The sequence below is a fragment of the Shinella sp. H4-D48 genome (assembly GCF_022637395.1).
Taxonomy (GTDB): Bacteria; Pseudomonadota; Alphaproteobacteria; order Rhizobiales; family Rhizobiaceae; genus Shinella; species Shinella sedimenti.
Genome location: NZ_CP093337.1, coordinates 2,870,172 through 3,094,548, shown reverse-complemented (window position 1 = coordinate 3,094,548; position 224,377 = coordinate 2,870,172). Strand labels below are relative to the sequence as shown.

229 protein-coding genes, 3 tRNA genes, 1 other RNA gene and 1 pseudogene (2 of these 234 only partly in view) are annotated in these 224,377 nt (G+C 61.4%); 155 read left to right on the top strand and 79 right to left on the bottom strand.

Going from position 1 to position 224,377, the window contains the following annotated elements:
• The 5 genes from MNR02_RS15245 to MNR02_RS15225 form a co-directional block, all read left to right on the top strand.
• On the top strand, positions 1–323 hold the final stretch of the coding sequence (locus MNR02_RS15245; protein WP_241600132.1) for a CHASE3 domain-containing protein. It extends 1,174 nt beyond the left edge of the window; the window shows 323 of its 1,497 coding nt (coding positions 1,175–1,497); the start codon falls outside the window, past its left edge; its stop codon occupies positions 321–323.
• Entirely contained in the window at positions 320–766 is a 447-nt protein-coding gene (locus MNR02_RS15240) for a response regulator (protein WP_269470863.1), read from the top strand. Before MNR02_RS15245 ends, MNR02_RS15240 begins: the two co-directional genes overlap by 4 nt.
• A complete protein-coding gene (locus MNR02_RS15235) occupies positions 767–1,816 on the top strand; it encodes a sensor histidine kinase (protein WP_241947384.1) in 1,050 nt (349 codons plus the stop codon).
• A 744-nt stretch (positions 1,817–2,560) separates the two neighbouring features.
• Positions 2,561–2,989: a VOC family protein gene (locus MNR02_RS15230; protein WP_241947383.1), complete on the top strand. Its 429-nt coding sequence runs from the start codon at positions 2,561–2,563 to the stop codon at positions 2,987–2,989.
• 71 nt (positions 2,990–3,060) lie between these two features.
• Positions 3,061–3,486 (top strand): sulfocyanin-like copper-binding protein, encoded by a 426-nt coding sequence (locus tag MNR02_RS15225; RefSeq protein ID WP_241947382.1) that lies wholly within the window; start codon positions 3,061–3,063, stop codon positions 3,484–3,486.
• A 7-nt stretch (positions 3,487–3,493) separates the two neighbouring features.
• Here the strand turns inward: MNR02_RS15225 and MNR02_RS15220 are convergent, their stop codons facing one another.
• The 7 genes from MNR02_RS15220 to MNR02_RS15190 form a co-directional block, all read right to left on the bottom strand.
• The gene (locus MNR02_RS15220) at positions 3,494–3,718 is read right to left on the bottom strand and encodes a hypothetical protein (RefSeq protein WP_241600139.1); all 225 of its coding nucleotides are present in this window, start codon (positions 3,716–3,718) and stop codon (positions 3,494–3,496) included.
• Positions 3,719–3,787: 69 nt separating this feature from the next.
• Positions 3,788–4,027: a 30S ribosomal protein S21 gene (gene rpsU / locus MNR02_RS15215; protein ID WP_241600141.1), complete on the bottom strand. Its 240-nt coding sequence runs from the start codon at positions 4,025–4,027 to the stop codon at positions 3,788–3,790.
• Between the two features lie 65 nt (positions 4,028–4,092).
• On the bottom strand, positions 4,093–4,383 hold the full coding sequence (locus MNR02_RS15210; protein WP_241600143.1) for a cold-shock protein: 291 nt from the start codon (positions 4,381–4,383) through the stop codon (positions 4,093–4,095).
• Between the two features lie 129 nt (positions 4,384–4,512).
• The gene (locus tag MNR02_RS15205) at positions 4,513–4,722 is read right to left on the bottom strand and encodes a cold-shock protein (RefSeq protein WP_134650825.1); all 210 of its coding nucleotides are present in this window, start codon (positions 4,720–4,722) and stop codon (positions 4,513–4,515) included.
• A gap of 336 nt (positions 4,723–5,058) precedes the next feature.
• The gene (locus MNR02_RS15200) at positions 5,059–7,269 is read right to left on the bottom strand and encodes an FAD-dependent oxidoreductase (RefSeq protein ID WP_241947381.1); all 2,211 of its coding nucleotides are present in this window, start codon (positions 7,267–7,269) and stop codon (positions 5,059–5,061) included.
• 137 nt (positions 7,270–7,406) lie between these two features.
• Positions 7,407–8,615 (bottom strand): acetyl-CoA C-acetyltransferase, encoded by a 1,209-nt coding sequence (locus MNR02_RS15195; protein WP_241947380.1) that lies wholly within the window; start codon positions 8,613–8,615, stop codon positions 7,407–7,409.
• A 166-nt stretch (positions 8,616–8,781) separates the two neighbouring features.
• Positions 8,782–10,578 (bottom strand): acyl-CoA dehydrogenase C-terminal domain-containing protein, encoded by a 1,797-nt coding sequence (locus MNR02_RS15190; protein WP_241947379.1) that lies wholly within the window; start codon positions 10,576–10,578, stop codon positions 8,782–8,784.
• A 471-nt stretch (positions 10,579–11,049) separates the two neighbouring features.
• Between MNR02_RS15190 and MNR02_RS15185 the strand changes: the two genes are divergently transcribed.
• From MNR02_RS15185 to MNR02_RS15175, 3 genes are all read left to right on the top strand, one after another.
• The gene (locus MNR02_RS15185) at positions 11,050–14,862 is read left to right on the top strand and encodes a peptidoglycan-binding protein (RefSeq protein WP_241947378.1); all 3,813 of its coding nucleotides are present in this window, start codon (positions 11,050–11,052) and stop codon (positions 14,860–14,862) included.
• Positions 14,863–15,306: 444 nt separating this feature from the next.
• Positions 15,307–16,233, top strand: coding sequence for a sulfite exporter TauE/SafE family protein (locus MNR02_RS15180; protein ID WP_241600154.1), 927 nt, complete (start codon positions 15,307–15,309; stop codon positions 16,231–16,233).
• A complete protein-coding gene (locus MNR02_RS15175; protein ID WP_241947377.1) occupies positions 16,230–17,021 on the top strand; it encodes a TIGR02186 family protein in 792 nt (263 codons plus the stop codon). Before MNR02_RS15180 ends, MNR02_RS15175 begins: the two co-directional genes overlap by 4 nt.
• A gap of 4 nt (positions 17,022–17,025) precedes the next feature.
• On the opposite strand, the gene MNR02_RS15170 is transcribed toward MNR02_RS15175, so the two are convergent.
• The gene (locus tag MNR02_RS15170; protein ID WP_241600158.1) at positions 17,026–17,466 is read right to left on the bottom strand and encodes a universal stress protein; all 441 of its coding nucleotides are present in this window, start codon (positions 17,464–17,466) and stop codon (positions 17,026–17,028) included.
• A 229-nt stretch (positions 17,467–17,695) separates the two neighbouring features.
• On the opposite strand from MNR02_RS15170, the gene MNR02_RS15165 reads away from it, so the two are divergent.
• Complete coding sequence (locus MNR02_RS15165; protein ID WP_241947376.1) at positions 17,696–18,919, top strand: PQQ-dependent sugar dehydrogenase; 1,224 nt, start codon at positions 17,696–17,698, stop codon at positions 18,917–18,919.
• Between the two features lie 12 nt (positions 18,920–18,931).
• On the opposite strand, the gene pdeM is transcribed toward MNR02_RS15165, so the two are convergent.
• Together pdeM and MNR02_RS15155 are read right to left on the bottom strand one after the other, a co-directional pair.
• Positions 18,932–19,657: a ligase-associated DNA damage response endonuclease PdeM gene (gene pdeM / locus MNR02_RS15160; protein WP_370879928.1), complete on the bottom strand. Its 726-nt coding sequence runs from the start codon at positions 19,655–19,657 to the stop codon at positions 18,932–18,934.
• 12 nt (positions 19,658–19,669) lie between these two features.
• Positions 19,670–22,192, bottom strand: coding sequence for a ligase-associated DNA damage response DEXH box helicase (locus tag MNR02_RS15155; protein ID WP_241947375.1), 2,523 nt, complete (start codon positions 22,190–22,192; stop codon positions 19,670–19,672).
• Between the two features lie 107 nt (positions 22,193–22,299).
• Here MNR02_RS15155 and MNR02_RS15150 point away from each other — a divergent pair, with 107 nt between their 5' ends.
• Positions 22,300–22,797, top strand: coding sequence for an Rrf2 family transcriptional regulator (locus tag MNR02_RS15150; RefSeq protein ID WP_241947374.1), 498 nt, complete (start codon positions 22,300–22,302; stop codon positions 22,795–22,797).
• Positions 22,798–22,819: 22 nt separating this feature from the next.
• Entirely contained in the window at positions 22,820–23,284 is a 465-nt protein-coding gene (locus MNR02_RS15145; RefSeq protein ID WP_241947373.1) for a carboxymuconolactone decarboxylase family protein, read from the top strand.
• A gap of 4 nt (positions 23,285–23,288) precedes the next feature.
• On the opposite strand, the gene MNR02_RS15140 is transcribed toward MNR02_RS15145, so the two are convergent.
• Positions 23,289–23,924: a YitT family protein gene (locus MNR02_RS15140; protein ID WP_241600168.1), complete on the bottom strand. Its 636-nt coding sequence runs from the start codon at positions 23,922–23,924 to the stop codon at positions 23,289–23,291.
• A 55-nt stretch (positions 23,925–23,979) separates the two neighbouring features.
• Positions 23,980–24,921, bottom strand: coding sequence for a methyltransferase domain-containing protein (locus MNR02_RS15135; RefSeq protein ID WP_241947372.1), 942 nt, complete (start codon positions 24,919–24,921; stop codon positions 23,980–23,982).
• Positions 24,922–25,064: 143 nt separating this feature from the next.
• Here MNR02_RS15135 and MNR02_RS15130 point away from each other — a divergent pair, with 143 nt between their 5' ends.
• From MNR02_RS15130 to MNR02_RS15110, 5 genes are all read left to right on the top strand, one after another.
• A complete protein-coding gene (locus MNR02_RS15130; protein WP_241600172.1) occupies positions 25,065–25,331 on the top strand; it encodes a DUF6460 domain-containing protein in 267 nt (88 codons plus the stop codon).
• Positions 25,332–25,333: 2 nt separating this feature from the next.
• Positions 25,334–25,822, top strand: coding sequence for a CAP domain-containing protein (locus MNR02_RS15125; RefSeq protein WP_241947371.1), 489 nt, complete (start codon positions 25,334–25,336; stop codon positions 25,820–25,822).
• A 28-nt stretch (positions 25,823–25,850) separates the two neighbouring features.
• The gene (locus MNR02_RS15120) at positions 25,851–27,212 is read left to right on the top strand and encodes an MATE family efflux transporter (RefSeq protein WP_241947370.1); all 1,362 of its coding nucleotides are present in this window, start codon (positions 25,851–25,853) and stop codon (positions 27,210–27,212) included.
• 90 nt (positions 27,213–27,302) lie between these two features.
• Entirely contained in the window at positions 27,303–27,557 is a 255-nt protein-coding gene (locus MNR02_RS15115; RefSeq protein ID WP_241947369.1) for a hypothetical protein, read from the top strand.
• Positions 27,554–27,736 (top strand): hypothetical protein, encoded by a 183-nt coding sequence (locus MNR02_RS15110; RefSeq protein WP_241600179.1) that lies wholly within the window; start codon positions 27,554–27,556, stop codon positions 27,734–27,736. The genes MNR02_RS15115 and MNR02_RS15110 overlap by 4 nt, the downstream gene beginning before the upstream one ends.
• Positions 27,737–27,757: 21 nt before the next feature.
• Here MNR02_RS15110 and MNR02_RS15105 read toward each other — a convergent pair whose 3' ends face one another.
• The 3 genes from MNR02_RS15105 to MNR02_RS15095 form a co-directional block, all read right to left on the bottom strand.
• A complete protein-coding gene (locus tag MNR02_RS15105) occupies positions 27,758–27,937 on the bottom strand; it encodes a DUF2934 domain-containing protein (RefSeq protein ID WP_241947368.1) in 180 nt (59 codons plus the stop codon).
• A 134-nt stretch (positions 27,938–28,071) separates the two neighbouring features.
• Positions 28,072–29,157: a quinone-dependent dihydroorotate dehydrogenase gene (locus MNR02_RS15100; RefSeq protein ID WP_241947367.1), complete on the bottom strand. Its 1,086-nt coding sequence runs from the start codon at positions 29,155–29,157 to the stop codon at positions 28,072–28,074.
• Positions 29,157–29,504 (bottom strand): DUF952 domain-containing protein, encoded by a 348-nt coding sequence (locus MNR02_RS15095; protein WP_241947366.1) that lies wholly within the window; start codon positions 29,502–29,504, stop codon positions 29,157–29,159. The genes MNR02_RS15100 and MNR02_RS15095 overlap by 1 nt, the downstream gene beginning before the upstream one ends.
• A gap of 108 nt (positions 29,505–29,612) precedes the next feature.
• Here MNR02_RS15095 and MNR02_RS15090 point away from each other — a divergent pair, with 108 nt between their 5' ends.
• Both MNR02_RS15090 and MNR02_RS15085 read left to right on the top strand, forming a co-directional pair.
• The gene (locus MNR02_RS15090; protein ID WP_241947365.1) at positions 29,613–30,041 is read left to right on the top strand and encodes a hypothetical protein; all 429 of its coding nucleotides are present in this window, start codon (positions 29,613–29,615) and stop codon (positions 30,039–30,041) included.
• A gap of 69 nt (positions 30,042–30,110) precedes the next feature.
• Complete coding sequence (locus tag MNR02_RS15085) at positions 30,111–30,764, top strand: response regulator transcription factor (protein ID WP_241947364.1); 654 nt, start codon at positions 30,111–30,113, stop codon at positions 30,762–30,764.
• A gap of 2 nt (positions 30,765–30,766) precedes the next feature.
• Here the strand turns inward: MNR02_RS15085 and MNR02_RS15080 are convergent, their stop codons facing one another.
• Positions 30,767–34,267 (bottom strand): PAS domain-containing hybrid sensor histidine kinase/response regulator, encoded by a 3,501-nt coding sequence (locus MNR02_RS15080; RefSeq protein WP_241947363.1) that lies wholly within the window; start codon positions 34,265–34,267, stop codon positions 30,767–30,769.
• A gap of 219 nt (positions 34,268–34,486) precedes the next feature.
• Between MNR02_RS15080 and mscL the strand changes: the two genes are divergently transcribed.
• Positions 34,487–34,933 carry a large conductance mechanosensitive channel protein MscL gene (gene mscL / locus MNR02_RS15075; RefSeq protein ID WP_241600188.1) on the top strand — a complete coding sequence of 149 codons (447 nt, stop codon included), beginning with the start codon at positions 34,487–34,489 and terminating at the stop codon, positions 34,931–34,933.
• A gap of 56 nt (positions 34,934–34,989) precedes the next feature.
• On the opposite strand, the gene MNR02_RS15070 is transcribed toward mscL, so the two are convergent.
• From MNR02_RS15070 to MNR02_RS15055, 4 genes are all read right to left on the bottom strand, one after another.
• Positions 34,990–36,597, bottom strand: a complete 1,608-nt coding sequence (locus MNR02_RS15070; protein WP_241947362.1) for a 5-guanidino-2-oxopentanoate decarboxylase — start codon at positions 36,595–36,597, stop codon at positions 34,990–34,992.
• Entirely contained in the window at positions 36,594–37,784 is a 1,191-nt protein-coding gene (locus MNR02_RS15065) for a pyridoxal phosphate-dependent aminotransferase (RefSeq protein ID WP_241947361.1), read from the bottom strand. Before MNR02_RS15065 ends, MNR02_RS15070 begins: the two co-directional genes overlap by 4 nt.
• A gap of 28 nt (positions 37,785–37,812) precedes the next feature.
• Positions 37,813–38,448, bottom strand: a complete 636-nt coding sequence (locus MNR02_RS15060) for a TetR family transcriptional regulator C-terminal domain-containing protein (protein ID WP_241947360.1) — start codon at positions 38,446–38,448, stop codon at positions 37,813–37,815.
• Positions 38,449–38,512: 64 nt separating this feature from the next.
• On the bottom strand, positions 38,513–39,391 hold the full coding sequence (locus tag MNR02_RS15055) for a dimethylarginine dimethylaminohydrolase family protein (RefSeq protein ID WP_241947359.1): 879 nt from the start codon (positions 39,389–39,391) through the stop codon (positions 38,513–38,515).
• A gap of 213 nt (positions 39,392–39,604) precedes the next feature.
• Here MNR02_RS15055 and MNR02_RS15050 point away from each other — a divergent pair, with 213 nt between their 5' ends.
• The 12 genes from MNR02_RS15050 to MNR02_RS14995 all read left to right on the top strand — a co-directional run bounded on the left by MNR02_RS15050 (position 39,605) and on the right by MNR02_RS14995 (position 49,013).
• Positions 39,605–40,378 (top strand): ABC transporter ATP-binding protein, encoded by a 774-nt coding sequence (locus MNR02_RS15050; protein WP_134650857.1) that lies wholly within the window; start codon positions 39,605–39,607, stop codon positions 40,376–40,378.
• 28 nt (positions 40,379–40,406) lie between these two features.
• On the top strand, positions 40,407–41,189 hold the full coding sequence (locus MNR02_RS15045; protein ID WP_241600197.1) for a transporter substrate-binding domain-containing protein: 783 nt from the start codon (positions 40,407–40,409) through the stop codon (positions 41,187–41,189).
• A gap of 70 nt (positions 41,190–41,259) precedes the next feature.
• Positions 41,260–41,991, top strand: coding sequence for an ABC transporter permease (locus MNR02_RS15040; protein WP_241947358.1), 732 nt, complete (start codon positions 41,260–41,262; stop codon positions 41,989–41,991).
• Positions 41,988–42,806, top strand: coding sequence for an ABC transporter permease (locus MNR02_RS15035; protein WP_241947357.1), 819 nt, complete (start codon positions 41,988–41,990; stop codon positions 42,804–42,806). The genes MNR02_RS15040 and MNR02_RS15035 overlap by 4 nt, the downstream gene beginning before the upstream one ends.
• Before the next feature lie 13 nt (positions 42,807–42,819).
• The gene (locus MNR02_RS15030) at positions 42,820–43,989 is read left to right on the top strand and encodes a M20 aminoacylase family protein (protein WP_241947356.1); all 1,170 of its coding nucleotides are present in this window, start codon (positions 42,820–42,822) and stop codon (positions 43,987–43,989) included.
• 606 nt (positions 43,990–44,595) lie between these two features.
• Positions 44,596–44,850, top strand: coding sequence for a hypothetical protein (locus MNR02_RS15025; RefSeq protein ID WP_241947355.1), 255 nt, complete (start codon positions 44,596–44,598; stop codon positions 44,848–44,850).
• 46 nt (positions 44,851–44,896) lie between these two features.
• Positions 44,897–45,151 (top strand): hypothetical protein, encoded by a 255-nt coding sequence (locus MNR02_RS15020; protein WP_241947354.1) that lies wholly within the window; start codon positions 44,897–44,899, stop codon positions 45,149–45,151.
• A 46-nt stretch (positions 45,152–45,197) separates the two neighbouring features.
• On the top strand, positions 45,198–45,452 hold the full coding sequence (locus tag MNR02_RS15015; RefSeq protein WP_241947353.1) for a hypothetical protein: 255 nt from the start codon (positions 45,198–45,200) through the stop codon (positions 45,450–45,452).
• Between the two features lie 45 nt (positions 45,453–45,497).
• The gene (locus tag MNR02_RS15010; RefSeq protein ID WP_241947352.1) at positions 45,498–45,752 is read left to right on the top strand and encodes a hypothetical protein; all 255 of its coding nucleotides are present in this window, start codon (positions 45,498–45,500) and stop codon (positions 45,750–45,752) included.
• 224 nt (positions 45,753–45,976) lie between these two features.
• Positions 45,977–47,395, top strand: coding sequence for a cytochrome ubiquinol oxidase subunit I (locus MNR02_RS15005; RefSeq protein ID WP_241947351.1), 1,419 nt, complete (start codon positions 45,977–45,979; stop codon positions 47,393–47,395).
• Entirely contained in the window at positions 47,385–48,389 is a 1,005-nt protein-coding gene (gene cydB / locus MNR02_RS15000; protein WP_241947350.1) for a cytochrome d ubiquinol oxidase subunit II, read from the top strand. The genes MNR02_RS15005 and cydB overlap by 11 nt, the downstream gene beginning before the upstream one ends.
• Before the next feature lie 324 nt (positions 48,390–48,713).
• Complete coding sequence (locus tag MNR02_RS14995; RefSeq protein ID WP_241947349.1) at positions 48,714–49,013, top strand: chorismate mutase family protein; 300 nt, start codon at positions 48,714–48,716, stop codon at positions 49,011–49,013.
• An 11-nt stretch (positions 49,014–49,024) separates the two neighbouring features.
• Here MNR02_RS14995 and galE read toward each other — a convergent pair whose 3' ends face one another.
• A complete protein-coding gene (gene galE / locus MNR02_RS14990) occupies positions 49,025–50,017 on the bottom strand; it encodes a UDP-glucose 4-epimerase GalE (RefSeq protein WP_241947348.1) in 993 nt (330 codons plus the stop codon).
• A gap of 104 nt (positions 50,018–50,121) precedes the next feature.
• On the opposite strand from galE, the gene MNR02_RS14985 reads away from it, so the two are divergent.
• Positions 50,122–50,649 (top strand): AAA family ATPase, encoded by a 528-nt coding sequence (locus MNR02_RS14985; RefSeq protein ID WP_241600218.1) that lies wholly within the window; start codon positions 50,122–50,124, stop codon positions 50,647–50,649.
• 6 nt (positions 50,650–50,655) lie between these two features.
• Here MNR02_RS14985 and MNR02_RS14980 read toward each other — a convergent pair whose 3' ends face one another.
• Entirely contained in the window at positions 50,656–51,822 is a 1,167-nt protein-coding gene (locus MNR02_RS14980) for a pyridoxal phosphate-dependent aminotransferase (protein ID WP_241947347.1), read from the bottom strand.
• A gap of 554 nt (positions 51,823–52,376) precedes the next feature.
• On the opposite strand from MNR02_RS14980, the gene MNR02_RS14975 reads away from it, so the two are divergent.
• Positions 52,377–57,833: an MG2 domain-containing protein gene (locus MNR02_RS14975; protein WP_371746680.1), complete on the top strand. Its 5,457-nt coding sequence runs from the start codon at positions 52,377–52,379 to the stop codon at positions 57,831–57,833.
• A gap of 14 nt (positions 57,834–57,847) precedes the next feature.
• A complete protein-coding gene (gene pbpC, locus MNR02_RS14970) occupies positions 57,848–59,932 on the top strand; it encodes a penicillin-binding protein 1C (RefSeq protein ID WP_241947346.1) in 2,085 nt (694 codons plus the stop codon).
• Between the two features lie 59 nt (positions 59,933–59,991).
• On the opposite strand, the gene MNR02_RS14965 is transcribed toward pbpC, so the two are convergent.
• Positions 59,992–60,066: transfer RNA gene (locus MNR02_RS14965), tRNA-Thr, on the bottom strand.
• A 148-nt stretch (positions 60,067–60,214) separates the two neighbouring features.
• Here MNR02_RS14965 and MNR02_RS14960 point away from each other — a divergent pair.
• The 10 genes from MNR02_RS14960 (at position 60,215) to MNR02_RS14915 (ending at position 66,288) form a co-directional block, all read left to right on the top strand.
• Positions 60,215–60,415, top strand: a complete 201-nt coding sequence (locus tag MNR02_RS14960) for a hypothetical protein (RefSeq protein ID WP_370879931.1) — start codon at positions 60,215–60,217, stop codon at positions 60,413–60,415.
• 168 nt (positions 60,416–60,583) lie between these two features.
• Positions 60,584–61,876, top strand: a complete 1,293-nt coding sequence (gene murA, locus MNR02_RS14955; protein WP_241947344.1) for a UDP-N-acetylglucosamine 1-carboxyvinyltransferase — start codon at positions 60,584–60,586, stop codon at positions 61,874–61,876.
• A 149-nt stretch (positions 61,877–62,025) separates the two neighbouring features.
• Positions 62,026–62,463: a DUF2948 family protein gene (locus tag MNR02_RS14950; RefSeq protein WP_241947343.1), complete on the top strand. Its 438-nt coding sequence runs from the start codon at positions 62,026–62,028 to the stop codon at positions 62,461–62,463.
• Positions 62,464–62,508: 45 nt separating this feature from the next.
• Entirely contained in the window at positions 62,509–63,807 is a 1,299-nt protein-coding gene (hisD, locus tag MNR02_RS14945; protein ID WP_241947342.1) for a histidinol dehydrogenase, read from the top strand.
• A 3-nt stretch (positions 63,808–63,810) separates the two neighbouring features.
• On the top strand, positions 63,811–64,287 hold the full coding sequence (locus MNR02_RS14940; protein ID WP_241947341.1) for a UPF0262 family protein: 477 nt from the start codon (positions 63,811–63,813) through the stop codon (positions 64,285–64,287).
• A gap of 4 nt (positions 64,288–64,291) precedes the next feature.
• The gene (locus MNR02_RS14935; protein ID WP_241947340.1) at positions 64,292–64,753 is read left to right on the top strand and encodes a low molecular weight phosphatase family protein; all 462 of its coding nucleotides are present in this window, start codon (positions 64,292–64,294) and stop codon (positions 64,751–64,753) included.
• Between the two features lie 146 nt (positions 64,754–64,899).
• Positions 64,900–65,118 carry a translation initiation factor IF-1 gene (gene infA, locus MNR02_RS14930; protein ID WP_004435948.1) on the top strand — a complete coding sequence of 73 codons (219 nt, stop codon included), beginning with the start codon at positions 64,900–64,902 and terminating at the stop codon, positions 65,116–65,118.
• A 90-nt stretch (positions 65,119–65,208) separates the two neighbouring features.
• Positions 65,209–65,829: a Maf-like protein gene (locus MNR02_RS14925; protein ID WP_241947339.1), complete on the top strand. Its 621-nt coding sequence runs from the start codon at positions 65,209–65,211 to the stop codon at positions 65,827–65,829.
• 1 nt (position 65,830) lies between these two features.
• Positions 65,831–66,040 carry a DNA gyrase inhibitor YacG gene (gene yacG, locus MNR02_RS14920; RefSeq protein WP_241600254.1) on the top strand — a complete coding sequence of 70 codons (210 nt, stop codon included), beginning with the start codon at positions 65,831–65,833 and terminating at the stop codon, positions 66,038–66,040.
• A gap of 172 nt (positions 66,041–66,212) precedes the next feature.
• Positions 66,213–66,288, top strand: a tRNA-Phe gene (locus tag MNR02_RS14915).
• A 227-nt stretch (positions 66,289–66,515) separates the two neighbouring features.
• On the opposite strand, the gene MNR02_RS14910 is transcribed toward MNR02_RS14915, so the two are convergent.
• From MNR02_RS14910 to MNR02_RS14900, 3 genes are read right to left on the bottom strand one after another with little or no spacing between them, the layout of a single operon-like run.
• Complete coding sequence (locus MNR02_RS14910) at positions 66,516–67,148, bottom strand: DUF2971 domain-containing protein (protein WP_241947338.1); 633 nt, start codon at positions 67,146–67,148, stop codon at positions 66,516–66,518.
• A 42-nt stretch (positions 67,149–67,190) separates the two neighbouring features.
• Complete coding sequence (locus MNR02_RS14905) at positions 67,191–67,736, bottom strand: hypothetical protein (RefSeq protein ID WP_241947337.1); 546 nt, start codon at positions 67,734–67,736, stop codon at positions 67,191–67,193.
• Positions 67,736–69,004, bottom strand: a complete 1,269-nt coding sequence (locus MNR02_RS14900) for a hypothetical protein (RefSeq protein ID WP_241947336.1) — start codon at positions 69,002–69,004, stop codon at positions 67,736–67,738. The genes MNR02_RS14905 and MNR02_RS14900 overlap by 1 nt, the downstream gene beginning before the upstream one ends.
• A gap of 81 nt (positions 69,005–69,085) precedes the next feature.
• Between MNR02_RS14900 and MNR02_RS14895 the strand changes: the two genes are divergently transcribed.
• The 3 genes from MNR02_RS14895 to MNR02_RS14885 all read left to right on the top strand — a co-directional run bounded on the left by MNR02_RS14895 (position 69,086) and on the right by MNR02_RS14885 (position 71,557).
• Entirely contained in the window at positions 69,086–69,532 is a 447-nt protein-coding gene (locus MNR02_RS14895; RefSeq protein WP_371746679.1) for a very short patch repair endonuclease, read from the top strand.
• Positions 69,533–69,675: 143 nt separating this feature from the next.
• Complete coding sequence (locus tag MNR02_RS14890; RefSeq protein WP_241947335.1) at positions 69,676–70,641, top strand: DNA cytosine methyltransferase; 966 nt, start codon at positions 69,676–69,678, stop codon at positions 70,639–70,641.
• Between the two features lie 43 nt (positions 70,642–70,684).
• Positions 70,685–71,557, top strand: a complete 873-nt coding sequence (locus tag MNR02_RS14885; protein ID WP_241947334.1) for a NaeI family type II restriction endonuclease — start codon at positions 70,685–70,687, stop codon at positions 71,555–71,557.
• Between the two features lie 3 nt (positions 71,558–71,560).
• Here MNR02_RS14885 and rpmF read toward each other — a convergent pair whose 3' ends face one another.
• A complete protein-coding gene (gene rpmF / locus MNR02_RS14880) occupies positions 71,561–71,746 on the bottom strand; it encodes a 50S ribosomal protein L32 (RefSeq protein WP_241947333.1) in 186 nt (61 codons plus the stop codon).
• A 533-nt stretch (positions 71,747–72,279) separates the two neighbouring features.
• Between rpmF and MNR02_RS14875 the strand changes: the two genes are divergently transcribed.
• Both MNR02_RS14875 and MNR02_RS14870 read left to right on the top strand, forming a co-directional pair.
• A complete protein-coding gene (locus tag MNR02_RS14875; protein ID WP_241947332.1) occupies positions 72,280–72,594 on the top strand; it encodes a hypothetical protein in 315 nt (104 codons plus the stop codon).
• Positions 72,591–72,848 (top strand): hypothetical protein, encoded by a 258-nt coding sequence (locus tag MNR02_RS14870; RefSeq protein WP_241947331.1) that lies wholly within the window; start codon positions 72,591–72,593, stop codon positions 72,846–72,848. The genes MNR02_RS14875 and MNR02_RS14870 overlap by 4 nt, the downstream gene beginning before the upstream one ends.
• 54 nt (positions 72,849–72,902) lie before the next feature.
• On the opposite strand, the gene MNR02_RS14865 is transcribed toward MNR02_RS14870, so the two are convergent.
• Positions 72,903–73,472: a hypothetical protein gene (locus tag MNR02_RS14865; protein WP_241947330.1), complete on the bottom strand. Its 570-nt coding sequence runs from the start codon at positions 73,470–73,472 to the stop codon at positions 72,903–72,905.
• Between the two features lie 161 nt (positions 73,473–73,633).
• On the opposite strand from MNR02_RS14865, the gene MNR02_RS14860 reads away from it, so the two are divergent.
• On the top strand, positions 73,634–73,963 hold the full coding sequence (locus MNR02_RS14860) for a hypothetical protein (protein WP_241947329.1): 330 nt from the start codon (positions 73,634–73,636) through the stop codon (positions 73,961–73,963).
• Positions 73,964–74,244: 281 nt separating this feature from the next.
• On the opposite strand, the gene MNR02_RS14855 is transcribed toward MNR02_RS14860, so the two are convergent.
• Positions 74,245–74,682: a hypothetical protein gene (locus MNR02_RS14855; RefSeq protein WP_241947328.1), complete on the bottom strand. Its 438-nt coding sequence runs from the start codon at positions 74,680–74,682 to the stop codon at positions 74,245–74,247.
• Between the two features lie 255 nt (positions 74,683–74,937).
• On the opposite strand from MNR02_RS14855, the gene MNR02_RS14850 reads away from it, so the two are divergent.
• The gene (locus MNR02_RS14850; RefSeq protein WP_241947327.1) at positions 74,938–75,336 is read left to right on the top strand and encodes a helix-turn-helix domain-containing protein; all 399 of its coding nucleotides are present in this window, start codon (positions 74,938–74,940) and stop codon (positions 75,334–75,336) included.
• 157 nt (positions 75,337–75,493) lie between these two features.
• Here MNR02_RS14850 and MNR02_RS14845 read toward each other — a convergent pair whose 3' ends face one another.
• Positions 75,494–75,772 carry a hypothetical protein gene (locus MNR02_RS14845; protein WP_241947326.1) on the bottom strand — a complete coding sequence of 93 codons (279 nt, stop codon included), beginning with the start codon at positions 75,770–75,772 and terminating at the stop codon, positions 75,494–75,496.
• A gap of 152 nt (positions 75,773–75,924) precedes the next feature.
• On the opposite strand from MNR02_RS14845, the gene MNR02_RS14840 reads away from it, so the two are divergent.
• Both MNR02_RS14840 and MNR02_RS14835 read left to right on the top strand, forming a co-directional pair.
• Complete coding sequence (locus MNR02_RS14840) at positions 75,925–76,566, top strand: hypothetical protein (protein ID WP_241947325.1); 642 nt, start codon at positions 75,925–75,927, stop codon at positions 76,564–76,566.
• 75 nt (positions 76,567–76,641) lie between these two features.
• Positions 76,642–77,127 (top strand): thermonuclease family protein, encoded by a 486-nt coding sequence (locus tag MNR02_RS14835; RefSeq protein ID WP_241947324.1) that lies wholly within the window; start codon positions 76,642–76,644, stop codon positions 77,125–77,127.
• Between the two features lie 52 nt (positions 77,128–77,179).
• Here the strand turns inward: MNR02_RS14835 and MNR02_RS14830 are convergent, their stop codons facing one another.
• From MNR02_RS14830 to MNR02_RS14775, 12 genes are all read right to left on the bottom strand, one after another.
• Positions 77,180–77,446, bottom strand: coding sequence for a hypothetical protein (locus tag MNR02_RS14830; RefSeq protein WP_241947323.1), 267 nt, complete (start codon positions 77,444–77,446; stop codon positions 77,180–77,182).
• Complete coding sequence (locus MNR02_RS14825) at positions 77,443–77,748, bottom strand: hypothetical protein (RefSeq protein WP_241947322.1); 306 nt, start codon at positions 77,746–77,748, stop codon at positions 77,443–77,445. Before MNR02_RS14825 ends, MNR02_RS14830 begins: the two co-directional genes overlap by 4 nt.
• Positions 77,749–77,856: 108 nt before the next feature.
• The gene (locus MNR02_RS14820) at positions 77,857–78,252 is read right to left on the bottom strand and encodes a hypothetical protein (protein WP_241947321.1); all 396 of its coding nucleotides are present in this window, start codon (positions 78,250–78,252) and stop codon (positions 77,857–77,859) included.
• Between the two features lie 105 nt (positions 78,253–78,357).
• Positions 78,358–78,606 (bottom strand): hypothetical protein, encoded by a 249-nt coding sequence (locus MNR02_RS14815; RefSeq protein WP_241947320.1) that lies wholly within the window; start codon positions 78,604–78,606, stop codon positions 78,358–78,360.
• Positions 78,607–79,002: 396 nt separating this feature from the next.
• Positions 79,003–79,173 (bottom strand): hypothetical protein, encoded by a 171-nt coding sequence (locus MNR02_RS14810; protein ID WP_241947319.1) that lies wholly within the window; start codon positions 79,171–79,173, stop codon positions 79,003–79,005.
• Between the two features lie 275 nt (positions 79,174–79,448).
• Complete coding sequence (locus MNR02_RS14805) at positions 79,449–79,943, bottom strand: hypothetical protein (RefSeq protein WP_241947318.1); 495 nt, start codon at positions 79,941–79,943, stop codon at positions 79,449–79,451.
• A 243-nt stretch (positions 79,944–80,186) separates the two neighbouring features.
• Positions 80,187–80,444: a hypothetical protein gene (locus tag MNR02_RS14800; protein WP_241947317.1), complete on the bottom strand. Its 258-nt coding sequence runs from the start codon at positions 80,442–80,444 to the stop codon at positions 80,187–80,189.
• A complete protein-coding gene (locus MNR02_RS14795; protein WP_241947316.1) occupies positions 80,434–80,739 on the bottom strand; it encodes a hypothetical protein in 306 nt (101 codons plus the stop codon). Before MNR02_RS14795 ends, MNR02_RS14800 begins: the two co-directional genes overlap by 11 nt.
• Positions 80,729–81,076 (bottom strand): hypothetical protein, encoded by a 348-nt coding sequence (locus MNR02_RS14790; protein ID WP_241947315.1) that lies wholly within the window; start codon positions 81,074–81,076, stop codon positions 80,729–80,731. Before MNR02_RS14790 ends, MNR02_RS14795 begins: the two co-directional genes overlap by 11 nt.
• Positions 81,077–81,127: 51 nt before the next feature.
• Positions 81,128–82,006, bottom strand: coding sequence for a hypothetical protein (locus MNR02_RS14785; RefSeq protein ID WP_241947314.1), 879 nt, complete (start codon positions 82,004–82,006; stop codon positions 81,128–81,130).
• The gene (locus MNR02_RS14780; protein WP_241947313.1) at positions 82,003–82,896 is read right to left on the bottom strand and encodes a nucleotidyl transferase AbiEii/AbiGii toxin family protein; all 894 of its coding nucleotides are present in this window, start codon (positions 82,894–82,896) and stop codon (positions 82,003–82,005) included. The genes MNR02_RS14785 and MNR02_RS14780 overlap by 4 nt, the downstream gene beginning before the upstream one ends.
• Before the next feature lie 642 nt (positions 82,897–83,538).
• Positions 83,539–83,886, bottom strand: coding sequence for a hypothetical protein (locus MNR02_RS14775; RefSeq protein WP_241947312.1), 348 nt, complete (start codon positions 83,884–83,886; stop codon positions 83,539–83,541).
• A 573-nt stretch (positions 83,887–84,459) separates the two neighbouring features.
• On the opposite strand from MNR02_RS14775, the gene MNR02_RS14770 reads away from it, so the two are divergent.
• The 5 genes from MNR02_RS14770 (at position 84,460) to MNR02_RS14750 (ending at position 89,808) form a co-directional block, all read left to right on the top strand.
• Positions 84,460–86,067: a hypothetical protein gene (locus MNR02_RS14770; RefSeq protein WP_241947311.1), complete on the top strand. Its 1,608-nt coding sequence runs from the start codon at positions 84,460–84,462 to the stop codon at positions 86,065–86,067.
• 1 nt (position 86,068) lies between these two features.
• The gene (locus tag MNR02_RS14765; protein WP_241947310.1) at positions 86,069–87,028 is read left to right on the top strand and encodes a hypothetical protein; all 960 of its coding nucleotides are present in this window, start codon (positions 86,069–86,071) and stop codon (positions 87,026–87,028) included.
• Between the two features lie 99 nt (positions 87,029–87,127).
• Positions 87,128–89,068, top strand: a complete 1,941-nt coding sequence (locus MNR02_RS14760) for an AAA family ATPase (RefSeq protein ID WP_241947309.1) — start codon at positions 87,128–87,130, stop codon at positions 89,066–89,068.
• 10 nt (positions 89,069–89,078) lie between these two features.
• Positions 89,079–89,630, top strand: a complete 552-nt coding sequence (locus MNR02_RS14755; protein WP_241947308.1) for a metallophosphoesterase family protein — start codon at positions 89,079–89,081, stop codon at positions 89,628–89,630.
• A complete protein-coding gene (locus tag MNR02_RS14750) occupies positions 89,620–89,808 on the top strand; it encodes a hypothetical protein (protein ID WP_241947307.1) in 189 nt (62 codons plus the stop codon). Before MNR02_RS14755 ends, MNR02_RS14750 begins: the two co-directional genes overlap by 11 nt.
• A 536-nt stretch (positions 89,809–90,344) precedes the next feature.
• Here the strand turns inward: MNR02_RS14750 and MNR02_RS14745 are convergent.
• Complete coding sequence (locus MNR02_RS14745) at positions 90,345–92,003, bottom strand: hypothetical protein (protein WP_241947306.1); 1,659 nt, start codon at positions 92,001–92,003, stop codon at positions 90,345–90,347.
• A gap of 452 nt (positions 92,004–92,455) precedes the next feature.
• On the opposite strand from MNR02_RS14745, the gene MNR02_RS14740 reads away from it, so the two are divergent.
• A complete protein-coding gene (locus MNR02_RS14740; RefSeq protein WP_241947305.1) occupies positions 92,456–93,769 on the top strand; it encodes a tyrosine-type recombinase/integrase in 1,314 nt (437 codons plus the stop codon).
• On the opposite strand, the gene MNR02_RS14735 is transcribed toward MNR02_RS14740, so the two are convergent.
• On the bottom strand, positions 93,744–95,396 hold the full coding sequence (locus tag MNR02_RS14735) for a recombinase family protein (protein WP_241947304.1): 1,653 nt from the start codon (positions 95,394–95,396) through the stop codon (positions 93,744–93,746). The two genes, MNR02_RS14740 and MNR02_RS14735, sit on opposite strands and share 26 nt — an antisense overlap.
• 279 nt (positions 95,397–95,675) lie before the next feature.
• On the opposite strand from MNR02_RS14735, the gene MNR02_RS14730 reads away from it, so the two are divergent.
• The 4 genes from MNR02_RS14730 to MNR02_RS14715 all read left to right on the top strand — a co-directional run bounded on the left by MNR02_RS14730 (position 95,676) and on the right by MNR02_RS14715 (position 98,958).
• The gene (locus tag MNR02_RS14730; protein ID WP_241947303.1) at positions 95,676–96,290 is read left to right on the top strand and encodes a hypothetical protein; all 615 of its coding nucleotides are present in this window, start codon (positions 95,676–95,678) and stop codon (positions 96,288–96,290) included.
• Between the two features lie 267 nt (positions 96,291–96,557).
• Positions 96,558–98,237: a flagellin gene (locus tag MNR02_RS14725; RefSeq protein ID WP_241947302.1), complete on the top strand. Its 1,680-nt coding sequence runs from the start codon at positions 96,558–96,560 to the stop codon at positions 98,235–98,237.
• Positions 98,238–98,302: 65 nt separating this feature from the next.
• Positions 98,303–98,593, top strand: coding sequence for a nucleotidyltransferase family protein (locus tag MNR02_RS14720; protein ID WP_241947301.1), 291 nt, complete (start codon positions 98,303–98,305; stop codon positions 98,591–98,593).
• Positions 98,590–98,958, top strand: a complete 369-nt coding sequence (locus MNR02_RS14715; RefSeq protein ID WP_241947300.1) for a DUF86 domain-containing protein — start codon at positions 98,590–98,592, stop codon at positions 98,956–98,958. The genes MNR02_RS14720 and MNR02_RS14715 overlap by 4 nt, the downstream gene beginning before the upstream one ends.
• A 32-nt stretch (positions 98,959–98,990) precedes the next feature.
• On the opposite strand, the gene MNR02_RS14710 is transcribed toward MNR02_RS14715, so the two are convergent.
• Positions 98,991–99,692: an endonuclease NucS domain-containing protein gene (locus tag MNR02_RS14710; RefSeq protein WP_241947299.1), complete on the bottom strand. Its 702-nt coding sequence runs from the start codon at positions 99,690–99,692 to the stop codon at positions 98,991–98,993.
• Between the two features lie 157 nt (positions 99,693–99,849).
• Here MNR02_RS14710 and MNR02_RS14705 point away from each other — a divergent pair, with 157 nt between their 5' ends.
• Entirely contained in the window at positions 99,850–100,296 is a 447-nt protein-coding gene (locus MNR02_RS14705; RefSeq protein WP_241947298.1) for a hypothetical protein, read from the top strand.
• Positions 100,297–100,623: 327 nt separating this feature from the next.
• Positions 100,624–101,418, top strand: coding sequence for a DUF2958 domain-containing protein (locus MNR02_RS14700; protein ID WP_241947297.1), 795 nt, complete (start codon positions 100,624–100,626; stop codon positions 101,416–101,418).
• A 29-nt stretch (positions 101,419–101,447) separates the two neighbouring features.
• Here MNR02_RS14700 and MNR02_RS14695 read toward each other — a convergent pair whose 3' ends face one another.
• On the bottom strand, positions 101,448–102,845 hold the full coding sequence (locus MNR02_RS14695; protein WP_241947296.1) for a hypothetical protein: 1,398 nt from the start codon (positions 102,843–102,845) through the stop codon (positions 101,448–101,450).
• Positions 102,846–102,939: 94 nt separating this feature from the next.
• On the opposite strand from MNR02_RS14695, the gene MNR02_RS14690 reads away from it, so the two are divergent.
• Both MNR02_RS14690 and MNR02_RS14685 read left to right on the top strand, forming a co-directional pair.
• Positions 102,940–103,215 carry a DUF6626 family protein gene (locus MNR02_RS14690; RefSeq protein ID WP_241947295.1) on the top strand — a complete coding sequence of 92 codons (276 nt, stop codon included), beginning with the start codon at positions 102,940–102,942 and terminating at the stop codon, positions 103,213–103,215.
• Positions 103,216–103,281: 66 nt separating this feature from the next.
• Positions 103,282–104,304: an ABC transporter substrate-binding protein gene (locus MNR02_RS14685; protein WP_371746678.1), complete on the top strand. Its 1,023-nt coding sequence runs from the start codon at positions 103,282–103,284 to the stop codon at positions 104,302–104,304.
• A 220-nt stretch (positions 104,305–104,524) separates the two neighbouring features.
• Here the strand turns inward: MNR02_RS14685 and dmeF are convergent, their stop codons facing one another.
• Positions 104,525–105,511: a CDF family Co(II)/Ni(II) efflux transporter DmeF gene (gene dmeF / locus MNR02_RS14680; RefSeq protein ID WP_241947294.1), complete on the bottom strand. Its 987-nt coding sequence runs from the start codon at positions 105,509–105,511 to the stop codon at positions 104,525–104,527.
• Positions 105,512–105,530: 19 nt separating this feature from the next.
• Positions 105,531–105,809, bottom strand: coding sequence for a metal/formaldehyde-sensitive transcriptional repressor (locus MNR02_RS14675; protein ID WP_241947293.1), 279 nt, complete (start codon positions 105,807–105,809; stop codon positions 105,531–105,533).
• 79 nt (positions 105,810–105,888) lie between these two features.
• On the opposite strand from MNR02_RS14675, the gene MNR02_RS14670 reads away from it, so the two are divergent.
• A complete protein-coding gene (locus tag MNR02_RS14670) occupies positions 105,889–106,080 on the top strand; it encodes a DUF1289 domain-containing protein (protein ID WP_241947292.1) in 192 nt (63 codons plus the stop codon).
• 187 nt (positions 106,081–106,267) lie between these two features.
• On the opposite strand, the gene MNR02_RS14665 is transcribed toward MNR02_RS14670, so the two are convergent.
• A complete protein-coding gene (locus MNR02_RS14665; RefSeq protein ID WP_241947291.1) occupies positions 106,268–106,669 on the bottom strand; it encodes an OsmC family protein in 402 nt (133 codons plus the stop codon).
• Positions 106,670–106,841: 172 nt separating this feature from the next.
• Between MNR02_RS14665 and MNR02_RS14660 the strand changes: the two genes are divergently transcribed.
• On the top strand, positions 106,842–107,597 hold the full coding sequence (locus MNR02_RS14660) for an SDR family oxidoreductase (protein ID WP_241947290.1): 756 nt from the start codon (positions 106,842–106,844) through the stop codon (positions 107,595–107,597).
• 229 nt (positions 107,598–107,826) lie between these two features.
• On the opposite strand, the gene MNR02_RS14655 is transcribed toward MNR02_RS14660, so the two are convergent.
• Positions 107,827–109,155 (bottom strand): hypothetical protein, encoded by a 1,329-nt coding sequence (locus MNR02_RS14655; protein WP_241947289.1) that lies wholly within the window; start codon positions 109,153–109,155, stop codon positions 107,827–107,829.
• Between the two features lie 132 nt (positions 109,156–109,287).
• Here MNR02_RS14655 and MNR02_RS14650 point away from each other — a divergent pair, with 132 nt between their 5' ends.
• Positions 109,288–111,840 (top strand): hypothetical protein, encoded by a 2,553-nt coding sequence (locus tag MNR02_RS14650; protein ID WP_241947288.1) that lies wholly within the window; start codon positions 109,288–109,290, stop codon positions 111,838–111,840.
• A 41-nt stretch (positions 111,841–111,881) separates the two neighbouring features.
• On the opposite strand, the gene MNR02_RS14645 is transcribed toward MNR02_RS14650, so the two are convergent.
• Positions 111,882–112,451 carry a site-specific integrase gene (locus MNR02_RS14645; RefSeq protein WP_241947287.1) on the bottom strand — a complete coding sequence of 190 codons (570 nt, stop codon included), beginning with the start codon at positions 112,449–112,451 and terminating at the stop codon, positions 111,882–111,884.
• Positions 112,452–112,695: 244 nt separating this feature from the next.
• Here MNR02_RS14645 and MNR02_RS14640 point away from each other — a divergent pair, with 244 nt between their 5' ends.
• The gene (locus tag MNR02_RS14640; protein WP_241947286.1) at positions 112,696–116,688 is read left to right on the top strand and encodes an AAA family ATPase; all 3,993 of its coding nucleotides are present in this window, start codon (positions 112,696–112,698) and stop codon (positions 116,686–116,688) included.
• Positions 116,689–116,835: 147 nt separating this feature from the next.
• Here the strand turns inward: MNR02_RS14640 and MNR02_RS14635 are convergent, their stop codons facing one another.
• Positions 116,836–117,678, bottom strand: a complete 843-nt coding sequence (locus MNR02_RS14635; protein WP_371746677.1) for an ABC transporter permease — start codon at positions 117,676–117,678, stop codon at positions 116,836–116,838.
• A gap of 462 nt (positions 117,679–118,140) precedes the next feature.
• Here MNR02_RS14635 and MNR02_RS14630 point away from each other — a divergent pair, with 462 nt between their 5' ends.
• From MNR02_RS14630 to MNR02_RS14615, 4 genes are all read left to right on the top strand, one after another.
• On the top strand, positions 118,141–120,897 hold the full coding sequence (locus MNR02_RS14630) for a hypothetical protein (protein ID WP_241947284.1): 2,757 nt from the start codon (positions 118,141–118,143) through the stop codon (positions 120,895–120,897).
• 7 nt (positions 120,898–120,904) lie between these two features.
• Entirely contained in the window at positions 120,905–121,351 is a 447-nt protein-coding gene (locus tag MNR02_RS14625) for a hypothetical protein (protein ID WP_241947283.1), read from the top strand.
• A complete protein-coding gene (locus MNR02_RS14620; RefSeq protein WP_241947282.1) occupies positions 121,348–122,649 on the top strand; it encodes a hypothetical protein in 1,302 nt (433 codons plus the stop codon). Before MNR02_RS14625 ends, MNR02_RS14620 begins: the two co-directional genes overlap by 4 nt.
• Positions 122,650–123,151: 502 nt before the next feature.
• Positions 123,152–124,096: an AEC family transporter gene (locus MNR02_RS14615; RefSeq protein ID WP_241600256.1), complete on the top strand. Its 945-nt coding sequence runs from the start codon at positions 123,152–123,154 to the stop codon at positions 124,094–124,096.
• 75 nt (positions 124,097–124,171) lie between these two features.
• Here MNR02_RS14615 and MNR02_RS14610 read toward each other — a convergent pair whose 3' ends face one another.
• Positions 124,172–124,975 carry a cytochrome c family protein gene (locus tag MNR02_RS14610; protein ID WP_241947281.1) on the bottom strand — a complete coding sequence of 268 codons (804 nt, stop codon included), beginning with the start codon at positions 124,973–124,975 and terminating at the stop codon, positions 124,172–124,174.
• Between the two features lie 152 nt (positions 124,976–125,127).
• On the opposite strand from MNR02_RS14610, the gene MNR02_RS14605 reads away from it, so the two are divergent.
• The 3 genes from MNR02_RS14605 to MNR02_RS14595 all read left to right on the top strand — a co-directional run bounded on the left by MNR02_RS14605 (position 125,128) and on the right by MNR02_RS14595 (position 127,056).
• A complete protein-coding gene (locus MNR02_RS14605; RefSeq protein WP_241947280.1) occupies positions 125,128–125,883 on the top strand; it encodes a 3-deoxy-manno-octulosonate cytidylyltransferase in 756 nt (251 codons plus the stop codon).
• A gap of 14 nt (positions 125,884–125,897) precedes the next feature.
• The gene (locus MNR02_RS14600) at positions 125,898–126,749 is read left to right on the top strand and encodes a prephenate dehydratase (protein WP_241947279.1); all 852 of its coding nucleotides are present in this window, start codon (positions 125,898–125,900) and stop codon (positions 126,747–126,749) included.
• A 70-nt stretch (positions 126,750–126,819) separates the two neighbouring features.
• Positions 126,820–127,056, top strand: coding sequence for a hypothetical protein (locus MNR02_RS14595; protein WP_241600264.1), 237 nt, complete (start codon positions 126,820–126,822; stop codon positions 127,054–127,056).
• Here MNR02_RS14595 and nudC read toward each other — a convergent pair.
• Entirely contained in the window at positions 127,053–128,045 is a 993-nt protein-coding gene (gene nudC / locus MNR02_RS14590) for an NAD(+) diphosphatase (protein ID WP_241947278.1), read from the bottom strand. The two genes, MNR02_RS14595 and nudC, sit on opposite strands and share 4 nt — an antisense overlap.
• Entirely contained in the window at positions 128,042–128,452 is a 411-nt protein-coding gene (locus MNR02_RS14585) for an HIT domain-containing protein (protein ID WP_241947277.1), read from the bottom strand. Before MNR02_RS14585 ends, nudC begins: the two co-directional genes overlap by 4 nt.
• A 117-nt stretch (positions 128,453–128,569) precedes the next feature.
• On the opposite strand from MNR02_RS14585, the gene ffs reads away from it, so the two are divergent.
• The 3 genes from ffs to MNR02_RS14570 all read left to right on the top strand — a co-directional run bounded on the left by ffs (position 128,570) and on the right by MNR02_RS14570 (position 130,941).
• An RNA gene (gene ffs, locus MNR02_RS14580) (signal recognition particle sRNA small type) lies at positions 128,570–128,667 on the top strand.
• A gap of 44 nt (positions 128,668–128,711) precedes the next feature.
• Positions 128,712–130,592, top strand: coding sequence for a DNA polymerase III subunit gamma/tau (locus MNR02_RS14575; RefSeq protein ID WP_241947276.1), 1,881 nt, complete (start codon positions 128,712–128,714; stop codon positions 130,590–130,592).
• 25 nt (positions 130,593–130,617) lie between these two features.
• Entirely contained in the window at positions 130,618–130,941 is a 324-nt protein-coding gene (locus tag MNR02_RS14570) for a YbaB/EbfC family nucleoid-associated protein (RefSeq protein ID WP_241947275.1), read from the top strand.
• Between the two features lie 7 nt (positions 130,942–130,948).
• On the opposite strand, the gene MNR02_RS14565 is transcribed toward MNR02_RS14570, so the two are convergent.
• Complete coding sequence (locus MNR02_RS14565) at positions 130,949–131,560, bottom strand: MOSC domain-containing protein (protein ID WP_241948886.1); 612 nt, start codon at positions 131,558–131,560, stop codon at positions 130,949–130,951.
• 55 nt (positions 131,561–131,615) lie between these two features.
• Here MNR02_RS14565 and recR point away from each other — a divergent pair, with 55 nt between their 5' ends.
• Entirely contained in the window at positions 131,616–132,221 is a 606-nt protein-coding gene (gene recR / locus MNR02_RS14560; RefSeq protein ID WP_241600276.1) for a recombination mediator RecR, read from the top strand.
• 11 nt (positions 132,222–132,232) lie between these two features.
• Positions 132,233–133,486: a lytic murein transglycosylase gene (locus MNR02_RS14555; RefSeq protein WP_371746676.1), complete on the top strand. Its 1,254-nt coding sequence runs from the start codon at positions 132,233–132,235 to the stop codon at positions 133,484–133,486.
• A gap of 61 nt (positions 133,487–133,547) precedes the next feature.
• Here the strand turns inward: MNR02_RS14555 and MNR02_RS14550 are convergent, their stop codons facing one another.
• On the bottom strand, positions 133,548–135,176 hold the full coding sequence (locus MNR02_RS14550) for an MFS transporter (protein ID WP_241947274.1): 1,629 nt from the start codon (positions 135,174–135,176) through the stop codon (positions 133,548–133,550).
• Positions 135,177–135,423: 247 nt separating this feature from the next.
• On the opposite strand from MNR02_RS14550, the gene rimP reads away from it, so the two are divergent.
• The 12 genes from rimP (at position 135,424) to MNR02_RS14490 (ending at position 149,255) form a co-directional block, all read left to right on the top strand.
• The gene (rimP, locus tag MNR02_RS14545) at positions 135,424–136,041 is read left to right on the top strand and encodes a ribosome maturation factor RimP (protein WP_241947273.1); all 618 of its coding nucleotides are present in this window, start codon (positions 135,424–135,426) and stop codon (positions 136,039–136,041) included.
• Between the two features lie 114 nt (positions 136,042–136,155).
• Positions 136,156–137,757 (top strand): transcription termination factor NusA, encoded by a 1,602-nt coding sequence (gene nusA / locus MNR02_RS14540; protein ID WP_241600283.1) that lies wholly within the window; start codon positions 136,156–136,158, stop codon positions 137,755–137,757.
• A gap of 74 nt (positions 137,758–137,831) precedes the next feature.
• Positions 137,832–138,488, top strand: a complete 657-nt coding sequence (locus MNR02_RS14535; RefSeq protein ID WP_241600285.1) for an RNA-binding protein — start codon at positions 137,832–137,834, stop codon at positions 138,486–138,488.
• 104 nt (positions 138,489–138,592) lie between these two features.
• Positions 138,593–141,262, top strand: a complete 2,670-nt coding sequence (infB, locus tag MNR02_RS14530; RefSeq protein WP_241947272.1) for a translation initiation factor IF-2 — start codon at positions 138,593–138,595, stop codon at positions 141,260–141,262.
• A gap of 72 nt (positions 141,263–141,334) precedes the next feature.
• On the top strand, positions 141,335–141,745 hold the full coding sequence (rbfA, locus tag MNR02_RS14525) for a 30S ribosome-binding factor RbfA (protein ID WP_241600289.1): 411 nt from the start codon (positions 141,335–141,337) through the stop codon (positions 141,743–141,745).
• A 12-nt stretch (positions 141,746–141,757) separates the two neighbouring features.
• Complete coding sequence (truB, locus tag MNR02_RS14520; RefSeq protein WP_241600291.1) at positions 141,758–142,690, top strand: tRNA pseudouridine(55) synthase TruB; 933 nt, start codon at positions 141,758–141,760, stop codon at positions 142,688–142,690.
• A gap of 217 nt (positions 142,691–142,907) precedes the next feature.
• Entirely contained in the window at positions 142,908–144,560 is a 1,653-nt protein-coding gene (locus MNR02_RS14515; RefSeq protein ID WP_241600294.1) for a sensor histidine kinase, read from the top strand.
• A 37-nt stretch (positions 144,561–144,597) separates the two neighbouring features.
• A complete protein-coding gene (locus MNR02_RS14510) occupies positions 144,598–144,915 on the top strand; it encodes an SH3 domain-containing protein (protein WP_241947271.1) in 318 nt (105 codons plus the stop codon).
• A gap of 141 nt (positions 144,916–145,056) precedes the next feature.
• On the top strand, positions 145,057–145,326 hold the full coding sequence (gene rpsO / locus MNR02_RS14505; protein ID WP_134649621.1) for a 30S ribosomal protein S15: 270 nt from the start codon (positions 145,057–145,059) through the stop codon (positions 145,324–145,326).
• 339 nt (positions 145,327–145,665) lie between these two features.
• A complete protein-coding gene (gene pnp, locus MNR02_RS14500; RefSeq protein WP_241600298.1) occupies positions 145,666–147,807 on the top strand; it encodes a polyribonucleotide nucleotidyltransferase in 2,142 nt (713 codons plus the stop codon).
• Between the two features lie 90 nt (positions 147,808–147,897).
• On the top strand, positions 147,898–148,914 hold the full coding sequence (locus tag MNR02_RS14495) for a class I SAM-dependent methyltransferase (protein ID WP_241947270.1): 1,017 nt from the start codon (positions 147,898–147,900) through the stop codon (positions 148,912–148,914).
• 113 nt (positions 148,915–149,027) lie between these two features.
• Positions 149,028–149,255, top strand: coding sequence for a hypothetical protein (locus MNR02_RS14490; protein WP_241600301.1), 228 nt, complete (start codon positions 149,028–149,030; stop codon positions 149,253–149,255).
• Between the two features lie 48 nt (positions 149,256–149,303).
• Here the strand turns inward: MNR02_RS14490 and fabI are convergent, their stop codons facing one another.
• From fabI to fabA, 3 genes are all read right to left on the bottom strand, one after another.
• Positions 149,304–150,110, bottom strand: a complete 807-nt coding sequence (gene fabI / locus MNR02_RS14485; RefSeq protein WP_241600303.1) for an enoyl-ACP reductase FabI — start codon at positions 150,108–150,110, stop codon at positions 149,304–149,306.
• Positions 150,111–150,115: 5 nt separating this feature from the next.
• A complete protein-coding gene (gene fabB, locus MNR02_RS14480) occupies positions 150,116–151,339 on the bottom strand; it encodes a beta-ketoacyl-ACP synthase I (RefSeq protein WP_241600305.1) in 1,224 nt (407 codons plus the stop codon).
• 75 nt (positions 151,340–151,414) lie between these two features.
• Positions 151,415–151,930, bottom strand: coding sequence for a 3-hydroxyacyl-[acyl-carrier-protein] dehydratase FabA (fabA, locus tag MNR02_RS14475; RefSeq protein ID WP_203317511.1), 516 nt, complete (start codon positions 151,928–151,930; stop codon positions 151,415–151,417).
• A 315-nt stretch (positions 151,931–152,245) separates the two neighbouring features.
• On the opposite strand from fabA, the gene irrA reads away from it, so the two are divergent.
• Positions 152,246–152,665, top strand: coding sequence for an iron response transcriptional regulator IrrA (gene irrA, locus MNR02_RS14470; protein ID WP_241600307.1), 420 nt, complete (start codon positions 152,246–152,248; stop codon positions 152,663–152,665).
• Between the two features lie 5 nt (positions 152,666–152,670).
• Here the strand turns inward: irrA and MNR02_RS14465 are convergent, their stop codons facing one another.
• Positions 152,671–153,306, bottom strand: coding sequence for a trimeric intracellular cation channel family protein (locus tag MNR02_RS14465; protein WP_241600309.1), 636 nt, complete (start codon positions 153,304–153,306; stop codon positions 152,671–152,673).
• A 129-nt stretch (positions 153,307–153,435) separates the two neighbouring features.
• Here MNR02_RS14465 and MNR02_RS14460 point away from each other — a divergent pair, with 129 nt between their 5' ends.
• Positions 153,436–153,909 (top strand): hypothetical protein, encoded by a 474-nt coding sequence (locus tag MNR02_RS14460; protein WP_241947269.1) that lies wholly within the window; start codon positions 153,436–153,438, stop codon positions 153,907–153,909.
• A 1-nt stretch (position 153,910) separates the two neighbouring features.
• Here MNR02_RS14460 and MNR02_RS14455 read toward each other — a convergent pair whose 3' ends face one another.
• Both MNR02_RS14455 and MNR02_RS14450 read right to left on the bottom strand, forming a co-directional pair.
• Positions 153,911–154,702: a YdcF family protein gene (locus MNR02_RS14455; RefSeq protein ID WP_241947268.1), complete on the bottom strand. Its 792-nt coding sequence runs from the start codon at positions 154,700–154,702 to the stop codon at positions 153,911–153,913.
• Positions 154,703–154,726: 24 nt separating this feature from the next.
• Complete coding sequence (locus tag MNR02_RS14450; protein WP_241947267.1) at positions 154,727–155,893, bottom strand: TMEM43 family protein; 1,167 nt, start codon at positions 155,891–155,893, stop codon at positions 154,727–154,729.
• Between the two features lie 149 nt (positions 155,894–156,042).
• Between MNR02_RS14450 and MNR02_RS14445 the strand changes: the two genes are divergently transcribed.
• Positions 156,043–156,312 (top strand): DUF2934 domain-containing protein, encoded by a 270-nt coding sequence (locus MNR02_RS14445; RefSeq protein ID WP_370879935.1) that lies wholly within the window; start codon positions 156,043–156,045, stop codon positions 156,310–156,312.
• A gap of 34 nt (positions 156,313–156,346) precedes the next feature.
• Here MNR02_RS14445 and MNR02_RS14440 read toward each other — a convergent pair.
• Positions 156,347–156,422: transfer RNA gene (locus tag MNR02_RS14440), tRNA-Ala, on the bottom strand.
• A 145-nt stretch (positions 156,423–156,567) separates the two neighbouring features.
• Positions 156,568–156,957: a TIGR02300 family protein gene (locus tag MNR02_RS14435; RefSeq protein WP_134649645.1), complete on the bottom strand. Its 390-nt coding sequence runs from the start codon at positions 156,955–156,957 to the stop codon at positions 156,568–156,570.
• Between the two features lie 252 nt (positions 156,958–157,209).
• Here MNR02_RS14435 and aroA point away from each other — a divergent pair, with 252 nt between their 5' ends.
• The 3 genes from aroA to rpsA all read left to right on the top strand — a co-directional run bounded on the left by aroA (position 157,210) and on the right by rpsA (position 161,029).
• Positions 157,210–158,577, top strand: a complete 1,368-nt coding sequence (gene aroA / locus MNR02_RS14430) for a 3-phosphoshikimate 1-carboxyvinyltransferase (RefSeq protein WP_241947266.1) — start codon at positions 157,210–157,212, stop codon at positions 158,575–158,577.
• Positions 158,577–159,209, top strand: a complete 633-nt coding sequence (gene cmk / locus MNR02_RS14425) for a (d)CMP kinase (protein WP_241947265.1) — start codon at positions 158,577–158,579, stop codon at positions 159,207–159,209. The genes aroA and cmk overlap by 1 nt, the downstream gene beginning before the upstream one ends.
• 113 nt (positions 159,210–159,322) lie before the next feature.
• A complete protein-coding gene (rpsA, locus tag MNR02_RS14420; RefSeq protein ID WP_241600322.1) occupies positions 159,323–161,029 on the top strand; it encodes a 30S ribosomal protein S1 in 1,707 nt (568 codons plus the stop codon).
• 69 nt (positions 161,030–161,098) lie between these two features.
• Here rpsA and MNR02_RS14415 read toward each other — a convergent pair whose 3' ends face one another.
• Positions 161,099–162,634 (bottom strand): hypothetical protein, encoded by a 1,536-nt coding sequence (locus MNR02_RS14415; RefSeq protein ID WP_241947264.1) that lies wholly within the window; start codon positions 162,632–162,634, stop codon positions 161,099–161,101.
• 371 nt (positions 162,635–163,005) lie between these two features.
• Here MNR02_RS14415 and MNR02_RS14410 point away from each other — a divergent pair, with 371 nt between their 5' ends.
• Together MNR02_RS14410 and MNR02_RS14405 are read left to right on the top strand one after the other, a co-directional pair.
• Positions 163,006–164,388, top strand: a complete 1,383-nt coding sequence (locus tag MNR02_RS14410) for a nicotinate phosphoribosyltransferase (protein WP_241947263.1) — start codon at positions 163,006–163,008, stop codon at positions 164,386–164,388.
• Between the two features lie 56 nt (positions 164,389–164,444).
• Positions 164,445–164,780, top strand: coding sequence for a DUF6665 family protein (locus MNR02_RS14405; protein WP_241600328.1), 336 nt, complete (start codon positions 164,445–164,447; stop codon positions 164,778–164,780).
• A 3-nt stretch (positions 164,781–164,783) separates the two neighbouring features.
• Here MNR02_RS14405 and MNR02_RS14400 read toward each other — a convergent pair whose 3' ends face one another.
• Positions 164,784–166,040, bottom strand: coding sequence for a hypothetical protein (locus tag MNR02_RS14400; RefSeq protein WP_241947262.1), 1,257 nt, complete (start codon positions 166,038–166,040; stop codon positions 164,784–164,786).
• Between the two features lie 96 nt (positions 166,041–166,136).
• A complete protein-coding gene (locus MNR02_RS14395; RefSeq protein WP_241947261.1) occupies positions 166,137–166,763 on the bottom strand; it encodes a ribonuclease D in 627 nt (208 codons plus the stop codon).
• 113 nt (positions 166,764–166,876) lie between these two features.
• Between MNR02_RS14395 and MNR02_RS14390 the strand changes: the two genes are divergently transcribed.
• Positions 166,877–167,161 carry a hypothetical protein gene (locus MNR02_RS14390; RefSeq protein WP_241947260.1) on the top strand — a complete coding sequence of 95 codons (285 nt, stop codon included), beginning with the start codon at positions 166,877–166,879 and terminating at the stop codon, positions 167,159–167,161.
• Positions 167,162–167,215: 54 nt separating this feature from the next.
• Positions 167,216–168,247 (top strand): hydroxyacid dehydrogenase, encoded by a 1,032-nt coding sequence (locus MNR02_RS14385; RefSeq protein WP_241947259.1) that lies wholly within the window; start codon positions 167,216–167,218, stop codon positions 168,245–168,247.
• Between the two features lie 54 nt (positions 168,248–168,301).
• Here the strand turns inward: MNR02_RS14385 and MNR02_RS14380 are convergent.
• Positions 168,302–168,531: pseudogene (locus MNR02_RS14380) on the bottom strand (GlsB/YeaQ/YmgE family stress response membrane protein).
• Positions 168,532–169,151: 620 nt separating this feature from the next.
• On the opposite strand from MNR02_RS14380, the gene MNR02_RS14375 reads away from it, so the two are divergent.
• The 13 genes from MNR02_RS14375 (at position 169,152) to visR (ending at position 181,723) form a co-directional block, all read left to right on the top strand.
• Positions 169,152–170,750 carry a globin-coupled sensor protein gene (locus MNR02_RS14375; RefSeq protein WP_241948884.1) on the top strand — a complete coding sequence of 533 codons (1,599 nt, stop codon included), beginning with the start codon at positions 169,152–169,154 and terminating at the stop codon, positions 170,748–170,750.
• A gap of 126 nt (positions 170,751–170,876) precedes the next feature.
• A complete protein-coding gene (locus MNR02_RS14370; protein ID WP_134649657.1) occupies positions 170,877–171,176 on the top strand; it encodes an STAS domain-containing protein in 300 nt (99 codons plus the stop codon).
• A complete protein-coding gene (gene cheY1 / locus MNR02_RS14365) occupies positions 171,173–171,538 on the top strand; it encodes a chemotaxis response regulator CheY1 (RefSeq protein WP_134649658.1) in 366 nt (121 codons plus the stop codon). The genes MNR02_RS14370 and cheY1 overlap by 4 nt, the downstream gene beginning before the upstream one ends.
• A 25-nt stretch (positions 171,539–171,563) precedes the next feature.
• Positions 171,564–173,837 carry a chemotaxis protein CheA gene (locus MNR02_RS14360; protein WP_241947258.1) on the top strand — a complete coding sequence of 758 codons (2,274 nt, stop codon included), beginning with the start codon at positions 171,564–171,566 and terminating at the stop codon, positions 173,835–173,837.
• Positions 173,838–173,843: 6 nt separating this feature from the next.
• Positions 173,844–174,308 carry a chemotaxis protein CheW gene (locus tag MNR02_RS14355; protein ID WP_241600343.1) on the top strand — a complete coding sequence of 155 codons (465 nt, stop codon included), beginning with the start codon at positions 173,844–173,846 and terminating at the stop codon, positions 174,306–174,308.
• The gene (gene cheR, locus MNR02_RS14350) at positions 174,305–175,213 is read left to right on the top strand and encodes a protein-glutamate O-methyltransferase (protein WP_241947257.1); all 909 of its coding nucleotides are present in this window, start codon (positions 174,305–174,307) and stop codon (positions 175,211–175,213) included. The genes MNR02_RS14355 and cheR overlap by 4 nt, the downstream gene beginning before the upstream one ends.
• Positions 175,210–176,274: a protein-glutamate O-methylesterase CheB gene (gene cheB / locus MNR02_RS14345; protein WP_241600347.1), complete on the top strand. Its 1,065-nt coding sequence runs from the start codon at positions 175,210–175,212 to the stop codon at positions 176,272–176,274. Before cheR ends, cheB begins: the two co-directional genes overlap by 4 nt.
• A complete protein-coding gene (locus MNR02_RS14340; protein ID WP_134649663.1) occupies positions 176,261–176,650 on the top strand; it encodes a response regulator in 390 nt (129 codons plus the stop codon). Before cheB ends, MNR02_RS14340 begins: the two co-directional genes overlap by 14 nt.
• On the top strand, positions 176,647–177,201 hold the full coding sequence (cheD, locus tag MNR02_RS14335; protein ID WP_241600350.1) for a chemoreceptor glutamine deamidase CheD: 555 nt from the start codon (positions 176,647–176,649) through the stop codon (positions 177,199–177,201). Before MNR02_RS14340 ends, cheD begins: the two co-directional genes overlap by 4 nt.
• A gap of 97 nt (positions 177,202–177,298) precedes the next feature.
• Positions 177,299–177,688, top strand: a complete 390-nt coding sequence (locus tag MNR02_RS14330) for a hypothetical protein (RefSeq protein WP_241600351.1) — start codon at positions 177,299–177,301, stop codon at positions 177,686–177,688.
• A gap of 262 nt (positions 177,689–177,950) precedes the next feature.
• Entirely contained in the window at positions 177,951–179,645 is a 1,695-nt protein-coding gene (gene fliF, locus MNR02_RS14325; RefSeq protein ID WP_241947256.1) for a flagellar basal-body MS-ring/collar protein FliF, read from the top strand.
• Between the two features lie 579 nt (positions 179,646–180,224).
• Positions 180,225–180,968: a transcriptional regulator VisN gene (gene visN, locus MNR02_RS14320; protein ID WP_241947255.1), complete on the top strand. Its 744-nt coding sequence runs from the start codon at positions 180,225–180,227 to the stop codon at positions 180,966–180,968.
• An 11-nt stretch (positions 180,969–180,979) separates the two neighbouring features.
• Entirely contained in the window at positions 180,980–181,723 is a 744-nt protein-coding gene (visR, locus tag MNR02_RS14315) for a transcriptional regulator VisR (protein ID WP_241947254.1), read from the top strand.
• 50 nt (positions 181,724–181,773) lie between these two features.
• On the opposite strand, the gene MNR02_RS14310 is transcribed toward visR, so the two are convergent.
• From MNR02_RS14310 to motA, 6 genes are all read right to left on the bottom strand, one after another.
• Positions 181,774–182,217, bottom strand: a complete 444-nt coding sequence (locus MNR02_RS14310) for a hypothetical protein (protein ID WP_241600366.1) — start codon at positions 182,215–182,217, stop codon at positions 181,774–181,776.
• A gap of 5 nt (positions 182,218–182,222) precedes the next feature.
• Positions 182,223–183,305, bottom strand: coding sequence for a flagellar biosynthesis protein FlhB (gene flhB / locus MNR02_RS14305; protein ID WP_241600377.1), 1,083 nt, complete (start codon positions 183,303–183,305; stop codon positions 182,223–182,225).
• A 111-nt stretch (positions 183,306–183,416) separates the two neighbouring features.
• A complete protein-coding gene (fliG, locus tag MNR02_RS14300; protein WP_241600379.1) occupies positions 183,417–184,454 on the bottom strand; it encodes a flagellar motor switch protein FliG in 1,038 nt (345 codons plus the stop codon).
• Between the two features lie 30 nt (positions 184,455–184,484).
• Positions 184,485–185,036, bottom strand: coding sequence for a flagellar motor switch protein FliN (fliN, locus tag MNR02_RS14295; RefSeq protein WP_241947253.1), 552 nt, complete (start codon positions 185,034–185,036; stop codon positions 184,485–184,487).
• 62 nt (positions 185,037–185,098) lie between these two features.
• Complete coding sequence (locus tag MNR02_RS14290) at positions 185,099–186,043, bottom strand: FliM/FliN family flagellar motor switch protein (protein ID WP_241947252.1); 945 nt, start codon at positions 186,041–186,043, stop codon at positions 185,099–185,101.
• Between the two features lie 3 nt (positions 186,044–186,046).
• On the bottom strand, positions 186,047–186,925 hold the full coding sequence (motA, locus tag MNR02_RS14285; protein ID WP_134649673.1) for a flagellar motor stator protein MotA: 879 nt from the start codon (positions 186,923–186,925) through the stop codon (positions 186,047–186,049).
• Positions 186,926–187,097: 172 nt separating this feature from the next.
• Between motA and MNR02_RS14280 the strand changes: the two genes are divergently transcribed.
• From MNR02_RS14280 to MNR02_RS14205, 16 genes are all read left to right on the top strand, one after another.
• A complete protein-coding gene (locus MNR02_RS14280; protein WP_241947251.1) occupies positions 187,098–187,877 on the top strand; it encodes a DUF1217 domain-containing protein in 780 nt (259 codons plus the stop codon).
• Between the two features lie 2 nt (positions 187,878–187,879).
• Complete coding sequence (gene flgF / locus MNR02_RS14275) at positions 187,880–188,605, top strand: flagellar basal-body rod protein FlgF (RefSeq protein WP_241600395.1); 726 nt, start codon at positions 187,880–187,882, stop codon at positions 188,603–188,605.
• 3 nt (positions 188,606–188,608) lie between these two features.
• On the top strand, positions 188,609–190,021 hold the full coding sequence (gene fliI / locus MNR02_RS14270) for a flagellar protein export ATPase FliI (RefSeq protein ID WP_241947250.1): 1,413 nt from the start codon (positions 188,609–188,611) through the stop codon (positions 190,019–190,021).
• Entirely contained in the window at positions 190,018–190,581 is a 564-nt protein-coding gene (locus MNR02_RS14265; protein ID WP_241600400.1) for a flagellar protein, read from the top strand. Before fliI ends, MNR02_RS14265 begins: the two co-directional genes overlap by 4 nt.
• A gap of 185 nt (positions 190,582–190,766) precedes the next feature.
• The gene (flgB, locus tag MNR02_RS14260; RefSeq protein ID WP_241600402.1) at positions 190,767–191,147 is read left to right on the top strand and encodes a flagellar basal body rod protein FlgB; all 381 of its coding nucleotides are present in this window, start codon (positions 190,767–190,769) and stop codon (positions 191,145–191,147) included.
• 3 nt (positions 191,148–191,150) lie between these two features.
• Positions 191,151–191,570 carry a flagellar basal body rod protein FlgC gene (flgC, locus tag MNR02_RS14255; protein ID WP_134649678.1) on the top strand — a complete coding sequence of 140 codons (420 nt, stop codon included), beginning with the start codon at positions 191,151–191,153 and terminating at the stop codon, positions 191,568–191,570.
• Positions 191,567–191,896 (top strand): flagellar hook-basal body complex protein FliE, encoded by a 330-nt coding sequence (locus tag MNR02_RS14250; protein ID WP_241947249.1) that lies wholly within the window; start codon positions 191,567–191,569, stop codon positions 191,894–191,896. Before flgC ends, MNR02_RS14250 begins: the two co-directional genes overlap by 4 nt.
• A 9-nt stretch (positions 191,897–191,905) precedes the next feature.
• On the top strand, positions 191,906–192,688 hold the full coding sequence (gene flgG / locus MNR02_RS14245) for a flagellar basal-body rod protein FlgG (protein WP_241600405.1): 783 nt from the start codon (positions 191,906–191,908) through the stop codon (positions 192,686–192,688).
• 23 nt (positions 192,689–192,711) lie between these two features.
• Complete coding sequence (gene flgA / locus MNR02_RS14240; protein WP_371746675.1) at positions 192,712–193,218, top strand: flagellar basal body P-ring formation chaperone FlgA; 507 nt, start codon at positions 192,712–192,714, stop codon at positions 193,216–193,218.
• Positions 193,218–194,330 (top strand): flagellar basal body P-ring protein FlgI, encoded by a 1,113-nt coding sequence (locus MNR02_RS14235; RefSeq protein WP_241600726.1) that lies wholly within the window; start codon positions 193,218–193,220, stop codon positions 194,328–194,330. Before flgA ends, MNR02_RS14235 begins: the two co-directional genes overlap by 1 nt.
• Entirely contained in the window at positions 194,327–194,860 is a 534-nt protein-coding gene (locus MNR02_RS14230) for a MotE family protein (RefSeq protein ID WP_241947247.1), read from the top strand. The genes MNR02_RS14235 and MNR02_RS14230 overlap by 4 nt, the downstream gene beginning before the upstream one ends.
• Positions 194,857–195,567 (top strand): flagellar basal body L-ring protein FlgH, encoded by a 711-nt coding sequence (flgH, locus tag MNR02_RS14225; RefSeq protein WP_241600411.1) that lies wholly within the window; start codon positions 194,857–194,859, stop codon positions 195,565–195,567. Before MNR02_RS14230 ends, flgH begins: the two co-directional genes overlap by 4 nt.
• A 23-nt stretch (positions 195,568–195,590) precedes the next feature.
• On the top strand, positions 195,591–196,115 hold the full coding sequence (locus tag MNR02_RS14220) for a flagellar basal body-associated FliL family protein (RefSeq protein ID WP_241600413.1): 525 nt from the start codon (positions 195,591–195,593) through the stop codon (positions 196,113–196,115).
• Positions 196,112–196,858 (top strand): flagellar type III secretion system pore protein FliP, encoded by a 747-nt coding sequence (fliP, locus tag MNR02_RS14215; protein ID WP_241600416.1) that lies wholly within the window; start codon positions 196,112–196,114, stop codon positions 196,856–196,858. The genes MNR02_RS14220 and fliP overlap by 4 nt, the downstream gene beginning before the upstream one ends.
• 237 nt (positions 196,859–197,095) lie before the next feature.
• Positions 197,096–197,980, top strand: a complete 885-nt coding sequence (locus MNR02_RS14210; protein WP_241947246.1) for a flagellin — start codon at positions 197,096–197,098, stop codon at positions 197,978–197,980.
• Positions 197,981–198,237: 257 nt separating this feature from the next.
• Positions 198,238–199,227 (top strand): flagellin, encoded by a 990-nt coding sequence (locus tag MNR02_RS14205; protein WP_241947245.1) that lies wholly within the window; start codon positions 198,238–198,240, stop codon positions 199,225–199,227.
• Positions 199,228–199,303: 76 nt separating this feature from the next.
• Here MNR02_RS14205 and glf read toward each other — a convergent pair whose 3' ends face one another.
• Together glf and MNR02_RS14195 are read right to left on the bottom strand one after the other, a co-directional pair.
• Positions 199,304–200,461, bottom strand: a complete 1,158-nt coding sequence (gene glf, locus MNR02_RS14200; RefSeq protein WP_241947244.1) for a UDP-galactopyranose mutase — start codon at positions 200,459–200,461, stop codon at positions 199,304–199,306.
• Positions 200,462–200,475: 14 nt separating this feature from the next.
• Entirely contained in the window at positions 200,476–202,527 is a 2,052-nt protein-coding gene (locus MNR02_RS14195) for a glycosyl transferase (RefSeq protein ID WP_241947243.1), read from the bottom strand.
• Positions 202,528–202,934: 407 nt separating this feature from the next.
• On the opposite strand from MNR02_RS14195, the gene MNR02_RS14190 reads away from it, so the two are divergent.
• From MNR02_RS14190 to MNR02_RS14090, 21 genes are all read left to right on the top strand, one after another.
• Entirely contained in the window at positions 202,935–205,043 is a 2,109-nt protein-coding gene (locus MNR02_RS14190) for a hypothetical protein (RefSeq protein ID WP_241947242.1), read from the top strand.
• A 310-nt stretch (positions 205,044–205,353) separates the two neighbouring features.
• The gene (locus MNR02_RS14185; RefSeq protein WP_241600455.1) at positions 205,354–206,334 is read left to right on the top strand and encodes a flagellin; all 981 of its coding nucleotides are present in this window, start codon (positions 205,354–205,356) and stop codon (positions 206,332–206,334) included.
• 305 nt (positions 206,335–206,639) lie between these two features.
• Positions 206,640–207,293, top strand: a complete 654-nt coding sequence (locus MNR02_RS14180; protein WP_241947241.1) for a hypothetical protein — start codon at positions 206,640–206,642, stop codon at positions 207,291–207,293.
• Entirely contained in the window at positions 207,290–208,501 is a 1,212-nt protein-coding gene (locus MNR02_RS14175) for a MotB family protein (protein ID WP_241947240.1), read from the top strand. Before MNR02_RS14180 ends, MNR02_RS14175 begins: the two co-directional genes overlap by 4 nt.
• Positions 208,502–208,505: 4 nt before the next feature.
• Positions 208,506–209,816, top strand: a complete 1,311-nt coding sequence (gene motC, locus MNR02_RS14170) for a chemotaxis protein MotC (RefSeq protein ID WP_241947239.1) — start codon at positions 208,506–208,508, stop codon at positions 209,814–209,816.
• On the top strand, positions 209,813–211,168 hold the full coding sequence (locus tag MNR02_RS14165) for a flagellar hook-length control protein FliK (protein ID WP_241947238.1): 1,356 nt from the start codon (positions 209,813–209,815) through the stop codon (positions 211,166–211,168). Before motC ends, MNR02_RS14165 begins: the two co-directional genes overlap by 4 nt.
• A complete protein-coding gene (locus tag MNR02_RS14160; protein ID WP_370879941.1) occupies positions 211,101–211,670 on the top strand; it encodes a transglycosylase SLT domain-containing protein in 570 nt (189 codons plus the stop codon). Before MNR02_RS14165 ends, MNR02_RS14160 begins: the two co-directional genes overlap by 68 nt.
• Positions 211,671–211,951: 281 nt before the next feature.
• Entirely contained in the window at positions 211,952–212,626 is a 675-nt protein-coding gene (gene rem / locus MNR02_RS14155; RefSeq protein ID WP_241947237.1) for a transcriptional activator Rem, read from the top strand.
• A 99-nt stretch (positions 212,627–212,725) separates the two neighbouring features.
• Positions 212,726–214,021 carry a flagellar hook protein FlgE gene (locus tag MNR02_RS14150; RefSeq protein WP_241600474.1) on the top strand — a complete coding sequence of 432 codons (1,296 nt, stop codon included), beginning with the start codon at positions 212,726–212,728 and terminating at the stop codon, positions 214,019–214,021.
• A 45-nt stretch (positions 214,022–214,066) separates the two neighbouring features.
• On the top strand, positions 214,067–215,512 hold the full coding sequence (gene flgK / locus MNR02_RS14145) for a flagellar hook-associated protein FlgK (protein WP_241600476.1): 1,446 nt from the start codon (positions 214,067–214,069) through the stop codon (positions 215,510–215,512).
• 3 nt (positions 215,513–215,515) lie between these two features.
• Positions 215,516–216,571 (top strand): flagellar hook-associated family protein, encoded by a 1,056-nt coding sequence (locus MNR02_RS14140; protein WP_241600478.1) that lies wholly within the window; start codon positions 215,516–215,518, stop codon positions 216,569–216,571.
• 38 nt (positions 216,572–216,609) lie between these two features.
• Positions 216,610–216,957 (top strand): flagellar biosynthesis regulator FlaF, encoded by a 348-nt coding sequence (flaF, locus tag MNR02_RS14135; protein WP_241600480.1) that lies wholly within the window; start codon positions 216,610–216,612, stop codon positions 216,955–216,957.
• On the top strand, positions 216,954–217,400 hold the full coding sequence (gene flbT / locus MNR02_RS14130; protein ID WP_241600482.1) for a flagellar biosynthesis repressor FlbT: 447 nt from the start codon (positions 216,954–216,956) through the stop codon (positions 217,398–217,400). Before flaF ends, flbT begins: the two co-directional genes overlap by 4 nt.
• Positions 217,394–217,813: a flagellar hook assembly protein FlgD gene (flgD, locus tag MNR02_RS14125; RefSeq protein WP_371746674.1), complete on the top strand. Its 420-nt coding sequence runs from the start codon at positions 217,394–217,396 to the stop codon at positions 217,811–217,813. The genes flbT and flgD overlap by 7 nt, the downstream gene beginning before the upstream one ends.
• Positions 217,814–217,822: 9 nt before the next feature.
• Entirely contained in the window at positions 217,823–218,089 is a 267-nt protein-coding gene (gene fliQ, locus MNR02_RS14120) for a flagellar biosynthesis protein FliQ (RefSeq protein WP_241600484.1), read from the top strand.
• Between the two features lie 146 nt (positions 218,090–218,235).
• Positions 218,236–220,323, top strand: a complete 2,088-nt coding sequence (gene flhA / locus MNR02_RS14115) for a flagellar biosynthesis protein FlhA (protein ID WP_241600486.1) — start codon at positions 218,236–218,238, stop codon at positions 220,321–220,323.
• Complete coding sequence (gene fliR, locus MNR02_RS14110) at positions 220,320–221,072, top strand: flagellar biosynthetic protein FliR (RefSeq protein WP_241600488.1); 753 nt, start codon at positions 220,320–220,322, stop codon at positions 221,070–221,072. Before flhA ends, fliR begins: the two co-directional genes overlap by 4 nt.
• Positions 221,072–221,470, top strand: a complete 399-nt coding sequence (locus tag MNR02_RS14105) for a hypothetical protein (protein WP_241600490.1) — start codon at positions 221,072–221,074, stop codon at positions 221,468–221,470. Before fliR ends, MNR02_RS14105 begins: the two co-directional genes overlap by 1 nt.
• Before the next feature lie 269 nt (positions 221,471–221,739).
• On the top strand, positions 221,740–222,291 hold the full coding sequence (locus MNR02_RS14100) for a rod-binding protein (protein WP_241947236.1): 552 nt from the start codon (positions 221,740–221,742) through the stop codon (positions 222,289–222,291).
• A 15-nt stretch (positions 222,292–222,306) separates the two neighbouring features.
• Positions 222,307–222,675 carry a hypothetical protein gene (locus MNR02_RS14095; RefSeq protein ID WP_241600494.1) on the top strand — a complete coding sequence of 123 codons (369 nt, stop codon included), beginning with the start codon at positions 222,307–222,309 and terminating at the stop codon, positions 222,673–222,675.
• Entirely contained in the window at positions 222,672–223,202 is a 531-nt protein-coding gene (locus tag MNR02_RS14090; RefSeq protein WP_241600496.1) for a hypothetical protein, read from the top strand. Before MNR02_RS14095 ends, MNR02_RS14090 begins: the two co-directional genes overlap by 4 nt.
• A gap of 36 nt (positions 223,203–223,238) precedes the next feature.
• On the opposite strand, the gene MNR02_RS14085 is transcribed toward MNR02_RS14090, so the two are convergent.
• A complete protein-coding gene (locus MNR02_RS14085; RefSeq protein WP_241947235.1) occupies positions 223,239–224,138 on the bottom strand; it encodes a WecB/TagA/CpsF family glycosyltransferase in 900 nt (299 codons plus the stop codon).
• 92 nt (positions 224,139–224,230) lie between these two features.
• Positions 224,231–224,377 carry the 3' portion of a hypothetical protein gene (locus MNR02_RS14080; protein ID WP_241947234.1) on the bottom strand. Its footprint extends 12 nt past the window's final position, so 147 of the gene's 159 nt are visible here — the last part of the coding sequence; its start codon lies off the right edge, out of view; its stop codon occupies positions 224,231–224,233.

Genomic DNA, 224,377 nt, shown 5'->3' with positions numbered 1-224,377 from the left:
ATGCCATCAAGTACCGCTTGACCGAGAAACCGTTGCGTATTTCAATCACAGCGCGCAATGCTGGGAGGGCGGGATTCGTCATCGAATTCGCGGATAACGGCAGGGGTATCGCCCCCGAGGATCATGAGCGGGTCTTCGAGCTTTTCCGGCGCTCCGGCACACAGGACAAGCCGGGCGAAGGCATCGGACTGGCCCATGTTCGTTCACTGATGCGAAATCTTGGTGGTGATATCGTCGTGAAATCCGAAATCGGGCAGGGGACGACGTTCGTTCTGCGTCTGCCGCCCGACCTCAGCAAAGTTGTCAGGAGTATGCAGGCATGAACGGATTGGGCAAGGAAGTCACCATCGTGATGATCGAGGACGATGAGGGCCACGCGCGCCTCATCGAGAAGAACATCCGCCGTGCGGGCGTGCACAACGAGGTTGTGCCCTTTACCAGCGGCACCGACGCGCTCGATTTCATTCTCGGCAAGGATCGCTCGGGCATGGCCAGCGCGGGACGGTTCCTTCTCATCCTGCTCGATCTCAATCTGCCCGACATGTCCGGCATCGATATCCTTCAGAAGATCAAGACGAACACCCACACCAAGCGCCTCCCGGTCGTCATTCTCACCACGACGGACGATGAGCGGGAAATCCAGCGCTGCTACGATCTGGGCGCGAACGTCTACATCACCAAGCCGGTCGAATATGAAAGCTTCGCACACGCGATCCGTCAGCTCGGCCTGTTCTTCTCCGTGATCCAGATACCCGAGTCGCAGTGAATGAGGGAAGGTCCGGTCCGCCTCCTCTACATCGACGATGATCCGATCCTGGCGCGCCTCGCCGAGCGCGCGCTTGGTCGTGTCGGCTATATCGTGGTGCACGCGGAGGATGTGGAGCAGGGCCGCGAGCTGTTCGCTGAAGGCGGTTTCGACGCCGTCGTGCTCGATCATTTCCTGGCGTCGGGCACGGGACTTTCCTTTCTCAAGGAACTCGCCAGCGCCCCGACTGCGGTGCCGGTCGTCTATGTGACGGGATCCAACGACGCGCAGGTGGCTGTCGAGGCGCTGAAAGCCGGCGCTGCGGACTATGTCATCAAGTCTGTCGGCGATGATTTCATGCCGCTGCTTGCCAACGCGCTCGGCCAGGCGCTCGAAAATGCCCAGCTCAAGCGCCTGAAGCTGGAAGCCGAGCGGGAGATCCGTGCGGCCAAGGAGCGCGCGGAGGTGCTGCTGGCGGAGGTCAACCACCGCGTCGGCAATTCGCTTGCGCTGGCGGCCGCGCTCATCCGCCTGCAGATGTCGAGCGCCGTGGACGACGCAGTCAAGGAGGCGCTTTCCGAAACGCAGGCGCGCATTACCGCGATTGCCGGCATCCACCGACGTCTCTACACGTCCGACGACGTTCGCAATGTCGACATGGGCGCCTATCTCTCGACCCTTCTGACCGAGCTTGGAGCCTCCATGCAGGGCCAGGACCGCGATGTGCGGCTGACCCGCACGCTGGAGCCGCTGCATGTGCCGACCGATCGTGCGGTGTCCCTCGGTGTGATCGTGACGGAACTCGTCACCAATGCCTTCAAATATGCCTATGGCGAGATCGGCGGGGAAGTGCGCGTCGGCTTCACCAAGCTCGACGGCGAAAACGCGCTGCTGTTCGTGGAAGACGACGGCATCGGCTGGCGCGGCGATGGCCCTGTGCGCGGCACCGGCCTCGGCTCCAAGATCATCGGCGCCATGGCCACCAGCCTCGGAGCCCGGCTCGACTATGCGGCGCGGGAGATCGGGACACGCGCCGAACTGCTGGTGCGTATCGTCGAGCCCTCGCGCTGACAAGAAGGCAGGTTCCTTGCGAACTGCGTCAAGCGCCACGCGGCGCGGTGCACCCGTGGGTTCAAAGAACATTCGGACGGGGTGCCGGAAGCTGCCTCGACTGAATGAATTTTAGGTGACACCTTCCGGCGCCCCGTTCGGCGGTTTTTGCCCGCGACTCCGGTCTCTCTGCAAGGATCGGAAAGGCGATGTCTTTCGCCGGTTTCCGGCGTGGGCAGTGCCGTTTTATCACCCGCGTCATACGCCTTGATGACGCGGGCGGAAGGAAACCTTCCGGCCTTCTCCATGCCGGCGGACGATGCCGACGCATCCACCAGTCCCAATCCCCTTGTGTGCCGCACAGGCACGCCCGACGCGCCGTTCGGGGCATGAAACGACAGGACCGGTCCGAAATCCCGTCGCTTCCCCCGTGTCGCCGGAGGGAGACCATTTTCCGCAGGCCCTCATGGCAAAGGCTCACGTCCTTCCCGCACCACAAGCGCCGACCCCGCCTCGCCGCAACGCCTTGCGGTGTATCCGAGGGCGGGATGGCAGATTGTAGGCACTGCTTGATCGGGCGGGGAAAAACATTGCCATCCATTCCCCGAGAAACGCGTAAAATCAATGTTCTGGTGAAAACGGAAGGGCTGGAACGTCCCCGCTTTCCGGCGCGCGGCGACAGTGCAGGACTGAGGACCTGCGAAATGAAGGTTGCCGATGCGGCCGGCCCGCCTAGTATGGCGCCCAAGAAACGGAGGACAGCAGATGGAAACGAATGAACTGCATCGCGGCCGGCTGATCGATCATATCCAGCTCGTCGTGCGCGATCTCGCGGCCAGCCGGAGGTTCTACGAGGCGGTGCTTGGTGCGCTGAACATTCCGCTCGGCGGTGCCGAGGATACGTATTTCTGGTTCGACGAACTGTTCGTTTCGAGCAGCGACAGCGTGGCCGCCGCTGGTGCCCTGACCGGACGGCATCATCTGGCGTTTCAGGCGGCGGACGAGGCGATGGTGACGGCTTTCCATCAGGCGGGGCTGGCCGCTGGCGGCACCGACAACGGCGCGCCGGGAAAGCGTCCCTACCATCCCGGCTATTTCGCGGCCTTCCTGCTCGACCCCGACGGCAACAATATCGAGGCGGTCTTCCACGGCCCGCACACGCGCAGTGCGCCTTCCGTCATGATCACGTTCTGACGACGGCCGTTCAGCGGTCTGTCAGCAAGCCGGCATAGCAGGGCCTCAGGCTTTCAAGAAAGGTTGACGCCATGACGTATCGCATCCGCACGCTTGCCGTTCTCGTCACACTGTGCCTCGCAGCACCCGCTTTTGCTGCAACGACCGTCAAGGTCGTCGAAGGCGGGGAAGGCGGCGGACCGATGACGTTGTCGGTCGACCAGCCGACGGTCAAGGCCGGCGACGTCGTGTTTCAGGTTCACAACGACGCGGTGAGCGAGGAGCATGAAATGGTACTGGTGAAGTTGAAGTCGCCGGATCAGCAAATCCCTGTCGTCGCGGCAAAGCATCGCGTGGACGAGAAGAAGCTGAAGAGCCTGGGCGAGGTCGCCGACCTCAAGCCGGGTGCCGATGGGATGCTGAAAGCAAAGCTGCAACCCGGCACTTATCTTCTGCTCTGCAATATCAAGGGCCACTACGAGGCCGGCATGCATGCCAAGCTCGTCGTGACGAAATAGGCGCTGCTTAGCGCTTCTTGGCGGCCGGGGATTTCTTTTTCTTGGCTGCCGGCTCGGCTTTTTCCTGGACGGCCTCCTGCTCGAGACGCAGGGCGCGCAGGCGTGCGGTCTTCTTTTCGCGCGCGGTCACTTCGCTGGCGATGATGGTGCGCGCGGCGCTGTCCGTCGCGGCCGCCTTGGCCTGCGAGGAAGGTTTGACCGGGGTGGAAAGCATATCCTTGGTCATGTCCATGATATCACCTTTCTGAACCGTTCTGGAGGTGTGTGCCGGGTGACGCGGTCGTCACCCGGTTTACGTGTGTCAGCGTCCCGGGCGTACGGCCTTCTTGGGAGCCGGCAGCAGGCCTTCGCGCTGCATCTTCTTGCGAGCAAGCTTGCGCTGGCGGCGGACCGCCTCGGCTTTCTCGCGGACGCGCTTTTCCGAAGGCTTTTCATAAGCGCTGCGTGCCTTCATCTCACGGAAAAGGCCTTCGCGCTGCATCTTCTTCTTCAGCACACGTAGTGCCTGGTCGACATTGTTGTCTCTGACGAGAACCTGCAAGTTATGTCCTTTCTCGCGGCGACAGCCGCATTTTGGTGGGATTCGCGCGGGCGATCCGGTTCAGATTACCGCGCGGGGCGGATGGTCAGCGGTTTCAGCCACGGGCTGCCCGCACGGGGCGCTTCGCGCTTGCCCGTGGCGCGCGGCGCACCGGCGGCCTTGTCGTCGGTCTCGATATCGCTCTGCACGATGCGGCGTTCGAAATTCTCGCCTTCCAGACGCACGCGATACTGAACTTCGCCGTGGTCTGCCGGCAGGACGCCGACGATGCGGCAGGCCCGTTCACCCGTGGTCGCGCGGGAGAGGCCGGCCCTGAGCAGGACGTGGTCTCCGATGGCGTAGGTTTTACGGCTCATGAAAATCTCCTTTGCGGATGCCCGCAAGGTTGTCGAAACAAAAAGGCCGGGCGTTACCCCGACCTCTTCCCGTCATTCGAACTCTTCACTGCCAGTACATCCGTGGTCAGCGAGGAGGAACGACAATTCTTATGCGGCGCGGAGGCCGTCGGCAGAGTTCTTGCCGGACTTGCGGTCACGGACGATGTCGTACGTGATCTTCTGGCCTTCGTTGAGCGAGCCCATGCCCGCACGTTCGACAGCCGAGATATGCACGAACACGTCGGTCGAGCCATCGTCAGGCTGAATGAAGCCGAAGCCCTTGGTGCTGTTGAACCACTTTACGGTACCTGAATTCATAACGATATCCTTTTCATCGCTAGTGTAACCGGGAGATGTTTTTCCCGTTATTGATCGATCTTGAAAGGAAATCTGACGAAGAGCAGGGCTCGGTGGCAAAGGTCGCAAGCAGTTATCGATGGGTTCTATATAAAGTTTATTCCCGATAATGCAATGGTTTTGCAAAATTTTTCTGGAGAGATTCGGACGAGACGCCGGAAAATACGGTGATCTGTCGCCGTTTTTCAAAATTCGATTTACCGCAATCGCAGTTTTATTTTTGCCTGAAAACAGGGCGCGCAAAAGAAAAAGGGCGGCCGAGGGGCCGCCCTTCTTGGTCGTGTCCGTGCGGCGCGCTCAGGCGGCCTTCTTCGCCTGCGGGGCGAAGCGGCCATAGAAGGTCTCGCCTTTGGCAGCCATGTCCTTCAGCAGGGGTGTCGGCTGGAAATGAGAGCCGTATGTCGCAGCCAGCTTCTCGCAGAGCGCGACGAAGGCCTTTACGCCCATGCCGTCGATATAGGACAGCGTACCGCCGGTATAGGGCGCGAAGCCGAAACCGAGAATGGAGCCGACATCGGCCTCGCGCGGATCGGTGACGATGCCTTCTTCCATGGTGCGGGCGGCTTCCAGTGCGATGGTGACGAGCAGGCGCTGCTTGAGCACCTGGATATCGACATCCTCGGGCTTCTGCTGCGGATAGAGGTCCTTCAGGCCCGGCCAGAGCTTCTTCTTCGCGGGCTTCGGCGGGTAGTCGTAGAAGCCCTTGCCGGCCTTGCGGCCAAGACGGCCTTCGCCTTCCACCAGCGTCGTCACCAGTTCCATGTGGCGCGGATCGACGGACTCCGCACCGAGATCGGCGATGGAGGCCTTGAAGATCTTGTAGGATAGGTCGACGGCCACCTCGTCGTTGAGCGACAGCGGGCCGACCGGCATGCCGGCCATCTTGGCGGCATTCTCGATCATCGCCGCCGGCACGCCTTCGATCAGCATGTCATAGGCCTCGGCCATGTAGCGGAAGACGCAACGGTTGACGTAAAAGCCGCGCGTATCGTTGACGACGATCGGCGTCTTCCTGATGGCGGCGACGTAATCGAGTGCGGTGGCGAGCGCCTTGTCGCCCGTTTCCTTACCCAGGATGACCTCCACCAGCATCATCTTCTCGACCGGCGAGAAGAAGTGGATGCCGATGAACTGGTCCGGGCGCTTCGAATTCTTGGCGAGGCCCGTGATCGGCAGCGTCGAGGTGTTGGAGGCGAAGATGGCGTCCTCGCGCAGCACGGCCTCGATCTTTTCGGTCACCTCCTTCTTGACGGTGCGGTCCTCGAAGACGGCCTCGATGACGAGGTCGGCATCGGCGAGTGCGGCATAGTCGGGGGTCGGGGTGATGAGGGACAGCAGCTTTTCGCCGTCCTCCTTGGTCATGCGGCCCTTGCCGATGGCGCCGGTGACGAGGCCTTCGGAATGGGTCTTGCCCTTGTCGGCGGCCTCCTGATCGCGGTCGATGAGGACCACCGGGATGCCGGCGGCGGCGGTGACATAGGCGATGGAGGCCCCCATGAAGCCGGCGCCGACGACGGCGACTTTCTTGAACTCCGCCTTGGGAATGCCGGCCGGCCGGCGCGCGCCCTTGCCGAGCTCCTGCATGGAGATGAACAGCGACCGGATCATCGAGAAGGCTTCGGTCGTCTGCAGGATATGCGTGAAGTAGCGCTGCTCGATCCTCAGACCCGTTTCGAACGGCACCTGAAGGCCTTCATAGACGCATTTGAGAATGGCGAGTGCGCCGGGATAATTGCCCGCGGTCTCGCGGCGCAGAATAGCGGGCGCGGCCGGCCAGAGCTGGGCGGAAGCGGGTGTCCAGATGCCGCCGCCCGGCGCCTTGAAGCCTTTCTCGTCCCAGGGCTGGACGGGCTTGAGGCCATCCTTGATCATCTGCTTTGCGGCGGGGATGAGCTGGTCGGGCTCGACGACCTGATGCACGAGGTTCATCGCCTTGGCGCGCGCGCCGGTCAGCGACGAGCCGGTCGTCATCATCTGGAGCGCGTCCTGCGCATTGGCAAGGCGCGGCACGCGCTGGGTGCCGCCGGCACCGGGGAAGATGCCGACCTTAACCTCGGGCAGGGCGATCTTGACGGACTTGGCATTCGAGGCGACCCTGCCGTGGCAGGCGAGTGACATTTCGAAGGCGCCGCCCATGCAGGTGCCGTTGATGGCGGAGACCCACGGCTTGCCCGATGTTTCGAGCTTGCGGAAGAGCCAGGTCATGCGGCCCGTTGTGTCGAACAGTTTCTGCACAGCCGTCGCGGGATCGGCGGCCTGCGCGTCCTTCAGGAGGTCGAAGCTCGCCTTGATCATGGAGAGATCCGCGCCGCCGGAGAAGGACGACTTGCCCGACGTGATGACTGCGCCCTTGATGGCGCTGTCGGCCACGACCTGGTCGATGATCCTGTCCAGCTCGTCCATCACCTCGACGGTGAAGACGTTCATCGACTTGTCGGGCATGTCCCAGGTGACCAGCGCAATGCCGTCGGCGTCGGTCTCGATGGTGAAGTTCTTGTATGCGCTCATGATGGGATTCCTCTCCCTTGAAATCTATCTGGCGGGACGCTGCCCCTTATCCGCCTGCCGGCACCCTCACTCCGCTTGCGGGAGAGGGTGCGCCGCGCGTCGCGAAGGCGGAGTGAGGAGCTGTCGTCCGCATGTCCTCAAACCCGTTCGATGATCGTCGCCGTGCCCATGCCGGCGCCGATGCACAGTGTCACGAGGGCGGTGTTGAGGTCGCGGCGTTCCAGTTCGTCGAGCACCGTGCCGAGGATCATCGCGCCGGTCGCGCCGAGCGGATGGCCCATTGCGATGGCGCCGCCGTTGACGTTGATCTTGTCGTGCGGGATGTCGAAGGCCTGCATGTAGCGCAGGACGACGGCGGCGAAGGCTTCGTTGAGCTCGAAAAGGTCGATGTCGGAAAGCTGCATGCCGGAGCGGGCGAGGAGCTTTTCCGTGACATCGACCGGACCCGTCAGCATCAGCGCCGGATCCGAGCCGATATTGGCGAAAGCCTTGATGCGGCCACGGGCCTTCCTGCCGAGGATGGCGCCGCCTTCCTTCGAGCCCAGCAGCACGGCGGCGGCGCCGTCGACGATGCCGGAGGAATTGCCGGCATGGTGCACGTAATTTATGCCCTCGATTTCCGGATGCGCCTGGATGGCGACGGCTTCGAAGCCGCCCATCTCGCCGGGCATCTGGAAGGAGGGGTTGAGCGAGGCGAGCGCCTGCATGTCCGTGCCCGGGCGCATGTGCTCGTCACGGTCGAGGATGACGAGACCGTTGATGTCCTTCACCGGCACGACGGAATTGTTGAAGTAGCCCTTTTCCCAGGCCTGCGCGGCACGCTTCTGGCTTTCGACGGCATAGGCATCCACATCGTCGCGGGAGAAGCCGTATTTGGTGGCGATCAGGTCAGCCGACACACCCTGCGGCATGAAATAGGCCGGGAAATTGACCGAGGGGTCCATGAACCAGGCGCCGCCCGACATGCCGAGCCCGACGCGCGACATGGATTCCACGCCGCCCGCGACGACGAGGTCATCGGCGCCCTGCGCGATTTTCGCCGCGCCGAAATTCACGGCATCGAGGCCCGAGGCGCAGAAGCGCGAGATCTGCATGCCCGGCGCCTTCGTGGAGTAGCCGGCCTCGAAGGCTGCGGCCTTCGGGATGACGGCGCCGGCATCCATGACAGGATCGACGCAACCCAAGATGATGTCGTCGACCTTTTCGGTGTCGAGCCCGTTGCGGTCGCGCACCGCTTCCAGAACCTTCGCGGCAAGGCGCACGGACGGCACCTCGTGCAGCGATCCGTCCTTTTTGCCGCGCCCGCGCGGGGTGCGCACATGATCATAGATGAAGACGTCGGTCATTCTCTTCTCCCTGATGGCGCAAGGGCGCCCTAGAATTCCTTGCCCGGCCATGGCGAATGCCCCTCATCCGCCTGCCGGCACCTTCTCCCCGCAAGCGGGGCGAAGGGACTGCTTGGCTTGCGACTGTACCCCTTCGTCCGGCTTGCGGGGAGAGGGGAGCGAAGCATCAGAATGCTTCGGCAGCCAGTTCCATCACCGTGTCCGCGCCGGCCTCGATGCGGGTCTTGCGCAGGGCGGTCTCCGGCATCAGGCGCTCCATGAAGAACGTCGCCGTGACGAGCTTGTTCTTGAGGAAATCCTCCCGCTCGCCGGCGCCGCCGGCCAGGCCCGCTTCCGCGGCCTTGGCGATCTTCGCCCACATGTAGCCGATGACGACGAGGCCGAAGAGGTGCATGTAATCGGTCGAGCCGGCGCCGGCATTGTCAGGCTTGGCCATGGCGTTCTGCATGAACCACATGGTGGAGGCCTGAAGGTCGTTCAAGCCCTTCTTGAGACCCTTCGTGAAAGGCGCAAGCTTCTCGTCGTTGCGGTTCTCCTCGCAGAAATCGCCGATTTCCTTGAACAGCGCCATGACGGCGCGGCCGCCGTTCATGCCGAGCTTGCGGCCGACAAGGTCGAGCGCCTGGATGCCGTTGGCGCCCTCGTAGATCATGGCGATGCGCGCATCGCGCACATACTGGCTCATGCCGTGCTCTTCGATATAGCCGTGGCCGCCGAACACCTGCTGAGCCATGACGGCGTGGTCGAAACCCTTGTCGGTAAGCACGCCCTTGAGGATGGGCGTCATCAGGCCAAGGATGTCATCGGCGGCCTGGCGCTCGGCCTCATCGGCGGAACGGTGGGCGATGTCGGATTTCAGTGCGGTCCACAGCGTGAAGGCGCGGCCGCCCTCCGTCCAGGCCTTGATGGTCATCAGGGTGCGGCGGATGTCGGGATGAACGATCAGCGGATCGGCCTTGCCGTCCGGGTTCTTGGCGCCGGAGAGCGAGCGGCCCTGGAGACGTTCACGGGCGTACTGGGCGGCGTTCTGATAGGCGATTTCGGCAATCGACAGGCCCTGGAGGCCGACGCCGAGACGGGCCTCGTTCATCATGACGAACATGGCGTTTAGGCCCTTGTTTTCCGCACCGATGAGAAAGCCGGTCGCCTCGTCGTAATTCATGACGCAGGTGGCGTTACCGTGGATGCCCATCTTGTGTTCGATCGCGCCGCAGGTGACGCCGTTGCGGTCACCGGGCGTGCCGTCGTCCTTGAGAATGAACTTCGGCACAATGAACAGCGAAATGCCCTTGGTACCCTCGGGCGCGCCTTCGATGCGCGCGAGAACGAGATGCACGATATTCTCCGACATGTCGTGCTCGCCGGCGGAGATGAAGATCTTCTGGCCGGAAACCTTGTAGGAGCCGTCGGCCTGCGGCACGGCCTTGCTGCGCAGCAGACCGAGATCGGTGCCGCAATGGGGCTCCGTCAGGTTCATGGTGCCGGTCCAGGTGCCCTCGACCATTTTAGGCAGGTAGGCGGTCTTCTGCTCGTCGGAGCCGTGCACGAGGATCGCGGCGATCGCGCCCTGTGTGAGACCCGGATACATGGTGAGCGCCATGTTGGCGGACGACATATATTCGCCGACGGCGGTGTGCAGCACGTAAGGAAGCCCCTGGCCGCCGAATTCTTCCGGCACGGCAAGACCGATCCAGCCGCCCTGACGATAGAGATCGTAGGCTTCCCTGAACCCCTTTGGCGTCGTCACCGTGGCGTCGTCGGCGCGCTTGCAGCCTTCCTGATCACCGGAAAGATTGACCGGAAACAACACTTCCTCGGCGAGCTTGGCGGCCTCGCCGGCAATCGCCTCCACCATGTCCCCCGTCGCATCGGCAAAGCCGGGCAGGTTGTTGTAGCGCTCCAGCGACAGGACGTCGTTCAGGATGAAAAGCGTGTCATTCACGGGGGCCTTGTAGATCGGCATCGTTTGCGTTCCTCACCTATCCCGCGGACCTCGGTCCGCTCCTTGGGAAGGATAGTATGAAATTTTGACGTTTGCGTAAACGTCAAAACGCAAGGTGCGACGCAATTCTCATTGCGGCTGGGAGCGGAGGGCAGGGGAGCGGCTGATGTTGTGTCCGGCAGCGTCGGCTTCACGATGGGCGTTGCGGTGCCACAACAGGTCGCTAGGCCTCCCGAACGAGAGTCTATGAGCAAATCGTTAAAAAAATTCCGCGTGGGTTAACCCCTTGTTTACCACGTTTCATGAATTGTGGCGTCTGAGGGCGTGGGATCGGGAATCAATTCGGCTTTCCTCTGCGGTGCCTGGATCGGGGATCCGGGTGAAGCAGGGACGATACGGTTTCCCGCACAACGCAGGAAGGGCGCAGCCGGGCGGGCCGCGCCGTCAAGGGTATCTCCCGGCAGGCCATTGGCCGCCAAAGCGAGGCGAAAGATGAACGGATCGCGAAACCCGCAACGTCATGGTGAACGGTCTTCGCTCGACGCGCTCAATCGCACCATCGAGGGGCTGGAAGCCCGCATCGAGGGGCTGATGGGCGGCCGCGATACGCGCGGGCGTGCCGAAGAGCGCTATGCGCCGCGTGCCGAGCAGCCCCGTTACGAGCCGCAGCGCAACCTGCCGCTGCGCGACGATCCGGTTTCCGAGATCATGCAGCGGCAGCGCGCCATCGAAGGCACGCGCGAGCGCGCCGCCCAGCGTATCGAGCGCCGCCCGTTCTCGAACGACCACTACGCCGCCGCCCAGCAGGCGCAGGCGGCTTATGGAAGCCATCCCGCCGCAGCCCCGGCGCGCGCAGACAATTCCGTGGAGGATATCGCCAAGGCGCTCGTTTCGCTGCGCCAGGACCTCAAGAAGGATATCGCTGACGGCCTCGAGCGGGAGATGCACACGCTGCGCTCCGAAATCCGCGGCATCCGCCAGCTGGCTGAGGGACGCGGCAACACCGACGACCTGCGGACCGAACTGCAGCGCCTTTCCACCGGCATCAACCAGCTCGGCCGCCAGTCCGGCCACACGGACGGGCTGCGCGTCGAATTCGACGAGCTGCGCTCCGTGCTCGACGGGCTGGCGCGCGAGGATTCCGTGCGGCGCATGGAAGACCGCTGGAACGGCGTCGAGCAGAAGCTATCGGTCTTTGACCAGGCGCGCGACGACGAACTCGTTGCGCTGGCCTACCGTCTTGACGAGCTGAAGAACCAGATCGGCGCGATGAGCGCCACGCCAGCCATCCGCGCGCTGGAAGACAAGATCGAGATGATCGCCGACGCCATCGACGGCCTCGGCCGGCGTGTGGAGCCCGATGGCGGCCGCTTCGTGACGGCCGTCTCCTCGCAGTTCGAAGGACTGGACGCACGCCTCGACGAGATCACTCGCGCCATTGCCGCCGCCGGCCGCATGCAGCAAGGGCCGTCCGCCGATACCGGCATGATGCAACGCCTGGAAGGCCGGATCGCCGACCTTGCCGGGCAGCTCGATATGATCGCCCGGCGCCCGGCGCCCGCGCAGGAACAGGGTCTGGGCCTGCGCCTCGAGGCGCTCGCCAGCCGCATCGAGGAAATGTCGAACGAACGCACGGCGCTGCGTCTCGAAGAGCGCATCGAAGAGCTGTCGCGCATGATGGAGCAGAGCCAGCAGGTTGCGCCGCTCGTCGGCGGCGACGAGCTTGCCTATTACCTCTCCGACATTTCCCGCAAGATCGACGCGCTCGACCAGGGCAGCGTCAATGGCGAGCTCGCCGAGCGTCTCGACACGCTTGCCCGCCGCATCGACCGGCTCGATACGCCTGTCGGCAGCCCGTTCCAGGAGGATCGTTTCTCCGAGATCGAGGGCCGCCTCACCGCGATCGCCGACCGGCTGGACGCGACCCGCACGGCACCGGCGGGTGACCAGGAGGCACTGCGCGGCCTGGAAGCCCAGATCGCCCACCTTTCCACGCTGATCGGTACGCCCTCCGCTCCGGCAGCCTTCGGCGGCACCTCGTCGGATGTCGAAAACCGTCTCGCCACCATCGAAGACTATATGGCGACCAACGACGAATACATCGTCGAGGCCGCTCGCCAGGCCGCCGAAGCGGTGATGGAAGCCTATCGCCACGCCGGCCCCGCCGTTGCCGGAAACACCGACATGGATGCGATCGCCGGCCTCGCCTCGGACCTGCGTGCGCTCGAGGAGCTGACGCGCTCCAGCGAGGACCGCACGGCCCGCACCTTCGACGCGCTTCATGAGACGCTGGTGCAGATTGCCGGCCGCCTCGAGGATTTCGACGCCCCGCGCGAAAGCTTCGGCCGTCGCGAAGCCGCCGTCATGCCGCGCGCCGAAATGCCGGCGATGGAAACCGCCTGCGCCGAAAGCGTCGGCGCTCACGACTATCCGTTCGACGACGACGGTTTCGGCACGCGGCAGCACCGCAACGCCACTGTCGACGACCATGAGGAAAGCCGCTTCCCGGACATCGCGGTCGAGCACATCCCTGCACCGCAGCGGGAAGAGCAGGACGACGCACTGGCTTCTGCCGCCGCCGCCGATCTCTCGGAAGACCTCGTCAAGGACGAGCAGCCCAAGGGCCTGCTGGCCGGCCTGAAGCGCCGCCTGTCGCCCGGCCGCAAGGAGCCTGCCGCACGACCGGTCGAGCGCCAGCATATCGAGCCGACGCCTTCGCTCGATCCCACCGATGAGCTGGCGCCGGAAGTGGCCAACGAACTTCTCGAGCCCGGGTCGGGCACGCCCGACGTGCGCCGCATTCTCGAGCGCGTGCGCGCAGGCCAGGCTTCCGGCGGCCGCGCGGGCGCTGTAAACGAGACGGACAAGGCCGATTACATCGCCGCCGCCCGTCGTGCTGCGCGTCTTGCCGCCGAGGAAAGCGATGCGATGTCGCGCGTCGCCCCCGCGAAGAAGGGCGAAAAGCCCGCCAAGGACGCGAAGCCCGCATCGGGATCTGCTTTTGGCCGTCACCGCCGGCCGATCCTGCTGGCCGTCGGCGCAGCGCTGCTTGCCATCATGTCCTATCCGCTGGTCAACACGCTGGTGCGTGGCGGCAGCGCGCCCGTCGTCGTCGAGCAGACGGCGATGACCGGTGAGACCGCCACGCAGACGGGCGAAGCGGCAACGGCGAATGCCGGCGTTGCGCCGGTTGCCGGTGAGAAGGCCGTGACCGATCCGGCACCAGCCGAGCGCGACATTGCCGGTATGAACACTGCTGATGGTACGACGCCGACGTCGGCCTCCACGCGGGGTGCGGACATGATGACCACGCCGGCGGTCACCGAAGATGCCGACACCGCCGGCTTCGAGCCGGTGACGACGCCGGAGACGGCCCCGCTTGCCGGCCAGGACACGACGCACGAGGCCGCGCCGATCGATCAGACACAGACGGCGGCGATCGTCGTTCCCGAGGCGATCACGCCGGCATCGCTTGCCAATGCGGCCAAGGACGGCGATCCGCTTGCCCTGTTCGAAATCGGCGCGCGCTACACGGATGGGCGCGGCGTTGCGGTCGATCTCAAGGAAGCCGCCCGCTGGTACGAGCTTGCCGCCGCCCGCGGCTTCGCACCGGCAGAATACCGGCTCGCCAACCTCTACGAAAAGGGCCAGGGCGTCGAGCGCGACCTGGAGCATGCCCGCAAACTCTACGAGGTCGCGGCCAACAAGGGCAATGCGAGCGCCATGCATAATCTCGCCGTCCTGCTCGCCACCGGCATCGGCAACGCGGCACCGGATTTCGACGGCGCGGCGAAGTGGTTCCAGAAGGCCTCCGAACTCGGCGTGCGCGACAGCCAGTTCAACCTCGCCATCCTCTATGCGCGCGGCAACGGCGTGAAGCAGGATCTGGAAGAATCCTACAAGTGGTTTGCCATCGCCGCTCGCGACGGCGACCGCGACGCGGCCGGCAAGCGCGACGAAGTGGCCAACGCCATGCGCCCCGAACAGCTGACCAGCGCGAAGGCGAAGGTCGAGCTGTGGAAGCCGCAGCCGCTCGATGAAAAGGCCAACTCCGCCGAACTGCCCGACGAATGGGCCGGTGCGGCGGTCAAGACCGCCAGCGTCGACATGAAGAAGGCCATCCGAAACATCCAGGCCATTCTCAACAACAACGGCTTCAATGCCGGCACGCCGGACGGAGAGATGGGCAACAAGACGGTGGCAGCCATCAAGGCGTTCCAGAAATCCGTCGGCCAGAAGCAGACGGGCGAGATCGACGATGCGCTCGTGACCGAGCTTCTGAAGCGCAACAAGCAGCCGGGCTGACCGGCTTTCTTCCTGGGGCCCCCAACAGGGGTCCTATTCGATTGACACCTTCCCAACCCGCAGGCATGACAAAGCCAAAGCGGCGCGTCGTTCACGCCGTGTAAAGAAGGCTGTGGCATTTTGAATGCACGGCATGATTCCATCCATAAATCGGCCCTGATTTACGGAATTATGCGGTGCAAATCTAAAGCCGCTTCAGGATGATATCCGTTCCTCAAACGTTATCATCGTGACGGCGGCCATGGTGGGCCGGAAGGCAGTCGCCGTGTGACGAATTCTTGCGTGATGCAAGGCGTGACCAGCCGTGACGGGGCATCCCCTCCAGCGGCGGGGCGCCTTCCTGCATTCGCAGCCTGCCGAAGAGGCGCCGCGGCGGCAGGCATTGGGTGAAAGCGACTGCCAAGGTAAGCCCGCAAGGGCAAAACTGCCGATCGGGGTTACGTTGTGACTGTCTACCTGCCCATTGCAGAGCTCTCGGTGAACATCTTCATCATTCTGGGCATGGGTGCGGCCGTCGGTTTCCTGTCCGGCATGTTCGGCGTCGGCGGCGGCTTCCTCATCACGCCACTGCTGATCTTTTACAACATCCCCCCGATCGTGGCCGTCGCCACAGGCGCAAACCAGGTCGTCGCCTCCTCCATGTCGGGTGCGCTCTCGCATTTCCGGCGCGGCACGCTGGATGTGAAGCTCGGCACGGTGCTGCTTTTCGGCGGTCTGGCCGGAGCTACCGTCGGCATATGGATATTCGCGCTCCTGCGCAGAGTTGGTCAGCTCGATCTCGTCATCTCGCTGCTCTATGTCGTGCTGCTCGGCACAGTTGGCACGCTGATGCTGCTCGAAAGCATCCGCGCCATGCGCCGCTCGGCCACGAACCAGCCTGTTTCGCTGCGCCGGCCCGGCCAGCACAACTGGGTGCATCGCCTGCCGCTGAAGATGCGCTTCAAGAAGTCGAAGATCTATCTCAGCGTCATCCCCGTCATCGGGCTGGGCTTCTGCATCGGCATCCTCACCTCCGTCATGGGTGTCGGCGGCGGCTTCATCATGGTGCCGGCGATGATCTATCTGCTGCGCATCCCCACCAATGTCGTTGTCGGGACGTCGCTGTTCCAGATCATCTTCGTAACCGCTTATACGACGGTGGTGCAGGCCACGACGAACTATTCCGTCGATATCGTGCTCGCCTTCATCCTGATGGTGGCAGGCGTGATCGGTGCGCAATATGGCGTGCGGGTCGGCCAGAAGCTGCGCGGCGAACAGCTGCGCGCGCTGCTCGCCCTGCTGGTTCTGGCCGTCGGCGCCCGCCTGGCCGTCGACCTGGTGGTCACGCCAGACGATGTCTATTCGGTCATCAGCGAGGGGGTCTACCGATGAGAGCCCTTGCTTCGCTCCTCCTGCTGATCGTCAGCCTCGTGTCTCCTGCCGCCGCGCAGGAGGATCGGCCGGCCGAAGCGCCCGAAAAGCTGGAAATCGGCATCTCCACCGACGAGATCGCCATTTCCTCGGATTTCCGCGGCGCGGACCTGACGATCTTCGGCGCGATCGAAGGATACGATCCCGCTTTGCTCGCCCAGCGCAAATACGACATTGTCGTGGCGCTGGAGGGGCCGAAGGACAACAACACGGTTCGCATCAAGGAGCGCGTCTTCGGCATCTGGGTCAACCGCCGCTCGATGACCTTCGAGCTGGTGCCGGAATCCTATTCGCTTTCGAGCACGCGCGACGTCGAAACGATTGCCGATCCGGCGGTACTGAACGGCGTGGGCGTCGGTATCCAGCACATTCGTCTTACCCCGGTCGGCTTCGTCGGCGACGGCAGCAACCTCACGGAGTTCCGGGACGCGTTCCGCCGCCTGAAAGAGAGCGGCGGCTTCTACCAGCGTGATCCGGGCGGCGTGCAGTTCATCAGCGCCAGCCTGTTCAAGGCCACGGTCAAGCTGCCGGCAAACGTGCCCAACGGCACCCATATCGTGCGCGCGCATCTTTTCCGCGACGGCGTCTTCATCTCCGAAAAGGCGCTGCCGCTGCGCGTCATGAAGACCGGTATCGAGCAGATGATCTCGACCGCGGCCTATGACCATTCGCTGGCCTATGGTGCGTTCTCGGTGTTCCTCGCCGCGCTGACAGGCTGGCTGGCGAGCGTCGTCTTCCGCAAGGACTGATTGCTCAGGCGCGGTAGACGAGCACCGGCACCTTCGAATGGCTGAGCACCTTGGTGGTGACGCTGCCCATCAGGAAGGCGCTGACGCCTCGCCGCCCATGCGAGGCCATGACGATGAGGTCGCACCCCTTCTGCTCGGCCGTGTCGATGATCCCGCGCCAGGCATCGCCCGCCGTTATTTGCAGCGTTTCGATCGCGACGCCGGCGGCATTCGCCTTTTCCGTGACGGCGCCGAGGATGCGCGCGCCGTCCTCCTTCACATGAACTTCGTAGTCCACCCGCAGCGTCGCCGTCGCGGCTGGTGTCACCGGCAGGAAATGCAACGGTTCGGCAACGGTTAGCGCCGTCACCTGCGACCCCAGCACCTTGGCGAGCGCCAGCGCCTGGTCGACGGCGGCGAGCGACAGGTCCGACCCGTCGGTGGGAACGAGAATATGCCTGTACATTCTGAATCTCCCTTTATGGCCCAGATTAGAGCCGATGGTCGGCCAAGCCTTGATGGAAATCAACCGGGCGTATGTGGGGGCGTCATTGGGGCAGTTCGAAACCGACAGGATGCGCGATAAACATTTCTTGAAGCGATGTGTTGAAACAAATCACGCTGTTGCACCCTTGCGACGTCAGGATGGCACGCGTCCATGCGACCATCACCGTACGATCAACAAGGGAACCACCATGCGCACGACCAGCTTCTTCCTCGCCGGAACCATGCTCGCCGCCACGCTTCTTGCGGCGCCGGCCTTCGCCCAGACCGCACGCACCGCCGAAACCGGCCAGGCGAATGCGCCCGACCAGAAGCCGGCCTTCGAGGGCCAGACGCGCGCCACGCTGCCTGACAGCGTCCCCCAGATCGCCGTCGATGTGGTGGCCAAGGGCCTGCCGCACCTCTGGGCCATGGAATTCCTGCCGGATGGACGCATGCTGGTGACGGCCAAGGAGGGCACCATGCACATCGTCTCGCAAGAGAACGGTGAGGCGAGCCCGGCCATCGAAGGCGTGCCTGATGTGATGTCCGAGGGACAGGGCGGTCTGCTCGATGTGGCGCTGGCGCCGGATTTCGAAAGTTCCAACCGTATCTACTTCTCCTTCTCGGAGCCGCGCGAGGGGGGTAACGGCACGTCGGTGGCGTCGGCGACCCTGACCGAGCAGGATGGAAAGTTTTCGCTGCAGGACGTGAAGGTCATCTTCCAACAGATGCCGACCTATGACGGCGACAAGCACTTCGGCTCGCGGCTGGTCTTCGGGTCGCAGGGAGAGCTCTATGTCACTGTCGGCGAACGATCCGACGCAGAGACCCGCGTTGGTGCGCAGGATCTCGGCAGCGGCTTCGGCAAGGTCTTCCGCCTCGATCCGGAGGGCAAGGCGCATGCCGACAATCCCTTCGCCACGCAGGACGGCGCGTTGCCGGAAATCTGGAGCTACGGTCACCGCAACCTGCAATCGGCGACACTCGACGGGCAAGGCCGTCTCTGGACGGTCGAGCACGGGCCGAAGGGCGGCGACGAGCTGAACCGCCCGGAGGCCGGCAAGAACTACGGCTGGCCGAAGGTGACCTATGGCATCGAATATAGCGGCGGCAAGGTGGGCGAGGGCATCACCGCGCTGGAGGGCACCGAACAGCCGGCCTACTACTGGGATCCGGTGATCGGCCCGTCCGGCATGGCCTATTATGACGGCGATGCAATACCGGAGTGGAAGGGCGCCTTCCTGATCGGCGGCCTCGTCAGCCAGGGCCTCGTGGTGCTGCACATGGACGGCGACAAGGTGGCGCATGAAGAGCGCGTTCCGCTCGACGCCCGCATCCGCGATGTCAAGGTTGCGCCCGACGGTTCGGTCTTCGCCGTGACGGAGCCGCGCGGCAGCGGCGAATCGACGATCCTGCGCCTGGTGAAGAGCTAAGGCGCCACGCCCTCATCCGCGCAGATTGGCAAACCGCACGGAATAGATGCGGTCACGGCCGAGCATGTGCGCAACCAGGCTTGCCCGGTCGAAAAGACCGGTCATTGCCCGGTGGCGCAGGTCGAGCCCGCCCGTCATGATCCCGAAGGCCGGCATCAGGAGGCGCCGGCCATCAGCTGCGAAGCAGGGGCGGCGTACCGCTTTTTCGCGACGGATGACGGTGGCGGCAGGATGAAGGTGACCGGCGATCTCGCCTTCGGGCGCGATGAGCGACGGCTCGTGCCGGAAGGTGAGCCCGGCATAATGCAGCTCGTCTGCCGACTGACCCGGCAGGCCCACGGTGCCGTCGGGGTCGTGGTTGCCGTTGATCCAGATCCATTCGCGGCCACGCGCCAGCTCCACGATCTTCCCGCGGAAGATTTCCGGCAGATGAGCGGAGCCGACGCGGTCATGGAAATTGTCGCCGAGGCTGACGACGATGGCCGGGTCGTGCCGTCTGATGACGGCTTCCAGCACCTTCAGCGTGGCGAGCGTGTCATAGGGCGGCAGCATCATGCCGCGACGGGCAAAGGCCGCACCTTTTTCGAGATGCAGATCGGAAACGACGAGCAGACGGGTTTCGGGCAGGTAGAGCGCGCCGAGCGGATCGCAGACCGCCTCGACCCCGGCAATGACGGTGCGCGCGGAAACCGCGCCGAAATCCTGTATCTCCGTCGATGCCAATGCCAGTCGCTGCACGCTTCGTCTTCCCTAAATATCAGGCCCGCCCATGGCTTCGGCGATCAGGTCGTCCGCAGCTTCCGCCAGCAGCGAATCCTGTGCCTCTCCCGCCACCGTTTCCCGGCCGATTTCCAGCATGATCGGCACGGCAAGCGGCGAGATGCGGGTCAGTTGCCGGTGGGTGATATGCCCTTTGATTCGAGCCAGCATATCGCCCAATCGCTGAATATCCAAAAGCCCCGCCGCCGCATCGTTGCGCGTCGCCTCAAGCAGGATGTGATCCGGCTCGTGGCTGCGCAGCACGTCGTAGATCAGGTCGGCGGAAACGGTGACCTGTCGCCCGGTCTTTTCCTTGCCGGGATGACGCTGCTCGATCAAGCCCGCAATCACGGCACAATTGCGGAAGGTGCGCTTGAGCATGTAGCTTTCATCGAGCCAAGCTTCCAGGTCGTCGCCTAGCATGTCCTCATCGAAGAGCGAGGACAGCGACGGACGCTCGACGGCAAAGGCGTGGCCGAGATCGTCCAGCGCCCAGATGGCAAGAGAATAGTCGGTGGCGACGAAGCCGAGCGGCCGGCGGCCGGCGCGCTCCAGCCGGCGCGTGAGCAGCATTCCGAGCGTCTGGTGGGCAAGCCGCCCTTCGAAAGGATAGGCCACCATGTAATGGCGGCTGCCGCGCGGGAACGTCTCGATCAGGAGTTCGTCGCGCCTGGGCAGGGATGAGACGTCGCGCTGCAGGGAAAGCCAGTCGCGCACCTGATCGGGCAGGGCACCCCAGCGCGCGGGATCGTCCAGCATGCCGCGCACCTGATCGGCGAGATAGGTGGAGAGCGGGAACTTGCCGCCGGCATAGGCCGGCACCTTCGGGTCGAGCGAGAAGGCCTGGCTGACGAGGCATTCGTTCTCGCGGATGCCCTCGAAACGCAGCACCTTGCCCGAGAACAGGAAGGTATCGCCGGGCGCGAGCATTTCGAGGAAATATTCCTCCACCTTGCCGAGCGATGCCCCGCCGCGCCCGACAGCACCCTTCGCGCCGCGCTTGACCATGCGCACATTGAGCATCGGCATCTCGACGATGGTGCCGAGATTGAGACGGTATTGCTGCGCGACCCCGGGGTTGGAGACGCGCCAGAGACCGTCCGCGGTCTTGCGGATACGGGCATAGCGCTCATAGGTCTTCAGCGCATAGCCGCCGGTCGCCACGAACTGCACGATGCGACCGAATTTTTCACGCGGCAGGCCGGTATAGGGCGAGGCGGAAGTGACTTCGGCAAAGAGGTCGTCCTCGTCGAAGGGCGCGGCGCAGGCCATGCCGAGCACATGCTGGGCGAGCACATCGAGCGCGCCATCGCCGACGGGAGGCGTATCCTGTGCGCCGATATAGTTGGCGTCGAGCGCCGCCTGACACTCCATCACCTCGAAGCGGTTTGCGGGCACCAGGATGGCGCGGCTCGGCTCGTCCATGCGGTGGTTGGCGCGGCCGATGCGCTGGGCGAGCCGCGAAGCGCCCTTCGGCGCACCGACATGAATGACGAGATCGACATCGCCCCAGTCGATGCCGAGGTCGAGCGTCGAGGTCGCGACGACGGCACGCAGGCGGTTTTCCGCCATGGCTTGCTCGACCTTGCGGCGCTGGCCGACATCGAGCGAGCCATGGTGCAGGGCAATCGGCAGCGTGTCCTCGTTGATGTTCCAGAGTTCCTGGAACAGGATTTCCGCCTGGCTGCGCGTGTTGACGAAGAGCAGCGCCGTCTTGTGCTGCTTGATCGCCTCATAGACCTCCGGCATGGCATACTTCGCCTGATGTCCGGACCAGGGCACGCGCTCCTCGCTCTTGAGGATGGTGATGATGGGTCGAGCCCCGCCCGGCGCGGTGACGAGGCCGGCATGGTTCTCCTCACCGGCCGATTGCGCGACCAGCCAGCGGCGCAGGTCCATCGGCTCGGCCACCGTCGCGGAAAGACCGATGGTCCTGAGACTAGGTGCGAGGCGGCGCAGGCGCGCAAGCCCGAGCGACAGCAGGTGGCCGCGCTTTGAGGTGACGAGCGAATGAAGCTCGTCGAAGATGACGTATTTCAGGTCCTTGAAGAAGCGTGGCGCCTCGCCGTTGGCAATGAGCAGCGCCACCTGTTCGGGCGTGGTCAAAAGGATGTCGGGCGGGTTCAGCCGCTGGCGCTGACGCTTTGCCTGCGGGGTGTCGCCGGTGCGCGTCTCGATGGTGATGGGCAGGCCCATTTCCGAGACGGGCTTCATCAGGTTGCGCTCGATGTCGACGGCAAGCGCCTTCAGGGGCGAGATGTACAGCGTGTGGATGCCGGTGAAGGCCGAGCCCGGCGGGATCTTGCCGCGGCGCGTCAGGTCGGTCAGCGCCGGCAGGAAGCCGGCCAGCGTCTTGCCCGCGCCGGTGGGCGCGATCAGCAGCAGGCTTTCTCCCGCGGTCGCGCGCGACAAAAGCTCCATCTGATGCGCGCGCGGCTGCCATCCCTTGCCTGCGAACCATGCAGAAAAGGTCGCGGGCAGCAGGGCACGGGCGGCTTCGGCGGAATCGGTCATGTCGAAGACAAGCTAGTCGATCCCGTCCGAAAGAAAAGAACCGCACGGAAAGGATTGACTCGTAAATAATCATGGATAATTATTGTCCATGATTTTTGGAGGTGCTGGTGAAGCTCAGTGAAGGTGTCGAACAGGCGATCCACAGTGTGGCGATGCTGGCGCAGCTCTCCGCCGACGGCGTGCTGTCGGCCGCCTCGCTCGCGGCGTATCACGGCGTGAAGACGAGCTATCTGTTGAAGCATCTCCAGGCCTTATCAGGTGCCGGCCTGCTTGCCACGTTGCCCGGCCCCAGAGGCGGCTACCGATTGGCACGCAACGCCGAGCAGATCACGCTTCTGGATATCGTGCTGGCCGTCGAGGGGCCGGAGCCGGCCTTCCGCTGTCTGGAAATCCGCCAGCGCGGCCCCAACCCGCTGCCGGGCAAGCCGACGCGGCCCTGCGAGATCAATGCCGCCATGCTGCGCGCGGAAAAGGCCTACCGCGCCGAACTGCGGCGTGTGACGGTGGCCGATATCCTCGCCGATGTAGCGGCCGGTGATGACGGATCGATTGCGGCGCGCGGCTGCGCCTTTCTTGCCATTCATGAACGCAAGCAGGGCGCATGACGCCCACAACAGGAGAACGACCATGCAGGAACGACTGAACGGCTACAAGGTGGCGCCCGATGCCTACAAGGCGATCATGGGACTGGAGACCTATATCAAGAAAGAATCAGGCCTCGATCCGGCCTTGATCCATCTGATCAAGCTGCGCGCATCGCAGATCAACGGCTGTGCCTATTGCGTCGATATGCATGTGAAGGAAGCGCGTCAGCACGGCCTTTCCGAACAGTGGATCAATCTCCTGTCGGTGTGGCGGGAATCGCCTGTCTACACCCCGGTCGAACGCGCCGTTCTGGAATGGACCGAGGCGGTGACGCGACTGGCTGACACCGGAGCGCCTGACGCGGCTTACGAACCGCTGAAGGCCTTTTTCACCGACGCCGAAATCGCCAAGCTGACGATTGCGATCGGCACGATCAACATCTGGAACCGTGTCGCCGTCAGCTTCCGCAGCCAGCATCCGCTGGACGCGGCGACAAAGGCGGCATGAGGCGTCACATCGCGATATAGCGGTCTGCGCGGTGGTTGATGGTCAGGAAGAGATTGAGCACCACCGCGCCGACGACCGAGCACAGCACGATGAAAGGGGCGGCGACCGCAAAAGCCGCTGCGAGCACGACCACGTCGAAGGCAAGCTGTACGAGGCCGGCGCGCACCCCGAAGCGATCCTGAAGATAGACGGCGAGAATGCCAACGCCACCCAGGCTGGCGCGGTGGCGGTAGAGGCCGAGCAGGCCGAAACCCAGCAGGATGCCGGCCAGCACCGCCGTCCACATCGGATCGATGCTCTCGATGCGCACGAAATGCGGCTGCAACTCGGTAATGACAGAGGTCAGCGACACCGCGATAATCGTCTTAACGGTAAAGGCGCGGCCAAGGCGCTTGAGGCCGAGCAGATAGAAGGGAATGTTTACGACCGTATAGAACAGGCCGAAGCTGTATCCGGTCAGGTAATGCAGGATGAAGGCGACGCCGGCTGTGCCGCTCGCAACCAGCCCGGCACTGCTCATGAGGGCAAGGCCCAGTGCGGCGATCATGCTGCTTGCAAACACGCCCTGCGCATCTTCCAGCGGCGTGTGGCGCGTGGGTGTGGGATTCCAGAAGCCGAAACGCCGCTTGTCGCCGTCCATGGCCGATCTCCGCTCGTGTTTTATTGTTGTATCGCGCCGCGTGTCGGACGCAAGCCTATGCCCGGCGTCTCGCCAGGAAGAGAAGACCATGCACGGGCTCGCCCGCGTCACGCCGGATCACGCTTCGTTCCACCGTCAGCAGATCGAAGCCGTCCTCGCCAAGCCTGCGGCGGATGAAGCGTTCCGGATGAGCATAGCGCAGGGAAGGGCGCAGCAGCGGCGTTTCGCCCGGCCCGCCATCCTCGACCGAAAAGGCGAAGAGCCCGCCCGGTCGCGCAAGGCGGGCAACGCTCGGAAAGACTTCGGCGAGATCGCCAAGATACATCAGCACGTCGGCGGCGCTCACGAGATCGGCGCGTACTTCCGGTCCATCGGCAAAGAGGCCGCTTGCGGCAGCCGGCAGCGACAGATCGGCCTGGGCGAGGTGATCGTAGACCGCCTTTTCGCCGGCCTTGGCCAGCATGCCGGCAGACAGGTCGAAGCCTTCGAGGCGGCCGGCATTCTGGCGGATTTCCACGCCGAACAGGCCTGTGCCGCAACCCATATCCGATACGAGGCCGAACCGGGCATCGTCACCCGCATACTTGCGCACGACGGCCGCGAGCGTCTGCGGAACGGTGTATTCCAGCCGCTCGACAAGGGCGGTGTCGAAACGGTCCGCATAATCATCGAAGAGCCGTTCGACATAGGGTGTCGGCGGCGTGGCGGGCGCCTCGGCGACGCCGAGCACGGCAAGCTTGAGGCCGGCACCGAAGATATCGGCGGGATCGAGCGCGATGACCGTGCGCAACGCCGTGGCGGCCGCCTCCTTCTGGCCCGATTTCTCGGCATATTCGGCCAGCCGGAACCAGCCGGCCGCCCAGCCTGGCACCTGTTCGAGCGCCTGTTCCATCAGCTCCGCCGCCTCCGCATACTCCCCCGATTCCGCAAACATGCGGGCGTAATCGGCGCGGCGGTCGGCAATGAGATCGCCGGAGGAGAAGTGCGGGCTCGTCATGGGGGCTCGGAGACGGGAAGCTGATGCCGCTACATGGCAGGGCCGTAACAAAAGGCAAGTGAATTCTCACACGGATGCCTCGCTTGCCGGCTGACCGGTGAGGGCTTATCTGGAGTGCAGACGAATTTATGGAGAATCAGCGGATGTCCAATGGCGTGAACGGGTTCCTCGGCGACTCGCCGCTGCGCGTGATCATCAAGCTCCTGATCCTGTCGGTGGCCGTGGGCTTTCTGATGTCGATCTTCGGGCTCTATCCCGACGATATCCTCTTTGCTGCGCGCGATTTCGTGCTCGATATCTGGAATACCGGCTTCAAGACGCTCGGCCGGCTTGGCGACTATCTCCTGCTCGGCGCAGTCATCGTCGTGCCGATCTTCATCCTCATCCGCCTGTTCAGCTATAAGCGCTGACCATGCTGACGCGCCGCACTTTCCTCGCCGCCTCCGCGGCTGCCATCGCAGCACTTGCCGCCGGCTGTTCCACCACCAGCGTTCTCGCGCCCTCGGCCGGGACGGGTAGCGACCAGACGGCTGCCTCGCTCGGCCTCGTCAACAAGCTCAGGGCCGAGCGCGGCCTGCCGCCGCTTGCCATCGACAGCCAAGCGCAGCGTGCGGCGATGGATCAGGCGAGCCGCATGGCGTCTGCCGGCAAGATGGAGCACAATATCGGCCTCGGCGCTAACTTCCTCAAGCGCATGAAGGGCATGGAGGTGCCGCTTCCGGCTGCCGAGAATATCGCGGTCGGGCAAAGCACGGCGGCAGCGGCCTTCGATGCCTGGTATCGCTCGCCCCGGCATCTGACGAACATGCTGGGTGCCGGCTATCGCGGCCTCGGCGTGGCGGTCGTCTCCAACCCCGCCTCGGGCAACAGGCCGTACTGGGCGATGGTCCTGTCGAGCTGAACGCAAAAAGCCACCGGGGGGTAAGGCGATGAATGCATCGGCGGTAAGCGAAAACGAAAGTGCCGGCCCCTTCGAGGTGACGCACCGGCTGGTGCTGTCCATCGCCATACCCATGACGCTCGGCTTCCTCACGACGCCGCTGATCGGACTGACCGATACGGCCGTGGCCGGGCGGCTCGGCTCGGCTAATGCGCTGGCGGGCATGGCCGTGGGCGCCGTGCTGTTCGACCTGCTGCTTGGCAGCTTCAATTTCCTGCGCGCCTCCACCACCGGCCTCGTCGCCCAGGCGTTCGGCCGGGGTGACCGGCGCGAGGAGCAGGCGGTGTACTGGCGCTCGCTCATCATCGCGCTCTGTTGCGGGCTGGCGATTGCGCTGCTCTCGCCTTTCCTGCTCTCGGCCGGCCTGTTCCTGATGGCGCCGTCGCCGGATGTCGCAGCCGTGACGTCGACCTATTTCCTCATTCGCGCGCTCGCCGCCCCGATGGCGCTCGGCAATTACGCGCTGCTCGGTTTCGTGCTGGGTCGCGGTCAGGGCATGACCGGGCTCATGTTGCAGGCCATCATCAACGGCGTGAATATCGTGCTGTCGATCGTTCTCGGCCTGTGGTGGGGCTGGGGCATTGCCGGCATAGCCTGGGGCGCCGTCATCGGCGAGACGACCGGGATGCTGGCGGGCCTGGCGCTCGTCGTGTCGCGCTTCGACAGAAGGCAGCGGCCTGCCCGCACGGAAATCTTTGAGCGCGAACGGCTTAAGGCGCTGTTTTCGCTCAATCGCGATATCATGATCCGCACCTTCGTGCTGATCGGCGCCTTCGCTATCATGACGCGCATCGGATCCTCCATGGGCCCGCTGGTGCTGGCCGCCAATGCGGTGCTGATGAACATCTTCCTCGTCGCCGGCTATTATCTCGATGGCCTTGCCAATGCCGCCGAACAGCTCGTGGGCCGCGCCTTCGGCGCCAATTTCCGGCCGGCCTTCGACCGGGCCGTCAAGCTCACGCTCGTCTGGTCCTTCGGCCTCGGCATCGTGACGACGCTGCTGTTCCTCGTCTTCGGCACCGATATCATCGGTCTCTTGACGACGACGGAAAGCGTGCGCGCGGAAGCAGCCAAATACCTGCCTTGGGCCGCGCTGACCGCCGTCACCGGCGCGCTCGCTTTCCAGATGGACGGGGTGTTCATCGGCGCGACATGGTCCGGCGCGATGCGTAACATGATGCTGGCGGCATTCGTCGGCTATCTCCTGGCGCTGGCGCTGTTCGTTCCGCTTCTGGGCAATCACGGCCTCTGGCTGGCGCTCAACCTGTTCCTCGCATTCCGGGGACTGTTCCTGGCGCTGCGTATGCCGGCGCTGGCGGGGCGGCAATTTGCCGGGCAAAGCCGCATCTAGATCGTTCTTTTTTAGGGTTGAACGCTGCCTCACCCCGATTACTCTGCGTTTCGTTTGCTCCATGGATCAGATGAAACGAAAACAGAGTACATGATGAAAATGAAAAGCCTTTTTACCGCTACCCTCGTTTTTCTTGCGATGAATTCCGCCGCCCATGCCGAAAGACGGCCGACGATCCTGGATCTGGCCGCGCAGGGATATGAGATCAAATCGACATCCGGAAACTATGTCTTCCTGCAGAACGAGGAGAAGATTTATGTCTGCTCTTTTCTGCAGATGAGCGAATACAACGTCGCCTCCGGTGAGGTCGACGCGATCAAGTTCGATTGCGCGGCGATCAAATGAAGATAGCCGTCTTTGCTCTTGCGCTGATACAGATGGCAATCGGCTTGATGTTCATTGTCGAGGCTGAATCGGTTCCAAGATTGACTCTTGGAACCATATCCTTCGGCCTGGGGTCGGTTTGTTTCGCACTTGCGGTGGTCATCGGGAAGCTGGATGAAATCCGTTCGAACCAACGCTGAACACCACCCATAGCCTGCCGCTTAATGCGGCCTGTCGAGCTGCGCGGCCTTGCGTATATCCTGAGTGACGGTGTTGGCATCCTCTTCGCGGATCTCCGCTCGGGCGCGCAGCCAATGGGAATATTCCCGACCTTCAGGGCTGCCTTCCTCTTTCCAGATCTGATGGGCCCTTCTGCGAATCCTGTCGTCCTGGTCTTCCATGGTGCGTCCCTCCTTGGCCATTCGGCCATAAAGGCGGGGTCGGTGCAGGCTACCGTCGATGTGAACCGCTTTTGCCGGACACTCCACCCGCCCTATAGGAATCCCGCTGGGCTGGTTTGGTTCCGTAAGGGCCGTCAGATAGGACGATCGGCCCAGTGCGCCGTGCGGATGCCGCGAAGGGCGGAGATCGTCGATACCTGCTCGCGATCGCAAAGGCGCGAGAGGCCGCTGACGATCGCACCCGGCAGGGTAGGGCCGGCATAGACCATGCAGGAATAGAGCTGCACGAGGTTCGCACCCGCGCGGATCTTTTCCGCTGCGGTCTCAGCATCCGAAACGCCGCCCACGCCGATGATCGGCATGTCGTCGCCGACGCGCCGCCGCATCTTGGCGAGCACGATGGTCGATTTCTCGAAGAGCGGCTTGCCGGAAAGCCCGCCGGCTTCGCCGGCCTGGCGGGTATCGCGCAATCCTTCGCGCGCGAGGGTCGTGTTGGAAACGATCAGCCCGTCGAGCGGATGGGCCAGCGCCACCTCGGCGATATCGTCGAGGCCTTCTTCGGAAAGATCGGGCGCGATCTTGAGGAACACCGGAACCTGCCGGCCGCTGCGCGTCGCTTCCTCGGCCCGTGCCGTCAGCACTGAAGACAGCAGCGCGTGCAGGCTTTCCTTCGCCTGCAGGTCGCGCAGGCCCGGCGTGTTGGGCGAAGAAATGTTGGCGGTGAAGTAGCGGGCGGCGTCGTAGAAGGTGCGGATGCCGGCCACATAGTCCGCGATGCGGTCGACGCTGTCCTTGTTTGCGCCGATATTGACGCCGATCAGCGCATCGCGCCGGCAGCGCTTCAGGCGTTCGAGGGCGGCGGCATGGCCGGCATTGTTGAAGCCGAGCCGGTTGATCACGGCATCGTCGGCGACGAGGCGGAAGATGCGCGGCTTGGGATTGCCCTCCTGCGCGCGCGGCGTCAGCGTGCCCACCTCCGCAAAGCCGAAGCCCAGGCGGATGAGCGCTTCGGGCACCTCCGCATTCTTGTCATAGCCGGCGGCCATGCCGAGCGGATTGGGAAAGTGAAGCCCGGCGACGGTCTGCGCCAGGCGCGGATCGGCCTTGGCCGGGCAGGCAGGCACGATGCCGGTCTTCAGCGCTGATATGGACAGGCCGTGCGCGGTTTCCGGATCGAACAGGAAGAGGCCCTTGCGGCCGAGCGAGGAAAGCAACGACATCAGAGCGGCATCTCCGGAAACTGGTGGGCGCCGTCGGGTCCGAGCGGCAGGGGCTTTTCCCAAAGGACGGCAGACAGGGGAAGCGCGGCGTAAAGGTGCGGAAAGAGATCGCCGCCACGCGAGGGTTCGTAGACGAGCGTGTCGCCGAGTACATCGCCATCGACCGCAACGAGCAGAAGGTCGCTCTGGCCGGCGAAGTGGCGTGCGGCGGTCTCCCTGGCCTGCGATGCGGTGGAGAAATGGATGTAGCCATCGGCAAGATCGATGGCCGCGCCTTCGAATATTCTGGCCGCCTTCGCTTTTTGCCACAGACTTGACGGAACGATCTTGTAGATTGTCTTGGTCATCTCGTCCGTTTCTCCTCTGGCTGGCGCGTTTCACGCTAGCGCTTGCCGCAAAGAACGACGAATGTCCACCGGCCACAGCCCGGCAAACCGGCTCTTGGAGGATTTTGCATGCGAATTTCCGCTCTTCCCCTGACCCTTGTTACCGCGCTTGCGGCGGGCGCCGCCCATGCCGAAGGCGAAGGCCGCTACCGCATGGAAAAAACGGATTCGGGCTTCGTGCGGCTCGACACCGCCTCGGGCGACCTCTCGCTCTGCCAGGAAAAGGACGGCCAGATCGTCTGCCGCATGGCAGCCGACGAGCGCGCGGCCTTCGAAAAGGAGCTCGACCTCCTGACCAAGCGCGTCGAAGCGCTGGAAAAAGCTGTTGCAACCGGTCAGTCAACCGCAAAACCTGCTCTACCATCGGATGAAGAGATTGACCGGACCATGAGCATCATGGAAAAGATGATGCAAAGGTTCATGGGCATCGTGAAAAACCTGGAGGATGGCAAGGAGGAGCCGGCCCCCGGGAAGGACGCGGTCCCGCAGAAGACCTGACGGAACGCTTTGCCGGCCAGCGCCGTGCCTGTTCCGTCGCGGGGTCCATCAACTCTTGGGAGGGAGCGCATGGCATCGGCACTCACGATCATCATCGCGGATGACCATCCGCTGTTCCGCGGCGCGCTGAAACAGGCACTGACCGGAATGGCGGGCAATCCTGATATCGTCGAGGCAGGCGATTTCGAGGCCGCGCGCAAGGCGGCCGAGACCCATCCGGACGCGGACCTGCTGCTTCTCGATCTCGCCATGCCCGGCGTCAGCGGCCTGTCGGGCCTGATCGCGCTTCGGGCCGAGTTCCAGAGCCTGCCCGTCGTCATCGTTTCCGCCAGCGACGATCCCGCCACCATCCGCAGGGCGCTCGATCTCGGTGCATCCGGCTTCATTTCCAAATCCGCCTCCATCGACGATATCCGCGAAGGCATCGGCTCGGTGCTGGACGGCAATGTCTATACGCCGGGCGGCTATGTGCGCGCGCCCGAACAGGACGGCGAAGTCGCCGACCTCATCGCGCGCCTGCGCACCCTGACGCCGCAGCAATCGCGCGTGCTCGCCATGCTGGCCGAGGGCCTGCTCAACAAGCAGATCGCCTATGAACTCGGCGTGTCCGAGGCGACCATCAAGGCCCATGTCTCGGCCATTCTCCTGAAGCTCAACGTCGACAGCCGCACCCAGGCGGTCATCCAGCTCGGCAAGATCGGCGCCGCGCAGGCGGCAGCCTGACGTCACTCCGCGGCCGCGCGTTCCACCGTTGAAAGCTGCGTGAGCCAGGCCCGCATCGAGGCCGGGCGGACGGGCTTGTTCTGCACGAGGATATTGTCGCGTTCCGCCTCGGCGCGCACATCCGGCGTACGGTCGGCGGTGACGAGAAGGGCCGGCACCTCGCGGCCAAGCGCCTTGCGCAGCGTCGCGATCGCGGCGATCCCCGTGCCGTCGTCGAGGTGGTAGTCGGCGATGACGGCGCCGAAATCGGGTGCCCCGTCCGCCACCATTGCTTCGACCGCCGCAACGGAATCCGCCAGTGTCACGGTGCAACCCCAGCCGGACAGCAGCAGACGCATGCCGTCGAGGATCCTGGGCTCGTTGTCGATGCACAGCACCCGCAGCCCCTTCAGGGGCTCCTCGCTCGTCTGCGCGCGTGCGGACGTTTCGGCCACCGGTCGGCTTGCCGCGGCATCGATGGGCACACGGACCTTGAAACTGGTGCCGCGCCCGGGCGTCGACTGCAACTCGACCGGATGCGAGAGCACGCGCGAGATGCGATCCACGATGGAGAGCCCGAGGCCGAGCCCCGGGGCGGTGCGGGCACCCTCGTCGAGGCGAGCGAATTCCTTGAAGACCGTGCGGAACTTCGATGCTGGAATGCCGATGCCGGAATCGAGCACCTGGATATAGGCGCGGTCGCCCTTGCGCCGCACGCCGACAAGCACCTTGCCGGAATGGGTGTACTTGATGGCGTTGGACACGAGGTTCTGCACCACGCGGCGCAACAGGTTGGGGTCCGTGCGGATGGCTAGCGAGCTCGGCAGCACCTTGAAGCTGAGATCCTTGGCCCGCGCGATGGGGGCGAAGTCGGTCTCTATGCGCTTCAGCAGATCCTTGAGAAGGACGGTTTGCACCCGCGGCTTCATCGCTCCCGTATCGAGGCGCGAAATGTCGAGCACGGCGCCGAGGATCGCCTCAACCGATTCCAGCGAGGAATCGATGTTGTGGATCATCTCCCGGTTTTCCGTATCGCCCAGCCGCTCGACCAGCGAGGAGGAATAGAGCCGGGCGGCATTGAGCGGCTGGAGGATATCGTGGCCGGCGGCGGCGAAGAAGCGCGTCTTGCCGATATTGGCTTCCTCTGCTGCGGCGCGGGCCTCCGCCAGCGCCGTGTTGACGCGGGTGAGTTCGGCCGTGCGCTCGGCAACGCGATGCTCCAGCGTCTCGTTGACCTGCTTGAGGGCGCGGTCGGCCGCGACCCGGTCGGTAATGTCGGTATAGGTGGAAACGAAGCCCTTTTCCGGCATGGCATTGGTGCGCACCTCGATGATGCGCTCGCCGCCGGCCAGCACAAGCGGGAAGGCCTCATCGAAGGTCATGATGCGGGAAATCGCGCTCTGCCTGTCTTCTTCCGCGATATCGCCGCGCTCGACGAGGATCTCGACGATATCGGCGAGCGGGAAGCCGACCTGGCCGACATATTCCGGCAGGTCCAGCAACTGGCGGAAGCGCCGGTTCCAGACCGTGAGATTGCCGTCGCTGTCGAAGACGGCGATGCCCTGGTCCATCTGGCCGAGCGCGGTCTGCAGCATGTCCTGATTGTATTGCAGCGCCTCGCTGGCCTGATCGAGCAGCCAGTCCGTGTCCGTCGGCGTATCGTCGATGCGCTGGAGCACAAGCGAAAGCACGAGGCGCGCCGAGGACGAGCCGATGGCGCTGCCCAGGAGCTGTTCGGAAAAATGCACGATGGCCGCATCCGCCGGGGCGTTGTCCTCAAGCCAGCGGCCGACCTGCCGCTCATAGGTGTGGAAGGAGCGTTGCATGCGCTCCTCGCCGAGATATTTGGCGATCGTGGTCTTGAGGTCCTTGACCGTCACCTTGGTGCGGCGGCCGCGGAAGGCACGCTCGAGCCGGGGTTTGGAGCGGATGAAGGTGCCGGCCTGAAGACGCTCCAGCGATGTCGGATTGCGCGTGAGCGAGCCGATGACATAGGCGCCGACATTGACCATCATGGCGATCAGCGTCGCGTTGACCAGCGGATCGGCGGCTTCGCCGGTGAAGAGGGTGGTGCCGGGGAAGAGGAAACCCAGAATGGTCTCGGCGACATAGGCGTTGTCGGCAACCCCGATGCTGGGCAGGAACAGCAGGTAGGCCCAGACCACCAGCCCGCAGATCATGCCCGCCATCGCGCCGCGTGCATTGGCATTGCGCCAGAACAGGCCGCCGAGCAGCGCGGGCGCCACCTGCGCCACCGCGGCAAAGGCCAGCAGGCCCATCGAGGCAAGGCCGGCATTGGCGGTCGTTGCGCGATAATAGGCGTAGCCGAGCAGGATCACGAAGAAGATGGCGAGGCGGCGGATGCGCAGGAGCATGCGCGACAGGTCGTCCTGCTGCTCGACGCCGCCGATGAGGTTGCGCCGCAGCACGACCGGGATGACGATATCGTTCGATACCATGATGGACAGCGCCACCGAAGCGACGATGACCATGGCGGTGGCGGCTGAAAAGCCGCCGATGAAGGCGATCAGGGTCAGGAGAGGCTGGTCGAGCGCGAAGGGCAGCGTGAGAACGTAGAGATCGGCATCGCCCTGGCCGTTGAAGGTCAGCACGCCGCCGATCGCGACGGGCAGGACGAAGAGGTTGATGGCGATGAGGTAGAGCGGGAAAAGAATGCCCGCTGTCCGCAACTCGCCCATCGTGCGGTTCTCGACCACGGTGACGTGGAACTGGCGCGGCAGCATGACGATGGCGAAGGCCGACAGAACGATCAGCAGGATCCAGCGCGCGACGGGCGTCTCGTAGCTCAGTGCCTGCATCACGGGCACGCTTTGGGAGGCCCGCTGCCAGAGATCGCCGGGACCGTCGAACATGAAGAAGATGACGTAGAAGCCGACCGATGCCATGGCCACGAGCTTGACCACCGATTCCATCGAGATGGCGAGGATGAGGCCGTCCTGATGTTCGGTCGCATCCGTGTGGCGCGTGCCGAACACGATGGCAAAGCAGGCAAGGAACAGCGAAACGACCAGCGGCAGGTCGATAAGGCCGCCGGAGGCCGCGATGCCGAAGCCGGTCGTGTCCACCATTGCGGCGACCGAACTCGACACGGCCTTCAATTGCAGCGCGATATAGGGAATGTAGCCGATCAGCGAGATGAGCGCGACGACGGCGGCCACGCCCGGGTTCTTGCCGTAACGGGCGGCCACGAAATCGGCGATCGAGGTGAGGCGCTCGGACTTGGCGAGTGTCACGATGCGGCGCAGCAGCGGCATGCCTAGCGTGAACATCAGGATCGGCCCGATATAGATGCCGAGGAATTCGAGACCGTGCGTGGTGGCGAGGCCGACGCCGCCGAAATAGGTCCAGGAGGTGCAGTAGATCGCAAGGCTGAGCGCATAGACGAGCGGCCGGCCCTTCGACGCGCGTTCGGAGCGCCGGGCCTTGCTGTCGCCATAACTTGCGACCGCGAAGAGCAGCAGCAGATAGGCGAGCGCGAGCGCGATGATCAGCGATCCCGGCATGCTTCCTCCCGCAGTCCTTCGGCCTTTTGCGCGAGAATAGGCGAAAGCGGCGCGGAAGCAAATTATGCCTTGGGTGTAGACGCAAAACGCGTCAAGGCAGGCTGCGACGGCCGGTCGCGAAATGGCGGTGTGTAACCATCGGGAGATTGACAGTTCACAGTTCCATCGGAAGTAAAACTAAATTAGTTTCCTTCTCACTCGCAGCAAAAGGAGGCCCTCATGCTCAATGAGTTCAAGGAGTTTATCGCCCGCGGCAATGTCATGGACCTTGCCGTCGGTGTCATCATCGGCGCAGCCTTCAACAAGATCGTCGAATCCGTGGTCAACGACCTTGTCATGCCGGTCGTCGGTGCGCTGACTGGGGGCGGTTTCGATTTCTCCAACTATTTCATTGCGCTGTCGGGCAATGTCACGGCGACATCGCTGGCCGCCGCCCGCGAGCAGGGCGCGGTCTTCGCCTACGGCAACTTCATCACCGTGCTCATCAACTTCCTTATCCTCGCCTGGATCATCTTCCTGATGATCAAGGGCGTGAACCGCATGCGCGCATCGCTGGAGAAGGAAAAGGCCGCCGGTGCGCCCGAGGCTGCTACGCCGCCGGAAGATGTCCAGCTGCTCACCGAGATCCGCGATCTCCTGAAGAGCCAGAGCCGCCCGGCCGTCTGAGGCGACCTGCCCTGAGCATGAAGAGAAGGCCCGGTCTGCCGGGCCTTTTTTGTCTGTCAGGCCGTTGCGCCGGCCGTCTTGGTCTGGTGGATTTCCACAAGGCTCGGGCCCTTGCGGCCGGCGGCGCGCGCAAGCGCTTCAGGCAGGTCTCGCACATCTGCAAGCCGTTCCGAGGGCACGCCATAGGCCGTGCCGATGGCGATGAAGTCGGGCGCCGAGGGCTTGACGCCCTCAGGTGTGATGCCGGCGTCGATCATGTAGTTTTCGATTTCCTGATAGCCGTCATTGTTCCAGACGAGGAAGATGACGCGGGCATCCGCATCGACCGCCGAGCCGATTTCCGAAAGCGAGAATTGCAGGCCGCCATCCCCGACAAGGCAGATGATCGGCGCGCCGGGCTCGGCAAGGGCCGCGCCCACCGCCGCCGGTGGCGCAAAGCCGAGGGCGCCGTAGCCCGTCGCGGCGTTGAACCAGCTGCGGGCGCGCGGCGCATCGCAATAGTAGTTGCCGGCATAGACGGCCTGGGTGGAGTCACCGACGATGATCGCCTTGGGCAGCGTGCGCCAGATGGCGTCGATGACGCCGACTTCGGCCTGCATCTTCGCCGTCAGCTCACCCCACGCGCCCTTGCGTGCGGCTTCCGCGCGCTGGGAACCGTTGCTGATCGGCTTGTGGCCCTCGAGGAAGCCGAGCATGCCGGCAGCGGCCGTCTTGGCGCTGGAGAAGACAGACAGGCCCATCTGCGGCGTGCGGGCAAGCTGGGCGGCATCGATATCCACGCGGATCAGCGACTTGAGCCGCGGAAAGCCGCCGTCGACATTGATGTCGTAGTCGGTTGGGCCGAACTCGGTGCCGAAGGCGATGACGAGGTCGGCGTCCGCAAGCAGGCGGCGCACGGCCTTGAGGCTGGGGCTGGCGGGCACGCGCAACGGATGGCCGGCAAGCATGCCGCGCGCATTGACCGTGGTCACGACCGGCGCGCCGATGCGCTCCGCAAGATCGCGGATCTCCTCTTCTGCGGTCACCGCGCCGCCGCCCGCCAGGATGACCGGGCGCGAGGCATTGGTGCACAGAATGGCGGCGCGTTGCAGCGTTTCGGCGTCGGCGCGCGGACGTGTCGCGACGGCCGGCTTGAAGCTGCCGGTCTCGATCGGCTTTGCCATCACGTCCGTGGGGATCTCGATATGCACCGGGCCGGGACGGCCGGACAGGAGAACGGCGAAGGCACGCTCGACGACGAGCGGCAGGTCGGCAGGATTGAGCAGGGTGTGGGAATAGAGGGCAAGCGTCTTCATCATGCCCTGCTGGTCCGGCAGTTCGTGCAGCAGCCCGCGGCCATGGCCAAGCGAATCCCGCTTGTTGACGCCCGAGATGACCAGCATGGGCACGGAATCCTGCCGCGCCTGCGCCATCGCCGTAATGGTATTGGTGAGGCCAGGGCCGGTGATGACGAGGGCGACGCCCGGCTTGCCGGAGACGCGCGCATAGCCGTCCGCCATGAAGCCCGCGCCCTGTTCGTGGCGCGGCGTGATGTGGCGGATCTTCGAGGCGGCGAGGCCGCGATAGAGCTCCACCGTATGAACGCCGGGAATGCCGAACACGACTTCCACACCATTGGCTTCGAGCAGATCGACCAGAACTTCGCCGACGGTTTTGGTGGTCATGCGTAGCGCTCCTTCGGGCTTGTGGCGCGGGTGGCAAGCGCTGCAATGCGCTTGCAGGCCTCATCTATATGGGTATCGGGCACGGTGAGGCTGAGGCGGATGATACCCTTCGCCTCTTCGCCGAACGAAGAGCCAGGCATGACGGCGACGCTTTCCTCGCGCAGCAGCGCCCAGGCGAATTCCTCGCCGCTCAGGCCGGTACCTGAGACATCGACGACGATGAACATCCCGGCTTCCGGCGGCAACGGCACGAGGCCCGGGGCGCGCGACAGCGCCTCGGCGAAGCGCGCCGCGCGTGCCTTGTAGGTGGCGCGCATCGTGGCGGCGGTGCCGATGGGGTTGTCCAGCGCATGGGCCGTCATATCGGCGATGAAGGGCTGCCCGCCGAACAGCATGGTCTCCGAAACCGAAAGCAGGCGCGTGCAGAACTCCGCCGGGCCGACGGCCCAGCCGCTGCGAAAACCGGGCGCCGCATGGGATTTCGAGATGGAAGAGACGACGATGGTGCGCTCCGCCAGATCCGGATTGTCGAAGGGCGACGCGAAGGCGGCGCCGAAGATCAGCTGTTCGTAAACCTCGTCGCAGACGATCCACAGGTCGTGTTTGCGGCAAACCTCGCCGATCTCGGCAATCTCGTCCGCGGTCAGCACCGCCCCGGTCGGGTTGTGCGGCGTATTGAGCAGCACCGCGCGGCATTGCGGTGTGATGGCGGCCTCGAGATCGGCGGCCTTCATGTGGAAGCCGTGTTCCGGGCGCAGCGGCACCGCGATCTGTGCTGCGCCGGTCGCGCGGATGACGCCTTCATAGGTCGCATAGAGCGGATCGCCGACGAGCACGGCGTCGCCAGCCTCGACAAGGCCCAGCATGACGGCAAAAAGCGCCGTCTGCGTGCCGGGAAAGCAGAGTACGTTCTCCTCCGTCACGCCGGCCCGGCGCTTGGCGTACTTGCGCACCAGCGCGCCGACGACGGACGGCTCGCCGCGCCCGTTGGAATAGCGGTAGCGGCCGGCATGCATGGCGCGCACCGCCTCTGCCAGAAGGGTCGCGTCCGGGGGCACGTCCGGCTCGCCGATGGTCAGCTCTATGATCGGCTGACCCTCGGCCTTCATGCGCCGCGCCTCCGCATGGATCGCCCATTTCTCGGAGCCGAGATTTGCGAGCCGGTCTGTGATGGATGCGTAGCGCATGGCTGTCCTCCGCATGGGAATGATCGGTCTAGGGTCGCGGCCCGGCATCGGCCGGTCTCAGCGGCAGTCCGAGCAGCGTTTCGATGGATGTCAGTGCAATCTCGACGAGTTCGCTTTCACCGAAGAGTTCGCCGGCAAGGCAACCTTCCAGCCACAGGCCGTCGAGAAGACCGTTGATGGCGATGGCGAGCCGGCGGCAGCGCTCCGGTGAGGCATCCGCGCCGCGCTCGGCCAGAAAGTCGCCAAGCAGCGTTTCGAGCGCGTTTCGGAAGCCGAGATAGCCTTCGCGATGGATCGCCGCCAGTTCCGGATCGACGCTGACCCGGCTGATGAACGAGGCCCATAAGGAAAGGCTGCGGCTGTTGGCGACCGGCTCCGTCAGGTTGATGACGATGAAGTCGCGCAGCCGCGTTTCCGCATCGCCGGTGACGCGCTCGGCCTTTTCGGTCAGCCGGGCGATGACCACGCGATAGGCTTCCTGAAGGATGTGCTCCTTCGACTGGAAATAGTGCCGGATCAGGCCGGCCGTGACGCCCGCCTTGATGGCGATCTGCCGGACCGTCGCCCCCTGGAGCCCATATTCGGCGATGCAGTCGAGCGTCGCCTCGATCAGGTCGTGGCGGCGCTCGGCCTCGGGGGCGCGATGAAAGGTCCGGCGGGCCATGTCATCCTCTCGTTCTGGGCGGTTTCGACGGCAAATCCGCCCGTATGTGCTGGCTGGAATTGCCTCATGCAGCCTGGCGCAGCACCGGCCGCGTGAGGCAGGTCGGCCCGCCTTCGCAGGCGATGCAGAGCGCGTCGGCCTCGAAGGTCTGGACGGTGCAGCCGGCCGCTTCCATCGCCGCCCTGGTGGCCGGGAAGCCTTCCACCATGATGACGTCGTAGGGCTTCGTCGGCAAGACGTTGAGCGATAGGCCGTTGCTGGCATGGAACTCGTCGGCCGGAGCCTCGATGAGCTGTATGCCGCGCTTCTTCAAGAGCTGGTAGAAGGCAGCGGGAAGCAGCGGCGCGAAGACCAACGCGAGATTGTCGGCAAGCGGGCTCATCACACTCATCAGGTGGAGGCATGCTTCTTCGCCTTGCCAGAGCGGGAGATCGTAGGCGAGCACGCTCACGCCATGCGGTGCGAGAATGCGCGTGATCTGATCGATGCCTTCCTGGTTTGTCCGCACGCCGCGGCCGATGACGAGCGTCTTCGCATCGAGCCAGATGCAGTCGCCGCCTTCGACGGTGCCTTCACCCGTGATTCGACCGAGAATGGGAATCTGCCGCTCGGCATAGGCCTTTTCGTGCAGCGCGGTTTCGGCAACACGCAGCGGCTTGCCCATGCGCAGCAGAATGGCCCCGTGATCCGACATAAGCGACGGATCATGCGTGAACATCGCGTCGGCGAGGCCATCGCCATCGTCTTCCAGCCAGATGATTTCGGCGCCGGATTTTTCCACCATCTCCGCGAAGGCGGAATATTGTACAACTGCGCGCTCGCCATCGAATGTCGGCCCGTAATGCCATTTGGCGGGATCGGCGGCGCGCAGGCTTGCGCCGGGACGGCGCATGAGAACGCGCTTGAGAGGGGCAGACATTTCCTGCGAACCGAAGGCGGTCATTCAATACTCCTGGCAGAAACGGGATCGATGGACGGGCGCCGGAATAAAAGTCGGCGTGACGATTATTATACGCTTGAACAATTTCTTAACAAGTGCCACGATGACTTAAACAAAGCGAACGACGGGCCGAAGATGCCCGCGGGAACGTTGAAAAACAGGGGAATTTGGCATGAGTCATGCATCGGCTTTCCGTGCGCGCGAGGCAAACGCGCGATGATGGAGCGTGCCGAGGCAATCGCGGTCAGGGACCTGCACAAACGCTTCGGACCGCTCGAGGTTCTCAAGGGCGTATCGCTCACGGCACATGAGGGCGACGTCATCGCCATCATCGGCGGCTCGGGCTCGGGCAAGTCGACCTTGCTGCGCTGCATCAACATGCTGGAACTGCCGAGCGCCGGTTCGGTCACCATCCATGGCGAGACCATCGCCATGAAGAAGGATGGCCATGGCGGGCAGCTGCCGTCCGACCGCAAGCAGGTGCAGCGCATCCGCTCCCGCCTCGGCATGGTGTTCCAGAGCTTCAATCTGTGGCAGCATATGACAATCCTTGAAAACGTCATCGAGGCGCCGGTGCATGTGCTCGGTGTGCGCAAGGACGAGGCGGTCGACCGCGCCGAAACGCTGCTGCGCCGCGTCGGCCTCCATGAGAAGCGCGATGCCTATCCTGCCTTCCTCTCGGGCGGCCAGCAGCAGCGCGCGGCGATTGCCCGCGCGCTCGCCATCCAGCCGCATGTCATGCTGTTCGACGAACCCACCTCCGCGCTCGACCCGGAACTGGTGGGCGAAGTGCTCTCCGTCATCGGCGATCTCGCCAAGGAAAAGCGCACGATGATCCTCGTCACGCACGAAATGAAGTTCGCCCGCAATGTCGCGAGCCATGTCGTTTTCCTGGCCAATGGCGTCATCGAGGAACAGGGTCCGCCGGACGAACTGTTCGGATCGCCGAAGTCGGAGCGCCTGAAGAAGTTCATCAGTTCCATCCACTGAAAACCATAAGACCAACAGAGGGAAGATCATGAAGAATGCCTTGAAGACAATCGCCCTTGCCGCCGCCATCGGCATCGCCGCCGTTTCGGGCGCTGCGGCCCAGCAGGTCCGTGTCGGCTTTGCCGCTGAGCCCTATCCGCCCTTCACCTCGCCGGATGCTTCCGGCAACTGGGAAGGCTGGGAAGTCGACTTCATGAAGGCGATCTGCACCGAAGCCAAGCTTGATTGCGTAATCACGCCCGTTGCCTGGGACGGCATCATCCCGGCGCTCACCTCCAACAAGATCGACATGATCATCGGCTCGATGTCGATCACCGCTGAGCGCCTCCAGACGATCGATTTCTCCGATAAGTATTACAACACCCCGACGGCGGTCATCGGCCCGAAGGGCGAAAGCTTCGAAGCCACGCCGGAAGGGCTGAAGGGCAAGACTGTCGGCGTGCAGGTCGCGACCATCCACCAGGTCTATGCCAACAAGTATTTCGGCGAGAACGGCGCGACGGTGAAGGAATACCAGACGCAGGACGAGGCCAACAACGACCTCGCCGCCGGCCGCATCGATGCGGTGCAGGCGGATTCCATCGCGCTGTCCGCGTTCCTGAAATCCGAACAGGGCGCTGCCTGCTGCGACCTGAAGGGCAACGTCAAGGACGATCCGGATATTCTCGGTCTTGGCGTCGGTGTCGGCCTGCGCAAGGGCGAGGCGGAGCTGAAGGAAAAGATCAACGCCGCGATCAAGGCCATCCGTGCCAACGGCACCTATGACGAGATCACCAAGAAGTATTTCGATTTCGACGTTTACGGGGGCTGATGGGTTCCGATGACCACCGCGGCGGTGCCGGGCACCGCCGCGCTTCCTTCCCGAACGGATACGAGACCCCATGGCCGATGCCGGATCGCTGATCAACTGGAGCCTGCTCGCGCTCAACCCGCCCGGCTGGGGCGGCGTTCTTCTGGGAGGTCTGTGGCAGTCCGTGCAGATTGCGATCGGGGGCTATGCGCTCGGCCTGGTGCTTGGCACGGGCGGCGCGATGGGCAAGCTCTATGGCGGGCCCGTGACCAAGGATCTGCTGGAGGTCTACACCACGCTGGTGCGCGCGGTGCCGGAACTCGTGTTGATCCTCATTCTCTATTATGCGGGCACGGATGTGCTCAACAGGCTGTCGAACGCCGCTGGCTGGGGGCCGGTCGATATCAGCGGCCTGGCCGCGGGCATCTTCGTCATCGGCGTCGTGCAGGGCGCCTATTCGACCGAGGTGCTGCGCGGGGCCATCAAGGCGGTGCCGGCGGGGCAGATCGAGGCGGCGCGCGCTTATGGCATGTCGCCCGTGCAGATCATGCGGCGCATAACCCTGCCGGCCATGCTGCCGCACGCCATTCCCGGCCTTTCGAACCTCTGGCTGATCGCCACCAAGGATACGGCACTGCTGGCCGTCGTCGGCTTCAGCGAGCTGACGCTGGTGACCCGCCAGGCGGCGGGCAGCACCAAGGCGTACCTGCTCTTCTTCTGCGCGGCAGGGGCACTCTATCTGATGATCACGCTGGTTTCGAACGTGCTGATCGGCTTCATCGAGCGCCATTACCGGCGCGGCATGCCGGAGACCGTGCGATGAGCGATCCGACCGTCGCCGCCATGGCGCTGACCGAACTGCCGACGAAGCAGAGCTTCTTCAAGCCGCATCGCATCGTGCTGATGGTGATCGCCGCCGTGCTCGTCTTCTGTATCGTCTGGTTCATGCGCTGGGACTGGGTGCCGAAATATTCCGGCCGCCTCGTTTATGGCGTCGGCGTCACGCTCATGCTGCTGTTCGTGACGTCGATCCTCGGGTTCCTGCTGGCGCTGCCGATCGGCCTTGTGCAGGTCACGGGGCCGTGGCCGCTGAAGATGCTCGCAAAGGGGTTCTGCACCATCGTCCGCGGCACGCCGCTGCTGCTGCAACTGTGGCTGCTCTATTACGGCCTCGGCTCGCTCTTTCCGCAGTTTCCGGAAATCCGCAATTCGTTCCTCTGGCCCTATCTGCGCGAGGCATGGCCTTATGGGGTGGCGGCACTTACCATCTCCTTTGCCGCCTATGAGGGCGAGGTGATGCGCGGTGCCTTTGCCGGCGTGCCGCCCGGCGAGCTTGAAGCCGCACGCGCCTATGGCATGAGCCCCTTCACCGTCTTCCGCCGCATCTGGCTGCCGCGCGCCATCCATCGCGCCCTGCCGACCCTGAACGGTGAGACGGTGCTGCAACTGAAGGCGACGCCGCTCGTTGCGACGATCACCGTGATCGACGTTTATGCCGTCGTCTCCAAGGTGCGGCAGGAGACCTACATTACCTACGAGCCGCTGCTTCTCCTGGCGCTCATCTATCTCTGCCTGACCGCACTTCTCGTGGTGGGCTTCCGCTATTTCGAAAGCAGGATCCCGACGCGGGGCGCCTGATACCGGTGACGACATGACGATCCACACGACCTTGCTCAACAACATGCCCGAAATGGTGGCCATTCGCCGTGACCTGCACGAGCATCCCGAACTCGGCCTGGAGGAGGTGCGCACGTCCGATGTCATCGCGTGCCATCTCGAAAGCTACGGCTACACGGTGTCGCGCGGCCTCGCCAGGACGGGCCTCGTGGCGACGCTCACCAATGGTACAAGCCGCAAATCCATCGGCATTCGCGCCGATATCGACGCCCTGCCGATCCTGGAGGAAACCGGCCTTCCCTATGCCAGCAAGACGCCGGGCCGCATGCATGCCTGCGGGCACGATGGCCACACGGCCATGTTGCTCGGTGCGGCGAAGGCCATTGCCGAGCGGCGCAATTTCGACGGCACCGTGCATCTCATCTTCCAGCCGGCGGAGGAAAATTTCGGCGGCGCGAAGATTATGGTAGAAGAGGGGCTGTTCGACCGCTTTCCCTGCGACGCGGTCTTTGCGCTTCACAACGAGCCCGGCCTTCCCTTCGGCCAGTTCGCGCTGCGCGAAGGCCCGATCATGGCGGCAGTGGACGAGGCGCGCATCACCGTCAACGGGCGCGGCGGCCACGGCGCAGAACCGCAGGAGACGCTCGATCCCATCGTCTGCGGCGCCTCCATCGTCATGGCGCTTCAGACCATCGTGTCGCGCAACATCCACCCGATCGATCCGACGGTCGTCACGGTCGGCTCGTTCCATTCGGGTTCGGCAAGCAACATCATTCCCAGCCGCGCCGAGATCGTGGTGGGCATCCGCTCCTTCGATGCAAATGTGCGCGATGAGCTGGAGCGCCGCATCCGCCTGGTCGCCGTGGGACAGGCGGAAAGCTACGGCATGACGGCGACGGTGGATTATCAGCGCTTCTACGACGCCACCGTCAACCATAAGGCGGAGACGGATCTGGTGCGGGACCTTGCCATCCGCTTTGCCGGCGCCGACAAGGTCGTCGATCTCGAGCGTCCTTTCATGGGCAGCGAGGATTTCGCCTATATGCTGAAGGAACGTCCCGGCACGTATTTCTTCCTCGGCGGCAGGAGCGGCGAAAACGACCACTCGCTCCACCATCCCGCCTATAACTTCAACGACGACCTTCTCCCCGTCGGCGCCGCCTTCTGGACCGAACTTACGGAGCATTATCTTCGCCCGGCCTGAACAGGGAATCACGTAGGGATTCTGATAGGCATTTGGGACAACCGGTCCGCCCCGCGGACCTCTGTGACACAATTCCGTCACAATTTAGCCGGGCCGATACGGTGTTTTCCGGCACTAATTTTCTTTCTCACACCTTCGTGAAACTCTTGAAATTTCGCGCAGCGTGTAAACCGCCACATTTGTTAATGTGACAGTTCCGTGATGCACACTTTACGTGCATTCATTGCCTCATGGTGAAGGCGTTCAAATAATATTCTTTTAAATCAGATGTTTACGTTGATGATTGTTTGTGCAGATAAACAGTCCGGCCGGACGGTTCTGGTGCATTTTATCGTCTTGGGTTGTGCTCGTTAGACGCCGTTTTCATTGTTCAACAAACGTTGACAGTTGTTTCCAGAAGCAGACCCTTGCGGCCCACAAAATGAGGGACCATCTTTAAATCACGAAAGCGGCACACCCCGCTTCCGAAAGTCAACACAAGGGAAAGACGATGCCGGAACCGTTGAAGCAAAGAGAGCTGTGAGCGCCCCAGAATTGGCCCGCCCCTGCAATCGAGCAAGACCGCACCGCCGCTTCCCACACCACATATAGGAAAGGACGACCACAATGACCAAGACCCTTAACACCACCTTCGCCGCTGCCCTCATCGCAGCTTCCGTCTTCGGCGGCACCTCCGCTGCTTTCGCCAGCGGCGACTACTATGTCGGCGGTTCGCCGGATGCCGTTCAGAGCCAGAACGTCGATACGTTCCGTACCAACAGCATCGGCAACAAGCACGTCATCTCCGGCCAGTCGGCCTCTGTCGAGCAGCCTTATGACCGCGGCGACTACCGCTCGGTAGCCCCGGTTAACGGCAACTAATCCGACCGCAGACGAAACCTCCCAAGATTTGAATAGGACAAAGACCATGACCAAGACCCTGAACACCACTTTCGCCGCTGCCCTCATCGCAGCTTCCGTCTTCGGCGGCGCCTCCGCTGCTTTCGCCAGCGGCGACTACTATGTCGGCGGTTCGCCGGATGCCGTTCAGAGCCAGAACGTCGATACGTTCCGTACCAACAGCATCGGCAACAAGCACGTCATCTCCGGCCAGTCGGCCTCTGTCGAGCAGCCTTATGACCGCGGCGACTACCGCTCGGTAGCCCCGGTCAACGGCAACTAATCCGACCGCAGACGAAACCTCCCAAGATTTGAATAGGACAAAGACCATGACCAAGACCCTGAACACCACTTTCGCCGCTGCCCTCATCGCAGCTTCCGTCTTCGGCGGCGCCTCCGCTGCCTTCGCCAGCGGCGACTACTATGTCGGCGGTTCGCCGGATGCCGTTCAGAGCCAGAACGTCGATACGTTCCGCACCAACAGCATCGGCAACAAGCACGTCGTCTCCGGCCAGTCGGCCTCTGTCGAGCAGCCTTATGACCGCGGCGACTACCGCTCGGTAGCCCCGGTTAACGGCAACTAATCCGACCGCAGACGAAACCTCCCAAGATTTGAATAGGACAAGACCATGACCAAGACCCTGAACACCACTTTCGCCGCTGCCCTCATCGCAGCTTCCGTCTTCGGCGGCGCCTCTGCTGCCTTCGCCAGCGGCGACTACTACGTCGGCGGTTCGCCGGATGCCGTGAAGAGCCAGAACGTCGACACGGTCCGCACGAACAGCATCGGCAACAAGCATGTCGTTTCCGGCCAGTCGTCTTCGATCAAGCAGCCCTACGACCGCGGCGACTACCGCCCTGCCGGCAACCTGAACGACAACTAAGACTGCGGCAAATTGCCGGTAATTCTCGAAGCTCCTGGTGGAAACACCGGGAGCTTCGCTCGTTTGAAGCAAGGATTTGTCGCGGTGCGAAATGCCGCACGCGCGTGATTGTCGCGGTGCGGCAATGCGGGCGGGCTGGCGGAATTGACCTTTGCCAGCCAGGGGAACATGGTTGGGGAGATGCAGCGCCGACGCGTTGCGACGTCTTCAGAAAGGCCGGGCCGATGTTCGAATCCCTGGACGCAACGCTGCTTGCACGCTTTCAGTTTGCCTTCACGGTGTCCTTCCACATCATCTTCCCGGCGTTTTCCATCGGGCTTGCGAGCTATCTGGCTGTGCTCGAAGGGCTGTGGCTCTGGACGAAGAACGAGGTCTATTTCACGCTCTTCAATTTCTGGAAGACGATCTTTGCGCTCGCTTTCGGCATGGGCGTCGTGTCCGGCATCGTCATGTCCTATCAGTTCGGCACGAACTGGAGCGTCTTCTCCGACAAGGCCGGCCCTGTCATCGGACCCCTGATGGGCTATGAGGTGCTGACGGCCTTCTTTCTGGAGGCGGGCTTCCTCGGCATCATGCTGTTCGGCCTCAACAGGGTGGGCCCGAAGCTGCATTTCTTCGCGACGCTCATGGTTGCCGTCGGCACGCTGATTTCGGCGACATGGATTCTCGCGGCCAATTCCTGGATGCAGACGCCGGCCGGCTTCTCCATCAACGAGGCAGGTCAGTTCGTGCCCATCGACTGGTGGGCGGTGATCTTCAATCCCTCCTTCCCCTACAGGCTGGTGCACATGGTGCTGGCCGCCTACCTGACGACGGCCTTCGTGGTCGGTGGCGTCGGCGCCTTTCACCTTCTGCGCGGCGATGCGCCCAAACGGGCGCGCAAGATGTTCTCCATGGCCATGTGGATGGCGGCGATCGTCGCGCCGATCCAGATCTTTGCCGGTGACATGCACGGTCTCAACACACTCGAGCACCAGCCGGCGAAGGTCATGGCGATGGAAGGGCATTACCAGAGCCACCCGGATGGCGCGCCGCTCATACTGTTCGGCATTCCAAACTCCGCCGAGCAGCGGGTGGACTACGCCGTCGAACTCCCCAAACTGTCGAGCCTCATTCTCAAGCACGATCTGAACGCGCCGCTTGCCGGCCTCGATACCGTGCCGCGCGAACTCCACCCTCCTGTCGGCATCGTTTTCTGGGCCTTCCGCGTCATGGTGGGGATCGGCTTTGCCATGCTGGGCCTTGGCCTCTGGTCGCTATGGTGTCGCTGGCGCGGCACGCTCGGCGAGAACCGCTGGCTGCACCGCGCCGCCGTTGTGATGGGACCTGCCGGCTTCGTCGCCGTGCTCGCCGGCTGGGTGACGACCGAGGTCGGCCGGCAGCCCTATACCGTTTATGGCCATCTGCTGACGTCACAGTCGGTAGCCCCCATCGCCGCGCCGGCGGTGGCGACATCGCTGATCGCCTTCATCGTGGTCTATTTCCTGATCTTCGGTGCCGGTACCTTCTATATCCTGCGGCTGATGGGCCGCCTGCCGCGCGATCCGATGCCCGATCTCGGCGAGGGACCGATACGCTCCGCCGGCATCACGCCTGCTCCAGCCATAGCCACCAAACCCGGGAGCCAGCACCATGGCGCTTGACCTTCCCTTCCTCTGGGCAGCGATCATCGCCTTCGCGGTGCTTGCCTATGTCATCCTCGACGGCTTCGATCTCGGTGTCGGCATCCTGTTTCCCTTCTTCAAGGAAAAGCATGACCGCGATGTCATGATGAACTCGGTCGCGCCTGTCTGGGACGGCAACGAGACGTGGCTCGTCCTGGGCGGGGGCGGGCTGATGGCGGTCTTTCCGCTTGCCTATGCCACCATCCTGCCGGCGCTCTACATGCCGCTCATCCTCATGCTGCTCGGCCTGATATTCAGGGGTGTCGCATTCGAATACCGCTGGCGCACGCGGCGCGGTGAATTTCTCTGGGACTTCGCCTTTGCCGGCGGCTCGATGGTGGCGTCCTTTACGCAAGGGGTTGCGCTCGGGGCGCTGGTGCAAGGTATCGCGGTGGAAAACCGTGCCTATGCCGGCGGCTGGTGGGACTGGCTCACGCCATTCTCCATCGCGACGGGCCTGGCGCTGCTTGTCGGTTACGCGTTGCTCGGCGCCACTTGGCTGGTGATGAAGACAAGCGGCGATCTCGCCGCGCGCGCCCGTCATTATGCCATGCGCGCGGGGATCGGCACGCTCGCCGCCATGGGCATCTTCAGCCTCTGGACACCGTTTACGGAGCCGCTCTACTTCGAGCGGTGGTTCGGCTGGCCCACCGTCATCTTCAGCGTGCTCGTGCCCGCGCTCGTGCTCGGATGTTTCGCGCTGCTCGTCTACGGGCTGAAGACCCGGCACGATGCCTGGCCGTTCGTGGCGGCGCTCGGCCTCTTCGTGCTCGGTTTCGCCGGCATCGGCATCAGCTTCTATCCCTATATCGTGCCGGCGTCGCTGACGATCTGGGAAGCGGCGGCACCGCATGAAAGCCTCGCCTTCCTCATCGTCGGTGCGCTGGTGCTCGTGCCGATGATCCTCGGCTACACGGTCTATGCCTACTGGGTGTTCCGTGGAAAGGTCGACCCGGAAGAGGGATATCACTGATGGTGGAAAACTCGCTCGGCCGGAAACTGCTGTGGTTCGTGGCGCTGTGGATGGCGGGGGTTCTCGCGGTCACGGCCCTCGGTTTCGTCATCAAGCTGGCGATCGGAACCTGACTTCACGTAACGTCAATCGATCCAGCCTGACGCCAGCTTGCCGCTTTAGGTTCCGCGTCGGCCAGCATGCAGGCCCGCTAGCAGAAGACAGGACCGCACCCTCCTTCCGCTTAAGCCCCGGGCCTGCATGTGGCCTTGTGTCCCGTCACCGACAGACGCCTTTCCCCCCAAACATTCCTCTGTTATCCGGGTGCTCATGAAGGAGACCGGGATGGCGAAGACTGCGGCAGACTGCACGACGATGGCGGAAATCCGGGAAAACATCGATCGGGTCGACAAAGCCCTGATGGCGCTTTTCGAGGAACGCTGGAGCTTCATCCGCCGCGCCGCGCAGATCAAGGCGGGCCTTGGCATCCCCGCCGATGTGCCGGCGCGCGTGAAGGAAGTGCGCGACAATGCCAACCGCAATGCGCAGGCCCACGGTCTTGACGGGGATTTCTACGAGGAAATCTGGGCCCAGCTCATCGAGCATGCCATCGCCTATGAGAAGACGCAGCTCGGCGAGGGCTGAAGCGTGGCGGGTCAGCGCTGGTTGCGCTTGCCCAGATGATCTTCCCACTCAAGCGCGGTGCGCACGATAAAGGGCAGGTCGTCATATTGCGGCGTCCAGCCGAGCTCCTTCATCGCGACTGAGGGATTGGCGACGATCAGCACTGCATCGCCGGGCCGGCGGCCCGCGATGCGCACCGGAAAGTCCTTGCCTGAGACGGCCTTCACCTGCTCCAGCACTTCCAGCACGGAGAAGCCGCGCCCATAGCCGCAATTGGCGACGATCGAGCCGCCGCCGGCGCGCATGCGCTGCAGGGCCTTCAGATGCGCATTGGCAAGATCGGAGACGTGGATATAGTCGCGGATGCAGGTGCCGTCGGGGGTCGGGTAGTCCGTACCGTAGACATCCATGCCATTGCGCTTGCCGAGTGCGGCTTCGCTCGCCACCTTGATGAGGTGCGTCGCGCCCGCCGTCGACTGGCCGGTGCGGCCGCGCGGATCGGCACCGGCCACGTTGAAGTAGCGCAGCGCCGTATAGGTGAAGTCATGGGCGGCGGCGGTGTCGCGCAGCATGATCTCCGTCATCAGCTTGGAGGAACCGTAGGGAGATTCCGGGCGCAGGGCCGCGCTTTCCAGCACGGGTTCGGTGCCGTCGGGCGTGCCGTAGACGGCGGCCGTGGACGAAAAGACGAAATAGGGCACCTTTGCCGCCACGGCGGCGGCGATCAGTGCCCGTGATTTGACAGTGTTGTTTTCATAATAGGAGAGCGGATCGGCGACCGATTCCGGCACGATGATCGATCCGGCGAAATGGATGATGGCATCGATGCTGTTTTCGGCGAAGATTGTGGCAAGCAGTGCGGCATCGGCGATATCGCCCTCGTAGAACCGCGCTTCCGGCGCCACCGCCCAGCGGAAGCCCGTGGACAGGCGATCCAGCACCACGACGTCTTCGCCTGCATCCACCAGTGCCCAGACCATGTGGCTGCCGATATAGCCCGCGCCCCCTGTGACAAGAACCGCCATGGAAAATCTCCGAATCGCCTGAATTTCAGGCATATCACTCCGCCTGCCCGCAAGACGCAACCGCTTATTGCGCAGGGCCGGCGCTCCAACGGGAGGGAAATCGCATGTCCGATCGCTTCATCGTGCTGTCCGGCTGCTCCGGCGGTGGAAAATCGACCCTGCTCGACGAGTTGCGCCGGCGCGGCCATGCCACGGTCGAGGAACCCGGCCGCCGGATCGTGCAGGCGGAACTGGCGGCGGGCGGCAGCGCCCTGCCGTGGATCGACATGGCCGCCTTTGCCCGCCGCGCCGTGAATCTCGCGCTGGCGGATCGAGCCCGGATGCGCGAGCAGCCCGGCCTCGTTTTCTTCGACCGCGGGCTGATCGATGCGGCCTGCGCGTTGGAGGCCCATGGCGGCGAGGCGGCTCTGGACACGCTGGCCGCCGCACATCGCTACCATCGCCAGGTGTTCCTCACGCCGCCATGGCCGGAAATCTATGCCGGAGACGCGGAACGCCGGCACGGTTTCGAAGCCGCGCTGGAAGAATATGAGCGGCTGGTGCAGGCCTATCCGCGCCTCGGATACGAGACGGTCGTGCTGCCGAAGGTTTCGGTGGAGGCGCGGGCGGATTTCATGCTTTCCCGGCTGTGAGAGCTGTCAGCGGGCCGCGATGTAACGCGCCAGCCGGTCGGCTGCTTCCAGGATGTCTTTGGGGTCGCGCAGGAAGCAGGCGCGCATGAACAATTCGCCACCCGGTCCGAAGGCGGTGCCCGGGGCGAGGCCGACATTGGTGCGGTCGACAATGTCGAGGGCGGCAAGCCGCGAATCCGTCACGCCGTCGATTTTCAGGAACGCATAGAGCGCGCCGTCGGGTTTCAGCGTTTCCACCCGGTTGGTCGCGATCAGCGCGTCGCAGAAGACGTCTCGGTTCTTCGCCGCCTTGTCGATATTGGCCTGCACGAAGGCATCGCCCTCGTCGAGCGCGGTAATGGCGCCCTGCTGCAGGAACTGCGGCACGCCCGAGGTGGAATACTGGACGAGGTTCTCGATGACCTGGCCCATTTCCGGCGGCGCGACGATCCAGCCGACGCGCCAGCCGGTCATCGACCAGTTCTTCGAGAAGGAGTTGACGAAGATGACGCGGTCGCCTTCTTCCATCACGTCGAGGAAGGACGGCGCACGGCCGCCGGCATAGTGGTAGAGCGCATAGATCTCGTCGGCCATGATCCACAGGCCATGGCGGCGGGCCATCGCAAGAAGGTCCGAAAGATCCTCGCGCGTTGCGGTCCAGCCCGTCGGGTTGGACGGCGTGTTGATGAAGAGCGCGCGGGTCTTCGGCGTGATGGCGGCCTCCACGCGGGCGAGATCGATCTGCCAGCGGCCGTTTACGAAATCCAGCGGCACCGCGATGGGATTGGCGCCGGAAAGTTCGGCCGCCGCCGCGAAGTTCGGCCAGGCTGGTGTGAGATAGACCATGTCATCACCAGGAGAGACCAACGCCTCGATGGCAAGCTTGATGGCCTGCATGCCGGAGCCGACGACATAGAAATGCTCGGCGGGCAGCGATATGCCGAAACGCCTTGCATAATAGCGCGACAGGGCTGCCCGCAGTTCGGGGATGCCGCGCTGCCAGGTGTAGAAGGTCTCGCCGCGCATCAGGGCATCGGAGGCCGCGCGGGCGATGAACTCCGGCGTCGGCAGGTCGCCTTCCCCCACCCAGAGCGGGATCAGCCCCTTGCGTTCGCGCGCATAGTTTACAACTTCGACGATGCCGCTCTCCGGCGCACGCAGCGAACGGGGGCTGAGGCTTTCGGCGATGGTCATGCAAATCTCTCCGGAAATCGCGATTGGACGCTGCCCGGCGGGGCAAAGTCACCAAGCTCTAAACGGTTTTGCAGGACCATTCACGCGCGTTTCTTTGACACATGCATCGAATTCGGTGATGGGACGACCGCGCGTGGTGGGGCCATCCGCTATCGTCCCAGAAATGAAAAAAGCGAGGGTGGCCCCTCGCTTCCTCATCCCGGCCGGGCCGGGGAAGTGTTTCGCGCAGTGCCAGTACATCCGTGGTCACCGCGTTGCGAAACACGACTTTCGCGTCTGACGGCAGTTCTATCGGCGCGCTGTAACAGCGGTATGACAGGACGTAATCCGTCGGTGATATGAAGTCTCTGCTCATATGGTTAACAAAAGGTTAAAATTCCAGGGCGCGAAAAAATTCGCTTTCGTAGCGATTGAAGTGCATGTCCCAAACGTCTTCTTCGTGGTTTCAGCGCCTGCTGTGGGTGATCCTCCTGATCTCGTCGTCTTTCGATTGACAAGCCGGGGTGCGCTCCCGACAGTGGCGGCAGCGAGACGGGCAGCGGTAGGAGGACTTGATGTCTATGCGCGCAATCTTCGGTTTCTCGGCACTTCTTCTCTCCGCCGTAGCATCTCCATCCATCCCGGCCCATGCCGCGGAAACACGCACCGTCGTCACGACGGAAAACAGCGATTATTTCGGCTTCGACCTGCGCACCGTGCAGGATGTGACGCTGGACCAGTGCAAGACGGATTGCATCGACGACCTGTCCTGCCGCGCCTTTACCTACAATCCCAAGGTGAAGTGGTGCTTCCTGAAGAGCGACTTCAACCAGCTCAACCATTTCCAGGGCGCCATTGCCGGCAAGATCGTCAAGGCCGACGATGCCGCCGATATCGGCGCGCCGCCGGCGCTTTCGTTCATCAGCGAATATATGGCGGCGGATGCCCGCGCGTTCCGCGACAATCTCGCGCTCGCAAGCGGGCAGGAAGGGCAGGGTGCCGAAAGTCTTGCTTCGCTCGGCCGTATCGAGACCGCGTCGAGCCGTTTTGACGAAGCCCTCGCCGCCTACAAGGGCGCACTGTCGCTCGCGCGCGATGATTTCTTCCTGTGGATCGAAACCGCCGAATCCATGGGCCGCGCCAACAATAACAGCTACCTCGCAGGGCAGGGCGCGCTGGCAGCCATCAATGCCTACCAGCTGTCGCGCACGACCGAGACGCGCGCCCGCGCGCTGGCCGTACTCGCCGACACGCTCGACAAGTCCGGCAGCTACCGCGCCGGCATCAACGCCTACAAGGCGAGCCTCGACCTGAAGGACGACGTGGCGATCCGTTCGGCCTATCTCGGTCTGCGCGCCCGCCAGGGCTTCCGCGTGGTCAACCACACGATCGATTCCGACAGCGCGACGCCGCGCGCCTGCGTCGAGTTCTCCGAGCCGCTGGTCAAGTCCGGCGCGGACTATGCCTCCTTCGTCACGCTCGACGGTGCGGCACCCAAGGCCGTCGAAGCCAAGGACCGGCAGATCTGCATCGAGGGCCTTACGCATGGCCAGCGCTACAAGATCGCTTTTCGCCCGGGCCTGCCGTCCGCCGTGGACGAGCCGCTCGCCGCGGCCGTCGACCTCGACATTTACGTGCAGGACCGCGCTGCCACGGTACGCTTTACCGGCGACGGCTTCGTGCTACCGGGCAGCGTGCGCCGCGGCATTCCGATCGTTTCGGTCAACACCGACAGCGCCGATCTGAAGCTTTACCGCGTCGGTGACCGCGCCATTGCCGGCCTGCTCGCCGAAAGCCGCTTCCTCACCCAGCTAGACGGCTATTCCGCCAGCAATATCGAGAGCCAGAGCGGCGAACTCGTCTGGCAGGGCAAGATCGATATCTCGCCAGAGCTCAACAAGGACGTCGTCACAAGCTTCCCGGTCGACGAGGCGCTGCCTGAGCGCAAGCCCGGCGTCTACGTGCTGACCGCTGCGGCCTCCAACGGCCGGAGCAATGAATGGGATGCCAAGGCGACACAGTGGTTCGTGGTTTCCGATGTCGGCCTGACGACCTATGCCGGCACCAACGGCCTCAACGTCTTCGCCCGCTCGCTCGACAGTGCAGGCCCGCTGGAAGGGGTCGAGCTGCAACTGATCGCCAAGAACAACGAGATCCTCGGGACCGCGACCACGGATGGCGACGGTCGTGCCACCTTCACCGCCGGCCTGATGCGCGGCACGGCGGCCAACACGCCGGCCGTCATCCTCGCCAGGAAGGGCGAAGACGACTTCGTCTTCCTCGACATGACGCGCGCCGGCTTCGACCTGTCCGACCGCGGCGTCACCGGCCGCCCCGCCCCGGGCGCCATCGACGTGCTGGCCTGGACCGAGCGCGGCATCTACCGCGCCGGCGAGACGGTGCACGCCTCCGCGCTTGCCCGCGACATCGAGGCGAATGCCGTCGAGAAGCTGCCGCTGACCTTCGTCTTCAACCGCCCGGACGGGGTGGAAGACCGCCGCATGGTCTCCGACGGTGCGGCGCTGGGTGGCCATGCCATCGATCTGGCGCTCCAGCCCAACAGTATGCGCGGCACCTGGACCATGCAGGTCTTCACCGACCCCAAGGGCACGGCCATCGCCGAAAAGCAGTTCCTCGTCGACGACTTCGTGCCTGACCGCATCGAATTCGACATGACGAGCGAGGCCAAGGATATCGAGACCGGTGTTGCCGCGCCCGTATCCGTCGAAGGCCGCTATCTCTATGGCGCGCCCGGCGCGGGCCTGGAAATCGAGGGCGACGTCGCGCTGAAGCCGACTCGCCAGGACCCGGCCTATCCCGGCTACGTCTTCGGTCTCGCAGACGAAGAGGCGATCGAGGAAAGCCGCATTCCGCTGGAGGGTCTCGGTTTGCTCGATGAGGCGGGCAAGACGACGTTCGACGTGCTGGTCAACAACCTGCCCTCGACCACCCAGCGCCTTGAAGCACTCGTGACGCTGCGCATGAACGAAGCCGGCGGCCGCGCCGTCGAGCGCAGCCTCACCCTGCCGGTCAAGGCGACCGGCCCGATGATCGGCGTGAAGCCGGAATTCCAGGGTGAGCTTTCGGAAAACAGCGTCGCGAACTTCAACGTCGTGGCGGTGACACCCGATGGTGCGCGCGAAGCGATGCAGGGCCTGCCCTGGAAGCTGCTGTCCGTCGAACGGAATTACCAGTGGTATCGTGATGGCAGCTCGTGGCGCTACGAGCCTGTTCTCTCGACGAAGCAGATCGCCAACGGAACGCTGGATGTCGCGGCCGATGGCGGCAAGATTTCCGTACCCGTTACGTGGGGCCGTTATCGCCTTGAGGTCGAAAGCCCCGAGCCGGATGGCCCGGCGACGAGCGTGGAGTTTGATGCCGGCTGGTATGTCGCCGCTACATCCACGGAAACACCCGATGCGCTGGAAATCTCGCTCGACAAGGAAAACTATGCGGTTGGCGATACGGCCAAGCTGAAAGTCTCGCCTCGTCATGCCGGCCAGCTTCTCATCACGGTCGGTGCCGAAAGCCTGATCGCCACCCAGACCGCCGAAATCGGCGCCGAGGGGGGCGAGGTCGAAATCCCCGTCACCGAGGCGTGGGGGCCGGGCTCCTACATCACCGCGACGCTCTTCCGTCCGGGCTCCGACCAGGAAAGCCGCATGCCCATGCGCGCCATCGGCATCACCTGGCTGAAGGTCGATCCGGCGGATCGCAAGCTCGACGTCTCGCTCGACGTGCCGGAAAAGACGCTGCCGCGCCAGCCGCTCGACATTTCGCTGAAGGTTGCAGGTGCGGGCGCGGATGAAGAGGCCTATGTCACGGTCGCAGCCGTCGATGTCGGCATTCTCAACCTCACGCGCTACGAAGCGCCCGATCCGGCCGGCTGGTATTTCGGCCAGCGCCGCCTCGGCATGGAAATCCGCGACCTCTACGGCCGCCTCATCGATGGTTCGCTCGGAGCTACCGGCCGCCTTCGCACCGGCGGCGACGGCGGCGAGGGTGCCCTTCAGGGCAACCCGCCGACGGAAAAGCTCGTGGCCTTCTTCGCAGGCCCCGTAAAGCTCGATGCGGACGGCAACGTGAAGGTCAGCTTCGACATTCCGCAGTTCAACGGCACGGCCCGCATCATGGCCGTAGCCTGGACGAAGACGGGTGTCGGCAGCGCGTCCAAGGACGTCGTCATCCGTGATCCGATCGTGGTGACGGCAAGCCTGCCGAAGTTCCTCGCACCCGGAGACCGTTCCGACCTCAGGCTCGACATCGTCAACACCGATGCGCCCGCCGGAGACTACAGGGTCGAGATCACGCACAATGCCTCGGTGATGGTCGAGCAGACCGGTGCGGGCCAGACGCTGTCGCTGCAACCCGGCGCCAAGACCGCGCTCACCCTGCCGCTAGTCGGCGGCGAGATCGGCGATGGCCTCGTCACCGTGACGCTCACCGACGGCAACGGCCTGTCGCTCGAGCAGGCGCTGAACGTGCCCGTGCGTCCCGCGGCCATGCCGATTACCACGCGCCGGCCGATCGAGATCGCCGCCAATGGCAGCCTGACCATCGACGACCAGCTGCTGGCCGACAGCCAGCTCGGCGGCGCTTCGGTCAGCCTCAGCGTGTCGCGGGCCGCGGCCTTCGACATTCCCGCGCTGCTGATGTCGCTCGATCGCTACCCCTATGGCTGCACGGAGCAGACGACGAGCCGCGCGCTGCCGCTGCTCTATCTGAGCGAACTGTCCAAGCAGTCCGGCCTGCCGGAGGATACCGAAACGCAAAAGCGCGTGCAGGAAGCGATCTACCGCGTGCTTGCCAACCAGTCCTCCTCGGGCAGCTTCGGCCTCTGGTCGCCGGGCTATGGCGACCTGTGGCTCGATGCCTTCGTCACGGACTTCCTGACGCGGGCCCGCGAACAGAAGTTCGACGTGCCGGAACAGGCCATGCTGCAGGCGCTCTCCAACCTGCAGAACGCGCTGTCCTATGACGTCAATGTCTCCAACCAGGGCAGCGAGATCGCCTATGCGCTCTATGTGCTCGCCCGCAACCGCAAGGCCGCGATCAGCGACCTGCGCTACTACGCCGATACAAAGCTGTCGGAGTTCACCTCGCCGCTCGCCCGCGCACAGCTCGCCGGTGCGCTCGGCCTTTACGGCGATGCGCAGCGGTCCATGACGCTCTTCTCCAATGCGCTTGGCCTGTCTCGCGACAGCATCATGAATGCCAGCCTCTCGCGCAGCGACTACGGTTCGTCGCTGCGTGACGGCGCGGCAATCCTGGCCCTGGCTGCCGAAGCCCGTCCGGTGCCGACGATCATTCCCGAACTGGTCAAGCAGGTCGGCACGCAGTGGGAAAACAAGCGCTGGACCAGCACGCAGGAGCAGACCTGGATGCTGCTTGCCGCGCGCTCCGTGAAGGACGCCGACAAGAACCTCAAGCTCGAAATCAACGGCGCCGAACACGCCGGCGGCTATGCCGCGCAGATGACGGGCAAGTCCCTGCTGGAAAATCCGCTGACCATCGCCAACCGCACCGGCGAGCCGGTCTCGGCCATGCTGACGACGGTGGCGGCCCCGGCCGATCCGCTGCCGGCCGGCGGCGACGGCTTCGCCATCGAGCGCACCTACTACACGCTCGACGGCGAGGAGGCCAATATCACGGAGGCCCGGCAGAACGAACGCTACGTCGTCGTGCTGAAGGTGACCGAGCACAACGACTGGGCCTCGCGTATCATCATCACAGACCTGCTGCCAGCCGGTTTCGAGATCGACAATCCGAGCCTGGTCGATAGCGCGAAGCTCGCCAATTTCGATTGGCTCGGCGAGACCGAGACAGCGCATACGGAGTTCCGCTACGACCGCTTCGTCGCGGCCTTCAACCGCAGCGAGGGCAACAACCGCGATGTGACGGTCGCCTATGTCGTGCGCGCCGTCACGCCCGGCACCTATGACCTGCCGGCCGCACAGGTGGAGGACATGTATCGTCCGCAATATTCCGCCCGTACCGCGACCGGCCGCATGCAGGTCGTAAAGGCCGAGTAGGAGAGGGCGGACCGATGGCGCTCTGGCGCAAGCTCCTGATCGGCTCCCTCGGCGGGGCGGCGGCAATCGCCGCTCTCGCCGCAGGGCTCGACCATTTGGATCGTGCCTATCCGCCACCGGTCGATGTCGCCGGCATCGTGTCGAAGGAGGTGCTCGACCGGGACGACCGCCTGTTGCGCGCCTTCGCCACGCCCGAGGGTCATTGGCGGCTGAAGACCACGGCCGCCGATGTCGATCCGCAGTTCCTGCGCATGCTCGTCGCCTATGAGGACCGGCGGTTCGGCGCGCATTCAGGCGTCGATCCGCTGGCCCTGCTGCGTGCGGCCGGGCAGTTTCTCAGCAATGGCCGCATCGTCTCGGGCGCCTCTACGCTTTCCATGCAGGTCGCGCGCCTGATCGAGCCGCGCGAAAACCGCTCGCTTCTCGCCAAACTGCGCCAGATGGCGCGCGCCATCCAGCTCGAGCGACGGCTGTCCAAGGCCGAGATCCTCGATCTCTATCTGACGCTTGCGCCCTATGGCGGCAACCTGGAAGGCGTGCGCGCGGCGAGCCTCGCCTGGTTCGGCAAGGAGCCGAAGCGCCTGTCCGTCGCCGAATCCGCGCTGCTCGTCGCCCTGCCGCAATTGCCGGAAAAGCGCCGCCCGGACCGGCATCGTGCCGCAGCCGAAGCGGCGCGCGCGCGCGTGCTGGCCCGTATGGCGGTTTCCGAAGTGATCGGCGAGGGCGAGGCGGAGCGCGCGGGCGGCGAGGCCGTGCCGGATCGCCGGCGTCAGCTTCCGGCCTTCGCCGCGCACCTGTCGGAGCTTGCGCTGCGCAAGGACCCGAAGGAGACGGAACACCGCACGACCCTCGATCGCACCGTGCAGGATGGCCTAGAGACCGTCGCTCGCGAGGCTGCCGAGCGTCTGGGGCCGAAAGTCTCCATCGCCATGATCATGGCGGATGCCCGCACCGGCGAGATCCTCGGTGAGGTGGGTTCCGCGGATTATTTCGACGGCAGCCGCGCCGGCTGGATCGACATGACGCGTATCCGCCGCTCGCCGGGCTCCGCGCTCAAACCTTTCATCTACGGCCTTGCCTTCGAAGAGGGCCTCGTCGCGCAGGAAACCATCGTCGAGGATCGCCCGTCCGATTTTTCCGGCTATCGCCCGCGCAATTTCGACATGACCTACCAAGGTGACGTCAGCGTGCGCAAGGCGCTGCAGATGTCGCTCAATGTGCCGGCCGTGCGTCTTCTGGAAGCCGTCGGCCCGACGCGCATGATGGTGCGTTTCCGGCGCGCCGAAGTACGGCCCGTCCTGCCGCCGGGCGAAACGCCGGGCCTTGCGATCGGTCTGGGCGGTCTCGGCATCACGCTGCGCGATCTCACGCAGCTCTATGCGGCGCTCGCCAACCGCGGCGTGCCCGTGAAGCTCGGTGATGGCATCACCGGCGATGCGGGGGTGATAGACGGCGATCCGCTGCTCGATCCCGTGGCCGTCTGGCAGGTCTCGGATGTGCTTTCGGCCGTCACGCCGCCCGCCGGCAGCCGCCGTCTCGGCATCGCCTACAAGACCGGCACGAGCTACGGCTACCGCGATGCCTGGTCCGTCGGCTATGACGGCCGCCATGTGCTCGGCGTCTGGGTCGGCCGGGCCGACAACGGCGCGGTGCCCGGCCTGACCGGCTATGGCGCAGCAGCGCCAATCCTCTTCGAGGCCTTTTCCCGCTCGGGCCTCGCCATCACGGCCCTGCCACGCGCGCCCTCCGGCGCGGTGCGCATCGCCCAGTCCGAACTTCCCGCAAGCCTGCGCCGCTTCTCGACGACGGCAAACGGCCTCGTCGCGACCGTAGCGCGCGAGCCCGCCCCGCAGATCGTCTATCCGCCGGAAGGCGCGCATGTCGAACTTGGCGCCACGACCGGCGCCGACATCGCCCCCCTCGTTCTGAAGCTCCAGGGCGGCCGCGCACCTTTCCGCTGGCTCGCCAACGGCAAGGTCCTCCCCGACGCCGCCCGCCGCCGCACAACCCAATGGATGCCCGAAGGCGCGGGCTTTTCGACCCTGACAGTCATAGACGCCGCCGGCCGCGCGGCGAGCGTGCGAGTGTTCATCGAGTAAACCCGCTCGCGTGCGGCGACTCGCAAACAATCGTCAATCTTGGAAAAAATGGGTAAGAATGGTGCTGCTAGAGAGATTTGAACTCTCGGCCTCTCCCTTACCAAGGGAGTGCTCTACCCCTGAGCTATAGCAGCATCCGGCGAAACAACATCTGTTTCGCGTGAGCGAGGGCCTATTGCCATAGGTGGTTCGGCAGTGCAAGCGGCGAAATGGCGTTTGTTGCAACAAAACTGTTGGCGGCCACGCTTTTTTCATCTGCTGGAATTCGTTATGAGAAGTGGCATGAGCGGCACGGACGAAACGAAAGACAGGAAGATCAGGACGGAAGCGGAGATTCGCGCCGAGCGGCTGGCCAGGACGCTGCGCGACAATCTCCAGCGCCGCAAGCAGCAGGCGCGCGCCCGGCGTGCGGGGGCGGCCGATGAGACGACCGGTCTGCCGGCTGCGCCGGCTGCCGCAAAAAAAGACGAATCGGACGGTTAGTCGGGCCTGTCTTCAGCAGAAGGCGACGGGGGTGATTTTTCAAACCGGGGCTCGCCTGAGGCGGGCCACCGGCGCGGGCTTCATTTTTCTTTTGCGATGCTCTAAAGAGGCCGCCATCTCCGAACGCCGATATTCTTCGAGAAAGGCGGGCCCGGCCCGTAATCGCACATGGATCGTATCAGGATTGTAGGCGGCAACGAACTCAAGGGTATCATCCCGATTTCGGGTGCCAAGAATGCAGCGCTGCCGCTGATGATCGCGTCGCTCCTCACCGACGACACGCTGACGCTGGAAAACGTGCCGCATCTGGCCGATGTCGAACAGCTCATCCGCATTCTCGGCAACCACGGCGCCGATATCACCGTCAATGGGCGCCGCGAGCGCCAGGGCGAGGGCTATTCGCGCACCGTCACCTTCACATCGCGCAATATTGTCGACACGACGGCACCCTACGAGCTGGTCTCCAAGATGCGCGCCTCCTTCTGGGTGATCGGCCCGCTTCTGGCGCGTGAAGGCAAGGCCCGCGTTTCGCTGCCAGGTGGCTGCGCCATCGGTACGCGCCCGGTAGACCTTTTCATCGAGGCCCTTGCGGCGCTCGGCGCCAAGCTCGAGATCGATGGCGGCTATATCGAGGCGACCGCGCCGCAGGGCGGCCTCATCGGCGCGCGTTATACTTTCCCGAAAGTCTCCGTCGGTGCCACCCATGTCATGATGATGGCCGCGACGCTCGCCAAGGGCACGACGGTCATCGGCAACGCCGCGCGCGAACCGGAGGTGCAGGATCTCGCCAAGTGCCTCAACGCCATGGGCGCGAAGATATCAGGCGCGGGCACCTCGACCATCACCATCGAAGGCGTCAACCAGCTTTCCGGCGCGCGCCACCGTGTTCTGCCCGACCGCATCGAGACCGGCACCTACGCCATGGCCGTTGCCATGACGGGCGGCGACGTGGTGCTGGAAGGTACGGACGCGTCCCTGCTCGAAACGGCTCTTGAAGCGATCCGCCGTTCCGGCGCGGAAATCACGTCAACGGAAAGCGGCATCCGCGTTGTGCGCAACGGCGGCGGCATCAAGCCGGTCGACGTTGTGACCGATCCCTTCCCGGGCTTCCCCACGGACCTGCAGGCCCAGTTCATGGGCCTGATGACCAAGTCGAACGGCATTTCGCACATCACCGAGACGATTTTCGAAAACCGCTTCATGCATGTGCAGGAACTGGCCCGCCTCGGTGCGAAGATTTCGCTTTCCGGCCAGACCGCCAAGATCGAAGGCGTCGAGCGCCTGCGCGGCGCTCCGGTCATGGCGACCGACCTGCGCGCCTCCGTTTCGCTCGTCATTGCGGGCCTCGCCGCCGAAGGCGAAACCATGGTCTCGCGCGTCTACCATCTCGACCGCGGATTCGAGCGCCTGGAAGAGAAGCTCACACGGTGCGGCGCCATCGTCGAACGCGTCAGCGACTGACCGGTCGGCCGCGGCAGGGTTAACATGCAGACAAGGGGCGGGGCGTTTTTGTAAACGCTCCGCCCCTTGCAGTTGCAGTCGGCCGCACGCCGTCCTATCTCGTGGTCTAATATACGAGATGCCGCACAGCCTGCGCAAAGGACCCGACCATGGACAGCCTGAAATTGTTTGCCCTCGACACGGAAGATCTCTCCGTCGTATCGGCCCACCTGCAGGATGCGGTCTTCAAGACCGACGGCCTCGCCTATGACGCCCGCCATCACGTCTTCTCCGTGGTCGTCAACCGCTTCGTGTGGGAAAAGGCGGGCGGGCGCGGCAAGAGTTTCGAGCGCCGGCGGGCGGCCATCGCCTTCAAGCGCGTCAATGCGGTGCGTTCGATCGGCATTGACCGGAAGGACAAGGATGCGGTCCTCTCACTGCTCGCCATCGACTTCACGCCGAACGGCGAAGGCCCCGAGGGAACGCTGGAACTCGTGCTCTCCGGCAATGCCTCCATCGCGCTCGATGTGGAATGCGTCGAAGTTCAGCTTGCAGATACGGGCGGAGCATGGGAAACCAGCTTGAAACCCCGCCATCCAGCGGTTTGAGAGCATGAACCGGCTTTTCAGCCGGAGACGACAGGGACGGACGACTTGGCGATCAGACTTGACTACCAGAGCAGCGATTTCGAAAGCCGGTTCGCTGCGTTCCTGACCACCAAGCGAGAGGTCTCCGAGGACGTTAACGCCATTGTGCGCGCGATCATCGATGATGTGCGCGCGCGCGGCGACAAGGCGCTCGCCGACTATTCCAAAAAATTTGACGGCCTCGATTTCGCGACCACCTCCATGCGCGTCTCGCTCGAGGAAATCGACGCCGCCTTTGACGCGGTTGATCCGAAGATCATCGCCGCGCTGGAACTTGCCGCGCAGCGCATCGAAAAGCACCACGCCCGCCAGAAGCCGAAGGACGACATCTACGAGGACGATATCGGCGTGGGTCTCGGCTCGCGCTGGACGGCGATCGACGCCGTCGGCCTCTACGTTCCCGGCGGCACGGCGAGCTATCCGAGCTCCGTTCTGATGAATGCGATGCCGGCCAAGGTGGCCGGCGTGCCGCGTGTCGTCATGGTCGTTCCCGCCAAGGAAGGCGCAATCAACCCGGCCGTCCTCGCCGCCGCCCGCATTGCGGGCGTCGACGAGATTTATCGCATCGGCGGCGCACAGGCCGTCGCTGCCCTTGCCTATGGTACAGAGACCATCGCGCCCGTCGCGAAGATCACCGGCCCGGGCAATGCCTTCGTCGCCGCCGCCAAGCGCCAGGTCTTCGGCACTGTCGGCATCGACATGATCGCGGGGCCCTCGGAAGTGCTGGTCATCGCCGACAGCGACAATGATCCCGATTGGCTGGCCGCCGACCTGCTCGCCCAGGCCGAACACGATGCCGGCGCCCAGTCCATCCTCGTCACGGACAGCGTTGTGCTGGCGGATGCGGTGGAGGCGGCGGTCCACAGGCAGTTGAAGACGCTGGAGCGTGCTGAAACCGCTGCCGCCAGCTGGCGCGATTTCGGCGCCATCATCCTCGTTCCGAACCTGAAGAAGAGCATTCCGCTGGCCAACCGCATCGCCGCCGAGCATCTGGAGATCGCAACGGCCGATCCTGATGCGCTGATGGCGGAAATCCGCAATGCCGGCGCCATCTTCGTCGGTCGCCACACGCCCGAGGTGATAGGGGATTATGTCGGCGGCTCCAACCACGTCCTGCCCACCGCCCGGTCCGCCCGCTTCTCTTCGGGGCTTTCCGTGCTCGATTACATGAAGCGCACCTCGATCCTGCGGCTTGGCGCCGAGCAGCTCCGTGCGCTTGGTCCTGCCGCCATTACACTCGCCGAAGCTGAAGGGCTCGGCGCCCACGCCCGCTCCGTTGCCATCCGTCTCAACCTGGAAGGCTAGTCCATGGCCACGAAGGGCAACTTCCGCCTCTGCGATGTGGTGCTGGACGAGACGATCGGCCGCGCCACGCCGGATGTGGAGCACGAGCGTGCCGTTGCCATCTTCGATCTCATCGAGGAAAATACCTTCGAGCCCGTCGGCCATGGCGGCGGGCCCTATCGTCTCCATCTGTCGCTGGTCGATTCCAGGCTCGTGTTCGCCATACGCACGGAAGACGGCGAGCCGGTCGCCACGCATATTCTCTCGCTCACGCCCTTCCGCCGCATCGTGAAGGACTATTTCATGATCTGCGAGAGCTACTATCAGGCGATCCGGTCCGCCACGCCCAGCCAGATCGAGGCGATCGACATGGGGCGGCGCGGCATCCATAACGAGGGTTCCCAGACACTGATGGACCGGCTGTCGGGCAAGATCAAATTCGACTTCGATACGGCCCGCCGCCTGTTCACGCTTGTCTGCGTTCTCTACTGGCGCGGGTGAGTGGATGGAGGGCGTTTTCCCGGCACCCGATATCGATGCGCCGCGAACGCCCCGTTCGATTCTCTTCATGTGCCGCATGAATGCCGTGCGCTCGCCCATGGCCGAAGTGCTGGCGCGTGACATGCTGCCCGGCATCTACGTCGCCTCGGCGGGCGTGCGCCCCGGTGAGCGCGACCCCTTCGTCGATGCGGTGCTGGGCGAGGTCGACCTGTCGCTCGGCCGTCATGTGCCCCGGTCGCTGGAGGACCTGGAAGACGACTATTTCGACCTCATCGTCACGCTGGCACCGGAAGCCCACCACGCCGCGCTTGAACTCACGCGTTCCATGGCCGTGGACGTCATGTACTGGCCGACCCCCGATCCGACGGTCGCAACCGGCACGCGCGACCAGATTCTCGCCTCCTATCGCGAGGTTCGCGAGTTCCTGAAGACGCTGATTGCGAAGCGGTTGAAGGGCCCCGGCTGAGCCGCCGGATGTACAGATAGGACCAAATGCAGAAAGCCGCTGCTTCGGTGTTCACAAAGCATCGGGGATTGTGTAGTTTCCGGCAACTTTTCCGAGGCGGACATAAAGCCTGCCCCGAATCTACCTTCAAGGAATATCGCTCAAACATGGCAAAAGAAGAAGTCCTCGAATTCCCCGGCGTCGTGACGGAACTGCTTCCGAACGCGACCTTCCGCGTCAAGCTCGAAAACGAGCACGAGATCATCGCGCACACCGCGGGCCGCATGCGCAAGAACCGCATCCGCGTTCTGGCCGGCGACAAGGTGCTGGTCGAGATGACGCCTTACGACCTCACCAAGGGTCGCATCACCTACCGTTTCAAGTAAGTCCTCTTGCAAGCCGAGGGGGCCGCGCCCCCGCCCGGCCGATGGCCGACGCGCGAATAGCGGCGCACCCCGGAGCCTCCCGGAGCCTCCATGGCGCAGACCGAAAAGCTCATCCTCGCCTCCGGCTCGCCGCGCCGCGTGGAACTTCTCGCGCAGGCGGGTATAGAAGTCGCGCGCCTTATGCCGATGGATATCGACGAGACGCCGAAACGCTCCGAGCACCCGCGTTCGCTCGCCCGCCGCCTGTCGACGGGCAAGGCGCAGGCTGCGCTCGCCGCCATCAAGGGCGATCCCGCGCACGCCGGCAGCTACATCCTGGCGGCTGATACGGTCGTTTCGGTCGGCCGGCGCATCCTGCCGAAAACGGAGATGGTCGACGAGGCGTCAAGCGCGCTGCATCTTCTCTCCGGCCGCAGCCACCGCGTCTTCACCGGCGTGTGTCTCATCACGCCCGATCGCACCGTGCGCCAGAAGGTGATCGACACGAAGGTGCGCTTCAAGCGCCTGTCGACAACCGATATCGAGCAGTACCTCGCCTCGGGCCAGTGGCGCGGCAAGGCGGGCGGTTATGCCATCCAGGGCATCGCCGGCAGCTTCGTCGTCAAGCTCGTCGGCTCCTATACGAATGTCGTCGGGCTGCCGCTCTATGAGACGCTGACACTGCTGTCGGGCGAGGGCTTCGACGTGCATGCCGGCTGGGCGGATGCCTGACATGGCCGATGAGAACGAGAAAGCCGCGACCAATGTCGCGCCGCTGCGCAAGGCCGTGCCGTGCCCGATCTGCCGCCGTCCCTCAGCCAGGGAACATTATCCGTTCTGTTCCGACCGTTGCCGCGATGTGGATCTCAACCGCTGGCTTTCTGGCTCCTATGCCATCCCTGTCGCGGATGACGAAGCCAAGGCCGACGACGAGGAAATGTGACAGCCATCACCCGGGAAAAGCACAATCTTTTCCATGGCTTGAAATGCCTCTCAAATTTCCCGCAAAAAACCCGCCTTGGGGCTGGACACATTTTTGCAAGATGCTATAACCCCGCTCGCTCCCGGGGCGAAACCAAACGCCCCAAGGATTTCCAAGAGAAATCCACCCGGATGCCCGGATAGCTCAGTTGGTAGAGCAGCGGATTGAAAATCCGCGTGTCGGTGGTTCAAATCCGCCTCCGGGCACCATTAAGCTTCAAGAAAAACAATAGCTTGCGAGTTTGGCGTCAATAAGTTGGCGTCTACCATGTAGCATCTCTGAACTCTCTACCGTTTACCTACCATTTGTGGAAACCCGTGGCCTACAAGGGCTGGTCAACTTTCAAGGTCGAAGTCCCGAATTTCGTCTCTACCCGTTTCAGCTATCCTCCTACCGTTTTGCCGAATAGCGTTACGAGGGAAAAGAGCCGGCAGCATCATGTAATGGCGCTGTCGGCGTACTCGGTCCACCTACGGTTCTTGATGAGGGTGCTTTGGTACATTGACAGGCCTGCGCATCCCTCAATCGATCTGAGTGTGTCGATTACCGAATTCACCAACGGCTCCGGCATCCATGGACTGAGGATGACGTCCTTGATGCAGCCTGCCGGAAGCGCGAAGCTCTTAGCTTTGACCTCCTCCGTTTTGCTCTCGTAGATGACCCTGTACTCGCCCTCAGGCTTGTAGGGATACCGCTTGAGAAACGGGAGGCTCATCGTCTTGGGCGGATTTTTCAATCTCGCTATCTCAAGATATTCGACCTTCTGATGCCGGATGCCTAGCACGTCGCGGAAGGCTTTGAGAAGCAGGTCCTTCTGAAGAACGATACACACCCCATCGACGTTGGGCGAGAACACGCGCCAGTGACCGTAGGTGTCAGAGTCAGCGGCCAGGCACACAGCCAGTAGCGTCTTCAGTTTCAGATTGTCCTGATAAACCTGCATGAAATGTCGGTCATTTCCGTCATCCCATTTCTCAGGCGTCAGAAGCGTGATCTCGTTGCTCCTGAGCATATGGATCGCCGCGGCAAGGTTCGTATATCTCCGGTACGTTGTTCCCATGCTGACCATAATGCCCTCGTCATCCCGTCCCCGTAGGACCGCCGACCATCATTACTTAATCAGCAGGCCGCCTTCGATTCCCTTTTTGGAGTATGGCAGCGCCTTCTTGAAGACAGCACGATACAAGGTGTCGACCCCATCAAGAATTGCGGTCATAGCCTCGGTCACCTGTGCTTCTGATAATGTGTGCGCTTCCCGTGGATGCACTAAAGCGTTTCGCACCTTCAAAGCGTCTTTAAGCTTCGAGAACCAGTTGCCCTTCGCCTGCACCATGTCCGCAGAGCACTTGAACAACAAGAGTTCGATTCGATCGGTCAACCGAGAAAATTTCGATTTCGTCGATATCGAAAATCCTCCATTGTCGAAAGACATGTCTTTCTCAAGCAGAATGCCGCGCTCATGCAAGGTGAACATCTGGCTGTTTTCAAAATGTTCCGCCATGTAGTTGAGATGCGCCTCTAAAAAGGAGAAAGCATGAAGGAGGGCTGCGCGGAGATACGCCTGCTTTAGGTCAACACCATCCGCTGCTATGGCTTTCTCACGGAAGCCTTTTGCGGCTTCCATGAGGTCCCTGGAATATTCGATGAAGTCGCTCATCAGATTTTTGACTTGCTTTCTTCGTAGGCGAGGTTCGCCCGCTTCGCTTCATAGCCTTTGATCGAAGAGTCGATCATCGCCGCAGTGAATCCACCGCCTTTTTCGGCCTGCAGCCAAAAGAGTTGGGTGAACCGGCCTCGCTCCTTTGCATCAGAGCGGAAGCCCAATCCGCGATAGCTCTCGGAATCGGTATGATGTTTACCTTTGACCAGGAGCTCCGCTTTCAATGGGTCTTTCGCCTTAGGAGTGCGTAGGCCGTAGTGCCGCTCGAGCCTCGTGGGGTTGGCTTGAAGCGATCCGGCAACGAACGCCCAGGCAGCTAGGAGCGCGACGTTTTTGGTCTTGTAGATTTGATCAGCCTTGCCCTTTAGCTTTTTCGATTTAGGGTCTCGATAGAATTCGACCTGCGCATTGATCAGGGATGCAAACTCTTTGCCTGCCTTCAACAGCCCAGCGTCCGACCACAGCTCAGGATGCTTGTCTTTCACGTCTGTCCAAAGCTTTGGATTTCGTGTTCCAGATTCTACGACGACCGGAGTCGTCTCCACCGATTCGAACTTGTCCGGAGCGATGGCGCGACCGAGAAAATAGTTCACGATGAAAGTCCGAGCCTCTTTAACGGTGATCGGGTTACCTTTCTTGTTCATGTCTGCGAAGTCGCGCCCCTTCTCAAGCAAACCACACTTCTGGCACCATTCCCGTAAGTCAGTCCCTTCTATGGTAGCGAACATGCGGTCGAGCAGATCGGTGGGCACAGAGATGTTTGTATTTGAGATGACCTGGACGTCGAGCCGCTGTTCCTTGTTGAGATTGAAGTAGACCTTCAGTCCGTGATGAACGTTTATGCCTGACGAAGCGCATCCAGCGATCGCCTCAAATCTGTGCTGACCGCCGATGATCTCAAGAGACAGCTTCTTTGTGGGAGAATATTCGCAGACGATATTGCTGAATTTTCGCCCTTGTAGAGCATCCTGTTGCATCCGCTCGAACGCCGCATGGCTGTAGACCACATCACGATTGGCTCGGTATTCGGGTGCCTCGTCCGGGTCCAAAGGAACGTCAGTGGTCCCCTTGGCAATGATTCGATCCGCTTGTACGTGGCATTCAGTGAACGCCGCGCCAGTCAAATCGTCCCTCAAGATGATCATTGCGCTGCGTTCGAGTGGATCGAATTCTTCGCAGAATGTTTTCGCAGCTTCCTCTAGCTCGGCAGTGTCGACCGTTTCCTCGAACCCAGAAAAAATCACGCTATCTGTGTCATTGCCCATTCAGGTTCGCCCCAAGTCTAATTAGAGAATTAAGGGAACTGGATAGCGCAAAATGTTTACAACCACAAAGAAGTTTGCAGGATGGATGAGACAAAGCCCATTTTGAAAACCTGCACCTCGGAAGCGCGCAGCAGGAACATGTCGCGCATCCGCGCCAAAGACACCAGGCCCGAAATGGTTGTCAGGCGTCTGGCCCATTCAATGGGATATCGATATCGGCTTCACCGAAAAGACCTCCCGGGTAAACCCGACCTGACTTTCGGGCCACGTCGGAAGATCATCGAAGTTCGGGGATGCTACTGGCACGCTCATGTCCGTTACGACCCGAAGTGCTGGGAAGCTCGATCAGAAGCCAAATCGAACCAAGCATATTGGGGTCCAAAGATGGATCGCAACGTCGAGCGAGACCGAAAAAATCTAGCCGCTCTCGAGGCAGCAGGTTGGAAGGTGCTGGTCATTTGGGAATGCGAGCTTAGGGACCTGGAGGCCGTTCGCACGCGCGTATCGGACTTCCTCGGCGAAAAGTAAACATGTGGATTCTTGGTCCGTTCACCCGGATAAGCCTCGCGAAATCTTGTACGACTAGACCAGCGGATGAACCGTTGCGCTGAACGTGTCAGCGTGCTATGGCGGCAATGTTCTTGTTTTGTTCCTGTACTGGAGGCCTCCCGATGAACCTTACTTCCCTTGAGATGTGCGCTGGGGCTGGCGGTCAGGCTCGCGGTCTCGAACTTGCGGGATTTGATCACTCCGGCGTCGTGGAGATAGACAAGGACTGCTGCGAAACGCTGCGCCTTAATCGCAAACAGTGGACTGTCCACGAGGAAGACCTCACGCTTTTCGACGGAACGGGTTACCGGGGTATCGACCTTTTGGCCGGCGGCTTGCCGTGCCCGCCGTTTTCCGTCGCCGGAAAACAGCTTGGCGACAAAGACGAGCGCAATCTTTTTCCCGCTGCCATCCGCCTCGTCGACGAGACCCGTCCAAAGGCCATTATGATCGAAAACGTCCGCGGCTTTTTGAGCGCGGTGTTCGAGGACTACAGGGGTTTCATCAAAGGTGAACTCAAGAAGCTTGGCTACGATGCGCATTGGCGTCTATTCAATGCAAGCGACTATGGCGTCCCGCAGTTGCGCCCACGCGTTATCATCGTTGCGCTCAGGGACGATATAAAAGATCATTTCGAGTGGCCGTCACCGTCGCCGTTCGACGCGCCCACGGTTGGCGAAACACTTATCGACCTCATGTCGGCGAACGGCTGGAAGGGTGCTAAGACTTGGGCCAAACGCGCCAACGACGTTGCTCCGACTCTGGTTGGCGGCTCGAAGAAGCACGGTGGCCCCGATCTTGGTCCGACACGCGCTCGCATGGCGTGGGCGACACTCGGCGTGAATGGCAAGTCGATCGCCGAGGAAGCACCAGAGCGGGATTTCGTCGGTATGCCACGGCTGACTGTCCGCATGGCCGCCCGTATCCAGGGGTTCGACGACGAGTGGCAATTCCACGGTCGGAAGACCGCTGCCTATCGCCAGATCGGCAACGCCTTCCCGCCGCCAGTGGCAAAGGCCGTAGCGACCAAGCTCCGCGAAGCGATGGAGACGAGAGCAAGTCATCCCGTTTCGGCACTCGCAGGTTGAAGTCTTAACCTTCCGCTAACCATGTCCGGCGATCATCGCCGGCATGTCGCAGGTCCCTCTCGATTCGTCACATCAGGACTACCCGCTCGTCTCCAAACTGGTGACGGCGCTTCTGCGGCATGGCGGCGGATACGACAAGTTCGCGGTCGAAGTCCCCGCGCTCCTGCGTCAGGCGTTCGACGAAGTCATCGACGCGCCGCGGACGGGCCGCTTCACGCTCGCCGAGACCGAAAAGACCGAGAAGACGTATGTCGGCACCAAGGTTGAAATCCTGGTACGCAATCACCTGGACGTTCCCAAGGGGACGATCCTCGACATGCTCGTCGCCGGCGAAGAGATTGATATCAAGAACACCACCGGAAGGGACTGGATGCTTCCGCGGGAAGTGGTCGGAAGACCTGCGTTCCTAGTCCGATCATCTGAGAAAACGGCACTATGCGACGTCGGCGTCGTGGTATGCCGACCTGACTACCTAAGGATCAGCACCAATCAGGACGGCAAGGGGCAATTGCTTGCCGCGCAGCACGTGAACATCTGGTGGATACTCCGCCAGCATCCCTACCCACCGAACTTCTGGGAGATTCTGTCCGTCGCCGATCGAAATGAAATCGTGTCGGCGCGAGGTGGAACACACAGGATCGCGGCTCTGTTCGAGAAGGTCCAGGACAAGCCGATATCAAGGCAGCAGGTAAGCGCGCTTGCCCAGCAATTGGATTACATGAAACGTATTCGTAGGAACGGTGGCGCACGCGACATCCTCGCGCCGAAGGGCATAGCACTATTGTGGGGTCAGCGAGATCGAGCGCTTATTGAGCAGCTCAATCTCGGACCCGTCACGGCCGACGAATTTATTTCGTTCAGGCCCACCAGTGCCGACGATATAGCCCTGCTGAAAGACGCAGGGCATATCGATTGAGGATTACGCCGTTTCCTTGGGCGTGAGTACCTGACGGCCGCGATACATGCCGGTCTTCAGGTCGATGTGATGCGGGCGGCGCAGTTCGCCAGAGTTCTTATCTTCGACATAGGTCGGAGCCGCTAACGCGTCCGCTGAACGACGCATGCCGCGCTTCGAGGGGCTCGTCTTTCGCTTCGGTACAGCCATATTCAATATCCTTCTCGGTTCGATCCCTGCCCGCAAGGCGCGTTTGAATAATCTCGACGAGGGACAATCCGGTCTCTCTACAACGTCGTTCCGTCTTTTACCAGTGATCGGATTATCCAAGTTTATCGATTGACCACGAGGAGCGCGATATAAGGCCCCCGCAGCCGAAAGAGAGAATCATGGTGAAAACAAAGCAGAGAAAGGTCACGCAGGAGGAATACGGGAAGGTACATGGTTCGGATAGGATCGGTCCGTTCGCGAGGACGGTGTACCCTTGGTATATGTGGTGGATGCGGAATGAAATCGCCAAGGTTAAGAGTCCTAGAGATATGGCACTGCTGCACGCGACACCGAGAGCGCAAGCTTTCTGGTTTGCATGCGGCCTCGTCTGCGCCACACCCGTCATCCTCGTCATCCTCGTCATCATGTTCCTGCTGACCCGTTAACGGATCGATCGCCATTTCCGCGTCTGTCGACTTGCCGGAATCCATCGAGCCCGGCACAAGGAACGCCGACAACGACGGAGGTCGCAGATGGCAAATTTCGGTTCTCCCGCTCATACCGCGGCAATGGGCAATCTCGGCGGCATGATGCTCATCGCCGGCGGTGCGATGGCACTTGCCAACGGCATCGGCGATGCCCTCGACGCCGCGGCCGATGCCCGCCGCCGACGTGCCTATGGCAACGCCCTGTCGGCCGCTACGGCGCATGCGGACGAGATGGAAGACCTCGCACGCACGGCCGTCGGCATGGTCGCCGAACTCGAAGCTGAGGTCGCTTCTCTTCGTGCAGCGTGCAGTCAGCGGCAACAAGTCATCGACGTCCTTGCCGGACGGGGCCGCGCATGAGCGATATCACGGACGAAGAATGGCATCTCCTCAAGGAGCATTTCGGCGATCTGGCTTACGAGGAACCGCATAACCATGAGCGCTACCTCGCGACGATCCGAGGTCTTCAGCAGGTGCAAGCGGGGGAAGTCGAGGGTATCGACGATGTCATCGCAGACGTCGATGCGATTATCGGCCTGGCGGAGCTTGATCGCGGCGAGAGCGTCGACTTGGACGACGTCGTCACGAAAGCCAAGGCCATCCTCGATCAGTAACCAGAAACCAGAACCCGAATGAGAAAGCCCGCCGAGATGGCGGGCTTTCTGTTGTTATCCAAGTTTGAAGCGGTTCTCGATGTCGCGTTTGAGAAGGGCTTCGGTTTTCCATCTCCGATGATCCAGCGACGACCTTGGGGACCTGTCGTTCGCGGGGATCGGCGCGTGGACGCCGACAACGGGGACGCCGTCGACGCCGTGCTGCCTACCGTCAACAAATTTCTTGATCTGTCCCGGACCAGCACGTCCGAGCGCCGCGAGTTCATCATCGCCCATGGTCAGGAGCAATACGCGGGCGTCATCGCGGATGGCGCTCAGGTCCATACCATCTCGGACAGTCCGGCTTTTGGCATTGCAGTACTTTCTGACGGTATCGATGCCCGAGGGATCGACTGTGTGCAGAGATGCCGCAGCGCGACGCGCTTCCTTGAATTCCTCGATGATGCCAGGCTTCGTGACCGTTGGCTCGTAGTGCGGCATTGGAGCTGCTCCACCGAACAACATCCGGAATGGCCACTCGATCACGCCGTCAATCGTGCGTCCGATAGCAGGCAGCGATGCCCAGAAATCCTTGCCCATGGCGGCGATCGCTCGGGCAATGGCGGCGGCTATTCGTGAAAACATGATGTCTCTCCCTGGTTGTGAGGAGATCGTGGTCTTCGGCAAAGCAACCCACAAAAAACGGCGGAGCCGAAGCACCGCCGTCTAGCCAGATGAGGAAAGAAATCTAGATCGCTCGTCTGAGGGCCGTGCGATCTATGATTAGATTGCGGTTATCGGCAGCGATGAACAAGGCCGCCGGTGAAAATCATGGCTTCCAGCAACCGCGCTTCTCGCCCCACGAATTGTGGGTAACGACCTCACGCTTTGTTTCCGTGGACATCGTTGACACCTCGGTCCTCGTCGGGCGGATCGGCTGCCATCCAGAACATAGGCTGCCGCCGCTAGTCGCGCACCCAGCGAGCAAGCTCGCGATCAAGATCAGCGTCGCCCATTTTGCGAAACTTGCCATTCAGAGTCTCCTTGTCTTTGAGTGCGTTGAGGTCTTCGGCGACCCGCTTGGCTTCGACGTCGGCCTTGGCGGAGGCATAGATACTCGGCCTGACGATCTTTGATGCCCACAAGCAGTTCGGGCGTCGCCGACGGCGTACCGACCACGTAAAGTGAGCCTTCCGTATACGGGGTCGGGTTGTCGAGGTTTTCGCGCAGATATTGACGGTGGCCTTCGCGGAGACCGTCGGACAGCTCGCGTAGCGCCATTCTTCCCGCGCGCCGAAGGTCGGCGTCGAGGGTGCCGAGGTCGGTGTCGATATCGATTGTGATGCCCGCCATGATCGTCTCCTTTTTGAGAGATCATGGCGGGCACTATTTGCGTGAGACCAAGTCGGGATTCAGTCTAGAGGTATCCAGCCGCCTCGCGCAGGGAATGCAAGGCCATTCCGTCCACGTATACGGTCGGATCGTCTTCCCAGGTATCGTCATCCCAGTAGACGAGCTTGTCGCGACCACCGCCAGTGATGTTGCGCAAGGCGCGGGTGATACCCTTGCCGAAGCGCGTGCTGTACTCGTTCCAGTCGTCGTCGATATCGAAGATGTCCTGCATCTCCTCCCAGCCAAGCGAACCGTTGTTCTCGGCGATGCGCTTGAGGAAGCGCACAGACTTTGCATCCACACGAGCAAAGAGTTCAGTCGCCTGAGCAGGTGTGATGGGCGTGCTGATCGCGTCGTCCGTACTCTCTGCCTGCAATGCAGCGGTGATCGCCTCAAGCAGTGTTGTGACACGAATCCTTGCTTTTACGACCGTTTTACCGTCTAGTTTAAGTTCAACTTCCATTGAAGTGCTCCTTTGATGTTGGTTGTTCCCGGCAGCGTTCTTAGAGGGAGGCTGCCGGGTCAAATCGCTTAAATTGGCGACTAAGATTTCATATTGGAAATGTGACGCGTTAACAAGTGTTTTAATCAATCTGATGAGATTTGATTTGCCCTGACGCTCGTCCACGCACCTGGCGGCTAAGCGATTACATTGCAATCCGTTGTCTTATGTCGCATATATGAGACGTTATCGCAGTTAACGTATCGAGTATGAGACATGGTCGACAATCCCAAAATCACGACGACGAAAGGCACGGTCGTCCACCCGCGCGTCGAACGTGGCCTGCGAAAGTTGGGAGAAGACATCTCCCTGGCTCGCCGTGCGCGCCGCATGTCAGCCCAGGACTTCTCCGATCGATGCGGCTTCTCGAGGGCAACGCTCCATCGTCTTGAGAGCGGCGACCCGGGCATTGGCATCAATAGCTTGGCTATGGCGCTCCATGCGCTTGGCCGTCTGGACGCCTTGATCGATATCGCCGACCCGATCCATGACGCCGTGACAATGATGCAGCTGCGCGAAGCCGTGCCGCGGCGGGTCAACAAGACGCGGAAAAAGGCGGAAGTCGCGGCTGCGGAGATCGTCGAAAAGACCGGTGGCAAATACGTAGGCTTCTGATCTCTTGACATGAGATCATGGCTTGATCCCCGGGGGTATGATCCCCTCCGGAAACAGGGCATGCAGTTCGACGTCGGCGTTTATCGACGTCGTCGGCCATTCTCCTTCACCGTCGTCGCGAGGGACGAGGTCGAAACCCGGTAGCGCCGCGCTGCCGTCAAGAGCCACGAGCGTCGAAAACAAGAATCCGGACAGGCGCTCGTGGACGGGATCGCCGTCGGGGTTGGACGATGACGCCGCACTTACGTCCGCTCAGGAGATTCTGGACTACATCCAGAACGATGTTCTGAACATCGTCGGGAGCAAGGTCGCCGACAATCGAGGCATTTTCGTCAGCATGGGTGAACTTGCCTTCCTTGTAATACGAGGCATGCACGCGCTTCTTCGAATACGCAATTTCGGCCAACAGGTTTTCAGGCTTCTTTTCCGAGATCAATCATCTCCCTTGTTTTGGTGTCTGAGATGATTGTGTGCTCGCCGACGGCAGGCATCATTTTCGCCGGCACGAATTCTAAGCGATCCAGAGTTGTGTCACCACGCACGCACCGATATGCCAGTGATGCTGAATGCATGATCAGGGGGGAAAGCATGGTTTGGATTGTAGTGGTCGGGGTCGTCGTTGTCGGCCTGATTTTTCTGATGTCGAAAAGCAAAAGCTCGACGCCTCCCGCGATATCGAGCAACTCCGGCACGCCAACCGTAGAAGTTAGCCGTCAGCAACTGGCGGCCATGGTCGATCACAACAAGCGCCGTGCCGCGACCTTGCCCGATGATGAAACTAGAGAATTGGCCGAGGCTCTGCGAGTGGACGCCGAAACATATTGGTCGCATGCCTACAATGCCGCTACGTCGGACGGAAAAGACCAGAAGTTTGCGACGCAGCTAGGTCTGTTCTCTGTTGCGTGCGCTATCCTGACTGGAGAGCAGCACCCTCCGCAATCACTTTACGGTGGACTCGATCTCGAAACCGTTCCGTTTAAATCGCTACATCCAGACGAGGCGAGGCCAGCCTTCATCGAGTACTGCGTTGCCAAAGTGATGCCTTCGCAGGCTGATTGGAGCGTTCTCAACGCTTCGCTGTTGAAGTACGGGGACGAGGTGTTTGCCGAAGCCAAATCCCATAGCAACCCTGACAGCTACGTCTACGAGATGATCTACAGAGAAACGCTGGATTGGCAGAAGTTTCTGGCCGAGGCCATCAGCGTCCGCGAAAAGTCGCGAAATCAATAAAATTTTCTACAACCTGTTTCCGAGACCTCAACTTGCCCGCGCTACTGTCGTCGCGGGTTTCATGGGGAGTCGATAATGACGTTTGGTCAGCTGGTTGCGGTGTCTATGGTTGTCGCGTTCGGCGGCGGCGTCGGAGCGACATACCTATCTACCGAAGGCAGCGTGCAGCAGACGCAATCGTCGGCGGTGGCGGCCGAGGTGAAGCCTGTGTCGTTCAGGTCATACACGATGTGCAGCGGCGCGAAGCGTGTCCATTGCGTGGTAGACGGTGACACGCTCTGGCATGAGGGCACCAAAATCAGGATCGCGGATATCGATACGCCAGAGGTCGGGGAGCCGAAATGCTCGTCCGAGGCCGCGCTCGGAGCCAGAGCCACCAAGCGCATGCTCCAGCTCGTCAACGCGGGACCGTTCGAATTCCGGGCTTGGGAAGGCCGCGACGAAGACAAGTACGGGCGGAAGCTGAGGGTTCTCGTTCGTGACGGCCGTAGTCTCGGCGATATCCTAGTTTCCGAAGGCCTTGCGCGGACATGGAGCGGTCGCCGCGAACCCTGGTGCTGACCATCTCACGGCAGCCACTCCGAGGAGACACGAAAAAGCCCCCAAGGGGGGGCTAGTTGAGTACTTTGAGTTCGTAGCCGGCCGCCTGGGCAAAGCGGCCGATGCGATCAAGGACATGGGCTTCGAGACGGCCCAGGATCGCGGGCGACACCTGTCGGCCCTTAGACGCCTTCCGGTATGTCGCTATCGTCGAGGGCGCAACGCCCGCGATCTCGGCCGCTGCCGCGGAGTCTAGGCCACCGAGGTCTAGGAGCAGCGCGAGCTGCTCCTGCGACGTCATGGTGCGTCCGTCGTCGGTTATGTAGAGGGTGCTGATCACACTGCTCCCCTTTTATATGTCCGAACGGCTTCTTCGACATCCTTGGCATCGAGCCAAACGTTTTCGCCGTTGCCTGTTACGCCTGCCCTCCCGGCATCCTCGACGACGACAACGAAGATGTTTCCGTTGACATAGCCATCCTTGCCGTAAGTGTGCACGAGGTACGATTTGATACCCTCGACATTTTCAACGTAGACAGGGTCGCCATCGTAGCCAGAGATTTCGCCTGCTATTGCCAGGTCATGCAGAAGCCCTCGTCCGACTGCGAACAGCGGCACTTCCTGTGGTTGTCCATATTCCATTGTATTCTCCCCTTATTGCCCCGTAGGGCGACTTGATCGATGTGAAGGGCAGGTTCCAGATGCTCCCTCTCGGACGGCACCCACGTGAGGTGCCGTCGAAGAAGTGCATCAAGCGGCGCGGCGCTGAACCCGCTCGAGGGCCTCGACCAGGCTCAGGACCTTCGAGCCATCTAGCCTCCAGTGCCCGCGGTTGATGTCCTGGGTGCCAAAGGCTGCCCTGATGGCGGCGCGTGCGTTCAGCGTGCGGCCAGACAAGTAGCGGTATTCGTCTGCGGCGAGTTCCATCTTGAGCATCGCCATTGCTACGTCGCGACCGGCATCGCTGTCGGAGCGGCCGAGGGCTGCGTGCAGATCGTCCTGACGGGCGAAATAGACCATCAGTGCATTGGTTGGCGAGTATGCCGAGGTCTGACGCTCTGCGAGAGACACAGTGGCCTTGGGTGCAGCCTTGCGGAGCGAGACTGGCTTGGCCAGGGAAACAGTGGAAACGGTAAGTACGAACATGTGATCTTTCCTTTTATCGATGCGCCGAGTTCCAGTCGGCGGGGTAGTTGGTTTGGCTACCGCGACCGGGTTTCCCCGGTTTCGGTCCCGGCCGAGGGACCATCGTCAGGCGGCTGGGATCAGTGGGAGATAGTTCGACGGGACGTAGACGTCCCTTCCGGCGTAGTTCTCGTCGTAGAATTTCCAGAGGTTCGGGGTCTTGCGTCGGCCTTCGACGGGGCCGAGGAGGAGCGCCAGCTTCTCCATTTCGCGGCGTTCCTTCGGCAGCCTGTCGAGAAGGTGAACCCCCTCGAGATGGGCAAGGCGACCCTCGAGAAAGTTCAGGACGTCGTTCTCTGTGGCGATGTTGTGCATGATCATTCCTTCCATGTTCGCCCGGTTCCGAGGGCGGTGAGAGTGGATAATCCCTCTCCCATGCAAGTATGATTGCCTATCCCCGTGTCGGGGACAACCCAATTTTTCAATCAAAATGAAGCACAGTTCGCGTCTTGAATTATGGTGTCTAGAATTATTGAGAATTGTAAACGAATTTTTATTCAAGAACTCGCGCCGACAGTCGCGCTTTTCATGAAAAGCATGCCGATTTTTACCGGTAGTATTGTGGTCATTGTCAACACTTCTATACAGCAAGGATGCTGGGGTCCCGGGGCGGCGTATACTGTAATTGGTTGCCGACAGGGGCTTCCCATGCGGCCATCTGAGCGCCGAGGCGGGGATGGCGGCGGAAGCCGCGGAGGTCGGCGTAAATGTCTAGGCCGCGATCGACGATATCGGCGCAGCGCGGATCGCGAGCGCTGCCTGTAGCCGGTGCGGTTCGATGTCAGATGAAAGCAAGGGATCAGACGTCACACGGCGGCGGGTCTCGGGCGTGCCGAGATCGCGCTTTTCAACCGGCTTGACGGATTTCTTCTTCCTTGCCACGTAGTCGTTCCCCAACTGCTAAGTATAGCGTTGGTCTATCGGCGGCGAAGGACAAGTATGTATCGCCTTCTAGGGGCGAAATTAACCATGAACTACTTAAATTACACTTTTTAGCATTGCAGAAACGAAGAAGGCGCAGGTCATTTTTGGAACCCCTGCGCCTTCCCGGAAAGAATACAGTATGTTTCGACTGCACTCATGAGCGTAATATCCGTCGACATCGTTAATGTGTCAACGAAAAACCCCGGCGTCGGTGAGGACGCCGGGGTTCGATCTTACACGCCCTGATCTTCGAGGTATTTCTCGAAGCCCACTGCCAGGCGTTCACCCGCCCAAGCAGCGAGGCGGAAGACAGAGCGCTTGAGGCGGCGAACCTCAAGGTCTTCCTCCGGTCCCGAGAGCGGGATCGTTACCACGACGCCGCGACGGGGGTCCTCTGCTCCGACGATACGAGAGTTTGTCGGGTAGAGAAGCACTTGCCCCTCGACGAGCAGCTTGTCATTGACGCGAAGAAGACGAAGGGTCCACTTGCGCGAAATGTTGAGCTTCCCGGCGCGGGGGCCGCTGATCCAGCCCGTCAAGCCAAGGACCGTGTACTCGCGGTAAGCGCCACGTTCACGGTCATTCAGCATGATATTGTCGAAGCGAAGTACGTGGAACTTCTCTTCGTGCAAGCCAGGCCAGTACCCTTGGGGCAAAAGCTTCGGCTCGGGAGCCTCAGCGATCGGCGGCTTGGCAGGGCGAGTGACGTAGGTGTTGGTGTTCGCCATGAGCGATCTCTCCAACGGCATAGGGTGCCGGACCCACGCTGCAAACTGTCTTGCAACGTAAAAGTCCCGGTTTAGTCATGCACGCCATGTGTCACACCTCCGTTTTCGTGGACGGCCGATGTACGCGTCAGAATTCAAGAAACCCCTTCGGAAATCGTTCGAATTTTAACGAACGTGCGTCCGCGTGCACTTTTTTGGTGCTCATTTGCGCTAAAGCCGGACAGGCAGCGGCCTTGGTTTTGACTACCTGATAACGGCCGGCTGGCAGATGGCGTCGGCGGTGTCCAGGCGACACTGGTCTTCCTGACGCCTGATCCAGGCGTCGATCGATCCGTAGACCGGGATCGCACGGATCAGCCCGCTGCCGTCTAGCGCGGGGAGATAGCACTTGGTTTCCCAGTCGATATGCAGAGCGTCGTCGCCGTCGGATGCGTCGGTGTCCTGCTCCAGGTCGGCCCAGGTCAGCAACTCATCGCCGCCGATTTCGTATTCACTCGTCATCATAGACCTCCCATCCGAATTCATCGACTCTACGATGCTGACCGACTTTCCGGACCTCGGCAACCCGTCTGCGCTCGACCTCGGCGCGCTGCACGCGGCGCACAATAGTGGCGTCCTCGAAAGATACGACGTTCGACATCGGGGTCTGTGCCGGTGCGGGCCGGGTCTCGTCGAGGTAGAGTTCCAGGCATGTTACGTAGGGATCAACGAGCGACCGCTCGGCGGGCGAGAGCATGCCGAGTTTGCCGAGTAGCTTGAGCCCGCGGGCGGTGAGGGACTGGATGTCAGGCTGCATCGGCGACCTCACCAGGCATAGCCTTTACGTCGTAGGAAAGCTGGACGTCGCCATCGTCGAACAGCTCTTCCCACATGCCCTCGTGGCCGCCGGAGTAGCAGCCGTTGACGGACAGGACGAGGTAGTACTGACGTTTGATCGGACAGACGTCGAACGAGTTCTCGGCGGCCTTTCCGAAGGCCTCGGCGATGCGCCAGGCGTCGCGGGCGGTGATCGTTTCGAAGTCTTGGTATGTCTCCGCGATCGCACGGACGTCGTGATTGAATAGCACCCAGAACAGGTCCATCGGATCGATAGCACCGCCAGGAAAATGGATGGTCAGGTGAATTTTGTTCATGTCGCTCCCCTCAAAGCTGGTCTGGTTATGTTTGCTCGAAAAAGACCGGCATCAAATCCGCCGGCGGTTTTCGAAGGCAGCGGCAACGCGGGGATCGTCATCCGGATCGTGAAATTCGGACGTAGCCGCATGCAAGTCATGCCAGCCCCAGGCGTCAGCAACGGCAGCAACGCGGTCTATGACGTCGGATGTAGGGGCGAGATTGCATGGGCCCGCAAACTGGCGGACATGGCCGAGATGAACCTCGAGCGTGCCGATCGGCTTGTCATCGGGATCGCGAACGCTGAAATAGCGTGTAGGCGTCGAGGTGAGAACGTTTCCGTGGTCGCCGTGGCGCAAGCAGTTGTGCATGCGGATGCCCTCGCGGCGGAGAGCGTTCGGCGTCAGTATCTGGACGAGGCTGTGGCCGTCGCCGAGGCCGGCGACATGAACCTCTTCATCTCGGTCGAGGGTGAGCTGGGGCTGAGCGCTTCGGTAGCGGAGGCCCTTGGTCGCTTCAACAACCAGACGCTCGAGCGTGCCGCACTTCGTCAGCTTCTTCGGGTGCCCCTCGTCGTCGAGACTGTAGAGCCAGAGATGGTTGTCGCGCTCGGCGGTCGCAAGCCAGTCTATGACGTGCCAGACGTCTATGCTGTCCCAGTCGATCCATAGCCGCGCTCGCTGCATCCATTTCCGGTCAAGAACGCCGTCTCCCTGCTCGGGCCAACCGTCGATGCGGTGCAATGCGGGACGACCGTCGATGAATTCACCAACGGCAATCCATACCGCATCCTTGACCGTCTGCTGAAGCCAAAACCGGAAGAAGACTCGAACGAGGCTGCACTCGATCAATGCTCGCATTTCTCCGGTGGCGTATTCCGGCATGTCCAAGGCCTGGATGAAGTGCTCTGCCGCCGCATTGAACTCAGGGTGCGACGTCAGCTTGCTCATCGCATGCCCCCGACCCGTCTGGCGGGCGCATACGTCCGCAGCGGGCGCATGGACATGCTGTACTGGACGTCCTGCCAGATGTCGTCGGCGGCGGCGATTGCCTCGTCGAAGGACATGGGCGTCATACCGGGACGGCTGAGCTTCGACCAGTTCGACCTCAAGCGCTCGTAGTCGGTGACATCCAGCGTTTCCGGCAGCGCCGACGGATCGATGCCGCGGTGACGGCAGACGCGGTCCAGTTCGGCGACGACCTGGCCGACCTCGACGCCCTCCCACAGGCGGTCATCGTTCACGTCGGCCAAATACTTGACGCGCATGTCCGTCGTCGGCTGACAGATGACAGCGAGGATTTTTTCGGCGTACGCGGCCTCGATCGGCTGGCACGCTATCGTCAGCGCCGGCACCCGCGGAACGAAGGATGGGATTTCGGTGACCTCGGTCGCGGACGAAAACGCGTCCGAGCCACGGCCGATGGTGATGTCGATCTGTGTACGCGCCCTGACGCCGCCGACGGAGCCGCGGACGACCCATCTCTCGACCGGGTCACCGTGGCCGACATCGATCGGCTGCGCATTGTCAGACAGGAAGTCGATGTCCATACCTTCGGCTTGCAACAACGCGCGGATGATAAGCAGGCCCCGGTGCGTTTCGTGCGGGAGATAACGACGAATGGCGGTGATGTCGGCATCCGACGTCGGACGCGCGCGCTGGTCGAAGAGCATGCCACCCTTCAGCTCGATCGGCGACGGGCCGAGGCCATGATGCCAGTGGCGCAGTATGCCTTCGGCGAGCGTGCGGCCCGCAAGAGCGTTGATTTCGAGGCCGTGAGCTCGGACGGCGGCTTTGAGACGTCCGTCGAGGCTTTCAGCTATTCCGGAAACTTTTGCCATTTGTCGATCCCCTCAGATTTTTATTGGCTGAGGGGATCGTGTGCGCCGGCGATGCAAGGAACTACATCACTACCTGATCAGTACTTGATTTCACGGAAAGAGGATTCATTTCAAGGAAGTAATGGGGGAAACGGGCAATATCCAGAATCTCGAAAACATTGGGAAATGCCCGGCAATCAAGGTCGGGTCATGTGATAGAGGTCCTGAGCGGGACCAGGGCGGCCGTCGTCGAGTGGATGACTAGCCAGAACGCGAAGCTCATCGACGTCAGGGCGTCGGGTCCTAAGACGGACAGCGCGAAGAACCGGTGCGGGCTTCCCACCGCGTGAAACTAGAATAGACGCCGCCATCCTTTCGATGCCCTCAAGGCGCTCGAGGTTCTTCGCTTGTCGCCGTTCCTCGGCCTCGGCCCGATAAATCGCGACCGCAGCAGAGATTGCCGCATCTACGGCGTCCGTCGGCTTTCCGCCGATCTTTGCAAGCTTCTCTGTGTACCGCTCTTGAGCGGCCCGGCCGGCTTCGTTCGCGGGGTTTCTTGGTCTCGGCATCTCGATTAATTCTCTCACTACCTCATCACTACCTGACGAGAATGGTACCGTCGGATGCAAGGAACCAGTGGGACATCGACGTCCCGTTCTCAATTCAACGCGACTTGAAAAACCTCGGCTCGATCTTTCCCGCCTCGACCTTCGACAGCGCCAAGGCGGCATCACCATCGAACACGGAACTGAAGACGTTACGGATCACGTCGGCACCAGGTCCGTTCGTACCGAGGAGGTGAAGAGCTGCATCCGTCAGGGCGTCACGAATATGCTGCCGATTTACCGGCACGATCCCGGAAGCGAGAGCCGCCTCGACCATGGCGCGGGTCTTATCAACCGCCTGAGCGTGATAGGCTTTACGTTTGCCCGTTGCCAGCTGACGGATTGGCGTTGGGCGGTAGGCTTCGTCGATAAGTTCGGCGAGGAGCTGTAGCGGTAGGTCGGCCATGATTTGATCCCTGCGGCTCTGATGCTACTATCCTTTGTGCCGGCGCTCCTCGGGGCAAGTGTTTTTCATGTAAACGCTCAATGCTTGGCATTACACTGCCGCTCAATGTGTTCTCGACATCGGCTCCGATCTCCGGTCAAGAACAGCAAAAATAAGCGTAGCGCCCCGTTAAATCCAAAAATCAAAAGTCCCATGTAACTTCCGCGCCCCGCGCGTATCTACTTAGAATCGTGCAAAAAGTCAAAAAAAGTTGACGAGAAAACCCTTGTGGCACGGGGTTTTGTCAGCTTCATCAAATCCCATATATCCCGGCTTTATGACCGCCCCCGAAAACCTCAAATCCCATATATCCCGGTTTTGAGGCACATAATCCCGCGAACAGGGATGCGCGGGATTTACTTTCAACAATCACTCTACTCTTCGCGGGAAATTGTCATTTGAATGAAATAATTAAGTAGTAAATCCTATTAACACTCCGATTGGGAATCCCATCACAAGTATTAAATGGGATTTACTGTTGACTGCAGCAGTGCCGACGGCCACGATTGAGGTAGAAATACTTCTGAGGGAACCATGACGATACCACCCTTTATAAAGCGCCAGCCATTTCAGCCGTCTCCGAGAGGCAGCACATCCGAGGCCCTCGCCAAGGGAGCGTCACTTGCTGTCATCGCGCCCCAGTCGCCGCGTCCGGCGGAAATGCTGGCGGGCGTCGTCATCGACAACGGAGACGTCGACCTGACGGGCTTCGATCTCGCCCTTCACGAACTGCTGATATCCCGGGCGTATGAGAACGACCGCACGATGTCCAAGACTTCGTACAAAATTCCGCTTGCCGAATGTCTGCGCTTCCTTGGCCCTGACGCCCGCCGGGACGCGGTCGAACGTTCTATGGCGAAGATGGAACAGATCAAGCTCTCGTTCACGGGCGAGGACGGCCGAAGCTTCCGCGGTGTCCAAATGCTGACGACGTGGCAAGTCACGCTGAATAGCGAGACATCGCTCGGCTACCAGTTCCCCGACCCGATCCGCTGGCTGATGAGAACGATGCCAACGTACGGGTATATCGAGCTCAACGCGCTCGGCCGAGGCAGCATGAGGTCAAAGTACAGCCACATGCTCTACAAGAGGATCGCGCTTGAGGTTGCCAGGAACCCCTGGCGGGCTGGCGAAGTCAACAGGTTCGATCTGGCGTTCACGCCGGAGCAACTCGCCGAGGTCGTCGACTTTCCCTCGGTGAAGGGCACTGTTCCGTTCGGCAAGCTGCAGGAACGGGTCTTGTCAAAAGCCATCGTCGACTTCTCGGGTGTCCGAAAATTCGACGTCCGGATTTCATACGACGGCTTGCCTGCCCCGAAGAAGGGTACTCCCGTCCGACAGATCGAGTTCGGTGTCAGGGTCAATGCTGATCCGCATCACACCGTGCGCGCCAACACTGTCCCGCTTCAGAAGGCCGGTTACCGCATAGGAGCGCCGGACGAGCCGCGATACAGGATCAACAGCGTAATCTGGCTGAGGGTCGCCAAGAAGTTCAAAACCCTCGGCATCGACCACTCCTTCGCGCATGCGACGTGGCTGGTCGCTCTCAAGGAGGCTCTGGACAGCTTTCCGCTGACGCCTGGCGGCTCGACCCGGATGTATCGCGGCGCGAACCTGCTTTCCTCGATCGATGCCGACGGCGTCGAAGCCGCTGCCTGGGGCTTCTTCGGTGAGGAAGCCGAACTAGGCCGCGACCTTGTCGGGTCTCTGCACGTGATCAAGAACCGCGTGCCAGCCGAGAAAGCCCGCAAGAAGAGAATGGAGCCTGTTCAGCGTCTGAAGGATACCGCGGCGTCTCCGGCTCCCGTATTTTCCGAAGTCGCCGTTGACACGCGACCACAGCTGACGCTCGACACCTGCACCCATGTAGACATCGAGATCGACCCCGCGGCATCAGCCGCCGAACTCGACGACTACATCTTTGCCCACTTCAGCAACGTCGTCTGGGACGGTAGCCGTAAGATCGTACTGAGGGCGCATTTCTACGTCCCGGGGCAACGCGACGTCCGTGACCATTTCCGATTCCTCATCTCCCCGAACGACGAGGAAGAGCTGCTCCGATCCCTCGCTCATCGCCGGGTCGAGAAATGGATCGATGGCCATCCGACATATGTAATCGAAGACGTGAAGAAGGCTGCCTGACATGACGACAGAGATTTCCCAAGAACGCTACGACGAACTCTTCTCCGTCGCACATCCGGCAATCCTGCTGACCGTCGAAAAAGAAGTCAGCACGGAAGAGGCCTCGGCTATCAACAAGGCCGTCGGCGATCATCTTGCTCGCCTCGACGAGGCAGAGGACATGAGACCGGTATGGGCTCGGTTCACGGCTGTGAGCCGTTGCGATATCCATCATCTCCAGTGCTACATGGCACCGTCTGATCGGTCGATTTTGAACGACCTCCTCCTCGCGGTGGACGGTATCGACAAGTACGTGCTGGTGTCCTCCTTCGACTTCAGAAGCCGTCAATGGCCGAAGAAGTCCGCGAAGAAGACCAAGCTGACGACACCGCCGCGGACAAATGGAAACGACCCATCGAACCCGGCGATCACGAGAAAGCTCGACTTCAATACGCCTCCGACCCCTGCCGCCTTGCCGATGAAACTTCGCTTCATGGCCTGCGAAGAGGCGATGCGGGAGGCCTACAAACTCGGTGACATGTACGACCGGTGGCCGTTCTTCGGTTTCGGCCGTGACGATCTTCGTGTTTGTTCTGACAAGCTCGTCGCCGAATTCGGCGACCGCTATCCCTATCTTGCCGAAGCCGACGCGGCGTTGGAAGGAAAGATCACTACGGTCATCACGGAGCTTGGCAAGCACCCATATCCGCCTGCCTTCGAGCGGAAACGATTCTGGCTTTCCGTGAAAGCTGGCGGGGTCAACTCCTGGACTTCTCTCGCTGACGACCTTCTGGCCATGATCGCGAAGAGTGTTGGCGACGAGTTCAAGCATTTCGAGGAGCCGACGGCGGACACGCTCGCGTCGTCGTATATCTATTCCGACGATCGTACTTCGGTAACCAAGCGTCGACGCTTCGTCCCGGCCCGGAGAAAGCCCGCGTTGACAACGGGAATTGTACGCGGCATGGTTGCGGACGAATAAGGAATTCAAGCAATGACGTCTGCCCTCCGAATAGCCCGATAGCCCCCACGCCGCCGCATCCGCGCCGGCGAAGCTATCTCTATTTGCAGGAGCCTACCCATGTCGCGCTTCGACCCGCGGCCCTCTTTCGAGGCCGCCATCGCCCGCCTCCATTTCATCGACGTCATCACCACCCTCGGCCAAGAAGCGTCGGGAACGTACATTGTCACCGTTCCCGAAGAGACGGAAGCCGAGAAATGGCTTCGGCCGGCACTGGCTTACATTCAGGCAATCCAACACGTCAGCGACATCGAAGAAGCTGTTGACGGAGTGAAGCCGCAGGCTGCTTACGACGCCGCCCTGCTGACGGCCGACGGCATTTACAGCGGTCATACCGGTGCGCGCTGCGCGCTGTATCTGACCGAGGCCGGACACGACGATCTGCGTCACCCGTCCGTCCGACTCGCCGACGGTATCATCGACGTCGGACTCGACCCCGAACTCGTCGTCCAGGCAGCTGCGGAGATGGGGCGCGATATCACGGCCGACGAGGCCAAGCTCCTGATCTCGATGCCATGGCGTCACCGCCGCCTCGCGCTGTTGTCGCCGCGCCCAGTTCCCGAGAGCCATGACCTGCACCTGCTAGCGCTCGAAGCCGAGGCGGCCGCAAAGGTCGTCGAGGACCTCAGGAAGGCGGAGAAGGACGAGAAGAAAAACAAGACGCCGAAGCGGATCGTCCCCGACGTCCGCCCGCTCGACGAACTGCATGGCTACGGTGAGGCGAAGAACTGGGGTCTCGAATTGGCCCGGGATATCGACGACTGGCGTCGCGGTGACATCGCTTGGTCCGACGTCGACAACGGAGTCCTGCTTTCTGGACCCCCGGGGTGCGGTAAGACTACCTATGCCGCGGCCCTCGCGAAAACCCTCGACGCCCATTTCGTGTCAGGTAGCTATTCCGCGTGGCTGGGAACCGGTGACGGTCATCAAGGAAACCTGATCATCGCGATGCGAGCGGCCTTCGATGAGGCACGACTGCATGCGCCGTCGGTGATCCTGATCGACGAGATCGATAACTTTGTGCAGCGCGGCAGCATCGGAGACGGCCGCGCTGACGAGTGGACGCGGGGCGTCGTTAATGCCTTGCTCGAGTGCATGGACGGCGCTCTGGAGCGTGAAGGCGTCGTTGTCGTCGGCGCGACGAACGATGCGTCGGGTATCGACACGGCGCTCCGTCGTGCTGGTCGCCTTGACCGGCATATCGGAATCAAGCTCCCCGACCGCGAGGCGCGTCTGGCAATCCTGGCGCAGCACCTCGATGTCGGCGAGGACTTCGCGCTCGACCTGTTCGGCCGGCACACCGAGGGCATGTCTGGCGCAGACCTCGAGCGCCTCGCCCGCGATGCCCGTCGGAATGCTCGGCGGGACCGGTGCAAACTCAAGCACCAGCACGTCGCCCGCGCATTCCCCCGGCGTACGCGACGGAGCGACGATGACATCCGGCACATTGCCGCTCACGAGATCGGTCACGCCGTCGTAGCGGCCGTTCTCGGTGCGCGGGTCCACGAGGTCTTCGTGCAGCGGGAATACGACCCCGCGGTCTCCGCTCAGGTCGCGGGTGCCGCCGTCGTGCAAACGCGAGAGACGCGCCGGGACTATCAATGGCATCTGGATCGCGTGGCCCATATCCTTGGCGGTATGGCGGCCGAGCAGATGGTTTACGGCGCTCATACCGACGGCGTGATCGTCGATCTGTCCGAAGCCACGAATATGCTGACCTATGTGCTCTCGACCGTAGGAATGGGAGAGAGCCTTGGTTCGGACGGACACCGCGATCCCGCGGCTCTCGTCAACGCTCGACAGTTCGATCCGCGCCTACGGCAGCGCGTCGAAGATATCCTTCAGGAGCAGGCAGTCCGTGCGCGCGACATCCTCGAACGCAATCGGTCGGCCTTCCACGAGCTGGCCGAGCGGTTGGCCGCGCGCTGCCGTCTGGACGGAGAGGAAGTGCATGCTGTGGTCGACGGCTTCGCTCAACCACAGCTTTCGTTGGCGATTTGAGGAGGGTCAGATGTTCGTGAAGAAGTTCTACGTCTCTGACACCCACTTCTGCCACGAGCGTTTGCTCGCGATGCAGCCGCGGCCGTTCTCGTCGATCGACGAGCACGACGAGTACCTCATCGAATCCTGGAATTCGGTCGTCGGTGAGTTGGATATCGTCTACCACCTCGGCGACGTCTTCTTTTCGTTGAGCCGCAACGCTGAAAAGGTCCGTGAGATTTTCGGCAGGCTGAACGGGCGTAAGCACCTGGTCATCGGCAATCACGACGTCGATAAGCGGGGCAACCTGCATCCGACGCTGGCCGGTCTCGACTGGGCGGCAAGACCCGAACACGCGCTGCGCACGAAGGACGGCGGGCGCGACGTCTACCTATCGCACTACGCTGCCAGAACGTGGCCGAGCCAGCATCACGGAGCGATCCACTTCTACGGACACTCCCACGGCCGCCTGCCATCGCAAGGGCTGTCCCGCGACGTCGGCGTCGATGTCCCCGACGTTGATTTCACGCCGAGGACCTTCGCTGAGCTGACGGCCACGATGGAGCTGCTCGATGTCCGATGATATCGCCGAGGCGGCTGCATACTACGTCCAGGTCTGCCGGGAGCATGACCGTGAGTTTCCGTTACGTAACATCTTGGTCGTGACCGATGGCTATCGGGTGGTGGAGGACAAGGACCAGTTCGTCGCCAACGTGCATTCGTTTCTGGAAGCCGAAAAGGCCAACTCTGCCGGCAATTAGCTTCCGCCGGCGGAATCCAGAACACAACATCGATGTCAGGAACCTACTCTGAGGGGAGAGACATCAATGAGTGCAAGATGGGATCGCGAAACGAACGCAAGGCTGATCGAGCTGTGGGAGCGGGGATTGTCTATTGACGGCATCTCCGAGAAGATCGATCGGACGCCGTCGGCCGTGCAGAGCCGGGCGAGCAAGCTTCGGCTTCGTAGGCAGCCAGGAGACAGGTCCTGGTTCGCACCGGTTATCGCAGACGGTAAGGTCTATTGGACGACGAGCGACGACGATCAGCTCCCGGCGCTGATGACATCGGGTGTTGAGGTCGTGGACATCGCTCGTCGGCTCGGGCGGACTGTGTCATCAGTCCATACCCGGTGGAAACGGATGTCACAGGCGCGGTCGCCGCGCGTCACGGTCAGCGACGCCGCGAAAACACGCAACTGCATGTGCTGCAAGACCCCGTTCAAGTCGGCGTGGAAAGGAAACCGTCTGTGCGCTCCCTGCGGTTCTTACGCCACAGGGACACGGGCGCAGTACGACTAGGCCGCCTCTGCTTCTTTGACCTCGATGCCTTTCTGGCGGGCATATTCGTTGAGGATCGTATCGCACCAGAGCTTCATGCCCTCTTTCTTGAGTCCGAGGTGCTGCGCTCCTCCGTATGCCATCGCGGTGACCTTCGCCTGACGATGCTTCAGGAAGTCGGCACGCTGCTTGTCGGTAGCTGTGACTGCAAGGGCTTCTTTTTCATCGATCTCGTGCGCCAGGATCACCGACGCTCCCCCCGGCAGTCCGGCCTCGTTGAGGAGCGACGTCAACGCACGACGGCAGTCGTGCAAGCTCCACCAAGGAATTCCAGCCTCTTCCAGCAGGTTCCGCCTCTCGCCGCGCAGGCGAATGGGACGGGGTGCCTCTTCCCTCTTCTTCCTTACCTTCTCGCCCTCCGCGTAGACCTTGGGAACATGCTTCTTGTTCGGCGTCGGCTCGTCGCGACCAGCTAGGCGGTACAGAATGCGATAGACGCCCGAAGCCGTAACGTGGACCTCGCCGCCTTTCGTTTCACTCGGGAATGCCCACTCATGGCCGGCCGCCGCATGCTTTGCCTTGGCTCGCAACCGATCAACGATAGCCCAGGCATCGCTCGGGATCGGGAGCGCATGCGACTTGCCCGCTTTCATGACGTCCTTTGCCCAAGCCGCAAGCTTCCAACCCTCTTCCTTGTCGTCGACGACGTCGTGCGCCAACAGCGACAATCCCGCGTTGGCTCGTTGGCATGTCAGGACGATCCACCACAGACCAGCTAGGGCTGCATATCCGACGCTAGGCGTCACCTGAGCGCGTCCCGGAAGCGGCTTGTCGAGGTATTCCTCGGCCAGCAGTAGGGTTTTCACGACAGCAACGATTTCCGGCTGTCGGTCTCTTGGATTGATCTCGTAAGAAGCGTTGATTAGGTCCCACCACCGATCGCCGGCGATACCGCTGTTCTTGTAGTGGTTTCGGCCGCACCACGTCATGACCGCCCGGAAATAGGTTACAGCCTTCATTGCACCCGCTGGCGACTTACCGACGGTGGCCAAGATTTCATCGCGGACGTCTTCGATGTCGCCACGGGTGACAAGCGCTGCGGGCTTGTCCATTAGATGAGCGTATGCTGGGCGGTTAAAAGTCAGGCGGTAATCTTTAACCGTGTTTGCCGTGATCCGATCCTTCTCTCGGCATTCGGGTTTTGTCTTGTCGTGGATCGTCTGCTCGACGCATTCGCGCAGCGTCCAGGTGGTCGGACGCGAGGCCTCGTCCGCGGCAGCCTTACGTGCAGTCTCCTCGCGCTCTACAAGTTCGGCGGCCGCCTTGCGGACGTCGCCCTTGCCTTTGCTGTTACCGTAATAGACTGCGAGGAACGCCTTCACCTGGTCGACGGTCTTTCCGTCGCCGAGCATCGACCTGACGGCCCTTGCCAGTTCTCTCACTTTGGAGAGCGCCGTAAGCCGTCGGTCGTTCTCCGGATAGACGTAACCGATGTTCACAGAGGCATCGCGGAAACGGACGACCCAAGCGGCGGTCTTCCCCTGCATCTGGAGCCGAAGCCCTGTCTCTTTCTGATCGGCGTAGATCGAGATGCTCTTCCCGAAGCCTTCGGTCTCGGCCTTGGAGGCCATCTTACGAACGTCGCTATCCTCAATCATCAGTTTCGTGGTGCCCATGCCCTTTACTCGCTCCTAAACCCCTACCGCTCTCTACCGTCTCTCTACCGTTTTAAAATTGGTTGACAAGAGCTTCAGCTGCGGGGGTTTTCATTTTAGAGAAGCCTGAATTATGACCTCTAAGTGTTGACAATGTCCTTGTTTACCAAGGGTTTCATCAACTAGGGTCGTTGACATACGGGGGCTTGTCAACCTACTTTGATTTCCAGACATGAGGATTGAAAATCCGCGTGTCGGTGGTTCAAATCCGCCTCCGGGCACCACTAAGTTCTTGAAATCGTTGAATTTTCGAAAAGCTCTTTGAGACTGCTTGCGCTGGAAATACGCTAGCACACGTCTAGCACACCCGCAAAATTGCTCTTTTCCTTCAAGGCTTGGCGTGCCTGCCACGGTCACGCGTTAGCACAATTTTAGCGCATGTTGGCTAGCAACGTAACAACTTGGAGAGTGTCATGTTGCAGCGCACGAAGCAGAACAAACAACCTTTTAGCCTTTTTCAGCGACCCGGAGGCAGTATCTGGTCCGTGCGCTTCTCATCCGGTGGCAAGCAGATCAGGAAAAGCCTCGACACCGATGACTATGACGAGGCCCATCATCGGGCGTATCAGATGTGGAGTGAGGCGAACTATCGCGTAAAGAACGGACTGACAGCGACTATCCATCCTTTTCATGAAGTGGCAGAGGAGTTCATCAAGCTCGTTGAAAGCGAGAGCGAGCGTGGTGATCGCAGCGAGTACCAACCGAGGGATTGGCCTCCAGTCATTCGCCGGTATCTCGTCGGCTTTTTTGGCGACAAGTCCATCGATACAATCCGCGAACCGGATATCGAACGCTATATCGAATGGCGGCGAACCTATTGGACGACCGGGCCGGGCAAAGACATCGAATACATCCGCTATGAACGCGGTGGCAAAATCCTGCGGCGCTCTGCCAAGCACGAGGTGCCTTCTATAAGTCGTCAGCGCGGCGAGCTTGTGATCGTTCGAGCCCTTTTCCAGCAGGCCCTGAAGTGGGGATACACCGGCAAGATCGAAATCCCCGACATCAAGGTCCGGAAGAGGGTCGACAATCGACGCCCAAGCTTTACGCCGGAAGAATTTGCACTGCTCATCGCCACGAGCCTTGAGCGAATTCATCCTGCACCAGGTGGACGAAAAGCTCTTTCTCGGGACGGCCGCGTCCAGCGTCCGCCTAAGCAGAACCAGCATGTTCTTTCAGACAGGATAAAGCTCCACGCCTATATCGAAATTGCTGCCGGCACAGGAATGCGCCCCACGGAAATGAAGAACCTCAACTGGGGAAATATCGTCGGGTTCCGAGCGACCCGCAATGCACCTCTGCGCGAGCGCGATGTACGCTTCCAGGTCCAAGGCAAGGGCAAACATGGGACACTCGTCCCGCTTCCGGCTGTGATTGCGTGGGTGCACACTCTGTGGGACAAATTCAAGGATGAGCTCGGACGAGAGCCGAACGACGATGATCCGGTTTTTGCTGATCGCGCGGGCAAGCGCATTCAGTCGTTCAAAAAAGGCTTCTCGGAACTGCTGAATGCCTGCGGGCTAAAAGAGGATTATCGGGGTGTATCCCGCACGACCTACTCTCTCCGCCACTACTATATTTCCGAAATGATCGCGAGCGGAACCGCCGACATCTATGATATCGCGCGCAACACACGCACTTCTATCGCGATGATTGACAAGCATTATGGTCAGGTCGATGTGGAGCGCTTGAAAGACAAGCTCAGGCCGGAGCAAACTCGATTTTGAACGCATTCAGGGCTCGTATGCCATTAAGGTCTAGCCTGTAGGCCGCCGCCCCGTTCGCAACAACCAGCGTTATCGTATGTTCGGCCGCGTCAAACCCGATGTCAGTTACGAGTTCACGTATTGCTGTGTGCGCCTCTGACCGCAGCATGTAGCGACTGACGTCATCGGGGGCTTTCTCCCAAGCATCTCGGAGCCGACGAATATGGTCGGCTTCGAGCGCCGGGGCCACACGCCATGCATGGTGGCTGGCCTTCTCCTGAATGGCATGTTGTAGCTGCCGCTCGATCTCTCTTCGCTGCTGCTGGCGCGCCTTCAACAGATCGACAATGCTCGTGACAGGGCCATCGCCTTCCTCCAGCGCTGCCAGCAATCGCTGCTCTTTTAGCGTGATCGCGTCCAGATCGAGCTTGAGGGTCGCAACACGGTCGTCTGCGTCGTCATTGCCGAAACCGCAATGCCTAGCAGCTAAACATTCCGCAAGGTTCAGTTCCTTGACGTGATCGAGAACAGCCGCCTCGAATGGCTCATATCGGAAATGCCGTTTGCCATCCTTGCAGCGATGACCGCGCACATAGTTCGCGCAGACAAGGTAACGGCCGTTCTCGTTGCCTTTGACCCGGCTCATCTTCATCGTCATAGGCCCGCCGCAATGCGTGCAGTGGCAGAGCCCGGTGAAGAGATTGGTGAACGTGTTGCCCTTGCGTCCCGGCTGGCCGGGATTGCTCCGCATCGCCTGCACGCGCAGGAACAAATCTTTCTCGATCGCGGCAGGGAAGTAATCTACGATGGGATCGCCATCCGGAATGCGTTTGCCATCGACGATCCTGTGCGGCTGGAACGTGCCAATAACATCCGCGCGGGAAAGTAGGGCTTTAATCACGCTCTGATACCAGCCGTCCTTGCTTTTGAAGGCGGTAACGCCGTCCGCATTGAGCTTGCGGGCAATTGCCGTAGCGCCGAGCCCGCGTGCCGCCATCTCGTAAACGGCCCTAACCGTCTCGGCGTGGTGATTTAGCGTGAACTGGTAACGGCTCGCCTCAATCGGTTCGGCATCGATCCATGCGGGCGTGATGCTTGTGATATGAGCTTTCCCCTCGCGCGCCTGTTCCCGCTTCCTCTTGGCAGCGGCTCGGATGCGCTCGCTCTTTGTCTGGCTCTCCTCATGTCCTCGCGACATGACCGCCAGGCCGATGATCAGTTTCGTCCAGTCTCCGTTGAGGCCGCTTCGGCTGTAAATCTGCCGATCCTCGCCAAGTGTGACGATGACGATGCCAGCATTGATGATCGCCATGAACAGGGTCAGCGCGTCCGGGACGGCTTCTCTCGACAGCCGATCAAGGCTTTCGATCAGCAGATAACTGCCTCTGGGGATTTGCCCGTTCTCGACCATGGTAAGGAAGCGGCCAAGCGCACCGGTCTTGAAGTTGCGGCCCTTCCACGCGCTGACGCCCAGGTCCTGCAAGCTATCGTCTAGAAGCAGAGAGTGTTCGTCGGCAAAGTCTTTCGACCGCTCAAGCTGCCGGCGCAGGCTATCCCCGCGAAGCTGCCTGCGGGTGCTCATACGGACATAGGAATAGGCCCGCACTGGGCCTAAAGAACCATGAATGCCCTCAAAATCGTCCTGCATAGAGCTTCCTTTGCGTAGGACCGCTAGCACCAGAAGTGGGGCGGATCGAGCGCGAAGGCAGGGGAGTGTAAAGGGCGAAAGCGGCGTGCAGGTGCGGCTTGCGGAATCGGACGGCGCAAATCACCGTTGATTCGAGAGTATGTTAGCGTAGGTTTCGGGGTTAAGAAAAGCATTGATTCCCATGAGTGCAAAGGACGCCATACGCACGCCGGTTCGGCTTACGGATACGCAGCGATGATAGTTGGGTGCGCCAGCGGACCTCAGCAAAGGACGTCTGAAATGGAAAATCTTGTCCGTCAGCTTTACCGGGATCAAAAGCAGACGCTTGATCTAATTCGGCAGAAAAGCCCTGCTTCGGGCTTTGAACCTGCCATTCGTCGTTTGTTTGGTGACAAATGCGAACGTGGGAAAACGGTCAGGATCGGCAACCACACGTTCAAAACCTCAAAATTCACCAAAAACCTTGTGAGCTTTTTGCCAGTACGATGGGCTGAGGAGTTGGATGCGAGAAAGCATGTATGGCTCGGCTGTGAAAACTGGTGGGCAGGTTATCCGCTTATCGCCATGGTAGAGATGCGAGTTAACGATGACGGCATTACGGGTTTCCTTAAGCTGAACGCCGAAGTCGGTCCCATTTCAGATCATAACGCCCGCAAGCAGATCATTGAGGCGATCCAGATAGCCGCGACCCAAGAAGGCTTGGAGCGTATCCAATTTCCAACGGGCGCCGCGGATAAAGGACGTCTTTACTCACGCTTCTTGTTGGAGAATTCCATCGCTCTGAGCGATATTCGTGATGTGAACGAGGTGGAAAGTAAGTTCACGGAGTTGGTTACAAGCTTCAGGCCGGAGTTCGAATTGGTAGCGAGCGTGGTGCCGCTGTTCGTGCGCTAAAAGCAGTTGCCGGAAAAAGAATGGTTTAACTATCTGTTAACCATTTTTCGTGCAAAGACGTTAATGAAAGCGCTCGGCTTGGTTAAGAATCAGAAACCTACCGAGCAATCCTGAGCTATCGGCCGTTGCGGCTCTCAGGGTGGCGGTCTCGCCATTAGGGCGGGCACCCTCGTGGTTAACCGTCAAAAGTGTTCCCATCATCGCTACCGTTGCCGGACTGGTCTTCACATGTCCGCTGGATAGCTTGTTGCCTCGGGCCTTTTGACAATGACCAGCATTCTCACGAACAATTCCGCATTGGCAGCGTTGCAAACCTTGCGCACGGTCGGCAACACCATGGCCGAGACGCAGAGACAGGTAAGCTCCGGGCAGCGCGTGCAGATCGCTGCGGACAACGCGGCCTATTGGTCGATTTCCACGACGATGCGGTCCGACGCCATGGCTGTTTCCGCGGTTGCCGATACGCTCGGCCTTGGCGCTGCAAAATTGGATGTCGCCTATGCGGCGACAGATAGCATTGTCGATATTCTCAGCGAATTCAAAGCGAGGCTGGTTGCGGCCTCAGAGGCCGGCGTCGACCGGGCCAAAATACAACAGGAACTGGACCAATTAAACGCCCAAGCCGAGAGTACGGTGAAATCAGCGAGTTTCAGCGGCGTCAACTGGCTGGAAACCGACGCCGCCACACACCTTCAAGATATGAGCGTATTCTCGGACCGCTTGGTCACCTCCTTCGTAAGGGGTGCGGCGGGCGATGTATCGGTAAAGACGGCGGAGGTCGATCTACGGCGATCTAGCATGTTGAATGTCGGAGGCGGCGGGATTCTGCAGAAGGATATTCTCGACTATTATATGCCCCTCGGAGGCATGTCCTCGGACAATTTCTACCATGAGGGACACCAGGACCACCTATTCACCGGACCTGTCACCTTCGACGCGTCGGAAACGGTCACCTTCGATCTCACCGTCGATGAAAGCGATATGTCGCCCGGCAATACCTATCTCATTACTGTCGATAAATCCGTGATCGACGCGGCACTTGGGACGACGGACGGGGTGATCAACACCGTTGCGCAGTTGAAGCTGGTTCTCGAAGAAGCGTTTGACAACGCAGGCGCTACGCCATTCGTGACGCTCAACGGCACGTGGACGCCATCTCCGGGCAGATTTGCTATCGAGTCTCGTGAAACCTCTTCTAACGAGGGGTCGAGCATTTATCTGACTTCATTGACGGGCCCGTTCAACAAACTTGGCCTTAACACGGCTTCGAATGTGGATCACGACAATATGCACCCCAATGGAGTGATGAACTTCATTCAACCGTTCAAGCTCTATCTGGACGCGACCATCGAATTCGACATCAGCATCAACAATGCGCCACCGACGACCTACACCATAAACCGCGCCATTGTGGACGCAGCCCTGGGCACGAGCGATGGCATGATCAACAGCGCGAACGATCTTAAGACAATTGTCGACCACCTGACCGCTGGCATCGGCCTCGATGTTGACGTCACCGGCAATCAATTGGCCTTCCGCCTCGACCAGACAGTCTACCCGGGCTACGGCACGAAGGCGACACCGTTCCGAATCTCTACCTTCAGGCCGGATCCGCCCTTCACCCTTCGGTTCGATCTTGCGGAGGTCGACGTGACCTCGGATGCCTTCACGGTGGACGAATATATAGAGGGCGTCGAGCATATGCTGAGGGAAGCAATAAGCAGCGCCGGCACACTGGGCGCACTGAAAACCCGTATCGATATGCAGACGGCATTTGCGAATACGCTCATGGATACCATCGACAAAGGTATCGGTCGCCTAGTCGACGCTGATATGAATGAAGCGTCCACCCGGTTGAAGGCTCTGCAAACGCAGGAGCAGCTCGCAGTCCAGTCGTTATCCATTGCTAACACCAGCGCTGAGAGCATCATGCAGTTGTTCCGATAAAAATCGACAGGTTGCACGCCGCTATCAGCCCCTATAAATTACGTCTGTCAGCGACAGGATGGATCATGAGACCGTCAACAGCACTCGAAAGACATCGCGCTGCCGTCCGTTCGATGGTCGGCCGCTTTCGCGCGGCTAACCCGCGCGTGTTCGGTTCCGTTCTGCGCGGCGACGATGCCGACGGGAGTGATCTCGATATTCTGGTCGACACCCTACCAGGCGCAACGCTCTTCGATCTTGGCGGCTTGCAGGTAGAGTTGGAAGACATGCTTGGCGTGCCGGTGGACTTGCTGACACCCGGCGATTTGCCGGAAAAATTCCGAGCCAAGGCGCTCGCGGAAGCAAGCCCTATATGACGGAAAATCGGCTGAGTGACTACCTAGCCCATATGCTAGAGGCTGCAGGCCAAGCTTGCACCTATGTCGAAGGCATGGACAGGGAGGCTTTTCTTGCCGATAAGCGCACACAGCATGCTGTCATTCTCAACATCGTGATCATCGGTGAGGCGGCAACGAAGCTCCTGAAGGAGCACGAAGCGTTCCTAGCATCGTTTCCTCAAATCCCTTGGCGTAGCATGAAGGGTATGCGCAACCGTATCGCCCATGGCTATTTCGACATCAACCTAGATATCGTGTGGGAAACGGTTGAAACGGCTCTGCCTGAACTTCTGGAACATTTGCCTTCGGTTGTTCGGGCAGCTGACGAGCATAACGATGGCTGACGCAGATAGGCGGACAGGTCTCCCTAGGCCAATCACTTAGCATCAATGTCGTGCGCCGGCGTTACAGAGAAGCTGACAGCGTATTCGAACAGATAGATGTTCGGAACGACGGTTCGGCCGTATTTCAAATTGCGGCTGACCGACTTCGACACGATGATGCCGGAGACTTCCTTATCGCGCCCGATAGTCTGCTTCACCCATCCCATGTATCGGGCGATCTGCCCCAAAGCGCGATCGGAACTTTGCGCCCGCTTTAGCTCGAAGACGAAAAATGCGCCGGTTTCGTCAACGGCCAGAATGTCGATTGGTCCAACCGCCGTTGGGTATTCTACACCATCCCTGCCGGCCGGATCGACATAGACACGCAGGTGGCGCCCGCCGAAATCGACGGACGACAGGTTCGACGCAAGGAAATCGCGCAGCTGATACTCCAGCGAAAAATAGGGAATGCCCTCATCGCCGTCATTGCTAGGGTCGTCGGTTCCACCCAAAATCTCATCGATCATGTCCACGCGCGCCGAATGACCGGGGAAGATCATGCGGATTTCATCGGGCGTTTCCTGCATCGTCCAGCCCGCTTGGCGAAGGGCGGAGCGCAATTGATGAGAGGTATTGCGGGTGCCATCCATGCCGGCTGGCAAATGCTCCGGGTTCTGCCGCAACCACTCTTTCAGCGGATAGACTTCGACCCCGCCGTCTTCCTTCGCAATGACCACGCTATGCCGCTGCACCATAGTTGCGCTTCCCCTTCGGTCTCTACAACCGTCAGTGATAGCCACGGTGGCTTTCCCATTAGTTACGCCGAGCACTGAAAAACCATTCTTCGCTCGCCCTTTTGGCAGATGGCTGTATCCCAAGAACACGTTCAACGGTTTCGGAAAGGATCGCAGCATGTCGCTTCTCAAGGCCCTCAAGCTTACCTCCGCAGTCCCGGTTCGTGCGGCTGTCGATCCCGTGCAGCGCGCACGCGAGAAGATGATCGCCGTGCTTGGCGATCAGAAACAGATGGCCGAGGCAAAGATCGCCGGTCAGGCGTTCACCCCCACGCATGTTGTGCGCAAGAAGAATGCCGAGGGCGTCCGCGTCGAGGTCGAAACGGCCAAGCGCGTGCGTCAAGGCTGGTTCGCCGACGGCAATGGCAAGGTGTTCTTCAGTATCCGCTACGCTGGCAAGCCCATCGAGTTTGCCAAAGACAAGAACGCCATTGAGGCCGGCGAGCTTTTGGCGCTGCCGACGATCATCGAGACGCTCATTGAAGCCGTTCGCGCTGGTGAGCTCGATACGCAACTGGCCGCTGCCGCCGCCGAGCGCGGCCAGATGCTGCGCAAGGCGAAGTAAACCGCGCAGATTTCTCACTGCAAGCATCCGAAGGGCATGGGATCCATATGGATCCCATGCCCTTCGTGCATTTCGGCACTTGCCGGAACGCAGTCAAAGAGCGCCACGGACGCGCGTTCGGCGCCGGGCGCAGCCAAGATGTGTTTTCGCCCTGCACCGCATTCTTTGACGCGTCTATGCTTCTTCCCGGATGCGCTGCGCCCCGTTGCGCGCGCCTGCGGCGCAGATGCACCGCGGGTCACACTGCGAGGCCAACCGCTGGCAATCTCTGCTCGCCCTCCCTGTCGTTTGGAACTTCTCTCCCGCCGACACAACAGCGAGGGCCATATGCAGGACGAGCAGAGACAGAACAGCGAGCACGGCAGCGACCACAATTTCAAGCGCATCGAGCAAGCGCGGATCGACCTCGCCTTGCTGTTTACGACCGATCTGCATGTCGGCTCTAAGCGCCTCCACGAGATGAAGCGCAATGGGACGACGCTGAACCTGCAATTCGATGTCGATGGCGACATGCGCTGGCGCAGCTACAATTCGGCGCTGTCCTGGCGGATCACGATGCTGCTGGCGCTGACCGAGAACAGGACCGTCACAATCCACGAGATGGACCAGCCGGGACGTTACCGACGCATGTTCCCGGCCACTTTGCTTCGCCGCCTGCAATGGCATGCGCGGCCGAAGGCAGACTTCCCGCCCGTCGCCCGGTTCTACGATCCCCATGGCAAAGCGGTCCTATTGATGACGCGCAGCCGGTTGTGCGGGCATGCGGTGGATGCGCTTCACAATCTCACGGACGGCGGGCCGGTGTTTCAGCCACTCTGGATATCCGACATCATGGCATTGCGTCCCATGCTCGGTATCGGGCTGGTGCGCGACGATACGTTTTCCGCATCCATGCCGATCAGTGCCTATCTGGAAGCCGCCGGGACGCATAGGCGGATCGTGGAGGAGCCGGAATTGTCGAGCATGTCGCTCACCGGCACGGTCACGCCTCTTGCCGTGCCGCCATCATCCCGAAGCGTTGCAGCGATTTTCCAGCAGGAGTGTCATCACAATCCGGCGCTTGCGAAGCTGCGAGGGAGGACGATCTACGAAAACTATGCTTTGGGTGCCGGGTGCTCGTAGGGGCCGAAAAGTTCTGCGGGCGAACTTTTTCAACGTGTCGTACCGTTCCCCTGATCGCCACTCGCTTGCTTCGTGGCCCGACCGCCGTGTAGGCGCTCGGCGAGGCCGACAACGTTTCCCGCGTATCTGGATGTCTTCGTTGCTGTATCTGCCGTATGCAGCACGCTGTTGGAGCTCTCTTGGAATGAAAGAGCGCACTTCGAGGCCAGATCATCCGTCCAGTTAGTATCTTGTAAAGGGTTCTTATACCTTACAGCCACTGCACCATCAGACCAGTCAATGATCCCTTCATCTTCAAAATAACTCGCATGAAATGAATAATCCTTCAAAGAACACTCATTGCTCTCGTTCAACGTGAAATGATCATCACGGTTCTCGTTCGCATTCAGAAGCGAAATCGTACCCTCGATATCATCGCGAGCCGTATCAAGAGAGGTGTTCAGATTTTGAGTAGGGATCAACGTGTTTGCCGCTGCAATGTCGCTCGCTGACTTCCTGGCGGTCTTTCCCTTCGGACCGAGTGAGAAACGCAGTGACTGGAACCCAGCATGCTTTTGGCAAAGCCATTCCGCATAAGCCTTGATGTCCGCATCTGGCCACCACTTTCGGGCTGACAGGTCATATTCGTACTCAGTGGCATCACCGACCGGACCGCTATCTTTGTAGTCGTCCTCAATGCGAAACTTCAGCGCGTATTGGATGAGCTTTTTCAGGTTGAGGCCGACGCGGCGCTTATCTGCAAGCGGCTTGATTAAGACCTGATAGGATGCTCCGTATCCGCTTTTGCGCAGGGCGTCGTTCACCTCATCTATTGTGAGCTGCTCCAATCGGATGATCGCGTGAAAATGCGGACGCCAGATCGTAGTGTCATTATAATAGACGAGCGGCACCCCGAGGTCTTCGACGGCTATGCGCGTGTTACGGCCGAATTGCTCGATATCGCCGTAGACCATACGATCCATCTCCCACCAGCCGACGAGTTCGAAGTTGTCCCATCGGCTGTCTTTCCGTCGCTGCTTCGCAACAATGTTACGCAGGCGCGTCTTGGTGGTCTCGTGGATTTCATCGACCTCACTCAGGTTGGTTGCCAGCGGTAAAAGGATTGTCGCGAACGCCAACTGATGATTGCCGACGCATGCAAATCGTTCCCGCGTGGCCTGCTTGATCTGCTTTGAACGCTCCAGCGAAAAACACCTCGGACATAGCGGCACACCGCAATGACGCATATAGTCGGCATCTGGATCCTCGATCTTGCCGCAGCCCGTCATTTTCACCTTCAGCGGATGACCGTCGCCAAGCGCCGTCATGACAACTGCCCGCTGCTGCTCGTACCCTTCAGTCAGCCAGCGGAAACGCTTCTTGTCCTTCCGGCTAATAAGCCCTGCATCCCAAATCGCGTTCCTTAGCTTCCACATCGCACTCGTCATTAAAATCTCCTTCTGAAAATGCCTGCTATTTATCCAGCAATTTTAACACCTCAGTCCCTGGAGAATAAATATTTAAAACAAGGAGATAGTGGCGATGAAGGTGAGGGAAATCTATGAAATCATGGCGGCGGCAGGCCTTGCGAGTTCGCAGATGGAGTTCTCCAGCATCTGGCTGGGCCGCAGCCCGCGCTATTACTCGCACCTGATCGCCACCCAGCAGGAGCCGGGTCTCGCCACGCTTTGCGGGATTGCATGGCGACTGGATCGGATGCCTCTGAGCGGGAAACCTGTCCTGCTAGAACTCAAGCAACAGCTTGTCGACGAAATCAACCGGCGGGCGATCACAGACATTCGTCGGCATCGATCTTAACGTTTGGCCAAGGGGCAGAGAATACAATCTGTGCGTTTATCGCATCCGCATATCAGGAAATCCCCAATGAACATGCATATCTCCCGCAACAAGCCTGCCATCGCTGGCCTGCTGGCATTCGTTGCGACCTCTCTAGCATCCCCCGCCTATTCGCTAGACAAAGTTCGCTTCGGCACGGATTGGCTCGCTGAAGCCGATCACGGAGGTTTCTATCAGGCTCTCGCCGATGGCACGTATGCCCGCTATGGCCTCGATGTCGAAATCGTCCAAGGTGGCCCGAACGCGAAGAACCGTGCCCTTTTGCTCGCTGGCAAGCTCGACTTCTACCTTGGTACGCAGCAAGAGCAGCTTGTCGGCATCGAGCAGGGCATTCCGCTAGTTGATGTCGCTGCCTTCTACCAGAAGAATGCTCAGGTCATTTTGGCTCACCCGGATAGCGGCATCCGAGAATTCGGAGACCTCGCCACGCTCGAAACGATCTTCATGACGCAGGGCGGTTTCGGCGCGTATTTTGAGTGGATGAAAGCCAATTACGGTGGTTTTCGCGACGAACAGTACCGACCCTACAATTTCAGCCCCGCGCCTTTCCTTGAAAACAAGCAGTCTGCCCAGCAAGGCTTGATCACGGCCGAGCCTTTCCAGATCAAGGAGCAGACCGGCGTGGAACCCACGATTTTCCTGCTCGCTGATGCCGGCTATAAGCCCTATGCGACCACGATCACGGTTCAGCAAAACCTCATCGACACAAATCCTGACCTTGTGCAGCGGTTTGTCGATGCGTCGATTGAGGGCTGGTACAACTATCTGTACCGAGACAACTCGGCCGCCAACGCGCTGATCAAGGCAACGAACCCCGATATGACGGACGGCCAGATCGAGTACGCCATCGACAAGATCAACAAATACGGGATCGTGGACAGCGGTGATGCGCTGGATAAGGGCATCGGTTGCCTGACCGCCGAGCGTTACAAGTGGCTTGCCGACGAGTTGGTCAAAGTGGGGCTGCTAAAGCGGGAAACGGACTACACCAAGGCCTACGATGCTCGCTTTTCCTGCAAGGGCGTTGGGTTGTCATTGAAAAGGTCGTAGCGGCCCTGAAGTCGTCACAAAAATAGGTCGCAAATCTCTGACTTTTGCGACCGAAATGGGTTGGATTGCAGCCTGTCCGCTTTCGAGCAGCGAGACGCGAAAGCGGACAGTTGGTGGCGATACGGGACCTTTCGGCAATTGCCGTAGGAGGCTCACTGGTCGCGCCTTAGCGGGCAGAAGTAGTGCGATCTGCCTGCCGCGAGCATTTCACCACGACGCCTCAAGCGGCCCGGGCATGCGCTTCCACCGTCAGGTGAGAGAGATCATGAATATGGGCGAGCTTGGCGTGGTAGACTTCCGGAGCTTGAACGTCGCCGACCTCAATCGTCACGATTGCACCGAAATGGCCGGGGCCAAGTCGCCAGATGTGGAGATCGATGACCTTGTCGCCGCCGACCTCGACGGCTTCCCGGATTTCCTCCGGCAGATCTTCTCCAGCGGGAATGTAGTCGAGAAGGTTGCCGCCAGCTTCCTTGATAAGCCCCCACGACCAACGTGCGATGACGAGGCCGCCGGCGACGCCCATGGCAGGATCCAGCCATAGCCAGCCGTAGATGCTGCCCAGCAAGAGCGCCACAATCGCCAACACCGAGGTCAGCGCGTCAGCGAGAACATGCAGATAGGCCGCGCGTAGGTTGAGATCCTGAGTGCCGCTGACCTTGCTCTCGGCGGCATCCCCTTGGTGGTCATGGCCATGATGGTCGTGATGATCGTGCCCGTGTCCATGACCATGACCATGACCATGATGGCTGTGATCATCGCGCAGCAACCACGCACAGACCAAGTTTACGGCAAGCCCGATGACTGCGACGATAATGGCTTGCTGGAAGTTGATCGCAACGGGGTTTTGGAACCGCAAAAGGCTCTCATAGCCGATGAGTAGCGCGATAAGCGCGAGCACGATGGCACTGGCAAATCCGGCCAGATCACCGAGTTTACCGGTGCCGAAGCTGAACCTGCGGTTGTGGGCGTTCTTGCGGGCATACATATAGGACAGCGCCGCGATTAGCATGGCGCCAGCATGGGTGGACATGTGCCAGCCATCGGCGACAAGTGCCATAGACCCGTACACAGTGCCAGCGACGATTTCTGCCACCATCATCGTGGCGGTCAAGCCGATGACCAGCCAGGTGCGACGCTCGTTTCGATCGTGATCGTTGCCCAGGAACACGTGGTCGTGTGGCGCCGGGAAAGTCTGCATAGACATTGAAGTGTGCCTTCGTGGACTACTTGAAATAGGTCCGAACGACCTCGATCAGGTCGGCGGCGCCTTTGGCGCGGTCTTCGTCGGCCTCGTGGTTGGGGTCCACAACGTGGTGGACGATATGATCCTCAATCAGCTCGACAGTTAGCCCGTTGATGGCTCCTCGAACCGACGCGACCAGCTGCAGGACCTCGGCGCAGCCCGCCTCGGCTTCAAGCGACCGCTCGATCGCCTCCATTTGTCCTTTGAGCCTGCGAACCCGCGCCAGCAGCTTGGCCTTCTCTTTGATCGTATGTGACATAACGCTCTCCCCGTGATAATATAGGGGGGTACCCTATTTTAGTCTACAGAAATTTTGATCGGTGTTCTGGAGGCGTGTCGTGAGGAAAGATGATCCCTGTATTCGTATCTGCGAATTCCATCGCCAGACCGGTTGGTGCAAGGGCTGCGGCGTGTCCGTTGCTGAAATCAGGGGCTGGAAAAAGCAGACGCCCTACCGCCGCAAGGAGCTCCTGCGCGACTTGGGCCGACGAGTAGCACAACTGAAAATCACGGCACGGAAGACGGGTTGAGCGGGTTGGCGCCGATGTAGCGGCTCAAAAAGGCTAGCTTGATCGGGCTGATGAACGTACCAGCATGGAAGAATGTCCGCTTTCGAGGATCAGGTGCCAGAACCTGGATTTCCGCAATGGGGTCGGTTCCAGAACGGCACGTTGATTACGGAAAGCGTTTATGAGCAACGGCTTTGGCAATCGGGTATTATCCTTGCAGCCTGACCGCTATGCCCCGGTTCAGTGAATTCATGGCCATCGATATCGCACTGGTCCGCCTGATCAAGTCGGTGCCATCGGCGCCATCGGCCATCTCCACCGACACGCGAATGACAGCGTCGGTCGCAATAATAGGGTCGCCCTGCAAAGTTAGATCCACGGTGATGCTAATGTCCTGGATCTTGACGCCTTCCTGGTCGGCGACATAGCGCAGGTCATTAGCAAAGCACCCACCGATGGTCAGGCCCAGCAATTGGGCTCCATTGAAACCAAGTCCAAGGCCACCCGCTCGCCCAACAGGACGGTCAACGACGAGTGTATGCCCACCTGCCCATCCCAGGGCGGCTTCCGTGCCTGTGACGTTTCTGATCTCGATAGTGGCAGTCTGCATGACCTGCTCCTGTGGTATTGGCTGGAAGATCGTTGACCACTTCATAAAATGCCGCAATACGGGGCGGGCAGGCTTGAAAATAGGAAGCCCGCAGGTTGTTGATGGCGAAATGCGTTCAAGTTATTGCAGAAGCTAGAAATCGCGGTGGAAGTAGGCCGACTGGAGCAAGTTAGTGAGTGAATTGGGCGGAGCGCAAGTTTTGATTACCGGCGCGGGCCGGGGCTTGGGAGCGGCATTGGCGTTCGAGTTGGCGCAGCAAGGTTGCTTGCCAATTCTCGCGGGTCGAAACTTGGGCGCTCTCCGAACCATCGCATCGGAGATTGGGGCGATCCACGGAATGAATGTGCCGATCGTACAAATTGACTTGGCAAACCCGAAATCCGTGTCCTCCGCCATTGAGGTTTTGCGTGCTGACGGCCGGCCAATCGACGTCCTCGTAAACAACGGGGCCATGTGGCTGGAGGCTTCGGATGAGGATCATTCCGATGAAGAGGTGGCATCCGTCATCAATGCGGCGGTCACCGGAACTTTCTTGCTTACACAGGGCCTGCTTCCAATCCTGCGGCGATCAGCTCGACCTGATATTGTGACGATTGGTTCGATCAGCGGCCTCCCCAACGCCGCATTACAATCCGCTTCGATACCCTTTTATGCTGCCAAGCGCGCGCAGGCAGCGCTTGCTGAAGGTCTCTCACAGGTGCTGACCGGCACGCCTATTCGATCAATGGTGGTCCATCCGCCTTATCTCGACGACCTAACCCACGGAACGCCTGAATGGGAAGCGGCATCCGAACGGCAGAAGGGTGAACGGGCCACGATCCGCGACGTCGTCGATGCCGTTATTTTTGCCCTGACACGCCCAAGACACGTGGCTCTTTCGATCATCGTTGATGCCGACAATGGTGGCGTACATCACGCCACAACTTGAGCTAACGCTGCGTGACGAGAGGTGATTCCAATAGCTCTTGATGTCCGCTTTCGGGCAGTCCGGACAATGGGCCAAATGTCTTAAATGGGGTCGGAAGCCGCCACTCCCTTGGTACAAAGCTCCCCAGTTTTTATCCGATTTTGCGTCTGACATTTACGACGTTGCAGAATAGGGATTTTTGCAACGACGGCAATGACTGCTATCGAAGGGGAGATTGCCCCCATCCTGCTCAGTTCCTCGCCTCGGCAAATACGTCCAATAGGGCGCTACATTCTTGCAGTAAGTCTCTCGAGGCAACCGCTCCTTTCAAGACGCGCGCTTCGAAAATCTTTTCGATAGCGATCTTCGCAGCACGTACATGGACTGGCACGTCATCATCGAGCGCGTTTTCATCGAAGCTACGATTGAGAGCTTCAAAGGCTTTTTTGAACACTTCGACATTGTTGTTCATCAAAATCCAAACGCCGTCCGTGGTGACGCGCAGCCGATTATCCCGCATCTCGCAAATTTCAGCGACGGTTACTTTTGAGCCGATAGCAGTTGCAACGGGGAGCGGAGTGAAGCGCATCGCGAGCGTTCCGTCGCGTGCTATCGTGACCTCTTTCGCAAGGTCGCGACCCATTTTGTTGAGTGTGCGGGTGTCGCCAGTGCTCGAATGTTCCGCGAATGGCACGGATATGAGCGCGCAGCCGTGTTTGTCGAACCGAAACGATGTGTACATGTTGAAGTTCGCCGCCGAGAGAAACGGGCTTGACGTGTCGAAGGAGATGCCGATTTCTGGATTGTATCGACGCACGCAACGAAGAAGCGTGGTGAAGAGATAGGCTGGCTCCAGTGTCGAGATGCCGAGGAAATGTATCCATTTGGCCTTCTGCAACAATCCGTCGTCGTACATGTCGAGCAAGCGAGCCATGGTCAGGGAAAATGCGCTCTGATGTGTGCCGGCAAAAGCCCATCCCTCCAGCGGATAGCCCTTCACGGCGTCGTACCAGACTTTGCTTTCACGCTCGGTACGCCCTTGCAGGACATTGAGCAGGTTGGTCTTCCCCGGTCGGCGGTTCTGGACGAAGTAGTCGAGATTGAGCAGCGATTGCGAGAGACAGGCATTGTAATCCGGTGACAGGCCATTGGTTGCGCTCATCGCCGTGATTTTCCCCTGCGTGTCGAGGCGAGCGGTGTGCATCGCGACATTGCCCGGAGATATCCCTCCGGTCGGAAAATCCAGAGACATGGAATAGTCGGCGTGGTCTTCCATCCAGCGCAACATGCGTTCGCATGTGGCATCGCCTTCAAACTTGATCGTGCCTTGCTGTATCTGGAAACCGCCGCTGTCACCGATCACCGTCGTTCGGTTGCGGTCTCTTTGGCTTACGATGCTGATCTGTTGAGCCGCGCCATCGGTGCGCGCTGCCTGGCCCGCGCTGTAGAGGGCGTAAGGGTAGTGGAAAAGCGTGCTCGCCGGGTCGAGGAAATTCAGATCTTTTTCTGCAAATGAGAAGTTGCGTTTGAGGTGTTGCGAGTGGCCGATTTTCGCAAAGTTCGAGCTGATGGCGGGCATATAAACTGCATACGGGGATCTCTTGGAAAGCATTGAATAACCTTAAATTTCCTGCTCGCTCATGAGGCTGTGATTTCTTAACGACTGCACCGTTTGATTGTGCCGGACTTAAATCACTGCGAGCATCAATCAATGGGCAAAGCCGTTAAGAAAGAACCAATCGTTTCCACGCTTGAGCAGTATCAAAGCCAGTTTCGATCCGCCGTTCAGGCTGCCACGGCTTTTGAGAAGCATGAGAGCCAAGGCCAAAAGCTGCTGTACATTGCCTTGGAGCGGATTTTCGCCTTTGGCGAAGAAATTCGCGGCGACATGAAGGCGTTTGAGGAATTTCTCGCTGCGAGCGGAGAGAGCCTTAACAAAGTCACGAAGGCCAACCCGTACAATGCTCTGGTGGGAATGGCCTTCTCGTCTACCCGCAGCAAAAGTTGGTGCAGTGAGCGTGCCAATGTGTTGCTCTACGCTTCGGAAACTGCTGGCGACACGCCGCTTGTCGATTGGCTTGAAAATGGTGGTGGTGTCTCAGGGCGATATGCGGAAGCTGTGCAGCATTTTGCACGGCCGGCGGCGGGCAAGGCAGCAAGCTTGCGGTCTTCACGGCTTGCATCGATCACCAGCCGATTGCAGCAGGCGCGTGTTGTCACAGAGGCGCTGCCGGGTGTCACGCTCGCGAACGGCTTTCACCGTTCCTTGCTGTTTTCTGAAGGCGGTCAGACCTTCCTTGTACATGTTCGCGATGAAGACGACCAGAAGATCATCGAGAAATATCTGCTGGAAGTCGCCGGCAATGCGACGCCAAATAATCATCCGCTGGCCGACCGCCAGCTCTACCCGCTGTTCCGTGCTATCGACCTGATCTTGGGAACCTGCATTCCTTCCCACAAAGGGACCGGATTGATTGCGATCTGGAATGAGGTCGAAGACAATGGAGCCTTGACGAAGCTGCGTTTCCTGTCGAGTGCTCACAGTTTCACAAATGCGACGGTCACTCTCAAGGCAGCTCTGCCGGAGTTGGATGGGCAAGGATATCTGATCCTCGATTCGGAGGATGCGGAGATGTTCCGCGAGCGCTTCGCCGATGATCATTCGTGGCGTGTGGAAGCGGGTGACGAAGGTATCGTCATTGTCGATGACGCAAAATCGCAGACGAGGCTAAAGCTTCGCCCTATCGCCAACTACGCGGATGCTAAGCTTCGCCAGGGCAAAAAGCTCGGCCGTCGAACCCGGCATTTCGTCGCGACGTGTGAGGGTATGAAGGCGTCGGCTAAAAATCTGGAAACGGCGGCGAACCTTTCCAAATTGCGTAACAAGGATCGTCTGACTGACGTTGTGAAGCCCAAGCGCTTCAAGTGGCTATATCCGTCCCAGCCGGAGGACCTGTTGGAAGAGCCTCCCAGGAAGGTGACGTTGGAGGTTGGCGTGGCAGATGTCGCTGCCTACTCCATGCTCAGCTATCCGTTCCTTAGCCGTGCCGAGATGGTTGAGCCCATCGATCCTCAGATGGAGCTTTCGTTTGTCGATATCGCTGCTTTCTTGAAAGTCGCATCGGCATATGCGGAAGACCTGAACGGCTATATCGCTGACAGCGACGTACGGGATGCCGCTTTCTGTATCGATCATATCTTTGGTGATGGTGATCGGTTCGAATACGTTTCGCCCATGGTGCTCGGTGTTTCCATGGCCCGCACGAAGGTTTGTGAGGATTTCACCGCTGCGCCTGTCATGCCGCAGGCTCCTGCCACGTCACGTCCCCGCGACTATTCGCTGATCGAGGCGAACCGCAGAAAGAAGACGAACTTCCCGGCTATCCCGTCTTCGAGTGGCCGGGTCTTTGGTGCCTTCATCACCAGCTTTATGCCTGACGATGCCGAACTCAAAGCCGCCCGAAAGTTCAATTTCGAATGGCAACTGGAGTGGTGGCGGCGGATGACGGATATTCCCGTTCACGTCATCGCGTCGAACTGGGCCGACGAGGAGGTTGCGGCAAGCACGGAGCTTGATCGGCTTTCCGATCACGGCGGCAGCATCACCCGCGTTGGGCCCCGTATCTTGATCGAAAACCGGATCGACTGTCTTAACCAGCTATACGCGAGCGATTTCGATTGGGGCATCATCATGGACGACGATGCCGTGCTGATGCAGGCGGAAAACCACAACAGCAGCTATCGGCTTTTTGCGGAAATGGCTGCCAACGGCATATCTGCATACGATGGCGTTGATCTCTTCGCCCCGATCTACGGACGGAAGGCACCATTCAACGACGAGCTAAATGGCCCCGGCAACCCATATGCCGATAACCATGTATTCAAGAAGAGCACGGACCTCAAAGGCAGCATGATCGTCGTGCGGAATTTCGTAAAGGAAGGAAAGGCGCCTTTGCTGCCAGACCCGAACTTCCGGTGCCATGGCGAGGACACCTACCTTACGCTGAAGGCCGTTTCTATGGGCTACTCGCCCATGACATCATGGAACATGGTGCTGGAGGAGCTAGCCGGCGACAGTACCTTTGCCACCACCGATGACGACCGGACGGAAAAGATGCGTGAGGGGCATGAACGGCTGGTCTCGGAGTTCGGTCATCTCGGCTTGCGCATGAAGCCCAACTCACACGCCCTCGACAAGCGAGAGTTTGAAAAGCAGTCCCTAGGCGGAAAGGCGAAGCAGGTTTCGGTTCCCAAGCCGCGTTAAAAAGTTCGGGCGGCGAACTTTTGGTGTCTCGCGAGCGGCGGTCAAAGCAAATCGACCGCCGCTTTCATCATCTCATCGCGTACGTCGATATACCGCTGTGTCGTTGTCAGGTTACGATGGCCCGCCAGCGTCATAATCACCTTAGGGCTGACGCCGGAGTGCGCAAGCCGGGTGATGAACCAGCGTCGGCCGCTATGGGAGGTCGCCCCGTCGAGACCAGCGCTTCGGTAGAGCTGCCCCATCAACTGGCAGAGTGTGTTCGCGGAAAACGTCGTGCGCTTCTGTGTCAGCAGCAACGGCATATCGGCGTTACGGTCTTCGGACCATTCGTCCCGATGCTTTTCGATCTCGCGGCGCAGCTTGTCGTTCAGAAATACGACACGCGCATGCCCGCCCTTGGTGACTTCCGCGCTGAGCCGCAGTTGCTCGCGGACCTTGCCTTCACCGTCGATCACGTCGCGCACGGTCAGCGTGGCAATTTCTCCGACGCGCAATCCCGCGAGGTGCGACAGCATGAGCGCCAGCCTGTTGCGCCCGGCGTGCTTCATCTGCGCAACCACGGCCAGCAGCCGCTTGAATTCGTTATCCGTCAAAACCCGCGCTTGCTTCATCAGACCTCACCAAAGGTAGCGTTTCCATGCCTTTCGTTATGTTGCCGATGAGCGCACAGGGCGAGCGTCGATTGCGCGGCCGGAATTGCTCTGCGGGTTCAATGGCTAAGGGTGGTTTCGAGCCGAAACCTCAGAAAATGTGTGTTTTGTGAGGTCCGCTTTGCGCCGTCATTTCAGCCGCTCATACGCGATCGGCTATCTCCCAACAGCTGCCCTTGCAAAGGCAGCCTGAATACCCGCTTAGATGAAGGAACTTCCCTGCATGGCGATTGCGCCTTCTGGACATGATGCCGATGCTGCGCGAAGCTCGTATTTCTGGCGAGGGGGCGACGTGACAACTGAGAAGCAAAGCGCAGTAAGGGAAATACATCTTCTCACGACCGATGTTCTGCTGTCGGAGCTGGTGAACGGATGTGAGGTCTCCTTGGGCGGAGAGAAGCGACTTGGCATCGCTTCATCAGATGCCAGGGCGATGCTCAATTGGTACCGTCGAAACCCAAACAAATGGGCCGCGAACCTCAATGGCGACGATGTGGAGGCCCTCATCGATCTTGTTGGGTCGGAGCCGCCCAGCGTTGCCCCGGCTGCTGGAGGCAGCAATGCTCCGTCGGGAAGTAGATTGCGCCTTCTCAAACTGAGAGCCCATCGCTTCGCCGGCCTGCACCTCTACGGGAAAACCAGCGAACCGCCTGAGATCTTCGAGTTCGCGCCCGAAAAACCGATCACGCTATTCGAGGGTGCAAATGGTTCGGGGAAAACCTCCATAGCCAATGCAATCGTTTGGTGCCTGACGGGTCACCTGATCCGATCCCAGCGTGCCCCTGAGCAAGGACTAGTAGAATTTCCCTGCGAGGTCTCGCATTCGGATGGAAGGTCCACCAAACATTCGATGTCGGCTATCACGCCGCTTCCTCACGCGCACAGCGATTTGCCAGTCGATGGGGCCCCGATACCCGCCGACAGCTGGGTCGAACTGACCTTCTGCGACGCTCAGGGGAATCCACTACCTCCTGTTCTGCGGCGGCAGGAGAGAACGCCCAGGGGAAAGATCCTTGAAATTGCACCAGACTTCGCAGGTATCGACCTCGATCCAATAGCCTGGCGGATCGCCACGACGATGCCCGCACTGCTGCCTTTCCTTTCCGTTGGATCGACGTCGCAACTCGGTGAGGCAGTGGCTAGACTGACGGGGCTTGCCGATCTTGTCGATCTGGCCAGACACTCGGACAAGGTCTCGGATCGCATAGCCACAAGGACCGTGAAAGAGCAGAACTCGAAACTGGAGCAAGCCGCCCAGCAGTACCAGGAACAAGCCAGCGACCTGCAGGCCATTATCGATGCGCACTCCGACATGGCCATCGAAGGTGGGCTGCCAAACGTCGAAGCAGTAGACACGAGGGATAGGCTGGACGCGATATCCAACGGCTTCGTCGGCCTCAAGACGACCCGTCTGGCCGCTGCGCGCGAGGTGCTCGGCGAGACGTTTGATTCTGAGAACAAGCAAGCGCGCGACGGTCTCGAACGAAGCGTGCGGCCGGCGATCGAGCAGATAAAACAACTGTTCGGCTTGCCTGCCATAGCTCGCTTGCTCGCCCTGAAGCTCGATAAGGAGCAGACTGCGAAGGTGGTCGAGCTCATCGGCGCGGTTGAAGCCGAGGCGGCAACCTTGAACGAACTCGCGAGCAACCCGGATCTGGCGCGCCGCGCTCAGTTGTATGCGCGTGTGTCGGCATGGATGCACGACCACGACGAGGCCCATGGAAACAACTGCCCGATCTGCATCCGATCGCTTGAGGATGCAGCCGACCCCGTCACCGGTCGCGGGGTGATCGATCATTTGACGGAAGCAGCCAAGGACCGAGACACCGTTGCGAGGACCGTTGCTGATTGGTCGAGCCTTTGGCTCGGAAGACTTGTTCGCGAATTGCCGGAGAGCTTCGGCATCGAAGCTCGGCGAGACCTGCCATCGTCCCCGGTGAGTCTATTGCGCGAGGGCTTCCTGAAAGAACTGTTCGAAACCGAGTCGATGTCAGGGACGCTTGCTACACTCTCCTCCGATGCGGCAGAACTGTTCGACAAGCACGCAGCGACGCTCCCCGCATTCGACGAGCCAGCCGCCTTCAAGCTTCCAGAAAAGCTGTCCGCTGCCAAGGCGCTGGAGCAAATGATAGCACGGATCAACCGTGCACTCGCATTTGCCGAGTGGAGGGAGACGAACTCCGCTGGGCTTCGCAAGCTCTCGCAGATATTCCAGAAAGGCGAAGACGGATCTGAGGATGCTGACCGCGCGATTTCCAGACGCCTAGCAGCGCTTTTGGCGATTGTGGAGGGCGCAACCCCGCTGAACAGTGCGATCGATCTCGTCGGCCGAATGCTGCGCAGCAAGGGCGACCATGTCCAAACGAAAACTCGAATAGAAGCTTGCGGCAAGGCCAGAGAGGCCCTCACGGTCATCGTGCCGCTCGGCGGGCTCGCGCAGACCCAGGTGGATGCACTTAGAACCAAGCTTCACCGGCGTTCGGAGCATTGGCGGAAGGAAATGTTCCGCAACGCCACCGAGTTCGCTCCGGAGCTAACGAATACGGGAATGGACGCCAAGGGCATTCTGGAACTGAGGGTCGGGCGGCAGGGAGTGGAGGCGCCGGCCCAACACATCTCGAACGCCTCGGCTCTCCGAGGCGCCCTGCTTGGTTTCTTCCTCGCCTTCCGCGAGCACGTCCTGGCAACGCGTGGAGGCCTGGAACTGCTGGTCCTAGATGACCCCCAGGAGTTGCTCGACAACGACAATAGAGAGCGGCTGGCCCGAGGGTTGAGCAAGGTCGCCCGGACCGGAGCACAGCTATTGGTGACGACCCATGATCGCAAGTTCGCTCGATCGGTCGTTGGAGAGAACAGGGCCGACGATGTCGTCGCGCATGTTTCCGTTCATCCCGTCAACGCGGTGCGCCCGACGCTGAGCCTATCGCCTGCCATAGAGGAGGTCGACCGCAAGCGAGAGGAGTTTTTCAAGAATCCCGATGACGCCACCTGCGCCCAGGACTATGCCTCGGCATTGCGAGTGTTCCTCGAAGGGCGGCTAGGGGATCTCTTCGATGAGCTCACTCATCCAGCATACTCTGCCGGCACCAAGGCCCTTACGCTGTTCCCTCTAGTGGAAAAGCTCAAAGGGCTTGTCGCCTCGGGCGATGGAGAACTTTTCACGAATGCCACCGTGAAGCGTTTCGCAGACAATCCGGCGCTCGCCTCTGGCGCTGAAGCGCGCATGGTGCTCAATACTTCCCACCACGACAAGTCTTCTATCACCTATATGGACGTGAAGAACGTCGCGCCGCAGTTCACCCAATTGCGCAGCAGCATTGAAGATGTCCACCAGCAGTTCCGATACCATCGATGGCGCGAGCCGCTCGCTCTTGACGCGCCTCCTGACAATGTCGCCGCTCTAAAGCCGATGGCACAACCAAGCTTTGCCGTTCCTCTTTGCCCTGACATCGCTGCCTTCGTGGGAAAGCTGCCCGACGATGGTTCCCAGGACGTGGCGGAGGAACAACTGACGGGGGAGTGGTTCGATTCCAAGTCGCTGTATTTCGTTCGGGGAGAAACTCTCGGCTTCGCTATTCCTTCAGGTTCTGTCGCGATCGTGGAGTCGGAGCCCTATCCTGGGCGGGATCAGAATCTGGTCATCGCTCGTCCAAAAGGGCAGGTGCTGGCACGGCGCCTTATCCGCGCGACGGGATCGACCGGAATATCGCTCGCCGCCCAGATGCCGGATCCCAGGCAATCGCGAAAGAGCCTGATATTCGACGACAGCAAGGTAAAGCTGCACCGGATCGTCGGAGCTATTTTCAGTACCATGCCGCCTCCTAAAGGAGGTGATGAGGCAACCGAGATCAGAGACGTGCCAGAACTGGCGAGGATTGCGATCGCCTATCGGGTGAAGGAAGACAGCGCAGTACCGCTGGCCCTTCCAGGCCAGGTCGTACTGGGTGGCGATGAGCTACAGCCGTCGGACCTCGACGCGTGGGAAGGGCACTTGATTGCGGTGTCGCTTAGTACAGGCGCCAACGTCTTCAAACGCGTGGGTGCAAGACTATCGGGGCGACTCCGCCATCTTCGGCAGTTCGAGACGATCGGGGGGCTAGGATCATCGGTGCTCATCGCCACCGAACAGCTCGATCATACTCCGGATGTCCCGATAATGACTTCGGCCAGGAGGATCGTCGGCGTTCTCTACGATTGATGCTCGGGAGTGCCGCCGTGCATTGCCATTCATATTAAGGCGAAATATCCGCGTTTTGCACGATGCTCCGAGCGTCTGCTATCCATCATAACCCTTCTAGAAACCGCCAGTCCGTTACCGACCCCAAAGTGGTCATGTCTGCTTGGATCACACCTTCGGGGTGATTTCGCTTTCGTGCCAATGGCGAAGTGCAAGCCACGACAGAAACGAAGTTGCTGCGAAAATGACCGCTCCCAAGACGGCGAGTAGAATCAGTGTCGCGAAGACGCGCGGTGTGTTTAGCCGGCTTTGTGCTTCCAGCAGACGAAAAGCGAGTCCGGCATTGTCACCGGCCTGCCCGACGGAAAACTCCCCGACGACGGCCCCGACAAGGGCAAGACCGCCGCTGATTTTGAGACCAGAAAAGAAATGCGGCAATGCGGACGGAATTCTCAAATAGCGGATGGCTTGCCATCGGGACGCGCCGTAGGTGCGGAGCAAATCGGCATAGTGACGTTCGACGCTTTTCAGGCCTTGTAGCGTGTTCAGCATTATCGGGAAGAAGGCGACGACGAATGCGCAAATTAATTGTGCCGTTTGGGGTGTCGGCAAGTAGATCAGGATCAGCGGAGCGATTGCGACTATGGGCGTAACTTGCAGCGTTACCGTAACGGGATAGAAGAGCGCCTCGATCCAGCGGGCTTGCGCCAACAACAGGGCGATGCTGCCGCCCCCAATGACCGCACATAGCAAGGCAAGCAAGGTGGTTTTTGTCGTCACCCAGAGCGCCAGTCCCAAGGTGGGCAAGTCGGATATGATGGTTGCAATAACGACGTTAGGACCGGGAAGGATATATGGAGGCGCTTCCGACTGCCATACATATACGGCCCAAAAAGCGACCATTGCGCAAGCCCCCAGCAGTGGAACGGCGATGCGAAAGGCCAATTCCCTCGGGGATACCTTTGATCTGCCTGGTCTTGTCTTTGCGGCTCCCACGTTCGCCCCCTCCATGCGGCATTCGTGCTTCGCATACTGAGGGAAGGTTTCCCGTAACTTGTGGGAAGCGCAACTTTTGATATTTGTGAAAACTGAGCCGCCACTATGGGCGATCTCGCGCTCGAACGGCAGTAAATGTGCATTTTATTAGGTTCGATTTCTGACAGTCTGCCAAAAGGGCAGCTTGGCGCTACAAGAGGGTAGCCTATCAAATTGGAGGCAACGTCAACTGCGAGCTCTCTTTTTTTTGAGCTGGCAGCTATACTTTTCGATTCCTCTAAAAGGGGGCGTGCACGCCTAAATCTCCCAACAAACAACGCCTTTGGCCGGCAAGTGTCACATGCCAAGCAAGTTAGCCAGCTTGGGGGCGCCGGCATCATTGTTGATGTGGATACACGCATAAATTACTCTGGACAATCAAACACAAGTCTCCAATAACAAACGGGGTGCAACACATTATTTTTTGCGGAGCGTTACGTGGTTTCGTCTGAGCGTACGATGCTGGTGTCAATGGCGCGGCGTCTAAAGATGGCATCTAAACGGGACGTTAGATCGATAAAGCATCGGCAATATGCAGGCAGTTTTTGCGCAGAGTACCTTTCAGGACGGCAACGCGCAGGCAAGGGACGCAATATTCCAGCAAAAACGCTAATAAGGTTTGGAATAACCATCCAGCATTCTGACGGCGAAATTGCAGCCGCTCGCTTGATCTCGGATTTGGAGCACACGCCTGGGCGAACCGCAATTGTCGGCCTATGCTCGGGCTCGCACAACATCAGTCACGATGATTTCGCGTCGCTTCATCGTTTGGACAGATATGCGATCCGACCAGAAAAAAGCTTTCTACGTGATTTTCAGCCCTGCATACGTGATTCGATTTCCTCATACTTCCAACACGAGTTTGGTATTGGTTTTCCCATCAACCCACTCAAGCTAGACTATCTGCGTAATACGCGATCAAGATCGATAAAAGATCGCAAATTTAAGTCGTATTCCGCTCTTTGTGTTTATTACCAAAATGCGCACATCGATCTGTGGCATTTCTTTTTTTCTGATCTATTTCTATATATTAATAAATTATTGAATATTCGTAGCTCTTGGTCTTTAGAGGACCTCGAGGAGGCGTGCTCGATTTGTAGATATTGTGGTTTTGATGTATTTTTCGCACAGACAGTTCTTCTCAGAGCTCTTTCAGGCGACGAAATTGGGAGGGAGTTTTGCGAGGGCCATCTAAACGAAATGGTCCTCACAGCAGGCTTTCGTAATTTGACAATAGACGTCTACTGGTCGGCGTTGAATGGCGAGGTACTGAATTTTGAATCTCTAGACCACTCGATCAGCGACAACCCTTTAGAATGGATTTTAGATATTCTTCTATATCTATACTCGGCAGGAGATCCAGCAGATCTTTTAGCTCGCTTACCAGTAGCCTACGAGCATGACACTAGTGTGATATATTTTGTTGATTGGTCACGATTTCGCCAATGGATTGAACAATCGTCTAGGCTACTAGGTCCAAACCTCATTTTCTTATCTACGGTTTTAACCGACGAGCTGATACTCCAGCGATTCAAATTTCTATTCGAAGACTATTGGATAGGCGGTGCGACCGCCGATCTCGAGAGCTACGCCCTGTATTTTCGTAGCCAGAGCTACGCAAACACTCTGAGACGCGCGGAGCGCTCGAGATTTTCAGACTTCCTACTTTCCCTAGTTGCGCTGCCGAAGCAGGCGAGAAGACGCACGTTCACATATCTCTTTCGTCCTACTACGATCGAGCGTCTGGCATCGATTCTCACTCCGCCGATCACCCATCGATTAACGATCGAAGAGGAAAAGAAAGATGAGTACATTGCACTATCCGCGCAGATGGCGATTCTGAATTTTGCCCAGGCCCGCCGTATCGTCTCTTCCGATTTTATTGACCAAAAGCGAGAAGATATCAGGACCTTCATGCGTAATCTGCGTTACGCGGACTTCAAAAAGCGTGGAATGATCCGACTTAATCTTTATGATATCGAGAGAGATTTAGAGCGTTTCTTCAAAGCAGAAGGTGCGGACTACATAGGCCTTTTAAATCATTTCGGTGAAGTGAAGCCCGAAATGCGTGAAGCCTTTGCTGACTACGTGTCTGAGCAAGTCGCCTATAGAATATGCCACAAATCGAAGCAGGCCTTCGACTATATTCTTAGCAATTGGCTGCGTCACGGGTGGCTTTATCGCCCTATTGAGAATACAGTTTTAGAATTTACCTCAAAGAATCCTGGTTTCTTTAAAGATAATCGCATTTTTCTCGCGAACCTTGAGCAAACGGTCATCGCCTTCAATGCTGATGCGCTGACTATACGTCGCAATACCCTATTTTATCGAGAGCTGAAATCGAACATTCGGGAATGGCTTGGAGAGTTGAGCTCCACTCGCGTCGTAAGCAACTCTCTTCCACTGGAAGATTTGGCAAGACTCGCGATAGATGGGTTAACCAGAATGTTGGTAGATGCTCAGGATGCTTGGAAAACGCATGTCCGGACAGAAGTCTTAAGTGAGGCGGCACGCAACGTTTCAAGATCCGTCCAGCAATCGCAATCGATACAGTACCAGCAGTTGTTAACCGGGCTTGCGCGATGCGTCGATGAAACGCAGAAGTGGATTGCAGTGAACGCAAGGACCGGAGAAGGCGGAAAAGATTTCCTTTTTCGGGCCTTGACGAAGTTTGAAGTCGAAAACATCGCCGTGGGCGATGTTGGGCGTCTAGATATCAACTTCGAAGTGTACAGTGAGAATAAGTCAACTAGGATGCCCAAATATGATGTTAAGATACCTGGTCAATATCTAGATGTCATTGTGAGGTTGGTGGACAATACAGTCCAGAATGCTTTCCGCCGAAGCGGAATGGGTCAACGTACTTCCTTCAATTTTGTCCTGGTTGTTGGCCGAGAACAGCTGCGATTAGAGATCAAAAATAGATTTAAGACCGGTGTGTCAACCATGCGAGCGGGTCTGGAAAAGCTTCAAGCCTCCATTTCGAGGGCGGCAAGCTTAAGTGAGGAGGATCTCTCGCGCGCCAGCCGCGGCGAAGGGGGAAGCGGCGCGGCAAAAATCATATATGAATTTCGGCAGGCCTTCGAAAGCGGGTGGACAATTGCAGTGGATGAGAAATCGCTCGATAGTAAATGGTTCTCGGTCATAGCCACCCTGCCGATATCTCAAGCCTCGCTAATTGCTCCGAGAAGCTGACCGTCCTATGCTAGACCCCTTACTAATCGTAGAAGATAACGACTTTAAATATCAGCAGATCCTTACGGTATTAGATGCTGATACCCCACTATTGCGCGTGAAAACCTTCAAGGCAGCCCTTCCGCAGGTACGCACAGGTACATTCTCGGCCATAATTTTAGATATGACATTTCAAGTACTCGAAACTACTGGACAAACGGACTCGCTTGAGGCCTTGGCTGGCCTTCAACTTCTTCAGTATATGAAAAGAATAGGCAAGAGGACGCCTGTGATAGTGACAACGCAGCATACGACCTTCCACCAGCCGGGAACCGCGACGATCCAAGGTGTGGAAGCTCTAGATGACCTGCTTAAGGCGGGATTTAGCGGCTTTTATATCGGTTGCGTGTACATGGCGGAGGGCAACGGGTGGGAGAAAGAACTCGTGCAGCATATGCAGGGAATTAAGAAGTGATTTCACTACACGTTTTGATCGTCGAGGACGTTAAATCCAAATATGACATAGTGAGGCGTGGACTTTTAAAAAAGTTTAAAGCAGAAAGTATAAAAGATGTAAAAATAACGCGTGCTGAATCATATACAGACGCCATACTGAAATGTAATTCAAGCTACTTTGATGTTATCATTCTTGATCTAAAGATACCTTTTGTCGACAAAGGGATGCCGGAATTTTCGGCCTCTGTTCAGTTTCTCAAGTTTATCGAAGGGTCCCGCTACAAGCCGTTCAAAACAGTTGGACTGTCTTCGTTTTCAAAAGACGATTACGATGCGGAAGCTATATCTAAACTGAGGCTTGAGGTTTGGAAGTATGATCCTTTAGATTTTTCCTGGCTTGATCAGATATTGTTGACTTTTAAAACCGTTAGCGCTGGAAAAGATTCTCTTTTGCATTTTCAGCAGAACAATTATGAGCTTGACGTTCTTATTGTAACTGCTCGTTATGCCAATGAGTACGTTCCAGTTATGAAAGAAATACAGTGGATTTCTTCACCTGAAGTTGACGTTCGACTTGGTGAGAACCTTAAGAACCAGTTTGGGCAAATCCGACTGAAAAAAGGCACGACGGTCTCGGTAGGCATCGTTTGTATACAGACTATGGGATTGTCTGTATCTGCTGCGGTAGCAGGTTTTTTGATTTCGCTGCTGCGGCCAAGATACCTTTTCATGCTTGGAATGTGCTGCGGGCTTAAGGACGACAGGTGTCCTAGTAAATTACTCATTGGCGACGTTCTGGTTGCCACTGAGACGGCGTGCTGGGATGAAGGAAAATACAGCGAGGAAGTCAAACGTAGTGATCCGTTTTACGTGAAAGCTCGCCCACGGGTGCCAAGTGATAATCTTCGAAAGAGTCTCTCTGGTTTTTTGGAAACAAACGAAGAGAACCTACAAACTGCCTTGGCGGAGGTTTGCGGCCGATTCAAACTCAGTGAAATTGAGAAGAGTTGCGGCGAAGAGATCACAAAGGCGCCCAATGTACATGCAGGCCTTATGCTCTCTGGATCGAGTGTCGTAGACAGCGTTTCACAAGTCGCACTGGTCCGAGAGAGATTCTCATCCGCAATTGGTTTGGAAATGGAAGCGCACGCTATCTATAGCGCTGTAGACTCGACGGTAGGAATAGCCCCCAACGCGCTAGTAATCAAAGGCGTCGCCGATCATGGGCAGGGAAAAAAGAACAAGGCCGCTCAACCTTGGGCGGCCGCTCTTTCTTATGCAGTCGCTCTGGAAGTGCTTCGAGCTCAGACATGGTAATGGAGCGTGGTGACTGTTGCGAATACGCTTTCCTATCGACCAGATAAGGCCGATTGGACGCATTGATAGATTTTGTCCGCATATTCGCAAGTTCGATAATTAGAGGTTTCGTGCTGACCAACATTTTCGATGAGAATGTCACCGATATTATCCGTTCAACGGGCTCGCAACGCCCGGCTAACCCTCGCTAACCATGCGCGGCTAGATCGCCTTAAAATAATTAGCGCACGTCTAGCGCACCAAGAACAATTGCATATGAAAACAGTAATTTAACTGGTGCTTTAGCTAATTGAAAATCCGCGTGTCGGTGGTTCAAATCCGCCTCCGGGCACCACTCTAAAGCACTCATTCATATTCTCTTCAAAAAAGGCTTGAGTCTGATTGAAGCGCATTTGCGGTGTGTTTCGATCGCGGATGCGATTGGCCGCAGATGGAACGCTTTGGACACGATGTCCGTGTTTTGAAGGACACGCGCCGTGTTGTCACTTTCCGGGATGGTTTGATGTCCGATGTCGCCCTGAATGTGTTGCCGGTATTTGCGCTGATCCTGCTGGGGTGGATTTTTGTGCGGGTTGGGTATCTGCGGGAGGAGTTGGGGGAGGGGCTCGGGGAGTTCGTCTTTCGCGTTGCCGTGCCGGTCCTGCTGTTTCGAACCATCGCTGAAGCTGATTTTACGGGCGGGGCGCCGTGGCGAATCTGGGTTGCCTATTTTGGCGGTGTGGCGGTTACGTGGACGATCGCGCATCTCGTCGCGACGCTCGGCTTCAGGCGGGATCGGCGGATCGGCGTTCTCGCGGGCGTGTCGGCGGCCTTCGCCAATACGGTGTTCATCGGGCTGCCGCTGGTCTCGCGGGTGGTGGGTGAAGACGGGCTGGTGGCGATCTCCGTGCTGCTGTCAGTGCATCTGCCGACCATGATGATCGCCGGCACCGTTCTGATGGAGCGGGCGGAGCGCAAGGAAGGGGTACGGGAGCCGCAAAGTCTCTCCGTGCTGTTGCTCGGCATCGTCAGGAGCCTGGTGCGCAATCCGCTGGTGATCGGCCTTTTCGCCGGTGCGCTGTTCCACGCGGGCGGCGTACCGCTTGTGGGGCCGGTCAAGGTAATGGTGGACCAGGTCGCCGCCATGGCGGCGCCTGCCGCGCTCATGTCGATCGGCATGGCGCTCGTCAGGTACAAGGTCGGCGGCAACGCGCGCATTGCGCTTGCCATGACTGCCCTGAAGCTCCTGATGCTGCCCGGCTGCGTTTATGTCGCTTGCCGGCTGCTTGGCCTCCCACCGGAATGGACGGCGGCCATGGTGCTGACCGCTTCCGTGCCGACGGGCGTCAATGCCTGGCTGCTCGCCAATCATTTCGGTGTCGGCCATGCGCTCGCCTCCTCGACCATAACGATGACAACGGCGCTCGGCGTCTTCACGGTGTCGTTCTGGGCATGGCTGCTCGGCTGAGCATCACTGGCGGTGGGCGGGCAACAAAAAACCCGGCGCAAGGCCGGGTTTTCTAGGTCTCTCCCAGCGGCTGCTTTACTGGGCGGCCGGCTGTTCGGTCGTGGTGCCCTCGGTCGTGCCGCCTTCGGCAGGTGCCGCACCTTCGGTCGCTGCACCGTTGTTGCCTTCGGCCGGCGTGGTGGTGGCACCCTCGGTGGTCGTGGCCGCACCGTCCTGTGTTGCGGTTGCGCCGTCCTGCGTCGTGGCGGCTGCACCATCGGCCGGAGCCGCACCTTCGGTGGTCGCTGCACCATCCGTTGCGGCAGCACCGGCATCCGCGCCTTCGGCGGACGGCGTTGGCAGCGCAGCCGGATTGTCTGCGAGCGTGCGCAGATAGGCGATCAGGTTGGCGCGCTCGTCGTCCTTCTTCAGGCCGGCGAAGCCCATGGCGGTGCCCGGGACATGCTTCTTCGGTGCTTCGAGGAAGTAGTTCAGATGATCGTAATCCCACAGGACCTTGTGGTCTTCGGAAAAGGTGGTCATGCCTGCGGAATAGCTGAAGCCTTCATGCGAAGCGATCGGGCGGTTGACGATATCCCAGAGACCGGGTCCGACCTTGTTGGGGCCGCCCTTCTCCGAGGTGTGACAGCTCGCACACTTCTTGAAGACGGTCTCGCCGGCAGTGGCATCGGCGCTGGCCAGCAGGGTCGCGATCGGAACCGCCGCAGCGGCTTCACCGCCACCGGCTTCCGCACCGCCGGTTTCCTCGGCCACAATCGCGAAACCTTCCTTCTCGGGCGCGCCCGAATGGAAGATGCCTTCAGAAGCGATCGACACGGACATCAGTACGAATACGGTGCCGAGCAGGGCACCTACGCCCATGTTCACATAAGAGTTCATCCAAACGCTCCCCTAGCAACCGGCGGACGTGACACCGGCCAGTCTTGAAATCGCGCGGAACCTATGTCTTTTGCTGCTTCGTTGCAACAGTGATTGTAGCCCCCGCACTGAGACTTTTTGACACTTTTCCAGGGGGTTTTGAAGGGCCTGAGATGAATCCCGCCAATTTTGACAAGAGCCTCGTGCTCATTCCGGCGCGCATGGCCTCCACGCGGCTTCCGGGCAAGCCTTTGGCCGACATCGCCGGCCTGCCGATGATCGTCCAGGTGGCGCGGCGCGCGGCCGCTGCCGATGTCGGCCGCGTGGTGGTCGCGGTGGATCACCAGGACGTTTTCGACGCGGTCGTGGCGGCGGGTTTCGAGGCCGTCATGACGCGCGGCGACCACCAGTCCGGCTCCGATCGCATCCATGAAGCGCTGACGGTGTGCGATCCCGAGGGCCGTGCCGATATCGTCATCAATGTGCAGGGCGACCTGCCAACCATCGATCCCGACACGATCCGCGCCGCGATGCGCCCGCTGGAAAACGCATCCACCGACATCGCGACGCTGACAACGGAAATCCGTGACGAGCACGAGAAGACCAACCCGAATGTCGTGAAGGTCGTGGGATCGCCGATCGGCGAGAGCCGCCTGCGCGCGCTGTATTTCACCCGGGCGACGGCGCCGCACGGCACGGGCCCGCTCTTCCACCATATCGGCCTCTACGCCTACCGCCGCAAGGCGCTCGAAGCCTTCGTGGCGCTCAAGCCCTCGACACTGGAAAAGCGGGAGTCGCTGGAGCAACTGCGGGCGCTCGAAGCCGGCATGCGCATCGACGTGGAGATCGTTGACACCGTTCCGCTCGGTGTCGATACTCCAGCCGACCTCGAAAAGGCGCGCGCCATGCTCGCGGCCAACCCCATCTGATACGGATCCCAGCCATGACAATGAAGACAAACAGGATCGCCTTTCAGGGCGAGTACGGCGCCAATTCCGACATGGCGAGCCGGGACATGTTCCCCGACATGGATCCGTTACCGTGCCAGACCTTCGAGGACGCGTTCCTGGCCGTGGAGAATGGCGACGCCGACCTCGCGATGATCCCGATCGAGAACACGATCGCCGGTCGCGTTGCCGACATCCATCATCTCCTGCCGGAATCGCGCCTGCATATCGTCGGCGAGTATTTCATGCCGATCCGTTTCCAGCTCATGGTGCTGCCGGGTGTGACCAAGGAGGAGGTGCGCACGGTTCACAGCCATATCCATGCGCTGGGCCAGTGCCGCAAGATCGTGCGCCTCAACGGCTGGAAACCGGTGATCGCCGGCGATACGGCGGGCGCCGCAAAGCTCGTGTCGGAAACCGGCGACCGGTCCATGGCAGCGCTTGCGCCGCGCCTGGCGGCCGACCTCTACGGCCTGTCGATCATTGCCGAGAATGTCGAGGACACGGAGACCAACGTCACGCGCTTCGTGGTCCTTTCGCGGGAGGAGAAGCCCGCGGAACAGACGAGCGACGGCATCATCGTGACGACCTTCGTCTTCAACGTGCGCAACATACCGGCCGCGCTTTACAAGGCGCTCGGCGGCTTCGCGACGAACGGCATCAACATGACGAAACTCGAAAGCTACCAGATCGGCGGCAAATTCATCGCCACACAGTTCTACGCCGATATCGAGGGCCATCCGGATGAGGTGCATGTGCGTCAGGCGCTCGACGAACTGCGCTACTTCTCCGAAAAAGTACGCATTCTCGGCACCTATCGTGCCCATCCGATGCGAAGCGCCTTCTAGAATTGACGATCGTCAGGGAGCCCGGAACCGGGCTCCCGCAACGGCATTTCCATCCTGAAAGGAGATGCCCATGCGCACGATCACCTATATCACGATCATGGTTTCGATGATGGTAAATGCCGTCGTCTTCGGCGCCGGCACCATCGCCATCCTTGCGGTGCCGTCGCTTGCCGATCATGCCAAATACCTTCTGCCGGCCTGGATCGTCATCACGTTCATCGTCAGTCCCGTCATAGCCCGCCTCATGGCGCCGAGGCTGAGGTTGCGTGAACATCCCGGCGACCGGCCGACCTTCGGCTGGCGCTAGGCGAGCTTCCAGTCCAACCAGTCGCGCATCAGGCGATGCGCGATGGCGCCCTTCGGCGGCGGCGTGGTGGTGCCCGACGCAACGCTGGACGCTGCAACGCCCGACGTGGCGCTGCGCTCGATCATCGCCGCCGTCTCCTCGCGGGTGAACCAGCGGCAATCCTCGAGTTCCTGCTCGTCTCGACGGATATCGAAGGAGATCGCCTCGCCGTAGCAGCCGATCATCAGGGAATGCGGCATCGGCCAGGGCTGCGAGGCATGATAGCGCACGCGTCCGACCCTAATGCCTGCTTCCTCGAAGGTCTCGCGCCGCACCGTATGCTCGATCGTCTCGCCGGGCTCTAGGAAGCCGGCAAGGCAGGAATACACGCCCTCGGGGAAATGCGGCGAGCGGCCGAGCAGGCACAGATCCCGTTCCACATCGATGACCAGCATGATCGCGACCGGGTCCGTCCGGGGGAAGATGGTGTGACCGCAGGCCTCGCAGACCCGTCGGTAGCCGCCGATCTCAGAGCGGGTCGGCGAACCGCATTTGCCGCAGAAGCGATTGTTGGAATTCCAGGTCATCAGGCTGGAGGCCTGGGCGAACTGGCCGAGCAGGTCGTCGTCCAGCATCTGCTGGCGATAGAGCGTGCGGCCGTCCGTCGCCTTCAGTGGCTCTTGCAGGGTCTCGGGATCGGCGCGGACGGGAATGGCCAGCCGCGGCTCGCCGTTCTTGAGATAGCCGAGCAGGATCGCATCTTCCGGAACCGGATCGAGTTCGGCGAGCTCATAGGGCGCAAACAGCGGATCGATGATCTTCTCGTCATGCTTGACGACGAGCTTTCCACTGGCCAGCGCGAAGGCGTGAACGTTTTCCGCCTTGAAGGCCTGCTCCAGACAATCCGGCGCGCGATATTCCGAGCGGCGGTCGAGCGTGTTCTCCGCAAAGGCCACCATCGTGCTGGGTTCTGCATGCGGGCGATAGAGATCGAAAAGCGAAGGCTTCATGGGTTCAGCGCATCCAGGAGCTTGGCGGTGAATGCCTTGGCGTCCGCCTCCGCGCGCGGCACGGTCGTGCCGTGGCTCCAGACGGGACCGGGCCAGTTCGGATCACCTTCGGAGCGGGCGATGACATGCACATGAAGCTGGCGCACGATGTTACCCAGCGCGCCGGTATTGATCTTCGTTGCGCCGGTGACCTGTTTCAGCGCTTCTGCAACGAGTGTCGTCTCGAAGGTCAGCATGGTCTGGTCGAGCGGCGTAAGATCGAAAATCTCGCTGACATCCGGGCGCTGCGGCACAAGCACCAGCCAGGGCCAGCGGCCGTCCTTCATGAGGCGCAGCTCGCACAGGCCGATCTTCGTCAGAAGGTCGCTGTCGCGCTCCAGCCGTTCGTCGGTTCGAAAATCGCTCATCGGAACTCTCACGCATGCTTCTTGTTTGGTGATTCATGACACGCAGCGGATTTCCCTCCAACAGTTTTTTATCGGCTCCGCTTGCATTCGGTTGGAATATTGCCGATATGGAGGCCGGGAGGTTGGTGGTGGACGAGCCACTCGCCAACCGGGTCAGGTCCGGAAGGAAGCAGCCCTAACGAGCCCCGGCACGGGTCATCGTGCCAGCCTCCCACCTTTCCGTCCTGTCGGGACAGACGTTCGATTAACGGCAGGGTCGATGAGCGACGAAACGCAAAATCCGTCCACTGAAAAGCCCGCCGCGTATCGCGTGCTTGCGCGAAAATACCGGCCGAAGGACTTCTCCGACCTCATGGTCGGCCAGGAGCCGATGGTCCGTACGCTGACCAACGCCTTCGAGACGGGCCGCATCGCCCAGGCCTATATGCTGACGGGCGTGCGCGGGGTCGGCAAGACGACGACCGCCCGCATCCTTGCCCGCGCGCTGAACTACAAGACGGCTGACATAGACAAGCCGACGATTGACCTGCGCATCCCCGGCGAACATTGCCAGGCCATCATGGAAGGCCGGCATGTCGACGTCATCGAGATGGACGCCGCCTCCCATACCGGCATCGACGACATCAGGGAAATCATCGAGCAGGTTCGCTACCGCCCGGTCTCGGCGCGCTACAAGGTCTATATCATCGACGAAGTGCACATGCTCTCGACGCAGGCCTTCAACGGCCTGCTGAAGACGCTTGAGGAGCCGCCGGAGCATGTGAAGTTCATCTTCGCGACGACGGAAATCCGCAAGGTGCCGATCACCGTCCTGTCGCGCTGCCAGCGCTTCGACCTGCGCCGCATCGGCGCGTCCGATCTCGTCGGCCTGTTTACCACCATCCTGGGCAAGGAAGGCGTGGAATTCGAGCCGTATGCGCTCGCCATGGTCGCCCGTGCGGCCGAAGGCTCCGCGCGTGACGGCCTATCGCTGCTCGACCAGGCGATCGCCCATGGGGCGGGCCGCGTCGAGGTTGATGCCGTCCGCTCCATGCTCGGCCTTGCCGACCGTGCGCGCATTGTCGATCTCTTCGAACATATCGTGAAGGGCGATGCGGCGGCGGCGTTGGCTGAATTCGCCGCGCAGTACGAGGCGGGCGCCAGCCCCTCTGTGGTGCTGACCGACCTTGCCGATTTCACCCATCTCGTCACCCGCATGAAATATGTGCCCGATGCCACCGGCGACCAGTCGTTGAGCGAGATCGAGCGCGTGCGCGGCGTGGAATTCGCCAACTCCATCGCGGTCACCGCGCTGTCACGCATATGGCAGATGCTGCTGAAGGGCATTCCGGAAACGGAAGCCTCCAGCCGTCCGGCGGGTGCCGCCGAAATGGTCATCATCCGTCTTGCCCATGCCGCAAACCTTCCCTCGCCGGAAGATGCGGCACGGCGGCTTGCCGAGCTTTCCAACGGTGACGGCGGCGGCAACGGCGCACGTGCGCCGCAATCCGGCGGCTATGGCGGGCAACCGTCGGCGCAGGGCTCGGTGTCCGCGGTCTCGCGTCAGCCCGATGCGCCCATGCGGGCCCAGGCAGGCGGCGGAACCGTCACGATGCTGCGCCCGGTGCCGCAGACAGAATCCGCGCCACAGCCGGTCGGCCGCGTCGAGATGGCCCCGGCTGAGCAGCCGGCAGCGCTCCCCACGGTGCCGGTCAAGTCGATCTCCGATATCGCCGACCTCTGCACCAAGAACCGTGACATCAGGCTTCGCGCGCTGGTCCGCGCCTTCGTGCGCCCCGTGAGCGTGGAAGCGGGCAAGCTCGAAATCAGCCTGACAGAGGACGCGCCGAAATCGCTGGTCTCCGAACTGTCCAACCGTCTCCTGGAATGGACCGGCACGCGCTGGCTCGTCATCCTGTCGCGGGAGGCCGGTGGCCCGACGCTGGCCGAGGCCGAAACGATGGCGCAGGAAGCGCGCGTGGCCGATGCCCGGCAGGACCCGGATGTCGCCGCCATTCTTCAGCGCTTCCCCGGTGCGAAGATCACCGACGTGCGCATCAAGGTGGCGGAAACGGAAGACGAACCGGAGACCGTAGAGGCCGCGGCCGTCGCGGAATCCGCCGAGGGCGATATCCTGCCCGGCGACGATATTGAACATTAAAATAGAGAACCGAGAGGAGAGGCCGATGCGCGACATCATGGGCATGATGGGCAAGGTCAAGGAAATGCAGGCCAAGATGGAGAAGATGCAGGAGGAGATCGCCGCCCTCGAGGTGAACGGCACCTCCGGCGGAGGCCTCGTCTCGGTCACGCTCGACGGCAAGGGCAATCTCAAGGCGCTGAAGGTCGATCCGTCGCTCTTCAAGGAAGACGACGTCGAAATCCTCGAGGACCTGGTCGTGGCCGCCCACAAGGACGCCAAGGACAAGGCCGAGGCCGAAACCGCCGAGCGCACCAAGGCGCTGACCGCCGGCCTGCCGATCCCGCCCGGTTTCAAGCTGCCGTTCTGATCGTGCGTCAGCCGGTCAGTGCGGCACGCAGCTTGTCGCTGATCGGCGCCGCCAGATAGCGCAGCCGGTCCTCCTCGGAGAGGTTGCGCCCATAGGTACGCAGCAGTTCCGGCATGGTGACGGGCTCGCCGTCGAAGGGTGTATAGGTCACCGGACCTCCGGTCTGCAGCACGCCGTCCCGCACCACCCGGCAATAGAAGCCGGGGCGTCCCGCGCTCATGAAGCGCCGTGCGAAGCCGGGATCGCCCATACGGGCATTGAGGGTCGCGCAGGGCGTGCGCGTCGAGGTCACTTCCAGAAGCACGCTTTCCGTCTCGAAGCGATCGCCGACGCTGATGCTACGGCTGTCGATGCCTTCTATCACGATGTTTTCGCCGAAGGTGCCGGGCTCGATGGAGCGGCCGAGTTCCTTCGACCACCAGTCGAGATCGACCGAACCCAGGCCGTAGACCGCCTGTTCCGGGCCGCCGTGATGCTTTCGGTTGCAGATCGCGTCGCCGAGCAGGCCTTCGCGATCGACGACGATGGCCGCGTCGGTCGGCGTCTTGAAAATGCCGGTCTTGTAGCTTTTGCCGGGAACAGGACGGGCGACGCCCGTGCACACCGCGAGGATTTTGATCAAGCGTCGATCTCCAAAGATTCCGTTTCCCCGTGATATGGGCTAGATAGCGCCAATGGCAAAACGAGTCACCGGTCCCGAAATCGAAAAACTTATCCAGCTTCTGGCGAAGGTGCCGGGCCTCGGGCCGCGCTCGGCGCGCCGGGCGGCACTGCATCTCGTCAAGAAGAAGGACCAGCTTCTCGGGCCGCTCGCCGAGGCGATGGGCGAGGCGCATCGCAAGGTGCGCATCTGCTCGTGCTGCGGCAATGTCGATACCAGCGATCCCTGCACCGTCTGCACGGATGTGCGTCGGGATCATGGAATGATCATCGTGGTCGAGGACGTTTCCGACCTCTGGGCGCTGGAGCGCGCAGGCGCGATGAACGCGGCCTATCATGTTCTCGGCGGCACGTTGTCGCCGCTCGACGGCGTCGGCCCTGACGACCTCAACATCCGCGGCCTCGTCGACAGGGTGGCAAAGGGCGGCGTGCGCGAACTGATCATCGCCGTCAACGCCACGGTCGAGGGGCAGACCACAGCCCACTACATCACCGACCAGCTCGCCGGTCTCGACGTGAAGATCACGCGGCTTGCCCATGGCGTTCCGGTTGGCGGCGAACTCGATTATCTCGACGAAGGCACATTGACTGCGGCACTTCGTGCCCGCACGGCGATCTGAGGAGACCCATCTTGAGCATTCGCAAAGTCTTCAAGGCCTCAGTCGGCATCTTCCTGTTTTCGCTTGCTCTGGCACTGCCTGCAAAGGCCGCCTCCAAGGCCGAGGTTGAGAGAATGTTCCGGGCCTGGATCGACAAGGATCTGTGGCCGGCCGCGCAGAAAACCGGCGTTACCGAAAAGACCTTTCGTGCGGCGATGGACGGCGTGACCCTCAACTGGGACCTGCCCGATCTCGTGCCGCCGGGCTCCAAGCCGACGAAGCAGCAGGCGCAGAGCCAAGCGGAATTTTCCTCGCCCGGCGCCTATTTTTCCGAAAAGCGGTTGCAGGGGCTAGCGGCAACCGGGCGCGGGCTGGCGAAGACCCACGCGGCGACGCTGCGCAAGATCGAGCAGCGTTTCGGGGTGCCGGGCGAGATCGTCGTTGCGGTCTGGGGCCGCGAATCCGGCTTCGGCAGCGCGAAGATCCCCTATTCGGCCGTCGATGTCCTCGCAACCAAGGCCTTCATGTCGACGCGCAAGGACATGTTCCGCAAGGAATTGATCGCCGCACTTCACATCGTCGATGGAGGCGACCGCACGGTCGCGCAGCTAAAGGGCTCCTGGGCGGGGGCGCTCGGCCAGCCGCAGTTCATGCCCACCAGCTACCTGCAATATGCCGTCGATTTCGATGGCGACGGCGTGCGCGATATCTGGGGCTCGGTGCCCGACAGCCTCGCCTCGATCGCCAATTATCTCGCCAAGAAGGGCTGGCAGGCGGGACGAAGCTGGGGCTACGAGGTCTCCATCCCGTCGGGTGCGAGCTGCGCGCAGGAGGGGCCCGATCTCGCCAAGCCGATCTCGGCTTGGGCGGCCACCGGCATTACGCGCATTTCCGGCAAGGGCTTTCCCTCCGGTGAGGCTAAGGCATCAGGCATGATGCTCGTTCCGGCCGGCACGCATGGGCCGGAATTCATCGTCACGCCGAATTTCTATGTGCTCAAGGAATACAACAATTCCGACCTATACGCGCTCTTCATCGGTAACCTCGCCGACCGCATCGCCTATGGCAGCGGTTCGTTCCAGGGCCAGTGGGGCGATGTCGGAAAGATGCTGCGTTCGGATGTGCTGGCCATGCAGAAGGCGCTCGTCGCCAAGGGCTATGACGTCGGCAAGGTGGACGGCCTTCCCGGCTACAAGACACGCCGCTCGCTTGGCGACTGGCAGGCAAAAAACGGCCTCAAGCCGACCTGCTATCCCGATGCCTCGCTGAAGACCAAACTGCGCTAGAGCATTTCCAGCCGAAGCGAAATCGCTTCGGCGTCGGATAATGCGAGAAGAACCTCCAGCCTCAATGCATCTCGACATTCTGCTTGAAGCGCTCGTATTCGTGCGGAATGATCGTCTGGCGCTCGATCATGCGGTGGACGCGTGGGTCCTCCGCGCCGCGATGCAGCTGGCGTAACCGCTCGCCATTGGCGGCATCGGCATGGGTGCGGCGCTGGTTGTGGCGCACATATTCCACCCAGGTCGGAACGTGGTAGGTCTCCGTCCAGATCGTCGGGTTCTCAAGGTCGCGCATCAGCGCCCATTGCCCGGCCCCGTCGCGAATGCGGATGCGCCGCCGCTCGGTCATCGCCTCCAGGAACTGCGGAATGTCTTCCTCGGCGATCTCGTAGTCGATGAGGATGACGATGGGTCCGCTGCGTGGTTTCAGATCGAGCGGCAGATCCGGCTCGCTGAAGCGGTTCAGTGGATCGACATTGAGGCTTTGCAGTTCAGGCAGCGCAAAACGCAGGCCGATCGCCGCGCCGGCGATCATCGCGACGGCCGAGGCGAGCAGGGCCGCTTCCGCGCCATGGGTGTCGGCGGTGGTGCCCCAGATCCAGCTGCCGGCCGCGATGCCGCCGAAGGTCGTTGTCTGGTAGAGCGAAAGCGCACGCGCCACGACCCAGCGTGGCGTCGAAAGCTGAACCGTGGTGTTGAACAGCGAAAGCGCCAAGACCCATGACGCGCCGGACAGAAGCAGGACAGCGCCCGTCAGTAGCGCGGAGCCGCTGACGGCACAGACGGATGCGCTGATGGCAAAGCCTGCAAAGGCCATGCGGGCGATGGTTTCGCTCGCAAAGCGTTCCCGCAGGCGCGCGTTCATGAGGGCACCCGCGATGGCGCCAAGCCCGAAACAGCCGAGCAGGATGCCGAATGTCAGCGGTCCGCCCTTGACGAGGTCACGGGCGATAAGCGGCAGGAGCGACAGGATGGAGCTGGTGGCAAGGCCGAAGGTGAAGCCGCGCAGCAGAACCTTGCCGATATTCGGCGACATCGAGACATAGCGCAGGCCCGCCGAGACGGCCCGCCCGAAATCCTCGCGCGGCAGGGTGCGTGGCGATACGGCGGGCTTCCACCTGAACAGCGCGAAGAGAAGGGCGAAATAGCTGCAGGCATTGACGGCAAAGGCCGCCGCCGCGCCCGCCGCCGCGACGATGGCGCCGCCGATGGCAGGGCCGACGCTGCGGGTCAGGTTGAAGCCCATGCTGTTGAGCGATACGGCGGCCGGCAGGTCCTCGCGCGGCACCATGTCGCCGACGGATGCCTGCCAGGCCGGGTTGTTCAGGGCCGTGCCGCAGCCAATGAGAAAGGTGAAGGTCAAGAGCAGCCAGGGCGTGATCAGCCCCTGCCAGGCGAAGACCGTCAGCATGATGGAGACGGCCAGCATGAACGCCTGCGCCGTCAGCATCAGCTTGCGCCGGTCGAAATTGTCGGCCAGCGCGCCGGCGGCGACGGAGAACAGCATGATCGGCAGCGAGGTGGAGGCCTGCACCAGCGCGACCATGTTGGCGGAAGAGGAGATGGAGGCCATCATCCAGGCCGCGCCGACCGACTGGATGAGCCCGCCGAAGTTCGAAATCAGGCTCGCTGCCCAGATCACGCGAAACGTCTCATTTCGGAAAGGGGCGAGGGGGGATTTCCGGTCCGGCACGGTGGGGCACTCATTCTCGACGCAGCGTTGGCTAGCAATCTAGTCCATGCGACGAAAGCGGCAAGTCGATGGCCGGAAATAGCTCGCCCACAGGGCTTGCCCATCGTCCACCTTGCATTTGTGACGAAGCCGGTCTATATCCACCTCAAATTCTTGATCGTCAGATGAAGAGTGGGCCCGCGAGGACCCGCTCTTTTTTATTGCCCCGATCAGGCGCATGATAACGACCATCCCGGGAGGGCACGCCATGTCCGACACGACCCAGACGGAAAATGTGGCCATCGAGCCACGGCTGATCGTCGAAACCGGCCTCGATCGCCGCGTTGCCGAGATCATCGAGCCGACCATCGAGCAGATCGGCTACCAGCTGGTGCGCGTGCGCCTGTCGGCGCAGAACGGCGCGACCTTGCAGATCATGTGCGAGCGGCCGGACGGCACGATGACAGTCGAGGACTGTGAGCAGGTCTCCATGGCGGTCTCGCCGGTGCTCGATGTTGAGGACCCGATCGATAAGGCGTATCATCTTGAGGTATCGTCGCCCGGCATCGACCGGCCGATGGTCCGCAAGTCGGACTTCAAGCGCTGGACCGGGCAACTGCTGAAATGCGAGACTTCGATCCTGGTCGATGGCCGAAAGCGTTTCCGCGGCACGATTGTGGCCGCAGACGAGGATGGCTTCACGCTGGACCGTGACCAGCCCGCCGCAGGCGACGCGCCGACGGTCGTCATTCCCTTCACGGCGCTTGCCGAAGGCCGGCTGATCCTGACCGACGAGTTGATCCGCGATGCGCTGGCCGCCGACAAGAAGGCCAAGGCCGCGCAGGCCGCCAACCAGAACGACGAAGACGGCGGCGACGAAGAATAATGTGTGAGTGCGCTCCGGCCGATAGGCGGGGCGGAGAGGACGCAACCGGAGCGGTGTTCCGCTCTAGATAGGTCGGAGGCACAAGCCCCGGCCCGACCATGGAGACCTGAGACAATGGCAGTCAGTGCGAACCGGCTTGAGCTTCTGCAGATCGCGGATGCCGTGGCCCGTGAAAAGGTCATCGACCGCGAGATCGTGCTTGCCGCGATGGCCGACGCCATCCAGAAGGCAGCCCGCTCGCGTTACGGCACGGAATCCAATATCCGCGCCGATATCAATTCCAAGACTGGCGAAATCCGCCTCCAGCGTCTGCTTGAGGTCGTCGAGCACGCCGAGGACTACTCGACCCAGATCCCGCTGGAACTGGCCCGCGACCGCAACCCCGACGCCAAGCTCGGCGATTTCATCGCCGATCCGCTGCCGCCGATGGACTTCGGCCGTATCGCGGCGCAGTCTGCCAAGCAGGTCATCGTGCAGAAGGTGCGCGAAGCCGAGCGTGACCGCCAGTTCGACGAATACAAGGATCGCATCGGCGAGATCGTCAACGGCACGGTCAAGCGCGTCGAATACGGCAACGTCATCGTCGATCTCGGCCGTGGCGAAGGCATCATCCGCCGCGACGAGATGATCCCGCGCGAAAACATGCGCTACGGCGACCGTGTCCGCGCCTTCGTTTACGACGTGCGCCGCGAGCAGCGCGGCCCGCAGATCTTCCTGTCGCGTACCCATCCGCAGTTCATGGTGAAGCTCTTCACCATGGAAGTGCCGGAAATTTACGACGGCATCATCCAGATCAAGTCGGTTGCCCGCGACCCCGGTTCGCGCGCCAAGATCGCCGTCATCTCCAACGATTCGTCGATCGATCCGGTCGGCGCCTGCGTCGGTATGCGCGGTTCGCGCGTCCAGGCCGTCGTCGGCGAGTTGCAGGGCGAAAAGATCGATATCATTCCGTGGAGCCAGGATCCGGCTTCCTTCATCGTCAACGCCCTTCAGCCGGCGGAAGTCGCCAAGGTCGTTCTCGATGAGGATGCCGAGCGCATCGAAGTCGTCGTTCCCGACGAGCAGCTGTCGCTTGCCATCGGTCGCCGCGGCCAGAACGTTCGTCTTGCCTCGCAGCTGACCGGCTGGGACATCGACATCCTGACGGAAGCCGAAGAGTCCGAGCGTCGCCAGAAGGAATTCAACGAGCGCACCAACCTCTTCATGGACGCGCTCGACGTGGATGAAATGGTCGGCCAGGTTCTGGCCTCCGAAGGCTTTGCCGCCGTCGAGGAACTGGCTTACGTCGATCTCGACGAAATCGCCTCGATCGACGGTTTCGATGAAGACACTGCCCAGGAGCTCCAGACCCGCGCCCGCGAGCATCTCGACCGCCTCGAGGCCGAGATGGACGCCAAGCGCAAGGAACTCGGCGTTTCCGACGACCTGCGCCAGATCGACGGCATGACGAGCCAGATGCTCGTTGCGCTGGGCGAAGACGGCATCAAGACGATGGAAGACTTCGCCGGCTGCGCTGCAGACGACCTGGTCGGCTGGTCCGAGCGCAAGGACGGTGAGACGAAGAAGTTCGAGGGCCTGTTCTCGAAGTTCGAGGTTTCCCGCGCCGAGGCCGAAGCGATGATCGTTCAGGCGCGCCTTGCGGCCGGCTGGATCACGCAGGAGGACCTCGCCGTCGAGGAAGAGGAAGTCGTCGAAGGCGGTGAAGAGGACGCCTGATCGGCGTTCTCGATGTTGGCATGCCGCCCGCTGATTTTGCATAGCGGTTTGCGTTGACAAGAGCGGAAACCTATATGGGCAGGAAAGACGAGGACGGCGTGAACGACCGCATGTGCATCGTGACGCGCGAAAAGGGCGAGGCGGATGATCTGATCCGCTTTGTCCTGGGCCCGGACGGCAGCGTCGTCCCGGATCTCAAGCGTCAACTTCCCGGACGCGGATGCTGGGTAAAGGCGGAACGGGCGATCGTCGACAAGGCGGTCGCCAGAAAGCTTTTCGGGCGTGCGCTGAAGGCGGAGGCGAAGGCAGCACCGGAACTCGGCGCCGAGGTGGACAGGCTGATTGCGGCCCAACTCGGCGGCATGATGAACATGGCGCGCAAGGCCGGCCAGTTCATCACGGGCTCTTCCAAGGTCGATCAGGCGGTTCGGGCTTTGGCGGCTTTAGCCGTCTTCCATGCCACGGATGCGGCGGCGGACGGGGTGCGAAAGATTGACCAGGCGAGGAAGGCGGCAAGCTTCCTCACCGATGACGAAACGGAAATTCCCTCCTTCAAGCTCTTCTCAGAGAGCGAATTGGAGGGGGTTTTGGGCCAGAATGCGTTTATCCATGCCGCAGCGCTTGCAGGGCAGGCGGGTGAGGGTGTAGTGAAGCGCGCAATCATGCTCGAAAAATATCGGGGCGACAGCCTGATGATGGCAAAAGGTGGCGCTGGCCAGACAAACCAATGACGCGGTTACCGGCATCCGGCCGGCCGAATTCGCATTGGGTGAACACAATTGAACGACGGGGTCTGGTGATACGCATCCGGCCCTGATCTTAGGAACGGAACGGAATGACCGACAACGAAGACGACAAGACGATCAGTGTGGCTGGCAAGAAGACCCTGAGCCTGAAGCCCTCGGGGGTTCAGCAGGGAACCGTGCGCCAGGACATGGGTCGTGGCCGCACGAAGGCCGTCGTGGTCGAGACCCGCACCAAGCGCCATTTCAGCCGCCCGGGCGAAGACCGCCAGGCATCGGCGCCTGTCACGCCTGTGCAGCGCCAGCCCGAGCCGCAGCAGACGCGCCCCGCGCCGCAGCAGTCGCGGCCGGTCCATCAGCAGCCTTCGCGTTCGGCCGAGCAGAGCCGGCCGCGCGTTGGCGTCGTGCTGAACCAGCTTTCGCCCGATGAGGTCGAAGCCCGCCGCCGCGCACTTGCCGAAGCCCAGATCCGCGATGCCGCCGAAGCGCGCCAGCGCGCCGAGGATGAGGCTCGCCGCAAGGTCGAGGAAGAAGCCCGCCGCAAGGCTGAGGAAGAAGCCCGCATCCAGCGCGAGAAGGAAGAGGCCGAGCGCCGCGCCACCGAGGCCGCCGCACCCGCGCCGGCACCGCAAGCTGTCGAACCGCAGCCGGTCGCACGCGCCGCTGCCGCTCCTGCCGGCGTTGACACGCGTCCGCAGCCGGGCCGCACGCCCGTTGCTGCACCTGCGGCCGTTCCCGGCCGTGGCCGGCGCGATGCCGAAGAAGATGACGACAAGCGTCCACGTGGCGGCGTTCCCGCCAACCGTGGCGCCGTCAAGCGTCCCGAGCCGGCCAAGGCTCCGGCCCGTCCGAAGACCGACGATGGCCGCCGCCAGGGCAAGCTGACCCTGACCACCGCCTCGACGGACGAGGACGGCTCGCAGCGCGGCCGCTCGCTGTCGGCGATGCGTCGCCGACAGGAGAAGTTCAAGCGCAGCCAGATGCAGGAAACCCGCGAGAAGGTCATGCGCGAGGTCATTCTGCCGGAAACCATCACCATTCAGGAACTGTCGCAGCGCATGTCCGAACGCGCCGTCGACGTCATCAAGTACCTGATGAAGGAAGGCCAGATGATGAAGCCCGGCGATCTGATCGACGCCGACCTGGCAGAAATCATCGCGGGCGAATTCGGCCATACCGTCAAGCGCGTTTCGGAATCAGACGTTGAAGAAGGCATCTTCAACGTCACCGACGATGCCGGCGATATGGAAACCCGCCCGCCGATCGTGACCATCATGGGCCACGTCGACCACGGCAAGACCTCGCTGCTCGATGCCATTCGCCAGGCCAACACGGTCGCCGGCGAAGCTGGCGGCATCACGCAGCATATCGGCGCCTATCAGGTCGAGCACAACGGTCACAAGATCACCTTCATCGACACCCCCGGCCACGCCGCGTTCACCGCCATGCGTGCCCGTGGCGCGCAGGCGACGGATATCGCGATCCTCGTGGTCGCTGCCGACGACAGCGTGATGCCGCAGACGATCGAGTCCATCAACCACGCAAAGGCGGCCGGTGTGCCGATCATCGTGGCGATCAACAAGATCGACAAGCACGAAGCCGACCCGCAGAAGGTGCGCAACCAGCTCCTCCAGCACGAAGTCTTCGTCGAATCCATGGGCGGTGAAACGCTCGACGTGGAAGTGTCGGCCAAGAACCGCCTCAACCTCGATAAGCTGCTCGAAGCCGTCCTGCTGCAGGCCGAAATCCTCGACCTGAAGGCAAACCCGAACCGCACCGCAGAAGGTGTCGTCGTCGAAGCGCAGCTCGACCGCGGCCGCGGTGCCGTTGCCACCGTGCTGGTGCAGACCGGTACCCTGAAGCCCGGCCAGATTCTGGTTGCAGGCGATCAGTGGGGCCGCGTGCGTGCGCTCGTCAACGATAAGGGTGAGCACGTCAAGGAAGCCGGTCCGTCCATGCCGGTGGAAGTACTCGGTCTTTCCGGCACGCCGGCTGCCGGCGACAAGTTCGCCGTCGTCGAGAACGAAAGCCGTGCCCGCGAGATCTCGGAATACCGTCAGCGCCTCGCCCGCGAAAAGCAGGTAGCACGCCAGGCCGGTTCGCGCGGCTCGCTCGAGCAGATGATGAGCCAGCTGCAGAACACCGGCCTCAAGGAGTTCCCGCTGCTCATCAAGGGCGACGTGCAGGGCTCGATCGAAGCCATTGCAGGCGCGCTTGACAAGCTCGGTACAGACGAAGTCCGCGCCCGCATCGTTCATTCCGGTGCCGGTGGTATCACGGAGTCCGATATCTCGCTTGCCGAAGCCTCGAACGCAGCCATCATCGGCTTCAACGTTCGCGCCAACGCACAGGCTCGTACCGCCGCCGAGCGCGCCGGTCTCGAAATCCGCTACTACAACATCATTTACGATCTGGTGGATGATGTTAAGGCGGCCATGTCGGGCCTGCTCTCGCCGGAGCGCCGCGAAACCTTCCTCGGCAATGCCGAAATCCTCGAGGTGTTCAACATCACGAAGGTCGGCAAGGTCGCCGGTTGCCGCGTCATCGAAGGCAAGGTCGAGCGTGGCGCGGGCGTCCGTCTGGTGCGCGACAACGTCGTCATCCACGAAGGCAAGCTCAAGACCCTCAAGCGCTTCAAGGACGAAGTCGCCGAAGTGCCGATGGGCCAGGAATGCGGTATGGCCTTCGAGAACTACGAGGACATCCGCGCGGGCGACACGATCGAGTGCTTCCGCGTGGAGCACATCACCCGCACGCTGTAAGCGTCCGGCGATCCCAATATCGTGCGAGCGCCGGACCGTTTCGGCGCTCGTATTTTTTTGAAGGTAACGACCATGGCAAGAGCAACTACCTCCGCACCGTCGCAACGCATGCTGCGCGTCGGCGAGCAGGTGCGCGCGGCCCTGACCCAGGTTCTCCAGCGCGGCGAAGTGCGCGATCCACTGCTCGAAAAGACGGTGATCTCGATTTCCGAAGTCCGCATGTCGCCGGACCTGAAGCATGCGACGGCCTATGTCACGCCGCTGGGCGTCAAGGATCACGACACGGTCATCGAAGCGCTCAACCGCAATGCGAAGTTCATTCGTGGCCGTCTCGGTCCGCAGCTGCGTCAGATGAAATACATGCCGGACGTCCGCTTCCGCGACGATACGAGCTTCGACAATTACAAGAAGATCGATGAGCTCCTGCGCTCGCCCGAAGTGGCGCGCGACCTTTCCGCCGATAGCGGCGACGACGACAAGTAACCCAGGATAAAAATGTCCAAGCCCCGCAAACCCAAGGGCCGGCCGGTTTCCGGCTGGCTTATTCTCGACAAGCCTTTCGATTTCGGTTCGACCGAAGCCGTCGCCAAGATCAAGTGGCTTCTCAAGGCCCAGAAGGCCGGTCACGCCGGCACGCTAGATCCGCTCGCCTCCGGCATGCTGCCGATCGCGCTTGGCGATGCCACCAAGACCGTTCCCTATGTCATGGATGGCCGCAAGATCTACGAATTCACGGTGACCTGGGGTGAAGAGCGGACCACGGATGACCTCGAAGGCGAGGTGACGCAGAGTTCGGACAAGCGTCCGACGGCCGAAGAGATCAAGGCGATCCTCGGCGAGTACACCGGCACCATCCAGCAGATCCCGCCGCAGTTTTCCGCCATCAAGATCGACGGCGAGCGTGCCTATGACCTCGCCCGTGAAGGCGAGACAGTGGAAATCCCGTCACGCGAGGTGGAAATCCACCGCCTGACGCTGATCGCTTCGGACGAGGATACCGCCCGCTTCGAAGTAGAGTGCGGCAAGGGAACCTATGTTCGTGCGCTCGCCCGCGACTTCGGCCGCCAGCTCGGCTGTTACGGTCATATCTCGGCGCTGCGCCGCACTTTCGTCGCGCCCTTCGGCGAGGACGACATGGTTCCGCTCGCCGATCTGGTCGCACTGGAAAAGATCGAGGACGAGGCCGAACGCCTCGCGGCACTGGATGCGTTCCTGATCGATACGGGCGAGGCGCTCTCCAGCCTGCCGCAGATCGTCATAAACGATGACCAGGCCCATCGCCTGCGCATGGGCAATCCCATCATCCTTCGCGGTCGTGATGCGCCGGTTTCAGCGGACGAGGCCTATGCGACGGCGCGCGGCAAGCTGGTCGCTATCGGAGAGATCGGCGGCGGCGAGTTCCGCCCGAAGCGAGTCTTCCAAGGTTGATGATCGGGGGCGGAACCAACCGCCCCCGACTTGATTTCACCACAAGCAATGGGCTTTATGGGCCTGCAAGGTTCACTCCGGGGCGGGGTGGCGGTTTTTCCGCCGCTATCGCTCCTGAGGGAAGGGTGAAAAGGGCTGGCCGTTGACGATTGCGCCGACTGACAGATCAGTCTCTGCCGGAGACGCGGAGGCAAAACCTGCCGTCGAACGCAGGCGCATGCACTATCCGGTCGTCTTCTATCTCGTGTGCATGATCCTCGTCCTGATCGTGCCTGCCTTCCTGTTTTCCATTGTGGTGCTGAAGCGCACCAACGAAGCGCAGGAGCGGATTTTCGAATCGCTGCTGCGCACCTCCACGAGTGCCGTGAACCGCGCCGTCGAGCGCGAAATCTCCGGCATGTTCTCCACGCTGAACTTCCTGTCCACATCGGAAAGCCTGGTGCAGGGCGACTTTGCCGCGCTGCATGCGCAGGCCACCAAGACGCTCGAAGGCACGGATATCTATTTTCTGGTCATCGATCCGTCGATGAGACAACTGCTCAATACGCGCGTGCCATATGGCACGGCCCTTGGCACGGCGTCCGACCCGACTTCGGCGGGCCTTGCGCTGCAACGTGGCGAACGCATGGTCTCGGATATCTTCTTCGGCAGGACGGCGCAGCAGTGGGTGTTCAACGTCTATCAGCCCATGCAGCTTTCAAACGGCCGGCAGGTGCTCCTGACACTGACGAAGAACGCGGATGCGTTACGCCGTGCAGTCAACCCGGATGTTCTGTCGCCTGGCTGGAATGCCGCGGTAATCGACAGCACGGGCAGGGTGATCGCGTCGACCGACGATAAACAGAAGACCGGCACGGAATTTTTCCTGCGCGTGGTGCCGTCGCTGCGCCTCGGTGTCAGCACGATGCGGCAGGACGGCACGAATTATCAGGTCGTTACCGAGTTCTCGTCGCTGGCGGGATGGCGGATGATCGCCTGGGCGAAGTCCTCCGACGTGCAGGCGCCGGCTGTTTCCTCGTTCCGCTGGCTGGTCATCGGCGGCGTGGTCTTTGCGCTTCTGGCCGCGATCGGCGCCGTCGGTATCGCGCGGGTGCTGTCGCGCGACGTGCGGCTGCTTGCGCATGATGCCCGCAGGCTTGGCCATGGCGAGCGCGTCGCTCCAAGGCCCTATGCGATAACCGAGCTTGAGACGGTCTCGCGCGCGCTCGCCGAGGCGGCGGACGCACGGGTGAAGTCCGAAAACGAGGTGCGTTTCCTCATGCGGGAGGTCGCGCACCGCTCCAAGAACCAGCTTACCGTCATCCAGGCCATGCTGAACCAGTCGGCGGCCGGTGCCGAGAACGCCGCCGATTTCGCCGAAACCTTCCGCAAGCGCGTGGCGGGCCTCGCACGCTCGACCGATCTGATGATCGCCAATGCCTCTGACGGCATCAACCTGATGGAGCTTGCGAAAAACCAGTTGAAGCCGTTCACGCCCGACGATGCATCGCGCGTTCTCATCAAAGGCCCAGCCGTTCTGCTCGATCCGCAGGCCTCGCAGACGCTGGGAATGGCGCTGCACGAGCTTTCCACCAATGCGACGAAATACGGGGCGCTCGCAAACGAGAAGGGTATCGTCTCGCTGAGTTGGGTGGCGAAGGGCGAGGATCTCAATCTCGTGTGGCGCGAAAGCAAGGCGTCGATCGACCGCGAGGCCATCGCCGGCAGCCGAAAGGGCTTCGGCAGCGTTGTGCTGGAACGCATGCTCGGCATGGCGCTCGATGCCAAGCTGGACTTCATCGTGCATGATGACGGCATAGAATGGCGCGTCACCATCCCGCTCCTGCGGCTGCGCGATGAAGAAGCACATAACGCGCGCCACAATTCATGATAGAAGTGGGGCTCCTTCTCATGCTTGGGGCTATGCTATGAGGTTTCTTCTGCGTGCGGCGGCTCTTGCCGGCCTCTTTATCGTCTCGCCGGCGCTTGCCGGAGAGTGCTTGGTTGATGATCCCACGGGCACGCCGCTCAACGTGCGCGCCGAGCCGAACGGCCAGGTTCTCACGACGCTTCAAAACGGCACCGGCGTTGCCGTTCTGGACGAGCGCAGGCTCGGTACGAAACACTGGTTGCTGGTTTCGGTGCGGGGCCGGCAGCTCGGATGGATCTTTGCAGCCTATGTTGTTTGCCCGGCAACGAGCGACGCAGTGAAGGCTGCGCCCGGCCTGCCGGCGACGCAGCGGTAGAACGGGCCTTCCCTTTCACAAGCGAATGGTTTATAGGCACCGCCAGCAATGTGGGCTCTTGCCCCTTGCCTTCACGGCCATCGCTGGACGACATCCCGGCTTTTGGCGACTTCTGGTTCTCCATTCATGAAAGGACATACGATGTCGATCACTGCTGAGCGCAAGGCTGCGCTGATCAAGGAATACGCAACGGTCGAAGGCGACACCGGTTCGCCGGAAGTCCAGGTTGCGATCCTGACCGAGCGCATCAACAACCTGACGGAACACTTCAAGGGTCACAAGAAGGACAACCACTCCCGTCGTGGCCTTCTGACGATGGTGTCCAGCCGCCGCTCGCTTCTTGACTACCTCAAGAAGAAGGACGAATCCCGTTACAGCAAGCTGATTGCTGCTCTGGGCATTCGCCGCTAAGCAATTTCGGCGGGCGTTCTCACGAGCGCCCGCCGCACTCTTTCGCGGACGAAAATTCCGCCGTACCGTTTCGCCAGTGCCGGTTGAGGCCGCCTCGCGAAATGGAATTATCCAGCAGGCCGGATGGGCCGGACCTGCGGAACCAACCGATGACCTGTCATGGGGCAGGATTGCAGGATGCTTCCCTGAGGAGCAATTCCAGAACGGTCTTCCGTCCGGAATTGCAACAGCCAGAAAAGAAGCCTCCCGTTGTCTTGCCCATGATGCGTCATGAAGCGGATAGACCACCTGCGCCTTTTCGGGCGGCGGTGCGCGTATCCGCCTTACGAAGGACAAGACATGTTCGATACCCATACGGTTGAAATCGAATGGGCGGGCCGTCCGCTCAAGCTGGAAACCGGCAAGATCGCCCGCCAGGCTGACGGTGCGGTTCTTGCCACCTACGGCGAGACCGTGGTTCTCGCCACTGTCGTTTCGGCCAAGGCGCCAAAGCCGGGTCAGGATTTCTTCCCGCTCACCGTCAACTACCAGGAAAAAACCTACGCCGCCGGCAAGATCCCGGGTGGCTACTTCAAGCGCGAAGGCCGTCCTTCGGAAAAGGAAACGCTGGTTTCCCGCCTGATCGACCGTCCTATCCGCCCGCTCTTCCCGGAAGGCTACAAGAACGACACGCAGGTCGTCGTCACCGTCGTCCAGCATGACCTCGAAAACGATCCCGACGTTCTGTCGATGGTTGCCGCTTCCGCAGCGCTCACGATCTCCGGCGTTCCCTTCATGGGCCCGGTCGGTGCAGCGCGCGTCGGCTACATCAACGGCGAATACGTCCTGAACCCGCATCTCGACGAGATGGACGAGTCGGTTCTCGATCTCGTCGTCGCCGGCACGCAGGACGCCGTCCTGATGGTGGAATCCGAAGCCAAGGAACTGAACGAAGACGTCATGCTCGGCGCCGTCATGTTCGGCCACAAGGGCTTCCAGCCGGTCATCGACGCGATCATCAAGCTCGCCGAAGTGGCTGCCAAGGAACCGCGCGACTTCCAGCCGGAAGACTATTCCGAGCTCGAAGCCGAAATGCTCGGCATCGCGGAAACCGAGCTGCGCGCCGCCTACAAGATCACGCAGAAGGCTGACCGTTACGCCGCCGTCGACGCCGTCAAGGCCAAGGTGAAGGCACACTTCCTGCCCGAGGGCGTCGAGCCGAAGTACTCCGCCGAAGTCATCGGCTCCGTCTTCAAGCACCTTCAGGCGAAGATCGTTCGCTGGAACATCCTCGACACCAAGAGCCGTATCGACGGCCGCGATCTCGAAACCGTTCGCGCCATCGTCTCGGAAGTCGGCATCCTGCCGCGCACGCACGGCTCGGCTCTCTTCACCCGCGGTGAAACCCAGGCCGTGGTCGTTGCCACGCTCGGCACCGGCGAAGACGAGCAGTATGTCGACAGCCTGACGGGCATGTACAAGGAACGCTTCCTGCTGCATTACAACTTCCCGCCCTACTCGGTCGGTGAAACGGGCCGCATGGGCTCCCCGGGCCGCCGCGAAATCGGCCATGGCAAGCTCGCATGGCGCGCTATCCGCCCGATGCTGCCGACGGCGGAACAGTTCCCCTACACGCTGCGCGTCGTTTCCGAGATCACCGAGTCGAACGGCTCGTCCTCGATGGCCACCGTCTGCGGTACCTCGCTCGCTCTCATGGACGCCGGTGTTCCGCTGGCCAAGCCCGTTGCCGGTATCGCCATGGGCCTGATCCTCGAAGGTGACCGTTTCGCGGTTCTCTCCGACATTCTCGGCGACGAAGACCACCTCGGTGACATGGACTTCAAGGTCGCCGGCACCGCCGACGGCATTACCTCGCTGCAGATGGACATCAAGATCGCCGGTATCACCGAAGAGATCATGAAGGTCGCGCTCAGCCAGGCCCAGGGCGGCCGCAAGCACATCCTCGGCGAAATGGCCAATGCCATCTCCGAAGGTCGCTCGCAGCTCGGCGAATTCGCACCGCGCATCGAAGTCATGAACATCCCGGTCGACAAGATCCGTGAAGTCATCGGCACGGGCGGCAAGGTCATCCGCGAAATCGTCGAAAAGACCGGCGCCAAGATCAACATCGAAGACGACGGCACGATCAAGATCGCATCGTCCTCCGGCAAGGAGATCGAAGCGGCCCGCAAGTGGATCCACTCGATCGTCGCTGAACCGGAAGTCGGCATGATCTACGAAGGCACGGTCGTCAAGACCGCCGACTTCGGCGCCTTCGTCAACTTCTTTGGCCCGCGCGATGGCCTCGTGCACATCTCGCAGCTCGCTTCCGAGCGTGTCGCCAAGACCTCCGACGTCGTCAAGGAAGGCGACAAGGTCTGGGTCAAGCTGATGGGCTTCGATGAGCGCGGCAAGGTTCGCCTTTCGATGAAGGTCGTCGACCAGGCAACAGGCAAGGAAATCGTTGCCGAGAAAAAGGCCGACGGCGAAGCCGCCGAGTAATCGGACCCTCTACCTTTTGGAAGGGGCGCGGAGCGGCATGTTCCGCGCCCTTTCTTTTGAACGTCTGAAACCCCACCCTGTGAGCCGACCATGACCCGCGATGCCCTGAAGACCCTGTTCCATCCCTTTGCCTCCGGCACGCTCGGCATGCCCGGCGAGGGCGAACGCTACCTCTTCCTCGGCGCGGAAGCCGGCCAGCGCCCGCCGGAAGGCTTCCCCGCGACGCTGGACGCCGTGCAGCCGCTGCGCTCGCTCTATCGCGGCCTTGAGGCCGTGCGTCAGCCGGTGAAGGCGATCATCGATGGTGAGGATTTCGACGGCGCGTTCATCCTCATGAACAAGCACAAGGGTGAAAACGAGAACCGCATTGCAGAAGCCCTTCGGCGCGTTCGCACGGGCGGCCTGATCGTGGTGGCGGGCAGCAAGGAAGACGGCGTGCAGTCCATGCGCAAGCGTCTCGACCAGCTCGGCCTGACCGGCGATTCCATGCCGAAGTACCATGGCCTCGCCATCTGGTTTGCCCGTCCGGAAGATCCGGCGGAGGCCATTGCCAAGCTGGCGGCCAAGCCGGTGCGCGTCGACGGCCGCTTCACTGCGGCGCCCGGCATGTTCTCGCATGACCGCATCGACGACGGTTCCGAGCTGCTTGCGAGCCGCATTCCCGAAGACTTCAACGGCCATGCCGCCGATTTCGGCGCCGGCTGGGGTTACCTCTCCGTCATGCTCGGCGATCGCGCGCCGCAGGCGAAGGGCGTCGACCTTTTCGAGGCGCATTACGAGGCGCTGGAAGCGGCCAAAGAGAACATGGTGGAGAACTGCCCGAACGTTCCCGCGCGCTTCTACTGGTTCGACCTGACGGCCGAAACGCCGCGCGATCACTACGACCTCATCGTCATGAACCCGCCCTTCCACGAAGGTCATGCCGCAGACCACTCGCTTGGTGCTGGCATGATCCGAATGGCTGCAAAGTCCTTGAAGATCGGCGGCCGCCTGCTGATGGTCGCCAATCGCGGCCTGCCCTACGAGCCGGTGCTCAAGGAAGCGTTCAAGGAAAGCGGCGAAGTGTGCCGCAACGCCCGCTTCAAGGTCCTCTTCGGCCGGCGCTGAGATCCAGGGGTTGACCGGCGTCAGCTTCCGCTGGCGCTGATTGCCGCAGCCGATTGCCATTTTCCTGAAACGGGTCCACCATGATGGAACCGCACCCGTTCAGGAGACCCGCAATGGCTTTTGGACCTACAAGACCGCCGATGATGGAAGATGTAGCGGAAGTCATCGCCAAGGACGTGAAGCAGGGGGAGGGGCATACGCCGCCTTCCGAATCGCCGCTCGCTTTCTTGAGGCGAGGGGCAGATGGCAAGCCGATCGAAATGAACAGCCGCGTGCGCATGATGCTGCTTGGCATCCTGGTCGCGATGATCCTTCTCGTAAGTGCCCTCTTAGTGCTCTGATCGATCAAAGAGAAACGGCGCGAAGTGTGAAGCTTCGCGCCGTTTTCGTTACTCGCTGTCGGCCTTGGCCAGACGCTCCAGCGTTGGCATGGAGGTGATATTGTAGCCGGAATCCACATAGTGGATTTCGCCGGTCACGCCGCTCGACAGGTCAGAGAGAAGGTAAAGCGCCGAATTGCCGACATCCTCGATGGTGACGGTGCGGCGCAAGGGAGCGTTCTTCTGCTGCCAGGAGAGCATGGCGCGCGCGTCCGAGATACCGGCACCCGCCAGGGTACGGATCGGGCCGGCCGAGATCGCGTTGACGCGAATACCCTGCGGACCATAGTCGCCGGCGAGATAGCGCACGGAGGCCTCAAGCGCCGCCTTTGCAACGCCCATGACGTTGTAGTTCGGCATGACGCGGGTGGAGCCGCCATAGGTCAGCGTCAGCATCGAGCCGCCGTCCGTCATGAGGCCGGCCGCACGCTTGGCGATTTCGGTGAAGGAGAAGCAGGAGATCACCATCGTGCGCGAGAAGTTTTCGCGCGTGGTGTTCGCATAGAGGCCCTTTAGCTCGTTCTTGTCGGAAAAGCCGATGGCGTGCACCACGAAGTCGAGCTTGCCCCACTTTTCCTTGATGGCCTCGATCGTGGAGTCGACCGATGCGATGTCCTCGACATCGCAGGGAATGACGAAATCGGAGCCCAGCTCGGCGGCCAGTGGCTTCACGCGCTTGCCGAGCGCCTCACCCTGATATGTGAAGGCGAGTTCCGCGCCTTGTTGGGCGAGCTTCTGTGCGATGCCCCATGCGATGGAGTGATTGTTCGCGACCCCCATGATGAGGCCGCGCTTGCCGTTCATGATCCCCGTCATGCCTGTCATCCGTTGTGGCGCTGGAAGACCAGCGTGGCGTTCGTGCCGCCGAAACCGAAGGAATTGGAAAGAACCGTATCGATCTTCGCATTGTCGATGCGCTTGCGCACGATCGGAACGCCATCGAATTCAGGATCAAGCTCGGTGATATGCGCGCTTTCGCCGATGAAGCCGGCCTGCATCATAAGGAGGCCGTAGATCGATTCCTGCACGCCGGCGGCGCCGAGCGAGTGACCGGTCAGCGACTTGGTCGACTGGATGTGCGGAATCTTGTCGCCGAAGACTTCACGGATCGCGCCGATCTCCTTGGAATCGCCAACGGGCGTCGAGGTGCCGTGCGTATTGATGTAGTCGACATCCCCCTTCACGGTGGCGAGTGCCTGGCGCATGCAGCGCACAGCACCTTCACCCGACGGGGCGACCATGTCGTAGCCGTCGGACGTGGCGCCATAGCCGGTGATCTCGGCATAGATCTTCGCGCCGCGCGCCTTGGCATGTTCCAGTTCCTCGAGAACCAGAACGCCGGCACCGCCGGCGATGACGAAGCCGTCACGGGTCGCGTCATAGGCGCGCGATGCCGTGGCAGGCGTGTCGTTGTATTTGGAAGACATGGCGCCCATGGCGTCGAACAGATTCGACATCGTCCAGTCGAGATCTTCGTGGCCGCCGGCGAACATGAGGTCCTGCTTGCCCCACTGGATCATCTCGGCGGCATTGCCGATGCAATGCGCTGAGGTCGAGCAGGCCGACGAGATCGAGTAGTTGACACCGTGGATCTTGAACCAGGTGGCGAGCGTGGCGGATGCCGTGGACGACATAGCCTTCGGCACGGCAAAGGGGCCGATGCGCTTGGGCGAGTTGTTCTTGAGCGTGATCTCAGCGGCTTCGATCAGCGTGCGGGTGGACGGACCACCCGAACCCATGATGATGCCGGCGCGCGGATTGGCGGCATAGTCGGCCTCTTCCAGGCCGGCATCGGCAATCGCCTGCTTCATCGCGACATGGTTCCACGCGCCGCCCTGGGACAGGAAGCGGGCGGCACGGCGATCGACGAGTTCCGTGGTGTCGATATCCGGCGAACCCCAGACCTGGCACTTGAAGCCATGGTCGGCGAAATCCTGCGAGAAGCTGATGCCCGAACGCGCGTCGCGCAGCGACGCCGTCACCTCATCAGCATTGTTCCCGATCGAGGATACAATCCCCAAGCCCGTGACAACTACCCGTCTCATTTTCCTGACCTTTTCTAGAACATCTCATGGTGAGGGCGAATGCCGCCCTCAGGCTGCCGGTGGCTGGCGCCGCCCTTAAGCTTCCTTGTCCTTCGACAGGCCGACGCGAAGATCGCTCGCCTGATAGATGGTTTCGCCATCGGCCTTCAGCCAGCCGTCCGCCGTGCCGAGCACGAGGCGGCCGCGCATCACGCGCTTGAAGTCGATGCCGTATTCGAGAAGCTTCGTGTCGGGACGAACCATGCCCTTGAACTTCACTTCGCCGGTGGACAGCGCCATGCCGCGGCCGGGCTCACCGAGCCAGCCGAGGAAAAAGCCGGTCAGCTGCCACATACCGTCGAGGCCAAGGCAGCCCGGCATGATCGGGTTGCCCTGGAAGTGACAGGGGAAGTACCAGTCGTCCGGCTTCACATCGTACTCGGCGCGGATATAGCCCTTGTCGAAGGCGCCGCCGGTTTCGGAAATATCGGTGATGCGGTGGACCATCAGCATAGGCGGCAGAGGAAGCTGCGCGTTGCCGGGGCCGAAAAGCTCGCCGCGGCCGCAGGCCAGAATTTCCTCGTAGTTGTAGCTGGATTGCCTGGTCGTCATCGAATGTCTCATCCCCGGTCTTGAGCGACGCTTGGTTCGCATAGATTTGGTGGAGGCAGGGCGCGGATTGAAGCGCACCGAATCTCCTCGTCTTCTCGCCGCGCCCTGTCCGGGCGAGACGTTCTTTCCGCTGTCCGCATACATGATGCTCGCCATGACAGCCAGTGCAAAGTACAGAACGGCGGGTGGGAGCCCGGTTTTTCCGCATGTTGCGCGCTTTGAAGCGGACGCAATCCTATTGAATACCGCTCCAGCAAAAGTTATATCGAAAGTTCAGGATTAGAGTTCAAGGCCAGACAAGCGGATACGTCGATCATGACGCATGCACATGAGATGCCCATCGAAGAGCGCCTGCGCCATTGCGGCCTGCGCCCGACGCGCCAGCGTGTGGCCCTTGCCGACCTGCTTTTCGCCAAGGGCGACCGCCACCTGACGGTTGAAGAGCTGCACGAGGAAGCCGTCACCGCCGGCGTTCCGGTCTCGCTGGCCACCGTCTACAACACGCTGCACCAGTTCACCGAAGCGGGCATGATCCGCGTGCTGGCGGTGGAAAGCTCGAAGACCTATTTCGATACCAACGTCTCCGATCACCATCACTTTTTCGTTGAAGGTGAAAACCACGTCCTCGATATTCCCATAAGCAATATCGAGATCGGCAACCTGCCCGAGCCGCCGGAAGGCATGGAAATCGCGCATGTCGACGTGATTATCCGCCTGCGTCCGCGAAAGGGCTGAAATTTTTACATCACATCATCGGGATGGCGGCCGGGGCGGGCCTTGTAGACCGGGAACCGCCAGCCGAACTTCAGTGCGCCGCCGCGCACGATGAAGGCCGCGCCGATGCCGATGGCCGATGCCAGCCAGAGCGGCGCGCCCGCGACCGTCGCCACCGTGAAGCCCGCCGCACCGATGAGGGCTGCGGTGACGTAGATTTCCGGGCGCAGCAGTACGGAAGGCTCCCCGGCCAGAAGGTCGCGGATGATCCCGCCGAAGCTTGCCGTCAGCACCCCCGTGGCGATCGCCACCGTAGGCGAACCGGTTGCCGCGAAACCCTTGGCCGCCCCCATCACGCAATAGGCCGACACGCCCATCGCATCCAGCCACAGCAGGAGGCGGTACCGGGACTCGATGCGGTGCGCGAGCACGAAGACGATGAGCGCGACCGAGACGCAGACGATGAGATAGGTCGGGTTCACCACCCAGAAGACGGGCGTGGCCCCGAGAATGACATCGCGGAACGTGCCGCCGCCGATGCCCGTGGCGGCGGCGAGAAACAGGAAGCCGATGATGTCGAGCTGCTTGCGCGAGGCCGAAAGCGCGCCGGTCGCGGCAAAGACGGCAACCCCTGTGTAGTCAAGCAGTTCCAGGATCGACACGGTGTTCCCCTCATATGCGGGCCAAGCCTCGCGACAGCTTTGCCGCAGTAGAGTGCGCCGGCAGAATCACGCCGCGCGCCGTCAGCGGCCCATAATGACCGAATCGCGTGCCATGGAAAGGTTTGAGAGATGGCTATCCGCATGAGTTTTCTGGCGCTCCTCTCCGCCACCCTCGTTTCGATGGCGATGCCGGCTGGCGCCGCCAACATCGTTCCGGATGCGCTATCGACGGTGCAGTCGGAGGTCGCCAAGCGCTGCAAGACGGCGGTCTACGGTGAGGATTTCGCCGACTATATCGACTTCAACAATGACCGTCTGGTGGATGCGATCTTCAATCTCGGCGCGGTCAATTGCGATGGCGTGCCGGGCGGCCTGTGCGGCAATGTCGGTTGCCCGCATCACTTCTACATCCGTGTTTCCGAAGGCGGCTTCTTCCTCGCCGCAGTTGCCGATCTCTACGGCTATGACATGAAGAAGCGCTTCGGAAACATGGTGCTGGAGCTGAAGGCCAACGCCGCCAGCTGCGGCCGCGACGACAGCGAGTATTGCACGATGACGATCCGCGTTCGCAACGCCCGGTTCGAGACGATCTCCAAGAAGTAGATTACTCCGGCAGGAAAGCGCTCGTGCGGCCAGCCATGGAATAGAAGGCCAGGCCGATCCATTCGCGAACAGCCATTGTCATCAGCTGGCTGTTGACCGAGGGCTGGGTGAGGTCGAGGCCGAGACTGGCCTTGCCCGTCGTGCGGAAGTCGGTCGGCCACGGCAGCATGTCGAGGCCGCGCTTGCGGAAGAGCCCGATCGAGCGCGGAATGTGGAAGGCCGAGGTCACGAGAAGGCAGCGTTCCAGTCCGTTTTCCGCAAGCAGCGCCTGCGTGTAGTCCGCATTCTCGAATGTATCGCGTGATCCGCCCTCGCGGATGAGCCGCGTTTCGGGAATGCCGAAGGCTGCGAGAAAGCGGCTGCCGATGACCGCGTCGCCTTCAAAATCACCACTTAGCGAGCCGTCGCCGCCGGAAATCAGGATGCGCGCCTGTGGAAACTCCCGCGCAAGCCGCAGCGTTTCCACGAAGCGATCCCCGGCCTGGTTCATCTCGTAACCGCCGCGCGCAGTCGTGACGTCAGCCTCGAAGCCGCCGCCGAGCGTGATGATGCAGGCCGGTCCGCCCTCGGGCAGTGTGGCGCGAGGGATACGGTCCTCCAGCGTCTGTAGCAGTACCGCGCCCGTCGTCGTGAACAGGGTGAGGAACAGGATGAGCGCGGCCAGTATGCTTGAAAGCGTCCTGATGCGGTTCCACTTCAGCAATCCGGCGAGCAGGCCGGCGACGATGAGAAAGAAGGCCAGTGAAAGTGGTTGGGCGACGAGCCAGAAGATCTTCGAAATGTAGAAGGTCACGCGTCGCTTACCCCGCTGTTGGTATCATGCCGGTGCGGCGGCGGGTGCCGCCTTGCCCCGTCGCAGATAAAGGATGCCTGTCGCCAGCGCAATGCCGGCGGCCAGAACCGCAATGGCGATGAGCGGGCGATAGGTGATCCAGGCGATGGCAATGACAGTCGGGCCGATCAGAAGTGTGAAGATCAGCGCGATCGCGGTCGTGCCGAAGCGGACGAGCGAGCCGATGAACGGCACGAGATCGGCGATGACCCCGAGGATCGACAGAATGAAGACGAAGCCGATGAACAGGCCGATGAGCCCGCCGGCGCGCACCAGCCATGTGATGACGGTGTTCTCGCTCTGGGCTGCGTCGAACATGGCAGGCGCATCCACGAGGCCGGCCTCGCTCAGGAAAAGCGCCCGGCCGTTCGAGGTCGTATAGGGAACAAGACCTGCGCCGCGTTGCGCGCCGACGAAGCTTGCGCTGTCGATGTCAGAACGGGTGAAGGAAATGCGGATGTCGCCGATCTCGGGGTTCTGCGGATTGTAGGAAAAGATCGCCTGGCCGCCGACAACGGAGGCCGGCTTGCCGAGGGCTGCTGTCTCGCCCAGGCGGTTTGCTTCCGATCCGGTCAGCGGGATCGGCCGCTCGTCGCCCAGCCGCGCGACGGCCCGGCCATCGACGCTGAAGGTCCCGATCGTTGCCGATGGGACGAAGAAGCTTGCATCGTCGATCGGCTTTTGCGGATTGTCGTGCCCAGCCTGACGGAAATTGCTGGAATTGACTGCGTCGCGTTTCCATTCCTTGCTGTAGGAATAGGTGGTTACGGTTTCCTCTCCGCCGCCAAGCTGCTTGCGGGTCTCCGACCGCGATGTCTCGACCCACTGGTACATCTCGACGACGCGTCCGAGCCCGGCCGCACCGTCCGCCGCAATGCCGAGCACATTATCTTCGGGGATGCCGACAGGCTTCACAGGCCCCGACACATGCACGAGCCTGCCGTCATTGGCTGGATCGACGCGGCCGTTATCGACGGAGACGACAAGCCCGGCCCCTTCCACGAGCGCCCTGTAGGTCTTCACCGAGCGCCCTTCGTTCCAGAAGAGCAGCCAGATGCAGGCGACAAGCAGGATCAGGCCGATCACGATCCTGACCAGCGCCCCCTTCAGTCTGGAGAACCAGGACGTGGTCGTCGTTTCCGTGAAGCTCATGGTGTTCCCCAGCAAGACTGATCTACGTCATGGGACGTACATACCGATCTGCTTATTCTTGCCGGCAGTATCGCGCAAGCGGCCGTGGGTGTGCGGAACAACCTGCCCGCCGGTCCGTTCTCGCGTTACAAAACCAAGGGAGAAGACCAATGGAAGACACGAGAGAAGACCGCATCCGCAAGCGCGCCTACGAACTATGGCAACAGGCGGGCGCGCCGGAAGGCAAGCCCGATGATCACTGGTATCAGGCCGAGCACGAAATCGATCAGGGCAATGGCGAGATCGGGGGAGACGACGAGCCCAACCTCGCAGCGCTTCGCGAAGCCGCCCGCCAGCACTCCGACACCTTCCTGGTCAAAACCGATCTGGAAGACGCAGATCAGCGCGAAGCCACACCCGGCATGCGCGAGCAGCCGTAAGGGAAAGTCACAGATGTTTGTGCTGTGGAAGGTTTGGTGGAGCTAAGCGGGATCGAACCGCTGACCTCTTGCATGCCATGCAAGCGCTCTCCCAGCTGAGCTATAGCCCCATAACGGGTCCGGCGAGGCCGGTTTCCGGGAACCGAAGCGGCGTTGCCGTTCGGTGTGCGGCTTATTACTTGCCGTGCTGGAGGATGGCAAGCCGAAAAATGATATCCGGCCGATTTTTTTGAAATCGGCCGGAAAATCAGGGTGTTACGCTTCGTCTTCGTCGCCGGTGACGCCGATGAGGTCGCTCATGTCGTCGTTATCGTCGTCTTCGTCCTGTTCCAGGAACGTGTCGTCGTCATCGCCGTCGATTTCAACGTCGTCATCGCCGAGATCCGGAATGTCGTCGCCGCCGGATGCATCTTCATCGGCATCCTCGAGCGAAACCAGTTCGACTTCCGTGTTCTCGGTATCGACTTCGTTGACGTCTTCTTCCTCATCCTTCTCCATCACGGCGGCCGCGGAGGTTTCCTCGAAGAAGGAAAGCGGATAGGACTTGCCCGTATAAGGCGACACGATCGGATCGCGGTTCAGGTCGTAGAACTTCTTGCCCGTTTCCGGGTCGATGCGTTTGGTTCCGAGTTCCGGTTTTGCCACTGTCAAAGCCTCTCAGGTGCCGATTGTCTCAGGCGGGGCCGGGTGGACCGGCGCGTTAAAGGGAAAATGATTAGCCGGTCCCCTTAATCGTCTTGCGCTATCCTGTCAAAGCGAAACTGATGGTGCATCGAAGCCTGCGTTCGTAGCGAATGTTTTTCGGCGGGATGATGACGCTTTAAATCGTTTGTGATAGCAAGCGCGCGATCTCCCCGGAGTGCCTGGCGGAGAGCCGACCATATAAGGAAGACGCCCATGTCGCACGGCGCCCATGCACGGCCCGCAACCGCCCGCAAATCCTCCGGCCTTTCCGGCACCGTCCGCATTCCCGGCGACAAATCGATTTCCCACCGTTCCTTCATGTTCGGCGGTCTGGCAAGTGGCGAAACGCGCATCACCGGCCTTCTGGAAGGCGAGGACGTCATCAATACGGGCAAGGCCATGCAGGCCATGGGCGCCAAGATCCGCAAGGACGGCGATACCTGGATCATCAATGGCGTCGGCAACGGCGCGCTGCTTGCCCCGGAAGCGCCGCTCGATTTCGGCAATGCCGGCACGGGTTGCCGCCTGACCATGGGCCTTGTGGGCGTCTACGATTTCGATTCGACTTTCATCGGCGACGCCTCGCTGACCAAGCGCCCGATGGGCCGCGTGCTCAACCCGCTGCGCGAAATGGGCGTGCAGGTGACGTCCGCCGAGGGCGATCGCCTTCCCGTCACGCTGCGCGGTCCGAAGACGCCGACGCCGATCACCTACCGTGTGCCGATGGCGTCCGCCCAGGTGAAATCCGCCGTGCTGCTCGCCGGCCTCAATACGCCCGGCATCACCACGGTCATCGAGCCGATCATGACCCGCGACCACACCGAGAAGATGCTGCAGGGCTTCGGCGCGAACCTGACGGTCGAGACGGATGCGGACGGCGTGCGTACGATCCGGCTTGAGGGCCGCGGCAAGCTCACCGGCCAGATCATCGACGTTCCCGGCGACCCGTCCTCCACGGCCTTCCCGCTGGTGGCGGCGCTGCTCGTTCCGGGCTCCGACATCACCATTCTTAATGTGCTGATGAACCCCACCCGCACCGGCCTCATCCTGACCCTTCAGGAAATGGGCGCCGATATCGAGGTCCTGAACCCGCGCCTTGCCGGCGGTGAGGATGTGGCGGACCTGCGCGTCCGCGCATCCCGCCTCAAGGGCGTCACGGTGCCGGAAGACCGCGCGCCTTCGATGATCGACGAGTACCCGGTGCTGGCCGTTGCGGCATCCTTCGCGGAAGGCACGACGGTCATGAACGGTCTTGACGAGTTGCGCGTCAAGGAAAGCGACCGCCTTTCGGCTGTTGCCGAGGGCCTGAAGCTGAACGGCGTGGATTGCGACGAAGGCGAAGCCTCGCTCGTTGTGCGTGGCCGGCCTGATGGCAAGGGCCTCGGCAATGCCGCAGGTGCCGCCGTCGCCACCCATCTCGATCACCGCATCGCCATGAGCTTCCTGGTCATGGGCCTCGTTTCCGAGCATCCCGTCACGGTGGACGACGCGACGATGATTGCGACCAGCTTCCCCGAGTTCATGGATCTGATGGCAGGGCTTGGCGCGAAGATCGAGCTTTCCGACATCAAGGCTGCCTGATGACATTCACCATTGCCATCGACGGTCCCGCTGCTGCCGGCAAGGGAACGCTCTCGCGGCGTATCGCGGAGATCTATGGCTTTCATCATCTCGATACGGGCCTGACCTATCGCGCGACGGCGAAGGCGCTGCTCGATCGTGGACTGCCGCTCGATGACGAGGCGGTCGCGGCCGATGTCGCCCGCAGCCTCGATCTCGCCGGGCTCGACCGCTCGGTCCTCTCCGCCCACGCCATCGGCGAGGCGGCCTCGAAGATTGCGGTCATGCCCTCGGTGCGCCGGGCGCTGGTGGAGGCGCAGCGAGGTTTTGCGGCGCGCGAGCCCGGCACGGTGCTCGATGGCCGTGACATCGGTACGGTCGTCTGCCGTGATGCGCCGGTGAAGCTCTATGTGACGGCATCCGCCGAGGTGCGCGCCAAGCGCCGTTACGACGAGATCGTGGCGGGCGGCGGGGCGGCCGATTACGGGACGATCCTCGAAGATATCCGCCGTCGCGACGAGCGCGATATGGGCCGCGCGGACAGCCCGCTCAAGCCCGCTGACGATGCGCACTTGCTCGATACCTCGGAAATGAGTATAGAGGCGGCGTTTTCTGCGGCAAAGTCGATCATCGACGCTGCCCTTAAAGACTAGAACGAAGCCTGTCCCCGCGCCGGATTTGCTGCCGAAGGGTAGCGGATAGCGCCTCGTTCATCACCAACACCAACCCCCGGCGCCCGTGCCTCACAGGCACATCAGGAGTTTCAATGTCTCAAGCAAACCCCACGCGCGAAGATTTCGCAGCCCTTCTGCAGGAATCCTTTGCGTCCAACGATCTCGCTGAAGGCTATGTTGCCAAGGGTATCGTTACCGCGATCGAGAAGGACGTTGCCATCATCGACGTCGGCCTCAAGGTTGAAGGTCGCGTTCCGCTGAAGGAATTCGGTGCCAAGTCCAAGGACGGCACGCTGAAGGTCGGCGACGAAGTCGAAGTCTATGTCGAGCGCATCGAAAACGCGCTTGGTGAAGCTGTTCTGTCGCGCGAAAAGGCTCGCCGCGAAGAGAGCTGGGCCAAGCTCGAAGTCAAGTTCGAAGCCGGCGAGCGCGTCGAAGGCGTCATCTTCAACCAGGTCAAGGGTGGCTTTACCGTCGATCTCGACGGCGCCGTTGCCTTCCTGCCGCGTTCGCAGGTCGACATCCGTCCGATCCGCGACGTCACGCCGCTCATGCACAACCCGCAGCCCTTCGAAATCCTCAAGATGGACAAGCGTCGCGGCAACATCGTCGTTTCGCGCCGCACGGTTCTTGAAGAGTCCCGCGCCGAACAGCGTTCTGAAATCGTTCAGAACCTCGAAGAAGGCCAGGTTGTTGACGGCGTCGTCAAGAACATCACCGACTACGGTGCGTTCGTTGACCTCGGCGGCATCGACGGCCTGCTGCACGTCACCGACATGGCCTGGCGCCGCGTCAACCATCCGTCGGAAATCCTGTCCATCGGCCAGCAGGTCAAGGTTCAGATCATCCGCATCAACCAGGAAACCCACCGCATCTCGCTCGGCATGAAGCAGCTCGAGTCGGATCCGTGGGATGGCATCGGCACCAAGTACCCGACCGGCAAGAAGATCTCCGGTACGGTTACGAACATCACCGACTACGGTGCGTTCGTCGAGCTGGAGCCGGGCATCGAAGGCCTGATCCACATCTCCGAAATGTCCTGGACGAAGAAGAACGTTCACCCCGGCAAGATCCTGTCCACGAGCCAGGAAGTCGATGTGGTCGTTCTCGAAGTCGACCCGACGAAGCGCCGCATCTCGCTCGGTCTCAAGCAGACCCTCGAGAACCCGTGGCAGGCCTTCGCGCACAGCCATCCGGCTGGCACGGAAGTCGAAGGCGAAGTCAAGAACAAGACCGAATTCGGTCTGTTCATCGGCCTCGAAGGCGACGTGGACGGCATGGTGCACCTCTCCGACCTCGACTGGAACCGTCCGGGCGAGCAGGTCATCGAGGAGTACAACAAGGGCGACGTCGTCAAGGCAGTCGTTCTGGATGTTGACGTCGACAAGGAGCGTATCTCGCTCGGCATCAAGCAGCTCGGCAAGGACTCGGTCGGCGACGCCGCTGCTTCCGGCGACCTGCGCAAGAATGCCGTCGTCTCGGCTGAAGTCATCGCGATCAACGACGGTGGCATCGAAGTGAAGCTCGTCAACCACGAAGACCTCACGTCGTTCATCCGCCGCGCTGACCTTTCGCGTGACCGTGACGAACAGCGTCCGGAGCGTTTCTCGGTCGGCCAGACCGTCGACGCCCGCGTCCTGAGCTTCTCGAAGAAGGATCGCAAGGTCCAGCTTTCGATCAAGGCTCTGGAAATCGCTGAAGAGAAGGAAGCCGTTGCACAGTTCGGCTCGTCCGACTCGGGCGCTTCGCTCGGCGACATTCTCGGCGCGGCTCTGAAGAACCGCAACAACGCCGAGTAAGCCTCGCTTGCTTTTGAAATGAAGAGCCCGCGGAGAGCAATCTCCGCGGGCTTTTTCTTAGGCCTCCGGTCAGGTCCAGTATTCACCCAGCTTCTGGTAGAACACGAGGCCGGGTTCGATGACGCCCACCATGTCCGCGGTCTTTTCGCGGCGCCGCGCCATGTCGGGGCTTTCCGGTTCATCGTCGCCGGTTTCGCCTTCCGCGTCAGCCATCGGCTCTTCACCTGACTGATTATCTCCCTCCGTGCCGTTCTCCTCCGCTGCCTCTTCCTGTTCGGCCTCACGCTCGTCACGCCATTCGGTCTCGTCCTCGGCGGGAAGATAGGGAACAAAGGCGACGGGCACGCCTTCGCGCAGCGGCAATGCGGTCAGCAGCCGCTCGGGTGTCGTGTCGGCGATCGCCGCGTGCGCGGCCTCCCGGCTTTGCGGCAGCGGAAGCGGCTTGCCGTCATCGTCGGCCGACTGCGGTAGGGAAGCCGGTTGCTGTGCCGTCTCGGTCCCCGGCTTGCCGGTCTTTGCCGTGCCCTCGGCCGCTTCTTCCGGCAAATCTGCGGTGGCAAGCACCGCGTCCTGTTCCGGGGCCGGATCGAGTGGCCGGTCGAACAGCGCCCGCAGGAAGTTTGCCTCTTCCGGGGAGAGGGTTTCCATCAGCTGAGTGACCGCCTGCATCAGAAGTGCTGATGGTATGTCACGTGCAACGGCTTGCAGCACGCTGCGGGCGAGGACCTGCCCGACGGCGAACTGTGTCCGCCCGGTCTGGTCTCCCCGTCGAGTGGCGGGTGCCGTCGTCTCGACTTCCTCGGCATCGCCCATATGGCGAGGGGCTGCCTCGATGGCGTCGACAGGCTGTCCGGTCGCGGCGCGGCCGGCGGAGACGGGCGGGCGGTTTTCGGCTTTCGGCACGCTGCCGGGATCGGCAGGCAGGCGGGTCGCTGCCGTCGTCGGCTGGCGGCCCGCGTCCGCATCGCCTGTCTGGCTGGAGACGGCGCGGGGCTTGCCGGTGTCGAGGTCGAACACGCGCTTCAGCGCCGACTGGAGGGCGCGGACATCGCCGGCCGTAGGATCTGCGAGCTGCGGCGTGCCCTGCCGCGCAACGGCCGCCAGCTGCTGGGCGGTAAGGCCCATCGGGCGCGGCTGCCTGTCGTTGGCCGGCGTGGAAAGGGCTGCCGTATTCACGTTCGCGGCGATGATCGTGGCGAGCTTCTGGGCATCGGGGCCGTTCGGATTGCGCACGATCTCCATCAGAGTGCGTGTCGGCATGGAGGACAGCACGGTGTTGATCAGCTTCTCGACGGCAGGCCGCAGTTCCGGTGGCAGCTTGGCGAGGAGATCGGCGAGCTTTCGGCCGTTCTCACCCTCGCGCCCCGGCGTCGTCTTCAATGCTGCGAGCAGCGTCTCGAGCAGGTCGCGCCCGGCATTCGGCTCCGCCGCGGGCGGCATGTGCTTCAGCATGGTCTCGATGAGGCGCAGCAGCACGTCAGCGCGAAGATTGGCAAGAGTGGCAGCGCTTGGCTGCGGGCGGGCGACGGCATCGGACGACACGCCCGCCTGAAGGGCGGGAGAGGACTGGGCCGTGCCGGTCATCGGTGCCACGCGCGGTAGCATGCCTGTCTCCTTTCGCCGATGCTCTGCGCATCGCAGCATCTTGTCGTGAATGTTCCATCGTTCGTCGGATGGCGCATCATGCGCGACGCTGCAAGGTGATGAGCTTCGACTCGGCGAACCGGGTATTCATGCGGGAGGCGACGGGTAGACCGGCAATGCACTGAACCGCTGACTGGGCCGGACGGGAAACCCCGGTACTCCGAACAACCTGTGATTCTTACATTTGACAGTTCGTGGTTAATGAAACGCTAACGAACGTCAAAACGCTTCCTCCCGTGCAGTCCGAAACGGGTCTTGCCCCTTATGCTCGGCTCGCGTAAATCTTCGCGGCACTTGCAGGCTGGAGCTGCGGATGCGGCGGAGACCTTTCGATGAACCTCACCAACCTCATCCTCAATACCGACAGCTACAAGCTTAGCCATTACCTGCAATATCCGCCGGAAACGCGCGCGATCTCCTCCTATGTCGAAGCCCGCGGTCATTCGGACAACGCAGAAGTGGTGTTCTTCGGCCTGCAGATGTTCCTGAAGGAGTATCTCGCCAAACCGGTGACGATGCAGGATGTGAACGAGGCCGAGGAAATCGTCCTCGCGCACGGCCTGCCGTTCAATCGCGAGGGCTGGACCCATATCGTCAACCGCCATGGCGGCTACCTGCCGCTACTGATCGAGGCGCTGCCGGAGGGCACCATGGTTCGCCGCGGCGTGCCCGTCGTGCAGGTGGTGAACACCGATCCCGTCTGCCACTGGTTGACATCCTATATCGAGACCGCGCTGCTGCGCGCCATCTGGTATCCTAGCACGGTCGCCTCGAACTCCCGCAAGGTGAAGCAGATCATCCGGCCAATCCTGGAAAAGACCTGCGACGATCCCGATTCCGTGCTGCCTTTCCGCCTTCACGATTTCGGCGCGCGTGGCACGACGAGCCTGGAGCAGGCCGGCATTGGCGGTGCCGCGCATCTCGTGAACTTCATGGGCACGGATACGGTGACGGGCGTTCTCTATGCGCGCCGTTACTATGGTGCGCAGATGGCGGGTTTTTCCATTCCGGCCTCGGAACATTCCACCATGACCTCCTGGGGCCAGGACCGCGAGGCGGATGCCTACGCCAACATGATCGACAAGTTCGGCGCCAAGGGCCTCTATGCCGTGGTCTCCGACAGCTACGACATCAACAATGCCGTTGCGGAGATCTGGGGCAAGCAGTTGAAGGAGCGGGTGCAGACCGCCGGCGGCACGCTCGTCGTGCGTCCCGACAGCGGCGACCCAGTGGAAACGCCCGTGCAGGTGGTGCGCCAGCTTGCCTATGCCTTCGGCACGCATCTGAACGGCAAGGGCTACAAGGTCCTGGACAACAGCGTGCGCGTCATCCAAGGCGATGGCATCTCGTCTGCCGATATTGCTCTGATCCTCGGTCGGCTGGAGGCCTTCGGCTTTTCGGCCGAGAACATCGCGTTCGGCATGGGGGCGGGGCTGCTCCAGCGCGTCAACCGCGACACCTATTCCTTCGCCATGAAGGCCAATGCCCGGCAGGATACCGCCGGCGTCTGGCACGATGTCTACAAGCGCCCGGCAACCATGAACCTCAAGGCCTCGAAGGCGGGCCGGCAAGCGGTGGTGGAAAGCTATATCGGGCTGGAAGCCGCTCGCGTCGATCAGCTCGCAGGCCGCCCCAACATGCTCCAGCCGGTGTGGCGCGACGGCGAACTCCTGCGGGACTGGACCTTTGATGAGGTTCGCGCCCGCGCCGTCTGATCCCTTGCATCCACGCGCCGGCCGCTCCATCTTTTCCCCATGACGGGAGATGCAAGATGACGGTTCGTCCGCCACAGGCACTTGCCCCTTCCTTCACCAAGGAAACGGGCCTCAATATTCTTGAATACGAAATGATGTCGGAACGGGCGGATTCGCTTGGCCGACATGGGCTCAAAGTCGAGAAGGCGCTGGCGCTGCTTTCCGGGCGTCTCGCCGCCGGATGCCCGGCGGAAGAGCGTGAGGTTCTGCTCGACGATGCCGCCGACAAGGTCTGGGCGTTCTTCATTCAGCGGGAAATGTGCGGCCTGCGCAGCCAAAAGGATGCGATCCGTCGCTACGGTATCCCACCGGAGGTCATCGCCCGGCTGGGAATCGTGCGGAAGAAGGCTTGAGCCTCAGGCAACCAACTGGCGCGTGATCAGGTCGTAAATGCCGTTGTCGTCGACGCGCAGTGCGAAGATTTCCTTTTTGGCGTCTTCCCGTTCGGCTTTCTCAACGTTGCCGGCGGCATCAAGGTTTCGTATCGCGTCTTCCGTCGTATCGACCTGGTCGCCTGTGCGCTCCGAAGAGGAGGCGTTCGAGGACGCCGCCGCCTTTTCAGCTCCGTCGTTCGCCTGCGCACCGGCGGCCAGAAGCTGGATCGTGTCGAGGGCGTCTGCCGCCGCGCCGCCCGGCTTCTTCGTCTCGGGCGTCGGTTTCGTCGCATCCGCTTGGGCGCGACCAATGGCGTCCTGAAGGTCTCTGACATCGTCGAGCTTTTCGCCGGCTTCCAGCGAGCGGATTGTCTCTTCCCGCTCCTTGCGGACCTCCGCATCCTCCACACGGGTCGGGTCGGGCCGCACCCGCTCGAATTTCAGCTCCTCGATGGACTTTGGGTCGGCGGTGTCCTCCAGACGCGCGAGAACTTTGCGCATCTCGGGCGTAAGGGACTTCTCATCCTGCGCCTTTTGCGCAAGCGCATCCTTCACGCGCTGGGCTTCGGTGCCGTAGGGGTTGCGGATGGCGGCGATGAGATCGGTGGCCTTGAGGCCGAGGTCATCGAGGCCGCTCTTCTGCTCGAGCGACGAAACGGTCTCCGGCAGCTCGCCGCGCTGGCGCGTCAGGAGGTTGGAGAGGCGCTGCTCGAAATCGGCATCCGGCTCATCGTCGCCCTGCGAAACACCCGCTGCAGCCGCGAGGCGGGCGACGAGGTTTGCGGCAGCATCGTCCGCATTTCCTTTCATCGCCAGTTGCACGGCCGACAGGCTCGTGCCGAGGGCGGTGAGCGTTACATTCTGGTTGCTGCCCTTGGCCGGAAGAGAAATGTTTCCGATCAGGGCCAGCTGGTCGCTGAGGCGCTGGGCGAATTGCCGGCCCGTCTCGCTGTCGCCCTGGCTGATGCCCAGCATGGCGCTGAAGCGGGAGACGAGCTTGGCGAGCGTATCCTGGCCACGGGCATTGCTGCCGAAGAAGTGCTCGTTGATGCGCGTATTGGCCTGTCGCGCCGTGTCGTCGGAGCCGACTTGCGCCTGCTGGCGTTTCAGGACGTCGTCATCCTTGCGCCCGCTCGCCTTCTCGGCTTCCTCGCGCCGACGCTCCTCGAGCGTATCGGCGATCGATTGCATGGCCGATACGGCGGCGCCTGCATGCGCGCTCTGCAACGGTGTCAACATGTCAGCCTCCAGTCTCCTGGAGGATAGACCGGCCTCGTTAACCAGCCGTTAAGCCTGCAGCGCCTGATTCCGCAGGCTTTTGCCCGCCGAAAGGGCTCAGCTATGCGCGAAAATGTCGGTCTCTTCCCAGCCGAGCAGATCCAGCTTGGCGCGGGTGGGCAGGAAGGTGAAGCAGGCCTCGGCATGGGAAAGCCGCCCGTCACGCACGAGACGGGCATTCAGCTTATCGCGCAACGCATGGAGATGCAGCACATCCGAGGCGGCATATTCGAGCTGCGCGGGCGAGAGCGTGTCCGCAGCCCAGTCGGAAGACTGCTGCTGCTTGGAAATGTCGACATCGAGCATTTCCTTGAGATTGTCCTTCAGGCCGTGACGGTCCGTATAGGTCCGCGTCAGGCGCGAGGCGATCTTGGTGCAGAAGACAGGTGTGGTGGTTACGCCGAACGTGTGGAACAGCACCGCGATGTCGAAGCGGCCATAGTGGAAGATCTTCTGGCGGGACGGATCGGTCAGCATGGCGACGAGGTTGGGCGCATCCTTCTGGCCGGCGGCGATGCGAATGACATCGGCCGTCCCGTCGCCGGGAGAAAGCTGCACTACGCAAAGACGGTCACGGCGCGGGATGAGGCCGAGCGTCTCCGTGTCGATGGCGATGGCGCCGGTATAGCGCGCGGCGTCTGCCGCCGAAATGTCGCCTTCATGATACCGGATTGTACTTGCCATGAAAAACCCCATCTATGTCTTAGCTGTCGGATAATCCGCAGGCCTATAGCGCATGTTGTCGGCTGGCGGTATTACTTTATGGATTGCGAAAGGCCGGCTTTGCCGGGAAGAAGATGAAGATACGCGCCGCCCTCGTCATGATAGCCGTTCTGGCGTCCCCGCCCGTCGTGCAGGCGCAGGTGTTCGAAAACCTGCCCGGCGTGGTGCCGAGCGATGCGACCGACGCTTACAGCAGCAAAGGTGACGTCGTCTGCGAGCAAAAGGTGGATGTGCGCCCCAGCGGCAGCCGCCACTGGCTCCCGCGCGATGTCTATGTCTGCGAGAAAAACGGCATTTCGTCGACCAGCACGGCGCTTCCGCCATCCAGTATCCGCGCGCTGCGCGGCCTCGGCTACTAGTCGCAGCCCTTCGGTTCTCGTGCTACCACTCCGTTGGAACGATCCGGAGGAATCATGACCGACAACAGCCTGCCATTGGTGATCAGCGCGCCCGAGCCGCGTACGCTCGACCTTATCTTCACGCCCGCAGCGCGGGCCGAACTGCACCGGACCTACCGTGTCGTGGAGGCCGATCCCGATCATATTGCCGGGCTCGGCGACGATGTGCTCGCACAGGCACGCTATATCGTCGGCCAGCCGCCGCTGTCGTCCGAGACGCTGGCACGCATGCCGGCGCTGCGCGCGATCCTCAATGTCGAGAGCAATCTCATCAACAACATGCCCTACGAGGTTCTGTTCGCGCGCGGTATCCATGTCGTGACGACGGGGCAGGTCTTTGCCGAGCCGGTCGCCGAGCTCGGGCTTGCCATGGCGCTGAACCTCGCGCGCGACGTAATCGATGCCGATCTGGATTTCCGCGAGGGCCGTGAACTGTGGGGCGGGGAGGGCAACGTTTCGGCGCGGCTGCTGTCGGGGTCGGAGATCGGCATCGTCGGTTTCGGCGATCTCGGGCGTGCGCTGAACCGCGTGCTTTCCGGCTTCCGCGCCAGGATCCGCGTGTTCGATCCCTGGCTACCGCCGTCCTTGCTCAGGGAAGCGGGCACCGAGCCGGCATCGCTTTCGGACGTTCTCACCATGAGCGACTTCGTCTTCGTCGTCGCGTCGGTGACCAGCGACAACAAGGGCTTTCTGGGCGCGGATGCTTTTGCCTCGATGCGCAGGGGCGCAGCCTTCATCCTGCTCAGCCGGGCGGATGTGGTGGACTTCCTGGCGCTGATGAATGCCGTCGGTTCCGGGCATATCGTGGCGGCAAGCGATGTCTATCCCGAAGAGCCCTTGCCGCTCGACCATCCGGTACGCCGTCTCAAGGGTTTCGTGCGCTCCGCCCACCGGGCCGGCGCGCTCGACGTTGCCTTCAAGAAGATGGGCGACATGGTGCTGGAGGACATGGCGCTGATGGATCGCGGCCTGCCGCCGATGCGCTGCAAGCGTGCCGAGCGCGAAACCGTATCGCGCATGCGCTCCAAACCGGTGAGCGTCAACTGATGCAAAAGGCCGTGGCGGTCTCCCGCCACGGCCTTCCTGTCTCGGATGGCGGAATCAGGCCCGCTTGATCACCTTGATCAGCACGAGCAGCACTACCGCACCGATCGTTGCGTGGAGGATGGCGGCGAGAATGCCGCTGCCGAGGCTGACGCCGATGGCAGGAAAGAGGAAACCGGCGACGATGCCGACGACGATATTACCGACTAGGCCAAAGCCGAAGCCCGATACGATAAGGCCTGCGAGCCAGCCGGCGATGAGAAAACGAGAATGCTTTCGATGCCCATGATGTGCTCCCTATGACAGTTGAAGTCTGTCGGGACTGAATCTGGCAGCCTCCACAAGGAAAGCAAGGGCTCGCAGCGGAATATCGACGCTCAGAAAACCCGTACTTTCCCAGGCGCGCGCGTCGCGTCGATATCGATCAGAAGATAGACTGCCGCAAGCGTGGTTGCTGCGATCAGAGTGGCGCCCAGCCCCAGAACAATCATTGCCCGTTCCTTCTGACATCATTGCCAGTTGAGGACTTTCTGTATGCGCGGGGGCTTGTGCGGGGCTGGCGTCGCATAAAGCCATGTTAATTTTAGCAAAGCCAGAAGATGCCAATGAACTATTAACCTTCAGGCAAGGAATTAACCATAAACATGGCTCTACACGTCGGAATGGGAAAAATCGCCTTTTCTCACCCAGGCATGATGCCGAACCGTCGTACCGGGTCTGAGCCGGTATTCGAGTTTCACCGAATTTGATCATGGATCGACGAGCGGCATGCTCATGCGCCGGATTCCGGCAGCACGCCGCTGTGTGGCCAAGGCCCGCGGGCCGGCCTTCTCCCCATGTGACAGTTCAGACGGCCGCCCGAAACGGCAGCCGGGCATTGTTGGTTTGGAGCGGATTGGTGCAGGAAATGCCGGCAGAACAGGCTCGAACGGGACAGGCAGCCAGCCTGCGCGACCGTTTGCGCTTTGCCGGGATGGAAACCGCCCATGGCGACACGCTGCGCCGCCACCGCCAGACGCTCGAGCGCCACGTCGAAACCGCGCTCCGCGACCTCTTCCAGCGTTTCCAGACATTCCCCGATGCCGCCAGGCATTTCCAGAGCGAGCGCCAGATCGATCGCCTTCACGACCTGCAGAGCGCGCACTGGAACGTGCTGACCGACGCGCGCTTCGATGGGCTCTATGCCGAGCGGGTCAAGGTTCTCTCCGACACCGAAAGCCAGATGGGCCTCGACCCGCGCTGGCGCATCGCCGGTCATGCGGTCGTCATGGAGACGGTCGTCAACGGCCTGATCGAGCAATACTGGCCGAAGTCCATCCTGCCCGGCGCCGGCAAGGCCCGCCGCAAGGAACTCTCCGAGCTCGTTTCGGCCTTCCTGCGCACCGCGATGATCGATGCCGAAATCGGTGTCTCCCTGCGCTTCAACGAATTGCGCCATTCCCACCATAAGGCACTCGCCGAGCAGCGCCGCGAAGACCGCGCCGAACTCGACCGGGTCTTCGGCGATACGATCCGTGGCCTGTCGGAACTGGATTTTTCGGGCCGTGTTACGGGTGAGATGCCCGACGCCTGGCGCGACATGGCGGAGACGCTGAACGGAGCCCTCGGCGAAATCCAAGCACATCTTTCCTCGGCCGCCGATCGCGCCGCTGAGGGTGATCGTCTTGTGGGCACGCTTGCCAGCGGCGCACATACGCTTTCCGTCCGCTCGGGCGAGCAGTCGGCCACTTTGCTGGAGACGGCAAACGCGCTTGGCAGCATCGTCGAACGCGTCCGCCAGACGCTTGCCGAAACCCGCAAGGCGCAGTCCGCGGCGCTGGCGACGCAGGATTCGGTCACCCAGAGCGGCAGCATCGTCGGCGAGGCCATGTCGGCCATGGCCGATATCGAGGCGTCTGCCGAGAAGATCGGCCAGATCATCGGCGTGATCGATGAGATCGCCTTCCAGACCAACCTTCTCGCCCTCAATGCCGGCATCGAGGCCGCGCGTGCCGGAGACAGCGGCCGCGGGTTTGCCGTGGTGGCACAGGAAGTGCGCGCGCTCGCCCAGCGCTCCGCCGACGCCGCGCGCGAGATCAAGCACCTGGTGACGGGCACGAAGGCGCAGGTCGAGGCGGGCGTAGAGCACGTCCACCGCACCCAGGATGCCATCGGCAGCATCGTTCGCCAGGTCGAGGGCATCAATGCGGCGATTACCGGGATCGTGCGCGAAAGCGCGGTCGACGCCGAGGGGCTGGAAGGTGTGGCCGCCGGCATCGATCGTGCAGGCCGTGCGCTCGAAACCGACGCCGGTGACGCTGGCCGCGTCGGCGCCATGGGCGGCGACCTCAACACGGTCATCCTCGAACTCGGTCGCACGATCCGCGCTTTCCGTGTCGCAGCGCCCCGCGAGGAGCGCGCTGAACGTTCGGCGACCATGGCATCGCGCCCCGTTGCGAGGGATATCCAGGCACCAGCCGCTCCGCTCGACCTGCTGACGGCGCGGGCCGTCGGCCATGGAGGTTGAGATGACGAGCAGGCGTCCCCGTCACTGGTTCTCAACGGCGCGCAGCCGGTCCTCGGAAGAAAGTCAGCCGCCCGCACCGCGCAACACAATCTCGGTTTCGCTCAGACGCAGACAAGGAACACCCTAATGGCGAGCAAGAAAGCCGCTCAGAAAAGTCTAAGCCTTGCCCCGGTCCTCGATCTCAACGAGGCGACGGCGCTGCATGCGCAGCTCATGGGCCTCAAGGGCGGCCCCCTCGTTATCGACGCTTCGGCGGTCGAGCGCGTCGGTGCGCTCTGCGCGCAGGTCCTCATGGCCGGCGCGAAGAGCTGGGAAGAAGACAAGCAGCCGTTCACCTTCGCCAAGGTGTCCGAGCCGTTCATGAAAACCATGCAGCTTATCGGCGTGAATATTGATCACTTGCTGGCACAGGAGGCTAGGCAATGAAGAAGAAAGTGCTGACCGTGGATGATTCCCGGACAATCCGGAACATGCTTCTCGTTACGCTCAACAATGCGGGCTTCGAGACCATCCAGGCCGAAGACGGTGTCGAGGGCCTTGAGGTTCTGGAGACCTCCAATCCCGATGTCATCGTGACCGACATCAACATGCCGCGCCTCGATGGCTTCGGCTTCATCGAGGGCGTTCGCCGCAACGAGAAGTTCCGCGCGATCCCGATCCTCGTCCTGACGACGGAAAGCGATGCGGAGAAGAAGAACCGCGCACGCCAGGCCGGCGCTACGGGCTGGATCGTCAAGCCGTTCGACCCGACCAAGCTGATCGATGCAATCGAGCGCGTAACCGCCTAATTCACGAAGTCCGGGATTCCTGCCGATGGATATGAACGAAATCAAAGAGATCTTCTTCCAGGAGTGCGAAGAGCAACTCGCGGAATTGGAATCCGGGCTTTTGAAGCTGAATGACGGTGACCGTGATCCCGAAACGGTCAACGCCGTTTTCCGCGCGGTCCATTCGATCAAGGGCGGCGCCGGCGCCTTCGGCCTCGACGATCTCGTCTCGTTTGCCCATGTGTTCGAGACGACACTGGATTGCGTTCGATCCAACAAGCTGGAACCGACCCAGGATGTCCTGAAGGTCATGCTGAAATCCGCCGACGTGCTGGCGGACCTGACAAATGCCGCCCGTGACGGCGGCAGTGTCGATGAAGCGCGCAGCCGCACGCTCATCCGCGAACTGGAGGCGCTCGCCCATGGCGAGACGCATGCCGCAGAACCTGCGGCACCGAAGCCGGTCGCTGCCGCGCCCAAGCCGGCCGAACCGGCACCCGTCGTTGCAAAGCCCGAAGTCAATGACGAGGGCTTCCAGCCAATCCCGTTCTCCTTCGGCGATTTCGATGAGGAGCCGGCTGCGAAATACGTCCCGACCTGCCAGATCGTTTTCAGGCCCAATCGGGAACTGTATGCCAAGGGCAACGAAGCTGTCCTTTTGCTGCGCGATCTCTCCCGCCTCGGCGAGATGAGCGTCTATTGCGACATGGACAGGTTGCCGCCGCTGGACAAGATGAACCCGGAGGAAGCCTATTTCTCCTGGAAAATGTCCGTCACCACCGACAAGGGCGAGGACGGCGTGCGCTCCGTCTTCGAATTTGCCGAATGGGACTGCGAACTCGATGTCCGCACGATCGAGGAAGAAGTCACGGGTGAGGCAGCTGACGACGACGAGCCGCCCATGCAGGCCGTTCCTTTCGATCTCTCGTTGCTTGAGGACGGCCCGGCCGTGAGCGGCGACGAAGAACCGGTTGTAAGCGAAAGCGACGCGACGGCTGCCATCGCCGCTGCCGACACCGCCAGCAAGGTCGCGCAGGTCGCCAGCCGCGCCGCAGAGAACGCCAAGGCAGCCGCAGCTGCTACGGCCGCGCAGGCAAGCCAGGCATCCGCTGCCGGTCAGACCATCCGCGTTGACCTCGATCGTGTCGATCGCCTGATCAACCTCGTCGGCGAGCTGGTGATCAACCAGGCCATGCTCTCGCAGAGCGTCGTCGAGAATGACAACAACGGCGTCAGCTCCATCAATATGGGCCTCGAGGAGCTGCAGCAGCTCACCCGCGAGATCCAGGATTCGGTGATGGCGATCCGCGCGCAGCCGGTAAAGCCGGTCTTCCAGCGCATGGCCCGTACCGTCCGTGAAATCGCCGATATCACCGGCAAGTCCGTCCGGCTCATCACGGAGGGCGAGAACACCGAAGTCGACAAGACCGTCATCGACAAGCTCGCCGAGCCGCTGACGCACATGATCCGCAACGCGGTCGACCATGGCCTGGAAATGCCGGAGAAGCGCGAGGCGCTCGGCAAGAACCCCGAAGGCACTGTCCGCCTGACCGCAAAGCACCGCTCGGGCCGTATCGTCATCGAGCTTGCCGACGACGGCGCCGGCATCAACCGCGAGAAGGTGCGCCAGAAGGCGATCGACAACGACCTGATCGCGGCCGATGCGAACCTGTCCGACGAGGAAATCGACAACCTGATCTTCCACGCCGGCTTTTCCACCGCCGACAAGGTGTCGGACCTCTCGGGCCGCGGCGTCGGCATGGACGTGGTCAAGCGCTCGATCCAGGCGCTCGGCGGCCGCATTTCCATCTCGTCCAAGCCCGGCCAGGGTTCGGTCTTCACCATGAGCCTGCCGCTGACGCTCGCCGTGCTTGATGGCATGGTGGTTACGGTGGCCGGCCAGACGCTGGTCGTTCCACTGACGGCCATAGTCGAGACGCTGCAGCCGGAAGCCTCCGCCATTCATTCGTTCGGCGCCTCGCAGCGGCTCATCTCGATCCGCAATTCGTTCTGCCCGCTGGTGGATGTCGGGCGGATCCTCAACTTCCGCGCCACGCAGGCCAACCCGATCGAGGGTGTCGCCCTGCTCGTGGAATCGGAAGGCGGCGGCCAGCGCGCCCTCATGGTCGATGCGATCCAAGGGCAGCGTCAGGTCGTCATCAAGAGCCTGGAGGCCAACTACACCCACGTTCCGGGCATCGCCGCAGCGACCATCCTGGGCGACGGGCGCGTGGCGCTCATCCTGGATGTCGACGCCGTTGTCGCCGCTTCGCGCGGCCAGCCCCTGCGCCAAGACATCTCGCTTGCTGCCACCGGTTAAGACGCCATGACGTACGCGGTCAAGAATCTCATCGACGGGCATGAACTGATCGCCTTTAGGATCGGCGACCAGGAATTCTGCGTGAACATCATGTCGGTGCGGGAAATCCGTGGATGGACCCCGGCGACGCGGATGCCGCACGCGCCGCCGCATGTGCTTGGCGTAATCAACCTTCGTGGCGCGGTGCTGCCCATCATCGACATGTCGCAGCGTCTCGGCATGAAGCGCACAGAGCCGACCGTTCGCCATGTCATCATCGTCGCGCAGGTCGGTCCGGCGACGGTGGGGCTGCTCGTCGATGCGGTCTCGGACATCCTGACCATTACGGACGAAAACATCCAGCCCACGCCCGACATTGCGAACGAGACGGAGAAGGCCTACGCGCGCGGCATTCTCGCGATCGAAGGCCGCATGATCTGCCTCATCGATCTTGGCGTCCTGTTCCCGCATATCGAAAGTGAAGCCGCATGACCTATTCTCCGGCCATCGATACAAGACAATCTCCGGACGAATGTCTCGCAAGCGGCGAGTACCCGCTGACGCGTCGCGACCTCTCAGAGATCGCCGCGATGATCTATACGGATGCCGGCATCTATCTCAACGAGACGAAGGCCTCGCTCGTCTATTCGCGCCTGTCGAAGCATATCCGCCAGCTCGGCCTCAAGGGCTTCCGGGAATATTGCGCGCTTGTGTCCTCTCCGGAGGGCGCCGGGCCGCGCAAGGAGATGCTGTCGCATCTGACGACGAATTTCACGCGCTTCTTCCGTGAGAACCATCATTTCGAGCATCTTCGCAGCGATGTGCTGCCGGAGCTTCTTGCCCGTGCCCGTAACGGTGGCCGCGTGCGCATCTGGTCGGCGGCGTGCTCCGACGGGCAGGAGCCCTATTCGATCGCACTCACGGTTCTGTCGCTGATGCCGAATGCGGCGGATTACGATTTCCGCATCCTGGCAACCGATATCGACCCGAAGATCCTGGCGATCGCCCGCGCCGGCGCCTATGACGCGACGGCGCTCGAAACCATCGAGCCCGCGATGCGCAAGCAGTTTTTTCGCGAGACCGAGGTCGCCGGCCGCCAGAAATGGCAGATCGACGACCGTGTGAAGCGCCTCATCACGTTCAACGAGCTGAACCTGATGGCCCAGTGGCCGTTCAAGGGGCCATTCGACGTGATCTTCTGCCGCAACGTCGTCATCTATTTCGACGAGCCGACGCAGGTGCGGATCTGGTCCCGCTTCGCCGATATGCTCGCCGACAACGGTCACCTCTACATCGGCCATTCCGAGCGCGTTTCGGGCGACGCGAAGGGCCAGTTCGACAATATCGGCATCACGACCTACCGATACACGGGCAAGAACAGGGGGAGGGGCGCATGACGGCACCCGCACGCGTACTTGTCGTCGACGATTCACCGACCATGCGCGGCCTCATCACGGCCGTGCTCAATGCCGATCCCGACGTCACCGTCATCGGCCAGGCCAGCGATGCGATGGAAGCCCGCAACGCGATCAAGCAGCTCGATCCCGATGTCGTGACACTCGACATCGAGATGCCGAACATGAACGGGCTGGAGTTTCTCGACAAGATCATGAAGCTTCGCCCCATGCCGGTGATCATGGTCTCTACCCTGACCCATCGCGGCGCCGAAGCCTCGTTGATGGCGCTGGAGATCGGCGCGTTCGATTGTGTCGGCAAGCCGCAGCCGGGCGAGGTTCGTCCCTTCGGTGACCTCGCCGAGAAGGTGAAGGCCGCGGCCCGTTCTCAGCGCCGTCTGCGTACCGATCCGCCGCCGGTGGCGCCGGTCGCGGCGAATGCGGCCCTTAGCACCTATCGGCCCGGGCGCAAGATCATCGCCATCGGTGCGTCGACGGGCGGCGTCGAGGCGCTGATCACGGTTTTGCAGAAGTTTCCGGTGAACTGCCCGCCGACTGTGATCACCCAGCACATGCCATCGACCTTCACCAAGAGTTTCGCGGACCGCCTGAACAGGCTCTGCGCGCCCGTCGTGCAGGAAGCGACGGATGGTGCGCGGCTGGAAATCGGGAAGATCTACCTCGCGCCCGGTGGCGAGCGTCACCTGCAGGTCGTCAATCCGCATGCACCCTGTTGCCGCCTGGTGGACCGCGATCCCGTCAATGGCCACCGTCCATCGGTGGATGTGCTGTTCGATTCCGTCGCGGAACTCGCCGGCCGCAACGCTGTCGGCGCCATTCTCACCGGCATGGGCCGGGACGGCGCGGCGGGACTTTTGAAGATGCGCCACGCCGGGGCGCGGACCATCGGCCAGAATGAGAAAACCTGCGTGGTTTATGGAATGCCCAGGGTCGCTTTCGAACTGGGCGCCGTGGAACACCAATTTCCACTCTCCTCCATCGGCGAGGAAATCCTGAAGATCACTGCGGCCATAGAGAAGGAAGCGAACAATGTCTCTCGCTGAAAAAATAAAAGTACTGATCGTCGATGATCAGGTGACCAGCCGTCTGCTTCTGGGCGATGCCCTGCAGCAGCTCGGCTTCAAGCAGATCACGGCGGCCGGCGACGGTGCGCAGGGCATGGCAATCATGACCCAGCAGCCACACCATCTCGTCATCTCCGACTTCAACATGCCGAAGATGGACGGGATCGAGTTCCTTCAGGCAGTGCGGTCCAACCCCACCACCAAGAAAGCGGCTTTCATCATCCTCACCGCGCAGGGCGACCGCGCGCTGGTGCAGAAGGCGGCCGCGCTCGGTGCGAACAACGTTCTGGCCAAGCCGTTCACCATCGAAAAGATGAAGGCGGCGATCGAAGCCGTGTTCGGGGCATTGAAATGATATCAGATGCCGCGGCCCGCCGCGTCCACGTTATCCAGGGCGAATACAAGGTCGTCAACGATCCGAATGTGGTGTTGACCACCATCCTCGGTTCGTGCGTGGCCGCCTGCATGCGTGACCCGGTCATTGGTGTCGGCGGCATGAATCACTTCCTGCTGCCGGGCTCCGCCGGGGCGCTCGCCTCGGGCGGCGATGCGACACGCTACGGCGTCCACCTGATGGAGCTGCTGATCAACGGCCTGCTCAAGCAGGGCGCGAGACGCGACCGGCTTGAGGCGAAGATATTCGGCGGGGCAAGGACGATTGCGCGCTTCTCGAATGTCGGGGAACAAAACGCCCTCTTCGCGCGGCAGTTCCTGACGGATGAAGGCATCAAGATCGTCGGCGAAAGTACGGGTGGCGAATACGGCCGAAAATTGGAATACTGGCCTTCGACGGGCCGTGCCCGGCAATATGCGCTGACGGGCGTGGAGACGCAGAAAACGGTGGCGCTGGAACAGCGGCCCGTGCCCGTGGCCAAGCCGGCAGAAAGCTCGATCGAATTCTTCTAAGCGGCAGGGAAGCCGCAAGGAAATGCAAGTGTTACGTGAATTGCGTACCGGCAGGGGCAACAGCGCCGCCGGGCGTCGTACGGGAGAAGGGTCCCTCATGAATGCCGAGTATTTGACGACAGCGAGCGCCATGGAGGAAGCCCTTCCTGATGTCCTCATGCGCATCGTTTCCGAGCTGCACGATGTCGCCTACCTGATCGAGCGCATTGAGCCGCAGCTCGCCGCGGTGCATGGCGAGGCCTCCGGTGACAATGCGGAGCGTATGATGGTTTTGCAGGGCCTCGACCTTGCGGTCCAGAAGACGCGGGGGCTGGCGGAATTCATCGATACGATTACAGGCAGCATACCCGGCGGCTGGATCGTCGACGTCACGACAGCTCTCAATCTCGTGAAGCTTGCGGATATGCAGAAGGCGCTGAGCAATGGAAACCGGCACGGACACTCTCAGCCGCTCGGCAAGGCTGTCGGGGATTTCGAAGCCTTCTGATTGATCTGACACGGGAATTTTCGAACAGCAACGGCGCCGAAAGGCGCCGTTTTTCATTTGTCCAAACACTTCGCATGCGCAGCACCGCCATGTTCGCGCAAGTTTCGCCGTCTAGTCTCCACCTCGGATCAGTCAGGTCCGCGTATTCCATGGGGCAGACCGGCGTGCGGAAATGCCGGTCCCGTTCCACGAGATTGAAAATGCGTCTGAACGCGCCGGAATGTTGTCCGGCAGGCAGGCGACTAGTCCGTGCGGGAACAGAATGAATCTGTTGGAACAGTTGACGAAAGTCTACAAGAACCTGGCGTCGCTGGGGCAGGCGAAACTCGCGATGCTCGCAGGAGCCGCGGTGGTCTCGATCGGCCTTGTGCTCGCCGCCGGTATCCTTGTGAACAAGCCCGCTTACGAGACGCTTTATGTCGGTCTGGAAAAGTCCGATGTGAACCAGATCAGCATGGCTCTCGCCGAGGCAAGCATTGATTTCAACACGGGAACGGACGGCGCCAGCATCGCGGTTCCCGTCGGCCAGACCGGCAAGGCCCGGCTCTATCTCGCCGAACGCGGCCTGCCGAGCAGTGCCAATTCCGGTTACGAACTCTTCGACAAGGTCGGTTCTCTCGGCCTCACCTCCTTCATGCAGGAGGTGACACGCGTTCGTGCCCTTGAGGGCGAAATCGCTCGCACCATCCAGCAGATCAGCGGCATCGCCGCAGCCCGCGTCCATATCGTGATGCCGGAGCGCGGCAACTTCCGCAAAGCCGACCAGGTTCCCACCGCTTCCGTCATGATCCGCGCCAGTGCGCAGGCCGGCCGTGAATCGGCGGCCGCGATCCGCCATCTTGTTGCAGCCTCCGTTCCGGGCCTCGAAGTGGACGGTGTGACGATTCTCGATTCTGCCGGCCAGCTCCTCGCGTCCGGCGACGACCCGGAAAAAGGCATGCTCAATCGCTCGCTGACGGCCGTCCAGACGGTACAGAGCGAGATGGAGCGCAATATCGAGAAGGCGCTCGCGCCCTTCCTCGGCATGGACAATTTCCGCGCCAGTGTCACCGCCGCACTCAATACAGATACCCAGCAAATCCAGGAAACGGTCTACGATCCGGAATCGCGCGTCGAGCGCTCCATCCGCGTGACACGTGAAAGCCAGAAGTCCAGCCAGCAGGCCACCAACAAAGCCGCGACCGTCGAGCAGAACATTCCGCAGGGCGGCCCGCAGGGCAATGGTGACGGTCCGCAATCAAGCGACGAGGCCGACAAGAAGGAAGAGCAGACCAACTACGAGATCAACAGCAAGACGGTCGCCACCGTGCGCAACGGTGTGGCGGTCGAGAAGCTGTCCGTCGCCGTGGTCGTCAACCGCGCCCGCATCGCCGCGATGGTCGGCGAGCCCGCGGACCAGGCGAAGATCGACGCCTATCTCGCAGAAATGCAGAAGATCGTCTCTTCGGCGGCCGGCCTCAATACCGAGCGTGGCGACGTCGTGACCATCACGGCGATGGAATTCCTCGATCACCAGTTGCTGAACGATGCGGTGCCGGGCCCGGGCGTCATGGAAGTTCTGACGCGCAATCTTGGCGGCATCATCAATGCACTTGCCTTCGTCGGCGTGGCCTTCCTGGTCGTATGGTTCGGTCTGCGCCCGGCGGTCCGCTCCGTAACGGGGGGCGGTGCTGGAGCCAATGCGCTGGAAAGCGACGCGGCCGGTCTCGAACTGCCGGACTTCTCTCCCGCTTCCGGTATCGGTGGCCCCGGCGCCACCCTCATGGATGGCTTCGGCGCAGACTTCGGCTTCGACAGCACCGACGACCTGCTCAATGCGGGGGACGACAGCGAGGGCACCTTCAACCGCCGCGTCAAGGAAGGCCCGGAACGTCGCCTCAGCCGCATGGTCGAGATCAGCGAAGAGCGCGCCGCGAAAATCCTGCGCAAGTGGTCCGCAGAAAAAGAAGCCGCCTGACCGCCCATCACCTGAAAACGCCAATGAGAGCGCGGCCCAAGCGGGTCGCGTTCTGCGTTTCCGTACCGGCATTTGTGTGATTTTTGACGTCTGACTGTTGCTTCACGGCAACATCTTTGGCGTCTATTCGGCAGGATTTCCTACCTGAATGCGCCCTTTTTGCGACGACATCATTCACGGACGCGTGAATGCGTAAAAAAGTTTTCCGCTGACGCTATGACTGTCGCCGTCTCGTCGTTGCCGTCGATCATTAAATTAGAGTTCCATGAAATATTAACGACGACGACACGCTGAAAATAGTGAATGGTTAACAAATGGTTAACCGGATAGCTCATTACATTTGATGCGGATTCGATAAAAGCAAATCACCTGCGCACTGGCGATTCACAGAAGGCGGCAAAAGTAAATCCCGAGAAGAGGGCCATGGTCTTTGAAGGAGGTCGATGTACACTTTAGTTACTGATTCGCTTGGTGATTCCCGTCGATGCGGCCTGGTCGAAAAACAGATTCGGACGGTTCCGAACCTGTGACGATCCGGAGGCGGGGGCCCTCCAATCTGAATCGGAACAGGGGGCTATCATGGAAACGATGCGGTCGGATGCAGCGGCCTGGGAATCTTATGGATTCTCCGCCGAATCAGGTGAGCGTAAGAGTGCGCGTGAAATTCTTCTTCAGGAACTTGGGCGCTGTGCGGATCCCGCCGGCCTTTCGCCCGGGCTGAAGGCATTAACCGATTACGTCAGCGCGTCGCATTATCTTCTCGTCCGGCACGACGCCTCGCCCGAAGCAGGCCTCGATGTCGTCGTTGCGTCCGACTGGCCTTTCGACATGGTGCGTGGCATCGCCCGGACGGTGGGTGCCTCCCAGTCCCGGATGAGCGAGCTGGAGAAGTGCTTTTCCCTCCTCAAGCCATGCTTCCATCATCTGGCGGACAACGTGGCGGTGCCAATGGGCGTCAGCCGTGAATATTGCGTCATCGCGTTCCATGTCGGCCGGGTGCGCATGTCGCTCCTTCTCCTCTTTCCCGAGCATTTCATTCTTTCCCAGAGCAAGTTGCGCGACGTCGGCATCATGACCGGCTATTTCGCGAGCGTCTGCTGCGAGGGCGCTATCCTCCGGCAGGATCGGGAGATGGAGCTGACAGATCGGGAGATCGAGTGCCTCTACTGGATCGCGGAGGGCAAGACGAGCGGTGAGATCGCCGTGATTCTCGGCATCTCGCGCAACACGATCAACAACTACATCACCAGCGTCATGCGCAAGACGGCGACGAAGACACGGTCGGAGGCAATTGCCTGGGCCGTTCGTCACAGCTTGGTGTGAGGAGGAGCGTCATGGAAATCCAGCTTTCCGCCCCGCTTATCTCCGAAGCCGAAATCCGTCTGGCCCGGCCGCCGAAATCCGTGCGCGCAGCCGATTTCGTGTCCCGCCTTCAGGTGATGCAGACGGTGCTGGGCGCAGAGCATTTCGCCGTGCTGCGCCTGTCGGGCCAGGGCCTGCCCACCGCACGTAAGTTCACGCTGGCGCTGCACAACTGGGCCCAGGACGTGGACCGCAAGGCAGACCAGCTGCTGGGCGCCTACGATGCGGCGATGCTGGCGCATCTCGAGGCCTCCATGCTGCCCCTCATCTGGGAAGGCGCCGGCGGTAACCAGTTCGCTGTGGCGGGGGCCGAAATCTTTACCACGCGCCTGCCTGCCGGCGTGCTGCCGTGGTCGGGCATAGCCTTTCCCGTCAGGCTCGGCGCGCAGGGGAATGGATATGTCGTGTTCATCGGCAACTTCATCGCACCGTCCGGAGACCTGACGGTGGACCTGCACATGCAGAGCTGCCAGATCCTGATCGACATGCTGGCGGCTGACGAGAAGAAGCTCACGCCCGCGGAAGCCTTGAGCGAACGCGAGATCGCCTGCCTCCAGATGGCGGGTGATGGCTGCATTTCCGAAGTGATCGCCGAGAAGATGGGCCTTTCCGTGCATACGGTGAACGCCTATCTGGGCACGGCGACGACGAAGCTGGACGCGGTCAACCGCATCCAGGCCATCGCGAAGGCCATTCGGCTCGGCTACATCACCTGATGATGCCAAGGTGACCATGCATCCGCATGGTCTCGGCAGTGCCGTGGTGTTTAGTGGGCGTGATGAGACGCCGCTTCGCCCTTCACGTAGCGCGCTTCCTGCAGGCTCCTGCGCAGGAACGCCGTGTTGTCATCAGGGTCGGCGGCCGGATCGGTGAACGCGACATGCGTGACCTCGACGCCGGCGACATCCTTCTGAAGCATCAGGCGCGCATAGACCGTCACGCCCTGAGGGCGGATTTCCATGTCCAGCGTCACTTCCGGCTCCGTATCCCAGTCAAGACGATAGTCGCCGCCCGCGCCGAAATTGATCGTGCCGGGCAGGAAGTAGAGTTCGGCGGCCGAAGAGACCAGATCGGCCAGGTTCCCGTAGCACTCGAAACGCAACAATGACACGAGATCGGCAGCATCGAGCAGTCTGAGCTCAGTGGCGACCGGGCAGATTGCTTCGGCAACAATCTTCTCGCGTTCTGCGGAATAGGTGCATTTTCTCATCGGATTTAATTTACCCGTCTGGTCTGGGGCGAAGCTGCATAAACCCGGTGAATCAGCTCCGCCACTGCTTTGTAGAACACCGGCGGAATGACACTATCCACCGAGACTTGCGCAAACATTGAGCGTGCGAGCGGCGGATCTTCGAAAACGGGTATGCCATTCTCCTCCGCAATCTCGCGGATCTTGAGGGCGATGAGGTCCTGACCCTTGGCCACAACGACCGGCGCCTCGCCTTCTTCCCTCACATATCGCAGCGCAACGGCGAAGTGAGTCGGGTTGGCGATGACGAGTGTGGCGCGCGGGACAGCGGTGATCATGCGCCGGCGGATGCGGTCGCGCTGGATGGATCGCATGCGGGCCTTGACGATCGGGTCGCCCTGCGCCTGCTTCATTTCCTCCTTCACTTCCTGTTTCGTCATCATCAGCTCGGTGAACCAGTGATGGCGCGTCCAGGCAAAGTCGATGCCGGCAATAATGGCGGTCGCAAAGAGGATGATCAGGAGAACCTTGTTGACGTCCGTGCCCATCATGTAGAGCAGGGTGGCCGGCTCGGAGAACATCGTGTCGAGAGAAGAGAAGTAGTTGGTCTGCATCATGATGCCGACGACCAGCGACACGAGCAGGATCTTGATCAGCGACTTGGCGAATTCGACAAGTCCCTGCTTGCCGAAGAGGCGGGTAAGCCCCTTGATCGGGCTCAGCCGGTTCATCTGCGGCCGCACTCGCTCGAGAACGGGGCTCGGCAGGTTCTGGAAGACCGAGGACGCAACGCCGAAGAACATCATCATGATGAGGATGGGCATCAGAAGGCCAGCCGCTTCCCAGCCGAGATGGCGGAAAATGGCGATGACATCGGTGCCGGACTTGAGATTCCAGGCTTCCGGCTGTTCGAAGAAGTCTCGCAGCGTCTCGTTCATCCGCGCCACGCCGCCCGGCAGGAAGAAGACCAGATAGACGTAGATGGCGAGCGTCGAAGCGAAGATCGTGACCTCGCGGGAGAAAGGCGTATTGCCCTTCTCCATGGCATCGCGAATCTTCTTCTCGGTCGGAAGCTCTGTTTTGCTGTCCTTGTCGTCGTCGTCAGCCACGTTGCGCGCTCCGGCTTGATCCGCCTGCCAGAAAAGCAGACGGCCCGAACCCCCATGGGAGATTCGGGCCGGAAATACGCTCGGCTTGCGGGGTCAGCCTGTCAAGGCGGATCAGGCGGCCTGGGCTTCCTGTTCCTTTTCCTTCAACTGGATTTGTCCGGCTGCGGCAAGGCGGATGGCTTCCTGGGTGATCGAGCGGCGCGCGATGGCCACTTCGCGCGGATTCCCCAGGTCGCCCGCGGCAAGGTCGGATTCGATCATGCGGCGCTGGCGCGCGCCGATGGCGGAAAGGACGGATTCGCGAAGCTCCATCGATGCGCCGCGCAGGGCAGCGGTGATGATGTCGCCCGATACGTCGTTGAACAACGACACGCGGCTGCGTTGCGGCATGTAGAGCACGTCCTCGAAGAGGAAGATCTTCGGGCGAACCTTCTTGACCGATTCGGTCGAGACCGTTTCGAGCGACGCGAGCATCTCGTCGACCTGGGATTTCTCCAGTTCGTTCATGAGGTCGGCGACCTTGTTCGAGCCGACCGAGTTGCGTTCCGCATCCAGCGCTGAAATCATCTCGATAACGCGCGCTTCGACGATCGCCGTCGCCTTGGGGCTTGCGTCCTTGAGATTGACGGTACGGTTGATGATGTCGGCGCGATGGTCTTCCGGGATCTCCAGCAGCACCTTGGCGCCGAACGAGGACGGCATCATCGACAGGATATAGGCGATGGTCTGGGGGTGCTCGTTGAGCAGGAAACGTGCCACGAAAATCGGGTCGGCATCCTGAAGGCGATCCCAGATCGTCGTTTCGAAAGCCTGGAAGGCGGCGCGGCGGCCAAGCAGGCCATCCACCTCGTCCGGCGTCAGGCCTTCCTCGAGAATGCCTTCCATCATCTTGGCGTTGTCCATAAGGCCCGCGCCTTCGGTGAACAGGTCCTCGAACTCGTTGACGAGATCGATCAGTTCGTGCGGGGGAATGGCGCGCAGGTTCTGTGCGGCGGCAATGATTGCCTGGAGTTCACTCTGGGTGAAATACTTCAGGAGCTTGCCGGCGACACCCTTGCCCATGGCAAGCAGCACCGCTGCGGCTTTTTCCACCGGCGACAGCGGCGAACCAAGTGCCGTTGACGTGCCGAAATTTTCGAAATCCATCATGGATTGTCCCCCTGATCCCTTCAGTGGGTATCAGACTTTGCGTGTACTCTTCACTTCGATAAGCTTCACCCCGAAACGGGTGTCGTCGTTTTCCAGAACCGTGATTTCGCCGCGGCCGATGACACGGCCGTTGACCATCACCTCGACGGGCTCGCCGATCCTGCGGTCGAGCGCGATCGTCGCGCCCTCGCTGAGGTTCATGAGACCGGAGACCTGCATCTGCGAGGAGCCGAGAACGATCTGAAGATCGATCGGGATATCCATGATAAGGTCGAGGTTGGACTGCATGGCGCTACCCGGACGGGGCGCTTCCTTCACCTCGGCGGAGAAATCGCTGCCGGCGCCGAAATCCGAGCCACCGAAATCGGTGCCGCCGAAATCGGTGCTTGACGCACCGCCGCCGAAATCACCGCCGAAGGCCGCCAGCGGATCGTCGTCGATGGTGGCAGGAACGCCGCCGTCGAACGTGGCGTCCTGCTGTAGAACGCCGCGCAGATCGTCGATCGCTTGTTCCAGCTCATGGTCGCCCGCATTGATGGAAGGCGTGATGTCGTCAGCGATGGGTGTATTCTTCGGTGCCATAAGATCACTATTCCATTCGAAACTTGCCTGAGGCTAGCCGCCGGCCGATTGCCGGGTGCGAACTATCCGATGATGTGCTGGAGGATGTCGTCCTCCGAGCCGTAGGTATCCTTGACGCGAACCGTGTAGCGGGCGCCCGATCGCCCGAATTCGCAGACATAGAGGTTGCGCCCGTTGGCGTTCACGTCGACGCGCACGTCGCCCGCTTCGTTGAAGGGGATGATGTCGCCGGGCTGCAGGCGGCTGATCGTGTCGAGGGTCTGGGGCTCCAGGTGAATGCGCGCCTCGAGCGTCACCTTCGAACGGCGAACCTGCTCGCTGAGCTGCTCGCTCCATTCGGCGCGGGTCTTTGCGGCATTCGCCGGCCTTGGTGCCGTGATGACGGATTTCAGCAGCGTGCGCTGCGGAATGACGACATGGAAGGTCGAGAGTACCGGTCCGATGCCGACCGCCATGTTGACCATGGCGACATGCTCGTTCTGCGTGCCGTCCTCGACGGGCTTGCGAAGTTCCGCATTGTGCGCGGCGCCGAGCAGGGGTTCGAAGCTGGTCGCGCTGGACACTGCTGTTTTCAGGACGCCGGAAATCCGGTCGAACATCATGGCTGCAACGTCGAGCTCGATCTTGGAAAGCGGCCGGGGCTGCGGGTCCTCGATGGAATCGCTGACAGCGCCGAGCATGTTCTCGACAAGAGTGATGATCAGCGGGCTGTCGCATATCAGCGTGAAATGCTCGCACCAGTCACGCAGCGATGCGTCGCAGAAGGCCATGGCGCCGCCGAGACCTTCGGTCAGCTCGCCGTACTTGCCCGTGGCGAAGCCGGCATAGGACACGGCCACCTCGAAACCCAGCTCGCTTTCCAGCATGTCCGGCAGGAATTCGGAGAAGACATCGCCGAGCGTGGCGCAAAGCTTGGAGATCGTCTCCTGGTCGCCGAGCTTGCCGGTGAGGCGGGCAAGGACGATCGGATCCATGGACGGGGCTGCGGCTACGGGTGCTGTGCTCATCGATCAGGCCGCCTTCGTATCGCCGCCGCCACCCGGATTCATCATTTCCTGCTCCACGGCATCGATGGACGGGCGCTCGTAGGAGGAGATGGTCTTGCGGCCGTATTCCAGGGCAACCTGCGGGACCGAACCGTTCATGTAGGCGAGAAGGGTCTGCTTGACGATCACGTAGAGACGGTTCTGCTTTTCGCGCACCACCTTGATGTTGGTGGTGATGGGCGTGACGATGGAATAGGACAGGAAGATGCCGAGCATGGTGCCCACGAGCGCCGAGCCGATGAGGCCGCCGAGCACTTCGGGGGATTCGTTGATCTTCCCCATCGCCTTGATAACCCCGAGAACGGCGGCGATGATGCCGATGGCCGGAAAGGCGTCGCCCATGGTGGAGAGCGCCTGGTAGGGCTTCATCTTGTCGCGCGTGATCGTTTGGATTTCCTCGTCCATCAGCGCCTCGATCTCGTGGCTGCGGGCATTGCCGATGATGATGAGGCGGACATAATCGCAGATGAAGGCCGTCAGTTCCTTGTTGGCGAGAACCGTCGGCGCGGACTGGAAGATGGGCGATTCTGCCGGGTTGTCGATATGAGCCTCGATCTCGTTGCGCGACTTGGTGCGCAGATCCCGCATGAGGCTGTAGAGCACGCCCAGCGTATCGAGATAGTGGCGTTCCTTCGGAACCTTGTGCTTGAAGGCTTCTCCGAGCGCCTTGCCGGTTTCCTTGATCACCTTCATCGTGTTGGCGACGATGAAGCCGCCGACCCCGGCGCCGCCGATGATCAGGAGCTCGAATGGCTGGTTGAGCACTTCGACATGGCCGCCCATGGCCATGAAGCCGCCCAGGATACAGCCGATGGTGACGATGAGGCCGATTACAATGTTCATAAGCGCAGGTGTCCCGACACAATTCTGACCCTTCCGGGAATACGGTTCCAGCCTTGCGTGAAGCTGTACCGGGCGGCGGGTTCGTGGATCAGGTTCGCACAAGCAAAACCCCGCAGGATCATGGTTCAGAACGGGCCTTCGCGCCCTCGTGAACCTTGATCGGCGGGCCATCGTGACGACCACCTATACGAGCTACAAGCTGATTTCCTCCGACCTCCAGACATCGCTCACGCGCGTGTCGGAGCAGCCGGACGTCAAGCGCGAGACCGAATACTATCTGTCGAAGATCGGCGACGTTAAATCGGTCGACGACTTCTTCGCCGACAGCCGCCTTTACAACTACGCCATGAAGGCGCACGGCCTCGACGACATGGCCTATGCCAAGGCCTTCATGCGCAAGGTGCTGACGGAAGGCGTCGACGAGAAGGGCGCCTTCGCGAACCAGCTTTCGGACACACGCTACAAGGCATTGGCCGAATCGCTGAACTTCGCCCGCCACGGCGAGCTGGCGACCACCTTCGAGCGCGCCCAGAAAGGCATTGCCGACAAGTATATGCGCCAGACGCTGGAGGTCAGCGCCGGCGAGGACAATACCGGCGTGCGCCTCGCGCTCTATTTCGAACGCATGGCCTCGTCCATCACGTCGGGCTATTCCATCATCGCCGATGATGCGCTGGCGCAGGTCGTGCGCACGGCATTCCAGCTTCCCGCCGAGTTCGCCGCCACCGATGTGGACCGCCAGGCCGCACACTACGAGGACATCCTTGATCTCGACGACCTCAAGGATCCTGCGAAGGTCGGCAAGCTCCTCGAGCGCTTCACCGCGATGTGGGAACTCGAAAACCCCTCCGGCAGCTACGATCCGCTGACCGTCTTCCAGCCGTCCAGCCTGACCGGCATTTCGACGGACCTGCTTCTTTCCATCAACAACCTGAAACTCGGAGGCCGCTGAGCATGCAGACCGGGCTTTATGTCTCGCTTTCGTCCCAGATTGCACTCGACCGCCGCATGGCAACGCTCGCCGATAACGTCGCGAACTCCACGACCGTCGGTTTCCGCGCCACCGAAGTGAAGTTCAACCAGGTCGTCAGCGACCAGAAGAGCGCGGATGTTGCCTTCGTTTCGCAGGGTGAGGAATTCCTTTCGACCCGCAACGGCGGCCTGACGCAAACCAACGGCACGCTGGATTTCGCCATCAAGGGCGATGCCTGGTTCCAGGTGGAAACGCCCGCCGGCGCGACGCTCACCCGCGACGGACGCTTCACCCTGACGGAGGCGGGCGAACTCGTCACGCTGAACGGTTACCCCGTGCTCGATGCCGGCGGCGGTCCGATCCAGATCGACGGCAATGCCGGCCCGATCACACTCAGCGCCGACGGACAGCTCAATCAGAATGGCCGCCCGGTCGCAGCCCTCGGCATTTTCGAGGCCGACCTGTCCGGCGGTTTCGTGCGTGCCGGCAACAGCGGCATCATCCCGGCGCGGGCGCCCCAGCCGATCCTCGACCGGGTCGATGCCGGCGTGGTGCAGGGCTATGTCGAGGAATCGAACGTCAATGCCATCGCCGAGATGACGCAACTGATCCAGGTCACGCGCGCCTTCGAAAACATCGCGGCGCTGATGCGCGGTAGCGAGGATTCGATGAACGAGGCGGTCCGCACACTCGGGGGCAGCAAGTAAACCATGGGATCCCTAGGTTCCACGGCGAAGGTTCCCGGTACGGCCGACGGCGCGCGCAAGCTCAATGCGCTGGCCGGGCTGGTGCGGCGCTACGCGTCTCCGGAATTCTCGGTGGCCCATGGCGGTCACGTCCAGACCATCGCCGCCGGCAACTACACCGTCAGCGGCCTGTCGCGCCATGTGCGGCTCGGCGAGTTCGTCGCGCACAAGAGCGCGACTGGCGTGCATCTGGGGGAGGTCGTGCGCGTCGACACGGATTCGGTGGTGGTCTGCCCCATCGAGCCGGGCGAACCGATCGGCATTCACGACACGGTCATCCGCAAGGGCGCCTTCCGCGTCGCGCCGACCGCTTCTTGGTGCGGACGCACCATCAATGCGCTCGGCGAGCCCATCGATGGTCTCGGTGCGTTGGTCCAGGGTGATGTCCGCCGGTCGATTTCGAATTCAGCCCCGCCGTCGATGACGCGCAAGCGCGTCGAAACCGGCTTCAGCACGGGCGTTCGTGCCATCGATATCTTCGCGCCGCTCTGCCTTGGCCAGCGTCTCGGCATTTTCGCCGGCTCGGGTGTCGGCAAGTCGACACTCCTGTCCATGCTGGCGCGCGCTGACGCCTTTGACAAAGTTGTCATCGCGCTGGTCGGTGAACGTGGCCGCGAAGTGCGCGAATTCATCGAAGATACGCTTGGCGACAATCTCGCAAAGTCCGTCGCGGTCGTCGCCACCAGCGATGAAAGCCCGATGTTGCGCAAGATGGCGCCGCTGACGGCTGTGACGATCGCCGAGCACTATCGCGACCAGGGCGACAATGTGCTGTTGATCATCGACAGCGTCACGCGCTTCGCCCATGCCATCCGCGAAGTGGCGACAGCGTCGGGCGAGCCGCCGATCGCGCGTGGCTATCCGGCCTCGGTGTTTACCGAACTGCCGCGCCTGCTGGAGCGCGCCGGCCCGGGCGCGGAAGGCACCGGCAGCATCACCGCAATCATCTCGATCCTCGTCGACGGCGACAATCACAACGATCCGATTGCCGATTCGACGCGGGGCATTCTCGACGGGCACATCGTCATGGAGCGCAGCCTCGCGGAAGAGGGGCGCTATCCGCCCATCAACCCGCTCGCCTCGATCTCGCGTCTTGCCCGCAAGGCCTGGACGCCGGACCAGGAGAAGCTCGTGGGGCGGTTGAAATCGCTGATCCACCGTTTCGAGGAAACGCGCGACCTGCGCCTTATCGGTGGTTATCGCCCCGGCGCCGACCCCGATCTCGACATGGCGATCAAGCAGGTGCCGATCATCTATGAAGTATTGAAACAGACGCCGGGCGAGCGGCCGGCCGGCGATGCATTCACCGACCTGGCGACCGCGCTCAAGAACGCGGCCGCTCAACAGGGCGGCGCACCGGCCGTGCGAAGGGGATGACAGTGACGGATTTCGATGCGGATCAACCTGTTCAACCGCTGAAGCGGGTGGAAAAGGGACATTACAGCGCCGGCGACAAGATGCTCGTCGGGACAGGTGTGCTGCTCGCCGCGGGCGCGGCCTTCTTTCCCTGGTATGTCTTCCTCAATCCGGGGAAATTCTCCGTTCCGACGCTTTGGCAGGGATCGACCCGCAATCTGCCCGAGACGGCCGCAAAGGAAGTCATGAGCGTTTCGCCTGCCGCCATGGTGGACGACGACAAGACGCGGGCCCTCGACAGTCCCGATCCGGTTGCAACCGCCACTACATCGGGGCTCGGCAAGGAGAAGACGCTCGGCGCGCCCGTCGAGACGGGGCTGAACCAGCCGCTTCCGGCCAATTCGGGTTTCCGGCTCATGCATGTGGCAAACGGCCGTGCGCTGATCGAGGATGCGCGTGGCATGTATATCGTGCGCGTCGGCTCCATCCTGCCCGATAACAGCCGCCTGGCGACGCTGGAGCAGCGCGATGGCGCCTGGGTCATCGTCACCTCGAATGGCGACGTCATCAAGCGGAACTGACGGACAGAAAACCTGCCTTTTCGATTCGGCCGGCGGCGCTCCGTGTGCCTGCCGGCCGTTTGCCGTTTGGTGGCAGACTACTTTATTTCCCTGAAAATCAGGCACTTGCACGGTGGGTGCCGCAAGTGCAAGTCCCGCGCAAGATTGGTTCCATAGGTTCGCAGTGAACAAGGATGGAGCTTGTCATGCAACCGATACAACTGTTTGAACTGGCATCGAAACAGGCCGAATGGCTCGCGACCCGCCAGAGTGTCGTTGCAGGCAACATCGCCAACGTCAACACGCCCGGTTTCAAGGCGAAGGACGTTACCCCCTTTCAATCGGTGCTCGAAACCACGAGCGCCCGCATGGCGGCAACGCATCCCGGCCATTTCACCGAAACCGAAATGGCCAGCCGCGTCATCACGACCAAGCCCACCGAAGAGATCGGCGTGCAGGAATCCGGCAATACCGTCGGGCTTGCCGATGAGCTCATGAAAGAGGGGCAGGTCAAACGTGACTTCGAATTGAATGCCGGCCTCGTCAAGGCCTTTCATCGCATGATGCTGATGACAGTCAAAAGGTAAGAAATGGATCCGCTTGTAGCCTCCCTGAAAGTAGCAGCCTCCGGACTCGAGGCGCAGTCGACCCGTATTCGCATCGTTTCGGAAAATCTGGCCAATGCGCGCTCGACCGGCGACACACCCGGCGCCGATCCGTTCCGCCGCAAGACCGTCACCTTCACCTCCGAGCTGGATCGCCTGAGCGGTTCCTCCACGGTTGAGGTATCGCGCCTCGGTTTCGACGAGGGCGAGTTCACCACCGAATACGACCCCGGCAATCCGGCTGCGGATGAAAAGGGCTACGTCAAGATGCCGAACGTCAACGTGCTGGTCGAGATGGCCGACATGCGCGAGGCGAACCGCTCCTACGAAGCCAACCTGCAAAGCATCAAGCAATCGCGCGACCTGATCAGCGCGACCATCGACCTTCTGAGGGCCTCGCAATGATCGACAGCGTAAAGGGCGTCAGCTCCCTTTTTCCGAATGATGCCCTGTCGGGCGTCGACAAGGCGGCCTCCGGCCTCGTTTCGGGCGCCGCCGCGCAGGGCACCGGCCAGATGAGTTTCGCCCAGGTCATGGGCGATATGGCGACCGATATGACCAACGCGCTGAAGCTCAGCGAGACCAAGTCTTTCGACGCCATCCAGGGCAAGGCATCGACCCGTGAGGTTGTCGATGCCGTCATGAACGCCGAGCAGACGCTGCAGACCGCCATCGCCTTCCGCGACAAGGTCGTCACCGCCTATCTCGAAATCGCTAGAATGCAGATCTGAGGACCGGACATGAAAGCCCTTGCCATTGCCGCTACCGGCATGAACGCGCAGCAGACCAACCTCGAAGTCATCGCCAACAACATCGCGAACATCAATACGACGGGCTACAAGCGTGCCCGCGCGGAGTTCTCCGATCTGCTCTACCAGACGGAGCGCGCTGCCGGCGTGCCGAACCGGGCCAACCAGGCCGTGGTGCCGGAAGGCGTAATCGTCGGTCTCGGCGTCAAGACGGCTGCAGTGCGCAACCTGCATCTTCAGGGCGGCCTCGTTTCCACGGGCAACTCCTTCGACATGGCGCTCATCGGCCGCGGCTGGTTCCAGATCGAGGCGCCCGATGGCAGTACGCTCTACACCCGTGCCGGCGCTTTCAACACCAATGCGGAGGGTCAGATCGTCACCCTCGACGGCTACACGGTCGTTCCTGGCATGACAGTGCCTGTCGATGCGACGGAAGTGACCGTCAACAAGTCGGGCCAGGTCTTCGCGACGGTTGCGGGCCAGCAGCAGGAACTCGGCCAGATCACACTGGCGAACTTCGTCAACGAGGCCGGTCTCGAGCCGATGGGTGAGAACCTCTTCCGCGAAACCGCGGCCTCCGGCGCCGCCAATGTCGGCACGCCGAACGAGGAAGGCTTCGCCTACATCCAGCAGAACTACCTGGAAAGCTCCAACGTCGACCCGGTCAAGGAAATCACCGACCTCATCTCCGCCCAGCGCGCTTATGAGATGAATTCCAAGATCATCCAGGCCGCCGACGAGATGGCCGCCGTGGTCAGCAAGAACCTGAGATAGCAACCGGAACCCCGGGGAACATGATGTTTCGCCTGACAGAAGCCCTTCGTACGGGAAAGACCCTTCCAACATTGCGCCGCACGGTTCTCACCGTATCCGCCGTGCTGGCGGGCCTCCTCGTGGCCGACGTGGCCCTTGCCGATGCGCGCATGGCCGTCGTGCCCAAGCGCATCATCTATCCCGGCGAAGAGCTTGACGCAGGCCAGCTCGAAGAAGTCGAGGTCACCAACCCGAACATCGTCAAGGGATATGCGGAAAGCATCGGCGCGATCAGCGGGCTGGTCAGCAAGCGGACTCTGCTTCCCGGCCGCGTGATCCTCACCTCGGCGCTACGCGAACCATTCGCCGTCGCCCGCGGCACGACCGTCAGCCTGATCTTCGACAACGGATCGCTCGTTCTGCGCGCCGCCGGAACGCCCCTTCAGGACGGGTCGGTGGGCGAACTGGTGCGTGTCCGCAACAAGGATTCCGGCGTGATCGTTTCCGGCACCGTCATGGATGACGGGACGGTCCATGTGGTGGTAAAATGATGCGTGTCCTGTTTCTTCGTGCCGTCGCCGTCCTCGCCTGCGTCATGCTCGCGGCAGGACCGGCTCTGTCCGCCGCACGCATCAAGGACGTGGCCTCGCTGCAGGCCGGCCGTGACAATCAGTTGATCGGCTATGGCCTCGTCGTCGGCCTCCAGGGCACAGGCGACAGCATGCGCTCCTCCCCCTTCACCGAACAGTCCATGCGCGCGATGCTGCAGAACCTCGGCATCTCGATGGTGGGCACGCAGACGCGCGCCAAGAACATCGCCGCCGTTCTCGTGACCGCAAATCTGCCGCCGTTTGCCAGCCCCGGCAGCCGGATCGACGTGACGGTCGGCTCGCTTGGCGATGCCGCGTCGCTGCGCGGCGGCACGCTTGTCATGACCTCGCTTTCCGGTGCCGACGGGCAGATCTATGCGGTCGCGCAGGGCTCCATCGTCGTGACCGGCGTCAGCGCCAGCGGCGACGCCGCGTCGGTGCAGCAGGGCGTCACCACCGCCGGCCGCGTGCCGAACGGCGCCATCATCGAGCGTGAATTGCCCTCGCGTTTCAAGGATGCGGCCGATCTGGTGCTGCAACTGCGCAATCCCGATTTCTCGACAGCCGTCGGCATGGCCGATGCCATCAACCGTTACGCAGCCGCCCAGTACGGCGGACCGATCGCCGAATCGCGCGATTCGCAGTCGGTCTACATCGCAAAACCGAAGATGGCCGATCTCGCCCGCCTGATGGCCGATATCGAAAACCTTGTAGTTGAGACGGATGTGCCGGCACGCGTCGTCATCAACGAGCGGACCGGAACCATCGTCATCGGCCAGGATGTGCGTATTTCGCCCGTCGCCGTCAGCTACGGCACGCTCACCGTGCAGGTCAACGAGATGCCGCAGGTCGTGCAACCCGAGCCGTTCTCGAAGGGCGTAACGGCGGTACAGCCGAATACGGATATCCTCGTCCAGCAGGAAGGCGGCAATGTCGCCATGATCGACGGCTCGAGCCTTCGTTCGCTGGTCTCCGGCCTCAACAGCATCGGCGTCAAGCCCGATGGCATCATCTCAATCCTGCAGAGCATCAAGACCGCAGGGGCCCTCCAGGCAGAACTGGTACTGCAATGACGACAGGAACGACCACGTCCAGTCTTCTGCGGCGGCTGGCCTTGCCATTCGCCGCCGTCGTGATGCTGGCCATTCCCGGCGCCTATGCCGAGGAGCGCCCGGTCATCATGACGACGAAGGCGAGCGCCGACGAGATCCGCGAGTTCTGCACGAACATCGCCGATGCCGCGCGCGACCAGCGCTACCTTCTCCAGAAGAAGGAGCTCGAAGATCTCCAGAAGGGTGTCGACGAGCGCATCAAGACGCTGGAGGCGCGCCGGGCCGAGTATGAGGACTGGCTGAAGCGCCGCAACGACTTTTTGAAGTCCGCCGAGGCGAACCTCGTCGAGATCTACCGCAAGATGAAGCCTGATGCAGCGGCTTTACAGCTGGCCGAACTCGATCCCGAGATCGCTTCAGCCATCGTGATGAAGCTGCCGCCGCGCCAGTCGAGCACCATTCTGGGGGAAATGCCGGCCGACAAGGCCGCCATGCTCACCCGCATCATCGCGTCTGCGAGCGATGCGAACACGTCAAAGGATCCGTCATGAAGAAGACAGCCTTCGCACTTTCCGTGGCGCTGGCACTGTCCGGCTGCTCGAACCAGGCAATCAAGGAAATCGGCAAGGCGCCGGCGATGAGCCCCATCGGCAGCGGCCTCAACTATGCCGCCACGCCGCAGATGGCGATGTATCCCAAGCAGCCCCGCACGGCGGTTTCCGGCTACTCCATCTGGAGCGACCAGCAGTCGGCGCTCTTCAAGGATTCGCGCGCCTTCAAGATCGGCGACATCCTGACGGTGAATATCCGAGTCAATGACAAGGCGAGCTTCGACAACAAGACCGACCGCTCGCGCACCAACAAGAGCGGCATCAATTTCGGCATCACCGGCAAGACAAGCTCGACCAGCGTGGATGCGGACGGCGATCTGAAATTCGGATCCTCGACCAGCACGAAGGGCGACGGCTCGACCGAGCGTTCGGAAAAGCTGAACCTGCTCGTTGCCGCCGTCGTCACCGGCGTCATCGAGAATGGGAACCTTCTCATCAGCGGCTCGCAGGAAGTGCGCGTCAACCATGAGTTGCGCATTCTCAACGTCGCCGGCATCGTGCGGCCGCAGGATGTCGATGCCAACAACCAGATCGCCTATGAGCGGATTGCCGAAGCGCGGATCTCCTATGGTGGGCGCGGCCGTCTGACCGAAGTGCAGCAGCCGCCATGGGGCCAGCAGGCGCTCGACCTGTTCTCGCCGATCTGACGGTCCAATACGGAAAGAAACACATGGCGGACGAAGAACAGGGCACAGAGAAGAAGAAGTCCTCTCCGGTCATCACCATCGCGGTCATTGCCGTGCTGTCGCTCCTGGCGGGCGGCGGCGGCTGGCTCGTGGGCAACATGCTTGCGCCGCCGCCAACGGAAGAGGTTGCCAAGGCCGAGCCGGCAGCCGCTGCCGCCGAAGGCGGTCACGGTGGCGGCGAGAAGGGTGCGGAGGGCAAGGAGGTGCCGCACATCTCCACCCTCGCCAACGGCATCGTGCTTCTCGATCCCATTACCAGCAATCTCGCTTACCCCTCCGACAACCGCGTTCGGCTTGAAGTCGCACTGATGTTCAAAGACGCGCCGGACGTCGCTCTGGCAGAGGAAATCCACCAGGACATCATGGCCTATATGCGAACGGTATCGCTCCAGCAGGTGCAGGGACCGCGCGGTTTCCAATATCTCAGGGATGACCTCCAGGAGCGGGTTGACCTGCGGTCTGAAGGGCGCGTAACCAACGTTATGTTCCGAACCTTTGTGATCGAATGATTCGCATCCTCCTGACCTTTGTCGCCATGATGGCGATGACCGGTGCGGCCTATGCCCAGCAGCAGCTGCAACTGCCGGGTGGTCTCCTCAATGCGCCTATCGACGGTTCGGCGGCGTCTTGGATCATCCGCACCTTCGGCCTTCTTACGGTTCTGTCGGTCGCGCCCGGCATCCTGATCATGGTGACGAGCTTTCCGCGCTTCGTCATCGCTTTTTCCATCCTGCGTTCGGGCATGGGCCTTGCCACCACGCCCTCGAACATGATTCTCGTCTCGCTTGCGCTGTTCATGACCTTTTACGTCATGGCGCCGACTTTCGACCGCGCCTGGCAGAACGGCGTCGAACCGCTGATCGCAAACCAGATCGACGAGACCGAGGCGGCCAAGCGCATTGCCGAGCCTTTCCGCGAATTCATGGTCGCCAATACCCGCGACAAGGACATCGAACTGTTCATTTCGCTGGCGGAAGAACGCGGCCAGACGGTTGTCCAGGACAATGTGGCGGACCTGCGCGTCGTCATCCCCGCTTTCATGATCTCGGAAATCCGCCGCGGCTTTGAGATCGGCTTTCTGGTCGTGCTGCCCTTCCTCGTGATCGACCTGATCGTCGCCACGATCACCATGGCGATGGGCATGATGATGCTGCCGCCGACATCGATTTCGCTCCCCTTCAAGATTCTGTTCTTCGTGTTGATCGACGGCTGGAATCTGCTTGTCGGCAGCCTCGTGCGGTCGTTCAGTTAGACCCTCTTAACCATAGCGCTTTACCGGCTATTTACCCTGTTTTTCAACGGGTTGAATGCTTCCTCCCGACTTAAGGAGTTGGCAAGGATTGGCTGCGACTTTTGCCTCAACACGACGGGTTTGGTTTCCCTTCAATACGTTGAAGCACCGAGTTGGCATGAGGCCGACCGTCGTAACCGGTAAGTTTTTTCAGTCCGGTATGTCCCCATCAGTATTTCGTTCAAAGGGACAACTAGAATGTCGAGCATTCTCACCAACACGTCTGCAATGTCGGCTCTCCAGACGCTGCGCACGATCAACAACGACATGGAAACCACGCAGGGCCGCATTTCGTCCGGCCAGCGTGTTGGCGCGGCTTCGGACAACGCTGCCTACTGGTCGATCGCGACCACCATGCGTTCCGACAACGCAGCCCTCTCCGCCGTTCAGGACGCCCTCGGCCTCGGCGCCGCAAAGGTCGACACGGCCTATGCCGGTGTTGAAGCTGCGATCGACGTCGTCAAGGAAATCAAGGCCAAGCTCGTCACGGCAACCGAACAGGGCGTCGACAAGGTCAAGGTCCAGGAAGAACTCAAGCAGCTCCAGGAACAGCTGAAGAGCATTGGCTCAGGCGCTTCGTTCAACGGCGAAAACTGGCTGGCTGGCGGTGCGGACGACGCGACTGTCGTAACCGGCTTCGTTCGCGGCGGCGACGGCACCGTCAAGGTCACGACCGCAGCCTACGACGCCCAGGCCGGCTCGCTGTTCGGCGCCTATGACCCAGCGACCGATACGATCGATGACTCTACAGGCATTCTCGCTAATGTCATGGCCATCGAACTCGACGGTACCGAAGATGACACCGACATGGCCACTCACCTAAGCACGGTCGAAACCGCCCTGTCCAGCATGCAGACCGTCGGCTCGACGCTCGGCTCGCTGTCCAAGCGCATCACGCTTCAGGAAGACTTCGCTTCGAAGCTTTCCGACGCCATCGACAAGGGCGTAGGCCGCCTCGTCGACGCCGACATGAACGAAGAGTCCACGCGCCTCAAGGCCCTGCAGACCCAGCAGCAGCTGGCGATCCAGTCGCTGTCGATCGCGAACTCCAACTCGCAGAACATCCTCTCGCTCTTCCGTTAATAGACGGATGGGGGAAGGCGCGGAAGGCTGACCCGCGCCCCACCTTCGAAAAGGCCGCTCCCGGTGACGGGGGCGGCTTTTTGCATTTTTTTTCCGCGCTCAAGACTTCATTAACTTTATTGCGGTTTTCTTGGCCCATCGAAACGGTGGGTTAACCAAGAAACTTAACCGGTTAGCAGGCATGATGCTGACCACCGTTCCCCGGCTAACATCCGGAATGCCCTTCCTCAGTCAGCCACTCAAGGGGCACGCATCTCATGACCAGCATTCTTACCAACGTCGCGGCTATGTCCGCTCTCCAGACCCTGCGCTCGATCGGCACCTCGATGGAAACCACGCAGGATCGTGTTTCCTCGGGCGCTCGCGTCGGCGAAGCCTCCGACAACGCTGCCTACTGGTCCATCGCGACCACGATGCGTTCGGACAATATGGCCCTCTCTGCTGTTCAGGACGCCCTGGGCCTGGGTGCCGCCAAGGTCGACACCGCTTATGCCGGCATGGAAGCCGCCATCGATGTCGTCAAGGAAATCAAGGCCAAGGTAACCGCCGCCACCGAACAGGGCGTCGATAAGGCCAAGGTTCAGGAAGAAATCACGCAGCTGCAGCAGCAGCTGGTTTCGATCGCCAGCGGCGCCGCGTTCAACGGCCAGAACTGGCTGGTCTACGACAACACCGACACCGCCCCGACAAACGTTGCCGACAAGACCGTCGTCTCCGGCTTCATCCGCAGCGCCGACGGCACCGTCAAGGTCAGCACCACGACCTACACGCTGCAGGACCTCCCGGACGTTGGCGCCGGCACCAATTCGAACGTTCTGTTCTCGACCGTCGATACGGACGATCACACGGCCAGCGCTGGTGGTATCCTCGGCTCGGTTTCTGACGATCTCGGTGTAACGGCTGCTTCGGCCGACTGGGATGCTGCAACGACCGTCGTCAACATGACGATCACAGATTATACCGACGCCGACATGGCCGACGCCCTGTCGCTCGTGGAAGCTGCTCTTCAGCAGATGACGAAGGCTGCTTCGCAACTCGGCTCGATCTCCATGCGCATCAACCTGCAGGAAGATTTCGCCAACAAGCTGACGGACGCCATCGACAAGGGCGTTGGCCGCCTGGTCGATGCCGACATGAACGAAGAGTCCACCCGCCTCAAGGCCCTGCAGACCCAGCAGCAGCTCGGCATCCAGGCACTCTCGATCGCCAACTCCTCGTCGGAAGGCATCCTCTCGCTCTTCCGTTAATCGAAAGACGGGTCGACCGTTTGACACAGTTTCGAAGGCCCCGGTTCTGCCGGGGCCTTTGCCGTTAGGGCATCCGTCAGAGCGGCGCGTGAAGGAAAGCCGGCATCGCACCGTCCGTCGTCTTCCGGTCGAGATAGACCCGTGCGGTATCCAGCGCCTCACGGATCGTCACATCCATGTCGAGATACCGATAGGTGCCGAGCCGCCCGACGAAAGTAACGTCGGTCTCGCGCTCGGCCAGGGCCGTATAGTCGGCGAGCAGCGCCTTCTCCTCGACGAGGCGGATGGGGTAGTAGGGAATGTCATCGGGACCGCAGGCGCGCGAAAACTCCCGGTAGCACACCGACCCTTCGTGCGCCTCCCATGGCGAAAAATGCTTGTGCTCGGTGATGCGCGTATAGGGCACGGAGAGGTCGGCGTAGTTCATCACGGCACAGCCCTGGTAATCGCCCGGATGCGTGAAGCGCTCGAAATCCAGCGTTCGATAGCCGAGACGACCGTGTTCGTAGGCGAAGTAGCCGTCGAGCGGACCGGAATAAAAGACGTGTGCGAAACCGTCGCTCTGCGTCCGGTCGAAGCGGGTCTCAAGTTTCACCTTGATTCGGGGATGATCGAGGATGTTCTCGATCATGGCGGTATAGCCGTTCTCCGGCATGCCCTGATGGATATGAGAGAAATAGTCGTCCTCATAGTTGAAGCGTACCGGCAGGCGCTTGAGGATGGCGGCAGGAAGGTCCGCCGGCGGGCAGCCCCACTGTTTGCGGGTATAGCCCTCGAAGAAGGCCGCGTAGAGATCACGCCCGACGAAGCGCAGCGCCTGCTCCTCGAAAGTCCTGGGGTCGGTGATGGATGTGTCGGCCTGCGCTTCCAGGAAAGCGCGGGCCTCCTCCGGGCGAAAGCATTTCCCGAAGAACTGGTTGATCGTGTGGAGGTTGACAGGCAGCGAATAGACCTGCCCGCCGCTCACGGTCTTTACCCGGTTCTTGTAGGGCCGGAACGTCTGGAAGCCGTTGACATAGTCCCAGACCTCCGTGTCGTCGGTGTGGAAGATGTGGGGGCCATAGACATGCACCATGACGCCGGTCTCAGGGTCGCGTTGCGTATGGCAGTTGCCGCCGACATGGTCGCGCGCATCGATGACGTCGACGAGGAAACCTTCCTGTGCCAGTTCCCGGGCGATAACGGCACCGGAAAGCCCGGCACCGACAACGAGTATCCTGTCTTTCGCCCGCATCTGCCGTCCTCGTTTCAGGTCGCGGCTTCCGCCGGCCACAAGCGCGCATCCGGCTGAAGCGACGCATAGGCATCGAGCGCGGCGAGTTCGGCCCGGTAGCGCGCGCGATAGCTTGCATCGTCCTCGAACTCGATTTCCGCGGCGGCCAGCTGCGTGCCGATCTCGTAATAGATGTCGAGATTACGGAGATCCGGCACCGGCATTTCGCCGCGTTCCGCCTCGCCCTGAATTTGCCAGAAGATCGCCTCGAGTCGATGAGCGAGCGCGGGCGTGTCGCGCAGCGCGCAGGTGTCGCGCTGCTTCTCAAGCGAGCGGCGGATATCGGAAAGTCGTGCCGGATCCTGCGCGAGGGCGATGGCGGTGCGCACATATTCGTCCGGCCCATCGCAGATCAGCTCGGGAATCCCGGCAGCCGCCACGATGCTGGCGCAGAAGCGTGCAGCGAAACTCTTGCCTGCCGCCGTCAGCACAGGCAGACCCTGCGTGATGGCATCCGCAGCAGTCGAGTGCGCGCCATACGGGAAGGTGTCGAGGAAAAGATCGGCAAGCCCGATGCGGGCGAGGTGGTCCGGGTTCTGCACCTTGCCGGCGAAGACGATGCGCTCCGGCTCGATGCCGCTCTCGACTGCCCGCGTGCGCAGGCGCTCGTTGGCAACGTCGTCGCCGGCGAGAAGCCACAGCACGCTTCCCGGTGTCGCTTCGAGAATTTTCATCCACCGCGCAAAGCAGGGGGCGGTAATCTTCTGCATGCCGTTGAAGCTTGCGAAGACGAACGCATCTTCCGGCAGCCCCGCTTCCGCCCGCGTGGGGCGCGGGTTGACGAGGCGCGCGCGGTCCACCGGTTGGTTGCAGGGGATGCGTAGAACCTTCTCGGTATAATAAATCTCGTTTTCCGGCGGCACGATGCGCTCGTCAGCAATCATGTACTGGTGGTAAGGGCTCGCCATGGTACCGGGATAGCCGCAGAAATTCACGATGGCGGGTGCCGGCCGGTAGGCGAAGATCGCGGTGCGCGCATGTTTGGTATAGCCGTTGACATCGATCAGCACATCGATCTCGTCATCGGCAATCAGTCGCGCAGCGTCAATGTCGCTCAACTTGGCGATGTCACGCCAGTGATGGACGGCCCGCTGGATGCGTTCCTGTGTCGGATCGAGGGGCGCGGGGTCCCCGCAATAATAGGCGTAGATTTCAACGCTTTCCTTGTCGTGCAGTTCCAGCACCTCGCTGAGCGCGAAGCCGACGGCATGCTGGCGCAGATCGGAGGAGAGGTACCCCACGCGCAGCCGCTCTCGCGTGCCGGTTTTCTGTCGCACCGGCTTGGGACTGAACGCCGTCAGATCGGCCGGGCGGCCGACGGTGGTGCGGGCGTAGCGATAGGCCTTGGCCATCTGGAACAGAGGATCGTCGGCATAGCAGGCGATCGACATCGCCGACATCGCCTCCATGAACTGCTTCGGCGTCACATAGAGCGAAGGCTGCAGGACCGGCCACTTGCACTGGCGCATCCGCAGCGAAATCCAGTGTTGCGCCGCTTCAGGCCGCGTCGGCGCAAGTTCCATCGCTTGCCAGAGTGCAGCCTCGGCCTCCTCCAGCCGGTCCGCTCCCTCAAGCACGCGCCCGATATGTTGCAGGCTGAGCAGTCGATGGCCGATTCGATCCGGCGTGACATCGGTGGTTGCATCCGCATAGGTCTGCCACTGCTCGACGGCCGGTCCGATCAGGCCGCAATCTTCAAGCGTCCTGCCGAGATTGATATAGGCCTGGCCGAACAGCGGTTCGATGCGGATCGCAGCGCGCAGCGCATGCATGGCCCCGGCCGTATCGCCAAGCGATGACAACGTAACGGCATAGTTGAAATAGGCGAGATGCAGCAGGGGATTTTTGTCGTTGAACGCGATCCAGAGCTTGTAGATCTCCGCCGCCGCCGGTCGATGCCCGGCAGCCGCCAGATTCTCCGCAGACTGGAAGAGGTCGGCAAGCGGAAGCTGCTGGTTGCGCGCGCGCGCCATGAGCTCGAGAAGCGGGTTGCCTGGCGCGGCGTTTACGGGAAAGTTGGCACTCATGGCATCCTGTGCGGTATCGGCCTTTCAGGCCCTATCTGGGCGGTAGGAGAGTTTTGCCGTCATAGCCGTCCAGACTTGCTTCTGGCTGGCGGCCACTGTTCGATTCAGGGAACATGGCATGTGCTGTTAATGGGAAATTAAAGGTTGTATCCTAACACTGGCACCAGTCGCGGATACTCGCGGCTGCTGGCATAGGGATCGGGCTCATTCGAAGCGCCCGGAAGCATGACGCCCCGATGCGCAGGCTCGTGCGAGCCATGTCCTCCTTAAACATTCTTCGTCTTGCGGGATTCCTGGCGTTCAAACGTCCTGAGCAATCTTTGGGGCAAGCATGAGAGACCGCCGTCCTCATGCCGTGGCCGTGTCTTGCGAAGAATCACATTTGGCCAAGCACCGAGGTAGACACGATGTCGATTATTTCCGCCCTGAAGCCCGCCCAGTTCGCCCTTCTCGACAAAACCATTCTCGCAGGCCTGACGGCTGACGACGTAAAGTCGCTGTCCGCTGCACAGATCAAGACGCTTGATGGCGAAAAGCTCGCCTCCCTCAATAAGGATGGCGTCAAGGATTTCACCGCCGCACAGTTCAAGGCCATCACCATTTCGGCCGTCAAAAGCCTGTCGGATGACCAGATCGCAGCGATCGGCACCGGCGTTGCCAACCTTTCCGCAGCCCAGGTTTCGGCGATCTACGCTGAAAACGACGACGCTTTCGACGTCGCGCAGGTAACCGCCCTGACGAAGACGCATATCAAGGCACTCGATGCCAACGCCATCAGCGGCATTTTGGCCCTGACCGGTGGTCTTGCCGCGATGGAAGACGACGAAATCGCTGCTATCAGCACCAAGACGATCGCTGCCCTTTCTGATGCGGATGCAACGGCTCTCGTCACCTCCGGCAAACTGGGCACGAAGCAGATCGCCGCTCTGACCACGTCGCAGGTTACCGCGCTAGACCCGGATGCCTACGCTGCCCTCGACGCCACGCAGGTCAAGGCCTTCACCGCCGCCCAGGTCAAGTCGATCGATGTCACGGCGCTGGCCGGCAAGGCCACGGACCTCACCGCCAAGCAGATTGCCGCGCTGTCGGATACGCAGGTCGGCGCTCTCGATGCCACCACCCAGCTCGGTGCCTTCGACGCCACGCAGATCAAGGCCTTCACTGCCGCACAGGTCAAGGTTCTCGACGTTGCCGATCTCGGTGCCAAGATCACGGACCTTTCCGCCAAGCAGATCTCTGCACTGACGGTTGCCCAGATCGGCGACCTCGACGGCGCTACCCAGGTACAGGCGCTTGACGCCACCCAGGTCAAGGCTCTGACGACGGCGCAACTCCAGGCACTGGATGTCACCAAGATCGGCGACACGCAGATCGCCGATCTGGCGCCGAAGCAAATTGCAGCATTCACGCCGACCCAGCTTGGCAATCTGAGCGACGATCAGGTCAAGAACCTGACGACCCAGCAGATCGCCGGTCTCAATGCCGCTGCCATCACGGCTCTCGGTGACGCCGACCAGATCAAGAATTTCGATGCCGATCAGCTCAAGTCGATCAGCGTCAAGGCTTTCTCCGGCCTGACCGCCGCCCATATCGGCACGATCGATGCCGGCCTCATCGACGACCTGACCACCAAGCAGGTTGCATCGATCACGGCAGCACAGGCGGCTGCGCTCACCGGCGACCTTGCTACCAATCTGACGGAAGATCAGGTTGCCGCTCTGAGCGCCACGGCTCTCGCAGCAATCTCGGCTGAAGACTTCAAGTCGTTCACGGCGGATGAAATTGCCTTGATCAAGCCGAAGTCGCTCGCCGGCCTCAGCGACCAGCACATCGCCGAGCTCGACGCCACGCAGCTCAAGGCACTGACGGAAAAGCAGATTCAGGCGCTCAACATCACGCAGCTTAACGCGCTTGATCCCGACGCGCAGGTCAAGGAACTGCTTGAAGCGCAGGTTAAGGCGCTTTCGACAAAGCAGATCGCCGGCCTCGAAGCCGATCAGATCAAGGCAATCAACGTCGCTCACCTCGATAACAAGCAGCTTGCAGCGCTGACCACGACCCAGGTCGCGGCTCTCGACCCGGACGAGCAGATCAAGAACCTGACCGAAGGACAGATCAAGGCTCTGACGACCGCGCAGGTTGCTTCTCTGGTGGTCGAGCAGATCCAGGCTCTGACCGATGCCCAGGTCGCGGCGCTGACCACCAAGCAGGCCGCAGCGCTTACGGCGACCCAAATCGGCGAGTTCAGCGACACCCAGGCGACGGCCTTCACAAAGGAGCAGATCGCAGTCATGTCCTCAACAGCAATCGGCGCCTTCACGAAGACCGCGCTGGCGACCTTCGAGGATGACGAAATCGCAGCGATCAATATCAAGGCGGTCTCGGGTCTCACCGTCGACCAGATCGGTGAACTGGGCGAAACCCAGATCAAGTCCTTCAGCGACAAGCAGGTTGCTGCCATGCAGAACGACGTCCTGCTCGCAGTGATCGCGGCCTACGCCGAAAGCAACGCCTGAGCCCTTGCTGCCTCGGGCAGTATCGATGGAAACTGAAAACGGCGCGACTTCGGTCGCGCCGTTTTTGTTTTGCGCGCCAGCTCGCGATGCGCACCGTCCTGATGGCCCCTGAATTTACGCTTCCGTAATCTCCCTTAAGCTTTCCTTAACGGCATTAACCATTTGTTAACCATTCCTCGTTAACCAATGCTTAAGAACGTTGGACCGACGCCAGGGCAAACAAGCGCGTCGGATGCATGAAGCCCCTCCGCGTTACCGGTCCCGCCTCACTCCGGCATGTCCCCGACACTTCATTTCAGGGCAAGTGCCAATGACCAGTATTCTGACCAACTCCGCCGCCATGGCGGCGCTGCAGACGCTTCGTTCCATCGACACCAACATGCAGACGACGCAGGCGCGCGTCTCCTCCGGCCTGCGCGTCGAAACCGCCGCCGACAATGCCGCCTACTGGTCGATCGCCACGACCATGCGGTCAGACAACCGCGCCATCTCCACCGTCGCCGACGCGCTCGGCCTCGGCGCCGCCAAGGTCGATACCGCTTACACGGCTCTGGAAAACGTCATCGACGTGCTCAGCGAGATCAAGGCGAAGCTTGTCGCCGCCCGCGAGCCCGGCGTCGACAAGACGAAGATCAACGATGAAATCAAGGAACTGAAGAACCAGCTGGTCTCGGCCGCGCAGTCCGCGTCCTTCTCCGGCGAGAACTGGCTTTACAATGCCGGCACCGATGCGCTCGGCATCAAGTCTGTTGTGGCGTCCTTCGTCCGCTCGGCCGACGGTAACGTCAAGGTCGCCACGCTGGACTTCGATACCGCCAATTCCGTGCTGATCGATGTCGAGAACCCCGCCGACGGCTATCTGACAAAGGCGATCGACGCCTCGACGCTGGCATCCGATCCGACGGCGCTCACGGGCGACTACTACCTGATCGACATGAGCAAGACGATCGACTCGGCCACGCCCGACACCGGCACCGAGATCGAGATCACTAACGACACGACCTATGAGGAACTGGACGCCATGATCAGCGTCACGGACTTCATCCTCAAGGACCTGACCAATGCGGCTTCCACGCTCGGCGCCATCACCAAGCGCATCGAAATGCAGGAAAGCTTCGTTGCCACGCTCGGCGACGTGATCGACAAGGGCATCGGCCGTCTGGTGGACGCCGACATGAACGAGGAATCGACCCGCCTCAAGGCGTTGCAGACCCAGCAGCAGCTCGGCATCCAGTCGCTCTCCATCGCCAATTCGAGCGCCGAAAACATCCTTCAGCTCTTCCGCCAGTAAGAGCAAAGAGGTTTCCATCCGCCCGGCCGCTGGTCATCGGCCGGGACGGGCGGCTGGGTCGCGCTATTTGCCCTGGCGCGGCCCAGCACCCTTCATCCTCGCACAAGTTTGAACCCCTAGGCTCGATGGCACGATCAGGAAGATTGTGCGCTTTCCGCCTCCCGGAGGGCGCTATGTCCAGGAGACAGGTCACCGGTGTTGTCAGGTACAAGTGTTTTCGAGAGCGAGCGTTCAAGCGGTCCGCGGTTTCCCCGCCGGGCCTTTTGCGCGTTCATCGGGCACAATGCGGTTTCGCGGGGGCCGGCATGAGTGTGCATCTCGCCCGCTATCTCAAGGACTTCAGCGCACCCGCCCGCCCGCCGGCGCCGCTTTTCAAGCCGTCGAGCTTCGCGCAGCGGGATGGAACCGCAGAGACGGAATCCTTTGCCATCGCGCCTGCCTTGCCCGCCGTGGATGTGGAGGCCGAGCGGGCCGAGGCGTTCGAACAGGGGAAATCGGCTGCCGAGGCGGAGCTTCTGGCGCGTCACGAGGCCGAGCTGGCTGCCTTGAAAAGCGCTCATCAGGCAGCACTCGAATCGCTGAAGGTGCGGTACGAACAGGAATATGCGGAGGCGCTGGCCGAGCGCTTCTCCGCCTTCATCGCCGAGGTTGCTGACAGCGTTGCCGCCCAGGCCGCCCAAGTGCTGGCACCGGTCATGAGCCAGGTCCTGACGCAGGGCGCGGTTTCCGATCTCGCTCGCGTCATTGCGGAAGGCCTGCAGGACGGCGAGGGCGTGACGATCACGGTGAAGGGGCCGGCAGACCTCTTTGACCAGCTGAAATCGCATTTCAACGAGCCGACACCGGTCTTTCGGCACGTCGAAGTGCAGGATGTGGATTTGACGGTGGAACTCGGTGACGCCGTTCTGGTAACGCGGATGGCCGCCTGGGCCGAAACCGTCAGCAAGGTGCTTGGATGAGCGACGGCGAAAATCATCACCACGGCAAGAATGAGATCATCATCGTCAAGCGCCATGGCGACCATGACGGCGATCACCATTCCGCCGCCTGGAAGATTGCTTATGCCGACTTCATGACGGCCATGATGGCGTTCTTCCTCGTCATGTGGCTCGTCAATGCGGCCAATGAGGAAACGAAGGCCTCCGTCGCCTCCTATTTCAATCCGATCAAGCTCACTGATGACAAGCCGGCGGAGAAATCGGTGAAGAAGCCGGCCAACACCGCCGAAGGCGAGGCCACGCAGGACAAGTCCAAGGAAGAGGGCCAGAAGCAGGAAAGCGGCAACGGCGCCGAAAGCGGCAAGGACAAGAAGACAACGGCTGGCGAGGAGACGCAGTATTCCGAGGCCGACTTCTTCAACAATCCCTATTCCGTCCTGTCCGAGATCGCGCAGGAAGTCGGCCAGCAGGCGAATGTGAGCGCCAAGGGCGACGGCGGCGCCGCAAATTCCGGCCCGGCCACCGGCGCGAACGGCGGCGAGGCGTACCGCGACCCGTTCGATCCCGATTTCTGGACGCAGCAGGTGGAAATCTCGCAGGCGACCGATGCCGGCAGCGAAGCAAGCGCAAACAAGGACCAGTCCGCCACCCAGATGGCTGCCGTCGATACAGACCGCACCGTGGAGGATGCGCTGAAACAGGCGGATGCCGAAACGCAGGCAAAGATCGAGGAGACCACGAAGGCGGACGAGGCCAAAGCGACGGAGGAAAAGCAGGCGAGCGAGCTGAAACAGCAGATTGCCAAGGAGATCGGGGCGATCGGCAAGCTTGCCGAAGGCCTGACCGTCACGCCCACCGAAGGCGGCCTTCTCGTCAGCCTGACCGACCAGCTCGATACACCGATGTTCAATATCGGTTCCGCCGTGCCGCGGCAGGAGATGGTGCTGGCCATGGAAAAGATCGGCAAGATCCTCGAAGGACGGCCGGGCGCAATCGCCATCCGCGGTCATACCGACGCGCGTCCCTTTGCTGGCGGCAAGAACGACAACTGGCGGCTGTCGATGGATCGTGCGCAGAGCGCCTATTACATGCTGGTTCGCGGCGGGCTGGAGGAAAAGCGCGTCAGCCAGGTCACCGGCTTTGCCGATCGCCGGTTGCAGGTTGCGGACGACCCGATGGCTGCCGCCAACCGCCGTATCGAAATCCTCATTCAGGCCGAGGGTGGCTGAGACGATGAAGCCATTCGGGCGCTTCCTTCTGTTGGGAACGGTTCTGGCGGCTGCGTTTTCAGCCGCTGCGCTCGCGCGCGCCGAGAGCCCTGACGATCTGGCGCCCTACAAGATGATCCGGTCGTTGCAGTTCGTGCAGGATACGGTGGTGCTCGGTGACCACTCGGCCATGGAGATGCAGCGCTTCCTGCTGACGACCATCGACGCGCGGCTGCGCACCGCTGAGCCTGCGATTTTCGACGATCCCCGCAATGTGGATGCCGCGCTGGTCTATGCCATGAGCGGCGGCAATCCCGAGACGCTGGAATTCCTGATCAAGAAGGACGTCGAAGGCCATTTCGATTCCCGCCTCACCGATGCGTTGCGCAACTATCTCAGCGGGACCGGCAGCCAGAGCGTGAAGTCGCTGGCCGAAATCTTCCCTGAGTACAAGCGTTCGCGGGTCGGCCCCTATCTGGCGCTCGTCTCGGCCAATTCCGTGCTGCGCAAGGACCCCGCGCTGGCCCTGAGTTATTTTGACTGGGCGCGCCTCGTTGCGCCCGGCACCATTGTGGAGGAGGCGGCGCTGCGCCGCTCTATCTACATCGCCAGCCAGGCCGGCTGGATCGACCGGAGCATGGGCTATGCCAATCGCTATGCCCGTCGATATCTGCGCTCGCCCTATGCCAGCCAGTTCGCCGATCTCTTCGTGACACTGGCGGTCGATAATTTCGAAAAGCTCAACGAGAAGGATATTCTCGAGGTCCTGTCGTTCATGGACGTGCCGCGCCAGCGGGAAGTCTATCTGCGCATGGCGCGGCTTGCCGCCATCTCGGGCCAGAACAAGCTCGCGTCGCTGGCGGCAGAGCGCGCCCAGATCCTGTCGGGAGATGGCGAAAGCGTGCCGAAGGCTCTGGCGGATCTCTATTCGGGTCTGGCGTCGGTGCCCTCGGGCGATGTCGCCTCCGCCATGGAGACGATCGTCGCCATTCCGGATGACAAGCTTTCCGTGAAGGACCGCGCCCTGAAAGAGGCCGCGCGAGCTGTCGCGGAAGAGGTCCTGCGCGAGCCGGTCGCCTCGGCCCAGAAAACCGAGCCTGTCGTCACGACGGTGCCGGAGGGCGAGGACGCTTCCTATGACAGCCTGAACGCGGCGGAAACGGCCGCTCGGCCCACCGAGACGTCGACGGACGCGGCGGCGGTGGCAGAGCCGGAGAAAGACGCGAAAGTCGAGAAAGAGCGGGCGGGCGTCGACCCCGCCTTCGACAGCTTCGTGTCGGGCGGCCGGTCGAAGCTGGATGAGATCGACAAGCTATTGGAGGGAGAAGGCACATGAGCACGATCGGTGGCGGTGTTTTGGGCATCGCGTCGGGGCCTGTTCCCGGCAAGGGCAAGGCAGGCGACGGAAACGGCGCCGGCGGCTCGGAAGAGAACGGCTTCTCGCATGCCATCGCCAGCCTCCATGGGCGCGAGGGTCAGGGCGGTCAGAAGGGCGGGCGGATATCGATCTCCGGCAAGGGCGAGCAGGGCGAGGACGAGGCTGCCGATCCGCGCGTGAAGGTGGGCCGCCGCGACATAACGGCGCTCGCCAGTGCACTGGGCAAGCCGCAGGATGAGGCGGAAGCAGGCGTTTCCTTCGAGGAGAAGGTTGCGGCACTTCTTGGGGCCGCCGCGTCCGGTCGCAAGGCCCGGACTGGCGAAAGCGATGAAAACACCGTGCCGGCCGAGGGCGACGACCATCCCGGTGCCAAGGCAGAAGGCGCAGACAAAACCGATGTCGGCAACCTTCTCGAAATGCTCGGCGCGCAAAATACCATGCCGCAGGCTGTCTTGGCGGGTGCCGGGAAATCCATTTCCGCCGCCGCACATGAGGGACGAGCCGAGCCAGCAGCGAAATCGGGAGGCAAGGCAGGTGTAGCTGCCGACGCGACCGTAAAGGGCGACGCTTCGGAACTCGCCGACACTGATGGTGGCGAGCAGCCGCAGTCCGAGACGGACAAGCTTTTCCGGATCGCGCGCGCCGATGGCAAGGGACGCGATCTTGATTTGAGTCTTTCCGGTTCAGGTGACCGTGCAACGCTGCGCGACGCCAATCCGACGGGACCACGCGGCGAGGGTGTCACCGTTGTCGAGGCGCGCCGCTATATCGGCCTGGCGCAGACCAGCAATGCGGCTGCCGTGACGACGGCGATTACGCAGGATCCCGAATGGGTGACCTCTCTGAGTGCGACGAGCGGTATCGGTCACGAACAGGCCGCCACGGGCAAGGTGGTCAATACGCTGAAGATCCAGATGAACCCGATCGAGCTTGGCCTCGTGACGGCGACGCTACGCCTGCATGGCGACGCGCTGGTCGTTTCGCTGCAGGTGGAGACGGGCGAGGCCTATCGCCAGCTCAGCGACGATCAAGACGCCATCGTGCGCGCGCTGCGCGCGCAGGGCTTTGCAGTGGATCAGGTGAGCGTTCAGCTTTCGCCTGTCGACCGCAGCGCCAATGCGCAGGGCGGTGCGGATCAGCAGCAGCAATTCTCCAACCAGCCGCAGGCGCGTGAAGACGGCCGCCAGGGCGGTGGTGAAGGTTCAGGCACGTTTGCAGGGCAGGGAGGCTCCCGTGAGGACAATACGACGGACAACGCGTCTGGCCTTTCTGGCAGCCAGTCTTATCGGTCTGGCGGCGTCTATCTCTGAGGCGAAGGCTGCGGTTGGAAGCTGCGAGCGGGAGATCCTTGCGGCAGCCGCCAAATACGACATTCCAGCCGGCATCCTCTACTCGGTAGGGTTGACGGAAACCGGCAGGAAGGGGTCGCTTCAGCCTTTCGCTCTCAACATCGAAGGCAAGGCCTATTTCGGCCGCAGCCGTGAGGAGGCGCTCGAGGTCTTTCAGGCGGCCCGGGGGCGCGGTGCAAAGCTGATCGACCTTGGCTGCATGCAGATAAACCATCATTTCCACGGTGAGCACTTTACCTCACCGGCAGAGATGTTCGACCCGCGCAAGAATGTCGAATATGCCGCCGCATTCCTCGCCAGGCTGCATGCTCGTCACGAGACCTGGACGATGGCCGTGGCACGCTATCACGCCGGTCCCAACAACGACCCGGCGCAAAAGCGTTATGTCTGCCGAGTGATCGCGAATCTGGTTGCAACCGGCTACGGAAGCTGGACGCAGAACGCGAAACAGTTCTGCCAGTAATTCGACTAAAGGTTGAATTTTTCCTCAGATATGAGGTGTGCCGCAATGTGGCGGGAATGTGCCACGTTTTGGGCAGGCCAAGGGTGCGCGTTAACCTTTGTTAACTTTTCCACGAGAAAGTTGTGGCGACCAGTCTGGATAGCCACTATATCTAGATCAAATCGGCACGCATTGGTTAATCAACTGTTAATTCCACCCACTCACTTCCTCTAGTTGCTGCTGATTCGCCCGATTCGTACCACTGCCTTAACGAAGCACCACACTGATTCGGAGGCGGACGAATGATCGTAGTGGTTGATGAGCGCGAGCTCGTTAAAGATGGCTATACTTCTCTTTTTGGACGCGAGGGCGTGCCCTCGACGGGGTTCGATCCACGTGAATTCGGCGAGTGGGTGAACACCGCTGCCGATTCCGATATCGACGCGGTTGAAGCGTTCCTGATCGGCCAGTGCCAACTCTCCATGGAGTTGCCGCGGGCGATCCGTGATCGCTCACAGGCTCCGGTGATCGCTGTCAGCGACACGCCGTCCCTGGAAACGACGCTCGCCTTCTTCGACAGCGGTGTCGACGATGTCGTGCGCAAGCCGGTTCACCCCCGTGAAATCCTGGCCCGTGCGGCGGCCATCCGGCGTCGCCTCAAGGCACTTGCCAACCATACCGACATCGGCCCGATCCGCGTCTTCTCGGATGGCCGCGACCCGGAAATTTCCGGCGACGTCTTCGCCCTGCCGCGCCGTGAGCGCCGCATCCTCGAATATCTGGTCGCCAACCGCGGCCGCCGACTCTCGAAGTCCCAGATCTTCAATGCGATCTACGGCATCTTCGATGAGGACGTCGAAGAGAACGTCGTCGAAAGCCACATCAGCAAGCTGCGTAAGAAACTGCGCAAGAAGCTCGGTTTCGACCCGATCGATTCCAAGCGCTTCCTTGGCTACTGCATCGATTGGCAGAGCTGAAAATCACCGCCGGCGGGCGGGGAAGGCGGACCCCGGCAGCCAGCTTCACGCAAGGCCCGTCCCATAGGGTCGCTAAGACGAGACGAACGGGGATTTGACATGAGTCTTTACGGCACGATGAGAACGGGTGTTTCCGGCATGAACGCTCAGGCAAACCGCCTGAGCACGGTTGCCGACAACATCGCGAACGCGAACACGACGGGCTACAAGAAGGCCGCGACGCAGTTCTCTTCGCTGATTCTTCCCACGACCGGCGGCGCCTACAATTCGGGTGGTGTCACCACCGATGTCCGTTACTCCATTTCATCGCAGGGCACCTTCACCTACACGACCTCGGCAACGGACCTGGCCATCAACGGCCGGGGCTTTTTCATCGTCCAGGGTTCTGATGGTGTCGAATATCTGACACGCGCCGGCGCCTTTACCCCGATGAGCGATGGCACGCTGAAGAACTCGGCCGGCTTCACGCTGATGGGCTATCCCTACTCGTCGACGGAAGACCCGACCGTTGTCATCAACGGCTTTGCAGGTCTCGAGAAGATCAACCTCGCCTCCGGCGAATTGAACGTGAAGGCGTCCGAAAAGGGCTACCTGCATGTCAACCTGCCGTCGAACGAGGCCGATGGCTACAAGAAGGCGACGTCGCTCGTCGCCTATGACAGCCTGGGCAACACGCGCAAGCTCGACTTCAACTACACGAAAGTCAGCACGACCGCCGGCCCGCCGCCGACCAGCGAATGGGAAGTCACGGTCACCTACACCGATCCCGAGACGGGTGACATCTACGACATGATGAGCGGTGCGACGCCGCCCGCCATCGTGGCCAGCGTCGACGACGCGACGCCCCAGACCATGACCTTCGACGCGGAAGGCAAGCTCGAGACGCCCGCAAGCCCTGCAGACCTCGTTCTGGACGAGCTTCCGATCGACGGCGCTGTGCTGAAGTCGCTCACGGTTTCGATCGGCGGCGCGACCGGCGGCAGCACGCAGCTTGCAGCCGCATTCGCGGCCAAGGGCGATATCGACGGCATTGGCCCCAGCGGTGTTGCCGGCTACGAGATCAGCGACGACGGTATTGTCTATCTCAAGTATGAGAACGGCGACCTGGCTCCGAAATACCGTATCGCCATGGCGAACGTGCAGAGCCCCGACAACCTCAAGCCGCTTGCGGGCAACGTCTATTCGCAGAGCAACGATTCGGGCGTCATCGTCATGGGCTATGCCGGCAACGGCGGCTTCGGAACGATCCTGTCCGGCGCGCTGGAAGATTCGAATGTCGATATCGCCGAAGAGCTGACGAGCATGATCGAATCTCAGCGCAACTACACGGCCAATTCGAAGGTCTTCCAGACCGGTTCCGAACTCATGGAAGTCCTCGTCAACCTCAAGAGATAAGGTGGCATGACGGTTCGGCGTGCACTCGAAAGTTAGGTAGAACTGATGTCGCTTACAGCAGCTATGAAGACTGCTCAGTCAAGTTTTTCCAACGTAGGCCTGCAATCGGCCGTCGTTTCGAAGAACATTGCCAATGCAAGCGACCCGGCCTATGCGCGCCGTGCGGCGGTCCTCGCCACGGCAACCTCCGGTGCCACCGTCGTCGAAACGCAGCGGGCGCAGAACGAAGCGCTCCTGAAGCAGAACCTGCTCAGTATCTCTAAGGCTTCGGCTCAGGATACGGTTCTCGCGGGCCTTTCGCGCATGAAGATGATGTTGGGCGGCGAGGACTACGAGCTCGCCCCCTCCACCTATCTCGCCAAGCTGCGTGACAATCTCCAGACCTTCGCGGACAAGCCGAACGAAGTCTCGCTCGCCGAAACGGTTGTGGCGGATGCGGTCGATGTCGCAACGTCGCTGAACAGCACGTCCGAAGCGCTCCAGAAGCTCCGTTCTGAAGCTGATGCCGACATCGATACCGCGGTCAAGGAACTCAACCGGCTTCTCAAGGAATTCAAGACCTATAACGACCAGGTCCGCCAGGGCACGGCGGCTGGCACAGACGTTAATGACGCGCTGGATCAGCGCGACAAGCTTCTGACGCAGATTTCCGGCATCGTCGGCGTCAACACGGTCAACCGCACCAACAACGATCTGGCGCTCTACACCAGTGACGGAACGGTGTTGTTCGAGACCGAGGCGCGTGCCGTCAGCTTCGTTCCGACGACCACCTATACCGCCACCGTGACGGGCAACCAGGTTCTCATCGACGGCGTGCCGGTGCAGATGGGTGCAGCGGGCAACACCAGCGCACGCGGCACCATCGCCGGCCTGTTGCAGATCCGCGACCATGCCGCTCCGACCTTCCAGGCCCAACTCGACGAAACTGCTCGCAGCCTGATCACGATGTTCTCCGAGAACACGGCCGGCGGCGTCATGGACGGCCTGTTCATCCGCAATGGCGTTGCCGTTGGCGACGATCTCAGCGTCGATGCGGTCGTCCCCGGCCTTTCGACGGTCATCAAGGTCAATCCGGCTGTCATCACCAACCAGGGCGGCAACGCCAAGCTGCTGCGTGATGGCATCAACGAGACCTTCAATATCGACAACAATGCCAGCTTCTCGGTGCTGCTGAACAACTATGCGGCAGCGTTCGAGACACCGGTCACGTTCGATCCGGCCGCGGCCATCGACACGAACGCATCGCTGCTGGCTTTCGCGACCGGTTCGGTCGGCTGGCTGGAGCAGCTGCGCAGCGCGGCGACGACGGCCGCCGACGACAAGAACGCGCTGCTGGCCCGCACGCAGGAAGCCTTGCAGAGTGTGACATCCGTCAGCCTTGACGAGGAACTTGCGCTGCTTCTCGACCTTGAGCAGTCCTACAAGGCATCGGCGAAACTGGTTGCGGCGGTCGATGAAATGATCACCGCGCTTCTCCAAGCGGCGGGCTAAGTTATGAAGACTTCTTTCGTTTCCAACATGTCCCTGCAGAATGCGATGCGCATCACGGTCGCAAGCGCGCAGAAGGAGATGTTGCAGCTGCAGGAGGAGACGGTCACCGGCCGTCATGCGGATGTCGGCGCGGTTCTCGGCGCCAAGACCTCGCGCACCCTCGACCTGCACCGCGACCTCCAGCGCATGGAATCGCTGAAGAGCACCAACGCCCTGACCACCCAGCGCCTCGCCGCCTCGCAGGAGGCGCTCGGCCTGATGTCGTCCGCGGCCAACGACGCAATGGAAGTGCTGATCGCGCTCTCCGGTATGACTTCTTCCGATCAGCTGGAACTGGCGCAGCAGAACATGGGAAATGCGCTTTCCACCTTTACGGCGGCGGCCAACACCTCGTTCAGCGGCGAATATCTCTTCGCTGGCATCAATTCCGACGTCGTGCCGCTCAAGGACTATCTCCAGGATACGCCGCCGAGCGACGCGAAGGTCGCCTTCGACCAGGCTTTCCTGACGCATTTCGGCTTCACGCAGACCGACCCCGGCGTTTCGACCATCACGCCTGCCGATATGCAGGACTTTATCGCCGATCTTGAAACGACCTTCATGGGGCCGGACTGGCAGGCCGACTGGTCGAACGCCGCCGACGAGAACATGCAGAGCCGTATCAGCGCGGCCGAGACCGTCCAGAGTTCGACCAACGTCAATGCCACGGGCATGCGGCATCTGGCACTTGGGCTGGTCATTGGCCAGGAGCTGCTGTCGATCGGCCTCAGCGAAGCCTCGCGCAAGGTCGTCAGCGATTCCGCCATCGACTACATGGGCCGCGCTATCTCCGGCGTGGACGGCGAAAGGTCCAAGCTCGGCATCTCGCAGTCGCGGGTGACCCAGGCCAATACCTCGCTCGACGCGCAAATCACCATCCTGACCACAAGCATCAAGGACATGGAGGGCATCGATACCTATGCCGCCGCGACACGCGTCACAACGCTCGAGTCGCAGCTTTCCCTTGCATACACGCTGACTTCGAGAATCCAGAATCTCAGTCTGCTGAACTACCTCTGATGAATCAGAGGGTACGGACACACATGAAGGATGTCTGAATGTACCAGTTTTCATATGCCGAGATCATGGAGGAGGGCGTTGCCGTCTCGAAGGATCGGGAACGGCAGGTGCTCGAGCGGTCGATTGCGCTTCTAAAAGCCGCAGTGGCCGCCGGTACTTACGGCAAGGAGGCGGTGGAAGCCGTCTATTTCACCAGACGCGTCTGGATCCGCTTCATCGAGGATCTCGGCAACCCGGAGAACGAGCTGGAAGACGAGCTCAGGGCCAACCTCATTTCCATAGCCATCTGGATTCTCAAGGAAATCGAAAAGATCCGCAAACGCGAGTCCGCGAATTTCCAGGGCATTATCGATATTACCACCATCATCAAGGATGGCCTCAAATGAAAAGTACGCTGCGTATATCGCTGAAGTCGGGTGAGCGCATTTTTGTCAACGGCGCAGTTCTGAGGGTTGATCGCAAGGTGGCGATCGAGTTCCTCAACGATGTGACCTTCCTGCTGGAAAACCACGTCCTGCAGCCGGAACAGGCGACCACGCCGCTCCGCCAGCTCTATTTCATAGCGCAGATGTCGCTTATCAATCCGGAAGGCGCCGAGCAGTCGATCGCCATGTTCCGTAAATCGGTGATCATGCTCCTGTCTTGCTTCAAGAACGAGGAAGTGCTCGCCGAGCTGAAGCGGGTCGATGCCCTCGTCACGCAGGGCCGTGCTTTCGAGGCCCTCAAGGCAATCCGCGGCCTTTATCCGATCGAGGACCGCATCCTGAATACCCAGGAGATGACGCCGGCCACGATCGAGCAGATCCGCAGGGAGATCGCACCATGGTAGACGCTGTCAACAACAACAACACGTCCTCCGGTTACATGCCGACGGTGACCGGCGCTGAATCGGCGAAGGACACCAAGACGGCAACGCTGAACTACGAGAGCTTCCTGAAGCTGCTCGTGGCGCAGATGAAGAACCAGGACCCGACCGAACCGATGGACGCGACCCAGCAGATGGCGCAGCTCGCGACCTTCTCGCAGGTCGAGCAGACCATCAAGACGAACAAGAACCTGGAAAGCATGCTGCAGCGCACCTCCCTGCAGGAAGCCAACTCCGTCATCGGGCGCACGGTCACGAGCAATGACGGCACGATTTCTGGCGTCGTCAAGGAAGTCACGCTATACAATGACGGTATTGTCGCGATGCTTGATTCGGGCGCAAAGATTGTCATCGGGCCCGGCGTAACCGTAAAGTGAAACCCATCCGTGAATGAGGCAGACGCCCTCGATATCGCGCAGGCAGCCATCTGGACGGTCATCGTGGCGTCCGGTCCGGCGGTTCTTGCCGCCATGCTCGTGGGCGTCGTCATTGCCTTCATTCAGGCGTTGACGCAGGTACAGGAAATGACCCTGACCTTCGTGCCAAAAATCCTGGCGATCATGGTCACGCTCGCCATTTCGGCGCCCTTCATAGGCGCCCAGATTTCCATCTTTACCGATCTCGTGTTTTCCCGGATCCAGACCGGGTTCTAGGGCGGCTTTGTCCCGCCTCGTCCGGTTCGCGCGTTTCCGCGTCTCCTGCCACCCTCGCGCAAGCTTCGACCTGTACGTCTGACGGCGAAAATGGGCGACGCGTGTGACGCGGCGCAGCCTCTCATGACGAGACGGGATTCTTTCAGATGGCGCAAGTACCGGCAATCAGCATTCCGAAGGTCAGCCCCAGAGGCCGCGATATCGCCTTCGCCGTCGGCATCCTGACGATCCTGTCGATTCTCTTCCTGCCCATCCCGGTCTTCATGATCGATGTCGGGCTGGCCTTCTCCATCGCCTTTTCCGTGCTGATCCTCATGGTCTCGCTGTGGATTCAGCGCCCGCTCGATTTCTCGTCCTTCCCGACGGTCCTGCTGATCGCGACGATGATCCGTCTGGCGCTCAATATCGCCACGACTCGTGTCATTCTTTCCCATGGCAATGAAGGCCATGACGCCGCCGGCGGCGTGATCGCGGGCTTTGCCAGCCTCGTCATGTCCGGCGACTTCGTCATCGGTCTCATCGTCTTCATGATCCTGATCGTGGTGAACTTCATCGTCATCACCAAGGGTGCGACGCGTATCGCCGAAGTCGGCGCCCGCTTCACCCTCGATGCCATTCCCGGCAAGCAGATGTCGATCGACGCCGACCTGTCGGCAGGTCTGATCGACGAGAAGCAGGCGCAGCTGCGACGGCGGGAACTGGAAGAGGAGAGCTCCTTCTTCGGTTCGATGGACGGTGCGTCGAAGTTCGTGCGCGGCGACGCTATCGCCGGCCTTCTGATTACGTCCATCAACGTCTTCGGCGGCATCATCATCGGCTATTTCCGCCACGGAATGGAGCTTTCCGAAGCGGCCGACGTTTTCGTGAAGCTTTCGGTCGGCGACGGTCTCGTCTCGCAGATCCCCGCCCTGATCGTATCGCTCGCAGCCGGCCTGATCGTGTCACGCGGAGGCACCGCAGGTTCCACGGACCAGGCGGTCATCAACCAGCTGTCCGGCTATCCACGCGCGCTGCTCGTCGCTTCCTCGCTCATGTTCCTGCTCGCAATCATTCCCGGTCTGCCCTTCCTTCCTTTCACGGCGCTGGGCGGTGTGATGGCCTTCGGCAGCTGGGTCATCCCGCGCCGTATCGAGGAAGAGAACCGGGTCAAGCGCGAAGCGGAGGCCCAGCAGGTTCAGGCGACGCGAGACCAGGAAAAGGATTCGGTCAAGTCTGTGCTGAAGACCGCCGAAATCGAGCTGCTTCTCGGCAAGCAGGTTTCCACGCGCCTTCTCGGCGCGCACCAGGAACTGGCTTTCCGCGTGGGCAAGATGCGAAAGAAGTTCGCCGGTCAGTACGGTTTCGTGGTGCCCGAGATCAAGGTTTCGGACGACATCGCCATTCCCGACAAGTCCTATCAGATCCGTATCCACGGCACGACGATCGCCTCCAACATCGTGCGCGTCGGCGAAGTGCTTGTCGTCACCGGCGGCGGCCGCAAGCCGAGCGTGCCGGGCGACGATATCCGCGAGCCCGCGTTCGGCATGCCGGCGGTATCGATCCTCGAGACCTTTGCCGATGACCTGCGCCGCGAGGGTTTCCATCCCATCGACAACGTGTCGGTCGTTCTCACGCACCTTTCCGAGGTCATCCGCAACAACCTGCCGCAGCTTCTCTCCTACAAGGACGTGAAGGTGCTGATCGAACGGCTTGATCCGGAATATCGCAAGCTCGCCGACGAGATCTGCTCCTCGCACATGTCCTATTCCGGCCTCCAGGCCGTGCTGAAGCTGCTGCTCGCCGAGCGCGTTTCCATCCGCAACCTGCATCTCATTCTGGAAGCCGTGGCCGAACTTGCCCCGCATGTCCGCAAGACCGAGCAGATCGTCGAGCATGTGCGCATCCGCATGTCGCAGCAGATCTGCGGCGACCTTGCGGAAAACGGCGTTCTGCCGGTGCTGCGCCTCGGCAACAAGTGGGACATGGTCTTCCATCAGGCGCTCAAGCGCGACACGAAGGGCGAAATCGTCGAATTCGACATCGACCCGCGCCAGCTCGAGGAGTTTTCCGAGCAGGCCACCCGGGTTATCCGCGAGTTTCTCGACCGCGGAACGCCCTTTGTACTGGTCACGTCGCCCGAATCCCGCTCTTATGTGCGCATGATCATCGAGCGCCTCTTCGCCACATTGCCGGTTCTCTCGCATGTCGAGCTTGCCAAGGGCATCGAGATCAAGATTCTCGGCTCCATTTCATGATCACGGACCCGCAGGGCACGGTGCTGGCGCTGTTCGCCGCCTTCTGCCGTGTCGGCGGGTGCTTCATGCTGCTGCCAGGGTTTTCCTCGGCGCGTATCTCCATGCAGATCCGCCTCTTCATTGCGGTGGCCGTTTCCATGGCGATCCTGCCGATCATGTGGGACACGATCTACCCGCGCGCCTCAGGATCGCTCGACGCCTATCTGAAACTCATCGTTTTCGAGACGCTGACAGGCGTGGTGATCGGCCTCATCGCCCGATACTACGTGCTCGGCCTGCAGTTCGCCGGCACGGTGCTGACGATGATGATAGGCTTCAATGCGCCGCCGACGCAGGACGTGCTGGAAGACGCAGCCGAAAACCAGCTGACCAACCTGCTCTCCTTCGCGGGCCTGCTCATCCTGTTCCTGCTTGATTTCCATCACGTCGTGGTACGGGCGCTGGTCGATTCCTATAACGTCATGCCGCTTGGCGCTGGCTTCAATCCGCAGAGCGCGCTGATCACGCTCACCGATACGCTGTCGCAGACTTTCATGATCATGCTGCGGCTCGCGAGCCCCTTCATTCTGTATGGTCTGGTCTTCAACGTCTCGATCGGCCTCATCAACAAGCTGGCGCCGCAGATTCCGATCTACTTCATCTCGCTGCCCTATCTCATCATCGGCGGCATGCTTCTCCTCTATTTCGGCGTCTCCTCGCTGCTGCAGATCTTCGTGGCCGGTTTCATGCCGGTGTTTCAGGGGGGGTGATGGCGCAGAACCGCTCCGACAAGCTGAAGCGTCTGGTGACCGTGCAGCGCCATCTCGAGAAGATGGCGGAGATCGACCTTGCCACCACGACCAGCCAGCGCCGTGAGATCGCCGAGACGATGGATGCGGTGGTCGATGCGATAAACTCGCTCAATCCGGTGCACCGCACCTTCTCGCGTCACTATTCCGGCCACTACAACAAGCTCCAGCAGCAGGACCAGATGCTGTCGAACGTGCAGCAGATGCACGAAATGCGGGTGGTGCGCGAGCGCACCAAGGGCGACCGGATGGAAGACCGCATGAAGGAGGCGCGCGAGGCCGAGGATCGCGTGGCGGCCGACGATTCGATCTACGATCTCATCGACCAGCACCTTGCCTATAAAGGCGAGCAGAGCTGACGCTCACAAGTCACTGTAAATAAGAATGATTTACCGCCGTCTCATCAAGCTTGCGCGAAAGTGGAGGGCGCAGGCGTCGACGTCACGGCTTCGTCATCCGGCACCAGCCTCCCGTAAGGTTGAGCAGCGATAGTCGCATCAGGACGATGAAGAGGTTCGCCGATGCTGCCGTGATACGGCGCGGGCGCCTGTCCGGTATGGTCAAGAAGCCGGTGAACCGCCATGAGGACGGGATCGGCAGTTGAGGATCACCCGAAAGGTTCTGAGACGTGGCAATTTCACCCCCCAGTGATCTGGTGCTCGATGTCGTGCGCGCGGCCGATCCGACGCAGGTCCAGGAAGCGCAGGCCAAGCTGAAGTCCAACCGCGCCGCCTTCGAGGCGACGAGCCTTGCCGAAGCCGGAGCCGGCTTCCAGGCCGCCGTCGGCATTCTCAACCGCGATTCGGTTGCGAGCCAGGCGGCGAAGGGTGTCGATGCAGTCGGCAGCAAGGCCGTTCCGGAGCATCTGCGCAAGTTCGAGACGATGGTGCTGCAGAACTTCGTGAAGTCGATGATGCCCGAAGAAAGTGAAGAGATTTACGGCAAGGGTACGGCCGGCGAGATGTGGCGCGGCATGATGGCCGACCAGCTCGGCGAAGCGCTTGCCAAGGGCGGCGGCATCGGGCTGGCCGAAAGCCTTGCCCGCAAGAGCGGTGTCACCTCGCATCCCAGGGACACGAACGATACCGACCGGATCGCCGCAAGCATGGTTCAGTCCATGCAGCGTCAGGCGTTTGCCGACCTGACGCCCGGCATCAAGGAAGACGACAAGAAAGCATAAGCGGAGAGCAAGACAATGGAACAGGCGAATAACGAACTGCGCATCCGCACCGTTCTCGGCAGGCTCGAGACGATCATCGATAACGAGAACGACAATATCGGCACCGATCCCCATTTCGACCTGTCGACCTCGAATGCGCACAAGAGCCGCTGCCTCTACGAACTGGCCATGCTGTCGCGCGACGTCCGGCCCGACGAGGTGCCGCAGACCTTCTCGCGCGAACTTGGCCGCATGCGCGAGAAGCTCGCCACCAATGCGCAGCGCGTTTCGGCCCATCTCGAGGCCGTGCGTGAGGTCGTCAGTATCCTGAAGAATGCCGTGCAGGATCTCGAGGCCGACGGCACCTACTCGCAGGAACAGTTCCGCCTGGGTTACGGTACATGATCAAGCTCGTCGGCACAGGCGTCTGGGTGCTTCTCATCACACTCGCCTCGGTCTATTTCTCGCTGAAGATGGCATCGGCCCCCAAGGTCGATACGGCCGCGGCGGAGCACGAAGCGGCGATGGAATTCGTCACCGGCTATACGACCACCATTCCGGTGATCGGTGAGGGCGGCGTGAGTGGCTATTTCCTGACGAAACTTGCCTACAAGGCGAACAAGGATCTGGCGGCCAAGCAGGTCGTGCCGCTGCCGGAGATGATCACGGACGAACTCTACACGCTGCTTGTCGGCAAGAAGATGATCGACGTGGCGGATGCCGGGCGCTTCGATCTCGATGCTTTCCGCGGCGTCGTCAAGGAGGGGCTCAATCGCCGTTTTGGCGCTGACGTCATTGAGGAGGTCTATGTCGAGCAGATCGATTATCTGACGACCGCCGCAGTGCAGGATCCCACGCCCAAGCGCGGCGAAACCCTGGTCAAGGGCGAGGTCCCGGTCGTCGCGCCGGCGGAAAAGAGCGGCGGTCACTGAACCGACCTTGGAAAGTGCTTCTATATGGCCGGCCGCTCAGAGCGAGCCGGCCTTTGCCATTTCCGGCCTCGTGCGTCCGGTCTTCGTGCCGGAGAACTTGTAGCGCAGCAGATGATAGAGGAACAGCGGATTGACCGGTCCGCTATCCCGCATGCGTGAAGCACTCCGCAAGGGAAGGGAGAGCCAGTCCAGCCCGAACTTTCGTGTCGAGGGACGCGCGGACTGAGTTTCACCACACAGTGTCTCGAAAAGGTGCCCGACACCCACAACAAGCCTGGCATGACCGGGGCCGACATGTTGGTCGATCCATTTTTCCTGGGCCGGTCTGTCCATCGAAACGAGGAGGATGTCGGCGTTCGCGGCGCCTACGCGCGCCATGATCGCGTCCGATTGTCCGAGATCGAAGGTATCGTCGGCGATCGGCAGGATGCTATGCCACGGCGCATGGCGGCTGAGCATTTCGGCCGCCTTCTTCAAGGTGGCCGCATGCCCACCCACCAGCGCGATACGCATGGGCTTTGCGATATAGGTGAGCAGGGCCGGTACGAAATCCGCGCCGGTCAGCCGTGCGCGAAAGCGCTGGCCATGCAGCAGCCGGGCGGCGAGATCGATCCCCCGGTCCTCCGGCAGCACAGTCTGGCGCGACAGTACTGCGCGATAATCCGCATCGCGCATCATGAGATTGGCGTTGTCGGTATTGGCGAAGACAATGATGCTTTGCCCGAACGGCATCGTGGCCCGCTCCTCGGCAAAAGCGAGAGCATCGGCCCATCCGAAATCGCAGATGTCGAGGCCGAGAACATCGCGCCGCGCTGGAACGACGGTGCCGGGAACCGGGTTGCTGCGAACGCGGCCTTGCCGGGATGCGCGCGCGACAGAAGCCTTGCGGCTCGCCGGGCTTTGGCGGTCAGCGGAACGAATACGGTCGGGCGTCATACTCTTGTCTCAGGGCTCGCATTGATCGCCGTCATGTAGCAACTCTGCCTGAAAGGCCGTTTAAGGAATTCGTGAAAAGGCCGTCTCGCTTTTTAACGCTTCATAAACCCTTTTCTTAATGCCTTGATAAATAAGCAGATTGGTCGATGGTCTGTCTTCTCTATCCTCGTCGTCTCCTGTTTCTCGGTCAGAATGACAGGACGGAATGCGACATTCTGCACGCCGGGAAAATGCATTTC

Excerpts from the sequence above, each read along its gene's own strand:
- MNR02_RS15240 (WP_269470863.1), top strand. The coding sequence starts at position 320 with ATGAACGGATTGGGCAAGGAAGTCACCATCGTGATGATCGAGGACGAT.
- MNR02_RS15235 (WP_241947384.1), top strand. The coding sequence starts at position 767 with ATGAGGGAAGGTCCGGTCCGCCTCCTCTACATCGACGATGATCCGATC.
- MNR02_RS15230 (WP_241947383.1), top strand. The coding sequence starts at position 2,561 with ATGGAAACGAATGAACTGCATCGCGGCCGGCTGATCGATCATATCCAG.
- MNR02_RS15225 (WP_241947382.1), top strand. The coding sequence starts at position 3,061 with ATGACGTATCGCATCCGCACGCTTGCCGTTCTCGTCACACTGTGCCTC.
- MNR02_RS15220 (WP_241600139.1), bottom strand. The coding sequence starts at position 3,718 with ATGGACATGACCAAGGATATGCTTTCCACCCCGGTCAAACCTTCCTCG.
- MNR02_RS15210 (WP_241600143.1), bottom strand. The coding sequence starts at position 4,383 with ATGAGCCGTAAAACCTACGCCATCGGAGACCACGTCCTGCTCAGGGCC.
- MNR02_RS15205 (WP_134650825.1), bottom strand. The coding sequence starts at position 4,722 with ATGAATTCAGGTACCGTAAAGTGGTTCAACAGCACCAAGGGCTTCGGC.
- MNR02_RS15200 (WP_241947381.1), bottom strand. The coding sequence starts at position 7,269 with ATGAGCGCATACAAGAACTTCACCATCGAGACCGACGCCGACGGCATT.
- MNR02_RS15195 (WP_241947380.1), bottom strand. The coding sequence starts at position 8,615 with ATGACCGACGTCTTCATCTATGATCATGTGCGCACCCCGCGCGGGCGC.
- MNR02_RS15190 (WP_241947379.1), bottom strand. The coding sequence starts at position 10,578 with ATGCCGATCTACAAGGCCCCCGTGAATGACACGCTTTTCATCCTGAAC.
- MNR02_RS15185 (WP_241947378.1), top strand. The coding sequence starts at position 11,050 with ATGAACGGATCGCGAAACCCGCAACGTCATGGTGAACGGTCTTCGCTC.
- MNR02_RS15175 (WP_241947377.1), top strand. The coding sequence starts at position 16,230 with ATGAGAGCCCTTGCTTCGCTCCTCCTGCTGATCGTCAGCCTCGTGTCT.
- MNR02_RS15170 (WP_241600158.1), bottom strand. The coding sequence starts at position 17,466 with ATGTACAGGCATATTCTCGTTCCCACCGACGGGTCGGACCTGTCGCTC.
- MNR02_RS15165 (WP_241947376.1), top strand. The coding sequence starts at position 17,696 with ATGCGCACGACCAGCTTCTTCCTCGCCGGAACCATGCTCGCCGCCACG.
- MNR02_RS15155 (WP_241947375.1), bottom strand. The coding sequence starts at position 22,192 with ATGACCGATTCCGCCGAAGCCGCCCGTGCCCTGCTGCCCGCGACCTTT.
- MNR02_RS15145 (WP_241947373.1), top strand. The coding sequence starts at position 22,820 with ATGCAGGAACGACTGAACGGCTACAAGGTGGCGCCCGATGCCTACAAG.
- MNR02_RS15140 (WP_241600168.1), bottom strand. The coding sequence starts at position 23,924 with ATGGACGGCGACAAGCGGCGTTTCGGCTTCTGGAATCCCACACCCACG.
- MNR02_RS15135 (WP_241947372.1), bottom strand. The coding sequence starts at position 24,921 with ATGACGAGCCCGCACTTCTCCTCCGGCGATCTCATTGCCGACCGCCGC.
- MNR02_RS15130 (WP_241600172.1), top strand. The coding sequence starts at position 25,065 with ATGTCCAATGGCGTGAACGGGTTCCTCGGCGACTCGCCGCTGCGCGTG.
- MNR02_RS15125 (WP_241947371.1), top strand. The coding sequence starts at position 25,334 with ATGCTGACGCGCCGCACTTTCCTCGCCGCCTCCGCGGCTGCCATCGCA.
- MNR02_RS15120 (WP_241947370.1), top strand. The coding sequence starts at position 25,851 with ATGAATGCATCGGCGGTAAGCGAAAACGAAAGTGCCGGCCCCTTCGAG.
- MNR02_RS15115 (WP_241947369.1), top strand. The coding sequence starts at position 27,303 with ATGATGAAAATGAAAAGCCTTTTTACCGCTACCCTCGTTTTTCTTGCG.
- MNR02_RS15110 (WP_241600179.1), top strand. The coding sequence starts at position 27,554 with ATGAAGATAGCCGTCTTTGCTCTTGCGCTGATACAGATGGCAATCGGC.
- MNR02_RS15105 (WP_241947368.1), bottom strand. The coding sequence starts at position 27,937 with ATGGAAGACCAGGACGACAGGATTCGCAGAAGGGCCCATCAGATCTGG.
- MNR02_RS15100 (WP_241947367.1), bottom strand. The coding sequence starts at position 29,157 with ATGTCGTTGCTTTCCTCGCTCGGCCGCAAGGGCCTCTTCCTGTTCGAT.
- MNR02_RS15095 (WP_241947366.1), bottom strand. The coding sequence starts at position 29,504 with ATGACCAAGACAATCTACAAGATCGTTCCGTCAAGTCTGTGGCAAAAA.
- MNR02_RS15090 (WP_241947365.1), top strand. The coding sequence starts at position 29,613 with ATGCGAATTTCCGCTCTTCCCCTGACCCTTGTTACCGCGCTTGCGGCG.
- MNR02_RS15085 (WP_241947364.1), top strand. The coding sequence starts at position 30,111 with ATGGCATCGGCACTCACGATCATCATCGCGGATGACCATCCGCTGTTC.
- MNR02_RS15080 (WP_241947363.1), bottom strand. The coding sequence starts at position 34,267 with ATGCCGGGATCGCTGATCATCGCGCTCGCGCTCGCCTATCTGCTGCTG.
- mscL (WP_241600188.1), top strand. The coding sequence starts at position 34,487 with ATGCTCAATGAGTTCAAGGAGTTTATCGCCCGCGGCAATGTCATGGAC.
- MNR02_RS15070 (WP_241947362.1), bottom strand. The coding sequence starts at position 36,597 with ATGACCACCAAAACCGTCGGCGAAGTTCTGGTCGATCTGCTCGAAGCC.
- MNR02_RS15065 (WP_241947361.1), bottom strand. The coding sequence starts at position 37,784 with ATGCGCTACGCATCCATCACAGACCGGCTCGCAAATCTCGGCTCCGAG.
- MNR02_RS15060 (WP_241947360.1), bottom strand. The coding sequence starts at position 38,448 with ATGGCCCGCCGGACCTTTCATCGCGCCCCCGAGGCCGAGCGCCGCCAC.
- MNR02_RS15055 (WP_241947359.1), bottom strand. The coding sequence starts at position 39,391 with ATGACCGCCTTCGGTTCGCAGGAAATGTCTGCCCCTCTCAAGCGCGTT.
- MNR02_RS15050 (WP_134650857.1), top strand. The coding sequence starts at position 39,605 with ATGATGGAGCGTGCCGAGGCAATCGCGGTCAGGGACCTGCACAAACGC.
- MNR02_RS15045 (WP_241600197.1), top strand. The coding sequence starts at position 40,407 with ATGAAGAATGCCTTGAAGACAATCGCCCTTGCCGCCGCCATCGGCATC.
- MNR02_RS15040 (WP_241947358.1), top strand. The coding sequence starts at position 41,260 with ATGGCCGATGCCGGATCGCTGATCAACTGGAGCCTGCTCGCGCTCAAC.
- MNR02_RS15035 (WP_241947357.1), top strand. The coding sequence starts at position 41,988 with ATGAGCGATCCGACCGTCGCCGCCATGGCGCTGACCGAACTGCCGACG.
- MNR02_RS15030 (WP_241947356.1), top strand. The coding sequence starts at position 42,820 with ATGACGATCCACACGACCTTGCTCAACAACATGCCCGAAATGGTGGCC.
- MNR02_RS15025 (WP_241947355.1), top strand. The coding sequence starts at position 44,596 with ATGACCAAGACCCTTAACACCACCTTCGCCGCTGCCCTCATCGCAGCT.
- MNR02_RS15020 (WP_241947354.1), top strand. The coding sequence starts at position 44,897 with ATGACCAAGACCCTGAACACCACTTTCGCCGCTGCCCTCATCGCAGCT.
- MNR02_RS15015 (WP_241947353.1), top strand. The coding sequence starts at position 45,198 with ATGACCAAGACCCTGAACACCACTTTCGCCGCTGCCCTCATCGCAGCT.
- MNR02_RS15010 (WP_241947352.1), top strand. The coding sequence starts at position 45,498 with ATGACCAAGACCCTGAACACCACTTTCGCCGCTGCCCTCATCGCAGCT.
- MNR02_RS15005 (WP_241947351.1), top strand. The coding sequence starts at position 45,977 with ATGTTCGAATCCCTGGACGCAACGCTGCTTGCACGCTTTCAGTTTGCC.
- cydB (WP_241947350.1), top strand. The coding sequence starts at position 47,385 with ATGGCGCTTGACCTTCCCTTCCTCTGGGCAGCGATCATCGCCTTCGCG.
- MNR02_RS14995 (WP_241947349.1), top strand. The coding sequence starts at position 48,714 with ATGGCGAAGACTGCGGCAGACTGCACGACGATGGCGGAAATCCGGGAA.
- galE (WP_241947348.1), bottom strand. The coding sequence starts at position 50,017 with ATGGCGGTTCTTGTCACAGGGGGCGCGGGCTATATCGGCAGCCACATG.
- MNR02_RS14985 (WP_241600218.1), top strand. The coding sequence starts at position 50,122 with ATGTCCGATCGCTTCATCGTGCTGTCCGGCTGCTCCGGCGGTGGAAAA.
- MNR02_RS14980 (WP_241947347.1), bottom strand. The coding sequence starts at position 51,822 with ATGACCATCGCCGAAAGCCTCAGCCCCCGTTCGCTGCGTGCGCCGGAG.
- MNR02_RS14975 (WP_371746680.1), top strand. The coding sequence starts at position 52,377 with ATGTCTATGCGCGCAATCTTCGGTTTCTCGGCACTTCTTCTCTCCGCC.
- pbpC (WP_241947346.1), top strand. The coding sequence starts at position 57,848 with ATGGCGCTCTGGCGCAAGCTCCTGATCGGCTCCCTCGGCGGGGCGGCG.
- MNR02_RS14960 (WP_370879931.1), top strand. The coding sequence starts at position 60,215 with ATGAGCGGCACGGACGAAACGAAAGACAGGAAGATCAGGACGGAAGCG.
- murA (WP_241947344.1), top strand. The coding sequence starts at position 60,584 with ATGGATCGTATCAGGATTGTAGGCGGCAACGAACTCAAGGGTATCATC.
- MNR02_RS14950 (WP_241947343.1), top strand. The coding sequence starts at position 62,026 with ATGGACAGCCTGAAATTGTTTGCCCTCGACACGGAAGATCTCTCCGTC.
- MNR02_RS14940 (WP_241947341.1), top strand. The coding sequence starts at position 63,811 with ATGGCCACGAAGGGCAACTTCCGCCTCTGCGATGTGGTGCTGGACGAG.
- MNR02_RS14935 (WP_241947340.1), top strand. The coding sequence starts at position 64,292 with ATGGAGGGCGTTTTCCCGGCACCCGATATCGATGCGCCGCGAACGCCC.
- infA (WP_004435948.1), top strand. The coding sequence starts at position 64,900 with ATGGCAAAAGAAGAAGTCCTCGAATTCCCCGGCGTCGTGACGGAACTG.
- MNR02_RS14925 (WP_241947339.1), top strand. The coding sequence starts at position 65,209 with ATGGCGCAGACCGAAAAGCTCATCCTCGCCTCCGGCTCGCCGCGCCGC.
- yacG (WP_241600254.1), top strand. The coding sequence starts at position 65,831 with ATGGCCGATGAGAACGAGAAAGCCGCGACCAATGTCGCGCCGCTGCGC.
- MNR02_RS14910 (WP_241947338.1), bottom strand. The coding sequence starts at position 67,148 with ATGGTCAGCATGGGAACAACGTACCGGAGATATACGAACCTTGCCGCG.
- MNR02_RS14905 (WP_241947337.1), bottom strand. The coding sequence starts at position 67,736 with ATGAGCGACTTCATCGAATATTCCAGGGACCTCATGGAAGCCGCAAAA.
- MNR02_RS14900 (WP_241947336.1), bottom strand. The coding sequence starts at position 69,004 with ATGGGCAATGACACAGATAGCGTGATTTTTTCTGGGTTCGAGGAAACG.
- MNR02_RS14895 (WP_371746679.1), top strand. The coding sequence starts at position 69,086 with ATGGATGAGACAAAGCCCATTTTGAAAACCTGCACCTCGGAAGCGCGC.
- MNR02_RS14890 (WP_241947335.1), top strand. The coding sequence starts at position 69,676 with ATGAACCTTACTTCCCTTGAGATGTGCGCTGGGGCTGGCGGTCAGGCT.
- MNR02_RS14885 (WP_241947334.1), top strand. The coding sequence starts at position 70,685 with ATGTCGCAGGTCCCTCTCGATTCGTCACATCAGGACTACCCGCTCGTC.
- rpmF (WP_241947333.1), bottom strand. The coding sequence starts at position 71,746 with ATGGCTGTACCGAAGCGAAAGACGAGCCCCTCGAAGCGCGGCATGCGT.
- MNR02_RS14875 (WP_241947332.1), top strand. The coding sequence starts at position 72,280 with ATGGCAAATTTCGGTTCTCCCGCTCATACCGCGGCAATGGGCAATCTC.
- MNR02_RS14870 (WP_241947331.1), top strand. The coding sequence starts at position 72,591 with ATGAGCGATATCACGGACGAAGAATGGCATCTCCTCAAGGAGCATTTC.
- MNR02_RS14865 (WP_241947330.1), bottom strand. The coding sequence starts at position 73,472 with ATGTTTTCACGAATAGCCGCCGCCATTGCCCGAGCGATCGCCGCCATG.
- MNR02_RS14860 (WP_241947329.1), top strand. The coding sequence starts at position 73,634 with ATGAACAAGGCCGCCGGTGAAAATCATGGCTTCCAGCAACCGCGCTTC.
- MNR02_RS14855 (WP_241947328.1), bottom strand. The coding sequence starts at position 74,682 with ATGGAAGTTGAACTTAAACTAGACGGTAAAACGGTCGTAAAAGCAAGG.
- MNR02_RS14850 (WP_241947327.1), top strand. The coding sequence starts at position 74,938 with ATGGTCGACAATCCCAAAATCACGACGACGAAAGGCACGGTCGTCCAC.
- MNR02_RS14840 (WP_241947325.1), top strand. The coding sequence starts at position 75,925 with ATGGTTTGGATTGTAGTGGTCGGGGTCGTCGTTGTCGGCCTGATTTTT.
- MNR02_RS14835 (WP_241947324.1), top strand. The coding sequence starts at position 76,642 with ATGACGTTTGGTCAGCTGGTTGCGGTGTCTATGGTTGTCGCGTTCGGC.
- MNR02_RS14825 (WP_241947322.1), bottom strand. The coding sequence starts at position 77,748 with ATGGAATATGGACAACCACAGGAAGTGCCGCTGTTCGCAGTCGGACGA.
- MNR02_RS14820 (WP_241947321.1), bottom strand. The coding sequence starts at position 78,252 with ATGTTCGTACTTACCGTTTCCACTGTTTCCCTGGCCAAGCCAGTCTCG.
- MNR02_RS14815 (WP_241947320.1), bottom strand. The coding sequence starts at position 78,606 with ATGCACAACATCGCCACAGAGAACGACGTCCTGAACTTTCTCGAGGGT.
- MNR02_RS14805 (WP_241947318.1), bottom strand. The coding sequence starts at position 79,943 with ATGGCGAACACCAACACCTACGTCACTCGCCCTGCCAAGCCGCCGATC.
- MNR02_RS14800 (WP_241947317.1), bottom strand. The coding sequence starts at position 80,444 with ATGACGAGTGAATACGAAATCGGCGGCGATGAGTTGCTGACCTGGGCC.
- MNR02_RS14795 (WP_241947316.1), bottom strand. The coding sequence starts at position 80,739 with ATGCAGCCTGACATCCAGTCCCTCACCGCCCGCGGGCTCAAGCTACTC.
- MNR02_RS14790 (WP_241947315.1), bottom strand. The coding sequence starts at position 81,076 with ATGAACAAAATTCACCTGACCATCCATTTTCCTGGCGGTGCTATCGAT.
- MNR02_RS14785 (WP_241947314.1), bottom strand. The coding sequence starts at position 82,006 with ATGAGCAAGCTGACGTCGCACCCTGAGTTCAATGCGGCGGCAGAGCAC.
- MNR02_RS14780 (WP_241947313.1), bottom strand. The coding sequence starts at position 82,896 with ATGGCAAAAGTTTCCGGAATAGCTGAAAGCCTCGACGGACGTCTCAAA.
- MNR02_RS14775 (WP_241947312.1), bottom strand. The coding sequence starts at position 83,886 with ATGGCCGACCTACCGCTACAGCTCCTCGCCGAACTTATCGACGAAGCC.
- MNR02_RS14770 (WP_241947311.1), top strand. The coding sequence starts at position 84,460 with ATGACGATACCACCCTTTATAAAGCGCCAGCCATTTCAGCCGTCTCCG.
- MNR02_RS14765 (WP_241947310.1), top strand. The coding sequence starts at position 86,069 with ATGACGACAGAGATTTCCCAAGAACGCTACGACGAACTCTTCTCCGTC.
- MNR02_RS14760 (WP_241947309.1), top strand. The coding sequence starts at position 87,128 with ATGTCGCGCTTCGACCCGCGGCCCTCTTTCGAGGCCGCCATCGCCCGC.
- MNR02_RS14755 (WP_241947308.1), top strand. The coding sequence starts at position 89,079 with ATGTTCGTGAAGAAGTTCTACGTCTCTGACACCCACTTCTGCCACGAG.
- MNR02_RS14750 (WP_241947307.1), top strand. The coding sequence starts at position 89,620 with ATGTCCGATGATATCGCCGAGGCGGCTGCATACTACGTCCAGGTCTGC.
- MNR02_RS14745 (WP_241947306.1), bottom strand. The coding sequence starts at position 92,003 with ATGGGCACCACGAAACTGATGATTGAGGATAGCGACGTTCGTAAGATG.
- MNR02_RS14740 (WP_241947305.1), top strand. The coding sequence starts at position 92,456 with ATGTTGCAGCGCACGAAGCAGAACAAACAACCTTTTAGCCTTTTTCAG.
- MNR02_RS14735 (WP_241947304.1), bottom strand. The coding sequence starts at position 95,396 with ATGCAGGACGATTTTGAGGGCATTCATGGTTCTTTAGGCCCAGTGCGG.
- MNR02_RS14730 (WP_241947303.1), top strand. The coding sequence starts at position 95,676 with ATGGAAAATCTTGTCCGTCAGCTTTACCGGGATCAAAAGCAGACGCTT.
- MNR02_RS14725 (WP_241947302.1), top strand. The coding sequence starts at position 96,558 with ATGACCAGCATTCTCACGAACAATTCCGCATTGGCAGCGTTGCAAACC.
- MNR02_RS14720 (WP_241947301.1), top strand. The coding sequence starts at position 98,303 with ATGAGACCGTCAACAGCACTCGAAAGACATCGCGCTGCCGTCCGTTCG.
- MNR02_RS14715 (WP_241947300.1), top strand. The coding sequence starts at position 98,590 with ATGACGGAAAATCGGCTGAGTGACTACCTAGCCCATATGCTAGAGGCT.
- MNR02_RS14710 (WP_241947299.1), bottom strand. The coding sequence starts at position 99,692 with ATGGTGCAGCGGCATAGCGTGGTCATTGCGAAGGAAGACGGCGGGGTC.
- MNR02_RS14705 (WP_241947298.1), top strand. The coding sequence starts at position 99,850 with ATGTCGCTTCTCAAGGCCCTCAAGCTTACCTCCGCAGTCCCGGTTCGT.
- MNR02_RS14700 (WP_241947297.1), top strand. The coding sequence starts at position 100,624 with ATGCAGGACGAGCAGAGACAGAACAGCGAGCACGGCAGCGACCACAAT.
- MNR02_RS14695 (WP_241947296.1), bottom strand. The coding sequence starts at position 102,845 with ATGACGAGTGCGATGTGGAAGCTAAGGAACGCGATTTGGGATGCAGGG.
- MNR02_RS14690 (WP_241947295.1), top strand. The coding sequence starts at position 102,940 with ATGAAGGTGAGGGAAATCTATGAAATCATGGCGGCGGCAGGCCTTGCG.
- MNR02_RS14685 (WP_371746678.1), top strand. The coding sequence starts at position 103,282 with ATGAACATGCATATCTCCCGCAACAAGCCTGCCATCGCTGGCCTGCTG.
- dmeF (WP_241947294.1), bottom strand. The coding sequence starts at position 105,511 with ATGTCTATGCAGACTTTCCCGGCGCCACACGACCACGTGTTCCTGGGC.
- MNR02_RS14675 (WP_241947293.1), bottom strand. The coding sequence starts at position 105,809 with ATGTCACATACGATCAAAGAGAAGGCCAAGCTGCTGGCGCGGGTTCGC.
- MNR02_RS14665 (WP_241947291.1), bottom strand. The coding sequence starts at position 106,669 with ATGCAGACTGCCACTATCGAGATCAGAAACGTCACAGGCACGGAAGCC.
- MNR02_RS14655 (WP_241947289.1), bottom strand. The coding sequence starts at position 109,155 with ATGCCCGCCATCAGCTCGAACTTTGCGAAAATCGGCCACTCGCAACAC.
- MNR02_RS14650 (WP_241947288.1), top strand. The coding sequence starts at position 109,288 with ATGGGCAAAGCCGTTAAGAAAGAACCAATCGTTTCCACGCTTGAGCAG.
- MNR02_RS14645 (WP_241947287.1), bottom strand. The coding sequence starts at position 112,451 with ATGAAGCAAGCGCGGGTTTTGACGGATAACGAATTCAAGCGGCTGCTG.
- MNR02_RS14640 (WP_241947286.1), top strand. The coding sequence starts at position 112,696 with ATGAAGGAACTTCCCTGCATGGCGATTGCGCCTTCTGGACATGATGCC.
- MNR02_RS14635 (WP_371746677.1), bottom strand. The coding sequence starts at position 117,678 with ATGGAGGGGGCGAACGTGGGAGCCGCAAAGACAAGACCAGGCAGATCA.
- MNR02_RS14625 (WP_241947283.1), top strand. The coding sequence starts at position 120,905 with ATGCTAGACCCCTTACTAATCGTAGAAGATAACGACTTTAAATATCAG.
- MNR02_RS14615 (WP_241600256.1), top strand. The coding sequence starts at position 123,152 with ATGTCCGATGTCGCCCTGAATGTGTTGCCGGTATTTGCGCTGATCCTG.
- MNR02_RS14610 (WP_241947281.1), bottom strand. The coding sequence starts at position 124,975 with ATGAACTCTTATGTGAACATGGGCGTAGGTGCCCTGCTCGGCACCGTA.
- MNR02_RS14605 (WP_241947280.1), top strand. The coding sequence starts at position 125,128 with ATGAATCCCGCCAATTTTGACAAGAGCCTCGTGCTCATTCCGGCGCGC.
- MNR02_RS14600 (WP_241947279.1), top strand. The coding sequence starts at position 125,898 with ATGACAATGAAGACAAACAGGATCGCCTTTCAGGGCGAGTACGGCGCC.
- MNR02_RS14595 (WP_241600264.1), top strand. The coding sequence starts at position 126,820 with ATGCGCACGATCACCTATATCACGATCATGGTTTCGATGATGGTAAAT.
- nudC (WP_241947278.1), bottom strand. The coding sequence starts at position 128,045 with ATGAAGCCTTCGCTTTTCGATCTCTATCGCCCGCATGCAGAACCCAGC.
- MNR02_RS14585 (WP_241947277.1), bottom strand. The coding sequence starts at position 128,452 with ATGAGCGATTTTCGAACCGACGAACGGCTGGAGCGCGACAGCGACCTT.
- MNR02_RS14575 (WP_241947276.1), top strand. The coding sequence starts at position 128,712 with ATGAGCGACGAAACGCAAAATCCGTCCACTGAAAAGCCCGCCGCGTAT.
- MNR02_RS14570 (WP_241947275.1), top strand. The coding sequence starts at position 130,618 with ATGCGCGACATCATGGGCATGATGGGCAAGGTCAAGGAAATGCAGGCC.
- recR (WP_241600276.1), top strand. The coding sequence starts at position 131,616 with ATGGCAAAACGAGTCACCGGTCCCGAAATCGAAAAACTTATCCAGCTT.
- rimP (WP_241947273.1), top strand. The coding sequence starts at position 135,424 with ATGTCCGACACGACCCAGACGGAAAATGTGGCCATCGAGCCACGGCTG.
- nusA (WP_241600283.1), top strand. The coding sequence starts at position 136,156 with ATGGCAGTCAGTGCGAACCGGCTTGAGCTTCTGCAGATCGCGGATGCC.
- MNR02_RS14535 (WP_241600285.1), top strand. The coding sequence starts at position 137,832 with ATGGGCAGGAAAGACGAGGACGGCGTGAACGACCGCATGTGCATCGTG.
- infB (WP_241947272.1), top strand. The coding sequence starts at position 138,593 with ATGACCGACAACGAAGACGACAAGACGATCAGTGTGGCTGGCAAGAAG.
- rbfA (WP_241600289.1), top strand. The coding sequence starts at position 141,335 with ATGGCAAGAGCAACTACCTCCGCACCGTCGCAACGCATGCTGCGCGTC.
- truB (WP_241600291.1), top strand. The coding sequence starts at position 141,758 with ATGTCCAAGCCCCGCAAACCCAAGGGCCGGCCGGTTTCCGGCTGGCTT.
- MNR02_RS14515 (WP_241600294.1), top strand. The coding sequence starts at position 142,908 with ATGCACTATCCGGTCGTCTTCTATCTCGTGTGCATGATCCTCGTCCTG.
- MNR02_RS14510 (WP_241947271.1), top strand. The coding sequence starts at position 144,598 with ATGAGGTTTCTTCTGCGTGCGGCGGCTCTTGCCGGCCTCTTTATCGTC.
- rpsO (WP_134649621.1), top strand. The coding sequence starts at position 145,057 with ATGTCGATCACTGCTGAGCGCAAGGCTGCGCTGATCAAGGAATACGCA.
- pnp (WP_241600298.1), top strand. The coding sequence starts at position 145,666 with ATGTTCGATACCCATACGGTTGAAATCGAATGGGCGGGCCGTCCGCTC.
- MNR02_RS14495 (WP_241947270.1), top strand. The coding sequence starts at position 147,898 with ATGACCCGCGATGCCCTGAAGACCCTGTTCCATCCCTTTGCCTCCGGC.
- MNR02_RS14490 (WP_241600301.1), top strand. The coding sequence starts at position 149,028 with ATGGCTTTTGGACCTACAAGACCGCCGATGATGGAAGATGTAGCGGAA.
- fabI (WP_241600303.1), bottom strand. The coding sequence starts at position 150,110 with ATGACGGGGATCATGAACGGCAAGCGCGGCCTCATCATGGGGGTCGCG.
- fabB (WP_241600305.1), bottom strand. The coding sequence starts at position 151,339 with ATGAGACGGGTAGTTGTCACGGGCTTGGGGATTGTATCCTCGATCGGG.
- fabA (WP_203317511.1), bottom strand. The coding sequence starts at position 151,930 with ATGACGACCAGGCAATCCAGCTACAACTACGAGGAAATTCTGGCCTGC.
- irrA (WP_241600307.1), top strand. The coding sequence starts at position 152,246 with ATGACGCATGCACATGAGATGCCCATCGAAGAGCGCCTGCGCCATTGC.
- MNR02_RS14460 (WP_241947269.1), top strand. The coding sequence starts at position 153,436 with ATGGCTATCCGCATGAGTTTTCTGGCGCTCCTCTCCGCCACCCTCGTT.
- MNR02_RS14450 (WP_241947267.1), bottom strand. The coding sequence starts at position 155,893 with ATGAGCTTCACGGAAACGACGACCACGTCCTGGTTCTCCAGACTGAAG.
- MNR02_RS14445 (WP_370879935.1), top strand. The coding sequence starts at position 156,043 with ATGGAAGACACGAGAGAAGACCGCATCCGCAAGCGCGCCTACGAACTA.
- aroA (WP_241947266.1), top strand. The coding sequence starts at position 157,210 with ATGTCGCACGGCGCCCATGCACGGCCCGCAACCGCCCGCAAATCCTCC.
- cmk (WP_241947265.1), top strand. The coding sequence starts at position 158,577 with ATGACATTCACCATTGCCATCGACGGTCCCGCTGCTGCCGGCAAGGGA.
- rpsA (WP_241600322.1), top strand. The coding sequence starts at position 159,323 with ATGTCTCAAGCAAACCCCACGCGCGAAGATTTCGCAGCCCTTCTGCAG.
- MNR02_RS14415 (WP_241947264.1), bottom strand. The coding sequence starts at position 162,634 with ATGCTACCGCGCGTGGCACCGATGACCGGCACGGCCCAGTCCTCTCCC.
- MNR02_RS14410 (WP_241947263.1), top strand. The coding sequence starts at position 163,006 with ATGAACCTCACCAACCTCATCCTCAATACCGACAGCTACAAGCTTAGC.
- MNR02_RS14405 (WP_241600328.1), top strand. The coding sequence starts at position 164,445 with ATGACGGTTCGTCCGCCACAGGCACTTGCCCCTTCCTTCACCAAGGAA.
- MNR02_RS14400 (WP_241947262.1), bottom strand. The coding sequence starts at position 166,040 with ATGTTGACACCGTTGCAGAGCGCGCATGCAGGCGCCGCCGTATCGGCC.
- MNR02_RS14395 (WP_241947261.1), bottom strand. The coding sequence starts at position 166,763 with ATGGCAAGTACAATCCGGTATCATGAAGGCGACATTTCGGCGGCAGAC.
- MNR02_RS14390 (WP_241947260.1), top strand. The coding sequence starts at position 166,877 with ATGAAGATACGCGCCGCCCTCGTCATGATAGCCGTTCTGGCGTCCCCG.
- MNR02_RS14385 (WP_241947259.1), top strand. The coding sequence starts at position 167,216 with ATGACCGACAACAGCCTGCCATTGGTGATCAGCGCGCCCGAGCCGCGT.
- MNR02_RS14375 (WP_241948884.1), top strand. The coding sequence starts at position 169,152 with ATGCCGGCAGAACAGGCTCGAACGGGACAGGCAGCCAGCCTGCGCGAC.
- MNR02_RS14370 (WP_134649657.1), top strand. The coding sequence starts at position 170,877 with ATGGCGAGCAAGAAAGCCGCTCAGAAAAGTCTAAGCCTTGCCCCGGTC.
- cheY1 (WP_134649658.1), top strand. The coding sequence starts at position 171,173 with ATGAAGAAGAAAGTGCTGACCGTGGATGATTCCCGGACAATCCGGAAC.
- MNR02_RS14360 (WP_241947258.1), top strand. The coding sequence starts at position 171,564 with ATGGATATGAACGAAATCAAAGAGATCTTCTTCCAGGAGTGCGAAGAG.
- MNR02_RS14355 (WP_241600343.1), top strand. The coding sequence starts at position 173,844 with ATGACGTACGCGGTCAAGAATCTCATCGACGGGCATGAACTGATCGCC.
- cheR (WP_241947257.1), top strand. The coding sequence starts at position 174,305 with ATGACCTATTCTCCGGCCATCGATACAAGACAATCTCCGGACGAATGT.
- cheB (WP_241600347.1), top strand. The coding sequence starts at position 175,210 with ATGACGGCACCCGCACGCGTACTTGTCGTCGACGATTCACCGACCATG.
- MNR02_RS14340 (WP_134649663.1), top strand. The coding sequence starts at position 176,261 with ATGTCTCTCGCTGAAAAAATAAAAGTACTGATCGTCGATGATCAGGTG.
- cheD (WP_241600350.1), top strand. The coding sequence starts at position 176,647 with ATGATATCAGATGCCGCGGCCCGCCGCGTCCACGTTATCCAGGGCGAA.
- MNR02_RS14330 (WP_241600351.1), top strand. The coding sequence starts at position 177,299 with ATGAATGCCGAGTATTTGACGACAGCGAGCGCCATGGAGGAAGCCCTT.
- fliF (WP_241947256.1), top strand. The coding sequence starts at position 177,951 with ATGAATCTGTTGGAACAGTTGACGAAAGTCTACAAGAACCTGGCGTCG.
- visN (WP_241947255.1), top strand. The coding sequence starts at position 180,225 with ATGGAAACGATGCGGTCGGATGCAGCGGCCTGGGAATCTTATGGATTC.
- visR (WP_241947254.1), top strand. The coding sequence starts at position 180,980 with ATGGAAATCCAGCTTTCCGCCCCGCTTATCTCCGAAGCCGAAATCCGT.
- MNR02_RS14310 (WP_241600366.1), bottom strand. The coding sequence starts at position 182,217 with ATGAGAAAATGCACCTATTCCGCAGAACGCGAGAAGATTGTTGCCGAA.
- fliG (WP_241600379.1), bottom strand. The coding sequence starts at position 184,454 with ATGATGGATTTCGAAAATTTCGGCACGTCAACGGCACTTGGTTCGCCG.
- fliN (WP_241947253.1), bottom strand. The coding sequence starts at position 185,036 with ATGGCACCGAAGAATACACCCATCGCTGACGACATCACGCCTTCCATC.
- MNR02_RS14290 (WP_241947252.1), bottom strand. The coding sequence starts at position 186,043 with ATGAGCACAGCACCCGTAGCCGCAGCCCCGTCCATGGATCCGATCGTC.
- motA (WP_134649673.1), bottom strand. The coding sequence starts at position 186,925 with ATGAACATTGTAATCGGCCTCATCGTCACCATCGGCTGTATCCTGGGC.
- flgF (WP_241600395.1), top strand. The coding sequence starts at position 187,880 with ATGCAGACCGGGCTTTATGTCTCGCTTTCGTCCCAGATTGCACTCGAC.
- fliI (WP_241947250.1), top strand. The coding sequence starts at position 188,609 with ATGGGATCCCTAGGTTCCACGGCGAAGGTTCCCGGTACGGCCGACGGC.
- MNR02_RS14265 (WP_241600400.1), top strand. The coding sequence starts at position 190,018 with ATGACAGTGACGGATTTCGATGCGGATCAACCTGTTCAACCGCTGAAG.
- flgB (WP_241600402.1), top strand. The coding sequence starts at position 190,767 with ATGCAACCGATACAACTGTTTGAACTGGCATCGAAACAGGCCGAATGG.
- flgC (WP_134649678.1), top strand. The coding sequence starts at position 191,151 with ATGGATCCGCTTGTAGCCTCCCTGAAAGTAGCAGCCTCCGGACTCGAG.
- MNR02_RS14250 (WP_241947249.1), top strand. The coding sequence starts at position 191,567 with ATGATCGACAGCGTAAAGGGCGTCAGCTCCCTTTTTCCGAATGATGCC.
- flgG (WP_241600405.1), top strand. The coding sequence starts at position 191,906 with ATGAAAGCCCTTGCCATTGCCGCTACCGGCATGAACGCGCAGCAGACC.
- flgA (WP_371746675.1), top strand. The coding sequence starts at position 192,712 with ATGTTTCGCCTGACAGAAGCCCTTCGTACGGGAAAGACCCTTCCAACA.
- MNR02_RS14235 (WP_241600726.1), top strand. The coding sequence starts at position 193,218 with ATGCGTGTCCTGTTTCTTCGTGCCGTCGCCGTCCTCGCCTGCGTCATG.
- MNR02_RS14230 (WP_241947247.1), top strand. The coding sequence starts at position 194,327 with ATGACGACAGGAACGACCACGTCCAGTCTTCTGCGGCGGCTGGCCTTG.
- flgH (WP_241600411.1), top strand. The coding sequence starts at position 194,857 with ATGAAGAAGACAGCCTTCGCACTTTCCGTGGCGCTGGCACTGTCCGGC.
- MNR02_RS14220 (WP_241600413.1), top strand. The coding sequence starts at position 195,591 with ATGGCGGACGAAGAACAGGGCACAGAGAAGAAGAAGTCCTCTCCGGTC.
- fliP (WP_241600416.1), top strand. The coding sequence starts at position 196,112 with ATGATTCGCATCCTCCTGACCTTTGTCGCCATGATGGCGATGACCGGT.
- MNR02_RS14210 (WP_241947246.1), top strand. The coding sequence starts at position 197,096 with ATGTCGAGCATTCTCACCAACACGTCTGCAATGTCGGCTCTCCAGACG.
- MNR02_RS14205 (WP_241947245.1), top strand. The coding sequence starts at position 198,238 with ATGACCAGCATTCTTACCAACGTCGCGGCTATGTCCGCTCTCCAGACC.
- glf (WP_241947244.1), bottom strand. The coding sequence starts at position 200,461 with ATGCGGGCGAAAGACAGGATACTCGTTGTCGGTGCCGGGCTTTCCGGT.
- MNR02_RS14195 (WP_241947243.1), bottom strand. The coding sequence starts at position 202,527 with ATGAGTGCCAACTTTCCCGTAAACGCCGCGCCAGGCAACCCGCTTCTC.
- MNR02_RS14190 (WP_241947242.1), top strand. The coding sequence starts at position 202,935 with ATGTCGATTATTTCCGCCCTGAAGCCCGCCCAGTTCGCCCTTCTCGAC.
- MNR02_RS14185 (WP_241600455.1), top strand. The coding sequence starts at position 205,354 with ATGACCAGTATTCTGACCAACTCCGCCGCCATGGCGGCGCTGCAGACG.
- MNR02_RS14180 (WP_241947241.1), top strand. The coding sequence starts at position 206,640 with ATGAGTGTGCATCTCGCCCGCTATCTCAAGGACTTCAGCGCACCCGCC.
- MNR02_RS14175 (WP_241947240.1), top strand. The coding sequence starts at position 207,290 with ATGAGCGACGGCGAAAATCATCACCACGGCAAGAATGAGATCATCATC.
- motC (WP_241947239.1), top strand. The coding sequence starts at position 208,506 with ATGAAGCCATTCGGGCGCTTCCTTCTGTTGGGAACGGTTCTGGCGGCT.
- MNR02_RS14165 (WP_241947238.1), top strand. The coding sequence starts at position 209,813 with ATGAGCACGATCGGTGGCGGTGTTTTGGGCATCGCGTCGGGGCCTGTT.
- rem (WP_241947237.1), top strand. The coding sequence starts at position 211,952 with ATGATCGTAGTGGTTGATGAGCGCGAGCTCGTTAAAGATGGCTATACT.
- MNR02_RS14150 (WP_241600474.1), top strand. The coding sequence starts at position 212,726 with ATGAGTCTTTACGGCACGATGAGAACGGGTGTTTCCGGCATGAACGCT.
- flgK (WP_241600476.1), top strand. The coding sequence starts at position 214,067 with ATGTCGCTTACAGCAGCTATGAAGACTGCTCAGTCAAGTTTTTCCAAC.
- MNR02_RS14140 (WP_241600478.1), top strand. The coding sequence starts at position 215,516 with ATGAAGACTTCTTTCGTTTCCAACATGTCCCTGCAGAATGCGATGCGC.
- flaF (WP_241600480.1), top strand. The coding sequence starts at position 216,610 with ATGTACCAGTTTTCATATGCCGAGATCATGGAGGAGGGCGTTGCCGTC.
- flbT (WP_241600482.1), top strand. The coding sequence starts at position 216,954 with ATGAAAAGTACGCTGCGTATATCGCTGAAGTCGGGTGAGCGCATTTTT.
- flgD (WP_371746674.1), top strand. The coding sequence starts at position 217,394 with ATGGTAGACGCTGTCAACAACAACAACACGTCCTCCGGTTACATGCCG.
- flhA (WP_241600486.1), top strand. The coding sequence starts at position 218,236 with ATGGCGCAAGTACCGGCAATCAGCATTCCGAAGGTCAGCCCCAGAGGC.
- fliR (WP_241600488.1), top strand. The coding sequence starts at position 220,320 with ATGATCACGGACCCGCAGGGCACGGTGCTGGCGCTGTTCGCCGCCTTC.
- MNR02_RS14105 (WP_241600490.1), top strand. The coding sequence starts at position 221,072 with ATGGCGCAGAACCGCTCCGACAAGCTGAAGCGTCTGGTGACCGTGCAG.
- MNR02_RS14095 (WP_241600494.1), top strand. The coding sequence starts at position 222,307 with ATGGAACAGGCGAATAACGAACTGCGCATCCGCACCGTTCTCGGCAGG.
- MNR02_RS14090 (WP_241600496.1), top strand. The coding sequence starts at position 222,672 with ATGATCAAGCTCGTCGGCACAGGCGTCTGGGTGCTTCTCATCACACTC.
- MNR02_RS14085 (WP_241947235.1), bottom strand. The coding sequence starts at position 224,138 with ATGACGCCCGACCGTATTCGTTCCGCTGACCGCCAAAGCCCGGCGAGC.